This is a genomic window from Leucobacter alluvii (assembly GCF_039530485.1).
Lineage (GTDB): Bacteria > Actinomycetota > Actinomycetes > Actinomycetales > Microbacteriaceae > Leucobacter > Leucobacter alluvii.
This window is the reverse complement of sequence record NZ_BAAAOP010000005.1, coordinates 113,787-344,472: the sequence shown is the minus strand read 5'-3', so window position 1 is coordinate 344,472 and position 230,686 is coordinate 113,787. Positions and strand designations below refer to the sequence as shown.

The following is a 230,686-nucleotide window of genomic DNA, read 5'->3' as shown; positions in this document are numbered from 1 at the left end:
GCTGTTTCAACCGATGTGGATGCTGATCCAGCAAATGATCTCTGCGTGGCCCGTGTACCACTGTTTCAAGGGCTCACACATGCGCAGCAAGTGGAAGTTGCGGGATTTGCACGTACCGTCCGATTAGACGCTGTCGAGCAGGCGTATACAGCAGGCTCGGACATGTCGCAGTTGATGGTGGTGCACACCGGTCAGGTGAAGATCGCTCGCACAAGTGCGGCTGGGCACGAGCAGGTGATCCGGGTCCTCGGGCCGGGCGACTTCATCGGAGAATCCGCGTTTCTCACCGGCACGAGACCCGATCACGCAGCAGAAGCGCTCGTGCATACCGAACTGTGCGTGTTCCGTCATGCCGATCTCGGGCGTCTCGTCGAGAAGCATCCGAGCATCGGGCTGCGCATGCTGCAAGGAGTGAGTCAGCGCTTGGATGATACTGAGGCGCGACTGGCTTCTGTCATCTCGGGAAACGTGAGCTCTCGTCTCGCCGATTACCTGCTCTCGCTCCCTGCGACGCCAGGGCCGCGAGGAGCCATCGACGTGACGCTGCCGCTCGCAAAGAAGGACATCGCTTCGCTCCTGTCCACGACACCAGAGTCCCTCAGTCGGCAACTTCGCAAACTCACCGACACCGGGGTGATCTCACAACAGGAACAGGGGCGGATCACGATCACTGATGTGACCGCGCTCACCGCACTCTCAACCCTCTCGAAGAGAGACTGAGAACAGCACCGTGCCAGCCCAGACCATCGCCCCACGTACCTCGGAAGCGTCACACGCAATGTCATCGACGGTGGAATTTCTTCGCAACCGCAAGCTCATGATGTTCGTGCTCGTCGGTTTGGCGACCGGGGTTATGCTCTGGCTGACCGGCGCAGAGATGGCTCTCGGGGTCACCGCATACTTGGTGCTCGGTATCGTGATCGTGATCACCGCGATCGACATGTTCAAAGATCTGATGCGCGGGCATTGGGGGCTCGACATTCTTGCGGTCATCGCCATGATCGCGACACTCGCCGTACAGGAATATGTCGCGGGGCTCATCATCGCGTTGATGCTCACCGGAGGGGAAGCACTCGAAGACCTCGCCGCTCGCCGCGCGAGCCGAGAACTCGACCAACTGTTGAACCGAGCCCCAGCATTCGCGGGTCGAATTCACCCGGTAACAGGTGAGGTCGAACGCATCGCGATCGAAGAGGTGAAAGTCGGCGACGAACTGCTGGTGCGCTCCTCAGAGATCCTCCCCGTCGACGGGGTGCTCCTATCGGATCACGCGACGATTGATGAATCATCCGTGACCGGTGAACCGATCCCGGTGAACTACCACGCGGGCGACCCACTGCTTTCTGGAACGGTCAACAGCACGACGAGCTTCACGATGCGCGCGCAGAAGGTGGCAGCCGATTCGAACTACGCCTCGATCGTACGGTTGGTCGAGGAGGCCGTGGACTCCCGGGCACCGATGGTGCGACTCGCCGACCGTTATGCGGTGCCGTTCACCATTGTGTCATTGCTGATTGCGGGCTTCGCGTGGTTTCTCAGCGGGGATCCGGTGCGATTTGCCGAGGTGCTCGTCGTGGCGACGCCGTGCCCGCTGCTCATCGCCACCCCGGTCGCGTTTATGGGCGGGATGAGTTCCGCGGCAAAGCTCAACGTCATCATCAAAGACGGTGGCGTGTTAGAGGTGCTCGCCCGGGTCCGTGCAGTCGCATTCGACAAGACCGGCACCTTGACCGAAGGTAAAGCCGACGTCGTCGAGATTCACCCTGCTGCTCGCACCGTAGACGAGACGCTGCAGCTCGCGGCCGCCGCCGAGCAGTACTCCGTGCACGTGTTCGCCGATCCGATCGTGGCATCGGCACGCACACAGCAACTTGAGCTTCCCGAAGTGGTGACGGCCGACGAGGTGGCAACAAACGGTGTCCTCGCCTCCCTGGCAGACGGCACTTCGGTGCGAGTGGGCAAGCCCTCATTTATCGAAGAGGTGACCGGGCCGATCGATCGACCCGTACTCTCAGCTGGGGAGACGGCCGTCTACGTATCGGTCGGTGACGAGCTCGCCGGAGTGATCATCTTGTCCGACCCGATTCGTGAGCAGTCTGCAGACACGGTGTCCCGTCTTCGCCGAGCAGGCGTAGCCGAGATCGCGATGGTGACCGGTGATATCACGTCGACCGCGGAGTCTGTCGCACACGCGGTCGACATTCAGACGGTGCACGCTGAGACCACTCCCCAGACCAAGGTGCGGATTGTGCAGGCGATGCGGCCGAGACCCGTACTCATGGTCGGCGATGGGATCAATGATGCCCCGGTGCTGGCGGCCGCCGATGTCGGTGTTGCGATGGCGGGCAGGGGTGCAACGGTCGCGAGCGAGTCAGCAGCGGCGGTGATCACCTCGAACGACATCGCGCGAGTGGCAGATGTGGCCTATGTCTCGCGGCGCACGGTGCAGATCGCCCTGCAGTCGATCTGGATGGGCATCATCATCTCAGTCGGTTTGATGCTCGTCGCCGCATTCGGCTATTTGCCGGCGGTGGTGGGAGCGCTGCTGCAAGAGATTGTTGACCTTGTGGCCATTCTGTCGGCGCTCCGCGCGCTCCGAGCGCACCGGGGTGCGCGGCGCGAGAGCCCTGCTCGGCGGGAAGTGCCGGTAGGCTAACCCGCGAGGCCGACTCACACAGTCACGATCGGATCAGCCGGTTGACCGCGGCAGTGGACTCCTGAATCTTCTCGTGGGCGGCCTCGTCGCTAAGCTTGGCGGCATCGAGCACACAGTGCTTCAGGTGATCATCGAGCAGCCCCGTCGCCACCCCCTGCAGCGAGCGGGTGAGCGCACTGACCTGGGTCAGAATGTGGACACAGTACTGCTCTTCGTCGATCGTGTTCGCGATGCCCCGGGCCAAACCTTCGATTCGTTTCATGCGCTGCAGGTAGCGCTTCTTATCGCCGATATACCCGTGGTGCGACGCGTGCGATTCAGTGGTTGATGACATGTGCTGATCCTGGGCTGCGTGAGGTCAGTTCGTGCGTTCGAGCACGGCGCGAGTGCTGGCTTCTGGACTGAGATCGATGCGGCGCAAGAGCTGGGCATTCAGCGCCACGACGATCGTCGACAGCGACATCAGAATCGCTCCGACCGACATCGGCAGCACGAACCCGACGCGGGCGAGCACCCCGGCGGCAAGCGGCACCGAAATCAAGTTGTACCCCGCCGCCCACCACAGGTTCTGTTTCATCTTGCGGTAGGCAGCACGTGAGAGTTCGATCACTGAGAGCACCGAACGCGGGTCAGAGCTGGCGAGGATCACCCCTGCCGACGCGATCGCCACATCGGTGCCCGCCCCGATAGCGATACCAACATCGGCTTGCGCGAGGGCGGGGGCATCGTTGACACCGTCGCCGACCATCGCGACAGCCGTGCCTTCGTGCTGCAACTCGGCCACCTTCGCGGCCTTATCTTCGGGGCGCACGCCCGCGAACACACGGTCGATACCGAGTTCGCGAGCAACCTCCCCCGCGACGGCTGCAGCGTCACCGGTGATCATCACGACCTCAACACCGAGCCGATGCAGTGCGGCGAGGGCATCGCGCGACTCCGGGCGAATCTCATCGGCGAGCTTCAGCCCGCCGATCATGATTCCGTCACGAACGACATGCAGAATGATGGCACCTTCGGCCCGCCAGGCATCGGCTGCACCGATCTCGGGCTGCCCGGTTTCTTCCAGAAGCCGGGGCCCACCGACCCGAATCTCGTGGCCGGCCACGGTGGCGGTGACGCCAACCGCCGGTGAAGAAGAGAACCCGGTGGCGGGTGCAAGGCTGAGGCCTCGGTCGCTCGCCGCGGCGACGATCGCTTTGGCGAGGGGGTGTTCGCTGTCGGCCTCGGCCGCGGCAGCCAGGGCCAGCAGGGCGTGCTCGTCAACATCGCCGACTGGCGCGACACCGGTGACAACCGGTTCGCCCTTGGTGAGTGTGCCCGTCTTGTCGAAGAGCACCGCGTCGACTTGGCGCATCGTCTCGAGCGCGAAACGATCTTTCACGAGCACCCCGCCGCGAGCCGCGCGCTCGGTGGCGATGGAAACCACGAGCGGAATCGCCAAGCCGAGCGCGTGCGGGCAGGCGATCACTAGCACGGTAATGGTGCGCATCACGGCCGCATCTGGGTCGCCCACGAGCATCCAAACGATCGCGGTGCTGACCGCTGCGGCGAGGGCGAACCAGAACAGCCACCCTGCAGCCCGGTCGGCGATGCGCTGCGCCCGAGACGACGAGTTTTGTGCGTCGGCGACGAGTCGGTTGATGCCGGCAAGTGTCGTGTCGTCTCCGATGGCGGTGACTCTGACCCGCAGCCCCGAATCGGTCGCGACCGTGCCGGCGGTCACCGCATCACCCTCGCTGCGGGTCGCGGGGAGCGATTCGCCGGTGATCATCGATTCATCCATGGCCGCACGTCCGTCAACAATCATGCCGTCGGCCGGCACGCTGCCGCCCGGGCGCACGATCACGAGATCATCAACGCGCAACTCCGCCGGGCTCACCGTGACGACCGTTTCACCCTCGACCCGCTCGGCTTCGTCGGGCAAAAGCGCAGCGAGGGAGTCGAGCGCAGAAGTGGTCTGGGCGAGCGAACGCATCTCGATCCAGTGCCCGAGCAGCATAATGACCACCAGCAGCGCGAGTTCCCACCAGAATTCGAGCTCGTGATGCAACAGCCCGAGTGTTGCGCCCCACGATGCGAGGAAGGCCACGGTGATGCCCAGGGCGATCAGCAGCATCATGCCCGGTTTGCGGGCCTTGATTTCGCTCACCGTGCCCGTCAAGAATGGGGAGCCGCCCCAGACATACATCACGGTGCCGATAACAGGTGCGATCCACGTGGCCCAGCCTGGTACTGAATAGCCGAGGATCATGGCAAACATTGGCGAGAACGCGACGACTGGCACCGCGAGCACGAGATTCACCCAGAACAGGCGCCGAAACTGTGCCACATGATCGCCGTGGCTGCCGTGACCGCAGTGGCCCATATGGCCAGCGTGACCACCGTGATCCTCGTGCCCAGTGCGCTCGTGGTGCTCGTGGTGCTCGTGGTGCTCGTGGCCACTGTGAGGCCCGTGGTCGTGCCCGTGGCCCGAGTGTGGCTTCGTCATGGGTGTCTCCTCTCGGCTGGGCGACCGGGCCCGGTGTGCTAGGCAGCCTGCTTGGTGATGGACGTGAAGCCGCGCAGACGCAGGCTGTTGCCAACCACGAAGACGCTCGAGAACGCCATCGCCGGCGATCATTGGGTTGAGCATACCGAACGCTGCGACCGGAATCGCTGCCACGTTATAGGCGAACGCCCAAGACAGGTTCGTCTTGATGGTGCCGAGCGTCTTGTGTCAGAGTCGGATCACATCGACAGCGCTCCGCAGATCGCCGCGCTACTGCCTTTACTCACCGACCTTCAAGCAGTTCGTCTTCCGACCCAGACTTGTAGAGCGAATGGCAGAAGCTGTTGAGAAGTACCAAGCGCTACTTTGCCGTGCGCCGGTCGAAAAAGGTTCGGTCAAAGTCTGACGGGTTGCAGAGGAGATCGAGTGCCGTCGCACTGGCGGCGTGACTAGAACTGTCACCTATCCGTGCAGCACTCCCGTCTGTGCGTTCGGCTCACTTAGCTGGACAGGCAGCACTTGAACTTGCTGGTCTTGATTCTGCCGAGTTGCCGACTCTTGCAACGGCAAGTGATGTAGATCCGGCAGCAGTAGTTCTGGTTACACCGTCCGAATGTCGAGCGTAGGGTGGCAGTTGGAAGTTGATTGGCCAGGCGTGATAGAGGCGGGACTTCTCAGGGAGAGTCACGTCGACAACATCAACCGTCTTGCGGACGTTGCCAGAGTCGGCAATTGGGAGGCGGTATTTCGTCTTCTTGATCGAGAGCGATTTCTGAGCGTAAATCAATAGAGAATCGCTGGTGACTCTTGGTTCACACCACTTCACCAGGCAGCTTGGCTCGGCGCCTCATCGGAGGTCGTGGATGAACTCATCCGCCGCGGAGCATGGCGTTCGTTACGGAACGCTGAAGGCGATCGTCCAATCGTTATTGCTTTGAAACGCAATCATCAGCATCTTGCTGATGCTCTGACCGTGCGTGATCTGAGCGACAACCAGTTGCGAAAGTTTGCTGCATGGGACAAGCACCTATCTGAACTGATTCAGGAACGTACCGAGTCTTTGGAGCCCGTAAAGATTCGGCCAATCCCTTCCGAGATCATCGCGTTGGAGACATTGGACAATCTGTACTTTGGTTATCCAGGTATGTACGGCGGCTTCTCGATGTCGATATTCAAGGGTCGATTGCTGGTTGAGAGTTGGAGCCGAGTCGTTGACGGCTCAGGCCAGGCCCATGTCATTACCGAGAGCGGTTGTGTGCTTGTCGAGGAAGGCTTCGTTTAAATTCTCATGGTCGAGGCTTGATCGACGAGTGCACCAGCTGCGACTAAGGAGATGCGAACCTGCTTACGGTCGACACCGAGAGTGCGTGAGATAGCGCGCATTGAGATGCCACCGCCGTGCAGCTTCACTATCTCTGCGGCTTCCTCGATTGTGAGGCCGTGCTGGCGGCGCACGACGTTGCTCCGGGTGAGATGCTTCGAGACGGTTGCACGGTGCACACCATACTTCTGAGCGAGGTATCCGACGCTGAAACCAGTGAGGTAATCGTCGACAAGTCGATCTACTTCTGCGGGGGTGAGAAAGGTTTGAGGTTTTCCAATCCTCCTTACGCAAGGCCCTCGTACGTCGTGAATCGGGGTATTATCGGCCCGCTGCGATACCCGGTATACCCCTCGTTTCCAGCGAGAAATCAACGATTTCAGCTTCGGGGTGGGGTTTGAGAACTTTCTACGCAGGGACCCCAAGTAGTACCGAGGCCCGCCTCGCGCATTCACGGATCAGATCCGGCGCGAGGCGGGCCTCGTTCGTGTTGTGCGTCCAGGCGTAATGTGCGTCCAGGCGTGCCGTGCGCCCACGCCCCCGGCGTATGCCGGCAGGGGCGCAGACGCTCGCTAGGAGCGCCTGCGCGTGATGTCGGCGACCGTGTAGCTGCCGAGCGGATTCAGATTCAGCTTCTGCCTCGCAGCGGCCACGAGCAGACCCAGCACGTGCGGGGCGCGCCCCGCCCGCACGATGCGGGTGCGGAGACGATAGGCGTCAGTGTAGGCGATCCGGGGCGCCCAGATCGGAGAACGGCGATGATTCGCCACCCCAGCAGTCAGATGCAGAAACGCCTGCGCGCTGCCGATCGCTGACGCCGCGTCCACGCCGATCGAGATCGACGGCAGGGAGGCCGGCTCGTGGCCATCCTCCCCCGCAACCGCACGCAACGATCGCAGGTCGGTGTAGGGCGGGATGTACGGCAGGCACCGAGCGAGATCCACTCCCGCTTCCGCGATCTCGTCGAGCGGCATCTCCGCGTCGAACCCCATGAATCGTTCGAACGTCCAGGGAGAAGCCGGAGCGAACGATGTGACCTGCGCGGCGAAGCCGACGTTCATGACGAGGAGATCTGGAATGCCCTGCATTCGCGCTCGACGCGCGATGAGCGATCCGATCTCCGGCTTCGTGAGCTCCGACTCGTCGAGCACCAGGGAGGCGCCCTGCATGAAGTCCGCGATGTTCTCCGGGATCACGCCATCGAAGAAGGTGCGCACCTCCGCGTCCGGGTTGATGTCGAGCACGCGCTCCCGAAACACCTCGGCCTTGCGCCGGCCCAGCGTCGCCGTGCTCGCGCCCTCGACGCGATTCACGTTCTCCAATTCGAACACCTCGGGGTCAGCGACGCTGAACGACGCGACTCCCATGCGGGCCAGCTTGACGCCCAGTTGGAAGCCGTCTCCTCCGACCCCTGCGATGGCGACCCGAGACTCGACGAGCGCGCGCTGCTCGTCTTCGCTCCAGAAGCCGTAGTTGCGAGAGAACTGCGGAGCCTCGGTGCCCAGACGCATCACCGCGGCTGCTCGGTGAGCGCGCGCTTCGGGGCGCGGCCGACGTAGGTCATGGCGCCGTCTTCGGCCCGGTACTGATCGATGAATCCGCCCTGGCGAGCATTCACGCGCTCCGTGGAGGCGGGAATGTCGATCTCGATCGGGAGATTGTAGTCGAGGTAGTGCTCCACGTACCTGGGCTCGCCGATGCGCGAAATGGCGATCGTTCCGCGCAGATGGCGTTCGAGCCACGGCTCGATGATCGCGAATGTGCGCTCCAACGCGTGGTTCGCCTCGTACGCGAGCATGACCGCGAACAGATGCCACTGCACCAGCTCCTGCATGACGGCGTGCTCATGGCGCGCGATCACTCGCGAGACCTCGACGCTGCGCGGAGTCAGCCCATCGTCGGTGAACGAGTCCGGGCAGAACTCCTCGACGGGCAGTGGGCTTTCGTCGCCCCGCACGATCAGCCGTGAGACTCCCACGACGCGCACGCCCTCGACGTGGTTCTCGAAGACTGCGAACGTCACGGAGCGTGCGTCGTCGCTATCGCGATCCGTACCGTCCGGCTGGATCTCGCTCTCATCGAGCTGTCCCGTCTGGTCGACGTAGACCTTGCGCCGCAGCACGAAGTGCGCGAGATACTCGGCCTCGAGCCCGGGGCGAGCGACGTCGTTCTCTGCGATGATGCCGACGCACATGCGCGCGGTCGGGTGATCGACGAAGAGCGAGGAGCCGATCACCGGGATAACGTCGTGGTTCGTCACGGAACGGTCGATATGGGACAACGCCGGGGATCCTCCTGTTAGCGCGGCCTGCTGCACCGCGGATACGTCATTGAATGCCCGGGTGTGACCTCGAACGACTCGTGTAAGTCTTATTGTGCCCGAATCGCCGTTCTTCGCGCATCGCTTCCGCCGCCCGGCGAGTCGCGGATGCGCGAAGGAGCCCCATTCGATGGCGACGGAAGCGGGATGCTAGCATATGTGCACTACTGACGTCGAAATTGGGGGAACGGTGCAGGCAGACGGCTGGAACCGCGGGAGCAGTGTTCGATCTCGCTCGACGACCGACGACCTGGGCGCGAAAGTCCTGCTCAGCGCAGTGAAGCACGTCGAGACCGTCGGACTCTCCCTCGGCGTCTCGCAAGAACTCATCGACCAGATCTGCTCGGACGCCGGTGTCTCAGCGAAGCAGTTCGCGCAGGTGTGGTCGTCTCCTGACGCTTTCATGGCGGATCTTTTCTGCGAACTCGCGAACCAGGCGCAGATCGACCGCGCTGATACCGAAACGCTGTTGACGACGTGGCAGTACCTCAGCATGCGCACCGACGACCTGCACACGCTCGAAGGTCGGCGCAGCGTGTTGAACGACATCATTCGCACCGCCGCGGAGTACAACTTCGAGGTCATCACGGCATCGAGCAAGTGGCGCACGTACGCGGCGCTCTCGACCACCATCGTGGCCTGGCCGGAAGGACCCGCGCGGACGCGTGTACTGGACGCGTTGCAGGCGAGCGAGCTCTCGTTCGTCGAGACGATGGAGAACTTCTACCGCAACGTCCTCCCCACGGTCGGGTATCGCCTGAAGCCGATGTTCCACAACGATTACCAGCCGTTCGTCGTCGCTGCGGCCTCAGTGATCGAGGGCCTGGGCATCGTTCGCGCGACCGTCCCCGCCCTCGTCGAGGCGCATTTCGACGGGTCGTCTGCGGGCGCCGATGGGAACGCTGATGAGCAGGCGCAGGAAGACTCCTGGTCCGTGTCAGCGCTCGCGTTCATGGGTGTCGTCGATGCCTTCATCGAACCGGATCCGCACTTCGTCCCGACGGAGGCCATCTCGCGCCTCAGCTCGGGCGTCGATGTCACTCCCCCGTCGCCCGAGGCCGACGCGGCGTACTGACCTGCATCGGCCGCTGACCGCTGCCGACGTACTGGGCGGCGACTACGCGATCTCCGCGCGCGTGCCGGTGCGACGGAGCCGGTCGCGCGTCAGCGCGAACGACTGCGGCCGGCCGTAGTAGTAGCCCTGCACGCTGCGCACGCCGAGCGCTCGCAGCGTCTCCGCTACGGCGGCGCTCTCGATGCCTTCGACGACGACGGTATGACCGAGATTATCGCCGAAGCCCTGCAGCGCTTTGATGAGCTCCCGCTGCCTGGAGTCGTCGAGGTTGCCGATCAGGCTCTTGTCTATCTTGAGGATGTTCATCGGGAAGTGGACCAGAGCCCCGACGGACGAGTCGTCCGAGCCGTAGTCGTCGAGCGCGATGATCAGGCCGGCGGCTTGCAGGTTCTCCGCATCGCGACGGAGCTCGTCGGTGACGGAACGCAGGGAGCGCTCGTTGAGTTCGATGCAGAGGGTCACGTCGGGGTGCGTCTGCGCCGCCTCGCGAAGATACGGTCCGAGCTCGGAGTCGCTGATCTGGCCGAGGTCGAGGTTGACGGTCATGCAGGTGATGCTGGGCTCCAGCCTGCGGAACTGCTCGGCCGCTTGCAGAGCCTTCGTGATCACCTGCTCCGTCAGCGCGTTCATGAGCCCCAGGCTCTTCGCGCGGGCGATGAGCGATGGAGCCGAGATCGGACCCAACTCAGGATCGACGTATCGCGTCAGGGCCTCGAACGCCCAGATCTTGCCGGTCGAGATGTCGACGATGGGTTGGAAGGCGAGCATGAGCCGATTGCACTCGATGGCTCGGGCCACGATGTCGTTGAGCCGTGTCGAACGGTGCGACGAGATGCTCACCGTGCTTCCGGCGACGATCGTCCCCTGCCGACGGGAGCGTTTCGCCTGGAGCATCGTACGGTCCGCATCCTCGACGAGGGACTGAGCGTCGATCTCACGGTGGCTCGAGAAGGCTAGACCGGCGCTCACCAGCGGCGTCAGATCGTGCCCCTCGAGGTCCAGGCGCTCGCTCACCGCGGCGATGACGCGGTCGGCGGCCTCTTTGGCCTGATCGATCGAGACGAGGCCGGTGAAGATGACGACGAACTCGTCGCCTCCGACACGGGAGACGAAATCGCCGCCGCCCGACGATCGTTCGAGGCGCACCGCGATGGCTTGGAGGAGCGCGTCTCCGGCGCGGTGACCGAAATTGTCGTTGAGCTTCTTGAAGTCATCGAGATCGATGAACAGCAGCGCGATGCCTTCGTGGTAGGGGCGGTGCTCGTTCGCGTCGATCAGTGCCTGCTGGAACGCCCCGTAATTCGGCAGGCCCGTGAGCGGGTCGGTGTTGGCCCGCTGCTCGAGCGAGTCGACTTCGTACTGCATGCGGGCCGCCTCGCTCGCCAGGTGGGCGAGTGAGACCAGGGCACGCTCGTCGTCCCGGCTGAAGGCGCTGCCGCCGAGCTTGCGCGAGGCCACGAGGTACTGCTCCGATCCTGCGGCGAGGCTCACCGGGGCGCCGATCTCATCGCTCTCGGGAGGTGAGTCCCGCAGTTCGACGGCGTTGGCGCGCACGATCCCTCTCGCGCGGTTCAGCAGCGCGGTCCCCAGCGCCTCACCGCTCTCCGTCGGGAGTTCGATCGCGGCATCCACCACCGCGGAGAGACGGGACTCGATGTCGTCCGAGCGCGAGCGCTGCGCGAGCACGTAGAAGATGGAACCGGCGAGCAGCACGACGAACGGCGTGAAGCTGACATCGGGGTCGCCCTCGATCCACGAGATGACGGTCGCATCGATGTAGTGAATCAGTGTGGCGGTGAGCGAGACCACGGCCACGAGCAGGACCAGCCGGCTCGGTTTCACCGAAGACGCGCTCACGCCGCGGTCCACCTCCTCGCGGCCCCATTGGCGGGCGAACTCGCCGAGCAGCGCGACGCCGTAGAACGCCATGGTCGCGGCGACGAAGCTCGGGAGCAACCACACCCCGAGCGCGTCGAGCCCGTTGCGCACTGCGACGAAGGCGACTGCCCCGACGGTGGCGAGCCCTGTCGTGTACAGCGCCAGCCACAGGTTTCGTCGAAGGGAGATCTGCGCGATCAGGACTCCCATCGTCCAGATGCACACACCGATGAACGGAGCCTCGGTGAGCGGCTCGATCGAGAGCATCACGATCGAGACGCCGGCTTGCGGGAACCCGCGGTCGTAGCCGATGCGGATGTGGAAGGGCCCGCAGATGATGACGCTTGCGATGACGGCGAGTACCAGCGTCCACGAGGACGGCGCCGTCCCGATGAGATGCGCGATGCCGGTGCCGATCGCGATGAGCGCGAAGACGATGAACGGTGCAGCGAATACGGTGTCACCCTTCGCCACTCCAGAGCGCTTCACTGCGACCACTTTCCTCCCCATGTTCGGCGCATTCCCCTGCTTCAGTGCATGAACGCGGCAGCTCATTATGTCACGCACCGGGCGCCCGGTTTTCGCGCAATGTTCCACGACGCCGCAGAGGGGTTCTGTGTAGGGTGAAGACATGCTCGACATCTCACACGAGGAGTTCGAATCGCTGGTCGCCGACGGCCTCGACTCGTTGCACGACGACATGCTCGCGCAGCTCGACAACGTGATCTTCCTGGTCGAGGACCGCCCGTCGGACGGGAACGAGATTCTCGGCGTGTACGAGGGCTTCTCACTCGCCGAGCGGGGAGTCTACGGGTACGGCGAGGAGCCGGACCGCATCATCTTGTTCCGAGAGAACCTGCTGGGCCACTGCTCCGATCGATCGGATCTCGTCCACGAGATCCGGGTGACCCTCGTGCACGAGATCGCGCACTTCTACGGCATCACCGAGGAGCGCATCCACGAACTCGGGTGGGGCTGATGTCGGCGGCGCAGCCGGAGGCGCAGACGCGGCGTCTCGGCGAACCGGCGCATCTGGAGTCTCCGGTGTGGCAGACCGTCGTTTGGGACGATCCGGTCAATCTCATGTCGTACGTCGCGTTCGTGTTCCAGAAGCACTTCGCGTTCACGCGAGATCGCGCTGAGGAGCTCATGCTGCAGGTGCATCAGACCGGAAGCGCGGTCGTGGCCGAGGGCTCGCGGGAGACGATGGAGATGCATGTGGAGGCGATGCACGGATACGGCCTCTGGGCGACGGTGCGGCGGGCGGGCGAACTGTGAAACTCCTGCCTCTGCCCGATCATGGCCTGCGGCTCCTGCTCGACCACGACGAGGCGGCCATGCTCGACCAGCTCATCGCGCAGCTCATCCAGTTGCTGCAGAGTCACAGCGGCACTGCACTCGACCCGGATCCCCTGTTCGCGAGCCTCGAAGTGGGCGGCTCAGACTCGACCCCAGACGATCCGGCGCTCGCCCGCCTCTTCCCAGACGCCTACGAGCAGGATGCGGAAGCAGGCGCGTTTCGCAGCGTCACCGAGCAGGGGCTGCTCAATCGGAAGCTGCAGGACGCAATGGACGTCACGGCCGCTCTGGGGCTCGGGGGCGGGGCCCCCGACGACACGGCGCTGGTCGAGGTGGACATCTCCCCGACGACGCTTCCCGCATGGGTGCGCACCGTCACGGCGCTCCGCCTCGCGATCGCTGCGCGCATCGGTCTCGACGAGCCCGATGACCGGCCGCGGCTCCTCGATGACGAGGAGACTCGAGGCACCGTGCTCGTGTTCGATTGGCTCGCCGCGATTCTCGAATCGGTGCTCGCCATCGTCGAGTCGGGTGAACCGGAATCCGCCGGCACGCATCCCGATGCCGAGCCGACGCCCGGCGACGACTGAGGCCGCTTCAGCCCGGCGTCTCAAGGGAACGCGGATCGACGACGGAGCCTCTTCCCGTCAGCAGGCTGGCCGAGGTCACCCCGGAGGCGCCGAACCGCTCACGAACCTCGTCCACGGCCTGATCGACGGCTCGCCAGCCGTCGTCTTCGCTCCAGAGCGCAGCGATATCGCTGCCTGCGGGCAGCAGCTGCTCGGCCCTGACGCCGATGAGCCGCACTGCGCGTCCGCCGCGATCGAGCCCGTCGAAGAGTTCCCGTGCGGTGTGATAGATCCGCTGCGTCGCATCCGTCGCCTCCGAAAGGGTGCGCGAACGCGTGATGGTCTCGAAATTGCCCCAGCGAACCTTGATGGAGATCGTCCGCGCCTCGGCCCCGGCTCCGCGCAGGCGCTCGCCCGTGCGCGTGGCGAGCCGCAGGAGCTCGCGCTGCAGCGCTCCAGCGTCTGAGACGTCGTGCGCGAACGTCTCCTCGTGCCCGATGCTCTTCTCCGAGCGAGTGGTCACGATGCGCCGCGCGTCTCGGCCATTCGCCAACTCGTGCAGCCGCCGTGCGCTCGCCCCGCCGACGATTCGTTCGAGCGAGTGGATCGGTTCACGGGCGAGCTCCCCCACGGTCCGAATCGCACGCGCGTGCAGTGCCCGTTCCGTCGCCTGCCCGACACCCCACATCGCTCCGATCGGCAACGGGTGCAAGAACTCGAGGGTGCGATGCGGAGGGATTTCGAGGATGCCGTCAGGTTTTGCGCGCTGCGACGCGAGCTTCGCGACGAACTTCGTCCCGGCGAGACCCACCGAAGCGGGCAGGCCCGTGCGCTCGCGCACCCGCTCGCGGATCGCACGGGCGATCTCCACCGGCTGCCCGAAGAGCCGTACGGTGCCGGCGACGTCGAGAAACGCCTCGTCGATGCTCAGCGGTTCGACGAGCGGAGTGAATTCCTGGAACACGGCCATCACCGCCTTCGAAGCGCTGCGGTACTTCGCGTAGACGGGCTCGACGAGCACGAGCTGCGGGCAGAGCTGTTTGGCGCGAGCGACGGGCATCGCCGAACGCACCCCGAACCGGCGCGCCTCGTAGCTGGCGCTCGACACCACGGAACGCGCGGTGTCGTGCGCGGCCGCCACTGGCAGCCCCACGAGTTCCGGGCGTTCGAGCAATTCCACCGACACGAAGAAGGAATCCATGTCGACGTGCAGCACGGAGGCGATCTCTCGCGGCGAATCGAACATGTGTACTATTCCACCACGTCCACGGCTCAGCCGCCAGCGTCCACGACGAGCCGCGCGAGTTCTTCGTCCACGACCAGCTCCGTGATGATCCGAGCAGCGAGCGCCCCGCGAAGACTCTCCCGCTTCGCGGCACCCGAAACGACGCACAGTCGATGCGGGATGCGCCGCACGGTGTCGAGCGAAGGTCCGCTCGAGCGCTCGTTCAGGGCGACGCCGTCGGTGCTTCCGTCGTTGCGGTAGAAGACGGTTCCGCAGTCGCCCACCACACCGGCCCGCACGAGCTCCTGCAGGTCCTCGCGGTCGAGGTATCCACCCGAGTAGATCCGCGATCTCGGGTCGCCGATCCGTGATCCCAGTCCGAAGACGTAGACGTCGCTCGATGCCTGCAATTCGAGCACTCGGCTCACGGATCGCTCCCGCCAGAGCGCTCGGCGCGTGTCGGGGTCGTCGAAGATCGCCGGGACGGAGAACTGGTACACGGAGGCCGCGAACGCGTTGCCGAACCCGCCGAGCAGCTCGGCGGAGTAGGACACGCCCGTCGTGCGCACGTTGGCCGCACCGTTCATCTGCACGACTCGCGCCTCGTGCACCGTCTTCGAGGGCAGATGCCGAGCGACCGCGCTCATGGTCGCGCCCCATGCGACGCCGACGGTCGAACGATCGACGACGGCGGCGGCGACGCGATGCGCGGCGGTGCGCGCAGTTCGCTCGAGGCGGTCGGCCTCCGTCGCGCGCGCGGGAGAGGACACGACGTGCGCGGTGATGCCGTACCGCTCGGCCATGCGCAGTTCGAGCTGGGATCGGGCCTCCTGGGGTGAATGCACCTGGATCTCGACGAGCCCTGAGTCGCGCGCGTGCGTGAGCAGGCGCGACACCGAGGATCGGGACACGCGCATCTCCTGCGCGATCGCCTCCATCGTGAGATGCTGCAGGTAGTAGAGTTGCGCCGCTCGCAGAGCGTCACGCGATCTGGACGAATGTGCAGTCATTACTGCCCCCTTCGCTCGCTTTGATGAATACATCATGCACATACGTGCAATGAGCTTGCAACTTGGTGCACGGCGGGTGGAAGCTGACCTCGAACGTCGAAAGGTTGAAGTCATGAATGATCGCACGCCGACCACCCGTCCCGCGATTCGCAGCCTGCGGGATCGCCCCCACGCCGAAGTCCTCATCATCGGCGGCGGCATCAACGGCATTGCGACATTCCGCGAACTCGCGCTGCAGGGAGTCGACGTCGCACTCGTGGAGCGCGGCGACTTCGTCTCCGGCGCATCCTCGGCATCGAGCCACATGGTGCACGGCGGGGTGCGCTACCTCGAGAACGGCGAGTTCCGCCTCGTCCAGGAGGCGGTCGCAGAGCGCAACCGCCTGCTGCGCACGGCACCGCATTACGTGCGCCCCCTCGAGACGACGATCCCGATCTTCTCGACATTCTCCGGCATTCTCTCGGCGCCGTTCCGTCTGCTCGTGACCCACGGCCGCGGAAAGGCTCGGGAGCGCGGAGCCGCGCTCATCAAGATCGGGCTGACGCTGTACGACACCTTCTCGCGCGACGGCGGACAGGTGCCCCGCCACAAGTTCCGGGGACGCCGCCGATCGCTCAGCGAGCTGCCGCGCCTGAACAGCGATGTGAAGTACACGGCGACCTATTACGACGCGTCGATGCACGACCCCGAGCGCCTCGCCCTCGACGTCCTGCACGACGGAATCGTCGCGGGCGGCGACCGCGCGCGGGCGGCGAACTACCTTCCCGCTGTCGGCTTCGAGAACGGTGCAGTGCAACTGCGCGACGAGACCACCGGCGACGTCTTCGACGTCACGGCGAAGGTGATCCTCAACACCAGCGGGCCGTGGACCGATCTCACCAACGAAGCGCTCGGCCGCGGCACGCGGTTCATGGGCGGCACGAAGGGCTCGCACATCGTGCTCGACCACCCCGAGCTCCTCGCCGCCACCGGTGGACGAGAGATCTTCTTCGAGCACTCCGACGGCCGGATCGTGCTGATCTACCCATTGAAGGATCGCGTGCTCGTCGGCACCACCGACATCGACGCGGACCCCAGCGCGCCGACCTCCTGCACGAGCGAGGAGGTCGACTACTTCATCGATCTCGTGGGCCACGTCTTCCCCGACATCTCCGTCGATCGGTCGCAGATCGTCTACACGTTCTCAGGGATCCGGCCGCTTCCCCGCCACGACGACACGGCGCCCGGCTTCGTGTCCCGCGACTACCGCATCGAGCCCTCCGAGCATGCCGGGGTTCCGCTCCTCAGCCTCGTCGGCGGCAAATGGACCACCTTCCGAGCACTCGCCGCGCACCTCGCGAACGACACCCTCGAGCTGCTCGGGAAGACCCGCAGCGTCGGCACGGAGACACTCGCGATCGGCGGCGGGAAGGACTTCCCGAAAGGCCGCGCCGCGCGCACCCGCTGGGTGGCGGAGCGCGCGGACGGCAACGACCGCAGTCGCGTCGAGGTGCTGCTCGACCGGTACGGCACCCGAGCCGATGAAGTACTGGCCGCGACGCCCGAGCACGACGAGACGATCGCTCTGCTCCCGGGATACACGGCAGCCGAGCTCGCGCATCTCGCAGCCTCCGAGCAGGTCGTCCATCTCGACGACCTCCTGCTCCGCCGCACCTCCATCGCATTCTTGGGGGGACTGACCCTCGAGCGCGTGCGCGCAGCCGCGGAGGCGATCGCGCCCGTCCTGAACTGGGACGGTGCTCGCGTCGATGAGGAGATCCGCCGCATGGCGCAACTGCTTCGCACCGCTCACCGTATCGATGTCGAACGCGGAGGCGCGGTCGTCGATATCTGAGCGGGGCGACCCTTCGGGTGCGGCGCCAACGCTCCGCGCCCGAACTCACCACCCTTCGCGAGGCTCAGCCCTCGCTTGTTTGAAAGGTCAATGACGACATGCCAGATGTCAATCTCGGGTACTACTTCCTCTCCGAGTTCGTCGGTACCGCTCTCCTCGTACTCCTGGGCTGCGGCGTCGTCGCCAACGTCGCCCTGGCGAAGACGAAGGGGAACGCCGGCGGGTTCCTGCTGGTCAACTGGGGCTGGGGCCTCGCCGTCTTCGTCGGCGTGCTCGGTTCCGCCTACTCCGGCGCCATCCTGAACCCCGCCGTCGGCATCGGGCTCGCGATCGCCGGCAAGATCAGCGTGGTGCAGTTCCTCGTAGCCGCAGCCGCCGAGCTCCTCGGAGCCATCGTCGGTGCCGTGCTCTGCTGGGTTGCGTACCGTTCGCACTTCGATGCAGAACCCGATCCCGCCGCGAAGCTCGGCGTCTTCTCGACCGGCCCAGCGATCCGAACCCCGTTCGGCAACTTCCTCACCGAGGTCATCGGCACCTTCGTACTCGTCTTCGCGGTGTTCGCCTTCGCGGATTACGGCGACATCCAGGTCGGCGTGCCCGGGGGCCTCGGGCCGCTGACCGCGCTTCCCGTCGCGCTCGTCGTCGTCGGCATCGGCGCCTCCCTCGGCGGACCGACCGGCTACGCGATCAACCCCGCCCGAGACCTGGGCCCGCGCATCGCGCATGCGATCCTGCCGATCAAGGGCAAGGGCGGCAGCGACTGGGGCTACGCCTGGGTGCCCGTCGCCGGACCGCTCGTCGGCGGAGCGATCGCCGCACTCGTCTCCCCGCTGGTCCTGGGCCTCGCCGCGGCCGCGGCCTGACCCGCGCACCCGCACGAGCAACGAAGCTGATACGAAAGGAACACCATGTCTGAATACATCATCGCGATCGACCAGGGAACCACCTCCAGTCGGGCGATCATCTTCGACAAGAGCGGCACCATCATCTCGGTCGGTCAGAAGGAGCATGAGCAGATCATGCCGCAGGCCGGCTGGGTCGAGCACGACGCGCTCGAGATCTGGCGCAACGTGCAGGAGGTCATCGGGATCGCACTGGGGCGAGCCGATCTCACTCGGCACGACATCTCGGCGATCGGCATCACCAATCAGCGCGAGACCGCGGTCGTCTGGAACCGGAAGACGGGCAAGCCCGTCTACAACGCGATCGTCTGGCAGGATACGCGGACGCAGGACATCGTCGACCGACTCGCGGCGGACGGCGGGATCGAACGTTTCAAGGACATCGTCGGCCTCCCCCTTGCGACCTACTTCTCCGGGACGAAGGTCGCCTGGATCCTCGAGAATGTCGAGGGGGCGCGCGAAGCCGCCGATGCGGGCGATCTGCTGTTCGGCACCACCGACAGCTGGGTGATCTGGAACCTCACCGGCGGCTCGGAGCACGGCGTGCACGTCACCGACGTGACCAACGCATCGCGCACGCTGTTCATGGATCTGAAGACTCTCGAATGGCGAGACGACATCCTCGAAGCGTTCGGCGTCCCCAGGTCGATGCTTCCCGAGATCAAGTCATCCTCCGAGGTGTACGGAACCGCCGAGGATTCCTCGTTGCTGCGCGAGACGCCGATCGCCGGCATCCTGGGCGACCAGCAGGCATCCACCTTCGGCCAGGCGGCGTTCACCGCCGGTGAGTCGAAGAACACGTACGGAACGGGCTGCTTCCTGATCTTCAACACGGGCGAGGAGATCATCCACTCGAAGAACGGCCTCCTCACCACCGTCGGCTACAAGCTCGGCGACGGACCCACGCACTACGCACTCGAAGGCTCCATCGCCGTCACCGGATCGCTCATCCAGTGGCTGCGGGACCAGCTCGGCATCATCTCGGACGCGCCGGAGGTCGAGCAGCTCGCCGACAGCGTGCCGGACAACGGCGGCGTGTACATCGTGCCCGCCTTCTCCGGCCTGTACGCGCCCTACTGGCGCCCCGATGCGCGCGGTGCCATCCTCGGGCTCACGCGCTACGCCAACAAGGGACACCTGTCTCGGGCTGCGCTCGAGGCTGTCGCGTACCAGACGCGGGACGTGCTCGATGCGGTGAACGCCGATGCCGGCGTCGATCTCACCGAGCTGAAAGTCGATGGCGGCATGGTCGCCAACGACATGCTCATGCAGTTCCAGGCCGACATCCTCGGCGTACCGGTCGTGCGGCCCGTCGTCTCGGAGACGACCGCGCTCGGTGCGGCGTATGCGGCGGGGCTCGCGGTCGGTTTCTGGTCGGGACTCGATGATCTGTCCGCCAACTGGCAGGAGGATCGCCGATGGGAGCCGGAGCTCGACTCCGCCGAGCAGGAGCGGCTGCTGCGTCAGTGGCGCAAGGCTGTGACGAAGTCCATGGACTGGGTCGACGAAGACGTGCGCTGACACAGCGCGCGTGCGCACAGAGGCCGGCAGCTCATCGAGCTGCCGGCCTCTGTGCGTCTCCCCCGAAGCTATTCGGCGGCTGATGCCCGTTCGAGCACGAGTTCTCGCACGCGCGCTGCGTCGGCCGAACCTCGCATCGCCTTCATGACGGCTCCGATGATCGCGCCGGCCGCCTGCACCTTTCCGTCGCGAATCTTCGCGAGGACGTCGGGCTGCTGGGCGAGCGCCGCATCCACGGCCTCGATGAGCGCGCCGTCGTCCGAGACGATCGCCAGACCTCTGGACTCGACGATCTCGGCGGCGGTCCCCTCGCCGTCGATGATTCCGGCGATCACCTGGCGCGCGAGCTTATCGTTGAGCGTTCCCGCATCGATGAGCTCGACGACCGAGGCGACCTGGGCGGGCGTGATGAGGTCTGCCGAGGGCGTCGACCGCTCATTCGCGATGCGCGCGATCTCACCGGTCCACCACTTGCGAGCCGTCTGCGGGGGCACCCCGATGGCGACCGTCTGCTCGATGGTGGTGAGCAGGCCCGCGTTGACGAGGTCCTGGAACTCGAGCGCCGAGAACTGCCATTCCCCGCGGAGGCGTCGACGACGCAACGTCGGATGCTCGGGGAGCTGCGCGCGCAGTTCCTCGATGAGTTCGCGCTCGGGAGTGAGCGGGGCGAGATCCGGTTCGGGGAAGTAGCGGTAGTCGTCTGCATCGCTCTTGGGGCGGCCGGGCGAGGTCTCCCCCGTATCCTCGTGCCAGTGCCGTGTCTCCTGCGTGATCGTCCCGCCGCCATCGAGAATCTGCGCCTGGCGCTGGATCTCGAATCGCACGGCGCGCTCGATGGAGCGCAGGGAGTTGACGTTCTTCGTCTCGGTCCGCGTGCCGAGCACCGACATTCCGGCGCCCTCATTGCCTCGCGGTCGCAGCGACACGTTCGCGTCGCATCGGATGTTCCCGCGCTCCATGCGCGCGTCTGAGATGCCGAGCGACACGACCAGGTCCCGAATGGTCGAGACGTACGCCGCTGCGATCTCCGGGGTATCCGCCTCTCCGCCGAAGATCGGACGGGTGACGATCTCGACGAGCGGCACGCCCGCCCGGTTGTAGTCGACCAGGGAGTACTCGGCGCCCTGAATGCGGCCCGTCGATCCCCCGACGTGGTTCAGCTTGCCCGCGTCCTCTTCCATGTGAGCACGCTCGATCGGCACATGGATGATGCGGCCGGACGCGAGTTCGATCTCGACCGACCCGTCGTGGGCGATCGGATCGTCGTACTGCGAGATCTGGTAGTTCTTGCCCATATCCGGGTAGAAGTAGTTCTTGCGCGCGAAGCCGGAAACCTCGGCGATCTCGCATCCGAGCGCCAGACCCAGGCTGATGGAGTAGCGCACCGCCTCATGGTTGAGCACGGGCAGTGAGCCGGGCAATCCGAGGCACACCGGCGCGAGGTTCGTGTTCGGCTCCGAGCCGAAGATGTTCGGCGCGGTCGAGAACATCTTGGTCTTCGTGTTGAGCTCGACGTGCACCTCGAGGCCGATCACCGGTTCGAAGAGCTCGAGTGCGCGGTCGAAATCCATCAGCTTCGTCTTGGCCATCAGTTCGTCGCCTTTCCGGTCCGGGCCGTCGCAAGGAAGGCTGCATCGAGCTCCGGTGCCTGCGTCCAGAACGGCGCGTCGTCGCGATCGGCGACGAGCTGTTCGATGGCGCTTCCGGCGCGGTAGAGCCGCGCGTCTTCGAAGGCGGGGGCCATGAGCTGCAGACCGACCGGGAGGCCGTCTTCGCTCGCCGTGCCGATGGGCAGGCTGATGCCGGGGATTCCCGCGAGGTTCGCGGGAATCGTCGTCGCGTCATTGAGGTAATCGCGCATGGGGTCTCCGGAGTGAGCGCCGAGCGCCCAAGCGGTGGTGGGCGCGGTCGGCGAGGCGATCACGTCGACCTGGTCGAAAGCGGCGGCGAAATCACGCTGAATCAGCGTGCGCACCTGCTGGGCGCTGCCGTAGTAGGCGTCGTAGTAGCCCGCTGACAGCGCGTAGGTGCCGAGGATGATGCGTCGTTTCACCTCGGCACCGAACCCTGCCGCACGAGTCTCGCTCATCACGCCCTCCACGGTCGCCCCGCCCTGCGGCGTCACGCGGAGCCCGAATCGCACGGAGTCGTACTTCGCGAGATTGCTCGAGGCCTCTGCGGGAAGGATGAGGTAGTAGGCCGCCACCGCGTACTCGAAATGCGGCGCATCGATCTCGACGATCTCCGCACCCTGAGCGGTGAGCAGATCGAGCGCCTGCTCGAACCGCGCCTGCACCCCTGATTGCACGCCGTCGATCATCAGCTGCTTCACGACGCCGACGCGCAGGCCGGCGAGGGTGGCGGGGTCTGCACCGCTTCGCGCAGCTGCAGCCATCGACGGCCACGCGAAGTCGAGCGATGTCGAGTCGTGCCGATCGTGCCCGGAGATGGCGTCGTGCAGCAGCGCCGTGTCGAGCACCGTGCGAGCGCACGGCCCGATCTGATCGAGCGACGAGGCGAGCGCGATCGCGCCATATCGGCTCACGCCGCCGTAGGTCGGCTTCATGCCGACGGTGCCGGTCAGGGCGGCAGGCTGACGGATCGATCCGCCGGTATCAGAGCCGAGTGCGAGCGGGGCTTCGAAAGCGCTCACCGCCACGGCGGAGCCGCCTCCTGAACCACCGGGAACGCGGTCGAGCTTCCACGGATTCAGCGTGGGTCCGTAGGCCGAGTTCTCGGTCGAAGAACCCATCGCGAATTCATCCATGTTCGTCTTGCCGATGGGAATCAGACCGGCTGCACGCGCCCGCGCGACGGCCGTCGCGTCGAAGGGCGAACGGTATCCCTCGAGGATCTTCGATCCCGAGGTCGCCGGCATGTCAGTCGTGACGAGCACGTCCTTGATGGCGAGGGGCACTCCGGCGAGCTCTCCGAGCGACTCTCCGGATGCGCGGCGGGCGTCGATGTCGCGCGCCGCTGCGAGTGAGATCTCGGCGTCGGTCGCGAGAAACGCGTTCAGTGTTCCGTCGACGGCGGCGATGCGATCGAGATGAGCCTGCGTCGCTTCTGCGGAGGACACCTCACCCGCGGTGAGCCGAGCGGCGAGCTCGGCCGCAGTCAGCTGGATCACGTCGTTCATCGCGGCGCTCACTGCTCTTCACCGAGGATCGACGACACGCGGAACATGCCGTCGGTGGTCTCCGGTGCGTTCGCGAGCGCTTCCTCCTGCGTCAGCACGTCGGAGACGATGTCGGGCCGCGTGACGTTGCTCAGTGGAATGGGGTGACTGGTCGCGGGGACATCGGGGGTCGTCACCTCGCCGACCTTCGCGATGTGGGTCAGGATCGAGTCGAGGTCGCTGGTGAGCGCCCCGATCTCGTCGTTGGTGAGGGCGATTCGTGCGAGGCCCGCGAGATGTGCGACGGTGTCCGCCGTGATCTCGGTGCTCGCCGCGCTGGCTTCAGGCATGCTGCTCCATCGGGAGGGGTCATCTGGGAACGCCCACCATCCTATCGGCGGCTCGAGCGCGAGATCTCAGCGGCGCTCAGCCGGGAATTCGCGGGGCCGTCACCGGAGCCTGAAACGGCAGATCGGCTCCCGCCCAGGTCCCATCGGGCGACCAGAGCTCCGAGCATCCGCGTCGATGACTCGTCACCACATGCGCGTCGACGATTCCGATCGCCGTCATCAGGGCGTAGACGGTCGTCGGACCGACGAACGCGAACCCTCGGCGTTTGAGCGCACGCGCCAACGCTGTGGATTCCGAGGAGAGCGTCGGTACGTCGGCGTCGCGCGCGGGCACGGGCGATCGCTCCGGGCGGAACGACCAGACGAACTCTGCGAGGCCCGTCCCATCCTCCTCGCGGAGCCGAAGGGCCGCCCGCGCGTTCGCGATCGTGGCGATGATCTTCCGCTCGTTGCGAATGATGCGCGCATCGGCGAGCAACCGCGTGACGTCGCCATCGCTGAAGCGCGACACCTGCTCGATCGAGAAACCGTCAAATGCCTCGCGGAATGCGACGCGCTTGCGCAGCACCGTCAGCCACGACAGTCCTGACTGGAACGCCTCGAGGGAGAGACGTTCGAAGACGCCGTCGTCGTCGAACACCGGCATCCCCCACTCCGCGTCGTAGTAGGCCGTCAGCAGCGGATCCTGCAGTGCCCATGCTGCGCGAACCGGTGTGTCGGTGTTCTCTGCCATCGGCGCTCCTTCACGAAGATCGGCGCGGCCTGCAGCCGCTATCGGTCATCTCACCGTATCTTCCGCGAGATGCGCAGACATGTTCGAGCGGACGGATGTGCATAAGTCGAGGAATTTCGTCTCACTCAGCGTCTGTGGGCGGAGAATCAGGCTGTCCGATCGCATCCGGCCCCTCCGTCACGAGCAGCGCGAACTGAGCTGCATCGAGCACCGGGATGCCCAGTTCTTCGGCTTTCGCGAGCTTCGAGCCAGCCCCTGGCCCAGCAGCGACGAAATCGGTCTTCTTCGAGACACTCGAAGCGGCCTTCCCGCCGGCGGCGATGATCGCTTCGGTCGCGCCCTCACGGGTGAATCCGTCGAGCGATCCCGTTGCCACGATCGTGAGCCCGGACAGCACCCCGTCCGCACCAACGACACCCGGCCCGGCATGCCCGGGAGTGGCCCATTGCACGCCGGCGGCGCTCCACCGATCCACGATCTCGCGGTGCCAATCGACGTCGAACCAGGCGATCAACGATTCCGCGATGATGCCGCCGACCCCGTCGACCTCGGCGAGCGCCTCCTGCGACGCGCTGCGGATGGCGTCGAGCGAACCGAACCAGTCGGCGAGCGCCCGTGCCGCTACGGGCCCGACGTGGCGGATATTGAGCGCGACCAGCAGACGCCAGAGCGGTTTGGTCTTTGCTCTCTCGAGCTCGGAGAGGAACGTCTCGGCGTCGCGAGAAGGCCGGACGATGCGATGGTCTTTGCGAATCCCCGCTCGACGTCGCTCGGCTGCGCTCAACCCTTCGGCGGCAGGTGGGTATTCGTAGGTCACGCGCTGGAACGGCGCGCGCCGCACGAACTCACCCGTTGCCTCGTCGACGCGCTGCTCGCCCGTCTCGGCGTCCCGGACGATCACCTCGATCGGCACGATCTGCTCCAACGTCAGCTCGAAGAGCCCCGCCTCGGTTTCGAGGGGCGGCGCTGCTGGCACCTCGGGCTGCGTGAGCGCGGCCGCGGTGATCTCACCGAGTACCTCGATGTCGAGCGCTCCGCGCGAGCCGATGTGCTCCACTCGGCCGCGCACCTGTGCGGGGCATGCTCGGGCGTTCGGGCAGCGGAGGTCGATGTCGCCCTCCTTCATCGGCCGGAGCGGCGTACCGCACTCGGGGCAGACATCGGGCATCTGCCATTCTCGCTCCGTGCCATCCCGCAGCTCGAGCACGGCACCGAGCACCTCCGGGATCACGTCGCCCGCCTTGCGCAGCACGACGGTGTCGCCGATCCGCACGCCCTTGGCCTGGACGACCTGCTGATTGTGCAGCGTCGCCTGGCGCACCGTCGAACCGGCGACCTTCACCGGCTCCATGACGGCGTACGGTGTCGCGCGCCCAGTGCGTCCGACGCCGACGCGGATGTCGATGAGGCGCGTGTGCACCTCCTCGGGCGGGTACTTGTACGCGATCGCCCACCGCGGGGCCCGGCTCGTCTCTCCGAGTTCTCCGTGCAGCGAGAGCTCGTCGACCTTCACAACGATGCCGTCGATGTCGTGCTCGACATCATGGCGGTGCTCCCCCCGATCCTCGATGAACGCGGCGACCTCGTCGACCGAGTCGAACACTCGCGAGTGCGGCGAAACGGGCAGACCCCACTCCGCCAGAAGCTCGTACACGTCCGACTGATTCTCAATAGCCGGATCCGGCCATGCACCGATGCCGTGCACGTACAGCGAGAGCCTCGCGAGGCGCTCCCGCATGAGGGTGAGCTCGGTCTCGGACTTCTTCTCCGCTCGCTGGCGCAGGCTCCCGGCCGCGGTGTTGCGGGCGTTCGCGAATTCGGCGTACCGCACGGGAATCTGCTCGATGTCTCGCCCCTTGACCGACTGCTCGTCGATGTAGGCCTGCTGCAGTGCGTGCTGGCGCTCATTCAGGGCGGCGAAGTCCTCGGAGGTCAAGAACACCTCGCCGCGAGCTTCGAAGAACGATGGGAACCCGCTTCCGTGCAATCTGCGCGGAATCACCGGGATGAGAGCCACATTCTCGGTGATGTCTTCTCCGACGCGCCCGTCGCCGCGAGTGGTCGCCGTCTCCAGTACGCCGTCTCGGTACGCGAGGCTGATCGCCAATCCGTCGATCTTGAGCTCGGAGAGCCAGCGCACGGGGCGACCGGCTGCGGTGCGGACCTTCGCCGCCCACTCACGGAACTCCTCGATGGAGAAGACGTTGTCCAGACTGAGCATGCGCTCAGCGTGCTGGTGCTCGGGAAACCCTGCCGACACCACAGCAGCCCCGACTTCGCGAGTCGGGCTGTCCTGGCTCGCCAACTCGGGGAATGCCCGCTCGATCGCTTCGAGCCGACGGAACATCTCGTCGTACTCCGCGTCCGATACGAGGCTCGATGCTTCGGAGTAGTAGGCGACGCGCAGTCGCTCGACCTCGTCGGAGAGACGCTTCGCCTCCTCGCGGGCTACGTCGAAGTCTTCGGGGATCTGCTGCGCGTTCGTGCTCACGCCTCCAGTGTAGAAGCGAGGTCCGACATTCAGGAGCGGGTTGCGGCCGTCTCCAGCGGCACCGCACGATCGATCGTGAACTGCCCGAGTACACGCGTTCCCACGTAGAGCACGGCTGTCTGCCCCGGCGCCACGCCGACGAGCGGCTCCGCGTGCTCGAGGTCGATATCGACGACGACCTCGTGGGTCGCGTCCGCGCGATGCAGCTCCGTTCGCTCCTCCGGCAGGATCGGCTCGAGCCTGGCGAAGGCGGGCACGGGATCGGCGTGCGCCCGGATCTGCACATCGCAGCCGAAGCGTTCCGAGAGCTCGAACCCGGGCTCCCCGGCCCAGCTGAACCGTCCCCCCGCGATCCTGGAGATCTCGAGCTGCTCTTTCGGGCCGACGACGACCTGATTCGAAACGGGGCGGATGGAGAGCACGTATCTCGGCTTCCCGTCCGGAGCCGGACGCCCGAGCTGCAGCCCGCGGCGCTGGCCCACCGTGTATCCGTGCGCTCCGTCGTGACTGCCGACGACGTCGCCCGACTCATCGAGAATGTCTCCGGGCGTGCGGTCGACGTGATCCGAGAGCCATCCTCGCGTGTCGCCGTCGGGGATGAAGCAGATGTCGTGGCTGTCCGGCTTCTGAGCGACCTGCAATCCGCGCTCCGCGGCCTCGGCCCGGATGAGCTGCTTCGACGGGGTATCGCCGAGCGGGAAATAGCAATGAGCGAGCTGGCGCTCCGTCAGCACGCCGAGCACGTACGACTGATCCTTCGCCCAAGCGCTCGCACGATGCAGCTCCGGGCCGTGAGCACCCTCCGCGAGTGTCGCGTAGTGCCCCGTCGCGACCGCGTCGAAACCGAGGGCCATCGCCTTGTCGAGCAGGGCGGCGAACTTGATCTTCTCATTGCAGCGCATGCACGGGTTCGGTGTGCGGCCCGCAGCGTACTCAGCGATGAAGTCGTCGACCACGTCTTCTTTGAACCGCTCGCTCAGGTCCCAGACGTAGAACGGGATGCCGAGCAGATTCGCGGCGCGACGCGCGTCCATCGCATCCTCGATGGTGCAGCACCCCCGCGAGCCGGTGCGGATGGTGCCGGGCATTCGGCTGAGTGCCAGATGCACGCCGACCACTTCGTGGCCGGCCTCTACAGCGCGGGCGGCGGCTACGGCAGAGTCCACGCCCCCGCTCATCGCTGCCAAAATCTTCACCAGAGCATTCTAGTCTTCCGAAACCCGGGAGTCGACTTCGCGAAATCGTCGGCTGCCCGTCGCGGATTGAACCGCGAGGCTCGAGTCAGCTGAGCCCTGCCGCACGGGCCGAACGCAGCGCCGCAGGGAGCGCCGCGAGGAGCGCATCCACCTCCGACTCCGTGCTCTCCTGGCCCAGCGTGAAACGCAGCGCCCCTGCCGCGTCGTCGGGAGCGACCCCCATGGCGAGCAGCACATGCGAGAGCTCGGCCACCCCGGCCTGGCACGCGGAACCGACGGAGACCGAGACGCCGGCACCGTCGAGGAGGAAGACGAGCGAATCCCCTTGACAGCCGGGGAAGGTGAAGTGGGCATTGCCCGGCAGTCGTCCCGGACCGACTGAGGCTCCGCGGAGCACCGCGGTCGGATCCACCTCGCGCACGCCGGAGATGAGTCGGTCGCGCAGGCGCCCCAAGTGGGCGAGGCCATTGCGTCGGGGACGCCCCTCCTCATCGAGGAGCATCTCGAGCGCCGCAGCGAAGGCTACGGCGCCGGCGACGTCCTGCGTACCAGAACGGGATCGCTGCTGGCTTCCGCCGTGCAGCAGCGGCTCGACGGTGACCCGGCGGCCGAGGATCACGGCGCCGACGCCGACCGGTCCACCCACCTTATGCGCCGAAAGGCTGAGCGCCGAGGCTCCCGATGCTGCGAAATCGATCGGAACCTGCCCGAGCGCCGAGACGGCGTCGACGTGGGCCGGCACGCCGTGGGCCGCGGCTACCGCGCACAGTTCCCGCACGGGTTGCAGCGTGCCGACCTCGTTGTTCGCCCAGAGAAACGAGATGACCGCGACTCGATCGGCGCCCGCTGCGGCGATCGCGGCTTCGAGCGCCCCCGGCGTCAGCAGGCCGTTCTCATCGATCGGCACGCCGACCAGCTCCGCGCCCTGAACATCACGCAGCCACTCCGCGGTCTCCATGGTCGCGTGATGCTCGCCCTCGGCGATCAGCACGACCGGCCCTGAACCGGAGCGACGACGCGACCAGTAGAGTCCCTTGAGCGCGAGATTGATCGACTCTGTCCCGCCCGCCGTGAGGATGAGCTCGGCGTGGTCGCACCCGACCATCCGGGCGATGCTGTCGCGGGCGGCCTCCAGCAGCTGACTCGCACGCTGGCCGTGTCCGTGCGTCGACGCCGGGTTCCCCACTGTGCGGAGTGCATCGGTGTAGACCTCCAGCACCGCTTCGGGCATCGGCGATGTCGCAGCATGGTCGAGATACGCGCGCCCGCCCACCATCATGGCGTCGCGCTCAGTAGAGGAGGTTGGCGAGACGGCTGCGGGCCGCTGCGACTCGCGGATCGGCGACGCCCACGACCTCGAACAGTTCGAGCAGCCGTTCACGGATCGTTGCTCGCCCCTCGGCATCCTGCTCGACGAACAGGTCGAGCAGCCGCAGGAAGGCGTCTTCCACATGGCCCCCGGAGACGTCCAGATCTGCGACGCGGAGTTGCGCCTCGACGTCGCCGGGCGCGGCTGCCGCACCGCTGCGAATCTCGTCGGCGCTGAGCCCCTGCAGGCGATGCAGCAGTTTCACCTGCACGAGCGCAGCTCGCGCTTCGGCGTCCGCCGGGGAGCGCGTGAGCACGGCCTCCCACTCGGTGATGGCCTGCTCGTAGTCACCGCGCTCGGCGGCTTCGATGGCCGCGAGGTGCGCCGCTGGAATCTCCGGTTCTGCCGGAGCGGCCTGCTCGTCAGCGTCCTCGATATCGGGAGCGTTCACGCGGCCGGTGACGCCGTGCTGCTCCGCGAGCTGCAGGAGCTGCCCGAAGTACTCGCGAACCTGCTCCTCGGGAACCGGGCCTTGGAAGAGGGGAACCGGCCGCCCCGCGACCAGTGCGATGACCGTTGGAACCGCCTGCGCCTGGAACGCCTGCGCGAGACCGGGGCTGGCATCGACGTCGATCCTGGCCAGGAGCAGTCGTCCGCCGAGTTCGCGAGTGACCTGCTCGAGCACCGATCCGAGCGACACGGAGGGCTCGCTCCGAGCAGACCACAGCAGTGCCACGACGGGGACGACGCTGGAGAGCTGAGCGGCCTGCTCGAATGTGGCATCGGTGACGTCGATGACGAGCGACGGGACATCGACGACGGAGCCGCCAGCAGCGCTCCCGGGCGCCGCAGATGGGGCACCCCCCTGGGGAGCAGCCGCGCGCGCTGCGAGGTGGCTGAGATCCACCCCTCCACCTGGCAGTCGCTCTGGAATCTGCTGTGTCATCGTGATCGATCCTTCCTCATGTTCGGTCCTCATCGACGGGGCGGCATGAGCCGTCTGGCCGCGGCGCCCCGTCGACGCTAGTTCGTGACGCCGACGAGCTCGCTCGTGACGCCGAGCAGCTCGATCTTCGCATCCTCCGACTTGCTGGGCACGAAGAACAGCATCTGGTGCGCGACTTGCTGCACGAGACGCTCCTGCTCGCCCTCCAGGCCGGAGAGCGCTGTGATCGCACCCTGCGCCTGCGGTTTGAATCGGCCGCCGGCAGCGTCGACGATCTGCTCATCGATGACGGTCGTGGCGACCAGCGCGCCGCCGGCACCCGTCGAGAGCGCGACGACCGGCGCGTCGCCCTGTCGGGCAGTCGCGCTGTACTTCATCGTCTGCCCCTTCTCGTCGGATTGCTGCTGCGCCGCAGCGGCACGAGCCTTGCCGTAGTTCTCGAGGAGCGTGTCGCTCTCGAGGTCGAAGAGCTCGGCCTCCGGAGCTTCAGTGCCGTTCTCGAGCAGCGAAGCGTAGGCTGCCCCGACCTCGCCGGGCGGCAGCATCAGCGTCTCGATGTCGTTGGAAAGCAGTGCCGTGCCGTCCTCGGCCGGGGCCGCCTGAGGCATTGAGATGCCTCCGCGCAGCGCGATCACGCGCGACACCTCGAAGTTCTCCTGCGGCGACTGCTGCGTCATGATCAGGGCGATCGACGGAGAGGTCTGCTCATCGGTCGCGCCGTCTCCCGCTTCCGCATCGGCGTCAGCCGCTGCGGAAGCGGCATCCGCCGAACCGTCGGCGGTCCCGTCGGCCGCAGCATCGGCATCGGTCTTGCCGGACGACGACGCCACGGTGACGAACGCGGTTCTCGGCCAGGACTCCGTGCTCTGCACCAGCGCGTAGTCGAGTTCTTCATCGGTGATCCTGGGCGGAACCACCGCATAATCGGGCACCGAAGCGCGAATCGTGTAGTTCGCCGTGCGCTGCGCGAGGGCGTCGTCGACGAACCGCTCGTCGAGCGCGGCCGCGTCGAGGTCATCGTCGCCCTCGTTCGCCGCCGCGGAGACCTGCTCGACGATGCGATGCAGTTGCGCTTCCGTGACGGGCACCGGCGCGATCGACGACGGCTGCGCCGTCGGCGTTTCTTCCACCGGCTTCGGGCCCATCTGCGGCCAGTACTCGGCGGAGCAACCCGACAGCCCGAGCACCGCGGCGATTCCCAGCACGGGGAGCAGGCGGCGCCCGTATCGTCGGTTCTGCCTCGATCGGGCGATCATGCCGTCCCGACCCGCTCGGTTCCGAATGTTCAGCGTCATGCGCTCTCCTCTCGGCGGAGCGTCTGCACGGGCATCGGCTCGCGGCGCAGCACTCCGACCGCGGCGCTCCGGTCGTGCGAACGCATTCCTCAGCCCTTGCAGCGGTCCTCGGCGTCCACGGCGAGGACCGAGGCCCCGACGATCATGGTCGACGGCGAGCAGGTACAGCACCGCGCCGACGATCGCGAGCACGCCTCCCGCTGCCAGCAACGGCCCGGCCCACGGCGTGCTGCGATCCTGCGCCCACACGAGGGACACCTCGCTCGGAATCGGGTCCGTCCCGTTGGTCGCGATCAGCACCGACTGGTCGACGGCGATGGACACTGGAACGCGGAGCGTCTCGGTCTCGGTCTCGGTCGATCCTCCGTTGCCGTCGATGAATCGGGAGTCGAGCCACAGGTCGCTCCCCCGAGGGTCGAGCCCGTCGCCCGCTTCGTCGGCCTCCGTCGTCGCGGCTCCGGAACCGGTCTCCGGCGCTTCCGCAGGGGCCCCGGGGATCAACGCCGTGAGGAGTCGCTGCTTCCGCTGGTCCACGGTGAGTTCGGCGTGCGGGAACGGGGCCAGCCAGGCATCGACGTCGCGTGTCATCGCGGTGGCGACGAACGCGTCGGCGCCCTGCACCACGACGTTCGCCTGGCCGGGGAGCTTCGAGAACTCGGTGCCGTCGACCACGGCGAAGGCCGCTTCCGACTGGGTGTCGACGGGCAAACTGATCTCTGCCGGACCGGCGAGGAATGTGCGCTGCCCGAGCCCGAGCAGCAGAAGCACTCCAGACAGCACGAGCACTGCGATCGCAAGCGCATGTCGCACGGGATCTCCTCTACTTTCGCGTCGGTCCGGGAGCGAGCGATGGAAGCCGCGGGGCCCGAACACGGATCTTCAGCCTCCAACGCTACCGGAGCTTCCCGGGTGCGACATGAGGACTTCGTTTCTGAGGTCTTCGCCGCGACCGTTCGGAGGGGCTCTGCTCCCCTGCCGTCCGCCGTCGGTTACGCTATCGTTGGGGGGCAATTGTGTTCTCGTCGCGACCCGGTCGGGCACGCGACGACATTCAGATTCCGGAGGGCCCGTGTCCGAACCAGCCCAGCAGTTCTCCCCCGCGTTCCGCGGTTACAACCGTGATGAGGTCGACGAACGCGTCGGCGCGCTGACCGGTCACATCGCGACCCTGCAATCGCACCTCGAATCCCTGCAGCAGGCGCACCGGCAGGCATCGCATGCCGGGGACGAGCAGCGGCAGCTGATCGCCGATCTGCAGGAGCAGGTAGCCGAACTCGGCGCCTCCGGGTACTCCGGGCTCGGGCTTCGAGTGGAGAAGAGCCTGCAGGTTGCCGAGGATCACGCCCAGCGACTGATGGCGCAGGCGGACCTCGACGCTGAGAAGCTGCGTCGCTCCTCCGAGGAGGAGAGCCGCCGGGTGCTCACCCAGGCGCAGCGACGCGCCGACGAACTGCTGACGTCGGCTTCGGAGCAGGCGGAGATCATTCTGACGGGTGCGCGCAACGACGTTGCGACGCAGAGCGCCGCTGCGAATTCCGAGCGCGAGCGGCTCCTCGATGAAGCGCGCAGGGAAGCCGAGCTGACCCGGAGCAGCGCCGAGCGAGAGGCGCTCTCGGAGCGCGAGACCGCGCATCGAGAGGCCCAAGCCGCGATCGCCGCGGCCGAAGCGCAGGCCGAGCGGATCACGACGGAATCCCGTGCCGCGGCCAACGAGCTCCGCGCCCAGACCGAGATACAGGCCGAGGCGTTCGAGCGCCAGAAGGCGGAGAACGAGCGCGAGGCGGAACTCGAGCGTGCACGCCTCGTGCAGGAGGGCGAGCGGGCCCGCGCGGAGTTCGAAGCGAGACGACAGCGCGAAGAAGCTGAGCTGGAGGAGCGCTACACCGAGCAGCAGCGCACCCTCGAGGCGGACATCGAAGCTCAACGACGCGCGCTCACCACCGAGGTCGAAACGCTCCGCGGACGCATCGCGCAAGAGCGGGCCGAGCACGATGCAGCACTCGGCCAGGAGCGCGAGGTGCACGACCGTCGCCTGCGCGCCGAGTCTCAGACGCACGTCGACCGCATCGCTCAGGAGCGAGCGGAGCACGAGGCCGGCATCGTCCGAGAGCGCGAAGCGCTCGAGCAGGAGTTGACGAGCCGGGCCGCGCAGTCAGAACGAGAACGAGAGCGAGCCGACGCCTCGGCGGCCGAGGATCGCGCCGCGGCCGCTGCGAGTCTGGAGACGCGACTCGCAGCGCAGCGCGAGGATCACGACCGGCTCCTCGAGCGTGAAGCTGCAGCGCATCGAGCGGAGCTGTCGAACGAGCGCGATGCTCACGACGCAGCACTGGCGGCCGAAATCGCCGAGCATCGCGAACTGATCTCGCGCGAGCGAAACGAGCACGAGACCAGCATCAGCGCCGAGCGCTCGGAGCACGAGGCCGCCATTCGCGAGGAGCGCGCCGCGCACGATGCCGCCCTCAGCGACGAGCGAGCGGCGCACGAGGCCCGCATCGCCGACGAGCAGCAGCGGCAGGAAGTGCGACTCTCGGATGAACTCGCCGCTCACGTATCGCGGCTCGCGCAGGAGCGGGACGCCCACGAGGCCGCCATCGCCGAGGAGCGGACCGCTCACGACCGTGCCATCACGGAGGAGCGCTCCCAGCACGACGCGGATCTTCGATCCGAACGGGAGTCGCACGATGCGGCGATCGCTTCGGAGCGAGCTGCCCACGAGCGGCGCATCGCTGAGGAATGGGATGCGCATCGCGCGACGATCGCGCATGAGCGAGAGGACCACAACGCATCTCTCGCGGCCGAACTGAGTGAGCACGAGACGCGGATCCAGGCGGAGCGCGCCGAGCACGAGGCTGCGCTAGCCGCCGGTCGTGCCGAGCTCGCGCGCGAGCAGGAGGCTGCGCGGACAGCGCTCGAACGGGAACTCACCGCGAAGCAGGAAGAACACGATGCCCGCCTGACAGCCGAGGTCGCGGCGCACGAAGACCGACTCGGCGCCGAGCTGGCAGCCCATCAGGATCGCGTGATCTCCGAATGGGACGAGCATCGCCAGCGCATTGCCGCGGAGCTCACCGCTCACGAGCGCGAAATGCTGGAGACGCGAGAAATTATCGCACGTCAGCAGGAGCGGGATCAGCAGGAGCACGCAGCGAGGATCGCCGACGAGACGACCATTCACGAAGAGCGCCTGGCATCGCAGTCCCGAGAGCACGAGCAGCGACTTGCCGATGAGCGCGCCGCCGAGGCGGAGCGGCTCCGGATCCAGCGTGACGAGGCGGCCGAGGCGCTCGGCCTCGAGCGGGAGAGCCTCGAACTCCAGATCGAGCGCGAGCGAGCACGCCTCGCCGATGATGTGTCGCGGGAGCGCGAGGAGCACGATCGCACGATCGCGGCGGCGGTCGCGCAGCACGAGGCGGACCTCGCGCGCGAGCGCGAGGAGCAGGCAGCCGCTATCGAACGCGAGGTCGCCGCGAAACGCGCAGCGGTCATCGAAGAGACCGATCTGCTGCGCGCAGACACTGTGGCAGAACTGGCCGAGCATCGCGCCGAAGAAGAAGCGCGCCTGGCGCGTGCGCGCGAAGAGACCGAGGACGCGGTGCGCCAGATGACGGAACGCATCGAGCGGGAGAGCGCGACCTTCAGCACCGGCATCGCGCTGCAGCGAGAGGACTTCGAGCGCGATCTCGCGGAGCGTCAGCGTCTCGCATCTGAGACGTCGCAACGGGAACTCGAAGCCACGCGATCCGAACTCTCCGAGCTCAAGTCCCAGTTGGAAGCCGCGCGCGAGGAATACGAGCGCCTGAGCACGGAAGCCACTCAGGATGCACGAAACGTGCGTGCAGCAGCGGAGCGCCATGCCGCCGAGATCGTCATGGAGGCGGAGCAGCGCGCCCAGACGACGTTCGCCGCTGCTGAAGAGCGCGCGACCAAGGTGCTCGCGGCCGCTGAAGATCGGATGACGCAGTTGAAGGTCGAACGCGGTGCCGTAGCGCGCTATTTCGAGAGTCTCGGCGAGGTCATCACCAATGCGCAGAAGATGAGCACGGTCGCGGGCCGACTTGTGGCGCAGCCCATCGCTGAGGCGCTGCCAGCCGACGAGGCCGAGTCGACCGCAGCGGCTCGCTCCACCCCGGAAGACGCCCGTTCCGCCTCGGCAGACTCGTCGGAGCCGGGCGCCTCCGAACCGCAAGGGACCGACACGTCTTCGACGACGCAGTGACGCGTTAGCGCTGCAGCCGCTCCTCTTCGACGACGGTCGGAAGCGGAGCGGCCGCAGTGCCGACTGCTGAGACCACCTCGTCGAGCACCCGGCGCGTCTGCTTCTCCCCCACCCACAGGTGCCGACCGCCCTCGACCGGTATGAGCGTCATCCGCGGCACGCTCGCGAAGCGCTGCTCGGCCTCCGCCGGGCGCAGGTAGTCGTCGAACTCCGGGATCAGCGCGACGAGTTCTGGTGCGGCCTGCTGCCATGCCGCGACGTCATCCGCTGTCGCACGGTGGAGCGGCGGAGACAGTAGGATCGCCCCCGCTATCGGATGCGCAAGGCCGTACTTCAAGGCGAGCTCCGTTCCGAACGACCACCCGAGCAGCCAGGGATTCGGCAGCCCTCGTTCCGCGACGAAAGCCATCGCCGCCGCTACGTCGTGCTCCTCGGACACCCCGTCGCCGAATTCTCCCTCGCTGGTGCCGCGGGGGGATGAGGTGCCGCGCGTATTGAATCGCAGGACCGCGAGGTCGGCCAGCTCGGGAAGCCGATTCGCGGCCTTCCGAATGATGTGGGATTCCATGAACCCGCCGGCCGTCGGGAGCGGGTGCAGGGTGACGAGTGTGGCTCGAGGCTCGCGGTCCGCAGGAAGCGCGAGCTCTCCGTAGAGTGTGAGCCCGTCGGCAGTATGCAGCTCCACATCCTCGCGACGCGCTCGCAAGACGGTATTGCTCGTAATCTCCACCATGCCGTTCACCCTTCACTCCAAGCTGATGCCACCAGCCTATCCAGGTCGGCGCCTGCGCTCTGGCAGGATAGAAGCCATGGCACTTACGGCAGCGGCAGACGGCTCGGCACTCGGCAACCCAGGCCCCGCCGGTTGGGCCTGGTACGTCGATGACGAGCAGTGGCGGGCAGGCGGCTGGCCGCGCGCCACGAACAACCAGGGCGAACTGATGGCGGTGCTCGACCTCCTCACTGCGACATCGGACCGCGCAGAAGAGCCCCTGCGCATCCTGTGCGACAGCCAGTACGTGATCAATTCCGTGACGCAGTGGATGGCCGGATGGAAGCGACGGGGCTGGCGGAAGGCAGACGGAAAACCCGTTCTCAATCGCGAGTTGCTGGAACGCCTCGACGCTGCGATGTCAGGACGGGACGTTTCGTTCGAGTGGGTCAAGGGTCATGCCGGGCACCCGCTCAACGAGGCCGCGGATCTCCGCGCCCGTGCCGCCGCGACGGCGTTCCAGGCGGGCCGCCAGCCGGATCATGGCCCGGGCCTTGCCTCACGGACTCCCGCGTCGCCCGTGGTCGATGCGCCGCAGACCGTCGCACCCCCGACCTTGTTCTAGTTCACTGAGATCGGCGAGGGCCGATGCTCGGTGTGCTCGATCTCAAGTCAGTCGCCAGCAGTGCGCGTGATAATGGCGGCGATCCCGGACCGCGGCCTCGTCGCCGAAGAAATCGTCGGCCCGCCAGGCTACGACGTGGGATTGCCCCGGAGGGATCTCGATGCGGCATGACGGGCACACGTAAGCCTTCTCAGCGCGCTGGGACGGGATGTCGCGAACGAACCACTCGGTTCCGGCTCGGGATTCGGTCCTGGCACCTCCGTGAGCGAGACGCGTCACGTCAACCTGCGGGGCGAGCGCCGCGCGCTGGTACTTGTTCGGGCCCCGGCGCTTCGCCATGACTCCCAGTCACCACCAGTGGTTGGCGGTCCAGAACGCGTACGCCTGAGCCCATCCCCCGTAGCGATCAGCAGCGTAGCCCGAAGCCCACCGGAGATTGTCGACTGGATCGTATCCGTTGCCGGGAACCTTGCTGCATGGAAGGGCCTGAATCAGCCCGCATGCTCCGGAGCTCGCGTTCGTGGCATTCGGATTCCACGTGCTCTCACGTGAGGCGATGTAATCGACGTAGCCCCAGTCCGACTCCGGAATTCCTGCAGCCGCCATCCACTCCGCCGGTGAGCCGCCGCCCGTGTACTTCGGCGGAGCTCCGGGGGCATCCGAAGCTGGGGCGCCCCCTGCCTCAGCTTCGTCTTTCGCGGCTTCCTCCGCTTCCTTCGCGGCCTTCGCCGCGTCGGCAGCCCGCTTCGCCTCTTGCTTCTTCCGAACCTCCTCGGGATCCGGCAGCTCTACGACGCCGACCTCGGTGTAGACGAGATCCGCTTCAGCCGTGGTCGCCGGGATGAACTCCTGATGGATGCGCTCCTGGAACGCCAGCGTCTCCGCGTCAGCCGGCTCGCTCGGCATCGCGAACGGAGCGACGATCGCTGCACCCAGGAACCCGGATACCGCGAGCACCGCGACCGGAGCTCGAAGCTTCGACCAACGGGAGACGGGAGCAAACTTCACGATAGCCACAATGTAACGATTCTATCTCGGCAGCCTCGAATCGACAACCGGGAGGAGCGGATCGTCCCGAAACCTGTTGCCCGAGCGCTAGCGAGTGGCAAGGATCAACTCGACGACGGCGTCGAGCAGCGCGTCCACCTGTTCTTCGTCGTACCCGCGCCACTGCGAATGGAATACGACGTCGCGCGCCTCTGCGGGCTGCAGGGCGAGCTCACGGCGCTCGAACATCTCCGACACGCGATCGAGGAACGCATCGACCTGAGACCGGCGGTACCCCGTCGCGAACATCCCACGACGCCGAAACCGCTTGCCTCGCGGACGATTGATGCGTCCGCGCACTTCCGAGAGCAGTTGGCGGGTCTCATCCCACCAGGCGTCCTCGCCCGCCGCGCGTACCCGCGCACGCCGCTCCCGCTCATAGAACACCTCTTCCAGGCGATCCATCGCCGCATCAACGTATCGCGCCGAATACCCGCCGCGCTTCACCGCGAACGCGCGGCTCCGCACCGCGGCGGAGGTCATCGCCTCGCCTTCCGTCGCACCTTCGTACGCGGAGCGGGCATCGTTCAGGAAGCGGTCGACCTGCTCCGGCTGATAGCCGAGCTGCGAGCCCGTCGCGAGCGGGAATGAGGTGTGCACCCGACCATTCTGCACGGGAGCAGTGTCCGCCGGCTGAGAGCGCCGCGCCATCACACGACACCCAGCGCGAGCGCGACGCCGTAGACGCCCACCGCGGACGGCAGCAGAGAATCGAGGCGATCGAGAAAACCGCCGTGACCAGGAATCCAGGAACTCATGTCTTTCACACCCAAATTGCGTTTGATGAGGGACTCGGTGAGGTCGCCGCCCGTCGCGGTGAAGAGCACCACGACGCCGATGATGATGCCGACCCACCAGGGCTGTCCGAGGGCGAGCACCGATACCAGGACGCCCGCTCCTGCCGCGACGATCGCAGCTCCTGCGAAGCCCTCCCAGGTCTTGTTCGGACTGATCCGGGGGGTCATCTTGTGCTTGCCGAACGTCACGCCCGCTGCATAGGCGCCCACGTCGACCGAGACGACGACCAGAACGAGCGCGAACACCCACCACTCGCCGTGCTCCGCGAGCACCAGCAGCACGGTGAACGATGCCAGGAATGCGACGTACACGAGCGTGAACCAGCCGGAGAAGACGTCACGCACGAGTGTCCGCGCCGGCGCCTCCCAACGCGGCACGAGCCCTTCGACCAGCCTCCAGAGAATGAGCAGCAGCGATCCGGCGAAGAGGCCCATGAGCATGCCCTCGGCGCCCCAGAACGCCGCACCGGCGACCACGACGAGGCCTGCGAGAACGACGCCCACCCGCGGCACGCGCCGGCCGGCCACCCGGAAAGCCGAAGCGAGTTCCACGAGCGCGATCCCGACCAGGATCGCCACGAGCACGATGAAGATCTGCTTCACCAGCAGCAGGCTCGCGAGGAACACCCCGCCGAGAATGACTCCCGAGGCGATGGCGAATGCGAGATTGCGGCCGGCTCGAGCCTCGATGCGAGCATTCGTCGCTTCGAGCTGCGCGCGAGTCGATTCGAGCGCGCTTCGAATCTCGTCGCGTTTCTCCGAGCCGGCCATCCGGATCAGACCTCCAGCAGCTCGGCTTCTTTGCGCTTGGACGCCTCATCGATCTGCTCGATGAACTGCTTGGTGACCGCCTCGAGCTCCTTCTCAGCGCGAGCGATCTCGTCCTCGCCGACCTCGCCCTTGAGGGCGTCCAGATCGTCCTTGCCGGAGCGACGCACGTTGCGCACCGCCACGCGAGCATCCTCGGCCTTGCCCTTGACGATCTTGACGAACTCCTTGCGGCGCTCAGTCGTCAGCTCGGGAAGCGACAAGCGGATGACCGTGCCGTCGTTGGACGGGTTCGCACCGAGGTTCGGCATATCGCGAATCGCCTGCTCGATGCCCTTCATCGCGCCCTTGTCGTAGGGGGTCACGAGCAGACTCCGAGCATCCTGGTTCTGCACCGAAGCGAGCTGCGACAGGGGCGTGGGGGTTCCGTAATAGTCGACCTGCACGTTCTGCAGCAGCGACGGGTTCGCACGCCCCGTGCGAACCGTGGCGAAGCTCTCCTTCGCGGATTCGACCACACGGCTCATGCGGTCCTTGACGTCGGCGAAGACTTCTTCGATCACGGTGTACTCCTTAGTGAAAACGCTCGGATTTCCAGCTTAGCGGGCACCGCCCGCAAGGCGGTGTCAGGCGTGGACGAGTGTGCCGAGTTCTGCGCCTCGCAGCGCAGCTGTCACGTTTCCGGCCGGCTCCATGCCGAAGACGCGCATCGGCATGCCGTTGTCCATGCAGAGGCTGAAGGATGTGGAGTCGACGACCTTGAGGCCGCGCACGAGAGCATCGTTGTAGGTGATCTTCTCGATGAGGGTCGCATTCGGGTCCTGCCGCGGGTCGGCCGTGTAGACGCCGTCGACGCCGTTCTTAGCGACCAGCACCTCATCGGCCTGGATCTCGAGCGCGCGCTGCGCGGCAACGGTGTCGGTCGAGAAGTACGGAAGGCCGGCTCCCGCCCCGAAGATCACCACGCGCCCCTTCTCGAGATGTCGGATTGCGCGCAGCGGGATGTACGTCTCAGCGACCTGCGTCATCGTGATCGCCGACTGCACGCGCGTCTCGATCCCTGCTTGTTCGAGGAAGTCCTGCAGGGCGAGCGCGTTCATGACGGTTCCCAGCATGCCCATGTAATCGGCGCGCGCGCGATCCATGCCGCGCTGCGAGAGCTCGGCGCCGCGGAAGAAGTTCCCTCCTCCGACGACGACGGCGACCTCGGCCTCTTCCATCGCCGCGGCGATCTCGCGCGCGATCTGGCTCACCACGTCTGGGTTCACTCCCAGCGTTCCCCCTCCGAAGGCCTCCCCCGAGAGCTTCAGCAGTACGCGACGCTTACGATCGGCGGTCTTCGTCATGTGGGGTGTCTCCTTGTTTCGAACGGGGACGCTGGAAGCGTCGTCGGGCCCGGATCGCATCCGGAGCCCATATTAGTGCGGACACAGCACGGGACCCGAGCCGTCTGGCCCGGGTCCCGGTGTGTGTGGTTAGGCGCCGACCTTGCAGCGCGCGAAGCCGGTGACGGTGATGCCTGCGGCTTCAGCGACCTTCTTCACCTCGCGCTTGTCTGCGTCGAGCGCGTGAACCTGCTCGTTGAGTGCGACCTGCTTGAAGAACGCGGTCAGACGACCTTCCACGATCTTCGGCAGTGCGGCCTCGGGCTTGCCCTCGTTCTTGGAGATCTCCGTGACGAGTGCGCGCTCCTTCTCCACATCGGCCTCGGGCACATCCTCGCGGCTCAGGTAGAGCGGATCCGCGAATGAGATGTGACGCGCGATGCTGAGCGCAGCCTCGGCGTCGTCGCCCTCGTACCCAACGACCACGCCGATCTGCGGCGGCAGATCCTTCGAGGTCTGGTGCAGGTACACCGAGGTAGCTGGTGCTTCGACGCGCGACAGCTTGCGCACCTCGATGCGCTCGCCGATGATGGCGGCTTCCTCGGTGATGACGTCGGCGACGGTCTTGCCCTCGGCGGGGGCCGCGAGGGCCTCCTCGACGGTCGAGGCCTGCGCCGCGACGATCGCGTCGAGGACGCGCTCCGCCAGAGCGATGAACTTCTCGTTCTTCGCGACGAAGTCGGTCTCGCAGACGAGCTCGATCATCGTTGCGGCGCCCTCGGTCTGCCGAACGGCGACGAGGCCTTCGCTCGCCTCGCGGTCGCCGCGCTTGGCGACGCCCTTGAGGCCTTTGAGACGCAGGATCTCGATGGCCTTCTCGACGTCTCCGTCAGCCTCGATGAGTGCGTTCTTGCTGTCGAGCATGCCGGCGCCGAGGCGATCGCGCAGCTCCTTCACAGCGGCCATGCTTACTGCAGCCATGTGTGACTCCTTCAGTGGTCGTTCGGTGAACGGTCAGAGATTATTCTGCGGCCGGGGTCTCGGCAGCGGCCTCGGCCGGTGCCTCTTCCGCTGCGGGTGCCTCTGCAGCAGCAGGTGCCTCCTCGGCAGCAGGTGCCTCCTCCTCAGCAGCGGCAGCGGCCGGCGCCTCTGCGGCGGGAGCGTCGGTGCCGAGCAGCTCGACCTCCCACTCGGCGAGCGGCTCAGCGGCCTGCTCGGAACCCTCCGACGGCTTCTGGTGGCGCTCCATGAGGCCCTCAGCAGCGGCATCGGCGATGACGCGGGTGAGCAGCGCGACCGAGCGGATCGCGTCGTCGTTGCCCGGAATCGGGTAGGTGACCTCGTCGGGATCGCAGTTGGTGTCGAGGATCGCGATCACGGGGATCCCGAGCTTCTTCGCCTCGTCGATCGCGAGGTGCTCCTTCTTGGTGTCGACCACCCAGAGAGCCGAGGGGGTCTTGCCCATGTGACGGATTCCGCCGAGCGACTTCTGCAGCTTCTCGAGTTCGCGCTTCTTGAGGAGGAGCTCCTTCTTCGTGAAGCCGCTCGTCGTGCCCTCGAAGTCGAGCTGCTCGAGCTCCTTCATGCGCTCCAGTCGACCGGTGACCGTCTGGAAGTTGGTGAGGAGTCCGCCCAGCCAACGCTGGTTCACGTAGGGCTGGTTGACACGGGTCGCCTGCTCGGCGATGGCCTCCTGCGCCTGCTTCTTGGTGCCGACGAAGAGGATGTTGCCGCCACGGGCAACGGTCTGCTTCACGAACTCGTACGCAGCATCGATGTATCCGAGCGACTGCTGCAGATCGATGATGTAGATGCCCGAGCGCTCGGTGAAGATGAAGCGCTTCATCTTCGGGTTCCAACGGCGGGTCTGGTGTCCGAAGTGAACGCCGCTGTCGAGCAGCTGGCGCATGGTAACGACGGCCATTGCCGTCCTCCTGTTCTGCGCACCCTCGCGGGCGCGCCTATTACGGTTGACATCGGTCGCGATTGCGACCAGATCCTGGTGCCCTCGGGATCAGCCGCCGCGCTCGATACGAGCACGGACCGTTGGCGTCACTCCGATGCGTGGGCACGCGAAGTCACCTCTTGCAAGGTGCTGGTCCAGTGTACACCAGCGCAGTCACCGTTTGATTCGCTCACACCACTCAATTCTCGGACGACCCGCGCGACTTCCTCACAGCCGCGCTGGTACCGACCATCCGAAGCACGTGTTGGTCCACGATGTCTGCATGAACGCACGAATCGCACTGATGCCGCGGGGGCGCTGGCTCATGGTCGGTGCATCTCTCTGGCTCGCTCTGACCCACTCCACGGCAATGACGGGTGCTTCTGGCGAAGCGCGCTGGCTGCCACCACTGGAACTGCCCGGCTTCGTGATCCTCGAGACCTTCCGCGCGCCGCCGCACGAGTACGGGCCCGGCCACCGGGGCATCGACATCGCTGCACCGACGGGCGCGGTGGTGCGGGCGCCCGCGGGCGGGACGGTCAGCTTCGCTGGCTCCGTCGTGGACCGACCCGTGATCTCTGTGCGCGTCGACGACCAGACGGTGTACTCGATGGAACCCGTGTCCAGCGATGTGCGGCAGGGAGACACCGTGGGCATCGGCTCCCCCATCGGCACCGTCGGCGAGGGCGGGCATTGCGGAGCGCGGTGCGTGCATCTCGGAGTGCGCATCGACGGATCGTATGTGCATCCGATGCGGTACTTCGTCAGCCGACCCGTACTGCTGCCGTGGTGAGCGCTGGCGGTGCGGTTCTCACGCGCGGGGGTGCGCCTGCCGATAGCTCTGCGCCAGCCTCTCCGTCGAAACGTGCGTGTACACCTGCGTGCTCGCCAGACTCGAATGCCCCAGCATCTCCTGCACCACCCGCAAGTCAGCCCCACCGTTCAGCAGATGGGTCGCCGCCGTGTGGCGGAAGGTGTGCGGCCCCCTCGGGCCTCCTCCCGTCTCCTCCCCGAGCTCCCGTGCCACCATGCGGTACACCGCGTTCGGAGTCAATCGCCCCCCTCGGCTCCCCACGAACAGGGCTCCGTGATCGCTCGGGGGCGGAGCAGCGCGCTGCGACTGCGCGGCGCGGGCGAGCAGCGCGGGGCGAGCGAGCGTCGCGTACGAATCCACAGCGCGTGCGGCGGGGCCGCCGTACGGCACGACTCGCTCCTTCCCTCCTTTTCCCAGCACCCGGACGGTGCGGGCTTCCGCGTCGACGCCGCTCAGCGGCAGCGTGCACAGCTCGGAAACGCGCAGCGCGGCGGCGTACAGCAGCTCGAACACGGCATGGTCGCGGAGCGATTCGGGATGCTCGACGGTCGCACGTGCCTCGACGCGCGCGAGCAGTCGGCGCATCTGCTCATCGGCGAGGACTCGAGGAAGATCCCGCCCTGCTTTCGGCGCGCGCAGTCGGGATGCGGGGTTCCCAGGCACGAGTCGGGAACGCTCGAGCCAGACTCCGAACGACTTCAGTGTGGCGACGTTACGGGCGATGGTCGTCGCCGCGAGCCCTTGCTGCTGCCGCTGCCACAGCCACTCGCGCATGAGCTCGATGTCGCAGGAGGCGAGATCGTCGCGATCGGAAGCCGCAGCGAATGAGACGAACCAGGCGAGGTCCCGCTGGTAGGCGCGCACGGTGTGCTCCGAGTAGCCGTACTCCAGTTGCACCGCCGCGAGGAACCGCTCGACGGCTGTAGACAATCGCATGGTCTCATTCTCGTCGTTCGCGTACTCCGGGCCCCCCGCATCGGCGGAGTGTCCCCTCGCCTGCGGCGTCATGGGCGCGGGAGCAGGATCTGTCCCGTTTCGAGTCCCGTGTCACGACCGGCTCCCTGAGCACCGGGCGCATCCGCGTCTTCGCTCTGCGAGGGGTCCGACGGCCCGGCACCTGGTCGGCCGGTGAGGAATCCCTGAATCTCGTCGAAGCCTTCGAGCTTGAGGATCTCGCGCTGCTGTTCGGTTTCCACGCCTTCCACCAGCACTGTGGCCGTCAGGGCGTGGCCGAGGGCAAGAATCGCCCGAAGCACATCGCGGGTGCGAGACGGCTGCAGACTCTCGTACAGCACGGAGCGGTCGATCTTCACCCGGTCGAAACCGAACGAGAGCAGCGTGTCCAACGATGAGAAACCGGTCCCGAAGTCGTCGAGCGCGATGAGCACGCCGAGCCTCTGCAATTCCTCGAAGGTCGAGACGACCTCTTTCCGGTGCGAGATCAGCGTTGATTCGGTGATCTCCAGTTCGAGCCTGCCGGGTTCGAGCCCGCTCTCCTCGAGGGCGCGCGTCACCGACCCCAGAAACTCGTCGTCCGTGAGTTGCGCCGCTGAAACGTTGACCGCCACGCGGGAGCTGTTGCCCCAGCCCGCTGCATCTCGGCACGCGCGTCGCAGCACCCACTCTCCCAGCTGCACGATGGTGCCGTTGGCCTCGGCGATGGAGATGAACCCCCCCGGATGCAGCAGGCCGAGAATGGGGTGCCTCCACCGGACGAGGGCCTCCCATCCCACGACGGCTGCATCCTTCAGCGACGACTGCGGCTGATAGAGCACGGTGAACTCATCGCGTGCGATGGCGCCCACAATCTGCCGTCCGAGGAATCGACGTGAGGCTGAATGCTCGAGCAGGCCCTCGCGGTAGCGCATCGCGTCGTCGGCTCCGCGCTCCTTCGCGTCGTACATGGCGGCGTCAGCGCGCACGAGCAGCTCGGAGATGTCGCTCGCATCGGCCGGGAACCGAGCGATCCCGATACTGGCCGGCACTGTTCTCGTCTTCTCGTGGAAGCGCACCGGTGCGCGCATGGCATCGGTGACGCCGTCGACGAAGTCTTCGACCGATTGCGGGTCGGGCGTCAACGCGGCTGCGGCGAATTCGTCCCCGCCCAGTCTGGCGGTCACGATGCCGAGTTCTTCCCTGCGATGCAGGTTCTCGGCGGTGGCGCGCAGCAGCTCGTCGCCCGCCGCATGCCCGAGCGTGTCGTTGATTCGTTTGAAATCGTTGAGGTCGATGATCGCGACCGCGAACGGAGCCGCATCGGCGGACCACTGGGCGAGTTCCGAGAGGAACGCAGATCGATTCCACATCCCGGTGAGCGGGTCCGTGGAGGCTGCGCGGCGCAGCGCATTCGAAGCCTCGCGGGCAACGGTGACGTCTCGCGTGATCTTCGCGAAACCGATCACGACGTCGCGATCGTTCCGCACTGCATTCACCGTGACGTGGGCCCAGAACTGCGACCCGTCCTTGCGCACCCGCCAGCCCTCCGTCTCCATCCGGCCGTCACGGTTCGCAGATGCGAGGATGCGGGCGGGTAAGCCATCGGCCCGGTCTTCCCCGGTGAAGAACGTCTCGAAGGATTTTCCAACGATCTCGTCTCTCCGGTACCCCTTGATGCGCTCTGCGCCGGAATTCCAGGTCGTCACGAGCCCGCCAGGCGAGAGGAGATAGATCGAGTAGTCCTGCACCGCGTCCACGAGGTAGCGGAACATTTCGGCTTCGCCATCCATTGCGGCCTCTCCATCGATCATGCGGTCGCTCTCGCGACCGTTCAACTTCATTTCGACCACGCGCGACGGCGACCGATGAATCTCCAGCGATTGTATGGCCTCTCCATATGCGGATCCTCGCCGATGATGTTTCGCGGTCAGAACCGGGTTGCGGCGCCAGTTCCCGACGGGTTGTACGCGCCCAACCTCACTCATTCTCAATCGCTCAAATAGTTACTTTCTCAGTTGCTTAAATTATGTCATACTTCTTGTATGGGATACATACTGCACGGTGGCCGGGAATACGAGTTCGAAGACCGCACGCTCGCCCACCTGAAAACGGTGATCGGGATGAAGCTCGCGAAACGGGAGGGATTCTTCCTCAGCTGGGCGGTTGATGCGAGCCGGGGAAGCGGGCGACACGAGGTGTGGATCTCGGAGCACTCCCCGATCGCCTTCCGCTTCAGCGGGGGCAAGACGCCCCAGCTGAATCCCGCTTGGATCAAGGCACTCATGGCGATGTCGTACACCCCGCGCGGCCTCGTCGCCCTTCAGGAGAACGATGCCACCAAGTGGGCGCAGCGCAACCCGCTCCTCGCCGCATGAGCCCGCTGCGAACGCACGGCGCGGGCTCCACTACCGTCGCGGGTGGCCAGGTGAGATCCCCTCGACGTCATTCACGACGCAGCAGGCGCCAGCGCTGCCCGCCTGGAGCATCCTCAGCGCGAGCAACGCATTCGAGCATCTCGAGCTCGGCGATGACTCCGCGGACTTCCTCGACGGTCAGCCCGGCGGCGAGCGCCACGTCTTCCGCGCTCCGGCTTCCGCGTAGCGGCAGCGCGTCGAGCACTCGGCGATGCGCTGCCGATTGACGACCGGCGAGGGCGCTGAGAAGTTCACTCGCCGCGTCACCGAGACCGAGGAACTCTCGGAGCTCACGCGCGTTCGACACGAGTGTCGCGCCGTATTCGCGAATGAGCCGGTGACAGCCGGCTGACGTCGCACTGGTGACCGGCCCGGGCACCGCCCCGAGGCTCCGACCGAGTTCGGCCGCGTGCCCGGCCGTGTTGATCGACCCTGAGCGCGTGCCCGCCTCCGTCACGAGCGTGGCCCCGGCGAGTGCGGCGATCGATCGGTTGCGCTGCAGCAAATGTTAATGTAAGTGTGAATTCTTCATGCGCCCTTCAGCGAGGCGGAGGAGCTGGACGCGGGAGATCACATAAGAATGAGAGCAGGGTCAACGCAGCATGCAACCGCTCATTTCCAGCGCTCCGGAGCCACCGTGTTAGGGAAGAAATACGCACCGTTGAATAAAATGGGAACATAATGGTTCACCCATCTGTGCAGATCTGAATTTCGTAATTAGTTGATTCAGACGCTGCGACGTTAGTTCGTAAGATGAGGTCCACGGCCTAAACGTCGAACACGCGGAGTGGATTTGTCATCAGGAAGCTATGTTCCCTTGCAGTACGCGTCTGCTCGCGACGAGCCGATCCTGCACACTCACGTGCTTCAAATCCTGCCGGTGTCACGCCTGTTTCCCCCACGGGAAACGCCACATCCGCGAACCAAATCAGGTCGGATATCAAACGCATCTGCGACGAACGAGGCATCACTATAAAGTTCATCCAGCCGCAGATGGGAGCTACCGGCGTCAGCCAGTTTGGTAGGGTCGCGTCAACGATCGGCAAGGTGGCATACAAGGCTTTCAAGAGGGTACGGCGCCAGAGAGAACTTAGGCATGCCCTGTCGGCTGGCTGGGGCTTCCAGTACTACGCCACACTCAGGCTTCGCGACGAGTACTCACGGACTGGCCTAGAGCTTCACGCGGCGCACATGATGGAATTGGCAACTGCAATTGAGCGCACTCTAAGTTCTCGCTTCGGCAGCAACTTTGCGACGTCCTCAAGCTACGAGATTCAGAATGGCGCGGACTTCAGTAACCGACTCTCTTTCAGCATCGAACAAGAAGCGCTTATCGGTTGCAGCCATCAACATCTTCAGAAGATCGCGGCACGCCTGCCACGCGATATTCACGTTCGCATCTTTCGTGCCTGAATCACCAATCGAGTACGAGTCTCGACGAAATTCCGTAAGCAAGACTCGCGGCTCGATTCGTTACAGCTGGAAACCATGACACTCGCCTCACGAGCAAAGATTCGTCAGAACTAAGTTATTCTGGAGCCCAACGGCGGCTTTCAAGCAAACGGCCGAACGACGGTATGCACTATGTGCCGTTCGCACACAAGAGCAACTTGCACTCCTCAATCCCCGACGTCAGACGGTTCCGACCCACAGCTGCAATCGCATTTTGGGCACGTCCGGTGTTCGAGACTTTCCATACGATCCATCTGCCACAAGAAGCTTCCGGCCCCAGCTAGCTCAGCTAGTTCGCCGGATGGTACCAACTTGCGAGACAGGAATTCAGTCTGCTTCTGGCAGGTACAGCGGCGCAACCAGGTCACCAAGAGATACTTCGAACGCTTGCGCGATCCGAAACCAGGTCCGGAGCGTTCCTTCTGTTGACGGCTTCTCGGAACGTCGAGGCTTCCCAGACTCCAGCGCTACGAGCGTGGCGCGACCAACACCAGATCTTGCTGCCAGTTCATCGTAGGACCACCCTCGGTCGTGACGCAGCTGAGAAAGATGCGCTCGCAGAGCGTCGAAGTTGGGCTCATTAACGGGTCCGAATGACACATATTTAACTCCATCGGCTTGTAGCCACGCTACTGTTATGGATAGCCATCAGAGCATGGATAGCCATCAGATCATGGATAGCCATTACATCCCAGGGAGCGTCCCGTGAACGTACAGTCGAACAGTTCGTCAACTCCACCACCGGGTTGGTACACCAACGCAAACGGTCAAGCGCAGTGGTGGGACGGCACTCGTTGGGGAGTCCTTGCATCTGCCCCGGAGGTAGCGTCATCGACGCATGCGTCAGAGCCTCGCGTCTCGACCGGCTCCCAGGCGACTGCCGATTCGACCTCCGTATTCACGCAGCTGGCACCAGCAGACTGGTATCCGGCAGGGGAGAATATTCTCCGATATTGGGATGGCACGAGCTGGACTGAGCATACAGCCCCGATCGCCTCTAACGACCATATGATGGGCACCTCGCAACCACAGCGCCCATTTCGACTCCGATGGAAAAACCTCCTCAGCCTCCGATGGTGGTGGTTCACCTTCGGCGGCTCAGTCTTTCTCACCGTACTGATCGGCCTGCTCAGTCCCGCAATCGCGGCAGCACTGTTTCCGTTCCTCTTTATACTCGTTGGCTTCGTATGGTTGACCATTCCCATGACCTGCGAGCACTGCGGCAAAATGCTCAAGTCATCGAAAGCAGGCAACGTGTCGATCTGTCACCACTGCCACCTACCCGTCAAGTAAGCCGAGGATCAGCAAGAACGATTTCAATACCGAGGTTCGGCAGAGCTTGGATCCTTTGCCTAAATCCATAAACGCGCTCGAGCGTCCGGCTGGGCTGCATAGCGGGGCCTTTGATTGTTGATCCGATCACTCCCCTATCCCGACCCGGCCGACTCTGAGCGATGGTGACATACCCGGAACGGAATGACTTAGCGCTCCTCCTCGTGAATCAGTAGGATCAAGGAGAGTCCGTGTTGCGCACGCGCAATTACGGGCTTTTTCGTCTTGCCAGAAAGGGGTGCCGATGTCGCGCTTGTCGGACCTGCTGCGCACGCTAGAACAACTCGATCCCAAGCTTGCGAAGGATCTCGGTGACGAGATCCGTCCGCTTCAGAAGCGGCTACCGTTCGGTCTGAACTTCGAGCGGCATGCGCCCGAAGCAGTCGAGCTGGCGGGCCATCGCATCCGCAAGACGAACAAGGTCCGCGTGCTCCCTCCCAGAGGCTCTGCGGAAAGGGGCGATCAGCGTCTCTGGCACGTCGATTCGATTAGCGGCGGCCTCGCCGAGGTTTCGACGCCGAACGGAGAGGACCGCGAGACGCTGTCCGTGCCGGTCGAGGACCTGGTCCTCGTCGCGGAGTTCCGCGACCGCATCTACCCTGGCCTCCGGCCCGACGGCTCTGTGGAGCGGGGTGGCGACAAGCTGTTCCACACGGTGATCAACGGCGAGAACTTCCACGTGCTTGAGCTGCTCACGTTCACGCACGAGCACTCGGTGGACGCGATCTACATCGACCCGCCCTACAACACAGGCTCCCGCGACTGGAAGTACAACAACGACTACGTCGAGGGTGACGACCTATACCGGCACTCGAAGTGGCTGGCGTTCATGGAGCGCCGCCTGAAGCTCGCGAAGCGGCTGCTGAAGCCCGAGGACTCTGTACTGATCGTCACGATCGACGAGAAGGAGTACCTGCGGCTCGGGCTACTGTTGGAGCAGACCTTCCCTGAAGCTCAGATACAGATGGTGTCGAGTCTCATCAATCCTGCAGCGGTTGCACGGAGTGGTCAGTTTGGCCGAAGTGACGAGTACCTCTTCTTTGTAATGCTGGGTGAGGCGAAACCACAGCGACTGCCTCTCGGCGGTGACTGGGTTACAACGAAGGGACGCACTCACAAAGGTGAGATTCGCTGGGACCTCCTGCGTCGTTCGGCAGAGAACGCTGCTCGATCAGATCGCCCGGGCATGTTCTACCCGATCTACGTCGAGGCAGGCACCACGAAGATCGCGTCTATTGGTGACCCTCTGCCCCGAGATGTGGAAAGGTCGGGCGTTGTCCCACCAGAAGGACAGGAAGTCATCTGGCCGATACGTAGAGATGCAAGCGAAGGGCGTTGGCGTCTGGGGCCGGCGGCAGCTCGTGAAGCATGGAAATCAGGCTATTTGCGCGTCGGCTCCAATAAGGGTGAGAACAGTCCTGTCTACTACCTTGCGCGGGGTGAACAGAAAAAGATCACTGATGGCACCTACGAGGTCCTAGGTCGAACCGAAGACGGAGCAGTGATCACTTCTCAGCTCGATGCTTCAGAGCGCAACGTCGTGCCTCCAACCCAATGGCGGAATTCAAGTCACGATTCGACCCAGTACGGATCCCGATTACTGGCTCAGCTCCTTACTGGACGCAAGTTTCCGTTCCCCAAATCGCTCTACGCAGTCGAAGACACTCTCCGTTTCTTCGTCTCTGACAAGCCCGACGCTGTCGTCCTCGATTTCTTCTCTGGTTCTGGCACGACTGCTCACGCGGTAATGCGTTTAAACAAGAAGGATGGCGGCACACGTCAGTGCATCTCGGTCACGAACAACGAAGTCTCGGCCGATGAGCAGACGAAGCTGCGCAAGCAGGGGCTGCGAGCCGGCGACCCCGAATGGGAGCAGTGGGGCATCTGCGACTACATCACGAAGCCCCGCATCCGTGCGGCGCTCACGGGCCTCACACCCAGCGGCGAGCCGATCAAGGGCGACTACAAGTTCGTCGACGAGTTCCCGATGTCCGACGGCTTCGATGAGAACGCAGCGTTCTTCACCCTTAGCTACGAGTCGCCATGGATGGTCGAGGCGGACAAGGCGTTCGCCGCCATCGCGCCGATGCTCTGGCTGCGCGCCGGCGCCGTCGGGGAGCGGATCGACTCCATCGAAGGCGGCTGGGCTGTTGCTGACAGCTACGGCATCCTCAAGGACCTCGACCTCGCCAGCGACTTCGTCGCCGAGCTCCAGCGCCGCGAGGGCATTCGCATCGCCTACGTCGTGACCGACGATGACGGGCGCTACCAGCAGGTCGCAAGCGCGATCCCCGGCATCGAGACCGTACGCCTCTACGAGGACTACCTGCGCAACTGCGAGAGCACGGGTGACATCTGATGCGCTTCACACTGAAGGACTACCAGGCCGACGCCGTCGGCGACACCCTGCGCGAGCTCGCCTCGGCGCGGGACTTCTACCGCAGCGCGAGCAAACGCGTCTCGTCCGTGGCCCTGACCGCGACGACCGGCGCTGGCAAGACGGTCATGGCCGCTGCCGTGATCGAGGCGATGTTCTGGGGAAGCGATGACTTCGACGTGGTGCCCGACGAGGGCGCCGTGGTGCTGTGGTTCAGCGACGACCCTGCTTTGAACCAGCAGACGCGCTATCGGCTTGAGCAGGCGTCAGACCGCCTGCGGAGCAGGCTCGTGACCGTGGAGCACCCGTTCCGCTACCCGAAGCTGCTGCCGGGCCACGTGTACTTCCTGAACACCTCGAAGCTCTCGCGCAATAGCCTCCTAGTGCGCGGCCACGATGATACGAACATGCTCGACGGCGTGCAGTCGCATCCCGACAACGTGCCGTTCACGTTCTGGGACACGCTGCGGAGCACGATAGAGGACGACGACCTCACGCTCTATACGGTCCTCGACGAGGCCCACCGCGGCATGGGCAAGCGCCCATCGGACACGCCGACCATTGTGAAGCGCCTCATCAACGGCCATAGGGGCGTGCCTCCGGTGCCGATCGTGTGGGGCATCTCCGCGACCGTGCAGCGCTTCGAGGCGGCAATGACAGAGGCAGAGGTCCAGTCGAACCGCGTGCACCTCGGCACGGTCCAAGTTGACCCCGTGCGCATCCAGGAGTCAGGTCTCCTGAAGGACGACATCGTGCTCGACTTCCCAGCAGAGACCGGCGATTTCAACACCGTGCTGCTACGCCGCGGCGTGCGCAAGGTGAAAGCGCTCTCCGACGCGTGGGCTGCCTACGCAGCCGAGCAAGGAACAGAGCCGATCAAGCCGCTGATGGTGCTCCAGGTACCGAACAAGCCTGCTGCCGACGAGGTCGCCTCGGCCATCGACGTGATCCGCGATAAGTGGCCAGAGCTGGAGTCCGATGCCATCGCCCATGTGTTCGGCGACCATACGGTCCAGACATTCGGCATGCACAGCGTGCCCTACATCTCGCCGGAGCGGGTGCAAGATGCCTCGTACATTCGTGTGCTGCTCGCCAAGGACGCGATCAGCACGGGCTGGGACTGCCCGCGCGCGGAGGTGATGGTGTCCTTCCGCCCTGCGAAGGACGAAACACACATCACCCAGCTGCTCGGCCGGATGATCCGCACGCCCCTGGCACGACGCGTTGAGGGCGACGACCTGCTCAACAGCGTCGAGTGCATCCTGCCTAAGTTCAGCAAGGCGACGGCCAGTCTTGTGCTGGAGAAGATCATGGGCAACGACCTCACGGGAGGCGGCGACACGGGCCAGCGCGTGCTCGTCGACCCGCAGGTCATGACTACGAACAGCTCCGTACCCGACGAGGTCTGGGAGCTGTTCCAGTCGCTGCCCGCGGAGACGCTGCCGCGCAAGCACGCGAACCCCATCAAGCGGGTCACATCGCTCGCTCACGCCCTCGCCGCAGACGGGCTCGTGCAGGACGCGGGCAAGATCGCCCACGAACGCCTGCACGGTGTGCTCAACGGCCTTGCGGCGCAATACGCCAAGGACCTCGCGAAGGCGAGCGAGGACGTGATGACTGTGGTCGGTTCGACACTTCACGGAAACCAGCGACGTGGAACTCGTGCCGACGGAATTTTTCGCGAAAAATCAGACGACCGTGCAATCCAGGACTCGTACCGCAGCGGTGCACGCACGATCACGCCCGACGTGGCGCGTAGCTACATCGAGCACCTCACAGCCGATGCCGATGACGAGGACGACTACCGCGACGCCTATGTGCGGGTCGCTGCCCTCGCGATGTTGCCTCAGACGCGAGCGAAGCTCGACGAGGAGGCCGACGCGATCTCGAAGGAGTGGCTCGACGAGCACCGTGTCGCGATCAAGGGTCTGCCCGAGTCGCGGCAGAGCCTCTACGCGGAGATCACCGCCATGAGCACTGACCCGCAGCTGATCTCGATGGCGTTGCCGAAGAACCGCCAGGAGGAGACCAAGCGTGCCGTCGGCGACAGCGAGCTGCTCCTCGAACGCCGATCCCTTCATTTGCTGTCCGACGAGGAGGGCATGTTCCCGGTCGGCAAGCTGAACGCCGACGAAACCGAGGTGCTTGACACCGAGATGGCGCGGCGAGGCGCCCTCGCCTGGTACCGAAACCCGACGGGCGGGCGCGACTCGATGAGTATCGCCTACCGCGACTCACACGGCGAGTGGCGCACGCTGCGGCCCGACTTCCTGTTCTTCGTCGACACAGAGGACGGGGTGCGCGCGAGCATCGTCGACCCGCACGGGCACTGGCTCCCGGATGCCGCGTGGAAGCTGCACGGCATGGCCCGGTTTGCGGAGGTCTACGGCGATCAGTTCCACAGGATCGAGGCGATCAGCCGGATCGACGGGAAGCTGCGGGTTCTCGACTTCAAACTCGCAGAGGTGCGCGAGAAAGTGCTGGACCACTCGGACGCGCGGTTCGCTTATGACACCGCCGCTGCGGGGTACTGAGCATGGGGAAAGCGAGCAGGCTGAAGGCTGAACGGGCTGCGGCCAGAAATGCGACGAGTGCGTCTGCAAGTCAAAGGGGAATCCCTGAGGAGGAACTGAGCGCCGCTGTTATTGTCGTAGGTGAGCTCTTTGGCACAGAGGCCGACTGCGCGGCTGCCGCAGGCCTGCTCGTCGCGATCGGCGAAGAGCTGGGGCATACTCTCCGGCCGCGGCCCGTCTCTGCGATCATCCGGGATAAGAAGTCCAAAACGCTGCTTGCGATGGGGCCGAAAGCGACAGAAAAATTCAGTCCCGAGCAGGTTGCCGACATGGAGAGCCGTTGGCCAGGTGGACGAGACACAGGCCACATCGTTGTGACTTCTGACGAGCATGAGCTTCTGCTCGATCCCAACATGCGACAGCTGGGGAGCGTGGGAGTTGATGCGCCCAGCATCTTGATCCGTATCCGAAGCACGGAGCCAGAGACGGGTGAGTGGCAGTTTCGCCACGAGAGTCTTGAGATTCTGTACTTCGTTGACGACGAGAACCGCGCTTTACTGCCGGGCTATGAGAACGCACTTCACGAATCACGTATCTATGCGCAGGCTATCGCCGAGGGGATCCGTGCCGGAGTTGATCCAATCCAGATCGCCGTCCGCATGAAGAAGAGCTGAGATACATCGCTCTTGCGCTGCCTTTTCGCAGTCCATCAGGGCCTACTCGGTGGACAGCTTTTACTGCCGCATGATCACGCGTAAAATGTAGTGGTACATGATCGTCGCTTTACAGGTTCGCCGGGAGGTCTATAACATGGCAACGAAAAAGGCGCACAGCGGCCGCGTCTACGGCTACGCGAGGGTCTCGTCGATCGATCAGAACCTCGACCGGCAGCACGAGGCGCTCTCGGGCGTCGACGTGCTCGTGGAGGAGAAGGTCTCAGGCAAGAGTCGTGACGACCGCGAGAAACTGCGAACCCTTATGGACTTCGCGCAGGCAGGCGACACGATCCGCACCAAGAGCATCGACCGACTCGCGAGAAATACCCGCGACCTGCTCGACATCATCGACGAGCTGCTCGCAAAGGGCGTCTCCGTGGAGTTCGTCGACACGCCCCAGCTGAGCGTCTCTACGAAGGAGGGCCGGGCGATGATCACGATCTTTGCCGCGTTCGCGCAGCTGGAGCGTGAGTCGATCCGCGAGCGCCAGCTGGAGGGCATCGCTCTCGCCAAGGCGGCCGGCAAGTACGAGAAGGCCGCGAAGCTCACGCCTGAGCAGATCGCCCAGGCGCGCCAACGCGCTGACAGCGGAGTCCCGAAGGCGAAGGTGGCCCGTGACCTTGGGGTAAGCCGCCAGACGCTCTACGCGGCGCTCAGCGGCACGGGCAAGTACGCGGAGCTAGCGGGCGCGTCAGCATGATCACCTATCCCGTCGGCCAGGAACCGGACTTCTGGGACCCGAACCCGGCGGATGCGCGGCACCGCTTCGCCCTGGGTCGGATCGGAGGCTCCTCGCCCTCTAAGCCTCCTCTCATCGTTATCGGCATGAATCCCTCGCGCGCGCGCGAGAGCGAGTCCGACAGGACTGTGAACCGGGTGATCCGGGCGAGCGAGGAGATCGGCGGGTACGACGGCTGGCTCATGCTAAACCTCTACCCCGAGCGATCTCCCAAGCCCAGCGCTCTCGGCGGGTACGACAGGGGGCGCTCCGATGCGAACTGCGCGGCCATCGTCCAGGTGCTGCGTCAACTCGGCGCGACCGAGGTGCTTGGCGCGTGGGGCAACATGGGCGGATCGGCCACGCTGAGAAGGGCTCTTTCCGATGTGCGGGCGCTCCTAGCCGGCATTGGTGTTCACGTCTTCACGATGGACCCCCTGACCAGGCAGGGCAACCCGCGCCATCCTCAGCCGCCGGGGCGCCCGTTGCCGATGCTGGGGCCGAAGGCGTACCTGCCATGACCGATATACCGAACGTCCGCGTCGGCGACGGCTCGGGCAACGAGCAGTACAGGACCTGCGCCGAGTGCGGCGGCGAGGGCGTTGGTATCAGGTCCGCGTTCTCGTGTTCCGAGCACGGCCTACACGGCGTCACCGACCCGTTCGAGAGGACGAGGTAGGGAGAGTGCTCGCTGCACCGCTCCGAGTGCTTTGCAGGCCCTCCGTCGCTCCGCTCGTAGCACCGTACAACGAACCGAGACGGGTCTGTCGGCGTCGGCGATGGTAGGTCCGCAATCATCACCGCCACGGGTAACCGGCTCATGCTCGAGGTATGGGACAACCTCTACATTGAGGCCCGGACGGCGGCGACCATCATCAGAGGCCACACCGACCTCAACGCCACAGCCGAAGCCCACGCACCGATCCTGCAAGCCTTCGAAACCGGCCCCCCGGAACTCTGCACGGAACTCGTCATCGACCACCAACACGAATACTCCACCCGCCCGCACCACAAATCACCGCAGCAAGACACATACACCACCTGACCGAATGAGAGACAGCCGCTCGACCCCTTCAAAGTGGGTCCCGCTAAGGCTGCCCTCCGGGTCCCGCTTAGGTTGACATAGCCAGCGTTTAGAGCTCGAAGGTGTTTTTTGATGTTCCTGCTGGTGCGGTGAAGTTCCACCGCGATGCGCCCGACATCACCACCAATGGAATGGAAAGCTCGCAATAAACGCGAAAAGCCCGAATACCAGTATTGCGTAATGCGGGTAAGAGAAGTTTCGGTGTGCTTCCTTCAGCAGCTCAAGTACTTAGTATGCGGCGAGCGCATCGGCTAGTCCTTCCGCGCCCTCTTCCACCAAGTTCTCAATCAGCCTCTCTCGCAGTGCTGGTGCGTCCCGAGAAAGCTTCCCGACTGCCCGAGCAAGAGATTTAGCTTCTTCAATACCCCTTGCTGTGTCTTCATGATCGACGCCGCTGTCGACTGAAGGTGTTGCGACTCAGAATCTCCTCGTGTGACATCGAATCCTCGAAGTACTGCTCATTCGTGGAGACTAGATGATTTGCAGGATCGATAGAAGTAAGTTGCTTGACTGCATTGAAGTTCTACTACGTAATGATCAGTACTAGATCCTTGAATATCATCAAGATCAGTCTTAGTTTCCCCATTGGATGGGGAGCATAGTTCCACCAACACCGTTGATTTTACGCGGATTCATTATTGGGAGTGCTCAGTGCCTTCCTCCAATTCTGAACCGTCTTCGTTGAGACCCCGAAATCCGCCGCGACGATTGAATCTGTCACTTTCGGGTACTTTGAAATGTACGCGGCATACTCCTTCAGCTTGCTTTCCCTTGCAGCATTGCGTTTAGCTCGGGACTTCTGAGCCATCTCAGTACCGTGAAGCGATTGCGCTAAAGCAATCTCCGGATCGAACGCTTCCACTGCGCCCTCAGCAGCACGACGTATTGCACCATCGATGCCCGGTTCACCCCAGAGCTCTCTGATCCAAGGATCGTATGTAAGAAGCATCTCGAGAGCATCTGCATCCATGAAGTGGCCTTCGACCGTAAGCGCCCGTCCGAGTACCTCCATCGACAGTGACGAGAGGTATTCATTCAATAGATTTGACCGCGCTTCCTTGATGAAGGCTCTATTCCAACGCCGTTCAATGAGAAACCTGTTCACGTCCCCTTTAGGCTTCCACCCGTTTTTTATTCGGGCACGATACTTCGCTTCCCTCTGGCTATCGCGCGCCTCGGACCGCGCCCGCTCTGCGTCGGTCTCGGGTCGCCGCCGTGTCGACTGACGGGCGATCGGGCGGATAGCTTCGGACCTCGGCCCAAACCGTCCCCTCCCCTCCTCACGAACAGCGAACTCCGTCATCCATAGCGCGCGCTCAAGTGTCGCGGCAAAAGTATGCCTATCGGGATAGAAGGTATCCAGCATGAGAATCAGATCAGTGTCATCTGGCGCGGGACCTTCGCGCGTGAGCCTGAACTTATGACCCCGTGCGGCCAGTTCAGCCGCAGCTTCCATCTCCGCTGAGCTTCTCGCGCGCCTGAAATAGATTCCCTGGCTCTCACCGAGACACGGAACATTTCTTTCGAACGCCTCAGCGCCGATCTGTGACGCGTCAACCGCGTCCGGCGCGCCATGCCCAGAATCATCGAAAGGACGCGTTAGACCATCTTCTAGGGGACTTTGCGGTTCCGCCTCGTCTGCCTTCTCATCCACGTCGTCAGGGCCTCCTGGAAAAGTGTCCCAACCGGAGCAAGAACGTTCAAGGGAAAAACGGCTGATCCATATTCGGGAAGAACGTCTTCGCCATCGAGTGTTGTCCAGACCAGCAGCAACTCCGAAGCGGGTCCTCGTACGCATCTTGTTATGCCTGCAGGGCAAAATGCGATGGTCACAGGGTGCTGGTTTAAATCGCGCTTCAGGTCATCCGTGGCTCGATATTAACGCCTTGGACCGGGACCCTCGACAACTACTTGCCCAGGCCTCGTCATTGCGCGCTGATCGAAGTTCCTCCGGCGACCCCTCATGACCGCATAAATTGCTGATCCAATAGCGAAAATGACGAGAGTTGCAAGCATCGAGGACCAATCGACTAGCCAGCCGCTTCCGCTTGGGCGAGGCCATAGGACGTTCACTGTTTCGAACACGAGCCAAGCTAAAGCGATCCACGAAACGGGGGGTGCCCATTTTCCCAGAAAAAGCGGCCCGTCGCTTAGCGGCTCCCATTTGCCAGTGAATTTCGCGATCGCGATTCCGAGGACCGGGAATGTGAACGCGAGAAAGAAGCCAATAACCGTAAACGCGATAAGAATGTCGTAGATCCCTGGGCTCTGTAACGGAATAAAGAGGAGCATCGGCAAGACGCCCGCAACTAGTGTTGCAGCAACTGGGAGCGCTTGCTTGCCACGCAACCTCCCGAGGACGTTCGAGAATGGCAGCTTATCAGGACGGAACGGGTGTTTAGTGCCTCAGTTTTGAGGTCACCGGCGGCTTCCACTCGCTGGATAGCAAGCTGCAGGGTCGGAGTCGGGCGCACTCGGCGTCATTTACGTTCTATCCGAATTTGAGGGCGAGTTCTCTGTAAGCTCCACAGAGACACCGGCTGCCCGGATCGCCTCGATCTCTGCAGCATCCGCAACCTCGCTGGTAATAATGATGTCGATGTCCTCAACCGATCCATAGCGCCATAGCGAGACTGTCCCGATCTTACTTCGATCGGTTAATAGGACGGTTCGATGAGAAATTCCGAGCGCAGCTCGCTTCACTTCGGCCTCTGCATTATCAGGCACCGTCAGTCCGTGCAGGGCGGATACCCCATTTGTTCCTAAGAACGCGACATCCACGTGAATTTCACGCAGGCTTCGAAGCGCAAAATTATCTACTTCTCCCAACGTCAAGGGACGCACCCGGCCCCCCAATGTCACTACTGTGATGTTTGTTTTGGGCCGCTCTGCCAGCGATATGGCAGTGGGGAGCGAATTAGTAAAGACAGTCAATTCAGCGTCATCTGGAAGGAGCTCGGCGAGCAGCAAAGAAGTCGATCCTGATTCGATGAATATAGATCCCGATGTAGGCACGTGGGCAAGAGCGCGTGCAGCAATTACGTGCTTCTCAGCAGTGAACATCGTGCGTTTACGCACTCCCAATTCTGTCGCGCTGCGCTCCACGGGCACGGCTCCCCCATGGGTGCGACGAATGAAGCCGGCCTCTTGCAAAGTTGTGAGGTCTTTTCGGATCGTCTCCGCGCTCACGGCATAGGTTTCTGCAAGGTCGGCGACCTGGACCCTTCGCTTTTCCCGTACACGCTGCACGATTTCGTAACGGCGTTCATCCGTGAAGGTCTTTTGATCGGTCACTCTATCTCCCGTCGATCTCATGTAAATCTAGCAAGACTTAGAAATTGTGAGTACTTCCGTTTAGTTCTTGACATCCTTTGTTTAGTTGTGTTTTGCTAACTCTAAAGGCCGGAAAGGTTCCGTTTTTCCTGTCGAACAAAGGAGTTGAGACCAGGCATGGTGAATACCGAGACAACAGCGACCAGCGGAACTATAGCTTTTCGCGGGGTTTCCAAACGATACGGCTCCGAAGTGGCGGTAGACCACATCGACCTCGAGGTTAGGGCGGGAGAATTTCTGTCAATCCTTGGCCCAAGCGGGTGTGGCAAAACCACCTCACTTCGCATGCTTGCCGGCTTTGAAGTGCCCAACACCGGTTCCATCGAAATATCTGGCGTCGATGTTACAAACGAGCCGCCGTATCGCAGAGATGTCAACACGGTCTTTCAGTCGTACGGACTTTTTCCGCACATGACGGTCGCCCAGAACGTCGCCTATGGGCTCCGGCAAAAGCGCGTTTCCAAAGCAGAAATTGCAGACCGTGTGCGTGAGGCGCTTGACATGGTCAAGATGCTCCCGTTCGCAGGTCGGCGCCCGGCGCAACTTTCCGGGGGCCAACAGCAACGCATTGCACTTGCACGGGCCCTCGTAAATCGGCCGAGCGTGTTATTGCTCGATGAGCCACTTGCTGCACTCGACCGAAAGCTCCGCGAGGAAATGCAGGTCGAATTGAAGTTGATGCAACAGCGTCTCGGTATCACTTTCGTTTTCGTCACGCATGATCAACAAGAAGCTCTTTCGATGAGTGATCGAATCGCAATCATGCGAAACGGCAGAGTCCAACAAGTTGGCAGTCCTGACGACGTTTACGATCGCCCAGCGAACATTTTCGTCGCGGGATTTGTGGGGCAGCAGAACTTCCTTAAAGGCGCTCTGGCGCTTGAGGGAACGATTAGAACACCAGAATGCAATGTGGTGACCTCTTCACCGTTGACAGCCGCTAGTAGGGGTGCCGAATACCTGGCCGCAATCCGTCCAGAGTCAGTCCGGATTCTCACGTCTGAACCTCAGCGACTGGAAAATGTGCTGAAGGGAACATTGTCGAGTGTGTCTCATCTAGGTGATGTACTCCAATCCTTGGTGATCACCGAAGCGGGCACTGAGATTCTCGTCCGTGTTCCGCGAAGCTCCGAGGAGGCCCAACCCGTCGGGTCCACGGTTTGGTGTGCGTGGGAGCCCCACCAGGTTCTCGTATTCCCGGTCGATGAGGTGAACACCGAGACGGCGCTTATTGCGGCCACTTCATAATCAGCCATGTCTGTACGCCAAAGAAGGAATGCAAATCATGAATCAAGAATCGATTAAGATCCTCGCCTCACAAGCAATGAGCGCAAAGCTCAACCGCAGAATGTTCCTCGCGGGTGGGCTCGCTGGAATCGGCGCCGTGATGCTCGCTGGATGTAGCCCACAGACTTCTGGAAGTGGTGGATCCGGTAGTGCCGGACAGCTTAGCGACGAACTCGGAATCTACAGCTTTCCGAGCTACTCCAGCCCGGACGTGATCAAGACGTTCTCCGCAAAGAACGGACCGAGGGTCACGATCGACTCCTTTACCAGCGCCGAAGAAATGGTGGCTAAGCTCAGCGCCGCACAGGGCACCACCGGCTATGACCTCGTAACAAGTCCTTCCGCGTATGTGCTGCCTTTGGGTGAGAAGGGTGTCTTCCAGAAACTCGACCATGATCGGCTGAGTAATTATTCAAAGCTAAATCCGTCTCTCATGGGTAGATCGTTCGACCCGAGTAACAGCTATTCAATCCCCAAGGCGACAGGCTCCACGGGGTTCGCTTACGACAACACTAAGATTTCCCGCAAGCTGGAGACCTGGGCTGATTTTCTTGATGCCGGTGCCAATGAGGCGAGTGGTCGCATGTCGATGATCGACGATGCACGCACGATGACGGGCCCATATTTTTGGGCGAACGGTCTCGATTGGAATACCGAAAACAAAGCGCACCTTAAAGCTTGCCAGGACTTCTTTGTGAAGTATGGGTCGAACATTAAGTACTTTGATACGTCCGTCGGTACGAGCGGGAAGATGAATTCGGGCGAGCTGGATCTCGTGCAGGGTTTCAACGGTGACCTGAGAATGGGGCTTCTCAATGAGAAGAATCCCGAACGCTGGACTTTCGTTTTTCCCGACATTTCCGAGGTATGGATTGATAATTGGGCGCTGGCGAGCGGTGCCCCCAATGAAGATGCGGCGTACGCTTACCTCGATTTCCTCTTGGAGCCAAAGAATGCGCTGGCCGAGGTCGACTACTTGGGTTACGACACCGGTGTTCTCGGAGTCGCTGAGGAAGCGGCAATGAGCAACGCCACCAAGTACCCAGAGCTCATGTTCTTCACGCCGGAGCAAATGTCTAAGTGGACATTGTCTGAAGTTAACTCAGGCCGCCAGACACTCGTCGACGTGTGGAACGAGACCAAGTCTGCGGCAGGAGCCTAAACAGATGGCTGGAAACGCCAAGGAAGTACGATTACAACGGCATGGCTTGCCGCGACTCGATGCGAGTTTGCCGACATGGTTTTACTATCTCTTCTTCTTTATACTGCCCGTCGGTCTCGTGTTCTGGTACAGCTTCGGCTATAAGCCTGACCTCTTCACCACACACGCAAATGACCTGCTCTCGTTCGACCGCTACGTCGAAGTCTCTGAAGGAGTCTTCTTCCAGGCTTTTCTTCGGACGCTCGGTATCGCAGTTCTTGGAACTGGATTGGCGCTGATCATCGGTTTCCCGTTCGCTTACTGGCTTTCAGTGAAGCTGACGCCGAAATGGAGGTATGTCGTCTTAGCACTAGTCATGATCCCGTACTGGACAAACTTCCTTATTCGAACCATCGGCTGGCAGCTGATTCTGACCGGAGAAGGATTTCTGTCGCAGATGTTGCAGGCAATCGGGCTGATTCAGGGTCCATTGGATGTGCTCGGCACGAGCGGCGCAGTTCAGCTAGGCGTGGTCTACAACTACCTCCCTATGATGATCCTTCCCCTCTTCGTGGCGCTCGAACGAATCAGCCCTGCATTGCGAGAGGCGAGTTACGACCTAGGGGCAGGACGGTGGCGCACGCTTTTCCAAGTGACCTTGCCGCAGGCAATGCCCGGCATCGGCGCAGGGCTGCTATTGGTATTCGTGCCGCTTATGGGTGACTACATTACTGGCACGGTCCTGGGCGGAGTGAAGGGCACGATGGTCGGGCAGCTCGTCGCAAGCGATTTCCTAGTCGCGCAAGACTGGGCACGGGGATCCGCTGGGGCCATCGTGCTCATCATCACCATTCTGTGCGTTGTCGCCGTTGCCGCTTTGATCTGGCGAATTACGACGCTCCTGTACAGCCGGTTCAACCACATCGATGTGATTGGAGACCCTGGTCGTGAATGAATGGAAGTTCGCCTGGAGAATCATGGGCATTCTGGTGCTCGTCTTCCTCTTCATCCCGATCCTTTTCATTGTGATCTATTCCTTCAATAGTGGACGGCTGTTGGTCTCATGGGGAGGTTTCAGCTTCGATCCCTATATTCAGCTCGGCCAAAACGACAACATATTGCGCTCCGTGTGGACCTCAGTGCGAGTCGCACTGCTGACCGCACTTCTCGCTACGGTCTTGGGGTCGCTCGCCGGCATCGTTCTTGCTCGGATCGGAGGACGAGGAAAACGTCTGCTACTAATTATGCTTGCTCTGGTACTTGTGACACCGGAGATTGTCAATGCAGTGGCGCTCCTGCCATGGTTCGTTTTCCTTGGCGTCGACTTGCATATGCCGTTTTTCAACAATGGGGTCGCTCGAATGGTCATCGGCCATTCTTTGTTCTCAACGGCCGTTGTAGCTTTCGTCGTACAGGCCAGAGTCGGGAGTCTAAACGCATCTCTTGATGAATCTGCTGCAGATTTGTACGCAACTCCTGTGCGCCGATTCATGCAGATCACCGTGCCGCTGATGATGCCCGCAGTGCTCTCAGGAGCTTTACTCGCTTTTACGATGAGCCTCGACAACGTCGTCATCTCGAGCTTTGTCTCCGTGCAAGGTTCGACCCCCTGGCCCGTGGTTGTCTTCGGATCGTTGAAGCAGGGCCTCACTCCTGAGATGGCCGCCATGTCGGTGATTATGTTCCTCGCTTTAATGCTGACGCTGCTCCTTGCTGTCTTGGTATTGCGCCGATCCGCGTCTTCGAAAGAGATCGCGGGGATGCTCGCAGGCGGCTCTCAAAAGTAGAACACGGATAAGAACCAGCCCGGATTACAGGGCATACCACCTGAAGGAGAGTTTAAAGTGAATGCTGATATTGCAGTTGTTGGCCTGGGTGCGACCGGAAGTATGGCGCTGTGGCGTCTCGCAAGTCGTGGCGTGAAAGTCGCCGGCTTTGAACGGCACGGTATCGGTCACGACCGCGGTTCGACACATGGTGAGACTCGTGCGTTCTTTCATATTGATCCTGAAAAAGCTGCATATGTGCCTCTGACGGAACGTGCGGCAGAACTTTGGAGCGAACTCAGCGAAGCTTCGTCAGTGCAGCTCAAAGTAGATGTTGGCGGACTATTTGTGGGAGCAGAGAAGTCAGAGCTGATCACCGACCTCGATGCGCTGATTGCGCAGGAAGAGTACGCACATGAGCGCCTCTCATGCGACGAGATCCGAACCCGCTTCCCGGCGCACCGTGTCAGCGAAGGCGATGTAGGGATCTTTGATCCACTGACCGCCTATCTCAAGCCTGAACTTGCGGTGCGCGCGGCGGTCGGTGAGGCAGTGAAGACTGGCAATGCTGAGGTTTACAGCCACGCTGGCGTTTCCAGGATCGAGCCACATGCAGCCGGCGTCACAGTTCACGTCGGTGAGGAGCGCTACGAGTTTGATCGCGTCATTGTCGCAGCAGGCGCGTGGACAGGATCACTCATGCCCGAGTATCGTCTTCCGCTCGAAGTCCGCCGGATCCCGATGACATGGTTCACGGCTTCACCCGGCCGCGAAGAATGGTTCACTCCTGAAAGATTCCCCGTGTTTTTTCGAGATATCGGAGATCAGATGGGGTGGGGTTTTCCCACTCTGAGTTCAATCGGCACGAAGATTGGTCTTGACGGTCGATACGGAGAAGTTCTTGAGGATCCCTCAGTGAACCGTGACCGCGCCATAGAAGCCGACAAGCTCGATTCAATCCAGCGATTTGTACAAGGCGCATTTGATGGGATCGATCCTCACCCGACGACGGTACACCCCTGCATGGTGACCTGGGCTGGGAAAGAGGACTTCATCATTGGACCGATGGAGGAGAACCCGCGGGTCGTGCTGCTATCTGCATGCTCAGGCCGCGGGATGAAGCACAGTCCCGCCACCGGTGAGCTCGCCGTGCAACATGCCCTCAATGAGGTCCCATTCACTGACGTTTCGATGTTTACGCCGCGCGTCGCGCGCGCCTAAGGTCGCAGAGTCTTATAGATCGGAAACCCATGCCTTCACTTTCCCGCCAAAATCTCACCGGATCAAACTTCGCATACCAGCACATCAGTTTCACGCATTTTCTCGACGACATGGTCGATCTCGACTTGCGAGAACTGGAGCTATGGGGAATCGCTCCTCACCTCCATATACCCCAGCTCACCCGCGGTGACATCGAACAGATCGAGAGGCAACTCTCTGAGAGAGAACTTTCGGTGCGGTGCATCACTCCCGAGCAGGTCATGTACCCCGTAAATATCGCGTCATCCGATCCGGTCCTACGGGCGAATAGTCTCGCGTTTTTTCGTCGCGCGGCTGAAATCGGAGCCGAACTCGGGGCACAGTGGCTGTTTCTCACCCCGGGACGCGGGCTTGAAGACGAGACGCCCCAATCCGCATGGGGACGTTCTGCAGAGGCATTATCTGAGATTGGTGATTATGCAGCATCTTTGGGGCTCGGATGCCTGCTCGAACCACTACAGCGAGTTGAATCAAATCTCATCAACTCAGTCGCGCAACTCAAGCGAATGATGGTGGAGCAGAATAATGACACCTTCTCTGTCGTGCTCGACGTGGTTGCAATGCATGCCGCGGGCGACACGGTGAGCGACTATGCTATGTCGTTCCCTGACCAGATCGGTCACGTCCATCTCATCGATGGAGACCCGACGGGACACCTTGCTTGGGGAGATGGGACACTGCCGCTCGCTGAGTACGTACACCAACTGATGAGCATTGACTATCGCGGAAAAGTCACCTTTGAACTTTTCGGCGACGGAACCTATTGCCTCGATCCTCGTCCTGCAGTCGAGAAGTCCATCGCCGGATTCTTGGCGGCCCTCGAGGCATCGAGTGCCAGGTAAACATGAGTACAACGCTGCCGCAAAATCCATCCCCCATCACGCCCGAAGCTTGGCCGCCGCGAGGCAGGCGGGTGCTACTTGTGGGCCCAAACCCCGCTATGGACCGTATCCATACTGTAGAAGTGCTGGCGCCAGGATCAGTACATCGGTCAACTTCCATTTCGGCGAGGGCTGGAGGGAAATCTTCAATCGTCGGCCGAACGCTCAGACGACTCGGTGTTGAAGTGAGCATGTTCGGCTTCCTGGGCGGACCCATTGCAACACCACTTATACGCGAATTTGAAGAGCTGGGGATCGAGGATAAACACACCAAGATTTCCGAAGACACGCGCGTTACGACGGTTGTGGTGGAATTATCGAGCGGTCGCTCAACGGTGCTGAACGAACCCGGACCGCTCGTCTCGAAGTCAGAACTTTCTCGCTTCGAGGACACTCTTTTCCACAACATACGTGCCGGGGACCTGATCGTCTGCACCGGTAGTCTGCCTCGCGGAGTCGGTGACGATTGCTACGGACGGATCTCAAGGATGGCGACGGAGCGCGGAGCGTTCACCGCAATCGACGCGAGTGGAGAACCGTTGTCCATGGCACTCAAATCCGCCCCTTGGTGCGTGAAATGCAACCGGCAAGAGTTTACGCAAGCACTCGCGATCACTGAGGATGTCGACGATGCAAAGCTCATTGAGCTCATGCGCGAACAGACAAAGCGTGGAAGCAGCATCGTAATTGTCACTATGGGTGGCAGTGACTTCCTTGCAGCCACCCAGCACGGAGTGTGGCGTATCCACGTACCGCAGATCGATGTAGTCAATGCCACAGGATCTGGCGACACCTTCTTTGGGAGCTTTATTGCTGCAATTTGGCGCGGCGATGATTTGGAGGGTGCCCTGCGAGATGCGACGGCCGGAGGAGTAGTGAACGCCTTGCAGCTAGAAGCCGGGTTACAAGTTGGAGCATCGCTCGAGCCATATCGGTCTCAAGTCTGGTTCGGAACGGCAATGTTGGAGGGGTTGAGACGATGACAGTCACTCTCGGATTCGATGTCGGAACGACCCGTACAAAAGCTCTGATCTACGACACCTCAACTGCCCAAACCCTGGCTTGCGTCTCCGGTCGGACACCCGTGACTTTGACTGCAATCGGAGATCGTCGTGACGCTGACGAAGTATGGGCATTGCTTGGTTGGCTTTGTACTGAGCTACGGGAATCCGGTGCCCCACTGACGAGGGTTTCGAGCATTTCTCTCGTTGCGCTTGGCGAGGAGATCGTATTCCTCAACGAGCGTGGCCTTCCTACAGGCCCCGTTGCCTGCTGGTACATCGAGCAACCGGCTGAACTAGATACGGAAGCGGATCAACCTGCGTTTCGGCTCGCCAGTTGGTACGCAATCCGGAACGCAAGCCGACAGCAGGATCTCGCGTTCAACGCTGCGCACACTTTCACTGACCTGGGTAGTTCGCTCCTGCTGCGTATGGTCGGCGCAGCGCCACCGTTCATGGATCGAAGCCATGCGTCCCGTACGGGGCTGTTGGACAACGAAACAGGAGAATGGTCGAAGGAGCGACTTCTTAGTTGTGGAGCGAAGAAACTCCTCCCGCCGCACCTTGTCGATAGCGGCACGCAGGTCGGTGTGATCTGCGCAGAGGCAGCGAGGCATCTCTCGCTTAACAGCGGCGTGCCCGTCGGCGCGGGCGCACACGATCACATTGCTGCAGCCCTCGCCGCGGGAGTCAGCCGGAGCGGAGACATGTTCGTGTCAGTGGGCACCTCAGAGTCACGGCTGATGTTGCTCGATCACGAGTGGGCAGAACTCACTCGGCTCGAACAGCCGGGGTGGGAGATCGGTTACTTCGCGGATGGGCGGCACCGTTACCTGCACAATTCTGCCCTCTCCGGTAAACGAGTTTCAGAGCTCGTGGCGGATGATGTTGACAAACGGGAGATTTCGGCGGTGTACGACGCATTGACGTCGTTGTGCGAGGACAACAACAACAACACCTTTTCCAAATTGAGATCTGGGCAAGGCGTTACTGCCGACGTGACGGTGTCAGCTCTTTACGTCGAGCTCGATCATCAAGCGAGTGAAAGCGCCGCCGCAATTGAACAGATGTCGGAAATGGCCGGTGAGCTCACGCAACGCATAGTCGTTGTCGGTGTACCTACGCAACATGACGCGTGGGTGCAGATTCGTAGCGAACGATCCAAACGCCCGCTTGAAGTAATACGCGTTGAAGAGCCGGCTGCAATTGGAGCAGCGTTATTGGCTGCCCAGGCAATTTCTGACGTAAGAGTTCCAAGAAACGAGAAGTGCAATGAGTAGAATTTCCACCGCGGACCTAGTTGCGGATGCACGTGCGTCGGGTGTAGGCGTCGCCGCACTCAATGTGATTCAGCTGGAGCATGCTGAGGCAATCGTCGATGCTGCTACGTCACTCTCACGACCGGTAATCTTGCAGCTCAGCGAGAATGCGCTCACTTTTCATGGCTCGCCAGAACCGATTGTGGCCGCCTGCCGCGCAATTGCAGACGCAGCCCAGGTGCCGGTGGCTCTCCATCTCGATCACGCAACTTCAATAGAACTATGCCTCGATGCTGCACGCCTAGGTTTCGACTCGATTATGATCGATGCTTCGGCCCAATCTTGGGATGAGAACCTACGCATCACCAGCGAAGTTGTACGGATTTGTGAGCCGCAAGGGCTGTGGGTTGAGGCAGAGATAGGTGAAGTCGGCGGCAAAAGCGCGCACACGCCCGGAGCTCGAACAGATCCCGGAGAGGCTGAACGATTTGTCGCTCTCACTGGTGTCAACGGCCTCGCTATTGCGATCGGTTCGCAACACGCAATGCGTGATCGCAGTGCGACGATTGACCGTCAGCTACTCACTCGCATTCGGCAGCAGGTCGCGGTACCACTCGTACTCCATGGCTCCTCCGGCCTTTCGGACACTGAGATTCTGGCCGCGATTGAGGGCGGAATCACGAAGGTGAACGTAGGCACCCAACTCAACATTGCTCTCACCGGGGCAGTTCGCATGACGCTCGACGCTGACGAGCTATTGTTCGAGCCTCGTCGTTATCTGGGCAATGGCCGTCGGGCCATGAAGGAACTTGCAGCCGAGCTCATCGAGTTGATTCATCCCAGTACTAACCAAAGGAACGAGTAAGGATCATCATGTACAGCATCCAGGGAATCACCGCTGAGCTAAAAGCAGCAGGAACTGAACAGAACGTCATCTCCGGCGAATGCAAGAACTCACTATTAGAGATGGCTCAGAGCCCTCATATGGCGTTCGGCATCTGGGAAGGAACACGGGGTACCTGGCGCTCAACATGGGAGTCGTGGGAGTTCTTTACGGTCCTTTCTGGCAGCGGCACTCTGACTGACGGCGAAGGCCACGTGCACGAGCTCGTTGCGGGCGCAAGCGTGTGGATTGCGGAGGGAAGCACCGGTGTGTGGAAGGTTGAGAAAACCTTGCGCAAGAGCTACGTCATTCCTGTCGAAGAATCTAAATAGCCAGCGCCCGTCGCGGGCAAGTGCGGCTCCGACAGATGCTCTACATATCCACTAATGACGAAAGAAGAAGCAATGCAGAAGGAACAACCTCCCCTAGCGAATGGCCGAATCGGACTCGGCATGATGCGAATCGATTCTCTCGATAGTTCGGGGATTCGTGCATTGTATTCAGCGGCCCGCGGACTGGGAATTACACTTTTCGATCACGCCGATGTCTACGGTCGCGAATGGCATGACTGCGAACGGCGCTTTGGGAGCGCGGTGAAACTGGCCGCGTCTGAGCGTGAGGAGATCGTGCTGCAAACAAAGTGTGGCATTCGCATGGACGCCCCCGGCCTGGACTTTTCCGCCGAACACATTCTCCGGCAGGTAGAGGGGTCATTGCGCTCACTCGGTACGGAATACCTCGATGTGTTAATGCTCCACCGCCCCGATACGCTTGTTGAACCAGAGGAAGTCGCCCGAGCCTTTGACGAGCTCGAGGAGTCGGGTAAGGTCCGGACTTTCGGCGTCTCGAATCACACGGGCGGTCAAATCGATTTGCTGCGGACATGCGTGCGACAGCCATTGATTGCGAATCAGGTCCAGTTCGGCCTCGGCCATGCCGCACTCGTGGCGCAAGGTCTCGCTGCAAACATGGAGGGGAACCCGCAGTCGTATGATTTGGATAACGGTTTGCTCACATACTCGCGTGTACATGGGATGACGCTTCAGGTTTGGTCCCCGTTTCAGAGCGGGTTCTTTGAAGGTTCCATCTTTGATCTTCCCGGACAACGTCCACTTCAGTCTTCTCTGTCACGGATCGCTGAGAAGTACAACACCTCGTCCTCAGCGATCGCTACTGCCTGGATCACACGCCATCCCGCACGTATGCAAGTGATTCTCGGCACGACCCGAGCTGATCGCATATCAGAATCGATACTTGGCTCGAAAATTGTACTGACTCGGGCAGAATGGTATGAACTTTACGAAGCGGCTGGCTATATCGTGCCGTAGGAGCGAAAGACTGACAGTCCCGCGAAGTTATCCTGTCCAGCCTGTAATGGGTCACGCTTGCCGCAAGAGATCTTAGGCGCGGAAGCGAGACGCTTCCATACACTTGGCTCTCATGACGGACGCGATCTAATAGTCACGTGATCGTTTCTTGAGTTTCGAAGCGCACTCAAGGGCAACTCGTAAATGACCTTTTTGCTTTCATTCGATAGTCGAGCACTCAGGTGAACACGGACGTTGATTAGGACGATTTTCGGCGTATGTCGAGGAGCTCAAGATCACGCACTCCTCGAATCGCAACTTCAATTCTCGATGCGTCGCGCATGGTTTGTGACTTGCCGCGTCTGCCTACAAGGGATTCGCCCCGCGACCTTAGAAGTTGCGACCTCGTTACTTCGACATCTCTTGTAAGCATGAACTTGCTGTAGTTCCGGCGCGTGCGGAGTGCGGAACATCAGGCTCTGAGCGCGATCTATGCGCTGCGCCCCTGCCCCAGCAGCACCGCGTGCCGCATCGGCGAGTTCGCTGGTGGTCATGTGGTACGACTCTCCTGCTCGGAGGCGGCCAAGGGCCTTTGGTCTGTTTCGGTTAGTGACGCAGAAACGGCCGCAGCCATCTCTTCCGCTCCTCGCTCAGCGAGATGCTGAACCAAGGCCTCTCCGAAGGCCCTGTTGCCTTTCGCGAGTGCCGCCGTCACGTCGGCGAGAACCGTCGCATCCTTTGCCAGATCGGCCATAGCCGTGCTCTCGACCCCGAGCCTTGCGATCAACGTCGAGAGGGTTCGCAATTCAGCGGCACCGGCCTGAAGTGAGACGGTTTCCGATGACGCTTCCACTCGAATTGTTCGTGCTGCATCAGCGATGTCCATGATCCTCGAGACCAAACTCGCTGTATTCATTTCCACGGTGGAGCGAAAGGCTCGCTGCAGGTCCGGCGCGGCATGATTACGGATATGCCGATAGATCGAATGGGATGAGATCCCGTTGCTTTGCGAAATTTGCGAAATAGGACGATTTGAGTAGATCGCATCCTCAATTTCGCTACGCTTCATCGATCTACATACATCGCATGGTCGCCCAACAGTGATTTTCCCTTCGTTCATCTCCATTCTCCTGGTTTGTGTTTTACGAGTGACTCTCGCACTTGCGTTGTTCATGCACCTACATCTGGGGGCTGAAGGTTCTTAAAGTTCAAGGTTCATGAACCACTTCAGGGAAGCTTCTACTACTCCCCGTTCCGGGCATCAGTTCCGAGCTTTAGGATGCCAGATAGGCCCCCTTACCCCCACGGAGAAACGTAAGTTATCTCCTGAGGTGTCACCTCGTCAGCTTTGATCAGCATCGTTCAATATCGACGGGCGGGCCTGCCTTTCTGCCTAAGCCATAACTAAGCCCGATCCCTCTGCAAAAGTAAAGTCCCGGTTTATCAGCCGTCGCTTTTCCCAGTGAAGCCATGCTCCCTGGGCCGGAGAAGCCAGAGCGTCTTTCGACGCGCCCCCGCGCATACACGCACGAGTAGTATAGCATCGTTGTTGATACCACGCAACAAACATTGTCGCAACTCGCCAAGATCCCGGGAGTGTCGATTTGATTACGTGTGCACAGAAGCCGATCTCTGGGGCTTTGTTCTGACCTTGGTCAATTACCTAAGGCTTAACCTTAAAGTCCTTTAGAAAGCCGCCCGGGAGCTCTCAAAGGGGTATATGCGGCTAGTGCACCTTAGCTGCGGCCGCATCCCACTCTTCCTCGGTTGGAACAGGGTCAAAATCTGCATTCAAACTGTGTGCGATCTTATGTTTGATGACGGTGCGCTGACGGTTCTTTCGACCCGGATAAAGGGTTATATCGATGAGTCCTTCCACCAGGTCTCGCTTCACATCAAGCTGTAGCTGAGAAAAAGCGGCCCGCATCTCTTTCGGACTCGGGCCAGAATCGAGACTTAATTTCCCACTCGCGTTCTTCTGAAATACGGATTCCGCTGCAGCAGCAAGCATCCATCGTGCTCCGTGCTGCACGCGAATCATTTCGAGCTGCCCCTCTAGTTCGACTTTCTCAGCGTCAAGCTTGCGGAGAGTCTGATTCAGTACAGCCACACTTGACGGACTTTCTAGCTTTACAAAAGTCTCTGTCACCGCAACCATCTTCTCGTTAATCATCTCGATTCTCTTCCGAAGTGGCATTGGATCCGTAAGGCGGCTCTTTCCAGCGAGAACAGCGGAAGGGTGAGATTGCAGTGCGTTGACCACGTTCTCGATAACTAAATCCTCAACGGCGACGTCTGATATTGAGGGATGGCCTTTTACTGGTGTTCGGCAGTAATACATCTTGCCCGTATGGCGCATCTTCTCTCCACACGTGCCGCAGATCATTAGACCTGTGAGAAGGTGTACCGGCTTTGGCCCGGGACTCCTATAACGTTCCGGCTCTTCCAGTACGTCCCTCACATCGTCCCAAAGGTCGGTCTCAATTATTGTGTCGACGTTTACGGAGTCCCGCCAAACACCGTTATGGATGACCGCCCCTCGGTAACACGGGTTCGAAAGGATGCTCCGCACCCTCCTGGGGGTCCAAACGGACACCTTGTCGTGGAAAGGAACCTTCCTAGAAGTTAAGTCTGCAGCGATAGAACGTATGCTACGTCGAGCCCGTGCAGCTTCAAAAATCTCCCTGACAATAAGGGCTTCGTCTTTTCGAATCTTCGTGTTGCCAAAGATTCCCTTAGATCGATCAGCAGGCAAATACCCGTAGCGTCGCTTACCTGCAATCGGAATGTCGTGAGTGTCTCTGTATTCGTTTGCCCTCAATTGCCGACGAGACTTGAGCCGAACCTCAAAACGCGCGAGAGCAACAAGCATTGTCGCGCGAAACTCACCGTCCGGCGAGTCAAGGTCAATTTCGTCATCAACTGTAAGGATTTTCAGACCACTATCAATAAGCGGAATTAAGTCTGTAATCGACCTCAAGAGACGGTCTAAATCAACACAAACCACAATGTCAATTCGCCCTTCGTGGGCGGCAGCCAGAAGTTGATCCCAGCCCTCTCCCTTTCCTTTTCGGGATCGACTAGCGCTAACTTCGTTGTCCGTAAACTCATCGACCACTTGAAAACGGCGTTCCTTAGCGCGAGCTGTGGTGCGCTCGCGCTGACGTTCTATGCCCTCCTCTAGAAAAACGGACTGTCTCAAATAAAGTGCTGCTCGCATGTTTCTCCTACACTTATATTAAATAATACGATGGAGAAAGCGCCATCGCGTGGGGGCGGCGCCCGGCACCATCTCGGAGCACACCGCTCCGCCATCCGCGATGCGGTCGAGCAGCGACGCGTGCGCCGCGGGGTAGGCTCGATCGGCACCGCCCGCGAGGATCGCGATGGTGGCAGAGCCCGTTGCGAGCGCGGCGCGATGAGCGACGGCATCGATCCCGTACGCCGCACCGGACACGATCGCCAGGCCGGCCGTTCCTGCCGCATCAGCGAGCTCGGCGGTCACGCTCGTCCCGTACCCGGTGCATGCGCGTGCTCCGACGACGGCGAGCGAGGGGTGGGCGAGCACTGTCGCGTCGCCGCGCATCCAGAGCAGCTGCGGGGCGTGCGCTCCCAGATCGTTCAGAGCGGAGGGCCACAGCGGCGACTCCGGGGCGACGAGGCGCAATCCCGCGGCCAGCGCCCGGTCGAGGTCGGTGAGCGTCGCGCCGCGGTCGAGTCGCGGACGCCAGCGCGCGACAGCCGCCGAGAGCGTTCGGGGAGGCAGGACGACCCCTGACTCGCGCATCGCCCGTCCGAGCTGTTGCTGCGCATCCGTCGCAGCGAGCATGTCCAGGGCCGACGGCGCTCCCAGCGCCCCGATGAGTGCGCCGGCTACCGCGTCACCGGGTTCGATGAGCCTGGACCACACGACCCGTGCGAACAGCACATCGGAGATCGCTACCGTTCCTCCGTCGGTCTCGGACGGTCGGTCACCGTTCAGGTCCTGATCCGGAGCGAGCCCGGCGAGCGCCGAGCGCTCCTCCACCCCGGCACGTACGCACGACTTCGACGCGTTCACGCGAGGTCACCTCCGCGCAGCACGAGCGCCTGAGCGACTTCCGTTCGACGCGGCCGATCAGCACCGGCAAGATCACTCACGGTCCATGCGACGCGCAGCACTCGGTCGTAGCCTCGCAGCGTCAACGCTCCGCGCGCCAGCGCTTGATCCAGCACCGCGGTGTCAGCCCGAGGGAGTCGCAGCCGCTGGCTCCGCAGCCAGCTTCCCGGCACCTCGGCGTTCACCGTCCACCCGGTACCCGACCAGCGCTCCGCGGCGATCGCCCGAGCTCTGACGACGCGCTCCCGCAGCTGCGAACTCGTCACCCGCTGCTCATTCGGGTCGTCGAGGAGCACCTTCGACACGCGGTGCAGCGTCAGGCGCAGGTCGATCCGATCTGCCAACGGCCCTGAAATGCGCTGCCGGTAGCTCATACGAGTCCGTGGCGTGCATGCACAGCTCACCGCGGTGTCCGGCGATCCGGCATTGCCGCAGGGACACGGGTTCGCGGCCAGCACGAGTTGCACGCGCGCGGGGAGCACCGTCCGGATGCGGGAGCGGTGGATCTCGATCCGCCCGGTCTCGAGGGGCTGCCGCAATGCGTCGAGCACCGTGCGCGGAAACTCGGGAGCCTCGTCGAGGAACAGGACGCCATGGCATGCGCGAGTGATCGCCCCGGGGCGTATCTCGATGCCCTGCCCGCCTCCGATGATCGATGCAGCCGACGCCGTATGGTGCGGGCTCTCGAACGGCGGTCGGCGCACGAGTTGGAGCAACGGCGAGCCTCCGAGTGACGCGATGCTGCTGGCTTCGAGCGCCGCTTCATCGCCGAGTTCGGGGAGCAGCGTCGGCAGACGAGTGGCGAGCAGCGTCTTCCCCGCTCCCGGCGGCCCGAGCAGTGACACGTGATGCCGTCCGGCCGCGGCGATCACCATCGCTTCGACCGCTTCCGGCTGCCCAACGACGTCGGCGATATCCGCGCGGGCGTCATGAGTCTCGGCCTCCGCTGATGCCGTCGTCGGCGTTTCCGGGCTCACTGCGCGCCCGCGGCCTCGCTCCCCGCGATACCACGCGACGGCACTGGCGAGGTCGGGCACCGCAATGACTTCGATGCCGGGAACGAGCGCGGCCTCAGCGGCGCACGACTCGGGCACCATGGCTCGGAGGAATCCGAGATTCCGAGCAGCGGCCACCGAGGAGAGCAGCCCGGCCGGCCTGCGGAGTGCACCGTCGAGCGCCAGTTCGCCCAGATGGGCGACGTCGGCGAGACCGGTCGCCGGGAGGTGGCGTGATGCGGCGAGCGCGGCGAGCGCGATTGCGAGGTCGAATCCGGAGCCGTGCTTGGGGAGCGATGCCGGGGCGAGATTCACCGTGATGAACCGATCGGAAAGCGGCATACCCGCCTGCGAGGTCGCGGTGCGCACGCGCAGTTTCGCTTCCGCCAGCGATGCGTCGGGGAGCCCGATGATGGCGATCCCAGGGAGCTGCTGCGAGATGGCGGATTCGACCATCACGGTGGTGCCCTGGAGCCCAGTGAGTGCGATGGACGCTGCTCGGCACACGATCCCGCTCATGAGATCCCGCGCAGATGGTCGATGTGGGGTGCGGTGCCGGCGCGCAGAATGATGCCGACCGCGTCGATGCGGAGTCCGGAGGCGGGTTGCTGATGCACCCGAACCCAATCCAGGAGCAACCGGCGCAACCGCGCCGCCTTGCGCGCGGTGATGGCCTCCAGCGGGGTGCCGTAGCCGTCGCCGCTGCGGGTCTTCACCTCCACCGCGACGACGACGCCGTGATCAGTGACGACGAGGTCGAGCTCCCCGTGGCGGTTTCGCCAGTTGCGGTCGACGATCCGGCAGCCGAGCCCTTCGAGGTACTCGCCGGCGATCGCCTCGCCGCGAGCACCGAGCGTGCGGTTTCGGTGAGGCGTCTCCCCTCCGGGAACACCTCTCTGCGTGCCGTGCGTGCGTGCTGTTGTGCGCTCCATGATGCACCTCCTGGCATCTCAGCATGGGCGCGATGAGGAGGGCGTGGAGCGAGTGCGCCACGGCTTGTGGAGAAGTGAGAGGTTCGCACGCAATCAGTGCGATGTGAGCGGAGACCGCCGGCAGACGAGGCTATTCGTCGAGCGCGAGCTCCTGCGGCAAGGAGAACTCGCGAGCAGACAGCTCTTCGACATTGACGTCTTTGAACGTGAGCACGCGCACCGACTTCACGAAACGATCGGCGCGGTACACATCCCACACCCAGACGTCGGTCATGGAGAGCTCGAAGTAGAAGTCGCTTCCCGCATCCTGTCGCTTCAGGTCGACATCGTTCGCAAGATAGAACCGCCGTTCGGTCTCGACGACGTAGCGAAACTGGCTCGCGATGTCGCGGTACTCGCGAAACAGCGACAGTTCGGCTTCGCGCTCGTAATCGTCTAGCTCGTCCTCGTTCATCCCGTCCATCCTACGCCGTCCGCAACGCAGGATTCGAGCCGTCGTTTCAGCGCGACGCGCCAGCGGTCACGAGATTGACTTATTCGAACATATGTTCGAATATACCTCCATGAACTCCCCCGCGACCGTCCGCTCGTTGCAGCAGCGCATCTCCGAGATGCAGCCGGTGCGACTCGACGCGCGCGTACTCCCCACACTGGAGGGCTTGCGTCCGCTGCTTCCAGGTGGATCATTGCGGATGGGGGCGAGCTACGCCGTGCGGGGGTCACGGCAACTGGCGCTCGCGATGCTCGCAGAGGCGTCGGCTTCTGGGGCATGGTGCGGCGTGATCGGCGACGCATCGTTCGGAGCGGAAGCCGCCGCTGCACTCGGCATCGCACTCGATCGGTGCGTCGTCATCCCGCATCCCGGCGAGGATGCGCTGGGACTCACCGGCGCGCTCGCCGAAGTGCTCACCGTCTTGCTCCTGACCCCGCCCTCCCGGCCGAGTCCCGGCGAAGCCGAACGCATCTCAGCACGGTTGCGCGAGCACGATGCGGCACTGGTGGTCTCGGGCGAGTGGCCGCGCCCGGAATCCACGCTGCACGTCACCGCTTCGCGGTGGAACGGACTGGGTCACGGTCACGGGATGCTCGCGAATCGCGAGCTGGTGGTGCAATCGCAGGATCGCCTCGGTGCGCGGCGGCACACCGTCCGATTCCAGCACGGGGCCGTCGTTGCTCCCGGCACCGCTCCCGTCAGGCGTCTGGGCGCACCATGATCGCGGATCGCACCCTCGTCTTCTGGGTTCCCGACTGGCCCGTGCACGCTCTCCTCCGCGACGACGGGGCCGATGGGCTGTCCCTGGATGCTCCGCTCGCACTCATCGCCAACCGCCTCGTGGTCGCCTGCTCCGCAGCCGCCCGCGGGGACGGCGTCCGCACCGGTCTCCGAGAACGCGAAGCGCAGACGCGCTGCCCCGAACTCGCCGTGTATCCGCATGACCCCGAGACCGATGAGCGACGGTTCGCCCCCATCGCAGCGGCGCTCGAACAGCTCGTACCGGGCGTCGAGGTGGTGCGGCCCGGTCTCTGCGCCATGCGGTCACGAGGGCCGTCTCGCTATTACGGCGGGGAGACCCCCGCCGGAGTCGCAGTGCTGCGGCTCGCCGAACAGCTGGGGCTTCCCGATGCTCGCGTCGGGATCGCGGACGGTCGATTCACCGCCGAGCAGGTCGCGCGCTCGGCGTCGACCGACCCGGGCATCTCTGCCCCGGCCGCGGGACTCCGCATCGTCGCGCCGGGCGCCTCACCCGCATTCCTCTCCCCGCTCCCGGTCTCCAGAGCTGCGGAGGCCGGTCTTGCCGAGACGCTGCAGGGGCTCGGCATCCGCACGCTCGGCGCGTTGGCCGCGCTCCCCGAGGATGCGGTCCGCCAGCGCTTCGGGCCGCAAGGTCTGGCTGCGCACCGGCGCGCGTCGGCCTCCGGCGCCGGCCACGGCGCCGAGGTGCGCCCGCGGCAACCGGTTCGCGAGCTCTCGGTGGAGATGTCGTTCGACACTCCGATCGACGCTGCCGATCAACTGGCATTCGCGTGCAGCGCTCTGGCAGAACGGTTCATCGGCGGGCTGACGGAGGATCGTCTGGTGTGCACTGCGCTGCGCGTCGAGCTCACCGATGATGTCGGGGCGCAGCACGAGCGCGAATGGGCTCACCCCAGGCATTTCACGCCGGCCGATACCATCGGCCGCATCCGTTGGCAGGCTGCGTCAGCGGCCCAGCAGACCGAGCGCGGTGGTGCCGGAGTGACCAGGGTGCGCATCACACCGGTGCACACCGATCACCTCGCCGCCCACGAACCCGGTCTGTGGAGCACGGAGCCCGACGAGCGGGTGCATCACCATCTCAGTCGCGCACAGAGCCGTCTCGGGCACACCGGCGTCGGAACGATCGCGCTCGCGGGCGGGCGCCTCCTGGCGGATCGGCAGCGCTTCGTCCCCTGGAGCACCACGCGCGTCGAACGCCCTCATGCACGAGCCTCGGCATCCGGGCCCTGGCCCGGAGCACTCACCGGCCCCGCGCCCAGCCGCGTGTTTCCCGAATTGGTGCCGGCAGCACTCCTCGATTCGTCAGGCACGGCGGTCGGGATCGATGCGGATGATCTGCTGACGGCGGACCCCGTCCACCTGCGGGTTGCCGCAACCGAGTTCGACGCTCCCGTAGCGGCCTGGTCGCCGCCCTGGGCTGTACGGGAGCGGTGGTGGGAGGGGGCTCCCGCGCGCTTCCGCGTGCAAGTGCAGCTCGCCGATGGCGACGCCTGGTTGCTGGTCTTCAGCACTGGAACGTGGGCGGCCGAGGGCCGCTACGACTGATCCGCCGATGAGTGCGGCATCCCGAAACACTGTCCGATCCATCCGCGTCCGGAGGTCTCATGCGCTGGAGCAATTCCTCGCTCTCATGGAACGAGTTCGAGCGGCGGCTCTCGGGCCGCGCCCCTGACTCGGTCGGAGGCGACGAGGATGCGGGAGCGGACTCCGCCGAACCGACTGCCCCTGCTGCGCCGAGCACTGATTCGGTCGTGCCCTACGCCGAACTCCACGCTCACTCCCATTTCAGCTTTCTCGATGGAGCGTCCTCCCCCGAGCAGCTCATCGCCGAGGCAGCGCGCCTGCGGTTATCGGGCATCGCGCTCACCGACCATGACGGCTTCTACGGTGCCGCGTCGTTCGCCGACGCCGCCGACGCCGCCGACGCTCGTGCTCGGCAGTCCGGGGAGACGGCCCCGCTCACGGTCTACGGCGCCGAGCTCTCGCTCGGCCTCGACACCCCCCAGCTCGGGGTCGCCGATCCCATGGGCTCTCATCTGCTCGTGCTCGCCCGCGGCGCGAGCGGCTATCACCGGCTCGCCGCCGCCATCACCGAGGCTCAGCTCGGCGGCGGCGAGAAGGGGCGACCGGTCTACGATCTCGAGGCCCTCGCTGCTGCGGGCGGGAACGAATGGGTGATCCTGACGGGGTGCCGCAAGGGATCGGTGCGCCGCGCGCTCGACGGCGCAGCCACCCGCGCCGCTGGCGATGCCCAAGCGCTCATCGAGCTCGACCGGCTGACCGCGCTCTTCGGGCACGACAATGTGCACGTCGAACTCAGCCACCACGGGCATCCGGATGACGATTCACGAAACGACCGTCTCGCCGAACTCGCAGCCGCTCGCGGCCTTCCCACTCTCGTGACCGGAAACGTGCACTACGCCACCGCTGCCGATGCGCCGCTCGCCGAGTCGATGGCTGCGGTGCGCGCACGGCGGAGCCTCGCAGAACTCGACCCGCACCTCCCCGCCTCCGGTGCCGCCCATCTGCGCAGCGGCGCCGCGATGCTGCGACGCTTCGCCAGGCACCCCGATGCCATCGCGCGCACGGTCCCGCTCGCCGAGGAACTCGCCTTTCCGCTGCGCGCGGCTCGACCGCGCCTCCCGAAGCTCGACGTGCCGGACGGTCACACGCAGATGAGCTGGTTGCGATCCCTCGTCTGCGCCGGCGCCGAACGACGCTACGGCATCGCACTGCCCGAGAGCCATCGGTCTCGCATCGAGCGGGAGCTCGAAGTCATCGAGCAGAAGGACTTTCCCGGCTATTTCCTGATCGTGCACGATCTCGTTCGCGAAGCACGCAGCAGGGAGATTCTGTGCCAGGGGCGCGGATCGGCGGCGAACTCCGCAGTCTGCTTCGTGCTCGGCATCACGTCGGTCGATTCGATCTTCTACGGACTCCCGTTCGAGCGCTTCCTCTCGAGTCTGCGCGACGAGGAACCCGATATCGATGTGGACTTCGATTCAGAACGACGCGAAGAGATCATCCAGTACGTCTACGAGCGCTACGGGCGGCGCAATGCTGCGCAGGTCGCGAACGTGATCACCTATCAGCCGAAGGCGGCGATCCGCGACGCCGCGAAAGCCCTCGGATACAGCGCTGGCCAGCAACGCGCGTGGACGCGCGGTCTCGACCGCCATCGCACCATCGAGGAGGATCCGGAGAGCCCGATCCCGCTCTCCGTGCAACGACTCGCCCAGGCGTTCCAGAAGGCGCCGCGGCATCTCGGCATTCACTCCGGAGGCATGGTCCTCACGGAACGGCCGGTCGGTGAGGTGTGCCCCATCGAGCACGCACGCATGGAGCACCGCACCGTGCTGCAGTGGGACAAAGAGGGGTGCGAAACCATGGGTCTCGTGAAGTTCGACATGCTCGGACTCGGCATCCTCAGCGCACTGCGGCACACCTTCGACAGCATCGCGCAGTCGACCGGCGAGCAGTGGACCTTCGACACCGTGCCGAAAGAGGAGGCCGGGGTGTACGACATGCTCTGCCGGGCCGACGCTATCGGCGTCTTCCAAGTCGAGAGCCGTGCGCAGCTGAACACGCTCCCCCGGCTGCTTCCGCGCAAGTTCTACGACCTCGTCATCGAAATCGCTCTGATCAGGCCCGGCCCCATTCAGGGCGGCGCAGTGCATCCGTATCTCCGACGCAAGAACGGCCAGGAGGATGTCGTCTACCCGCACCCGAAACTGGTGCCGGTGCTCGAACGCACGCTCGGCGTGCCGCTCTTCCAGGAGCAGCTCATGCAGATGGCGATGACCGTGGGCGGGTGCAGCGGCGAAGACGCGGATCTGCTGCGCCGATCCATGGGCTCGAAACGCGGCCAGGAACGCATCGACAGCCTCAAAGCCAAGCTCTTCGACGGCATGGCCGACAACGGCATTACGGGCGACGAGGCGACGCGGATGTACGAGCAGATCGAGGCGTTCGCCGGATTCGGATTCGCCGAAAGTCACTCGATCAGCTTCGCACTGATCGTCTACGTCAGCTCCTGGTGCAAGCTGCACTACCCGGCCGCGTTCCTCGCAGGTCTGCTGCGCGCGCAGCCCATGGGTTTCTACAATGCGCGCTCCCTCACCGAGGACGCCCGCAGGCACGGCGTCGAGGTGCGCCCACCTGACGTGCAGCGTTCCGAAGCGCTCTCGAGCCTCGAGCCGCTCGACCCAGGCCGATCACCCGAACCGTCCGCATCGGAGGCCGACGCCGCACATGAACGTCGCCCGCCGACCGGCTCCGACGACTGCCTGGCGCCGCATCACCCGGAACCTGGCCCGTTCGTCCGCGACGCTCCAGACACGAGCGCCCTGCACCGCAGGGACGGAGCGTTCGCGGTACGGCTCGGGCTCACCGAGATCCGCGGCATCGAGCGCGAGACCGCGGAGCGCATCGCGCGCGCCCGCGCCGAAGCGCCGTTCCAGGACCTCGCCGATCTCGCCCGCCGGGCGGACCTCGATCGCACCCGGCTGGAGGCGCTCGCGGCATCCGGGGCGTGCGAGAGCCTCGGCCTCGACCGCCGCGAGGCGCTGTGGGCCGCAGCTCCCGCCTCAGACAACCGCGAACGATTTCTTCCGGGCATCGCGGTGCACGTGCAACCCCCACTGCTGCCCGTGCTCAACACCGCCGAGCAGACTGCGCTCGACCTGTGGACGACCGGTGTCGCCACCGGAACGCATCCGCTCGCCCTGCTGCGCGACGGGCTCGATGCGCGCGGAATCATCCGGTCGGATCGCACCAGGCACACCCCGCCCGGGTCCGTCATCGAGGTCGCGGGCCTCGTCACGCACCGGCAGCGACCTGGCACCGCGAGCGGCATCACCTTCCTGACGCTCGAAGACGAGTCGGGTACGGTCAACATCGTCACCTGGGCGCAGGTCTGGGCGCGCAATCGGCTCGTCGCCCGCGCGTCACCCGCGCTCATCATCCGCGGGGTGCTCGAACGGTCGCCCGAGGGCGTGGTCAATGTGATCGCGCAGACATTCGAACCGCTCGCCGCCCCGATCGGCGTGAACTCCCGCGACTTCCGGTGATCCACGATCGCCCGCGCCGCCGATGGCCGACCGGCTAAGCTGACTGCGTGCATACCTCGACGGCGCTGCTCACCGATCACTACGAGCTGACCATGGTCGATGCGGCGCTGCAAGCCGGCACCGCTCACCGGCGCAGCGTGTTCGAACTCTTCGCGAGACGGCTCTCCGGGGCTCGACGCTACGGAGTCGTCGCCGGCACCGGGCGCCTCCTCGAAGCCATCGAGCGCTTCCGATTCACCGACCAGGAGCTCTCGTTCCTGAACGAGCAGCAGGTCGTCAGTGCACGAACGCTCGACTGGCTCGCCGATTTCCGGTTCACCGGCAATATCTGGGGGTATCCTGAGGGGGAGGTCTTCTTCCCCGGCTCCCCGCTGCTCACCGTCGAGTCCAGCTTCGCCGAGGGCGTGCTCCTCGAGACGCTCTCGCTGAGCATCCTGAACGCCGACTCCGCCGTGGCGACCGCCGCCTCCCGCATGGTGCACGCCGCTGCCGGAAAACCGCTTGCCGAGATGGGGTCGCGACGAACCGGCGAGTACAGCGCCATCGCCGCTGCGCGCGCCGCCTACATCGCCGGGTTCACGGCCACGTCGAATCTCGAAGCCGGACGCAGCTACGGCATTCCCACGATGGGCACCGCGGCTCACAGCTTCACTCTGCTGCACGAGACCGAGCGCGACGCATTCGCCGCCCAGATCGCGGCGCTCGGCACCGGGACGACACTGCTGGTCGATACGTACGACATCGAACAGGGCGTCCGCACGGCGATCGAGGTCGCGGGTACCGAGCTCGGCGCCGTGCGCATCGATTCCGGAGACCTTCCCGTCGTCGTCCGGCGCGTGCGACACCTCCTCGACGAACTCGGCGCCACTCGCACGCGCATCACCGTGACGAACGACCTCGACGAGCACACCGTCGCTGCCCTCGCTGCCGCCCCGGTCGACAGCTTCGGCGTCGGCACCTCGGTCGTCGTGGGCTCCGGCACCCCGACGATGGGCATGGTCTACAAGCTGGTCGCCCACGAGGATGCATCGGGTGCGTGGGTGTCGGTTGCGAAGAAGTCGGCGGAGAAGGCGTCAGTCGGCGGCCGCAAGAGCGTGCGCCGTGCACGTACGGCTGCAGGCGTTGCCACGAAGGAGCTCATTCTGCTCGGCGACGGACCCGGAGGAACGAGCGAGGGGCAGGACTCGGACGGGCGAACCGTGCTCGAACCACTCATCGTCGGCGGAACCGTCCAGCCGGGATTCACGGGGCGAGACGGCATCGCTGCGGCGCGCGAACGGCATCGCACCAGCGTGGCGGAGCTCCCCCCGGTCGCGATGAGCCTGACGCGGGGCGACCCCGCGATCCCCACCGAGTACCGCTGAGCGGAGACGCGCTACTTGCGCATCCGCTCGTAGACCCGCTTGCAGTCGGGGCAGACCGGAAACTTCTCCGGATCGCGCGACGGCGTCCACTTCTTACCGCAGAGCGCGCGAACCGGCTTCCCGGTCACCGCCGACTCCATGATCTTCTCTTTCGGGACGTAGTGCGAGAAGCGCTCGTGGTCTCCGTCCTCGATCTGCGAATCCTCGAGCAGCTTCTCGAGTTCGCGGTCGAGCACATCTGTGCCCCCGCCGGTGTCGGAATCGTCGCGTGTGAAGATACCCATGCGCTCAGTCTACTCCGCCGCGGGCGAGCTCAATCGAAGATCTGGGTGACGGCGATCAGCTCGGGTCCGCTGCGATCGAACAGCCATCCGCCGATCAGAACGCCGAGCACCAGCACCACGAGGCCGTACCCGATTCCGAAGGCGAGTGCCCACATGTTCTCCGTGAACTCGACGTCGACCAGCGCGTTGACGGCGAACCAGACCGGAGGCACCGCGAGTACCAGCGCGAGGATCATCGCGATCGTCTGAGCCAGGCCCGAACCGGTACCGGCCCCTTGCGGCTGCACGAAGGGGCTGTCGCCGGGACGCGTCGCCGGGTAGGGCGTCAGCACGGAGAACACGCACGAGACGGCGCACGCGACGAGCAGCACCCCGATGTTCATTCCGACGACGGCCGGAAGGATGCGCCAATCGCCGACGATCGTCACGGTGATGCTCGAGCCGATGACCGCGAGCGGTAGGCCGATCATCAGCACGGGTGCGAGGCGGCCGGCACGATCCGCTCGTCCGCGCGTGCCGCTTGCGACGTGCTCCCAGATCGCCGTCGAGTCCATGGCGATGTCATTGTGCTGCGACCACCCGAGCAGAAGCAGCATGACCGGAAGCGGCACGAGCGCGAGCGTCGTGAGCGGGGCTCCCGCCACCCAGAACGCGAGCATCATGAACACGGGCGCCAGAGGGATCGCGAACAGTGCGACTCGATAGCGCGGATCACGCGCCCAGTAGGTTAGCTGACGGGCAGCGATCACCTGCGCCGGCCGTGCCGAGAACCGTTCGAACCACCCGAGACCGCTGCGGGCGACACCGGGTGAGAGCGGTCGTTCAACGCGCCGGCTCGAGGCGGCGACGAGCGCGAACCAGAGGGCAAGCAGCACGACGATCGCTGCCGCGACGATCGCCAGATACATGCCGGCAGCGTCGAGATCGCCGGCACCAGCCGCTTCGACGGCAGCGAAGGGCGCGCCGAACGGGGTCCAGGCGAGCTTCTCCGCGACCTGGTCGACGGCGTCGAACCCGCCGGGAGCGAACACGGTCGCACCCGCGAAGACCGCGAGCGGCAGGAGTGCGACGATGAGCACGACACCTGTCGTGCGCAGCGCCCCGGCGAACCGCTGCCCGGCGATCAGACGGGACAGGAGCGACATGACCCGTGCGCTCGCCACCGCGAAGAGCGCGGCAAGAATGAAGGCCACGGGAGCCGCCCATGCTGGCTCCTGCCAGGCGGGACGCGTGGCAGCGAGCGCCACGAGCCAGACGACCAGCAGGAAGAACGGCCAGGTGATCACCGACGAGAGGAGCAGTCCGCCCGCGATCGCGCCTGGTCCGGCCGGATACTGGACGAACTGTCTCGGTTCCAGCATTCTGCGGTTCTCGAAGAACGGCACGAGGAACACGCCGAGCAGCACCGCGCCGCCGATGAGAAGATCGACCGCGGATCGTTGCTGAGCGTCGTCGATGAGCACCGTCGGTGCGATCGCCAGGAGTACCGCGGCTGCGGCGAGAATCGCGTAGAGCAGCGTGGTGCGCAGTGCCTTTCCGAACGAACCGCGGAAGCCGCCGCCGAGCAGCGCTACTCGGAGTCGGAAGAACCGGAAAGCCACTCGAGCCCCTTCCTCGCGTCGCTCGCTCCGGTGAGCTGCACGAAGCGTTCTTCGAGGCTCAGTCCATCGCGTACGGCGTCGACGGTTCCCTGAGCGATGACGCTGCCGTCGACGATGATCGAGACATGATCGCAGACGCGCTGAATGAGATCGAGGCTGTGGCTCGACATCACCACGCTGCCGCCGCCCGCGACGTACTTCTCGAGGATGTCCGTCACATTCGCCGCTGACACGGGATCGATGGCCTCGAAGGGCTCGTCGAGCACCAGCACCTCCGGCGCGTGAATCATGGAGCAGGCCAGAGCGATCTTCTTCTGCATCCCGGCGGAGTAGTCCGAGACCAGGCGACCGAGCGCCGACTCGAGCCCGAACGCCTCGGCGAGCTCCGCCGAGCGCGTCGCAACGGCCGCCTCCGGAACGCCGTGCAGCACCCCGCTGTAGTAGAGCAGCTGCGCGCCGGTCAACCGGTCGAACAACCGCAAGCGGTCGGGCAGGGTGCCGATAAGGCGTTTCGCTGCGGGCCCGTCCGTCCAGACGTCGACTCCGCTCACGGTGACGCGACCCGAGGTGGGACGGAGCAGACCGCTGATCATCGACAACGTGGTCGTCTTGCCGGCGCCGTTCGGCCCGACGAACCCGGTGAAGGATCCGGCGTGCACATCGATCGATACGTCGCCAGCTGCGACCAGCGACCCATAGGTCTTCGTCAGCATTTCGGTGCGCAGAACGACGGGATTCTGCTCGGCGATGCGGCCGCGCTCCCGTGCGCGCACGACCGAGGGAACCGGCACCTCGATGCGGCCCGTCCGGGGAGCCCTGGCCGAGGAACGCGGCGCCGTCTCAGCGGCGGGCTCGTTCTCCGGCGCGTGCGCATCGGCGGAGGACGGTTCCGGAGTCGGTTCGGGTGCGGATTCGCCGGCCCCCTCCAACGGTGCGGACGCCGGTGCGCCACCGGCCGTTCGACTGGGGCGCAATCGCGATCCCCCGCTCGTCCCACTCGACATCTCGCCGATCACCGTCTCTTCACTTGGCATCGATCCCCTCTGGGGTTCGGGCTCGGGCAGGGCAGACGGGGTTACGGGCGGCACGGGTTCTAATTTAGCAAAGGTTCGGGGTCGGTTCGTGTGGCCTCGCCGACCGCCGGAAGACGGCAGAATAGCAATGTGACTCTTTCACCTCGTTCTCGGACCCGGCGCACCAGCGCGTGGTCGTCGCTGTGGCTGCTGACGCGGCGCGATCTCAAGGTCCGCTACGCGACGTCACTGCTCGGGTATCTCTGGTCCATCCTCGATCCGCTGCTGATGAGCCTCATCTACTGGTTCGTCTTCACCCAGGTCTTCCAGCGAACGGTCGGCGAGCAGCCGTACATCGTCTTCCTTCTCACCGCGCTGCTGCCGTGGGTCTGGGTCAACGGCGCGATCTCAGACTCCACCCGGGCATTCCTGCGCGATGTGAAGCTCGTGCGCTCAGTCGCATTGCCGCATTGGATCTGGGTCGGCCGAATCGTCTGCTCGAAGGGCATCGAGTTCCTGTTGAGCCTGCCGGTGCTCATCGCGTTCGCGATCCTCAGCGGAGCGCCGGTCGGCTGGGGCATCCTGCTGATGCCGGTCGCCGTGCTCCTGCTCGCCGCGCTCACGCTCGGCGTCGGTTTGATCGTGGCGCCCCTCGTCGTCTTCTTCCGCGACCTGGAGCGAGCCACGAAACTCATCCTCCGAGTCCTGTTCTACGCTTCGCCCATCATCTACGGTGCCGCTGATCTGCCCGAGTTCGCCCGGCCGCTGGCATGGCTCAACCCGCTCTCCGGCATCTTCGCGCTGTTCCGCGCCGGATTCTTCCCCGATCAGCTCGACTGGCCGCTCATCGCCGCATCCACCGCCATGACGGTTCTCTTCCTGGGAATCGGGATCCTCGTTTTCCGTCGCGCCATCGGCGGCGTGTTGAAGGAGCTGTAACGTGACCGCATCGCATCTGGGCGCCCCGGCAGCCGCTCCGGCGGCCGATCGAATCATCGCCGTCGACGATCTGGGAGTGCGGTTCCGCCGCAATCGCGGCTCGCGGCGAAGCTTCAAAGATCTGTTCTCCGGTCGTGCGCGGCGCGGGCGGCCGGGTGACTTCTGGGCGCTGCGCAATGTCTCGTTCGACGTGCGCGCGGGCGAAGCCATCGGCGTGGTCGGGCGCAACGGTCAAGGTAAGTCGACGCTTCTGAAGCTGGTCGCCGGCGTGCTCTTCCCGGATGAGGGCCGCGTCGACGTGAGCGCCGGCGTCGCGCCGCTCATCGAGATCACCGGCGGCTTCGTCGGCGATCTGACCGTGCGCGACAACGTCTGGCTCACGGCCGGTCTGCACGGCCTGAGCAAGCGCACCATCTCCGAGCGCTTCGACTCCATCATCGAGTTCGCCGGTGCGGAGGATGTGATCGACACGCCCTTCAAGCACCTGTCGAGCGGCATGAAGGTGCGCGTGGCGTTCTCGGTCATCTCGCAGCTCGATGAACCAGTGCTCCTCGTCGACGAGGTGCTCGCCGTCGGCGATAAGTCATTCCGGGCGAAGTGCTATGCCCGCATCGAGCAGATCCTCGCCGAGGGGAAGACGCTCTTCCTCGTCTCGCACAATGAGCGCGACCTCAGGCGCTTCTGCTCTCGCGGGTTGTACCTCGATCGCGGTCGGCTCGTGCTCGACGGCGACATCGAAGCCGTGCTCGACCGCTACAACGCCGACCACCCGGTCTGATCCCGCTCCGCGCCCCGTGGTCCGCTTCCCCGCCCGTACCGAGCACTGGCGGGGAACCCGCTCAGCCGAGTCCGCGCTGCGCCCGTTCGGCATCGGCGCGCGTGAGCAGCTCGGCGATCGCGGCGTGGAACCTCTGCGTGGGGGCGCCCGGCGTCGTATCGCCGAAGTAATGCGCTGACCAGGTTCCCAGCCGCTCACGCGCGGCCTCGTCGCCGATCACCCGGTCGAGCACCGCAGCGATATCAGGCGTATCAGCGGCCGAGAGCCACTCGCACACGCTCAGATACCCGGTTGCGTCGACTGCCGCCTCCGGAGAGGCCGGCCGCGTCACCATGAGCGGCCGCCCGGTCGCGAGGCGGTCGTAGACCATGGCCGAGATGTCGCAGATCGCGACATCGGGCAGGCTGAGCTGCCATCCGAGACGCGAGCTCGTGTCGTAGACGTGGTGAGCGGTGGGGTCTGCGCGGTTCGCAGCATCGATCATGGCGATGATCCGCGCATTCGCGGCGCCGAATTCGCTGTCGACGACCCCGCTCCTCGGATGAGGGCGGTACACGACGCGGTGCCGTCCGGTCGCGATCAGGGCCCGGACGAGTGCTTCGCCGTGCGAGGCCACCGATCCGTAGCTCGCGGCCGGCCTGTCGCCCTCCCACGTCGGCGCGTACAGCACGACGGTTCGCTCGTCTGGAGTGAAGGGCGGGGCCCCCTCCAGGTGATCCGTCTGCGGCCGCCCGATCGACATCGTTCGCGCCTCGACATCGTAATTCCAGAGCGCCCGGCTGAGTCGTTCGCGCGCGGCGTCTCCGGCTACGAACGCGAAATCGTAGGTCTGGTACTGGTTGCTCGTCATGTACATCTTGTCGCTCTCACCGTGATTGACGAAGACATGCCAGCGCTGCCCGTACCGCATCATCTGGAAATTGCGCGTGTTCTGGTTGACGTACAGGATCACGTCGAGGCGCTGCTCCTCGAGCACTCGCTCGATCTCGGTCACGCGCTGCACGAACTCGACCGCGAGTCCGCTCTCGCGCATCAGTTGACGCGCGCCCGACGCGTTCCGCGCGAGCACGAGCACCGGCCAACGCTCCGACAGTTTCTGGAGCGGCGCGTACCACTGCCGCATCTGGTAGATGTTCACATCGCTATCGGCGAAGTACACGCCGATGGTGAAGTGCTGCTCGGGTATGGGCCCTCGCTCCTCGATCAGCTGACGCAACTGAAAGTACGCCTGACGCCCTTTGAGCACGCGCTTGCCGAGCCGAAGCGCGCGCTTCACATCTTTCGCCAACTGCATCCTGCAAGCCTAACCGGGTGCGGCGCCGAAGCGCCTGAACCAGTGGGCGCAGGCGTGGAATATGGGAGGATCGACGGGTGCATCTCCCCGCCCTCCCCCCTCTCCCGGCCGTGAGCTACGTCATGCCCGTGCTGAACGAGGAGGGATTCCTGGAACGGGCGGTCCGCACGATCCTCGATCAGGACTACGCGGGCGAGAAGGAGATCGTGCTCGCGCTGGGCCCGTCGACCGACCGGAGCAACGCGATCGCGCTGTCGCTCGCGGCGGAGGACGGGCGAGTCCGCCTGGTGGAGAATCCGGAGCGCGACATTCCAGCGGGGCTCAATCGTGCGATCGCGGCGAGCCGGTACCCGATCATCGTCCGCGTCGACGCCCACTCGGAACTCACCCCCGATTACACGCGCCTCGGGGTCGAGATACTCGGAAGCCGGCACGCCGCGAATGTGGGCGGCATCATGCGCGCGGCCGGCGCGAGCGACGTGCAGCGCGCCATTGCTCGCGGCTACAACAGCCCCTACGGGCTCGGAGGCGGCGCGTACCACGGCGATGGGGCGGCCGGGGAGGCGGAGTCGGCGTATCTCGGAATCTTCCGCCGCGAGGCCATCGATGCAGTGGGCGGGTATGACCGCGAGATACTGAGAGGAGAGGACTGGGAGCTGAACCTCAGGATCCGCAGGACCGGCGGTCTGGTCTGGTTCTCCCCCGCGCTCGGCGTGACCTACTGGCCGCGCGCGAGCTTCGCCGACCTGGCGAGGCAGTTCTTCGCCACTGGAACATGGCGCGCGGTGCTCGTGCGCAAGTACGGTCGCGCGAACCCGTGGCGATTCTTCGCCCCGGGCGCTCTCGTACTCGGACTGACTGCAAGTACGGGCGCCCTCGTCCTGCTGACCATCGGCGTCCTGCCGTGGGCATCCGCCTGGACGGTGCTGCTGGTGCCCATGGCCGCCTACCTGGCCGGGATCGGCGTCGCCGTCTTCCGCATCCCCGATCAGCGCGGCATCCGCGATCGGCTGCTCACCGCGACGACGCTCGTCACGATGCATCTCAGCTGGGGCGCGGGCTTCCTGCGCGGCATCGTCTTCGGCGGCGGACGCATCTTCGGTCGTGGCCGCGTCGTGGACCGGTCGCGCGTCTAGAGCGAGGATCGCGCGACGAGAGCGTCCACCACTCGAGATGCGGCTCGGCCGTCGTCGTACGGAGTGAAGCGCTCCCGCCATGCTGCGGCAGCCGGCTCGTACTGCCGCAGCCATTCGGCGTCCGGTCCGTCTTCCGCGAGGGCGCGCGCATGCGAGACGATCTCTTCGCGGGCGGCGAGGAGCGGCCCCGGAGCATCGCGCTCGAAGTCGAAGGTGAAGCCTCGCTCGCGGTCGCGGTACGCGGCGAGATCGGGCACGAAGAAGAGCATCGGCGTTCGCGACACGGCGGCATCGAACATGATGGACGAGTAATCGGTGACGAGCACGTCGGCCGCGAGGATGACGGTGGCGGCGTCGGGATGCCGGGAGGCATCGATCACGCGCGCGTCCGCTCCCCCGTACCTCCCGAAGTCGTGGGTTCGCGTGTGCCCTCTGGCAACGACCACCCACTCATCGCCGAGTTCTTCGGCGAGGCTTCGTACGTCGAGTTCATCGACGAGGGTGACGCCTCGGTCGCGCCAGGTGGGCGCGTACACGAGCACGCGAGCGTCGGGCGGTACGCCGAGCTCGGCACGGGCGAGACGAACCGCCACCGGATTCACCGTGTGGCCGGCGAGCGCCTGCGCGAGACTGTCGTCCCGCGGGTACCCGGTCTCGAGAATGTCGCCCCGGAAGGCGTAGCTCGTGCGGAACTGCTCGGTGGAGTGCGGGTTCTGGGAGAGCATCAGACTCCATCTGCGGCTCTCACGGAGCACGGCGATGCGTGTGCGCAGTCCCACGTTCGGACGCCCGAGCGCCAGATGCTTGAGCATGGTGCCGTGCCAGGTCTGCAGCACGGTCTGCCCGCGCCGGCGGCGGAAGCCGTAGCGCAACCAGTCGTTGACGATCAGGAGCCGCGCGTACCGGCGAGCCGCGAACCATTCCCTGCCGCCGACCAGCACGGGCACCGCACCCTCCGGCACATGCTGACGCTCGCTGACCACGCTCCAGTAGCGAGGCCGATCCGGGAACCGTCGAGCGATCTCGCGATCGAGCGCGAGCGGGTTGCAACCGATCTGGCGTCCGTAGAAGCTCTCGAAGAACACGCCCTCGGGATCGATGAGTTCCGCCGCCGGAGCGCGAAGTCGGGTGATCTCGCCGAGCACCCGCTGTGCCGAGCATCCATCGCGGTACGTGTGGAAGCGTTCGGCGAGCGCACGCGCTTCGCCGATGAGCGCTCGGCGCTCTCCTGGAGCCGCGAGGGCGTCCCAGGTGCGCAGCACCTCCGCCCAATCCCGCGCGACGCGTCCCGACGCGGTCACCTCGAGCGGCTCATACAGGCCACGGGTGCTGCCGTAGCGCTCAAGATCCGGAGCGAACCAGATGATGGGGCGCTCGAGCAGGGCGAAATCCAGCGCGAGCGACGAGTAGTCGGTGATCACGGCATCGAACGCTCCGAGCATCGGCGTGATGTCGCGCAGCAGTTCTGCACCGAGGGCGTGCACGCGGTCGCCGAGGAGAGCGTCGTACGCTCCTCCGCCGAGCGGGTGCGAGCGCACGACGAGATGCGCCCCGGTGCGCGCGCACGCCTCGCGGATGGCCCGCGCCTCCGCGTCATTCGGAATACCGGGGTCAGGATCGCCGTCCCGCCAGGTCGGCGCGTAGAGCACCAGTGCATCCGACTCGGCGATGCGAGCGCCCGCCTGTTCAAGAATCGACCGCACGGCTGCGCGAGCCTGGGCTCCGGCATCGGTCTCCGAGGCTTGCCGTGCGATCGCGTCGTCGCGCGGGTCCCCCAGCACGCGCACCTTGCCGGGAGCCACTCGAAAGGCCGAGCGAAGGCGTTCGGCCGCGAGGGGCGATCCCGCGACGTAGAGGTCCACCTGCCGGGATCCGGCGCGGTACATCCGTCGCAGCAGCGCGCGGATCAGCGGCGGACCGGCCACCTTCGTGGTGACGGGCGAATCGAAGTGGAGGCGCTTGAGCGGGGCTCCGTGCCACAGCTGCACGATGAAGCCTCCGGTGACACCGAAGCGGTTCACATCGCCCAACCCGTGGGTGACGACGATGTGACCGGCCCGCAGCGTCGTCCAGAAGCCTGCCCGGCCGCGCCGCTCCACCGCCGTGAACCCCTCGGCGCGCGCACGGTCCGCTTCATCCGCGTCGGCGACGAGCCAGGCGATCTCGGCGTCCGGCTGCTCGATGCGCAGCCGACGCGCGACGGCGAGCGCACCCTCCCCGACTCCGGCCCCGCTGCCGAATGCCCAGCGGGAACGGACGCGAGGGACGAACCACGAGAGGACCAACGACAGCAGGTACTTCGGGAGGGCGAGGAGCTTCGAGAGGTTGCCGCTCGCGAAGTCGAATCCGGCGGTACTCATCGGTATTACTGTAGGGCATTCCCGCTGGGCGAACCGGCATCTGCAGCGGCTCCGCATGCACATCGAAGTGCCGCGAACGTTCTGCGGGGAACGTTCGCGGCACTCATCGTGCGACGCAGGTCGGGTGTCGGACGATCACCATTCGAGGGTGCCGAGCGTCACCTCGGTCTCGGCTGCCTTGCCGTTGCGCATGTACTCGATCCGCACCGAGCTGTCGCCGGCGTGCATCCGGATCAGCGCGGAGACCGAGGTGCCATCGACCGCTGAGACGCCGTCGACTGCGGTGATCACATCGCCGGGCTTGAGACCCGCTTTCGCTGCCGCCCCGTCCGGAACGACCTCGACGAGCAGGCCGCCCGCGAAGTCCGCGTCCGCATCGGTGTCCTGCGATGAATCGGCGACCGACGCTCCGAGGAGTCCGTGCGACGGCTGCTCCCCCGCGATGATCGAGTCGGCGACGCGGGAGGCGAGATTCGACGGGATCGCGAATCCGAGACCCACGCTTCCTGCGGTGCCTCCGGTCGTCGACGTCGACGCGATCGCGACGTTGATGCCGATGAGCTCGCCCTTGCCGTTCAGCAGCGCGCCGCCCGAGTTCCCCGGGTTGATCGACGCATCGGTCTGAATCACGGGGAGCGTCACGCTTCCCGAAGACGTCGACGGCTGCTGCTCCTGTTGCTGGCCCTCCTCGTCGGGGAGGCCGAAGCGGAAGTCCCAGGGCAGTCCTCCGCCGCCGGAGCCATCGTCGCCGCTGCCGTCATCCGGCGTCGGCTGCTCCTCGATCAAGGGGCTTCCGACTGAGATCCCGCGATTCAGGGCGCTCACGACGCCGCTCGTGACCGTGTTCGCCAGATTCAAGGGTGCGCCGATCGCGACGGTGAGATCCCCCACATCGAGCTTGTCGGAGTCTGCGACTGCTACGGCGGGAAGATCGGTGGCATCGACCTTGACCACTGCGAGATCCGCATACGGGTCCACGCCGACGAGGCTTCCATCGAAGATGCGCCCATCGCTCAGCTTCACGCGAATCGCGGCGTCGCTCATGGCCGCGCCGTCGAGCGTCACCACATGCGCGTTGGTGATGATGTAGCCGTCATCGGAGTAGATCACACCGGAGCCCGAACCGCTCGAGTTGCCTCCCGCGACCTCGAGTGTGACGACGCTGGGAGTGGCGACCGCTGCGACTCCGGAGATCGCGGTCGCGTTCTCCGCGTTGTTCAACGTGATCGCGCTGCTCCCCGACGCACCGGTCGTGGCCGACTGCGGCGCGTTCGCCGACACGACCGCAGCGACGCCGCCCCCCACGACGCCGCCGAGGAGTGCGCCGACCGCGAGTCCGGCGAGGAGCATGCCCGAGCGGTTCTTCGCGTCTTTCGACTTTCCCGAATCGTCAGCACCGCGGTGGTCGTTCGGCCCGCCGGGTGCGCCTACGCCGAGGTCGCCCGGAGCGTGGGATCCGACCGGCATCGCCCCGTATCCGAACGCGCTCGCGTGCTGATCTGCCGGAGCCGTCGGATGCGTCGGTCCGTGCGCGGTCGGTGCGCCGAGGTTCGGCGATCCGTGCGGAGCGTGCGGCTGCGAAGCGGCGCTCTCGGGCAGGACTCGGTCGCCCGGGAGCTGCTGCGTCGGGGCATCCGACTGGGGCACTGGAGTCGACGATGGCTCGCCAGTGCTCGCGTTCTGCGCGGAGGAGGAGATGAGGCGACCGTCTGGGCCGTACTCGGGTGTGGTGCTCATGGGGGCTCCCTTCGTGTAGGTCTAGCTTGACCTCCCTTCCTATGAATTTCGCTTGGAGTACCTGCAGAGCATCTGCACGCCTCGGTCCCGCGTGCACTTCGTACGCTCCGTTTGGCACGCGTCGTGCCGACGCCCGGCCCTTCCGAGCATGCACCTCGCTGGAAGGGCCGACCGCCGGCACGATTACCGGCCTTCCCTCACTCTCCCGAGGACGCCATATCGCGGCACTCCCGGAAGACGATCGGGCCGCGCCGGTGTCGGCGTACGCCCCAGGCCAGCGCGGCCCCGCCGAGGATCAGGAGCGCGCCTCCCCCGGCGATCCACGCGGCCGCGGCTCCCTCTCCCGTCGTAGCGAGTGCGGGCGCCGCACCCACCGGGCGGACCTCGAAGTCCTCGCTCGGAGCACCGCAGGCGCCCTTCGCCACCACGTGCTCCTGTCCGGCCTCGATCATGACGAGGGTCTCGACGTAGCCGCCGAGTCCGACATGCTCGGGACGGGTGAGCACACTCCTCGATCGGTACGTTCCCGGGCCGTCGACCACGACGCCCGCAGCGTCGCCGAGTTCGGCGAGTTCGTGCTCCGGCGAGCACACGAGCGCACCGTGTGCATCTCGCCCGTACGCGCTGAAACGCACCCGGAATTCGATGCCATCGCGCTGCACGATGGGGCCGCCGACGAACGCCCGGTCGAACATCGGCTGCCCGACCTCCACCGAGCCGGCCGAAACCGTGCGCACGGTCGGCGCCTGCACCGTGGTCGTCTCCTCTGGCATTCCGCATGCTCCGCGGTGCAGTTCTCGCTCCGCCCCGTTCTCCCACTGCGACAGCGTCTCCACCCACCAGATGGTGTCGCCGTATTCGGGGAGCGCCGTGATCTCCGGCGAACGAACCGTGCCGGGCTCGGTGACGCTGACTGGATCGAGCGTGAAGAGGAGGTTGTCGTCCGTGCAGTGCGCCGCGTCCGTTCCCGTGGCCGATGCCTCGCCCCGATACCCGCGGAAGACGACGCGGTGCTCCACGCCTGCACGCTCTGCGAGGACACCGGTGATCGTCGCCTCATCGCTGATGAGGTCGCCGATCGCGGAGAACGCCGCCGCGTTCGTGGTCACCTCCGGTGTCGTGATGTTCGTCGTCTCGCTGGCGATGCCGCACTCGCCCGTGTGCATTGCCACTCGAGCGTCGCCCTGGATGAGCCACAGCGTTTCGACCCACCAGACCGCGCCGACCCAGTCCGACTGTGCGACGACGCTCGGGGAGACGATCTCGCCCGGGCTCGTCACCGGCACGGCCGATGTCTCGAACAGGAGATTCTCTCGTGTGCACACGGCTCGCCCGCCCCCTTCGTCCGGAGCCGGCTCCTTCGCTACCCCGTCACCCGCGTCTCGCGGTGCGGTCCCCGCGCCGTATCCGGCGAACGTCAGTTCCCACCGAGCGCCGGCGTTCTCCGCGAGCGCCCCCGATACCACCGCGGTGTCGGAGATCTCGGCGCCGACGGGAGCGGTTTCCGTCGCCAGGGTCTCGACCGACGGGCGCCCGATCGTCGTGGTCTCATTGGCAAGACCGCATTCGCCGCGGTGCAGCGTGCGGGGCCCATCCGGGGTCTCGAGGTACAGCGTCTCGATCCACCAGACCGTCGTGCCATGCTCGGGTCGCGCGGTGAAGCCGGGCGAACGCAGGTCGCCGGTCCCGGTGACGGGAATCTTCTCGGAACGAAAGATGATGTTCTCGGCGCTGCAGCTCGGTTCGACTGCCGTGCGCACCTCCGGGGTGTCCTCGATCGCGCCTTCCGGAGCGCGGTAGGCCTCGAAGCGCATCGAGTACGTCGCGCGTTCCGCAAGAGCGCCGGACACCGTGGCCACGTCATAGAGCTCGTCGCCGAGCGCCGCTTCCGAGAGCGCCTGCGTGACGACGGCCGGCTGATCGATCCTGGTCGTCTCGTTGCTCAGCCCGCACTCGCCCTCGTGCACGGTCTTGCCGTGCGACACGACGCGCTCGACCCAGTGGATCGTGCCTCCGGATCGCACCTGCGTCTCGGGCGACGCGTACGCTCCCGGCCCGGGAACGGCAATGCCGGATGCGCGGTGGACGGGTTGCGCGAGACAGCGTTCCTCCGCGGAGAGCGATTCGAGTTCGGCTTCGCTCCAGGTCTGCGGATCGCGCCGTTGCTCCAGCACGGGGTCGCGACCGCGCAGAGGCACGGGCGCCCCCGAGCTGTCGCGCACCGGAGTGCCGTCCTCCGCCAGCTCGAGCACGGGGTATGGAGTGCCGTCTGCGGCAACACCCGCCGTCGGCGCACCATTCTCGTCGGCCACCGGAATGCGGTTCCCCGCTTCATCGAGCAGCGGTTCTCCTGCGGCATCCGCCCACCACTCCTCCCAGAGCAGCGCTCCGGTTGCAGGGTCTTCCGCTTGCGCCTCATACGGATCGCCCAGTACCGGCTCCCAGTGCTCGTCGAACTTCTGCGCCCCGGCGCTCGGCTCCAGGTACGCCGTGAAGTCGGCGACCGCGTCCGGCCACATCTCCAGGGTGCTGTCCGGCGTCTCTCGAACGATCAGTCGATCCAGCATGGTGCCCCCTACCGTGGCGTCCGGCTGCGCCTGAGAGGTCGCGATCGGTGGGGCCGGGGGCGCAGGAACGTCCTGATGCACGCTGGGGAAGCGACCTCCCAGGTCCGCCGATTTCGAACTGCCCGTGGCGACTGCGATTCGCTGCCCACTGGCTCCCGAGGCGGTCGCGGTGTCGTGGACGTCGAGCACCGCATCCCACCCGGCCGTGCCTCTGGCCTCCCAGGAGCCCCCGAGCGTGATGCGACGCGCACCGGGGTCTGCCTGGACGTAGCGAGCCGAAGCCTCGGTACTCGGAACTTGGAGCGTCGCAGCATCATTGCGCACGAACGTGCCGCCAGTGACGCTGAGCGTCGTGGTGCCCTTCGGGTACGCGACCCGGTAGCGGCCCTGCTTTCCGCCGGGGTCAGGAGTCACCTGCAACTCCCCCGTGACGGGCTTCGCAGCCACCGGCGGTTTCGCATTCGCCTTCGCGTCGGCATAGAGCCGGTCGGATTCCGCGATGAGGTCCCGGCCACGGGCTGAGCTCAGCAGCACACCGATCTTCTGGTCGAGGGCCGGATTGCCCGCGGCGAAGTTCTCGCGCATGCGCCAGATCGTCAGCTGCACCGCAGCAGCGGTCCACGCATCCCCAGTCTGACCGTGACGGTCCATGAGGTAGTTCATCTGCCTCATGCCGTGTTCGTCATCCCACGCCGGGAACATCCCGGCGATACCCGGCAGATACGGGAGTCGCCCGAGTGAGGCGATGTACCCCGACGGTTCGTGGCGACCGACCTCGATGCAGTACGCGCGAGTACCGTTCGGCATGACGAAGTTCGAGATCGTCAATCCACCGGCGAACGAGACTTCTTCTCCTCGTGATAGCGCCTGAGCGGGAGTCGGCGGCGCGAAAAGGGCGGAGCTGAGCGCGAGGGCGGCGACGACGAGACCTGCGAGCGCCATCCCGGGCACCGATCGCACCACTCGTACCGTCTGCATCTTTCGCACGGTGTGCGAATCCCGAGCGCGTCTCCCTCGCCACCCTCCGTTCAGCCAGTTCACCTTGGTCATGCCCAACTCCTTTCGACACCGCGATCACATGCGGACGACTCGTGAAACGGAGCGTCCTGCAGCGATCGTGGCCTGGAGAGCAGGTACGGCTCGTGAGCTCTCCACACCCACTGGGCTCGCGAGAATTGCGCCTGATTCCGCGACGTGCTAGAGTTGGGTCTCGTGCCGCGGGGTGGAGCAGTTCGGTAGCTCGCCGGGCTCATAACCCGGAGGTCGTGGGTTCAAATCCCGCCCCCGCAACGAAGAAAAGCCCTTGATCTGGAGTTCTCTCCCGACCAAGGGCTTTTTGCTGTGCTTCAGGAGTGCACTGATGGAGTGCGCACCGCCCCACTTCCGCGCATGTGAGCGAACGCTGCGCCCGAGATCGACGGTTCGGCCGCGCGCGCCTCAGCCATGTGAGCGACGACAACGAAACGCGCACGCGTTGCGGGCGATCGAGGTGCGCGCGGCAGCCCGCACGCTGAAACGCAGACCGGACCGGATCGACTCGCGTCGTCCCGGTCCGGTCTGCTCCTGAGGCTGAGCGCTACTCCGCTTCGAGCGCCGCCTCGATCGCCTGCTGCAGACGCTCGTCGGCTTCGCCGTAGGCGGCCCAATCGCCCTTCTGCATGGCAGCATCGCGTGCCTCGAGAGCGTCCTGCATTTCCGTCAGGGTCTCTCGGAGGGTGCCGGTCGCACCCGAACCCGCGTCACCGGCACCGGTGTCACCCGAGTCGGGATCCTCCGCCGCCGGGTCCCCCGTCGTGGGGGTCGTGCCCGTATCACCGGCATCGGCGCCGGAGTTGCCTCCGAAGAGTGCATCCAGTGCCTCGTCCAGCGTGTCCTCGAAGGCGATCTGGTCGCCGAAGGCGACGAGCACCTTCTGCAGGATCGGGAAGCTCGTGCCGGACTTCGCTTGCACGTAGACGGGCTGCACGTAGAGCAATCCGCCGCCGACCGGCAGCGTCAGCAGGTTGCCGCTGATGACCTGGCTCTCGCCCTGGCGGAGGATGTTGAGCAGGTTGGAGACGTTCGAGTCGGTGGTGAAGCTGTTCTGCACCTGCCCCGGCCCGGGAATCGGGTCGCCCTTCGGCAGCGTCAGCAACTTCAGCTTTCCGTAGTCCTCCGAGACCGTTCCGTCTTCAGAGCCGGCGTTCGAGTTCGCTGCGAGATACCCGGTGAGGATGTCTCGGGAGCCCTCACCCGATTGATCCGGAATGTACGTCGAATAGATCGAGTAGTTCGGATCCGCATCGGCTCCGGCCGCGAGCGTCAGATAATACGGAGGCTGAGCGAGCTTCGCCGCACCCGCGGTCGCGGTCGACACCGGATCATCGGGCGTGCGCCACTTGTCCTCTGCCGAGTAGAAGGCGTCCGCGTTCGTGACGTGGTACTCGCCGAGCATCGCGCGCTGCACCTTGAACAGGTCGCTGGGGTAGCGAACGTGGCTGAGTAGGTCGCCGCTCATCTCCGAGACGTCTTTCAGCGTGCCGGGGAAGATCTTGCCCCACGACTTCAGCAGCGGATCCTCGGTATCCCACGCGTAAAGGGACACGGAGCCGTCATACGCATCCACGGTCGCCTTCACGGAGTTGCGGATGTAGTTGATCGGCTTGCCGAGCGGATCGCGCTCGGAGGCGTCAGCGTCCACCGTGAGCTCGTTCATATCCGAGGATTCGGAGTAGGGGTAATCGTCGGAGGTGGTGTAGCCGTCGACGATCCAGACGACGCGCCCGTCGACCACCGAGGCGTAGGGCGCCTTGTCGACGGTCAGGTACGGGGCCACCTTCTGCACGCGGTCGACCGGGTTGCGATCGTACAGGATCTGCGAGCCGTCGACGACCGCGCCGGAGAGGAGCACCTCCATGTCCTGGAACTTGAGGGCGTAGATGAGCTTCGTGAAGATGTTGTCGAGCACGGGGCCGCCATCGCCCGAGAAGGTGGTCATGTTCTGACGTCCACCGTCTTCACCGGCCTCCTCCGCTTCGACGCTCTGCTCGGTCGCAGGATCTTCAGCACCCGGCTCGGCCGGCTCGGCGTCTGCGGCCTCCTCGGCGGAGGCTTCGGCGTTGCTCTCGGCATCGGCGGGGAAGTCGAGCTCGATCGCCTTCGAGCGCTCTCCACCCACGATGGAGTACTCCGGGGAATCCATGCCGAAGTAGATGCGCGGTTCGAAGGTGCCCAGCTTGCCGCTCGTCGGAATACCGTTCTCCAGGAAGACCGGCTCGCCCCCGGGCGATCGCTGGTTGCCGAATGCCGCCACGAGCCCGTACCCGTGGGTGTAGACGAGCGTCCGGTTGTACCAACCGGTCTGCTCTTCGATGTTGATGTCGCGTACCGCCGACACGGTGTCCTCCACCTGGCCGTCGATCTCGTAGCGATCGACGTTCAGCGATCCGGGGAACTGGTAGTACTGACGGATCTGCTCGAGCTGAGCGAAGGTGGGAGAGACGATCTCGGGGTCGATGATGCGAATGTTCGCGGTCGTCGTCGCGTCGTTGCGCAGCGCGCCAGGCTCGGCGTCGGTGACCGCGTCGTACCGTTCCTTCTCGACGTCCTCGATGCCGTACGCGGCACGGGTGGCCGCGATATTGCGCTCGATGTACTCGGACTCGAGGCTCTTCTCGTCGGGCCCGACCTGGAACTGCTGCACGGCCCAGGGGTAGCCGACGCCCAGCACGAGGCTGGACGCTATCAGCAGCGCCGTGCCGATGACCGGCAGACGCCACTTGCCGGTGAAGGCCGTCACGATGAACAGGATCGCGACGATGATGGCGATTCCCGCGAGGATCTGCTTCCCCGGGATCACCGCGTTGACGTCCGAGAACATCGCACCCGTGCGGATGCCGGAGCTCCCCGTCAGCGTGCGGTACTGATCGAGCCAGAGGCTCGCGGCCTGCAGCACGAGGTACAGGGTCGCGAGCACCGCGGCCTGAATGCGCGTCGACTTCGAGACGCGAACGTCACGACCGGAGAACGCGATGCCGCCGTAGAGGTAGCTGGTGGCGACGCCGGCGATCAGCGCCAGCAGCGTTGCGGCCGAGGCGAACGCGACGATCCCCTGCAGCATGGGCAGATCGAAGAGGAAGAACGAGATGTCGAGACCGAACTGAGCATCGGTCTCCCCCGTGTTCTCGCCGTTGAACCAGAGCAGCACGCTCTGCCACTGCGCGGCGGTGCTGAATCCCCCGAACAGGCCGACGACGGCGGGCAGACCCCACTTGACGAGGCGACGGAGCGGTTCGAAGAGCTCCTGGTACCGGTCGAGCTGGGCAGTCAGTCGCGCGTAGACGGGGCGCTTGCGGTACGCGATGTCGATCGCGAAGAACACGGGCACCGCGATGCCGAGGAACCCGATCAGGAACGTCGCTCCGGCGGCGAGCCATTGCGTGGTGAGCACCGGCAGGTAGCCGGTCTGTCGATACCACATCACTTCAGCGAGCACCGCGGCCACCGCGAGGAAGCCGAGAATCAGGATCACCACCAGCACGACGGTGATCGCAAGCGGCGAGAGCCGGCGCTGACGGGTGGCCTGAGCCGGGGGGTTCGGGTCGGTCACGTCTTCGTTCACTTTCCTGTCCAGTGCGCACGCGATGGTGCTGGGCGGGGTGGGTCACTTCACCCTACCGGGCTGCGCTGGTAAAACCCGGGGGCGGTATCGGCATCTACGACGATTGAGACCGAGCTGAAATCTCGGCTCCGCAGCGCTCCAACCCGGCGGGGGTGTCGCCTGAAGCGGCGGTTTCTATCGCGTCGATCGCCTCGGTGAGGGTCGCGACCGGCGCGACCCTCAATCCGTCGGGTATCCGCTCGGGAACATCGGCGCAGTTGCCGAGGGGCATGAGAAAGAGGTCGCTCTCCGCTCGAGCCGCCGCCCACATCTTCTGCTCGAGCCCGCCGATGGGCCCGACCTCTCCGGTATCGGCCATCGTCCCTGTGCCGCTGACGGTCATCCCGTCGAGCATCTCCCCCGGGGTCAGCCGATCGTACATGGCGAGCGAGAAGGCCATGCCGGCGCTCGGGCCGCCGATGTCCTCGAGCTGGATCTCCACCTCGCTCGGGAGCTCGAAATCCGTCGCGACGGTGGCCCCGATCAGCGGTTCCGTCGCCCCGTCCGGGATGGTCGGGGTGAGCTCGACATCGACCGGTTCCCCGTCGCGCTCGATGCCGACCCGCAGCGGCTCGTCGCCTCCGGTTGCGATGGTTCGTTCGCGAAGCATCGCGAAACTCTCGATGGGCTCGCCGTCGAGCGCGACGAGACGGTCTCCCGGCTCGAGCACGCCGTCCGCCGCGCTGCCGCCCGCGACCTCTGCGACGCTGAGCACGACGTCGACGTCGTTGCCGACCTCGCGGAAAGCCGCCGCGGCGGCGAGCGTCTGCGAGCTCGCCATGAGCGCCGTGTTCTGCGCATCGCGATCATCGGAGGTCTCTCCGTCGCGGAAGAAGTCGCTGAGCGGCGCGATGCGCTGCGACGGGTCGACGACCGCGGGCAGGAGCGAGAGCCAGCTGCGTCGCCGGTCAGGGTCTCCGAGGATCTGCACGGTGAGCAGGTTCAGCGTGCCGCTCGTCGGATACGTCTGAGCGTCGGGGAACGAGACGACGGGCTCCGTGGCATCGTCCACGGTGACATCGCCGAGCGTGTCGACCACGGGGCCGGGTCGCTCGATGACGTACGGCGAGGGGATCGCTCCTGCGAGCAGCACCGGAATCGCGAGTGCGCCGACGATCCAGAGGCCGCGACGCCGCCCTCGGCCCGCGTCCGCCTCGTACTCGACGTCCGAACGTGTCCTGCCGATGTGCTGACCCAATGCTCTCCTCGTGCACCCCGCGCCTGTTCGCAGTCGGCGCAATGGGAATCGCCGAGCGTCGGTCAATCTAGCAGGCGCATCTGAGCACCGTGCCGTAGCGTTATTCGTGAAGCAACGACGAAGGAGCGGCAATGAGCGCGAACGACCACGACGGCGCTGAGCGCCCCGATTCCGGTGGCGATTTCGAAGAGCTGCAACGCATTCTGCGCGACATGCTGTCGGGCACCGGCGGTTCGCCGGCGAACGGGTTCGATCCCGAGCAGTTCGCGAAGGCGGCGGGCATCAACGTCGACCCCCAGGCCCTCCAGGGCCTGTTCGGCACGCTTCAGGGCGCCATGCAGAATCCCTCGGCCGAGATCGACTGGTCGGTCGCGCGGAAGACCGCGATCGAGGTCGCCTCTGGCGACAGCGGTTCGGCTGATCCTGCAGCTGCCCTCAGGGCGTTTCCCGTCGCGGCACTCTGGCTGGACGAGGCGACCGAGCTGGGGCCGACTCCCGACGCACCGAAGACGTTGTCTCGCATCGAGTGGGTGCAGCAGTCGATCGACACCTGGGTCGGGCTGGCCGAGCCGGTGGCCGAGTCGATCACGCGCGCCCTGATGAGCGCGCTCGAGAGCCAGATGCCGGAGGAGCTCGGGACGGCACTGCAGGGAGCCACCCCGATGCTGCGCAGTGTGGGCGGCGCGCTCTTCGCCGTGCAGCTCGGAACGATCGTCGGTCGTCTCTCCGGCGAGGTCGTGTCGGCTGGAGACATCGGGATCCCGCTGCTGTCCGGTGCGGGGCGCGAGGGCGGGGCGCTGCTCCCGGCAGGGGTTGCTGCGTTCGCCGAGGGCCTCGATCAGGATCCCGAGACGGTGACGCTCTACCTCGCGATCAGGGAGCTCGCCCACGCCCGGCTCTTCCGCCACTCGAAGTGGCTGAGGCTGCATCTCCTCACCGCGATCGGCGATTACGCTCGCGGCATCAGCATCGATACCGGACGCATCGAGGAGCTCGCCCGGGATATCGACCCGCAGCACCCCGAGCAGATCCAGGAGATCATCTCGAACGGCGCGCTGATACCGCCGAAGACGGAGGCGCAGGAGGCCGCGCACGCACGGCTCGAGACGATGCTCGCGCTGATCGAGGGCTGGGTGGACGTGGTGACGGCGGACGCCGCCAAGCGGATCCCGGGGGCCGACGCGGTGGCGGAGATGGTGCGCCGCCGCCGCGCCACCGGCGGACCGGCGGAGCACGCGTTCGCTGCGCTCGCCGGGCTCGAGCTCCGCCCGCGTCGGTTGCGCGAGGCAGCGGCGCTGTGGCGGCTCGTCGGCGAGCGGAGCGATGTCGCGACCCGCGACGGGCTCTGGGCGCATCCCGATCTGCTGCCCTCGTCAGAAGAACTGGACCATCCCGCTCGGCTGCTCGAACGCCTCGGCCTGGCCGGTGCGACGCCCGACGCCGAAGCCGATGAATTCGACGCAGCGATCGCTCAGCTGCTCGACGGCGAGTTGCCCCCGCACGAGGGCGACGCGGGAGATCGTCAGGACTGAACAGGCAACCACGATGCAACGCCGCTCACAGGTGTGAGTGAAACGGCATCGGCGCGCTCGAGCGGATGAGCCTGTGGATATCGCACGAACGGGGATTCGAGCGTGCACACTGCTCCCATGGATCCCCTGCTGACACGACTCGACCCCTCGCTCCCGATCTGCTGGGAGGACCCGGACACCCTCAGGGTGGGTTTCGAGCACGCCATCGCACGCGTGCGACGCCCGACGGCTGGAGTGCAGCGCTTCATCGGCGTACTGCGTCGTGGAGTGGATACGGACCGCCTGCCAGACGAGGCGCGCCGAGCCGGAGTGACACTCGGTGAGGCGCGAGCCGCCGTCGCACAGCTCGGGCCCGCATTGCTCGCGCAGCGCGCCGCGAATGCGACTGAGGCCGCGGCGCCGTTGACCGCGCAGATGTGCGACGGCGGACGCCCGGTGGCGGCGCTGCGCGAAGCCCTCCTCGAGAGCGGGGTGTGTCGGTTCCCAGCTCGCAATGAGTCGTCTGCATCCGGAGACATCGATCTCGTCGTGTTCGTGGAGCGCTACTGGGAGCCGCTCGAGCGCGCGCAGCGCTGGCTGATGGAGGGGGTTCCGCACCTGCTCATCAGGTTCACCGATGGGGCGGTGCACGTGGGGCCGATCATCGACGCCGACGGCCGGCCATGCCACACCTGCATATCGCTCGCGCGAGTCGAACGCGATGCCGCGACCGCGGCCCTGGCGGCACAGCTCGCCGGAGCAGCAGTCGCAAGCGAACGACGCGACGCCGCCGTGCTCGCCGGAGCGTACGCCGCCGGCCTCATCCGCGCCTGGAGCGCCGGCGACTCGGCCGCGCATCGCACCCGCATCGTCCTGCCGGTTTCACGAGCGCTCTCGATCCCCGCGCCGCGAGTGGAGCAGGTCGAACCGCACCTCGACTGCGCCTGCGGGCCGCCGTCACTCGATGACGACGGCTCACGTGCCGGCGGCGATCATCCCCGCCTCGCTGATGAAGCGTGAGGGCTGCCGCGCGGTACGCCCCCCGCCCGCGACCCCGGAGAGCCGGAGCATGTCTCTCGCGCGGGTGAACGCCACGTAGCAGAGCCGGCGCTCCTCGTCGATCGCAGCCTCGTCGGTGGCGTGCGTGATCGGCAGCAGCCCCTCACTGAGCCCGACGACGTGCACCATCGACCATTCGAGCCCCTTCGCGGCGTGGATCGCGCTGAGGGTCACCGCGTCGAGGGTCGGCTCGTGCTGCGTGCGCTGCCGCGCGAGCAACTCCTCGCTGAACTCACGGATGCCGGTTCCGGGCGGCATCTCGTCGACGAGGCCGAGGAGCGCGCCGAGCGCTTCCCACTTCTCGCGCTGCGCCGCGCCCTCCGGCGCCTTCGCCGACCATCCCCCGGCACGCAGCACGTCGCTGACGATCTGAAACAGGGGGCGCGTGTCCGCGACCTTCGCCTCGCCGCGGATGAGCATCACGGCTTGCCGCACATCGGCGCGCTCGAAGAACCGCTGCGCGCCGTGCACGCGAGCGCTCAGCCCGCGCTGCCTGAGCGCCTCCTCGAAGCGCGCCGACTGCGCGTTGGTGCGGTACAGGATCGCGACCTCGGACGCCGGGGTTCCCGCGCGCACCGCCGCCGCGATGGAGTCCGCAACGGCCGCGGCTTCGTCGTGATCCGAGGCGAACCACTCGAACGTGGGCGCTGCCGCCGAAGCGGCAGTCGCGTCCGCGCGTGCTGCCCGGAGCGTGAGGGCGCCGGGCCGATCCCGCATCAGCCTGTTGGAGATGCGGACGACGGGTTCGGTGGAGCGGTAGTTGCGCTCGAGTCGGATCTCGCGCGCCCGCGGATACTCCGCACCGAATCGCAGCAGGTACGAGCTCGAGGCCCCCGCGAAGGAGTAGATGGTCTGGCTCGCATCACCGACGACGCAGAGATCGTCCCGATCCCCGAGCCACATGCGCAACAGCGAGTGCTGCAGCGGCGAGACATCCTGGTACTCGTCGACGGTGAAGAACCGATAGCGTTCCCGCACTTGGAGGGCCGCGAGGGGCTCGGTCTCGAGCATGCCGGTCATCAGCACGAGGACGTCTTCGAAGTCGATCTGCCTCCGCTCCTCGAGCAGCGCGGTGTACGCCCGCTGCAGGTCCACGAGGCGCTCCGGCGTGAGCCCCTGCGGGATGGGTCGACGCTCGACCTGATCCGCGTAGGCGTCGATGCTCAGCATGCGGGTCTTGCGCCATTCGATCTCCGCTGCGGCGTCGCGCAGCGCCTCGCCTCCGAGCCTGAGCCCGAGCGACTCGACCGCCTGCGAGATCGCCGCCACCTTGCCAGGGAGCATCTTCGGCGCGGCACCGCCGACGAGCTGCGGCCAGAAGTGGTTCAACTGCGCGAGCGCGGCCCCGTGGAACGTCTGCGCGCGCACGCCGTCAGCACCCAGCGCCCGCAGGCGGCCCTGCAGTTCTCCCGCAGCCTTCCGCGTGAACGTCACGGCGAGTACCCGTTCCGGGTCGTACACCCCGGTGCGCACCCCGTACGCGATGCGGTGGGTGATGGCGCGCGTCTTCCCCGTTCCCGCACCGGCGAGCACGGCCACGGGACCGCGCAGGCTCTCCGCGATCTCGCGCTGCTCGGGATCGAGAGCCGACAGAATCGCCTCGGCGTCTGAGCTCACGATGCCGTGGCTGAATCGACCGGTTCGACCGCGTCCTCGGCGACGTCCTCGGCGACCCATCGGTCGATCATCCACCGCGCGATCGAAAGCGGCATCGGCAGCGTGAGATCCTCGGCGGGCTCGCGGAGCTCGTCGCGCGTGAACCACCGCAGTTCCGATATCTCCGTCGGATCGGGAACCAGCGCTTCCGGATCGACCCCCGCCGCCAGCCGCGCCCGGAACCCGAGCATCAGCGAACGCGGGAACGGCCAGGGCTGAGACGTCACGTAGGCGATGTCGCCCAGCCGCACGCCGGACTCCTCGAAGACCTCGCGCTGGACGGCCTGCTCGAGCGATTCACCGGCTTCGACGAAACCCGCGAGCAGCGAGAAGCGACCCGGTTCCCAGAGCGCATTCGAACCGAGGAGCACGCGGTTCTCGTGCTCGATCAGCACGATCACCGCCGGGTCGGTTCGAGGGAAGTGCTCTCCGCCTCGCGCGTCGAGACGGGCCCACCCGCCCTGAGTCGCTGCAGTGCGATCGCCGTCTCGCGGCGAGTAGCTTGCGCTCTCGTGCCACCTCAGCAGTGCCGAGGCGACGCCGACCGCTTCTCGTTCGGCCTCGGTGAGGCGAGCACCGACTTGGAAGGGGTGGACCCAGAGCTCATCGCCCGGCTCGGCCTCTGCGCCGGCTCCCTCGTTCTCCACGGTGCGCGCATCGGTGCCCGGATCCTCGCCCGCGACAGGTATCGCCCTCGCGAACACGGGGGCGCCGTCGATGCGCCCCAGGAACACGTCCGTCACCCCGCGCGCATCGAGGCTCGACTGCGACGGATCTGCGGCGCTCGCGCCTTCCGGATCTTCGACCACCGCCGCGCGCGGCTCGCCGGTCGTCGGCTGCCACGCGAGCCGAGCCGCAGCGCCCTCGACGCGCACCGGGATCTCCACGCCACGGATGCGGAGCATCTTGGCCGAGGGGTCTCGCCACGCTTCGCCCAGGAGTTCCTGGCTCATGCGGGTCGCAGCGTCGCGATCGAGCGCGCCGCCCGCGAGTGGTGGCCTGGCCGGGTTCGAGGTCATGTGTTCCCCTGTTCAATCGCGCCGAGGCTGACGCCCGGACGCGTCGCTGCTTGGAGTTGCCGGCGGGCTGTCGCTCAGTGCGCGTGGCGAATCGACCGAGTCGACGCGCATGCATACCCTGAGTACATGGCCAGCATCCCTTTCACCTTAGCCGCGCTCTCGACCTCCGCGGTGCCGGGCCTCGTCGTGTTCGGAGTGCGCGAACACGAGAGCGACGATGCATTCGTCTCCGCGATCATCGCCACGGAGGATGACGAACTGCTCGTGCGCGTGCCGCGCACCCATCAGGCCGAGGTGCAGCAATCGGCGGAACTGCTGGGGCTCGCCGCGCTTACGGAGGGTCCGAGGAGCCGTCTCCCCTTCGCCGTGCCGACGGCTCTCGGGATGACTCGCGCCGGAGAGACTCGCGCGGTCGTGACGTCGTTCCTGGACGGGGCGCGTTTCGAGGCGGACGATCTGACGCACGACGCGATCCTGCTCCAGCCGCTGGCCGAGGCGATCGCCGCCATCCACGAACTCCCGCTCACCGTCGCACAGCACGGCGGCCTCCCGGTTCGTTCTGCGCAGGATCTGCGCGTGCTGGCGACTCGTCTCGTCGACCGGGCAGATGCGACCCGCCTCCTCCCCGAGACGGTGCGGCGGCGGTGGACGCACGTGCTCGAGACGTCGGACCTGTGGGATTTCTCCCCCACGATGGTGCACGGCTCGCTCGACGCCGAGCTGATCAGAGTCGACGAGGGCGCGATCACCGCCATTCTGGGGTGGTCGGAATGCTCGGTCGGCGACCCGGCAGCAGATCTCGCCTGGCTCCTCGCCGCGGGCCCTGACGTGCTGGACGGGATGATCGCTCGTTACGCTCGGGCGCGCAACAGCGAGTCGCTCTCGCATCTGCGGGCTCGTGCCGCTCTCTATCACGAGCTGGAGGTGGCGCGGTGGCTGCTCCACGGCACCGAGACGCACGATCAGACCATCATCGACGACGCGGTCACGATGCTCGATCGCATGGTCGGCAGCGGCGGCGCACTCGGCGCAGCCTTCACGGCCGCAGTCGCTGCGGCCCCGCTGAGCTCGGAGGAAGTGATCGCGCTGCTCGATCAGACTCCGGAGATCACCGACGCCCAGTCGGACACCGCCGCGTTCGAGGGGCTCGACGAGGATCGCATGTTCGGCGTCGACACCGATTTCATCGAGCCGCTCGACGCGGATTCGGATGGAGCCCAGGACGGTTCGTCGGAGGCGGACGCGTCGGAGACCCCCGATGCGGAGGAAACCGATGTGATCGATCCGCTCGATGTCTCAGGCGATGCTCCTCGGCCGGATTCGGCAGACCGGCCGAGTGCGCGACCGGCGTCGGACGGAGGAGAGCAGCTCACGGAGCCCCTCTCGGACGACGATCTGCCTCGCGGCTCTGCCCGCTGAGTGTCCCTGCCGCCTCCTGCCAGATCTCCTCGAGTGCACGCAGGCTTCGCGGCTCGCGTCCGGTGAGTTCCACTCCCTCCGCCACGTAGAACAGCGATACGTCGACGCGATCGGCATCGATGCCCGCCCACTGCGCGTATGCATGCCGGTACAGGTCGAGTTGGAAGAAGCGCGATTCGCGTTCCGCATCGTTCTTCGGCGCTCGCCCCGATTTCCAGTCGACGATCTCGAATCGGTCGTCATCGAGTCGGTATACGGCGTCGAGTTTGCACACCAGCGTTCGTCCGGCGAACGGGAGCGTCACCTCCTGCTCGACGGCGATCGGCTGCAGATCCGCCCACCGCGACCGCTCGAAGCGCTCGATCAGCGGCGCCAATTCGGCCGCCTCCGCGGTCGGGTCGGCTTCGTACCCGGCTTCAGCCGGTGCTGGAACTCCCACCCAGTCGATGTCGGCAAGCCCTGCGAGCGGCAGCTCGGTACCGCGAGCGGTGGTCGCGCGCCGTTCCACCCATTCGTGGAACCGGTTGCCGACGCGCGTGCGGCGGTACGGGCGCTGCGGCACGGGCCGGAGCCGAGACCGTTCGGCGGCGACGGGATCTTCGACGAACTCATGAAACGTCGACGCGGTGAGCCGTTCGGGCAGGTCAGCGTCTGACGCGATCACCGCATCCGTTCCCGCCGTGCCGTTCGCGAGCGCGCTGCGCTCTGCGAGCAGCAGGCGCACGGCTTCGTCCAGCGGCTCCTCAGCGTCTCCCTCGGCCACGCCGCGATCGGCCGCATCGGTGACCGCCCTCCGCACGACCTCTGCCGCGTGCAGCACGGTGCTCGATCGCGCCCCCAGCGGGTCGAGGGGCCAGTCGAGCGTCAGTTCGTCCCGCTCCGATGGGTCGGCGTCGAACGCGCTCGCTTCGGGGAGCCCCCCGATGACGCCCGCATCCTGCAGCTCCACGAGATAGGCCGAAGGTGAGCGGGGACGACGCTGACCGCCCCAGAACGAGCCGCTCAGCAGTACGCGACCGGCCGCTCGCGTGACGGCCACGTACGCCAGGCGCCGTTCTTCCTCCTGATGGCGGGCTTGCAGTGCTGAGCGATATTCGGCGATGCGGTCGCGGAGCTCCTGCTGCGTGGCCGCGATCCGCCAATTCAGGGCTGGACGCGACGCCGCATCGCCGCGGAGCTCGTCCGGCAGCTGGCCCGTGCGCAACCACCCGGCTCCCGCCCGCGCCTGCCCCGGGAATTCTCCTGCCACGAGACGTGGGACGACCACCAGGTCCCACTCGAGACCCTTCGAACCATGGGCCGTGATCAGCTGCACGGTCCCCGGCGCGGGCTCGGCGACGTGCTCCGCGGCTTCATCGGCCTCGAGAGCACGCTCGATCCATTCGAGGAGCGATGGCAGCGACCCCTCCGTATCCACGGCGAGATAGCCTTCGACGAGATCGGTGAAGGCGTCGAGGTTCGCGTGGGCGGCTGAGCTTCCGGCGAGGTCCCTCGCCTCGTTGGCGTCGAGTTCGATATCGATGCGCAGCGACTGCACGACGGCGCCGATGAGCTCGGGAATGCTCCCGCCCACCCCTTGTCGCAGGCCGGCCAGCATGCGCCCGGCCTCGCGAAGTCGTTCCCGGCCAACATCTGAGATGTTCGCCAGCGCACGATGCTGGAGGTCGCGCATTCCGGCGATCTGATCGAGCGCATCGATCAACGTGTACTGCCGGTCTGGATCGGGCAGCACCCGGTCGGGCGCCCGGTCCTCCGGCGAGAGCGGGCGCTGGGCGATGTCGCGCTCGCCGAACCATCGCGCGGCATCTCGCAGACCTGAGACATCGGCGACGCCGATGCGAAACCGCGGTCCGGTGAGCAGCCGGATCAGGTCTCCGCCGGCATCCGCGTACCAGAGGCACCGGAGCGCGCTGACGACGTCGGTCACCTCAGGAGTGGTGAGGAGCCCGCCCAGACCGATGATGCGGGCCGGAACCCCAGCGTCGGCGAGGGCGGCCCCGAACGCGGCCATCTGGCTTCGCGTGCGGAAGATCACCGCTGCTGTCGGCAGCTCGCCGTGCTCCTCGAGGTGCTGCTCTCGGGCGGATCGCACCCACTCTGCGACAGCGAGGCGTTCTTCATGCACGGTCTCCGGGTAACACCACTCGACGCTTCCGGTGCGGGCGCCTGGCCGGGGGGCGAGCCGGGGTACATCGACGGCCGACTCGGCGGCGAGGGGTGCGGCGATGGCATTCGCCGCGCCCAGCACGCTGACCGGATTGCGCCAGCTCGTCGAGAGCGTCAGTGTGGCTGGCTGCGTCCAGGCTGCGCCTGCATCGGCGGCGGCCGGGTCTGGCGCCGCGGAGCCGTCCGAGGGTTCGCGCCGACCCGAGAAATCCGAGTGGAACGACTGCAGGCCCTCGGCCGAAGCACCTCTCCAGCCGTAGATCGATTGATGCGGGTCGCCCACGGCCATCACCGAACCGCCCGCGAAGATGCGGGAGAGGAATCGGGTTTGCCCCACCGAGGTGTCTTGGACCTCGTCGAGCAGCACGACTCGGTGGCGTTGGCGGAGCACCCGGCGCGCTGCGGGCGACGCGTCGAGCGCGGCTGTTGCGAGCGCGAGCTGGTCGGGGAACTCGATCACCCCGCGCCGCTGCTTCTCCTGCGCGTATTCGCGCGCGAGTCGGGTGATGAGCGGCGTCTCGGCGAGACTCGCCACGGCGTCGCGCACCGGCGCGTACTGCTTGCCGCTCGGCGCTCGGCCGATCTCCTTCTCGTTGTAGGGCAGATGCTGGACCCGCGAGAATTCCTCGACGATGCGATCGACGCGGTCGAGTGAGGTCAGGTTGTCGGAAACGGCGTGGTCGAGTGCGAGCATATGCCGGATCAGCTCGGGAACGCGCAGTTCGCTCTCGACCAGACCGGGGTCGCTGCTCGACAGGAGGACCTCTCGGGCGATGCGCCAGGCGGTCGCCGTGTCGATCACGGCGGCTCCGGGAACGACCCCGGCGGCGATGCCGAATTCCTGCAGCACGCCGGCGGCGAACGCGTTGTAGGTGCTGACGTCGGGGATCTCGAGACCGTCGGCGAGCAGCTCGTGGAGCTCTCGTGAGCGCTCGCGCTCCTCCGCGGTGAGCACGCCGCGCTCTGCGGCGTCGCCGAGCCGCTCGGCGAAAGTGAACAGGCGCCCGGAGATGCGCTCGCGCAGCTCACCGGCCGCTTTCCGGGTGAAGGTGAGTCCCAGCACCTCATCGGGCGCCGCGAGTCCGTTGGCGACGAGCCACACCACTCGGTTCGCCATCGTCTCGGTCTTCCCGCTTCCGGCGCCGGCGACGACGAGCGTCGTGCCCCCGAGCGGGTGCTCGATCACCGAACGCTGCTCCGGCGTGGGAGTGAGCGGCACCGCCGGTGGGACGGCGAGAATCTCCGCGATGCGAGCGGCTGAGAACAGCGCGCGCGTCATCCGCGGATCGCGGTTCGACTCGCTCATGCGCGGCTCACCGCAGGAATCACGTGCAACCGGCAATTGCCCGGCTGATGCGGGTCGGAGCAGTGGTGCTCCACCCGAGCGGTAAATGCTCCGGCCGCCATGACGCGGGCCACGTCCGAGACTCGTTGGGCGAATGCTTCGCGCGCTTCGTCTGACAGGGGCTGCTGCACTCGTTCGATGAATCCCGCTCCTTTCACGGCGTCGGGATGCACGTAGAGCAGGCGCGCACCTCCGCTGATCTGCCCGGGCGCGGACGCCTCCGACTCCTGATCGCTCGAAGCCGGCGCGTCAGCGTTGAGGGCCGGACCCTCGAATGCGCCGAGCGCGACGCCCACCTGATACGCCTGCAGCTGCGCGTGCTCTTCGGCGGCGGCCTGGCTCGGGGGGACACGCCCTGTCTTCAGATCGAGCACGGTGATCTCACGGTCGCCGTCGCGATTCGTTCGCTGTTCGAGCCGATCGGCGACGCCTCGGAGAACAGCGCGGTCGATCGTCGCTGTGAACATCGCTTCCCGGCCGATGAGCGTCCGGTCAGAACCTTCGAACTCTCGCAGGTACTCGGCGAGGCCTGCGCTCATCGCGCGCGCGAGCTTCCGGGTCCGCTCCGCTTCCCACTCTGCGGCGAAGGGCAACTTGCTCCATTCTTCGCTCACGATCGCGAAGAGCTGCTCGGGATCGGAGTCGGTCGCCGTTTCGAACGCGTGGTGCAGCAGGGTCCCGAGACTCGCCTGGACGCTGCCCGAGCCGCCTCCGAGGCTCGACACCACCCAGTCGAGCGGGCAGTTCTCAGCGCGCTCGAGTTGCGATGGGCTCACGCTGACCCGGGCCTCTGGGTCAGCGTCGAGATCGACGAGCGGATCCGACGTGCTCGGCGGCAAGACCCCGTACCAGTCGTCGGGGTCGGCCCCGGGCACCTGCGCGCCAGCGAGTGCGACGAGTGCCCGCACCGCCTCGGTGTCATCGGGGTCGCGAACCACCCTGCGGCGCATCGCGGCGACTTGACCGCGCAGCGTCAGTCTGGCACTCGGCAACGAGTCGACGGCGTATTCTCGGCCGAGGCCGAAGAAGGCGCTGGGGTGCTGATGCTCATCGGCGACCGCGACGACCAGCAGCTCCCGACGAACGCGCGCGCAGCTGTGGGCGAAGAGCCGCAGTTCGTCGTGCATCGTGTCGCGCCGCGCCGGCGGCTCCGGCGCACCGCCGCGCAGCCAGCGTTCGAGCGCCGTCGCACCGACCAGCGAGCCGCGCGAACGCAGATTGGGCCATGCACCGTCTTGCACGCCGATCACAGCGACCAGGTCGAACTCCCGGCCGATCGCGCCCTGCGGCGTCGTCACCGTCACCGTCGATCGTTGGCTCCTGCGGGCCAGCGAGTCCTCGGGCACGGCGCTTTCGAGGAGATCTTCGAGCAGCTCCGCGATCGGCTGCGCGCTGTCCTGCTCTTCATGGCGCTGCAGCGCGAAGAACAGTCCCATCACCGCGTCGAGCGAGCGACTCGCCTCGTCGGCCCGCGCGCCGCGACCCGACAGTGCCTCGTCCTGCCAGCTCGAGGCGAGCCGCGCGCCGTCCCAGATCGCCCAGAGCGTCTCGCGCGGCGTACCGCCTCCCTCGCGCACCCGCTGCGCCGCCTGCAGCATCAGGCCGATCTTGCGGAGAGCCCGGCCACCTGCGCTGTCGATCATCGGAGTGGTTCCCGGGAACGCGACCGCCTCGACCACGAGCTCGTCGATGCTCACCGGGTCGCGCCCGGCAGCTGCGGCTTCTCGCCGCTCGTGCAGGACGAGGGCTCCGCGCAGTCGGCGAACGGCCACCGGGTCGAGGCCGCCGACAGCGCCGCCGACGAGGTGCAGGAGCTCTTGCGCGGATAGGGGCTCGATGCCGAGGGCATGCTGGAGCAGCCGCACCAGTTCCCGCACGATCCGGTGCTCGCGCAGCACGATTCCCCCGGCTGCGACGCCCGTGGGAACCTGATGGACGGCGAGTGCGCGGGCCACGCGCGTGGCTTCACCGCGACTGCGGCAGATCACGGCCATCTGACTCCAGGCCGCCGGCTCGCGGCCGCCGAGGCCCAGATGCCGCGCGCGGAAGCGATGCGCGATGACGCCGAGCTGCTCCGCCGCCGACTCGACGCGGGCGAACTGCACGGCGTCGTCGTCTGCACCGCCCCCTCGCGTTCCCGGCGCTGCCGCTGCCTCCCGTTGCGCACCCGCCGCTGACGCACCGATGCGCCGCGTCAGCCCCTGCACGAGCTGACGCACCCGAGCGCCGTGCCGGTGCACGGTCTCCAGAGTCACGAGCGTCTCACGTGCTCCGCCGAATCGACCGGCGCCGCCGACGGCAGCGGAGGGCTCGCGGCGGGCCAGTTCTCGGACGATTCCGGCGAGTATGCCCGTGCGTTCACCGTGAAAGGCCCCCGTCGCGATGTCGGGATCGCCGAACGCGCGGATGCGACTGCCTCGTGCGGCGCACGCCGCGAGCAGCGCGAGAGCCCCCTCGCCGAGCTCTTGCGCGTCGTCCACCAGGATGAGTCGCGGCACGGAGAACCCGTCGCCTGGCTCCGCGTCCGACCGCACCCCGTGATCGCGCACCGCTGCACTTGCCGCGCGAAGGATCGCACTCGGGCTGAGCTCCCCCGGCCGCTCTGCCGCTGCTCGCCGCATGGCCGCGCCGAGCAGCGCGAGCGCCGCCCGCCAAAGCCCGGCGAGATCGTCGCCCGGCCCCTCGGACACGGCGCGCGACGCCGCAGCTGCACGAGCCGCGTCGACCTCGGCGGCGAGCGCGGTCGGCGAGCGGTCGAAGTCGTCCAGCACGCGCCACAGGTCACGCAGCTCGGCGCGGAAGGCCGGTGTCCCGAGCACGTCAGCGCTGATGCCAACCGAACGCGCGAGAGCCGCGGCACTCCCCTCGGAGATGACATCTGCGAGGAGCTCGTCTTGCACCGTACCTGTGAGCAGACGCGGGGCGTCGGCACCCGCGAGCGCGTGTTCCCGCGAGAGCACCGCGAAGCCGAGCGACGCCGCCGTGCGCACGGGAGTTCCGCCGATCGCGCGTCCGACGGCGCGCTCGATGTGCCCGCGGAGGTCGGTGGCGGCGAGGCGATTGGGTGCGAGTGCGATCACATCCTGCTCCCCCCAGCCGGGCAGGTCGAGTGCGCGCCGATACGTCTCGACCAGCACCAGCGTTTTCCCACTGCCCGGAGCACCGATCACCCGAGCGTGCGCGTCGACGTCGAGCGCGAGCGCACGCAGCTGCGACGAGTCGAATGAGGTCATATCGTCAGCCTACTGACGGCCGCAGACACTGCGGGCCTCGCGCGCCCCCTCCCCGCCCCGCGTGCGCTGCTGGCGAACGCGACGGCTCCGCACGACCCCGGGCCCCGCGGCGGCCGTAGACTCGACAGCGATTCGACCCGTGGCCGTGCGCCACTGAACTCAGGAGGCCCCGTGGAAATCCGCATCGGTATCAAGCATTCGCCCCGCGAACTCGCGTTCGACACGGACTCGAGCGCGGCAGACGTGCGCGGCGTGATCGAGGAAGCGATCGCGAACGACGCCGCCCTCGTCACCCTCTCCGACGTGAAGGGTCATCAGTACCTCGTCAACACCGAGTCCATCACGTACATCGAACTCGGCGGCGAAGGCGGTCGGAAGGTCGGCTTCATCAGCTGATCCACCGCTCCTCCACGCAGCCCCGCGATCCGATCAGGATCTCGGGGCTGCGTCGTTCTCGGGCAGCACGAACCTGAGAACGGCTCAGGAGTCCAAGGTCTCGCGCACCACGTCGAGCAGCGCATCCGCGACGACCCGCTTCGTGCCGCTCGTCACCGTCGCCGGGCGACCGTCGCTCGAGAGCACGTGCAACGTGTTCTCCCCCGCTTCGAAGCCCTCCGACCAGCTCACCGCGTTCACCGCGAGCAGGTCCGCGCCCTTGCGCGCGAGCTTTCGCCGCCCGCGTTCGACCAGCTCGTCCTCGTGCTCCACCGTCTCAGCCGCGAATCCGACGATCACCTGGCCCGGCCGTCGCTGGTGCACCAGCCCGACCAGGATGTCGGGATTCTCGACGAGTTGCAGTACCGGCACCGCTCCGGCCGAGTCCTCCTTGCGAATCTTCTGCTCCGCCACGTCCTCCACGCGGTAGTCGGCGACGGCTGCAGCCATGATGATGACCTCGGCTCCGGCGGCGGCAGCTCGTGCGGCGCGTTCGAGTTCGGCCGCCGTGCCGACGGGTACCACGCGCACGGCGGCGCGATCCTGCACCTCGGAGAGCACCGCGGAGTCGATGTTCGCCGCGAAGAGCACCACTTTCGCCCCGCGGTCGGCCGCCGCAGCTGCGATCGCCACCCCCTGTCGCCCGCTCGATCGATTGCCGAGATAGCGCACCGGATCGATCGGTTCGCGTGTGCCGCCTGCCGTCACGAGGATGCGGAGCCCGGCGAGATCGGGCTCTCGCGCTGCGCCTCCCGTGTCCGCGCGAACGGAGTCGAGAGCCTCGGCAGCAGCGGTCTCCAACGGCACGTCGCCGGCTGCAGCGTCCTCGGCCCGCCGTGTCTCGTCGACAGGCCGCACCTCCTGGCCCGGGTGGCCTTGCGCGGTCTCCGGTTCCTCGCTCTCGAGCAGCGCGCGCACCCGTTCGGCAATGGTCTCCGGCTCGCTCATGCGCCCCGGACCGGTGTCGGCGCCGGTGAGCCGCCCCGATTCGGGGCCGACGAAATGCACGCCGCGCGATCGCAGGATCGCCACGTTGTCCTGGGTCGCTGGGTGCTGCCACATCTCGGTGTGCATCGCCGGGGCGACCAGCACCGGCGCACGGGTGGCGAGCAGGGTGGTGCCCAGCAGGTCGTCGGCGAGGCCGGCGCTCATCCGCGCGAGAGTATTGGCCGTCGCCGGAGCCACGACGATCAGGTCGGCTCGCTGACCGAGCCCGACGTGGCGCACCTCCGGCACGTCGTCGTGCACCGAGGTGGTGACGGGGTTCCGGCTGATCGCCTCCCAAGTCGGCTTGCCGACGAAGCGCAGCGCCTCTGCAGTCGGAACGACATGCACGTCGTGCCCGTCCTCGACCAGGGTGCGGGCGAGCTGCACGACTTTGTATGCGGCGATGCCGCCGGTCACTCCGAGCACGATGTTCATGGGGACATCTTCCCATCACCGCGGCGAATGCGCGCGCCGCTCCGCGACCTCGATCAGACTCGGCGCTCCAGCAGCACCATGACCTCCAGATGGCGGGTGTGCGGGAACATGTCGAACACCCGAGCGCCGCGCACGCGCCAGGACGGCATCGCCGCGAGGTCGGCGGCGAGACTCTCCGGGTTGCAGCTCGAGTAGATGACGCGGTGCGCCGGTGCGCGCTCGATCCAGGCAGCCAGCTCGGCACCGATGCCGCGTCGCGGCGGGTTGACGATGACGGTGTGCGGCGTCTCCTCCGCGGGAGCCCCGAGCGCGTAGGCCGTCGCGTCGGCGGCGACGAACTCCGCCGCGATCCCGGCGTCTGCCGCGCTGCGGCTGGCCGATTCGACCGCGCTTTCGCTGATCTCCACCCCGAGCACGCGCGGCATCGCGGCCGCTCCTGTGCGCGCGGCGGCGGCGCAGTTCAGTGCGAACCCCCCGACTCCGCAGTACAGGTCCCAGATCGAATCGGGGCCTTCCGCGGCGACCCAGTCGGCGGCCTGCGCGTACAGCGCCCGCGCGACGGCGGTGTTCGTCTGGAAGAAGCTCTGCGGTCGCAGGTGCAGCGAGACGTCTCCCAGCTCCATCTCGAGAGATGACCCGAGCAGCAGCTCCTCTCGTTCCCCTTCCAGCACCGCCTTGTGCTCTGGCAGGAGGTTCACCGATACGACGGCGGCGCGCGGCACGCGTTCCAGCAGGTCGGGGAGCGCCTTCCGCAGCACGTGCAGCGCTTGCTCGGTGCGCGTCACGAACCGCAGCATCAGGTCGCCCGAGGGCGCGAGGGTCAGGTGCACGAATTTCAGCTCGCCCCGACGGCGCGGCACATCGTACGGCGCGAGCCCCGTCGCCTCGATGAACGCGGCGAGCTGCGGGATGGCGTGCCGAATGCCCGGCTCCTGTATCAGGCAGTCGCGCAGGTCGATCCCCTCGCCGTCCCGTCCGAGGATGCCGAGCGTCACCGAACCGGGTCGCCCGCCGACGACGAGCTTCGCCTTGTTTCGGAAGTCGGCGGTGCCGCCGCGCACACTCGGCAACCACAGCGCCTCCGGCACCTGGGGCAGCAGCTGCCGGCAGCGCCGCTCCTTGTCGGTGAGCTGCGCGGGATACGGGGTCTCGATGAGCACGCACGACCGGCAGCGCCCCGCCTCGAAGTACGCGCAGTGCGGAAGAGTCGACATCGGCGGCCTCAGGCGGTCAGCCCCAACCCGTCCATGCGGCGGATGTGGTCGGCGATCAGCTCGGTGAACACCGGTTCGACCTCGCTCGCGTCGAACTCGCGATGCTCGCTCAGCGAGAGGACGGCGCGGGAGACGAGCAGGGTGTCTCCGACCAGGCGTCTGCCCCAGACGGCGAGCCAGCTCGAGAGGAGTTCGTCGGCTGCGAGCGCATCCTCGAGCAGCGTCTTGAGCTCGGGTCGGCCCGTATCGTTGCGCAGGATCGCCGTCGCCTCACTGCGGTAGCCGTCCTTCAGCCCGCCGGCGAGGCTGGCGAAGAAGTCGTCGAAGAGCCCGCCCACCAGGTACAGGGAGAGCACGTGCTGATGCCAGTCGCCCGTGTCGATGCGTTCGACGTAGGAATCGATGACGGGCGAGAAGGGTTCCATGACGATGTGCGGCTCGTGCCCGCGTGATCGGATCTCGCCGGTGAGCTGCTGGTGCTTCGCGAGCGTCTGCCCGGCCACGCGAGCCAGCACGTCTTTCGCCTCGAGCGACGGCGCTCCAGAGACCGCGCGCGTTGCGGCTTCGTACAGCTCGAGCTGCAGGTAGGCGGTCAAGCCGAGGAACGGCATGATCCCCGGAGCGAATTCGGCGAGCTCGACCCGCTCGGCCTCAGCGGCGTCTCCGCGCGAGCGCATCTTGCGCGCGGGCGCGTTCTTCCGGCGCAGGCCCTTGATCCACTCGAACACCCTGCCAGCTTACCGTCGTCGCGCGTCCGCCTTGGAATAGACTGGCGCCGAACGTACATCACCGCCGGAGCCATCGGAGCGCCGGCCGCTGCGCCTACTTCGATACGCGCGCGCAGCACCGCACCCATCGAATAGGACGCACCATGACCACATTCCTCGAACTCGGCGTCGACCAGGACATGGTCGACTCTCTGACGGATCAGGGCATCATCGACGCCTTCCCGATCCAGGAGCAGACGATCCCCCTCGCCTTGTCGGGTCAGGACATCATCGGCCAGGCGAAGACCGGCACCGGGAAGACCTTCGGCTTCGGATTGCCGCTCCTGCAGCGCGTCGGGGCCGACCCCGTCGACGGGGTGCAGGCGCTCGTCGTCGTACCGACTCGCGAGCTCGCCGTCCAGGTGTACGAGGATCTGGAGCTCGCCGCCAAGAACCGGGCCGCGACCGTGGTTCCGATCTACGGCGGCAAGGCGTACGAAGGCCAGATCGAGCAGCTCAAGGCGGGTGCTCAGGTCGTCGTCGGTACCCCCGGCCGTCTTCTCGACCTCGCGAACCAGCGGCTGCTCGATCTGAGCAAGGTCCGCGAGATGGTGCTCGACGAGGCCGACAAGATGCTCGACCTCGGCTTCCTCGCCGATATCGAGAAGCTGTTCTCCCTCACGCCCCCGGTGCGCCACACGATGCTCTTCTCCGCGACGATGCCGGGAACGATCGTGACGCTCGCGCGACGCTTCATGTCGAACCCGATCCACATCCGAGCGACCGACCCCGACGAGGGCGCGGCGCAGGCGAACATCGAGCACATCGTCTATCGCGCGCACTCCCTCGACAAGGACGAGGTGATCGGGCGCATCCTGCAGGCCGAGGGCCGTGGAAAGACCGTCGTCTTCATGCGCACGAAGCGCGCTGCGGCGAAGCTGCAGGAAGAGCTCGTCGATCGCGGCTTCTCCGCCGTGTCGGTGCACGGCGATCTGAACCAGGAGCAGCGCGAACGAGCCATGGCGACGTTCAAGGCCGGCAAGAAGGACATCCTCATCGCGACCGACGTCGCCGCCCGCGGCATCGACGTCGACGACGTCACCCACGTGATCAACCACACGGTTCCCGATGACGAGAAGACCTACCTGCACCGCGTGGGGCGCACGGGCCGCGCGGGCCGCACGGGCATCGCCGTGACGTTCGTCGACTGGGACGACATGCACAAGTGGGCGCTGATCAACAAGGCGCTCGAATTCGGCATTCCCGAACCCCTCGAGACGTACTCCTCATCGCCGCACCTGTTCGCCGACCTCAAGATCGCGGAGGGCACCAAGGGCCGACTCAAGGCGACCCCGGTGAAGGATCGCGCCCCTCGCGAGCGCTCCGAGTCGCGCGGCGGCCGTACGGGTGGCGCCGATCGCGCAAGCCGTTCGGGAGCGAGCGGTTCAGGAGCGAGCGGTGAAGGCGCCGGAGACGGCGCCCGCAAGCGCACTCGTCGACGCACGCGCAGCGCGAATCCCCTCGGGCAGGGCCGCCACGAGGCGCACGGACACGAGCAGCACGGCCACGACGCCGAGGGCGGCGGCGAGCCCGGCGCCCCGCTGACCCCGGCCGATGCGCTGGCAGCATCGGGCGAGACCGCGCCGCCGAAGCGCCGCCGCCGTCGCCGTCGTGGCGGCTCGGGCTCTGGTGAGAGCACAGCTTCGGTGACGACTGCGGACGCGACCGCCGCCGAGGCGAAGCCCGGCGACGACGCCCCCGTGGAGGCGGGCGTCTCGGCCGAGTAACCCCGCCGGGCTGCGGGAGGGCTTTCGAACTTCGCCCGCTGCCCGCGCGAGCGACCTCGATGCGGTCGGTGACCACCGGTCGCCGCCCGCATCTCGCCCGCGAAGCGCTACCGCGGTGCGGCGAGCCCCTCGCGCAGACGGGCCACCGTGTCGAGCTCCGTCACCTGCTGTCCGAGGAGGTTCGGTTTACCGGCTCCGTGGTAATCGCTCGAGCCCGTCGCGACGAGGCCGAGCTTCGATGCAGCTGCGATGATGGGCGGGAGCCAGTCCTCGCGGTGCTCGGGGTGCCGCAGCTCGACTCCGAACAGACCGGCGTTCGCCAGCTCCGCGAGCTCGCGCGGCGCGACCGGAGTGCGCTGCCGGAACGCTGCGGGATGCGCGAGCACCGCCGCACCGCCCGCCGCCCGCACCATGCGTATCGCATCGATGGTCTCGATGGCGTCCGTGCCGAGGTAGTAGGGCGAACGCGGGTGCAGCAGCTCGGAGAACACGGTGCTGCGATCCGGGAAGTAGCCAGCGGCGACGAGGGCGTCTGCGATGTGGGGGCGTCCCACCGTGCGCGCGTCCTCCTCCCCCATCACGGCTTCCCAGGTGATGGCGTAGTCGGCTGAGACGAGGCGCACCATCTCCCGCGCCCGAGTCAACCGGGAGCGGCGCACCTGCGCGAGCGCGTCGAACAGTTCGCCGGCGAGCGGAGCGATGCCGTAGCCGAGGAGGTGCCGTGACTTGCCGTTGTGCTTGGTCGTGATCTCGATGCCGGGGAGAAAGTCGATTCCTGCCGCCTCCGCGGCATCGCGCGCCTCGTCCCAGCCGTCGATCGTGTCGTGGTCCGTGAGGGCGAACCCCGCGAGCCCGAGGTCGGCGGCTTCCCGGGCGATCTCGCCCGGCCTGGTCGTGCCGTCGGAGAAGACCGAGTGCGTGTGCAGATCGAAGCCGGCCTGCGCCACCACGGATTCCGTCATCCTGTCATCTTACGGCTCGGCCGGAGGATGAGAGGATGGACGCATGACCGACAGCGCGCAGTCCACTCACGAGGTGGAGATCGACAACAGCAACCGGAGCACCACGCCGCAGAGCGACGCGTTCGTGGAGTACCTCTCGACGCAGTGGGCGGATCGCCCGGAGACCCTCCCGGAGGCTTGGCCGGTCGCCGTCCACGCTGCGGCGCGGCGACGGGCGTTCTCAGCGCACTTCCCCGGTGAGCGCGTCGTCGTCGCCGCCGGCGCCATGAAGCAGCGCTCGAACGACACCTTCTACCAGTACCGTGCGCACAGTGCGTTCGCGCACCTCACCGGCTGGGGCTCGGCGAGCGAGCCGGGCGCCGTGCTCGTGTTCGAACCGCGCGACGGCGGGCACGACGCCACGGTGTACTTCCGTGAGCGAGCGGGACGCGACAGCGACGAGTTCTTCGCGAATCCCGAGATCGGCGAGTTCTGGATCGGCCCGCGTCCGTCTTTGGAACAGGTTGCAGCCGCTCTCGGCGTGACCACCGCACCGCTCGACGCCTTCCTGGCGGGGCTCGACGACCGCACGCTGGACGACCACGAGGTGGCCCGTGTCGCCTCCGAGCTGCGCCTGGTCAAAGACGCGTACGAACTGGCGCAGATGCAGTCCGCCGTCGACGCGACCGCGCAGGGCTTCGACGATGTGCTCGCCGCACTTCCGAGGGCGAGCGCGCATCCGCGGGGCGAGCGCGTTGTCGAAGGCGTATTCAACCAGCGAGCCCGCCTCGAGGGCAACACGGTCGGATACGAGACGATCGCGGCCTCCGGCCCTCACGCGTGCACGCTCCACTGGATTCAGAACGACGGCGCCGTGCGCGAGGGCGACCTGCTGCTGCTCGATGCCGGCGTCGAGCTCGACAGTCTGTACACCGCCGACATCACGCGCACGGTTCCGATCTCGGGAGCCTTCACCGACGTGCAGCGCCGCGTGTACGATGCGGTGCTCGAGGCTGCCGATGCTGCGCGCGCCATCGTACGGCCCGGTATCCGATTCCGCGATGTGCACGCCGCCGCGATGGAGGTCGTCGAGCGCCGCACCCGCGAGTGGGGATTCCTTCCCGAGGAGGACGGCACCGCCTACTACCGCCGATACATGGTGCACGGAACGAGCCATCACCTCGGCATGGATGTGCACGACTGCGCGCAGGCCCGCCGCGACATGTACATGGACGGCATTCTGGAGCCCGGCATGGTCTTCACGATCGAGCCGGGGCTCTACTTCCAGCCCGACGATCTCACCGTGCCCGAGGAGTACCGCGGTATCGGTGTGCGCATCGAGGACGACATCGTCGTCACCGAGAGCGGCTGCATCAACCTCTCCGCTGGGATTCCCCGCACGGCGCGGGAGGTCGAAGCCTGGGTGCAGGGACACCGCGGATCGGGCAGCTAGACTCTGTGCCCATGGCTTCCGGTTCGGCGCACTCGGGCGATGCGCGGCGCACCCTCACTCGCTCCGCAGGCGCGACGATGACCGCGGCGCTTCTGCTGGGCACGACCGCCCTCGCCCCGTTCTCGATGACGGCGGCGTTCGCCGACGCCGGGGCGTCCGGCTCGGCCGCCCCGGAGCACGGGCAGACGCTCGATTCGACCGTCGGGGTGAGCGAGACCCCGGCCGTCGGCGTGGACGTACCGGTGTCGGAGACCGCGCCGGCAGCTCAGGAGAAGCGCGGAACGGCCGAGAAGGCCGAACGATCGGCACTGTTCACCCTGGAGCAGTTCCTCTTCAGCGGAGTGATCAACTGGGGCGGGTACCGCTTCACCTTCTACAGCCAGAAGGTGCTCCCGGGATCAGGGCTCGCGATTCCCGGTCGTCACGTCAACGAGGGCGGATACGTGAGCGACGCCGACGGCTACATCGTGCTCGCCGGCGACGCCCCCAAGGGGACCGTGTTCGAAACGCCGTTCGGGTACCAGGGCAAGATCTACGACCGCGGTACGGTCGGCAACCATCTGGACGTCTACATCGAGTGATGCCGCACCCCCGACACGGCGCACGAACCACGGCGTCCTGATGCGTTACAGCACGTCGCCATCCACGTAGACCCAGCGGTGATCCGGACCGGATCGGCGGAACCGGCTGCGTTCCCGCAGTTCGATCCGCCCCTCCGGCCCGCGCGCGACCGCCGTGTACGTCACCAGAGCGGTGTCGTCGAAGGGTCCGCCGCCCGTCGTGTGCTCGACGAACAGCCGTTGCCAGACCGTACCGTCATCGAGATCCAGCGACGCCGGTCGGGTCGACGGGTCCCACGTCGTGAGCAGGTACTGCGCGTCTCCGACCGCGAACGCGCTGTATCGCGAACGCATCAGCCGTTCCGCGGTCGGCGCGCGTTCGCCCGCGTGCAGCGGTGCGCAGCATTCGGCGAAGTCGACCCCTCGGCCGCACGGGCAGGGCTGCGCCGTCACCCGCCGAGCCCGCCCCGCAGCGCCCGCTCGAGCGTGTCCAGCCGTACGCCGCCGAGCGCGAGGGCGTCGCGGTGGAAGGCGCGGATGTCGAAGGTCTCACCAGCGGTCGACGCGCGAGCGGCGGCTTCGTCGCGCAGGCGCTCCCAGACCCGTTGCCCCACCTTGTACGACGGTGCCTGACCGGCCCATCCGAGGTAGCGCAGCACTTCGAAGCGCACGAAACCGTCGTTCATGTTCACGTTGTCGGCGAGGAACCCGAAGGCGTACTCGCCATCCCATGTGCCCCCATCCGGGCGCCGCTTGCCGAGATGCACCCCGATGTCGAGCACGACACGCGCCGCACGCAGGCGCTGACCGTCCAGCATGCCGAGGCGATCCGCGGGGTCATCGAGGTAGCCCAGCTGCTCCATGAGCCGCTCGGCGTACAGCGCCCATCCCTCGGCGTGCCCGGAGGTACCGGCGAGTTGGCGGCGCCACTCGTTGAGGGAGCCGCGATTGACGACCGCCTGGCCGATCTGCAGATGATGGCCGGGGACGCCCTCGTGGTAGACCGTCGTCAATTCTCGCCAGGTGTCGAATTCGGTGACCCCCACCGGCACGGACCACCACATGCGGCCCGGGCGCGAGAAATCGTCGCTCGGCCCCGTGTAGTAGATGCCGCCCTCCTGCGTGGGCGCGATGCGGCATTCGAGGGTGCGGATCTCCTCGGGAACCTCGAATTGCGTACCGGCGAGTTCGGCAACGGCGCGGTCGCTGGTCTCCTGCATCCACCGCTGCAGAGCGGCCGTTCCGTGGAGCTTGCGAGACGCGTCTCGATCCAGTTTCGCAATGGCTTCGGCAACGATGCCAGGCCTCGGCACCCCGCCGACGATCTCGGCCGCGGCTCGCTCCTGCTCGGAGACCATTCGAGCGAGTTCATCGAGACCCCACGCATACGTCTCATCGAGGTCGATCTTCGCCCCGAGGAACGCCTCCGAGGCGAGCTCGTACCGGTCACGACCGAATGCGTCGTTCTCGGGTGCGTGCGGCGCGACCTCCCGCTCGAGGAAGTCTGCGAGTTCCGCATACGCGCTCGCTGCGCCCGCCGCCGCTGCTGCGAGTTCGATCGCCGATTCCGCGGGTGTGGCCGACGACCCTGCGAGTCGGCCGAAGAAGCCGAGGTCCTCCGGAGTCCCCGCCGTGCGTCGTGCCTGCGCAGCGACCTCCTCGATCTGGCGAACCGCCGGCACGAGACCCTGACGCACGCCGTCCGCGAGCGTTTCGCGGTATCCCGCGAGCGCCGCTGGCACCTCGCGCAGGCGGCTGGCGACGTGCGACCAGTCGGCCTCGGACTCGGTCGGCATGAGATCGAAGACGTCTCGAATGTTCTGCGTCGGCGACGCGATGACGTTGAGGTCGCGGAGGTGCTCGCCGGCGTCGTGCTGCGTCAGCGCCAACCGAAGCTCGGCCTCCAGGTCGGCGCGGGTCACGGCGTCGACGGCATCGGCAGGGGCGACGGCGAGGAGTTCTGCCAGTGTGCGGCGCTGGTCGGCTGCCAGGGCATCGTGCCCGGCCGGGGAGAGATCGGGCAGACCATCGCCCGGCCGGCCGATGTACGTGCCGACCGTCGGGTCGTGCTCGACGAGGGTGTCGACCCACCCCTCGGCGATGCGGTCGATCGCGGTCTGCTCGCGTTGTTCAGTCATGCTTCTACGCTAGAGCGTCACCCTCCGCTTATTCCGTACGACGCGGCGGCCGGGCGCGAACCCGTCCGGCCCTCACGCTAGACTGGTTGCATTCGCCGCGCAGCCGCGCGCCCGCACGCTTGAGGAGTATTCGTGAAGATCCGCACCCGCATCGCCACCGCCGTGACTGTCGCGCTCGCTTCGGTCTTCTTCGCTGCTCCCGCGTTCGCGAGCGGCGGCGGCGACAGCACCGACTCGATGCTGTCGAGTGCCGGAGATCCCGTGAACATCGCGGGGATCGCAGCCGTTGGCATCGTCCTGCTGCTCATCGTGCTGGTCAGCTCGAAGCTCGTGGGTGATCTCTTCGAGAAGAAGTAAGCGGCGACCCAGCCGTAGTCGCCGAAGGGCGGCGGTCCTCAGTGGGATCGCCGCCCTTCGGCGTCTCAGCTTGCGCGACGCGCGACGTTCACGACCGCACGACGCGGATGCCGGACACCTCCGCGTCGACGGCTCCGCGCACGTACCCCGTCGGGGACGCGGCGACGGCGCGCAGGAACGCGACGGTCTCCGCCGTGACCTCCTCCCCCGGCAGCAGGTTCGGAATGCCGGGAGGGTAGGCGGCGAGTGTGTCCGCGGAAATGCGTCCGACTGCTGCAGCTGCAGCGACGACTTCGCTGTCGCCGAAATAGGCGTCTCTCGGCAGCGCGCGGAGCGCACCCGGGGCGGGAAGCTCGGGGAACGGCTCGGAGACCCCCATCGGGTCGGGATCCGCGAGCGCCGCGCCGGCGACCTCATCGAGAGCGATGAGCACGCGATCGACGTCAGGAGTGGTCAGCGCTCCGATCACCGCGACGATGCTCGTCGCGGTCGACATCTCGACGAAGATCCCATGCTGCTCGCTCAGGCGCGCCCGAACCCAGTGCCCGCTCCGGCCGAGCGCGGAGACATCGATCGGCACGCGCAGTCGGTCCGTCGCGATGATGTCCGGGTAGGCTCCGAACCCGTCGCTGATGATGCCGAACCGGTGGTCGCCGCGCAGACGCTCGCGCATCTCGTCCGCGGCCGCGAGGGCGTCGCCGATTCGGGCTTCCCCGAGCACGAGCGCTCGTCTCGCCTCGTCGAGAGACCCCATGAGGATGCTGCTCATCGACGTGGATGCGGTCATGGAGTACGCCCGCTCGACGAGCGATTCGAGCCGATCCGCGAACGGACCATGGCCGAGATGGAGCATCGCCGACTGCGTGAGCGAACCCGCGAGCTTGTGGGTGCTCGAGACCACGAGATCGGCACCGAGACGGGCCGGCGACTCGGGAAGGCCGGGGTGGAACCCGAAGTGCGCGCCCCAGGCACCATCGACGATGAGTGCTGCGTCGTGGGCGTGGGCGACGTCCGCGAGCCCGGCCACATCGGCGGTGGAGCCGAAGTAGCTGGGTGACACCACGTAGACGCTCGAAACCCTGCGACCAGCCTCCGCTTCGCGTGTGAGGGCAGCGTCGAGTGCGGACGGAGTCAAGCCGTGCGCAATACCGTGGTGCGCGTCGATCCCGGGTTGCACGAACGCCGGGACGAGGCCGGAGAGCAGCACGCCATCGGTGAAACTCGAGTGCATGCTGCGCTGCACGAGCACACGATCTCCGAGCCCCCGTACGGCGATCGCCGCTGTACGGTTCGCCTGCGATGCCCCGTTCGTCAGGAACCAGGTGCGACGCGCGCCCCACGCGCCCGCGGCCAGCTGCTGCGCCTGAGCGAGCGGGGAGTTCTCTCCGAGGTCGATCCCGTCCAGCATGAGCGGGATGTCGACGGCCGCTGCGCGTTCGCCCAGGAGTGCAGAGAGGTGTTCCGATCCCCGCTCCGCGCCCGTGCCGTGTCCCGGCACCATGAGCGACATCGGCCGCTCATTCGCGAACCGGCGCAACGCGTCCGCGTAGGGTGCGGTCCGCTGCACGTCGGGAATATCCCGCCCGCGATTCGTGGCGCCGAGCACCGCAGCGGCGCCGCCCGACACGATCGCGCTCGGCGACTCGTTGCCCAGCGGAGAATGACGGGGGTCGACTCGCGAATCCTGATCCAGCATTCCTCCAGACTGGCCGCTCGCGTCCGCGGCGAGAAACCCGCATTCGACTCCCGGGAGTCATAGACTGTATGGATCGAGGCCGGGCACGACACCCGGTGCGTTCCAGAGGATTCGAGGTGCCGGGTGATTGATTTCCGTCAACTGCAAGCGCTCAGCGCGGTCGCATCGGAGGGCTCGGTTGCGCGTGCCGCCAAACGGCTCGGGTGGAGTCAGCCCACCGTCGACTATCACCTGCGCAACCTCGACCGGCTCGTCGGCACCGACCTCACCACGCGGAGCACGCGGGGCAGCAAGCTCACGACGGCCGGCCACCTCATGCTCGAGCGCGGGGACGAGATGCTGAGCCTGGCAGACCGCGCACTCACCGACGTGCGCGACCTCGCCCAGCTCGGGAAGATCCGTCTGCGCTTCGGCACGTTTCCCACTGCCGCGTCTCGGCTGCTGCCCGGCATCGCATCTCGCGTCGCCGAGCTCGGCATCGAGCTCGACGCAACGCTCGAAGAGCTGGCACCGCTTATCACTCGGGTGAACCAGCACACACTCGATGCGGCGCTCGTCTATGCGGCGGGCGGCTACCGGCTGCCGTTCAGGGCGGAAGTGCACACCACGCACCTGTTCACCGACCCGATGCTGCTCGCACTGCCGGCGTCGCATCCCGCGTCCGACCGATCATCGTTCGACCGCCGCAGCCTGCTCGCGCTCTCGGGCGACAGCTGGGTCATGGGCTCCACGCCGGGCGACACGCTCGACGACCTGGTGCGCGAGGTGTTCGAGTCGGAGGGGATCCAGATGAACGTCGCCATCCGCACCGATGACTACTCGGTGGTGCTCGGCCTCATCGCTGCCGGCATGGCGGTCGCCCTCGTTCCCAGCCTCGTGAGCTTCAACCCGCCGGAGGGCGTCGTACTGCGGCCGATCGACGACCCGATGTTCGCTCGCGAGCTCCTGCTCGCCGCGCCGGCCGGGCCCGGCGGCCCCTCAGCGGCCGTGCGTCAACTCGCTGAGGCGGTTCGCCGATCGATCAGCGCGCTCGGGTGAACCGACGTGCGGCGGCCGCCGGAGCTCTCGCTCCGCACGACCGCCGCACGCTCCACCCCGGGGACGGGTGGCTTGCCGCCGCCTCAGTGCCCGACGTGCGCCGGAGCGTCGTCTTCGACCGGTTTGTTGATGAAGAACGACAGCGCGACCGGCACGAGTGCGATGCACGCTGCGGTGAAGAACGCCACGTTCGCCCCCGGCGCTCCCGCATCTGCGACTGACAGGCCCTGGGCCTCGCCCGTGTGCAGCGCGCTCGAGTAGATCGAGATCAGTACGGCGGTGCCCGCGGCGCCGCCGACCTGCTGGAGCGTGTTCAGCACCGCAGAGCCGTGGGAGTAGAGCGACCGGTCCAGGGAGCCGAGCGACGCTGAGAACAGCGGCGTGAACGACCCGGCGAGGCCGAGCGACATCGCGATCTGCACGAGCATGAGGAACCACATCGGGGTGTGGGTGCCGACGGTCGAGTACACGAACATCGCTCCCGCAATCAGGATGGTGCCGGGAATCAGCAGGGTACGCGGGCCGCGGGCGTCGTAGACCCGGCCCATGATCGGGCCGAGCACTCCCATGAGCACGGATCCCGGCAGCAGCACGAGGCCGGCGGCGGTCGGGTCGAGCCCTGCGACGTTCTGCAGATACAGCGGCAGCAGCGAGAAGGTGCCGAACATCGCCAGCGAGATGATCGCCATGATGACGACCGCGATGACGTAGTTGCGCGACGCGAACACGCGCAGGTCGAGCAGCGCGTCGTTCTTCTTCTGCAGCATCAGCTGACGCCACACGAAGATCGCCAGGAAGAGCACGCCGAGCCCGATGACCAGCGCAGGCGGCAGCCCGCCCGTCGCGCCATGGCCGCCGAGTTGACTGAGGCCGAACACGATCCCTCCGAATGCCAGCGCGGAGAGCACGATGGAGAGCACGTCGATCGGCGCGTGCATCGTTTCGCCGAGGTTCGTCATCCACTTCGCTCCCAGCAGCAGCGCGACGACCGCGATCGGCAGGATGATGCCGAAGAGCCACCGCCACCCGAGGGTATCGAGCACGACGCCCGACAGGGTCGGGCCGAGCGCAGGCGCGAGGCTGATGACGAGGCCGACGCGCCCCATCATGCGTCCGCGCGAGCGTGCCGGAACGACGTTCATGACCGTGGTCATGAGGAGCGGCATCATGATGCCGGTACCGGCTGCCTGCACCACTCGACCGGCGAGCAACGCGGGGAATCCGGGCGCTACGAGGCAGATCGCCGTGCCGAGCACGAACGTTCCGATGGCCGCGAGGAAGACCTGACGGGTGGTGAAGCGCTGGAGCAAGAACCCGGTCGTGGGAATCACGACAGCCATCGTGAGCATGAAGGCGCTGGTCAGCCACTGGCCGAGCTCGGGCGGAATGCCCAGCGTCTGATTGAGTTCGGGAATGGCGATCGCCATCGTCGTCTCGTTGAGAATGGCGACGAATGCGGCGACGAGCAGCAGCCAGATCACCCGCATGCCTGCGGGATCGATCGGCTCATCGGCGGATTTCGGCAGCCGAATGGATGCGGTATCGGATGTCAAGAGTGAAGACTCCTCGAGAAGACGGACGCCGCCCCGGGCCAGGAGCTCGCGCAGCTCCTCGTAGGCAGACCTCACAGTCTAACGAAGATCTCCCCCGATCCATTCCCGGTTCGAGCAGTGTTTTCTCGTTCCGCTGAGCACGCCTGACGCGTGGCGAGCGCGGCCGGCAGGTCTACGCCGTGAACGGATCACTCAGGCGCGCGAGGAATTCACGCGTCTCCGGCCGCTGCGGGTGCTCGAAGATCTGCTCGGGCGTGCCCGATTCGATGATCACGCCGTCCTTAAGGTACACGACCCGGTCGGCCACTCGACGCGCGAACGACATCTCGTGCGTCGCCATCACGATGGTGGAGCCGGCGGCCTTCAACTCGCTGACGAGGTCGAGCACCTCCCCCACGAGCTGCGGATCGAGCGCGCTCGTGATCTCGTCGAGCAGCAGCAGCTCGGGGTTCGTCGCGATCGCGCGCACGATCGCGACGCGCTGCTGCTGGCCGCCGGAGAGCCGGTCCGGGTACTCCCCTGCCTTGTCTCCGAGCCCGATGCGCGCGAGCAGCTCGAGGCCTCGCCGCTCGGCTTCGGCTCGCGGCGTGCCGAAGACCTTGCGCATGGCGAGGACGACGTTCGCGAGCACCGTCATGTGCGGGAAGAGGTTGTAGTGCTGGAAGACGACGCCGATTCTGGCGCGCACCGCGTCGACGTCCGCCCGTGGGTCCGTGATGTCGTCGCCGGCGAGCACGATGCGTCCGTCGTCGACCTGCTCCAGCAGGTTGACGGTCTTCAGCAGGGTCGATTTCCCGGAACCGGAGGCTCCGATCAGCACCACCGCCTCGTGCTGATGCACGGTGAGGTCGATGCCCCGCAGCACATGCTGATCACCGAAGCGCTTGTGCACGCCCTGCACCTCGAGCACGGCACGGTGCCCGCGATCCTGCGCGCTCATACGACTCCCCCGATCTGCTCGCGCCGCTGCGCCCGAGCGGTCAGCCAGTCGGTCAACCGGATGAAGGGCAGCGAGAGCAGCACGAAGAGCAGGCCTGCGAGCACGTAGGGCGTGAAGTTGTAACTCGACGCGACCTCGATCTGAGCGGCGCGGATCGCATCGACTGCGCCGAGCACCGAGATCAGGCCGACATCCTTCTGCATCGACACGAAGTCATTCATGAGCGCGGGGGTCACCTTGCGCACCGCCTGCGGCATCACGACGAGTCGGAGCGTCTTCGCGTGGCTGAGCCCGAGCGAACGCGCTGCGAGCCGCTGCGACGGGTGCACGGCGTCGATCCCGGCGCGCAGCACTTCCGAGACGTAGGCCGAGTAGCAGAGGATCAGCGCGACCGTGCCCCAGAACTGCGCGGGGAGGCGCCCCGTGAGTTCGAGACCCGGGATGCCGAACCCGACGAGGTAGAGCACGAGCAGTACCGGGATGCCTCGGAACAGGTCCGTGTACCCGGCCGCGACCAGGCGCAGCGGCGTGAAGACCGGCCCCTTGAGCGTCCGTGCGATGGCGAGCAGGGTGCCGAGAATCGCGACCCCGATCGCGGCGACGAAGAGCACCTGGATGTTGAGCCAGAGGCCCTTGATGACGCGAGGAAACGCCTCGACCGCGATAGCCGGGTCGAAGAACGTCTCCCGCACCGCGTCCCAGCCCGGGCTGCTGACGAGCACCAGAGCGAAGACGCCCGCGAACACCAGGGTGCTCGCGATGCTGACCAGGACCGACCGGCGCTTACGGGCGTGCCGGTACCCGCGCCGCTCGAGCTCGATGGCGCTGGGGGCGAATTCCGGTTCGGAGCGTTGCGTCTTCGCGGGAAGCGGGGCGTGGGTCACGTCGGGGCTACTTCAGGACCGGTGCGCCCTGATCGGCGATCCACTCGGCGGCGAGATCGTCGAGTGTGCCGTTCTCACGAAGAGTGTCGACCGCGGCGGAGACGTCTTCGGTCATCGACGAGTCCTTCGGCAGCACGAACGCGAATTCGTCGCCTCCCTCGGCCGAGTCGAGCTGACCCACGATCACGCCGTCGTCGAGCTGGGCGTCGCGCACGTAGAAGGCGCCGGGCAGATCCGTGACGAGGGCGTCGATGGTACCGTTCTGCAACGCGGCGACCGCGTCGTCGACACTGTTGAAGACCTGCAGATCTTCATTCGGCGCGATCACGTCTTCGGCGACGGTGAGCGAGGTCGTACCCGACGCGACGCCCAACCGGGCATCCTTCAGGTCGGCTACGCTCGTGGCCTTCGCCGCGTCGGTGCCGCCGGCGGCGACGACCGCCTGCGTCGTCTCGTAGTACGGAGTCGAGAAGTCGACCGCGCGCTCGCGCTCCTCGCTCACCGAGAACTGCTGGATGTTGAGGTCGAAGTCCTTCGGCCCCGGGGCGATCGCGGCGTCGAAGCTGGTGCGCACCCATTCCACGTCGTCCTTCGCGAAGCCCAGCTCCTCAGCGACGGCGTAGGCGACTGCAGCCTCGAAACCGTTACCGCTCTCCGGTGCGTCGTCGATGACCCACGGGGCGTAAGCCGGTTCGCCGGTCGCAATGGTGAGCTTGCCCTCGGAGACCGGGGCGGCTCCGGCGTCGTCGCCAGCGCCGCTCCCGCCGCTCGTGCACGCCGAGAGCGCGAAGACCGCTGCGGCACCAATGGCGACCGCCGCGGCAAGACGAGATGAACGGGACATGAGACTCCTTGGCTTCGAGGCGGGGGTGCAGGGTCGTGCACCGTCGAACGACGTTCATTATATGAGACATTGCGAGTGCCGATTCGCCGCACGTCATCGGGCGACATCCGCGCGCTGCGAGCGGATGTCTCGATGTCAGCGCCGGAACTTCTCGACGCCGCCGACCACCGTGCGCCGGGCACGACCGGCTCCAGCCTCGACGAGCTCGGCCAGAGACGCATCCGGATCGTGCACCGGCAGATCGAAGAACGCGAGATCGGCCATCGCGCCGACTCCGAGTTGACCGATCCGCCGCTTGCCGACGTGCAATCCCAGCGCTGTCGCTCCGCCGAGCGTCGCGGCCCCCAGGAGACGCTGGTGCAGGTCGTCGCCGCGGTATCCCTGGTCTCGCGCGACGCGATAGAGCTTGGCCACATCTGCGAGCAGATCGAGCGAGGGAGACGATGACAGCGAGTCCGTGCCCACCGCGATCGCGTTGCCCTCCCGGAGGTAGGCGGCGACGGGAGGCATGTCGAGCCCGATGACCTCATTCGATCGAGGGCAGAGCGCGACGCTCGTGCCGCGGGCGCGGAGCAGGGCGCGATCCTCAGCGCTCACGTAGACGCCGTGAGCGATATGGCAATCCGGTCCGAGCACCCCCAGGTGATCGACGAACTGCGTCGACGAGACGCCGATTCCGTGCGAGCGGAGCGCGCGGAAACTGTCGGCGCCGAGCTCCGGCCAGGCTCCGTGGCCCCCCGGGCCGGCTCCGACGTAGCCGTCGATGCCGTCGAACTCGCGCTCCATGTGCGCTTCCGCAAGGTGGATGTGCAGGCGCAGCCCCTCTTCCCGCACGATGTCGGGGAGCTCGAGCAGCGGCTGGACCTCGAGGGAGTAGGGAGCATGCGGAGATACGCCGGCGCCGGGCGGCGTCGGGATCTGCCGGATCTGCTCGCGCACCGCCGCCTTCGCCTCCGGGGTCCAGTCGGTATTGCTGGCGCCGTACACCTCCCAGTAGGCGATGCCGTGCATCCCGGCATCGTGCAGCGCGCTGAGCGCCTCCCGATCGGTCACCACGTCCGCCGCCGCGGTGACGCCGGCCTCCAGCGACAGCTGCGTGCCCTCGGCGGCGGCGGCCTTCCAGTCGTGGGACTCGCGCGCGTAGACCGCGTCGAACGCGTCGCCCCAGTGATCGAACCCGGTGTAGTTGCGCGCTGCGACCTCGCGCATGCCGGTGTACTGCAAGTGCGTGTGCGCGTTGACGAGTCCGGGCACGAGCACCCCGTCCCAGTGCTCCTCGCGGAACTCCGCGCCGCGTTCGCCGAGCACGTCGAGCACCCACCGGCGGTCGCCGACGTGCAGAATGTGCTCGCCCTGCACCGCGACCGCGCCGTCGACGATGCGCGGGCTGGTGACGGGGAACACGAGTGCGGCGCTGTAGACGACGACGGGGGCTTCGGGGTTCACTCGCAAGAGTCTAGGGCTTCGGCGCCTCAGCTATCGCCGCGCCCGGCTCCGGGCCCCGTGCGCGGTACCGGTGCACGGTCCAGGGCTGGGCGGCTCCCCCAGCACGCGTCGTTCCGGGCGACGGGTCGACCCCGCCCTGCAGCGCCGCGAGAGCTGCAGCGGCAACACGACGCTCGTCGGTCTCGGAGAGGCGGTGCACTCCCGGCTCCTGGGGGGTCTCGATCAGCCTGGCGAGCGCTGCGAGCTGCGTGGCGAATGAGAGATCCATCACCTCGATGGGGTTGCCCTCCCCCGCCGTGTAGTTGATGCCGCCGCCGCCGGCGAGCACGAGCACCGTCGGGGCGCCGGGCGCTGCCGGAGCGGTCCATGCCGTTGCGCTCGGCGCGATGAGTCGCTCACGCCAGCCGGCGTCGCGCATCTCGTCGAGCGCGATCTCGTCGTCGATACCGCCGGCGACCGCGACCACCGCGCCGTCGCGCAGCGTCGAGATCGCTGCCGCATCCAAGGTGTGCCAGACGCCCGTCGCACTCACCACGACGTCGGCCTCGGGAAGCGCGGTCGCGCGCGTCGCCGCTTCGTAGCCGTCGTGCAGCGCGGCGAGCGCGCGCACCGGATCTCGCTCCACGACGACGACGTCGGCTCCCAGCGCAGCGGCGAATCGGGCGACCCCTTGGCCTACGGGGCCATAGCCCAGCACGGCCCAGCGGGTTCCGGCGATTCCCCCGTACGGACGCCGATCGCGGGCGTCGTCGAGCACGTCCGCGATCGCGAACACGCACGATTGCCCGGTGCCCACCAGATTGTCGAAACCTGTCTTCGTGCGGGCGTCGTTGACGGCGATCACCGGAATGCGCAAGTCTCCGAGCGCCCCCATCTCACGCACGGGACGCACGCCGCTCGTGGTCTCTTCCGCCGCGCCTCGCAGCCGCGCCAGAGCCGCCGTGCGCTCGCTGTGCGCGAGACGGATGAGATGGGCACCGTCGTCGATCAGGAACTCCGGCCCCCAGTCGAGGATCCCGGCCGCGTGCTCGGCGTCCAGCGACTTCGCGGATTGCTCCCGGTCGGCGGTGCGGGGTGCGAACACCGAGATGCGCTCGTCGCGGGCGAGCTCCTCCGCGATGCTCGGATCCGTCTCTGAGACCGCGCTGAACACCGCCACGGCGCAGCCGGCGTCGGCCAGCACTCTGGCGAAGGCCGCGGTTTTCGGTTCGAGCACGAGGCTCACAGCGACGCGCACGCCCGCGTGCGATCCACCGGCGACGAGGTGCTCCGCAAGCCGGGCGGTGGTCGGCATTCCCGCCGCGGCCCAGGCGATGCGAGACGCCGCGCTTCCGCCCCTCGGTGATCGCACCGAACCGTCCAAGCCCACGACGAGTGTCGGCAACCCGGCTCCCGGCTGGGGCACCGTGCCGAGAGCACTGCGGAGAGCACTGTCGAGGTCGCCCGTGACGCTCTCGACGAAGCTGAACTCCACCTCGTCACCGATGGGCCGCAGCCGGGCTCCCATCGCGCGCATCGCCGTCACTAGGGCGGTCCGAACCGGACCTGGATCCAGGTCGACGGACGCCGTCGACGCCGCGATGAGGCGGTTTCCGGATCGCGCGGCCAGCCGGATCGCGCGTTCGACCGCCAGATTCACCTCGGAGACGTTCGGCAGATCGTCGGGTGTCATCGGGTTGCTCCTCCGTCTTCCGCGGTGCCGGCATCGTCGTCGCTCTCCCGCCATGCCGCACACGCGGCATCGGCGTCGGCCGGCAGCTCGAGCGCCGCGCGGGCCTCCGACGCGGCGGCCCCGATGTCGTCCACGCCCTCCCAGCGGTAGTCGACCGCCTGCGCGGCCGGGAGCGCGGCGACGCGTTTCGCCTGCGCCTGATCCGCTGCCAGCGTCTCCGCGACCGCGGCCACCGGATCGCGCGCCGCGTCGGGCCAGGTCCGCTCCTCTGAGGTGAGCGACGTCGCCGCGGTGCCGCTCCGCTTCGCCACTTCCGTCATCGATGCGGCGAAGGCGGAGGTGCTGGCCGATTCTCCGCGCGCTTCGGCGAGCCTGAGCCGGTCGAGCTCGACGTCGGCCTCGTCCCAGGCCTCGTTCACCGGGCATACGGCCTCGAGGTAGACGGTGGCGGCGCGCGTCGGAGTGAGGGTTTCCGGCTCTGGCGGCGGCTCCGGAGCGCACCCGCTCACTCCGAGCACGAGCGCGGCGAGGCCGAGCAGGGTCAGGGAACGGCGGGCGGTACGCATCCTCTGAGAATACCGGCGCCCCCTCCAGGTTCCGCCTGTTGCGGGATAGGGTGGCGGCATGGCCAGATATCTGAATGAAGCGCAGGCGGCTGCCGACGGATTCACCATCACGCACGAGCCCGACCGCAGTCGCTACGCGATCACAGCGAGCGGACCAGACGGCGGGCGCGTCGTCGGCGAAGCCCACTACACCCTGCGGGGCGACGACGTCATCGATTTCGACCACACCGTTGTGGTCCCTGAGCTCCGCGGGACGGGCCTCTCCGGTCTCCTGGCGAACCGCGCCGTCACGGGTGAGGCGGTCGGCCAGCGCCGGGTGGAGGCGTCCTGCTCGTTCATCGACGGCTACCTGCAGCGGCACCCCGAGCTGCTCGGGACGTCAGAGGAGTCGTAGCTGGAGCCTCTGCGCTCCTCTTCGCGTCTCTGCGCGTCTCTGCGCGTCTCTGCGCGTCTCAGCGTGAGCGGCGCCGAGGAGGCGCGAATCCTGCGACGATACGCTGCGATTCCGCGGCTCCGGTCCCACAGCCGCAACACGCACGGCAGTGCGTGTCTCGGTGCGGTGGTCAGAATGGGTGCCACCCACCGTCAGGACTGCTGCGCGCGGCGACGCGGCCCGGGCCCGGTGGCCCGGTCTCCGCGAACCTCACCCGGCTCGGTGGTCGGTCCGCATGGGTGCGGCCCGTCGGACTCGTCCAGAGCAGATCCCCGCCACCCTTCTGCCGCACCTTCCACTCCGTGTGGTGCTTGAGCACGTGATGCCCCCGACACAAGTGCGCGAGATTCACCGTCGAGGTCGCACCGCCGCGTGCGGCATCGATGGTGTGGTCGAGATCGCACCGCGAGAGCGGCACGCGGCACCCCGGGAACCGGCAGTGCTGATCCCGGGCCGCGAGCAGGCGCCGCATCTGCTCGCTCGGACGATACCGGTCGACCTGCAGCACCGCCCCCGACTCCGCATCGACCACGACCCGCTCCCACAGCGCAGTCGCTGCGGCGATGCTCCGCGCGGCACTCACCGCGATCGGGCCCGCCCCGGAAAGCTCCGCCACCGGAACCAGGCCCCCATCAGCACGACCCATGCCAGCGCGACCCATGTCAGCGCGTCCCCCGGCAGCACTGCGCTCGGCGGTGACACCACCCGCCTCGGGTTCCAGGGCGGTGACCGGGACGACCACCTGCACCCGGGCACGCACCGCCTCATCCCTCGAGCATGCCACCGCGCTCGGCTCGGCACCGAGCAGCAGCTCTGTGAACACATCCGCCCGGATCTCATCCCGTGCACGCCGCGCCCCAGAACCCTCGACCCCGCCCGCGGCGCTTCCGTAACCCGCGGCATTTTCATCACCAGCGGCGGTTTCGTCGCCCGCAGCGGTTTCGGCGCGTTCGACCTCGCGCGCGATCCGCGTCAACCGGTCGTGAATCGCGTACGCCTCCACGGTGGGCAGATACGCCCACAAATCCGACATCCCGTCCTCGCGCTCCTGCACCACCACCCGACGCCTTCGCACCTCCTCACGGTGCCGTTCATCGAGAGACTCCACAGCGTACTGCTCGGCGATCCTGCGCGCGATCGGCCGCAAACGGTTCACGGACTCTTGGCGCGCGAACGAGAGCACCTCGCGCTGATACGCCTCCCGCCGGGCCACGCACTCCGGAGACGACCCCGCTCCGATGCGCTGCCCCGCGTCGACGATGACCCGGGCGTGCGCGGCCGAGATCTCCCCCACCGAGAGCACCTCGTGCGTGATCGCGAACCTCGTGCGCAACGACCACGCCGCATCCAACTGGGACTCCGCGACACGCTCGCTCGCGCCCAGCACCGTTGCGAGCTCTGCCCGCAGCGACCGGTACGCGAGCTCCCGCTCACCCGACCCGGCATCGGCAGTCGCCATCTGGACCGCGGCCGAGAGCAGATCGGTGCGGATGGCGTCGAGCCCGCGCTGCCGGTACTCCAACTGCTCGATCAAGTTCACGACCTGATCGAGGGTGAGCGAATCGGGAACCTCCTCCGGCACCGGCACCGGCACCGGCACCCGAGCCAGCAGAGCCTCCGACGCAGAAGCCTCCGACGTAGGCGCCTGCTCCGGCGCACGCACCTGCGCCGGCTCAGGCGCCGGGCCGGATCCGAACGAGAAGGAGACCATGCCCCCAGTCAACTCGCACCCACCGACATTCATGACCCGAACGAGCCGAGCCGACGCAGCCATCAGAGAACCGGCATCGGTGCGAGGATCCGAGGTCGGAGTCAGGACTCCGGCGCGTCCCGGCCCTTGTCCTTGCGCTTGAACTTGCGCACCTTGGCCGGCGCCTCGGTGCGCTGCTGCATCAGAGCGGTGAGGTCCTTCTCGATGAGCTGCTGGATCCGCGCCTCGCGCTCCTCGCGGTACTCGTCGTTGTTGCCGCCGCTGTAGTACGGGTGCTCGGCCCGATCGGCGAGCGAGGTGCCGATCTCGTCCCAGGCCATCTCGCGTGCGCGCTCAGCAGCAGCGGTCAGGTACGCGTCATCTGCGGCGCGATTGCGCAGCTCTTCGGCGACCTTCTCGTAGACTTCCTGGCGGTGGCGCAGCGTACGGTTGTCATCGTTGCCGTAATCGGATTCGCTCCACGAGCTCCGGCCCGTGTCGCGGATCTCTCCGCGCATCCGAGAGATGTGCTTCGCGTCGCGCTCCCGCTCCTCGGCGAGATCGATCGTCGTCTCGCGGACCATGTCGATGATCTGATCAGCGTCGTAGTCGACATGCCGTTTCAGCGCATTCATGATGATCGCGTTCTTCACCGTCATGCGCACCGCGACGTCGGCGACGAGCAGTCCCTGCTCCGTGATCTCCTCGACCGGCGCGAGCACGCGTCGAGGCAGTCGCCGTGGTGGGCGCGCTGATCCCCGCTTGCGCTTCTTCAGCCAGCCGAACACCGCACTCCTCTCGGGCCCTGACGGGCACCCCACCATTATCGCCTATGACGGGGCTTCGCACCGATCGGGCTTCTCCCCAGCGCGTGGTGAACCACGCGCTGGCTCATCGGGCGACCTGAGCAGCGCCTGGGCACCTCCGCGCTCGGATCGTGCGACACTGAAGACGACCCCGAGAGCAGGGGTGCGGACGAGGGAGCAGTACCCGCATAACGACGACTGCCAGAAGGACCGAACTCATGTCACTGGCATGGATACTGTTGATTCTGAGTGGAATGCTCGAAGCCGTGTGGGCGACCGCACTCGACGCTTCGAGAGGATTCCGCCGCTTCTGGCCGACCGCGCTGTTCGTGGTGAGCTACGTCGCCAGCATGGCGGGCCTGGCCTACGGCATGCTCGAGATCCCGGTCGGCACCGCGTACGCGGTGTGGGTGGGAATCGGCGCGGTACTCACCGCGGCCTGGGCGATGCTCACCGGCGCCGACCGGGCGAGCCTCATCCGTGTCGTGCTGCTCGCCGGGCTCATCGCCTGCGTCGTCGGCCTGAAGGCGGTGAGCTGAGATGGTACGCGCGATCCGCACCGCTTCACGTCGCGAGGCCCCTGCGCGCGCCCCGAAGGTCGCTCGACGAGCGCACTGGATCGTGCTGCTGGCGAGCGCGATCCTCGAATCCGTCTGGGCGCTCGCACTGCACGATTCCCGCGGGTTCACCGAGGTCGTACCGACGATCGTGTTCTTCGTCGCCAACCCGCTGAGCATGGTCGGCTTGGGCTACGCGATGCGCGGCATCCCCGTGAGTACCGCCTACGCCATCTGGACGGGGCTCGGGGCGGCGCTCACCGTCGGCGCGTCCCTGCTGCTCGGCACCGAGGCGCCCTCCGTGCTCAAGCTGGTGTTCCTCGCCGGGATCATCGGGTGCGTCATCGGGCTCAAGTTCGTGAAGGATCCGGCGTAGCCTCGAGCGACACCCAGACCGCTGCCGCCGCGGATGGTCCCAGACTCACGGAACCACCCGCGGCCGTGGCGTCGTCGCCGACGCGCACCGTGACCGTCTCGGAGTAGGGCTCGCCCGGCAGCACGTGCAGCACCGCATCGACGACGACGCCGCGAGCTGCGAAGAACTGCAGCATGCCGTTGTCGGCGTCGGAGATGCGCTCGACGCGCGCACGACTCGGCGCGGGGGCCGTAAGCAACTGCATCGCGTCGGGCCGATGCACGGCACCGGTCGCGCTCGGTATCGGATCGCCGTGGGGGTCGCGCGTCGGATACCCGAGCACGCGATCCATGCGATCGATGAACTCGTCAGAAACGGCGTGCTCGAGGCGGTCGGCTTCGTCGTGCACCTCGTCCCACTCGTATTCGAGGTGACGCACGAGAAACGTCTCGAGGAGGCGATGCCGCCGAATCATCGCGACGGCATGGCCTCGACCGAGATCGGTGAGCGTGACGGTGCCGTAGCGGACGTGGCCGATGAGTTCGAGGTCTGAGAGCTTGCGAAGGGCATCTGAGACGGTGGAGAGCCGCACTCCAGCGGACTCGGCGATCGCGGAGTTCGACACGGGGGCGTCGGACCACTCCTGCAGCCCCCAGATCACCTTGAGGTAATTCTGCATGCTCGGAGACAGATCGTCGACACTCACCAGCCCAGGATAACCGCCCGCACCTCGTTGCCAGCGCTCGCCGCGGAGCGTGCAGGTGTCTCGCCGGTCGACGACCCTGCGGCGAGCACGTGCCGAATCGATTTGGCGCGTGTCCGGCGCGAACCATACGCTGGACGTGCACGAGACACCAGCAACCGGAGCGATGCACCGCACCCGAGACCGAGGCCAGATGAAACCCCGCCGCATCACCATCAAGGACGTCGCGAGAGAAGCCGGCGTATCGGTGGCGACCGCCTCCGAGGCGTTGAACGGCAAGGGCCGCGTCGCGGCAGCGACGAGGCAGAACGTCATCGATGTCGCTGCGCGTGTGGGATACACCGCCAACCGGCTCGCCAAGAACCTCAATGCGGGTCGCACGGGTTCCCTCGTGCTCGCGGTGTCGCCCCAGCCACTCACGGAGGAGGGCTCCGGCCTCCAGCCGGAATGGGACATCGAGTACTACTTCCGAGTACTGAACGGTGCGAGCCTGCAGGCCTTCCAGCGTGGCTTCCTGCTGTCGATGCTCCCCACGCAGACGTCGTCCCGGGATTTCCTCTCTGCGGCGGACGGCCTCATCGTGGTCGACCCGAGCGATGACGATCCGCTCATCGCCGAGGCGGTGCGCAGCGGCCTGCCCTGCGTGACCGTCGGCCGCAACTCGGGCGATCTCAGCTGGGTCGACAACGATTTCTTCACCGGCACGACATCGGCGCTCGCGCACATCGGCAACGACCGGCCGGCCCGGGTCGCGCTCTTTCTCAGCGAGACCGCTTCTTCATACGTGCGCGATGAGCTCTCCTCGTACCTCGACTGGTGCAGCGCCACCGGCGCCGCACCCATCATCTTGCGCTCCCCCGGCCCGCGCGTCGACGAGGCGGAGCCGGTGATCCACGCGGCGCTCGCTCGCACCGACCGCGAGTTCGACGCCGTGCTGACCACGCTCGACACCCTCGCGCACGCGACGGAGCGGGCGGCGCTGGCGCTCGACCTCGATGTGCCGGGCGATCTGCAGATCGTCAGCCTCGCCGACAGCCGGTATCTCGACTACGGGCTGCAGAAGTCGATCACCGCGCTCGATCTGCATCCCGTGCAGCTCGGAGAGATCGCGGTCGAACTGCTCATCGACGCACTCGATGGTCACGGCGAGCGGCGCCGCGAGGTCGTGCCGATCTCACTGAATGTGCGGGAATCGACCCTCGCCGACTGACACGGGCGACGCGGGTGCGGCGCGTGCGGCGCCAGCACCCGCGCCGGTTCACCTGCGTGCAGGGCGCGCGGGAGCGAAGTCCTCGCGATCGTCCTCGGATTCATCGCGCTCGAACACGACGATCGTGGATCCGGTGCTGGCCGCGTGCAGACGCTTGCGGTGCACCCAGGCCTCGATCGCCACGCCGAGCACACCGACCACGGCGACGCCGATCACCGTCGACCAGTCGGTCGCCCACCCGGCTCCCGATTCTCGAGGCCACGCGACGTTCACGATCTGGAACAGCAGCCACACGAGTGCGAGCCACCCGACGACGCGGCCGGCCCGGCCGAGGAAGAGACCGGGTTCGTCCCTCCAGGTGCCGCGAGCGCGTGCGATCGCCCACCCCAGTATCGGGAAGAGGAAGGAGATGAAGAAGCCGACCGACGAGAACGAGATGAGCGCCATCTGAATGCCCTCGCTCTGGAACGGCAGGAACAGCAGCGCTGCGATCACGGCGGTGATGAGAACGGCGGTGCGCGGCAGGCCCGTCTCTCCCGACAGCCTCGTCAGGGTGCGCGCGAACGGGAGCTCCCCGTTGCGCGCCGTCGCCCAGACGATGCGCGAGACGGTGATCTGGATCGTCATGAGGCTCGCCGCGAAGGCGATCACGAACAGCGCCAGGATTCCCCGGAAAATCGGTGCGGGGAATGATGCTGCGATGATCGCCACGGCCGGATCCGCAGCGTTCTCCGGGTCCTGCAGGAACGCGTCGCTCGGAACGGCGAGCGTGAACGCGAGCGTGCTGAGGAGCACGATGATCATGATGGCGAAGAACGAGGCGACCATCGCGCGCGGCACGGCGCGCTTGGGGCGCTGCACCTCCTCGGCGATCGAGCTCGCGCTCTCGAAGCCGATCGCGAAGTAGCTGGAGAAGGCGATCGCCATCACCAGCGGCGCTGAGAAGAACACGCCGCTGTAATCGGCGAGCGATGCCGGGGAGAGGTACTCGAGCGTCTGATGGCGCTCGAAGAACAGGAGCCAGATCGCCACGCCGACGGAGCCGACGGCCTCGGCGGCGATGACCGCGATCATGAGAATCTTGATGAACACCCGCCCCGCCAGATTCACCATCGTCGAGAAGGCGAGGATGCCGATCGCGAGCCAGGTGACCACCTGGTGGCCTGCGGCCGGGATGTCGAAGATCGGCGGGATGAGCACGGCTCCCGCGTACGCCACCGCTGGCAGGGTGATGAGCAACGTGCAGATGTACGTCCAGGAGGCGAACCAGCCGTATCGATGGCCGAGCAGTCGGCGCGACCACTGATAGATGCCGCCGGAGTCGGCCCACTTCGATGCCAGCACCCCCAGCGCGAGGACGACGATCAGCTGACCGATGTAGAGGATGAGTCCGCCCCAGATGAAGCCGGGGCCAGAACTGGCGAGGCCGACGCCGAGAACGCTGTACAGCGCGACGATCGGCGAAACGAACGCGAACGCGACTGAGAGCGCGGAAAACATGGTGAATTCTCTCTTCATCACCGGTGGCGCCGTGGTCATGGAAACTCCTTTGCTTCGTGTACGGCGGCGGTTCGCGCCGTCATTGGCGCGAACCGTCTGGGAAGTGCTGCGGGCCACCCGCCGGTGCCCCTGCCCTGCTCGGCGCGAACGGCGAGAACGGCATCCGAGTCGTGCGCCTGCACCGTGCGTCGCACGCCCGCCCGGATCGGCGGCGACCCGGGCGAGCGAGATCGAACCGTTGGTTCAGCCCACGTAGACCGGTGTGCGAGGCGCTCCGGCGTGCGACGCGAGGGCCTCCAGTGCGATGCGGCCCGCGACGAGCTGGGTCCGCGTCGAGTGGTCGAGCGACGGCGCGGGCTCCGCGATGTCCACCCCGATGAGGCCGGCGGGCGAGATGCCTCGCACGATCTCGATCGCCTCGCGCATGGTCATTCCGCCCGGGGTGGGAGCGCACGTGCCCGGCGCGAATGCCGCGTCGAGTGCGTCGACGTCGAACGTGAGGTAGAACCCCTCCTCGCCGACGCGTTCGAGGATCTGCTCAACGGCCCATGCCGTGCCGCGCTCCCAGATGTCCTCGAGCCAGATGACGCGAATGCCGTGGTCCCGGCAGTACTTGAGCTCGGTCTTCGGGTTCATCCAGCCGCTGATGCCGACGAGCACCATCTTTGCCGGGTCGTAGCCGTTGTCGACGGCCCTCGTGATGGTGCAGCAGTGATTGAGCTCCTCCCCTCCCACATTCGGTGCGGCATCGAGATGGGTGTCGAACTGCACCCACCCGGGGTTCGTCCCCTCCCGCTTGGCGGCCTTTCCGACGGGGATGCTCACGGAATGATCTCCGCCGAAGACGACCGGGATCGCGCCCGCCGCCACGATCTCTGCGATGTCGGCTTCGACGCGCTCGAACGTCTTCGGCGTGTTCCCGAGTGCGACGTGGCAATCGCCCCCGTCGACGAGCGGCAGGTGCGCGAACAGGTCGAAGTCGAACGTGGCTTGGAAGTTGGTGAACTGCACCGACGTCTCGCGAATGGCGCGCGGGCCGTAATTGGCACCGCTGCGGCTGATCGTCGTCGCGTCGAAGGGGAAGCCGTAGACGACCGCTTTCGCGCCGGATGCACGGATCGCCTCCCGGTCGAGCTCCACCTTCGGCACCCCCATGAACGTTCCGCCGAGCCCGCCGTGCAGCAGGCCGTTCCACATGGTCTCGTCGAAGGATCCCGTCGCCGTTTCAGTCATGATCTCTACTTCCCTCCCGCGGCGGACCGCGCGTTATAGTGTCGAAACGTTTAGGAAGCTGCCTGGTAATAACGACAACGCTGCCGAAACGCTTCGGCAATCGTACCCGCTGCATTGCACCGATGTCCAGACATCCGCGGCAGCTCGTCTCAGCGCGCGAGTGCGTCTCAGCGCATGAGCGCGGGTCGCAACGCGAGAGCGCCTGTCGGGGCGGGGCACCGTCGTGATGCCCGCTCGTCACACCTCGTCGAGGATCGCCCGGAGCTGCACGAGTGCCGCATCGAATGCGGCATCATCGTCACCGCCGACACCGATCACGAGGCCCGCCGTGCCGGTGCCGGAACCTGCCCGCTGCCAGTACCGCCCGAGGGCCTGAACACCGAGTGCGTCCACCGCGGGGTGCGCGACCACGGCGGCCTCCCGGCGGCGAGCGCGCTCGGGCTCGCCCGCGAACTCGATCACCGCATGCAGTCCCCCGTCCATGGGCCGTACGCGCGCGGCGCGTGCTCCTGCAAGCCGCTCGGAGACGAGATCGCGGCGAGCAGCGTACCGACGCAGCATCCGAGCGGTATGGCGTCGAAGCTCACCGCTCGCGAGATAGGCGGTGAGCGCCGACTGCACGACGGTCGACACCGTTCCGCCGAGGTCGCGCCGCACCGGCTCGATGAGCGCCCGCAACCCCGCCGGGGCGAGGAGGTATCCGGCGGAGAGCGCGGGCGTGATCGTGCGCGAGAAGGTTCCGAGCAGCACGACGACGCCGTTCTCCGGGTCGTCGAGGGCCGCGAGCGTGGGCAGCGGTGTGCCGGTGTATCGCAGCTCCGAATCGAAGTCATCCTCGATGATCACGACCCCGTTGCGCCTGGCCCAGGCGAGAAGGGCGCGTCGGCGGGCGAGCGGCAGCGAACCGCCCAGAGGGTATTGATGGCTCGGCGTCACGATGACCGCGTCGAGCATCCCGTCGGGAAGCCGACCCGTATCGAGCCCGAGACCGTCGGCGGGGAGCGCGACGATGGTCGCGCCCGCCCGGGACGCGGCCCCGCGCAGAGACGGCAGACCCGGATCCTCGACGCCCACGACGAGGGTTCGCCCGCGCGTCGCGCCGAGCGCCGTGAGCAGCAGCCAGAGCCCGTCGCGCGTTCCGGCGGTGACGAGCACGTCCGCCGCCGAGCGGGAGGTACCGCGCATGCGTCGCAGGTGCTCCGCGATCTCGCCGCGCAGAGCCGGGTCCCCGAGCGGCGGTGCGACGACTTCAACCACCGCCACGTCAGCTGCGGCGGTGCGCCATGCGGCCCGCCACGCCGAGCCGACGACGCCGTCGGTGATCGGGGCGCCCGGGGCGAGGGGGGCTGGGCGTTCAGCGCCGACGGGCGCATCCGCCGGCATCATCCGCGTGCCGGCGGATGCCTGCCGTGCCGCGTCGCGGTCGCCGCGACTCGCGCGATCCTCGGTCTCGGTCTGGGTACGCGCCAGGTCCGGATGCACGAGGGTGCCCCGCCCCTGGGACGGCGACAGGTAACCCTCCGCGATGAGCTGCTCGTACGCCGCGACGACCACGCCTCGCGCGACGCCGAGACGCCGGCTCAGTTCTCGCGTCGCCGGCACGGCCTCCCCCGGGCGCACCAGTGCGGCATCGATCGCCTCGCGGAGTGCGCTGGCGATCTGCACCGGCAGTGGGAGGTTGGAGGCGCGGTCGATCTGCACCGGCAGACCGCTCGCGGCCCGGTTCCGAGCGAAGCCGTTCGGCTCCCCCGGGGCGCTGGCGGGTGTCTTCGCGCTCACGCGAACACCGCCCCCGTGGCGCTGAGTCGCCCGCGCATGACGTCGAGGGCCTCCGGGTTCTCGTCGATGAGGAGGAACTTGCGCTCGAGTCGCGCCGCCGCATCCCCGGTGGTGCCGCTGCCCGCGAAGGGGTCGAGCACCCAGTCGCCTGGCCGCGTGGACGCCTGGATGATGCGGCGCAGGATCCCGATGGGTTTCTGGGTCGGGTATCCCGTGCGCTCTCCCCCGGTCGGCGACACGATGGTGTGCCACCAGGTGTCGGTCGGAAGCTTGCCGAGAGCGGCCTTCTCCGCTGTCACGAGGCCAGGAGCCATGTACGGTTCGCGATCCACCGCCTCGGCGTCGAAGTAGTACCAGTCCGGATGCTTCGCGTAGACGAGGATGTTGTCGTGCTTGGCCGGCCACCGCCGTTTCGACCGCGCTCCGTAATCGTAGGCCCAGATGATCTCGTTGATGAAGCACTCCGGCCCGAAGAGCGCGTCGAGCAGCACCTTCGCATAGTGCACTTCTCGGTAGTCGAGATGCAGATAGAGCAGGCCGTCGGGCGAGAGGAGGCGCCAGGCCTCCTCGAGACGCGGTTCGAGGAAGTCCCAGTAGTCGGCGAATCGATCGTCGTAGCTGAGCGTCGTCTCGCGCGTCACGCGGTACCCCTGTCCGCGGAACCCCAGCCGGTCGCCCGCAGCGGCCTCGAGCGGACCCGCGACACGGGTGCCCCGGACGCGCTCGGCCTGTCGGGATCGCCCCGTGTTGAACGGCGGATCGAGGTAGGCGACGGCGAAGGCCGCGGTCGGCAGTGAGCGCAGGATCGGCAGATTGTCGCCCTGCATCACTCGACTCGGCCCGGTCGCGTTCCAGGGGTCACTCACCGTCTCAGGCTACCGGCCTTCGGCGGAACGCCGTAGCGTGGGAGGCGGCGTACGACGACGAACGGGGCGGGCATGATCGGTTTGAGCATGATCACGATGGATACGACGGATCCGCGCACGCTCGCGGGCTGGTGGGCGGGGCGCCTCGGCGGCGAGATCGTGCACGAGGCCGACGGGTGGTTCTGCATCGTGCGGGCGCCGCAGCTGCCCGCCGCACTCGGCTTCCAGAGGGTCGACGACCCGGGCGCGGGGAAGAACCGCTTGCACCTGGATTTCGACATCGACTCTTCGGTCGACCGTGCTTCCCTCGTCGATGAGTGGGTGGAGGCGGGAGCGACGCACCTCGGGCGCCGCGGCGAGGCCGGGCTCGCATGGGATACGTTCTCGGATCCCGACGGCAACGAGTTCTGCATCGGCGACCCCCACTAGCCCTGCCGAGGCGGGGAGGCGTGCGGGGTTCATCCGCGAGGCCGGTGCACCGGCCTCGCGGTCGCCGGAGGGGCGCCGACCTCCGCTACCGAGTGCCCCGTGCAGTTCTCTCCGGTCACGCTGGCGCGCTCGATGCGCGTCACGGCGAACCAGCGCACGGCGTCGCGCAGACGACACCATCCCACCAGGTACCAGCGTCCGTTCGTCGACGCGAAGAGCACTGGTTCGACGTCGCGGGTCGTGGTGACGCCGTCGTCTGACACGTACGTGATCCTGAGCACGAGCTGATCGGTCATCGCCGCCTCGAGTGCTGAGGTGACGGCACGGGACCCCGTCGTCGGCGTGTCGACCCACACCCGGTGTGCGAGTTCGTCGACCCTCACCCGGGTCCGCGGATCGAGGACGTCGAGGATCTTCTGCATCCCGGCGGCCGCGAGATCGGCGTAGGGCGCGTCGGGTGCCGCCGACACCGCGGCGTGGAGCGCCACGGCCTGCGCCGGGGAGAGCATGACCGGCGGAAGGGAGGTCGCCGCAGCCCACCCGTAGCCTCCGCCCGGGCCTGGCCGGGACCAGATCGGGGCGCCGCTGCGCTCGAGTGCTGCGAGATCTCGCTTCACGCTGCGCACGGAGATCTGGAACTCCCGCGCCAGCCGCTCGGCCGTGCACCCTCGGGATCCGCCGCGCCGCAATGATTCGGAGAGGGCGTGCAGTCGCTCTGCTCGCTTCACGATTGCGCTCGGTTCAGATTCATGACACAAATAGTGACACACTGCTGCCCAGCGCGGGGTCGAGACTGATCGCATGACATCTCATGCAAGCACCCCGACCATCATTCTCATCGCCGGCCACTGGCTCGGCGCCTGGGCCTGGGACGACGTCCGCGCGCACCTCGGCCCCGACGATTCGCTCGTCGCCGCGATCACGCTCCCAGGCCTCGAAGCCGGTGACCCCGCATGGACAGAGGCGACGCTCGACGATCAGGCCGAGGCGATCCGAAGGGTGATCGCAGAGCTCGGAGGTTCCCGGGAGCATCCGGTGGTGATCGTCGCTCACAGCGGCGCGAATGCTCCCGTGAGTCTCGTTCTCGACCACGATCCCGAGTTGATTCGCCGAGTCGTCTGGGTCGATTCGGGGCCGGTGGCACCGGGGAGCATCTTCGCTCCCGGACTCCCCGCGGAGGTGCAGGAGCTTCCGCTCCCGCCCTTCGACGTTCTTGCAGAGCAGGCGAGTATCGCCGGCTTGAGCGCTGACGTGCTCGCGCGGTTCCGCGACCGTGCTGTCCCCCAACCCGGCACCGTGCTCCGCCAACCCGTCGTGCTCGTGAACGACGACCGTCGCAAGATCCCGACGACGCTGATCTGCTGCTCGATCTCGGGCGCGCAGGTGCTCGAACTTGCCCGCGGGGGCAACGCCATGTTCACGGAGGTCGCGGCCCTGGAGCACTGCGACGTCGTCGACCTTCCGACCGGGCACTGGCCGATGTGGAGCCGGCCGCGGGATCTTGCCGTGGCGATCCGGTCAGCCGCGTCCCGCGTCAGCTGAACGAGGCCGGCGCACTTCCAGATCGAGCGGTTGCTCGTCTGCGTGCGCCTCCGGGTCGAGGATCCCAGCGAGCACAGCGTCGTCGAGATCCTCGATCCGGGCCGGCGACCACCGCGGGTTGCGATCCTTGTCGATGACCTGCGCCCGCACGCCCTCCGCGAAATCGGGCAGCGCGGCGAGCCTCCCGAGGGTTCGCAGGTCGTCGGCCAGCACGTCAGCGAGCGAGAGCGCGCGCCGCCTGGTCCGGTCGAGCTGAGCGAGCGTGACCGCGACCGATGTGGGACTCATCGTGCGAACGACAGCGGCGAGGCGTCCCGCATCGGCGTCGTCGCTCGCTTCGAGTGCCCGGATCAGGCGGAGCGCGGCTCCTGCCGGATCCTCGGACGCCGGCGGTTCTTGGGCTCCGAACACTGACGCCGCGATGGGTGACCACCAGTCGCGGGCGTCGAGGATCGCCGAGGCCGGTGCTGGCTCCGCCACGCCGTCCACGGCGGCCTGCGAATCGGCCCCTGCGGCGAGCGCCGCCTGCAGCTGCGGCAGCCGCTCCGCAGGCACGAAGACATCCGCGAACCCGAGGGCTATCGCGTCGCCCGCCGCCATGTCTCCCGCCGAGACGGCGAGCATCTCGCCGAGCCGTTCCGGGGCCGCGGCGAGCAGGAGGTGGCCTCCGACATCCGGCACGATGCCGATCCGCGCTTCGGGCATCGCCAGGCGGCTGCGCTCGGTCACGACGCGGATCGCAGCGTGCCCGGTCAGTCCGATCCCGCCGCCCATGGTGATGCCGTCCATGATTCCCACGACCGGAGGTGCTGAGGTGCTGATCGCGTAGTCGAGCCGGTACTCGTTCGCGAGGATCGTCCGAGCCGAGCCCTGCGACAGTTCCTTGACGTCTCCTCCACCGCAGAACCCGCGATCACCGGCCCCGTCGAGCAGGATCGCATGCGAGCCGTCGTGCTGCGCCGCTGAGACCGCCGCCGCGAGCCGCGCGAACATGTCGCTGTTCAGGGCGTTGATCGCTCGCGGCCGATTCAGCGTGAGATGCGTGATCGCGCCGTCACGACGCACGAGCACGAGCGGTGTTTCAACGGAATCGAACGGATGCGACTGCGGTGCGGCACTCATCTCAGCACCGTACCATCGCCCCTTCCCCGGCCGCCGGCTCAGGGGGTGGGATGGCGCGCGTCGTATCGCTGGAATCCGGACGCCGTGCGGAGCAGCACCAGCATGACGCCGAGGATCACGATGCCTCCGAAGAGGGCGGGCGCCCAGAGCGCGACGAGCGTTGCGACGGCGCCCGCGAGCAGATCGCCGACTCTCGGGCCGCCGGCGACCACGACGTAGAAGATGCCCTGCATGCGCCCGCGAACGTCATCGGGGGCTGCCGTCTGGAGGATGGTGGTGCGGAACACGGCGCTGACGTTGTCGGCGGCGCCGGTGCCCGCGAGGGCCACGCCGGCGAGCACTATGGCAGGGATGATCGGGTCATCGCTGCGCTCGGAGATGCCCGAGGTCGACGCCGTGATGAGCAGCACGAGACCGAAGCACGCGGTGCACGCCCCGAAGGCCGCGATGGCGAGCGTCACCGCGCGTCCCTGCCGCCTCACGGCGCCGAGCGGCCCGGAGAGGAGACCGCTCAGGAGCGCTCCCGCGGCGAACGACGCGGTGAGCGCCCCCACGGTCACCGGACCGCCGCCGAGCACGAGGGCCCCGGCTGCGGGGAAGACGACGCGCGGGGTGCCGAAGATCATCGCGACGAGATCCCAGATGAAGGTCGCACGCACATTGGGCGCTCGCCTCAGGAACTTCAGGCTCTCGAGCACCCCGCCGAGGCCCGGAGCGCTGCGACCGCCGTCCGGCGCCATGCGGGGCAGGCTGAGAATACCGACGAAGGCGCCGGTGAACAGCACGGCGTCGAGCAGATACGTCCACGGCACCCCGATGCTCGCGACGAGCACGCCGGCGACTGCCGGGCCGACGGTGATGGCGAGGCCCATCGTGATTCCGCTCAACGCGGCGGCGGCAGGCAGGAGCTGCGGAGGCAGCAGGCGGGGCAGGATCGCACCGCGCGTCGCCCCCATGATGGTGGCAGAAGCCGCGTTGACCGCGGCGAGTGCGTAGTAGGGCCACGTGGCCTGCACGTCGAGGAACGCGATCACGGTCATCGCGCAGATACTGACCCAAGCCGCGATGGCGGTGACCAGGGCGACGAGCCGTCGATCGAACGCATCGGCGAGCGCACCGCCCACGAATCCGGCCACGATCATGGGCCCGAGGGCCCACAGCGCGACGAGGGATACGGCGAGCGTGGACTGCGTGAGCTCGAAGATGTGCAGCCCCACCGCGACGATCGTCACCTGCGCACCGATCTGCGCGATCGACGTGCCCGTCCAGAGCTTCGCGAACGCGGGGCTCGCGCGGAGCGGAGTGGTATCGACGAGCAGCGAGCGCAGTCGGGTGCGTCGTTCGCCGGCCTCGGGTGTCACCGCCCCAATCTATCGCGCAGGCTCGGCAGCGGTGAACGCCTCCGTTACGGGGCTGGAGAAAGTGAGCCTGAATGCTTGCTCAATACCTAGCCACCGTCTACCGTTGACCTAGGCTGACGCTCCAGTGCACCTGCTGTGGCGAACAACTGCGCATCAACGGTGACGTGTTTGCCGGATATGCACGGGAGCGGTGCCGGGAGCAACACCCTCGTATTGCCGTAGTCGCGAAACATCATCACCCCATTACCTCGGAGGCAACATGAAGTTCTCGAAGAAGCTCGCCGGCGCAGCGACGATCGGCGCCATCGCCGCGCTGACGTTCGGCGGAAGCGCTGCAAGCGCTGCCGAAGGCGACCCCATCACCCTGACGCCGCAGATCACGCTCGGTGCAGAGTCGTTCACCGTCACCGGCGCCGAATGCATCAACCCCGGCGGCACCCCGGGCGAGTTCGCGGCAGTGCTCGCGACCGACGATGTCGAGAACCCCGTCGTGCAGACCGGGATCGCGAACGCCGACGGCACCTGGAGCGCGACGATCGCCTCACCCGCCGAGAGCGGCGTCTACGAAGTCGCGGCGTACTGCAACCTCTACGTCGACCAGTTCGCCTACGCCTCCTCCGATCTGCTCGTCAGCGCCGAAGCCGGCGTGACGCTCGACGTCGCAGAGGCTCAGCACTTCGAATCGTTCGGGTTCAGCGGCGCCGGTTTCGCGCCCTCTGAGAACGTGCGCGTCGAGTTCCGCCAGAACGGCGCGGTCATCGAGTCGCTCGGCACCGTCGCGGCGAACGAGGTCGGCGAGATCGTCGGAGACATCACCCTCGGAAACACGCTCGCATACGGCGCGTACGACGTCGTCTTCGTCGGCGAGACCAGTGGCACCGAGTTCGCGGCCCCGCTGGCCGTGACCGACGGCACCGTGGCTCCCGGCGCACCCGCCGATCCGGGGAACGTCGGCGGCGGCGTGACGCCTCCCGCCCAGCCGGTCGGCTACACCCCGGGCGCGAAGCTCGCGAACACCGGTGGCGAGAACTTCGCACCGTTCGCGATCGCCGGTGGCGTCGCAGCCCTCGCACTCGGCGCCGGCGCTGTCGCACTGGGTCGCCGCAAGGCACGCGCTGCGGAGTAACAGCTGAAGAGCACTGCAACGCGAAACGCCCCCGATCCGGACGGACATCTCCGTCCGCGGTCGGGGGCGTTTCGCCGCGCCGCGCGCATCGCCGCAGTCATCGCGCTCGTCGTGGCGCTGGCGCTGGGCGCTGCAGCCGCGGTGATCGCGACGCGCATCGATGCGGTCACCATGCCGCAACTCGACAGCGAGCACCAGGCGCAACGAAAGAGTGCGGGCGACACGGTGTATCTCTTCGTCGGCGCCGACTCGGGCATCGAGCGGGCTGCGACCGACATCCAGCGCGATACGCCGGACGGCCAGGCGCGCGCCGACGCTCTCGTTCTCGTGCGACTCGGCGACGACGGCACCGCATCAGCGGTATCGCTTCCGAGAGATCTGCTCTCGACGGACGGGTACTTCGGCTCCATCGCACTCGCGCTCCTCGACGGGCCGGATGTGCTGATGGAGAGCGTGTGCAGCACGACCGGTGTCGCAGTCGACCGGTACGTCTCGATCGACGGGTCGGGTTTCGTCGAGGCGATCGACGCGCTCGGCGGCATCGAGGTGGACATCGAGTACCCGCTGCGCGATCCCGCAGCCGAACTCAGCATCGACACCGCCGGCACCCAGCGGGTCGACGGGGCGACCGCGCTCGGGCTCGTGCGTTCGCGTCACGGCGAGCAGTTCGTCGACGGAGCGTGGGTGAGCGTCTCCGAGAGCGAGGGGGCGCGGCAGCGCGCGCTCTGGTCGGCCCGTGTGCTCGACGGCGTGCGCTCTGCCCTCAGCGACGCCGACGTCGCCTCGTTGACGCGCGCCGTGTGGTCGGGCAGCGCATCCCTGAGCCTCGGCGGCAGCCTGCATCCCTTCGAGCTCGGACGTCTGGCGCGCGCGGAACTCGACATCCGCGAATTGCCGGCGGAGAAGATCGGTGACGGTCGAGCGCTGCAGATGAATGAGCAGAGCGCGTCCGTCCTCACGGACGCGGGCTTCCGCACGGACTGCTCGCTCGACTGACGGGGCAGGGTGCAGAGCGCTGCGATTCGACGGTCTTCTCACACGCGTGGCCTCGGTCGACAGCGATAAGCTCGATCGCATGTTCGACGACCGATACGATCTCGACCCCGTGGCGCGCATGAAGCCGCGGCGCGGTCCCGTTGAGCGGCGCGACGTGCCGCTCGCGAAAGGACTCGTGCTCGAGCACACCGAGTCCGAGTGGTGCGGAGCCGTCGTCGGTGCGCGCGAAGGGCTCGTGCAGCTCGAAGACTTCCGGGGCAAGGTTCGAGCCTTCCCCCTCGCCGACGGGTTCCTGGTCGACGGCAAGCCGGTGCGCCTGGTGCGGCCGACGGCGCCGGCCGGCACGCGCAAGCGCACAGCGTCGGGCTCCTTCGCGGCGCCTCAGCAGCGAGCGCGGGTGGCGATGCCCAGTCGCATCTTCGTCGAAGGCAAGCACGATGCCGAGCTCGTCGAGCAGGTGTGGGGCGACGACTTGCGCGTCGAAGGCGTCGTCGTCGAACTGCTGCAGGGCGCTGACAATCTCGAGCAGGTGCTCGCGGACTTCGCTCCCGGCCCCGATCGCCGCGCCGGGGTACTCCTCGACCATCTCGTCCGCGGCAGCAAAGAAACCAGAATCGCCGACACCATCGCACGCGGGCCCCACGGCAACCATGTCCTCATCGTTGGGCACCCCTTCGTGGATATCTGGCAGGCCGTGAAGCCCGCCCGGGTCGGCCTGCAGGAATGGCCGACGATTCCACGCAGCATCGAGTGGAAGACCGGCATCTGCCGCGCTCTCGGCTGGCCGAGCGAGGAGCAGGCGGACATCGCTGACGCCTGGTCGCGCATCAGATCGCGCGTGCGCGATTTCCGCGACCTCGAACCCGAGCTCGTCGGGCGCGTCGAGCACCTGATCGACTTCGTGACGGTCGACTGATCGCCTCTCGGTCACCGCTGCAAGATGTTCTCGCACCGCGGAACTCGGGCACCCGTGCGAGCCGCGGGCGTATCCTGAGCAGCAGTCGAAGCAGTGAACCTGCGAGGAGGGCGCCGTGGCACACCCAATGTTCTTTCTGATGCCTCAGTGGCAGGGATCGCCCTCTGCTCGGGCGATGCAGCTCGCGGAGGGCGCCGATCTCCTCCGCGAGGATCTGCCGGCTTCCGCGCTGCGCGAGGTGCCCGTGCCTCTCGAAGCCGGTGATGCGATGGGCACGCCCGTGGCCAGGCTCAGCAGCCTCGTGCGAGCCCGCGAGGCGGCTCGCACGGCCATCGAGCCGGCACTCGCCGATGGGCGAGCGCCGATCATTGTGGGCGGCGACTGCGCGACCTCTCTGCCGGGGCTCGAAGCAGCGGCGCGCTCCGTCGACCGGCTCGCAGTGCTGTGGTTCGACGCTCACGCCGATCTGCAGCATCCCAGTACGTCGCCGTCGGGAAGCGCATCGGGAATGACCCTGCGGCACGCGCTCGGCGACGGCTCCCCCGACCTGGTCGCATCGCCCACGATCGCTGCCGACGACGTCACCCTCATCGGAGCGCGGGCGCTCGACCCGGAGGAGGCGGACGAGCTGGACCGTCTCAGGATCGCGGTGCTGCACGCAGACGCCGCTGAGACGGGTGCCGACTCGCTGCGCTCCGCGATCCTCGAGCGCATCGCGGGAGCCGACGGAGTGTACGTCCACGTGGATCTCGACGTGCTCGACCCTGCCGAGTTCGGTTCGGTGCACTCCCCGGTCCCATTCGGGCTCTCCGTCGCGCAACTCACGGACGCCATTCGCGCGGCCGTCGCCGAGGTGCCGCTCGCCGGCGCCGCGATCTGCGAATTCGCGCCGGCGGACAGTCATCGAGCGGCCGAGGACCTGCCGACGGTGCTGCGCACGCTCGCCGCGCTCACCTCTGGCACCGGATCACGACCGGCACAGGCGGGCGCGGCGTGATGCCGGCGGGTCGCCCCTGGCCGTTCGCTCGCCTGGGATACGCATATGCGACCTGCGTCGGATTCGTGTGGGGCGCGATCTGGAGTCGCGGCCGCATCGATCGCCACGACGGCCTGTGGGTGTTTCGCGGCATGCCCCGCTGGACCTTCGGACGCGGTGGGAGCTGCGTCGGAGCGTGCTACCTGACGAACCAGAACGTCTCGGCGCGCGTGCTGCGCCATGAGCGCGTGCACCGCGCGCAGTGGCGGCACTACGGGATGGCGCTGCCAGTGCTGTACGCGCTCGCCGGCCGTGATCCTCTGCGCAATCGGTTCGAGATCGAGGCGGGTCTGCGAGACGGAGGGTACGTTCGCACTCCGTAGACTGGCCGGATGACTGCAGCGGCAGCGCCTCCGGCGTCCGACGACGAGTTCCGCTTCCTTGACTTCGACGCTCTGCGGGTCGGACGCGCAGGGCCGCTTCCCGCGGTCGCGCGGATCGCGGTCGACGTCGCGGACCACCGTGCCGTCAGCGGCTTGGCCTTCGACGGTGGGCTTCCGCCGGAGATCGTCGCACTGCACGGCGCGGGCCTGAACGCGCACAGCTTCGATCCGACGCTCCTCGCCCTCGGGCGACCGGCGCTCGCCCTCGACCTTCCCGGGCACGGGCGAAGCGATTGGCGCAGCGACGGCGACTATCGGCCCGATGCGCTGGCCGCAGACGTCGTCGAGGTGCTCGAGCGCGTAGCCCGGCGGCCCGTCACCCTGCTCGGCCACTCCCTCGGCGGGTTGACCGCCGCGCTCGCCGCTGCGATGCGGCCCGACCTCGTGCGACGCGTCATTCTCGTCGACATCACCCCTGGCGTCTCACCCGCGCGAGACACCGGTTCGGTGCGCGAGTTCATTCAGGGTCAGCGCGATTTCAGCAGCATCGACGAGATCGTGCAGCGCGCCCAGCGATTCGGCATCGGCCACGAGCGCGCTGCGCTTGAGCGCGGCATCGCGCTCAACACTCGGCTCCGCCCCGACGGACGTCTCGAGTGGGCGCACCACCTGGCGCACCTGGAGCCGGCGCCGCTCACGGCCGACGGCGAGGAAGCGCAGCCGTATACGCCCATCTGGGGCGCCCTCGTACGACTCCGGTCGCTCGATGTTCCGGTGGCGCTCATCGCGGCGGACGCGGGCATCCTGTCGCGGCAGCACATCGCGGAGTGGGAGGATCGACTCCCGAGCAGCGCGGTCGTCACCATCCACGGATCGCACAACCTGCACGAGGCCGCACCGCTGCGGCTCGCCGAGGTGCTCGACGGCCTGCATGCGAAGCGGAGCGATGCAGCGACCTGACGGTCAGCCGACGAGTCCGCGATCCTCTGCGCGCAGACTGCGGAGAATGGCTTCTCGCAGGTCGACCGGCGGGCAGTTGCTGTCCCGCTCCTCCTCGCACGCCCGCTTCACGACATTCGTGAGCTTCTCGCACGCGTTCCGCTCGTCCTGGCACGACGGGCACGCCGCGATGTGCGCCCGGATCGGCGCTGATTCCTCGGCGCAGAGCTCGCCTCGGAGCAGCTCGTAGACATTCGCCTTGGCCTGCTCGCACTCATTCATCGCGCTGCTCCCTTCTTGGTCGGTTTCTTTCCCGCATTGAGTCCAACGCCCTGCTCGTTCGCGTATTCCCCGAGCGCCTTGCGCAATCGGGCCCGGCCGCGATGAAGGCGGCTCATCACCGTTCCGATCGGCACCTCGGCGATATCGGCGATCTCCTGATAGCTGAACCCCTCGACGTCCGCCAGGTACACCGCGATGCGGAAGTCCTCGGGAAGCGCATTCAGCGCCGAGGTGACCACCGAATCGGGCGTGCGGTCGATCGCCTCGGCCTCGGCCGATTGCGACGACATCGCCGTCGTCGATTCGGCGCCTCCGAGCTGCCAGTCCTCGAGCTCGTCCACGGCGCCGAGGAAGGGCTCGCGCTGCCGCTTCCGGTACGTGTTGATGTAGCTGTTGGTCATGATCCGGTACAACCACGCCTTGAGGTTCGTGCCCTCCTGGAACGAGGCGAATGCCGAGAACGCTTTGAGGAACGTCTCCTGCACCAGATCCTGCGCGTCCTGCGGATTCCGGGTCATCTTCATCGCTGCGCCGTACAGCTGATCGAGCATCGGAAGCGCCTCCGACGTGAAGCGCTGTTCCAGCTTCGCCTGTGCTGCGGTATCACTCACGCCCTCGATCCTACTGTCGAGTGCTGCGGGTAGACTCGATCCCGATGCTGATCGCGAAGATGAACCAGGGCAAAGACGGCGACGAGACCGGCACCGGCGAGGGCGTCGGCGAGGCTGCGGCGCTGTGGCCTGCGCCGCAAGCGGAGCGCGCGATCGACGCGACCGTTCCCCTGCCCGGCTCGAAATCACTCACCGGGCGCGAGCTCGTACTCGCCGCGCTCGCCGACGGACCGAGCACGCTCCACGCTCCGCTCCAGTCGCGAGACGCGGCGCTCATGATCGACGCGCTGCGCGCGCTCGGCACGGAGATCGAGGCGCTCCCGCGCGGCGAGTCGGCGGATCCCGACCTTCGCGTCACCCCGGCGCCCGAGCTGACCGGGTCGACGACCATCGAATGCGGTCTCGCGGGCACCGTGATGCGGTTCGTGCCGGCGGTCGCCGCGCTCGCGCTCGGACCGGTCGCATTCGACGGCGACCCGTATGCGCGCATGCGCCCCATGCGCCCCGTGCTCGACGCCCTGCGCGCGCTCGGGGCCGACATCGCTGACGAGGGCCGCGGCGCCCTGCCGTTCACGGTGCACGGCACGGGGTCGCTGCAGGGCGGGCGGGTCGAGCTCGACGCCTCGCTGTCGAGTCAGTTCGTCTCCGCCCTGCTCCTGGCGGGAGCGCGCTTCGAGAACGGCGTGCACGTGGTGCACACGGGCGAACGCCTGCCGAGCCTCCCGCACATCGAGATGACGATCGCCACCCTCCGTGCGCGCGGCGTGCGGGTCGACTCCCCCGCCGACGGCGAGTGGATCGTCGCTCCGGGCGAGATTCGCGCCATCGACGTGACCATCGAGCCGGACCTCTCGAACGCCGCCCCCTTCCTCGCCGCAGCGCTCGTCACCGGTGGTCGCATCACGGTGCCGAACTGGCCGAGCTCCACCACGCAGGTGGGTGATTCGCTCCGCACATTGCTCCCCGAGTTCGGCGCTGCGACGCACCTCGATGACGCGGGAGATCTCACCATCACTGCGACCGGGGCGATCTCGGGCGTCTCGCTGCACGTGCCAGAGGCCGGCGAGCTCGCGCCGACCCTCGTCGGGCTCGCAGCGCTCGCCGCTCACGGCACCGACGGCACCGACGGTGCCGCGAGCACCATCACGGGCATCGGGCACATCCGCCATCACGAGACCGATCGCATCGCGGCGCTCGTCGCCGAGATCAATGCGCTCGGCGGTGACGCGGTCGAGCTCGATGACGGCATCGAGGTACGACCCGCCCCGTTGCACGGCGGCGTGTGGCACAGTTACGCCGACCATCGCATGGCGACGACCGGAGCGCTCATCGGATTGCGCGTCCCAGGAGTCGAGATCGAAGACATCGCGTCCACATCGAAGACGCTGCCCCGATTCACCGAGCTCTGGGGGCGCGCCGTCGCACCCCGCGAGGCGCTCGCCGAATCCTCGCGCGACGGTGTGGACGTCGCGTTCGAGCTCGGCGCCTCGGGCGGCGACGCCGCGGCGCACGACACGTCACTCGGCCAGGCCGCTCGCGGCTTCATCGCGGGGCTGTGAACGCGTGAGCTGGCTCACCCCCGACGAGGACGCCGACGACCCGTACGCCGAGTACGCCGACCTCCAGGTGCGTCAGCGCCCCAATCCGAAGGCGAACCGGCCGCGCACGAAGCGTCGCCCGGAGCACGCGGACGCGGTGACGGGCATGATCACGGCCGTCGACCGGGGGCGCTACACCGCACTCGTGGAGACCGGCGCCGATCCGCAGGATCCGCGCGAGCGAACGGTTCTCGCCTCGCGCGCCCGGGAACTGCGCCGCACACCGATCGTCATCGGAGACCGCGTGCACCTCGTCGGCGACACGAGCGGCGATACGGGCACGCTGTCGCGCATCGTCGCCGTGGAGGATCGCCGCACGCTGCTGCGACGCAGCGCAGACGACAGCGACCGGATCGAACGGGTGATGGTCGCGAACGCCGACCAGATGCTCATCGTCGTCGCCGCAGCGAACCCCGAGCCGAGGGTGCGCCTCGTCGATCGCTACCTGGTGGCCGCATACGACGCAGGCATCTCGCCGCTCATCTGCATCACCAAGGTCGATCTCGCAGACCCGGAGCCGTTCCTCTCGCACTTCGCGGCGCTCGAAGTGCCGGTGTTCCGCTCAGAACCGGATGCCTGGCCACTCGCGGAGATCCGGGAATCCCTCGCCGGCCGCACCACGGTCTTCGTCGGGCACTCCGGCGTCGGCAAATCGACCCTCATCAACGCGCTCGTACCCGAGGCCGAGCGCGCCATCGGGCACGTCAACGAGGTCACCGGCCGCGGCCGCCACACGTCCTCATCCTCCGTCGCGCTGCGCGCTGCGACCCCCGGTGCCGCGAACGGCGCCGCCGGGTGGGTGATCGACACCCCGGGAGTGCGCTCCTTCGGTCTCGGCCACGTCACGACCGAAGGGATGCTGCGCGGGTTCACGGACCTGGCGGAGATCATCGAGGGCTGCCCGAGAGGGTGCACGCACCAAGACGATGCGCCCGACTGCGAACTGGACGCCGCGATTGCGGACGGCCGCCTCGACGCCGCCGGAGCGGCACGCGTCGAATCGCTCCGCCGACTGCTCAAGTAGCCGGCGTGCGCTGCTGCGCACCCTCCGGGCACGCCGAGGGAGCGCAGCGATAGGCTGGCCGTATGACTGATCGCGTAGTGCTCGAGCCCGGCCAAGAGGCCCCCGACTTCACCCTCCTCGACCAGGATGGCAACACCCGCGCGCTGGCGCAGTACCAGGGCAAGCGGGTCATCCTCTTCTTCTACCCAGAGGCCATGACCCCCGGGTGCACCACTGAGGCCTGCGACTTCCGCGACTCGACGCTGCCGCTCGAGGCCGACGGCTATCACGTGCTCGGCGTGTCGCGCGACTCGGTGGAGAAACTGCGCCGGTTCGCCGACCGCGACGCACTCGAGTACCCGCTCCTCAGCGACCCGGACGCCGCAGTGCACCGCGCATACGGCGCGTTCGGCGAGAAGAACAACTACGGGCGCATCGTCGAGGGCGTCATCCGGTCCACCTTCGTGATCGATGAGCAGGGCAGGATCGCCCACGCGCTCACCAACGTGAAGGCCACCGGGCACGTCGCGCGTCTGCGCAAGCTGCTCGACGTCTGACCCGTACGCGGCTCCTGTTACGCCCCGGAGGCGCCCTCGTCGATGACGGGGCGCTCGTCAGGGCGCGCGAGCACCGCCGCGATGAACCCCAGGAGAGCGCACGCGACGAGGGCGAAGCCGAACTGCCAGGTGCCGATGCCGAGCTGCAAGCAGCCAGTGCCCCCTGCGAAGAGCAGGACGTGGATGGTGAGGGCCGACCCGCGCACCCAGCTCGGACGCCCGCGCAGGGCCGCTACAGCCGTGATCGCCACCCAGGCCAGGGCGAGGACTGCCATGGCGACGATGCTGACGTTCTGCGCCACGGGTCCGACCGAGCCGAATGCCGCTGCGACGGAGAAGATCAGCACCCCGACGAGCAGCGCGCTCTCGAGCACCAGGAGCACGCGGAGCACCGCCCACCCCGCACGTGAACGAGGGTGATCGGGAGATGTCGGGGGCATTGCGGCTCGCTTTCCAGTCAATTGCGGGTTACCTATTGATTTGCATCTATTTCCGTGGAACTATATAACCCGTCGAGTTTCGCGCACGCCGACGTGAGCATTCTCAGCCACGTATTAGGTAGTTACGGCGCGAATTCTAGGCTATCCGGTCTCCGGATTGTTCGCGCGCGTGCGTTACAGAGGAGGACACATGGATTGGCGTGAACAGGCAGCTTGCCTCACCGTAGACCCGGAGCTTTTCTTCCCGGTCGGCAACACGGGGCCTGCGGTCGAGCAGATCGAACGGGCAAAGTCGGTGTGCGCTCGGTGCACCGTGACGGAGATGTGCCTGCAGTACGCGATGGACACCGGTCAGGATTCGGGCGTGTGGGGCGGCCTCAGCGAGGACGAGCGCCGCGCGCTCAAGCGCCGTGCGGCGCGCGCGCGTCGCGCTTCCTGAGCAGCTCACAGAGCCGAACGGCCCGTCCCCTCCTCGGAGGAGACGGGCCGTTTCTGTGTGTCGTGTCGTGTCCGCCGCTCGGGCAGCTCGACTCCCCCGGCCACCCGGCAGCTCACCCTCGCTCGCCCACGCGATCCGGCGTGACGCGATGCACGCGGCGTGCACGCACCCGCTCCACACCGGATCCCCTGCAGAAGCAACGCGACCCACGCACGAAGGGCCCATCCGAACGGATGGGCCCTTCGTAGGTCAGCAGTGCGCGAACTCAGTCGGTGCCGGTGTCGAACGCCGCCGACAGGCCGAGCTCGTCCGCGTCCTCATCGATGCCGCCGACGGCGTTCGCGATCTCAGCAGCGCCGCCCTGCTCGAGCTGACCGACGAGCTCCGCGATGGAGCCTCCGACGAGCCCGAGCTGCGCGTACTGCTCGAGGCGCTGACGCGAGTCGGCGATGTCGAGGTTGCGCATCGTGAGCTGCCCGATGCGGTCGACCGGGCCGAACGCGGCACCGACCGTGCGCTCCATCGACAGCTTCTCGGGGTGGTAGCTCAGGTTGTCGCCCTCGGTGTTGAGGATCGTGTAGTCATCGCCGCGGCGCAGCCGCAGCGTGACCTCGCCCGTGATCGCAGAACCGACCCACCGCTGCAGCGCCTCGCGGAGCATGAGCGACTCGGGGTCGAGCCAGCGGCCCTCGTACATCAGACGTCCGAGCTTGCGACCGTCCGTGTGGTAACTGGCGAGCGTGTTCTCGTTGTGGATCGCGTTGACGAGCCGCTCGTACGTGATGTGCAGCAACGCCATACCGGGCGCCTCGTAGATGCCGCGCGACTTGGCCTCGATGATACGGTTCTCGATCTGGTCGGAGACGCCGAGACCGTGGCGACCGCCGATCGCGTTCGCCTCCAGCACGAGGGCCACCGGATCGTCGTACACGACGCCGTTGATCGCGACCGGGCGACCGGCCTCGAAGCGCACGGAGACCTCTTCGGTCGCCACCTCGACGTCGTCGCGCCAGGCGGCGACACCCATGATCGGCTCGACGATGTCGAGGCCGGCGTCGAGGAACTCGAGCTTCTTCGCCTCGTGCGTCGCGCCCCAGATGTTGGCATCGGTCGAGTAGGCCTTCTCGGTCGCATCGCGGTAGGGGTACCCGTTGGCGACGAGCCACTCGCTCATCTCGTGGCGCCCGCCGAGCTCTTCGACGAACTGGTGATCGAGCCACGGCTTGTAGATGCGCAGCGCCGGGTTCGCCATGAGCCCGTAGCGGTAGAACCGCTCGATGTCGTTGCCCTTGTACGTCGAACCATCGCCCCAGATGTCGACGCCGTCTTCCTTCATGGCGCGAACGAGCAGGGTGCCGGTGACGGCGCGACCGAGCGGTGTCGTATTGAAGTAGGTCTTTCCGCCCGAGCGCACGTTGAACGCGCCCGTCTGCAGTGCGACGAATCCTTCTTCGACGAGCGGGCGCTTCGCATCGACGTGACGGGCGATCTCTGCGCCGTACTCTTTCGCTCGATCAGCGACGCCATCGATATCGGGCTCGTCGTACTGACCGATATCTGCGGTGTACGTGCAGGGCACTGCGCCCTTTTCACGCATCCAGGCGACTGCGCAGGAGGTGTCGAGACCTCCGGAGAAGGCGATGCCGACGCGCTCGCCCACGGGGAGGGAAGATAGAACCTTGGACATGCCCTCTATCCTAGGGCTCCTCCGAGCCTCCGAATTCCGCGGGTGAGCGCGCGGCGCGCCGGTCGACGCATCACGGGCGCCGTTGCAGCCTCGGGCCGCGACCGCGCCCGGCTACGGGATCAGCCCGAGCTCCTGCACCGCGTCGCGTTCGGCGGCGAGCTCCGCGACCGATGCGTCGATCCGCTCCCGCGAGAACGCATCGATATCGAGCCCCTCGACGACGCTCCAGTTTCCGCCTGCGGAGGTCACCGGGAACGACGAGATCAGGCCCGCGGGTACTCCGTATTCACCGCGCGACACGATTGCGGCGCTGGTCCAATGCCCCGCCGAGCGCTCCCCGGTGCCGAGAAGCCAGTCGCGGGTGTGCTCGATGGCCGCATTGGCGGCCGAGGCGACCGAGGATCCCCCGCGCACCTCGATGATCTCGGCGCCGCGCTGCGCGACGCGCTCGATGTAGGGCCCGCGCGCCCAGGAGGCGTCGACGATGTCGAGGGCCGGCCGCCCCCGAACCGTCGCGTGGCTGAGGTCGGGATACTGGGTCGCCGAGTGGTTGCCCCAGATGGTGACCCCCGAGATGTCGGCGACCGGGGTGCCGGCCTCGGCGGCGAGCAGCCCAACGGCGCGGTTGTGGTCGAGTCGGGTGAGCGCGGTGAAACGCTCCGACGGCACATCGGGCGCGTGCTGCTGGGCGATCAGCGCATTGGTGTTCGCCGGGTTGCCAACGACGACGACGCGCACGTCGTCGGCAGCGCGGTCGTTGATCGCCCGACCCTGCGGCCCGAAGATCGCTCCGTTCGCCGCGAGCAGATCTCCGCGCTCCATCCCGGCGGAGCGCGGGCGCGACCCGACGAGCAGTGCGACGTTCGCGCCATCGAACGCGACATTCGCATCGTCGGTGATCTCGACGCTCGCGAGCGTCGGGAACGCGCAGTCGGCGAGCTCGAGCGCAGCGCCTTCTGCAGCGCGCATGCCCTGGGGAATCTCGAGCAGTCGAAGCGCAACGGGCTGATCCGGGCCGAGGAGGTCGCCGGCCGCGATCCGGAACAGGGCTGCGTAACCGATCTGTCCGCCGGCGCCGGTCAGCGTGATGGTGATGGGTGCGTGGGTCACGTCGTGCTCCTATCGTCCGTCGAACGTGCGCGGATCCGGTCCGAAGTTCGTTCCGGCCTCGTAGGCGTCGATGGCCGCCATCTGCGACGGATCGAGCTCGAAATCGAACAGGTCGGCGTTCTCGATGAGGCGCTCCCGGCGCACGGTCTTCGGGAAGATGATGCGCCCCTGCTGCACATGCCAGCGGAGCACCACCTGCGCCGGGCTCTTGCCGTGGGCTCGTGCGATCTCGAGCAGTTCGGGCCGCTCGAAGAGGTCCGACTTGCCCTGCGCGAGCGGCGCCCACGCTTCGATCGCGATGCCGTGCTCCCTGCAGAACTCGACGAGTTCGCGACGCTGATGCAGGGGGTGCAGTTCGATCTGGTTGACCGCTGGCACCACGCCGGTCTCATCGATGAGCTGCTGCAGATCGGAGATCTCGAAGTTCGAGACGCCGATCGCCGAAGCCCGGCCCGACTCCGCGATCTCGATGAGCGCCCTCCACGCGCCCAGCGCCTCTCCGAACATCGGCTGGGGCCAGTGGATGAGGTAGAGGTCGACCCGATCGAGCGCGAGGCGGTCGAGGCTCTCGGCGAAGGCGTCGGCCGCGCGTGTCTGGTCGGTGTTCCAGAGCTTGGTGTTGACGAAGACCTCGTCGCGCGGGAGGCCGCTGCGCGCGACCGCCCGGCCGACCTCCGCCTCGTTGCCGTAGAGGCTGGCGGTGTCGATGTGCCGGTATCCGACCTCGAGCGCCGTGGTGACGACGTCCTCGGCCTCGCCGGGTTTCACGAGGTAGACGCCGGAGCCGAGCTGCGGGATCGACGTGCCGTTGTCGAGGGGAACATTCGGGATCGGGAGTGCAGACATCGTGCCCTTTCAAGTGGTCTCGCGGAACAGCCGCCGACCCAGCGATCGGCGCGGTCGGCGTCAGTCTACGCTCGGGCGACTGGGCGCGGGATAATAGGAGCATCATGACGTCGCCCCCGCTCCAGATCACGTTCCCAGAGGAGCTTCCCGTCTCGCAGATGCGCGAGGAGATCTCGGAGGCGATCCGTACGCACCAGGTCGTCATCGTCGCGGGCGAGACCGGCTCCGGCAAGACGACCCAGCTGCCGAAGATCGCGCTCGCGCTCGGGCGGGAACGGATCGCCCATACGCAGCCGCGGCGCATCGCGGCTCGCACCATCGCCGAGCGCGTCGCCGAGGAGCTGGGATCTGAGCTCGGCGGTCTCGTCGGCTACCAGGTGCGGTTCACCGATCAGGTGTCGGCCGAGACGCGCGTCCGCCTCATGACCGACGGCATTCTGCTCAACGCGATCCACCGCGACCGCGAGCTCTCCGCCTACGACACGATCATCATCGATGAGGCGCACGAGCGCAGTCTGAACATCGACTTCCTGCTCGGGTACCTGCAGACGCTGCTCCCCCGCCGCCCCGACCTGAAGGTCATCATCACGTCGGCGACCATCGACCCCGAATCCTTCGCGAAGCACTTCGCAGACGCGAAGACGGGCGAGCCCGCTCCGGTCATCGAGGTGTCGGGCCGCACCTACCCCGTCGAGGTGCGGTACCGCCCGCTGATCGAGCAGATCGAGAAGTCCGATGCGAAGATCGGCGCTCCGAAGGTCACCACGATCGAGCGCGACCTGTTCGAGGGCATCGGCGACGCCGTCGACGAGCTCGCGAAGGAGGCGCCCGGCGACGTGCTCGTGTTCCTCTCCGGCGAGGCCGAGATCCGAGACGCCACCGATGCGCTGCAGGGGCGCCTGCGGAGTTCGGCTCGGAGCGCCCGCACCGAGATCCTGCCGCTGTACGGGCGGTTGAGCAGCGCCGAGCAGCATCGCGTGTTCGAGCGGCGCACGGGCGGCGCTCGTCGCATCGTGCTGGCCACGAACGTTGCCGAGACGTCGCTGACGGTGCCCGGTATCCGCTACGTCATCGACGCCGGCACGGCGCGCATCTCCCGGTACAGCGCCCGCAGCAAGGTGCAGCGCCTCCCCATCGAAGCCGTCTCGCAGGCGAGCGCGAACCAGCGGTCCGGCCGTTCCGGTCGCACCAGCCCGGGCATCGCGATCCGGCTCTACTCGGAGGAGGACTTCGCCTCGCGCCCCGAGTTCACGGAACCGGAGATCCGGCGCACGGGGCTCGCGTCGGTGATCCTCCAGATGCTCGCGCTCGGCCTCGGCGACATCGCCCGCTTCCCGTTCCTCACTCCGCCCGACCAGCGCGGCATCGCCGACGGTCTCGGCCTGCTCGCCGAGCTCGGCGCCGTGGAGGCCGCTCCCGCGAAGGGGCGGAACCGGGGCCGGGTCGGGCCGCGCGGCGGCGAGCGCGGCGCGACCCATCGGATCACGAGGATCGGCCGCGAGCTCTCCCGCCTCCCCATCGAGCCCCGGTTCGCCCGTATGGTCGTCGAAGCCAGGGCGCACGACGTGGTGCCTGAGGTGCTCGCGATCGTCGCCGGTCTCACGGTGCAGGATGTGCGGGAGCGCCCCCAGGCCGAGCGCGGTCGCGCCGATGAGCTGCACGGTCGGTTCTCCGACCCGCAGGGCGACCTCGCGACGCTCCTGAATCTCTGGAACTACCTGCAGGAGCAGCAGCGCGAGCTGTCGTCGAGCGCCTTCCGCAGACTCTGCAAGGCCGAGTATCTCAATTTTCTGCGAGTGCGCGAGTGGATGGACCTGTATCGGCAGCTCGCGAGGATCGCGAAAGCCCCGCGCGATGGCGCCGGCCGGGGTGCGACCGGCGGTTCGGGTGAGGCGATCCATCGATCGGTGCTCGCCGGGCTCCTGTCGCAGCTCGGCGTCCGGGACGACCGGCAGGATCGCGCCGCGCCGGCGCGCGGCCGCTCTGCAGCGGGCGCGACGAGGCGCAAGCCGGCGCAGGAGTACCTCGGTTCGCGCGGCGCGCGCTTCGTGCTCTACCCGGGTTCCGTGCTCGCGAAGAAACCGCCTGAGGTGGTCATGAGCGTCGAGCTCGTCGAGACCTCGCGCCTGTTCGCCCGGTCCAACGCGGTGGTGGATCCCGCGTGGGCCGAGGAACTCGCGGGTCCGCTCGCGAAGCGGCAGATCTCGGAGCCGCGATGGGAGAAGAACCAGGGGGCGGCAGTCGCCTACGAGCGGGTGACGCTCTACGGCGTTCCGATCGTCGACCGCCGGCGCGTGCAGCTCGCCCGGTACGACCAGGAGCACGCGCGCGAGCTCTTCATCAGGCACGCGCTCGTCGACGGGGAGTGGGATTCGCCGCAGGCGTTCGACCGCGCGAACCGCCAGCTGCGGCGCGAGCTCGAACAGCTCGAGGAGCGCACGCGACGCCGCGACATCGTGGGCGACGACGAGGCCATCTTCGAGTTCTACGATGCGCGCATCCCAGCTGACGTCGTTTCGACGCGCAGCTTCGAGGGGTGGTGGAAGCAGAAGCGCGCGACCGACCCGCAGTTCTTGCATCTCCGGCGCGAAGACCTCGTGGAGGACGACGCCGACTCGGTCGACGAGCAGGAGTTTCCGAGGCAGTGGTCGCACGGCGATCAGACGCTCCGCCTGAAGTATCGCTTCGATCCGACCGCTGAAGACGACGGCGTCACGGTGAACGTGCCGCTTCCCCTGCTCCCCCGCCTCGACGGATCGGACTTCGAGAAGCTCGTGCCCGGGTTGCGGCACGAGCTGGTCACGGCCCTCATCAAGACGCTGCCGAAGGCCGTCCGCAAGCACGTCGTCCCGGCCGCGGATTGGGCCCGGACGCTGCTCGCGACGGTGGGCCCGCAGCTCGACGCCCCGGTGGCGCCTGGCTCGACGCCGCCGGCGCTGACGCAGCTGCTCGCCACCGAGATCCGCCGCCGCACGAGCGTGCCCGTAGCGCCCGCGGACTTCGACCCCGACCGGCTTCCGGCGCATCTCACACCCACGTTCCGGGTCGTCGACGGACGCGGCCGCACCGTGGGAACCGGCAAGAACCTCGCAGAGCTCCAGACGGCGCACCGCGAGCGCGCGACCGAGGGCGTCGCGAAGGTCGCCGCTGCCGCACTGCCGAAGAGCGATCTCGAACGCACCGGTGCGACCTCCTGGACCTTCGGAGATCTGCCCCAGCACGTCGATTCGACGTACGCCAAGGGACGCGGATCCGCTGGCGCCGGCGTGGTGCGCGCGTACCCGGCGATCCTCGACCGTCGCACCGCTGTCGATCTGGTGCTCGTCGCCGATCAGGGCGAGCAGGAGCGCATCTCCCGGCGCGGCATCCGCCGCCTCCTCGTGCTGAGCTCTCCTTCGCCGGCTTCGTACGTGCGCGACCACCTCTCGAACCAGGAGAAGCTGCTGCTCGGCGCTGGACCCTACCGCACGCTCGACCAGGCGATCGCCGACGTGTCGCTCGCGGTCGCCGACCGTGTGATCCGCCGACACGCGGCGGACGGGCTCATCTGGAGGGAAGCCGAGTTCGAGGCCCTGGCCGACGACTACGCCCGGTCGCTCATCGACGAGATCTACGGTGCGATCTCGCTCACCGCGCGCGTGCTCGACGGCGCCCGCCTGGCCCGCAAGGCGATCGACTCGGCGAAGTCGATGCAGGTGCTCGGCCAGGTGGCCGATGCCGCCCGGCAGGTCGACGGCCTGGTGTTCGAAGGCTTCGTCTCGCGAACCGGTCTCGCACAGCTGGAACGCGTGCCGGTGTACCTCGAAGCGGTGCAGATGCGCATGCGCGCCCTCACCGAGCAGCCGGGCCGGGATCGCGCCTGGCAGAACGAGATCGACCGAGCGGCCGCTCTCTACACCGAGGCCGGCGGGGTCGTCCCGCTGCCGGTCGACGCACCGAAGCGGCTCGTGCGCGCCCGGTGGCTGATCGAGGAGCTGCGCGTCAGCCTGTTCGCGCAGCAGCTGCGCACCGCGGAGCCCGTCTCGCTGCAGCGCATTCAGAAGGCGCTGCGCGACGAGTGACGCTCGGGCCGACGGTCAGGGCAGATCCCGCATCCGGTCGAGCGAGTAGGGGGCCTCGGCGTAGGGCCCGCCCTGGGGTGCGAGCGGGTCGAACGGGAGCGGGTCTCCCGACGCCGTTGCGTTGTCTTTCGGCGCGAACCCGATCGCCTCCCCCGCCGCCAGATCCCACCAGCGCGCCTCATTTGCCGAAACCGCATAGAACACGACCCCGGGTTCGGTCGTCGTCATCGCCGCGATGAAGGCCAGCACCGCGTCGGCTGGGCTCAGCCAGGTGCGCTGCTCGCGGGCCGACGTCGGCTGATCCTCGTAACTTCCAATGCGCACGGAGGCCGTGCACAAGCCGAACTTGTCGGCGTAGAGCCGGCACAGGGCCTCGCCGGCGACTTTGGACACCCCGTAGAAGCCGTCGGGGCGCGGCGGCATGTCGGGCGACACCATCGTACTCGCCGGGTACATCCCGGTCAGCCGATTGCTGCTCGCGAAGACGACCCGTGGAGTGCCTGCCCGTCGCGCAGCCTCGAGCACGTGGTACGTCCCGACGATGTTGACCTCGGCGAGGTCGTGGAAGTCCGCCTCGTCCGCGATACCGCCGAGATGGATCACGCCGTCGGCGCCTCGCAGCACCTCCGTCAGCGCGGTCAGGTCTGCGAGATCAGCCACCGCGAAGCGGTCGCGATCACCGACGACCTCGGCCCGACGCGCATCGGTCGAGGTCAGTGCGACCCCCCGATCGTGCAGCGCTCGCCGCAGCGTCGACCCGATGGTGCCCGCTGCTCCCGTGACCACCCAGTGACTGTTCTCGATCGCGCCCATGCTCGGATCCTAGCGGGGAGCGGCGCCCGCTCTCGCGCGCCTTCAGGAGCAGCCAGGGCCGCGTCAACCCCGCGACGCGGCGGCGGCCAGCTCGTAAACTGGCGCTGGCCGACCTCCCGTGCGCTCCGCGCCGTCGGATGCGGCCTGCGTCATCCCGACCACCGATCGAGCATTGGAGAGTGCCCCGTGAACGAGACCCCAGCCTCAGACCAGGAGATCGCCGACGCGATCCGCCAGTTCCACGAAGCACGCGCCGAGTCCGGTGACCTGGCGGCACAGGCGCTCTCATCGGTCTCGGCCGACGAAGGCATCGTGAAGGTGGTCTACGACGCGTCGCTCTCGCATCCCGACACCCGCGCCTGGCTCTCCGAGCACTCGATCGAGAACCTCGCCGAGTACGCCTGCACCCCGCTCGCCCAAGCGACGCCGGAGTCGACGCGCATGCGCATGTCGACGGTCCGCGTCGAGACTGAACTCGCGGATGGAACGCGGCTCGGCGCTCTCGAGAACGCCGGCATCCGGGCGCTGAACGGTCTCGAGAAGTAGTTCGGGATCGCGCGGGCCGGGCCCCGGTCCGCGCACGCGCGCTACTTCTCCACGACCTCCGTGAGCACGCGCCGCGCTTCGTGCAGCAGCTCGGGTTCGGTGATCAGGTCGTATCGCGTCGCGACCATCTGCATCACCGACGAGAAGTCGCGGCGGTTGCGGTTCATCGCGTACGACAGCACGCCGAAGAGCATTCCGAAGCCCGCACCGATGGCGATGGCCGCGGCGAAGACGCCGAGGATCGCGCCGTTATCCGGCTGGAAGATGAAGAGGAGCAGGCCGAGGAAGAGCCCGAGGTAGGCGCCGGAGAGCGCGCCCATGAGCGCGACACGGCCGTAGGTGAGTCGGCCGGTGACCCGCTCGACGCTGCGCACGTCGTTGCCCACGATGCTGATCTGCCGCACGGGGAAGCTCGCGCGAGCGAGCACGTCGACGGCGTGCTTCGCGTCCTCGTACCGGTCGTACGTCGAGACGATCTCGCCCTTCGGAATCTCGGGGACCAGCGGGAGACGCGACGACCGCATGGGTCCATCAGGAGTGCTCATAGTGCGATTCTCCCATTGTCGGCGACGAACGCGACGGAGGAGTCGGGGAATCTCACCCGGATTCAGCTCCGAGCGTACGAAACGAGAGCCTGCGGGTAGCCAGCGACGGGGAGCGCGCGCGTTTCGAGCGAATCGAGTGATACCAGGGTGATGCCGTCCCACCCCTCGTTCCGCGTGTTCCCGCCCGCGACAGCCGCGAACTCGGCGCCCTCGGCGTCTCTCCACACCGCGACCGTCTCATGGGGGACGTCGAGCGGCACGACGCGCTCCTCCCCCGCACCCGCGCCGGTCACGCGGAGCAGCGACAGATTGGGGCCGCTCTGCGCGTTGCCGAACGCGCCGGTGCCGACCGTCATGAGCACGTCGCCAGCGAGCGCCGTGCCGTGGACGTGGGAGTCCGCCGTGCTCGTGAGCGCGGCGGTCTCCCCGGTGCGAGGGTCGAGCTTGACGACGACCCGCCCCTGGTACGGGAGCAGGATCGCGCCTGCGGCATCGACCGCGCCGTAGTGCGGCTTCTCCCACGAGGCGAGCCCGCCCTCGGTGCCGAACTGCGCGACGGTGTGACTCGTCGGCACGAGTGCGGCCGCATCGACGACGGTCACAGTGAACCCATCGTGATCGATCGTCGCCGCCCACGTGCCGTCCGGCGCGACGACGACGTCGAAGGGGCGGAGCCCGACGGGAACCGAACCGACGAACTCGCCGACGCGCGTGTCGAAGACCTCGAGGGCGTACGCGCCATCACCAGGGGTCACTGCGACATAGACCCGATTGCCGTCGGGCGAGACCGCGAGACCGAGGCCGCCCGGCCGGTACTCGCCGAACTCGACGCGATTCGCCGGGTGCAGGAAGGGCATCAGGGCGGTGCGGGAGGCCGCACCGAGATCGATCACCGCCAGACCTTCGGCGGTCGCCGCGTACCCGGTGCGTCCGTCACCCGCGACGCCGACGCCCCAGGGCGCGGCTCCCACGGTGACGAGCTGCGCCGCCTCCGCATCCGAGACGGAGGGGTCGATGATGGCGACGGCGTCGGACTGCGCGAGGGAGGCGAGCAGCAGCATCGGGGCCACCTGCGGCGCAGACGGGGCGTCACTCTCCGGGGCGGGGGCGGGGGCCGGGTCGGGCGCACGGTCGCCTGGCGAGGTGTCTGCTCGCGGTTCCGGGGCGCACCCGACGAGCAGCGCCCCGGCCGCCGCGAGCGCGCCCCAGGCGGTGAGACGCACCGCGTCTCTGCGCGACACGCGATGCTCGGTGTCCCTCCGAGCTGGGGCATCGGCTGGCTCCCACGGCGCTGACGGGCCGGAGAGCGAAGACGCTGGGTGCATGCCCTCAGTATCGCCGCACGTCGCTGAGCGGTACCGTAGTGGGGTGAGTACTTCGAGGATCTTCGTCGGTCGGCTCGCCGGTCGCGGCGTGTTCGATCCGGTCGGCGACCGCATCGGCAAAGTGCGCGACGTACTGATCGTCTTCCGGGCGACCAGCGCCCCGCGCGTCGTCGGCCTCATCGTCGAGATTCCCGGGAAGCGCCGCGTGTTCGTGCCGATCGGCCGCGTCACGTCGATCGGTTCCGGTCAGGTCATCACCACCGGGCTCATCAACGTGCGCCGATTCGAGCAGCGCGGGGGCGAGACCCGCATGATCGCGGAACTCATCGGGCGCGATGTGCAGTTGGCCCAGACGAACGCGGGTCCCACGACGACCGCGCGGATCGAAGACGCCGCGATCGAGCGGAGCCGCACGGGCGAGTGGCTCGTCACGGAAGTGTTCGTGCGCCTGCCGAAGCCCGCGGCCCCGTTCAGCCGAGGCGACGCCCGCATCGTGCGCTGGGGCGAGCTGCGACTTCCGAGTTCTGCCGAGGGCACGCGCACCGCCGAGCTGCTCATCCAGACACTGGTCGATCTGAAACCGGCCGACCTCGCGGAGGCGCTGCTCGAACTGCCTCAGCCGCGCATGATCGAGGTGATCGAGGAGCTGCCCGACGAGCGCGTCGCCGACGCGCTCGAAGAGATGAGCGAACAGGATCAGCTCGCCCTGCTCGCGCAACTGCCCTCGGGCCGCACCGCCGATGTTCTCGACCGCATGGAGGCGGACGACGCCGCCGACCTCATCTCAGCGCTGCCGGCCGCGCAGGGCGCCGAGCTGCTCGACCTCATGGAGCCGGAGGAAGCCGAAGACGTGCGTCGACTGCTCGAGTACGATGCGGACACGGCAGGCGGGCTGATGAGCCCTGCGCCGATCGTGCTGGCCGGGGAGTCGAGCGTTGCCGAGGGTCTCGCGATGATCCGCAGGGCGGAGATCTCTCCGGCGATGGCGTCTGCGGTGTACGTGACGCACCCGCCCTACGAGACGCCGACCGGCGAGTACATCGGCCTCGCGCACTTCCAGCGCATGCTGCGGTTCCCGCCGCACGAGCGCATGGCTTCGCTGCTGGACGCCGAGATCGAGCCGGTGACGGTGCACGCGAGCGCGGCCGAAGTATCCCGCCGCCTCGCCAGCTACAATCTAGTCGCGCTGCCCGTGGTCGACGATCAGAACCGGCTCGTCGGAGTCGTGACCGTCGATGACGTGCTCGATCATCTGCTGCCCGACGATTGGCGGCACGCCGATGACGACGCCCCGGTCAGCACCGGAGCCGCCGGATGAGCGCGTTCAAGCGGGGCGGCGGACTCGACGCCCCGCGTGCTGCGAGCGCGCGGGTCTCGGCGCGCGGTGAGGGCCGCTCGGGCAACAGCGAGCGCTTCGGCCGGTGGACCGAGAGCATTGCGCGCGGCATGGGTACCCCGTGGTTCCTCTTCGCACTTACCATCGTCTGCGTCGCCTGGCTGCTGTGGAACACCTACGGGCCCGAGTCCTTCCGTTTCGATTCTGCGGCGCTCGGTTTCACGGCGCTCACGCTGATTCTCTCCCTGCAGGCCTCGTACGCGGCGCCGCTGCTCCTGCTCGCGCAGAATCGCCAGGATGACCGCGACCGTGTGCAGATCGAGCAGGATCGCCAGCGCGCCGAGCGCAATCTCGCCGACACGGAGTTCCTCGCGCGCGAGGTCGTCGCTCTGCGTCTCGCGCTCAAAGATCTTCCCGACCGCGACTTCCTGCGTGCAGAACTCCGGTCATTGCTCGCCGAGCTCGCCGACGACGAGGCATCGAGCGACGAACCGCGAGATCGCGGCACGAGGAGTCGCGCTCGGCGCGACTCCTCGCCGGAGCGGTCTGCGAGCTCGCAGGATGACTGAACGGCCCGCCGCCGGAACGGCGCGGGCCGTCTGGGATGCGCTCGATCGCGTCAAGGACCCCGAGATCCTCCGCCCGATCACGGAGCTCGGCATGGTGCGCGACGTGACGGTCGATGCGGCCGGGGGCGCCGAGGTCTCGATCCTGCTCACCATCGCAGGGTGCCCGGCGGCTCGGCGCATCGAGGCGGATGTGCGAGCGGCGACGGAGGCGGCGCCGGGAGTCACGGCGGCGGAAGTCATCGTCGGCGTGATGTCGACGCGGGAGCGCCAGGCGTTCATCGAACGCGTACGGGGGGATCGCGGTGCCCGGCCGCAGCAGTTCGGCCCGGACTCGCTCACCCGCGTCATCGCCGTGACGAGCGGCAAGGGCGGCGTGGGCAAGTCGTCGTTGACGACGGGGCTCGCCGTCGCGCTCGCCCAGCACGGCTTGGCGGTCGGACTCGTCGATGCCGACGTGTTCGGGTTCTCCATTCCCGGGTTGCTCGGACTGAGCCGCGACGGGCGCACCGAGCAGCCAACGCGGGTCGGCGAGATGATCCTGCCACCCGTCGCGCACGGTGTGAAGGTGATCTCCATCGGCATGTTTCTCGGTGACGCCGATCCGAGAAGCACGGCCGTATCCTGGCGGGGGCCGATGCTGCACCGCACGATCGAGCAGTTCCTGCGCGATGTGTGGTTCGGCGACCTCGACGTCCTGCTCCTCGATCTGCCGCCCGGTACGGGCGACATCGCGATCAGCATCGGCCAGCTGCTGCCGCAGGCCGAGGTGCTGGTCGTCACCACTCCTCAGGAAGCGGCGGCGGATGTCGCCGTTCGCAGTGCGCTCGTAGCCCGGCAGACCGGTCAGAAGGTCATCGGCGTCATCGAGAACATGGCAGGGTTCACCCAGCCGGACGGGAGCGTGCTCGACCTGTTCGGGGCGGGCGGGGGCCGGCTGGTCGCCGAACGACTGAGCGACCCGGAGCACGGCACCGTTCCGCTCCTCGGAAGCGTGCCGCTGAGCCCCGTCTTCCGCGAGGGCGGCGATGCGGGGGCGCCGACCGTTCTCACCGACCAGGCGGACCCGGCCGCGGCCGAGGTGATCCGTATCGCCGCGGAGCTCGCCCGCAGCGGGCGCGGCCTCGCCGGGCGCTCTCTCGGTATCAGCCCGCGGTAGCCGGCGCCTCGATGGGCTCGGGCCCGCCGAAGAGGTAGCCCTGGAACGCGTCCACGCCGAGGGCGTGCAGGAGGGCGAACTGCTCCTCCGTCTCAACACCCTCGCCGACGACCTGCAGGCCGAATATCCGGGCGAGGCGCACGATCGTCTCCGCGATCGCGGCCGTGCGATCGTCTTCGACGATCGACGAGACGAACGACCGGTCGATCTTCAACTGCTGCACCGGGAGCCGACGCAGATAGTTGAGCGAGGAATAGCCCGTGCCGAAGTCGTCGAGCGAGGCGTGCACGCCGTTGGCGCGGAGGTGCTCGAGCAGCGAGATCGTGCGAGCGAGGTCGCTGTGGAGCACGCTCTCAGTGAGCTCGAACTTGAGGCGGCCGCGTGCGATGCCGTATCGCGAGATCACCTCGCGCACGCGATCCTCGAATCCGCCGGCGTGCAGCTGGCGCTCGCTGAGATTCACGGCGAGAGTCAGCTCGTCGGTCGCCTCCGACGCGGCCCAGTGCGCGAGCACCTGGCATGCGCGTTCGAGCGCCCAGTCCCCGATCTGCGTGATCAGGCCCGTCTGCTCGGCGATCGGGATGAACTCATCGGGTGGGATCAATCCGAGGGAGCTGTGCTGCCACCGAATCAGCGCTTCCTTGCCGATCACGCGGCGCTTCCGATCGACGATCGACTGCGCGTAGAGGCGGAGTTCGCCGCGTTCCACGCCCGCTCGCAGTTCGGAGACGAGCACCATGCGGTCGTGCACCTCGTCGAGCATCCGCTGCTCGAATCGCTGCGCGCGCCGTTGCCCGCTCATCCGCTTCGCCCGCTTCCGCGCGATCTCGGAGCATTTCATCACTTCATTGGCATCGTCCGACGCGATGAACGCGTCGGCCCCGCGCTCTGCGTCGACGCGAGCCGGGTCGCCACGGGCGCCGGGCGATGTCCAGAGCACGTGCCCCGCGCTGACCCCGGCGCCGATGACGATGCCGGAGAACGTCTCACTGGCTGCCGAGAGCGCTTCGAACATGCGCCCGATGGTGGTCTGCACGACGTCTTCGGCGGCGCCGAGCTCGACGCCCAGATCCTGCAGCAGCACTCCGTAGGTATGGGAGCCGATTCGGCCGACGCGGGTGACGCCGTCGGCCAGACCCTTCAGCCGCAGCCCGGCGTCGAGGAGCAGGCGGTCCCCCGCTTCGAACCCGAACGCATCATTCACCGATGGGAGTTGGTCGAGGCTCACGGTCACCAAGGCAGAGAACTCATCGCTCGGCGTCCGACTCGACGTGATGCGCTCGATCGCGCGGAGCATGGCCGCCCGATTCTCGAGCCCGGTCACCGGATCCACGTAGGCGAGACGTCGCACGGCGGCTTCGGCGTCCCGCCGCCGCTTCGCCTCCGTGCGCAGAGCCACGTAGCTGACCGGCAGGTCGCCGTCTCCCATGAGGGGGATGATGGTCGTATTGAGCCAGTACTTGGACCCGTCGCGAGCGCGGTTGCAGATCTCACCCTGCCAGATGCGGCCTTCGGAGATCGTGCTCCAGAGGTCGGCGAAGAAGGCGGCCGGATGGTGCCCGGAGTTCACGACGCGGTGCGTGCGTCCGACCAGCTCGTCGCGCCGAAACTGCGAGAGCTCGCAGAAGCGGTCGTTGACGTGCGTGATGCGGCCCGTGGCATCCGTCACGGCGACGATCGACCGCTCGTTCAGCGCGATCAGGATCTTGTCGGTGTCGTGCTGCGGACGCGCGACCCGCTCATGCGTGCTGCGCTGTTCATTCGAGATCCCCCCGACGGCACCATTGCCGTCGATCTCGTTCGCGGTCACCCGATGTTCCCGTCCATCACGTCGCTTCTTCGTCGAAATGCAGCACTCCTGCGGCGCCGCTCCCCGAGTCCGGCCTGATTCCGCGTCGGGCTTCAGCGTCGGCCATGTTCGACCGTCGAGCCGCGTCCCTGGCCTCGCGCTCGTCTTCGAGCAGCGCATCCCTGATGATGCGGCGCGGGTCGTACTGGCGGGGATCGAGCTGACGCCAGTCGACATCGTCGAACTCAGGACCCATCTCGTCGCGCAAGCGATCTTTCGCGCCGTCCGCCATGCGTTTCACATTGCGCACCAGTTCGCCGAGCTTCTGCGCATAGATCGGGAGTCGCTGCGGGCCCAGCACGAACATGGCGATCACGAGGATCACCAGAATCTTGTCGATCGTCAGGCCCACAACCGCTATCGTAGCGGTCACCACTGATCGCCGAGCCGAATTCTGAGCGGCGTCTCGCGCCCGCTTTCCCACTGACCCGCGTGTGCTGCGAGAGGGATCGCACGGCGGCCCTACGCTGGTGATTCAGGATCGCTCCGCCTCGCCGTCATGCCGGCACGCCGGGGCGGAGCATCACCGGAGGAAATCGTGAGCAAGCTCGAACGCAACTGGCAGTACGCCGAGCAGTACCCCGGCGAGACGGAGGCGCTCGTCCGCGCCCGCCGCCTGTCCCTCGAGCTGGGCATCGAACCGGTGAGCCGCTCCGTCGGCGCGCAGCTCTCCGGATCGACCGTGCTCGCCCGCGCGCAGGCCATCTGCGAGGTCGGCACGGGGGTCGGCGTCAGCGGACTCTCTCTGCTCCGGTACGCCTCGGAAGCGACGCTCACCTCGATCGAGATCGAAGCCGAGCACCTGCGGGAAGCCCGCGGGGTGTTCTCCGATGCGGGGATCGCCGCTGCCCGTCTGCGCCTCATCGAGGGTGACGCTCGGCACGTGATGCCGCGTATGAATCTGGCGGCGTACGACCTCGTGCTCATCGACGCAGAGCCGGCCCAGCTACTGGAGCACTTCGAGAACGCACTCGGAATCGTGCGGCCCGGCGGATGCATCATCGTTCCAGGCGCGTTCGCGCACGGCCGAGTTCCGGATCCCGCTGCGCGGGACGAGGACGTTCAGGCGATGCGGGACCTCCTCGCGCTCGTCGCCGAGTCCCCTGCGATCGCTCCGATCCTGTCGCCGGCGGGCGACGGCCTCCTCACCCTCGTGCGTCTCGACGGCGACGCCCCCGGCACGCCGAACCCCCCGCGGCGGTAGCCGCAGGGGGTTCGATCCGGTCCCGCTGAACGGGAAGCGAGAACGGCGCCTTAGCCGTCGAGCACGCCGGCGAGCACATCGCGCAGCTGTGCGGCTTCCTGATCGTTCACAGACACCACCAGACGCCCGCCGCCCTCGAGCGGTACACGAACCACGATCAAGCGGCTTTCACGCACCGCTTCCATGGGTCCGTCCCCGGTCCTCGGTTTCATTGCAGCCATGACGCCTCCTTGCAGGTTTGATGCACGGATTCCATTTTATCGGTTTCCGTCCAGGCAGGGCTAATTTCCGCCCCGCGTCGCGATACAGTTCAGCGCGAAATGTCGTGCATCAACCATTCGCGAAGCGCAGCGGCAGTCGATTCGATCTGCGCGACCGGCACCCGCTCATCGTCCGCGTGCGCGAGCAGCGGATCGCCCGGTCCGAAGTTCACCGCGGGGATGCCGAGCGCCGAGAATCTCGAGACATCGGTCCACCCGAATTTCGCGTTCGGCGCCTCGCCGACCGCGGCCACGAAGCGCTGTGCGAGTGGTGCGTCGAGACCCGGGCGCGCGCCGGGCGCGAGATCGACGATCTCGACACGATCGGCATCGGCGAAGAACTCGCGCACGTAGTCCGCGGCCTCTGCACCGCTCCGGCTCGGCGCGAAGCGGTAGTTCACCTCGAAGGAGCACTCGTCCGGGATCACATTCCCCGCGACCCCGCCATTGATGCGGACGGCGTTCAGCCCCTCGCGGTACTCGAGCCCGTCGACCACGATCCGTTCCGGCTCGAACGCGGAGAGACGTTCGAGCAGCGCGCCGACCCGGTGAATGGCGTTCACCCCCATCCAGCTGCGAGCGGAGTGCGCGCGCTTGCCGTGCACGCTCACTCGAGCTCGGAGCGTTCCGTTGCATCCCCCCTCGATGGTCCCATTCGATGGTTCGCCCAGAATCGCGAAGTCGGCCTCGAAGAGCCCTGGATGATTGCGCATGGCGCGACCGAGACCGCTCAGATCAGAGGCGACCTCCTCGTGGTCGTACCAGATCCACGTCAGGTCGACCGACGGCTCGACGAGCTCGACCGCGAGCGCGAGTTGCACCGCGACACCGGCTTTCATGTCAACGGTGCCGCGCCCCCAGATCATCGGCTCCCCCGACGCGTCGTCGACTTCGTCCCGCACCGGCAGGTTGTCATTGATGGGGACGGTGTCGAGGTGGCCGGCGATCGCAACGCGACGCTCGCGGCCGAGCTCGGTTCGGGCGACCAGCGTATCGCCGTCGCGCGTCACGGTGAGATGGGGGGCGTGCGACCTGAGTGCCGCTTCAACGGCGTCGGCGATCTCGCGCTCGTCGCCCGAGACCGACGGAATGTTGCAGAGCTGCCGCGTGAGCTCCACAGGACCGAGCGTCGGATCGAGTACGGGGTCGAGGGCGATGGGGGGCGTCGAGTTCGAATCACTGCTCACCCGAACCAGCCTATTGCCTCTCCGGGCGTCCGTGCCCGCGCACCCGATCACGACGATACGATGGAACCCATGACTGCTTCTCGCTCCGCCTGGGCCGCCGGCATCGCCACGATCGCCGCCGACGGCACCGTTCTCGACGCCTGGTTCCCGTCACCCGCGCTCGGCGCGCGCCCCGACGACCGCGAACCGTGGATCGCCCCCGCCGAGCTCGCCGGGCTCACGGGAACCGACGAGTTGCGCGGTGTCGAACTGCGTTTCGTGGACGTGGAGATCGATCTCGACGCCGCTCCTGCATCGACGGAGGACGCCTACCTCAGGCTCCACGTCCTCTCTCACTGCCTCGTGCGCCCCAATGCACTCAACCTCGACGGCATCTTCGGGCGGCTCCCCAATATCGCCTGGACCACCGCCGGACCGATGCTTCCCGAGCATTACGCCGCCCGGCTGCCGCAGCTCAAGCGCGCCGGCATCACTGCGGTGGGAGTCGATAAGTTTCCGAGGCTCACCGACTACGTCGTGCCGACGGGCGTGCGCATCGCCGATGCCTCCCGAGTACGCCTCGGCGCCCACCTCGCGCCGGGAACGACGGTGATGCACGAGGGGTTCGTCAACTTCAACGCCGGCACGCTCGGGGCATCCATGGTCGAGGGCCGCATCTCGCAGGGCGTGGTCGTCGGCGACGGCTCGGATATCGGTGGCGGTGCATCCATCATGGGCACGCTCTCGGGCGGCGGCACTGAGCGCATCTCCGTCGGCGAGCGCGCCCTCCTGGGCGCCAACTCCGGTATCGGCATCTCCGTCGGCGATGACAGCGTCGTCGAAGCCGGCCTCTACGTCACGGCTGGCACGAAGGTCGTGCTGCCCCACGGCACCGCCCAGTCGCCCGGCACCGCAGTCGAGGTGAAGGCGATCGAGCTCTCCGGGATCCCGAAGCTGCTCTTCCGTCGCAATTCGCGCACGGGCGCCGTGGAGGCGCTGCCCCGGGCAGGCGCTGGCATCGAGCTCAATCAGGCTCTGCACGCCTAACCGGAACGGCGCATCACGGCCGCGCTCCTCCGCATCGGAGGGGCGCGGCCGTTGCGCTGCGCTCGGAGACATCGGCGATCGCGACGCGTCGGAGTCGCCCGTTCAATGGGAAGTTCTGGACGAGGCAGTCATGGCCGCGCAACACTGAATCGGTGTGATCCATGTCGCAGGGGGCTGCGTTTATCGCTGTAGTCACCTCACCACACAATGGAGTGCACCTTGAGTACGTCAACCCGCAGATGGGTCATCGGCCTGTGCTGGCTCACCGTCATGTTCGACGGCTTCGACATCGTGGCTCTCGGCGCCACGATCCCGATCATGACCAGCGAGAGTCATGGTCACCTCGGCGTGACGGTCGCCGACATGACCTTCGTCTCCACGATCTCCCTCGTCGGCGTCGGCATAGGAGCCGTGATCATCGGCACCATCTCCGACCGCTTCGGGCGACGCTCGGCGTTGATGGCCTGCATCTTCGTGTTCTCCATCTTCACGCTGGTCTTCCCGGTGATGCCGAACGTCGCATGCATGGGCCTCGCTCGACTGATCGCGGGTGTCGGACTCGGCGGCTGCATGCCGATCGCCCTCACGATGATGCAGGAATCGGCTCCCGACGGCCGGCGTGCCGGAGCCTCGACGTTCATGATGACCGGGTACCACGTCGGCGCAGTGCTCGCCTCCTTGGCGGCATTCTGGGCGCATGAGCACTGGAGCAGGCTCTTCATCTTCGGAGGTCTCCTCGGGCTGGCGACACTGCCGGTCATGTGGTTCAAGCTCCCGGAGACGCACGCGCCGGTGGAGCACGACGCCGGAACGCACGAGCGGGTGTACGGAATCCGCGATCTGTTCACCGAGCGGCGCGCACGCGCCACGGTGGCACTGTGGATCGCCGCCTTCATGGGTCTGCTGCTGGTCTACGGGCTGAACACCTGGATGCCGAAGATCATGGAACTCGCCGGCTACCCGCTCTCGAGTTCGCTCATCATGCTCCTCGTCCTCAACGTGGGCGCCGTGATGGGTCTGCTCATCGGCGGGCGAATCGGCGACGCGCTCGGGATCAAGGGAACGACGCTCGCCTGGTTCGCGGCGGCGGCCGCATTGCTCGCACTGCTCAGCGTGCAGATGTCGAACGTCGTCGCCCTGAATCTCGTGATCCTCGTGACCGGTGTCTTCGTCTTCTGCGCGCAAGTACTCGTCTACGCGTTCGTCGGGTACATCTACCCCCGAGCGCTCCTCGCGACCGGCATGGGCTTCACCGCGGGCGTGGGGCGGCTCGGTGCGATCGCGGGTCCGTGGATCACCGGCGCGCTGGTTTCAGCAGGACTCGCGTACCCAGGGGGATTCTACTTCTTCGCCGGCGTTGCGATCTTGGGGATGCTGGCGGTGGTGGTGATCCCGAGACCGGCACCGCGCCCGGCGGCCGACCGTCGCTCTCGATCGCTCGCAGCGGCGGAGGTCTGAGCGACGTGGAACGCCCCTGCGCTTCGGGTGGAACCCCGCGCACCGCAGCACCGGAGGGAGGCCGACGCCGTGGCGAACTCGGCGAGCGGTGAGTCGATGATCACGCGGATCGTGCGGGTCATCGAGACGTTCTCGGAGGATCGCACCTCGCAGACGGTCAGCGATATCGGACGACGCGCAGGGCTACCACCCTCGACCGCGCACCGACTGGTCGGCGAACTCGTCGCGAACGGCATGCTCGAACGGGATGACGAGCATCGAGTCCGGCTGGGGCTGCGCCTCTGGGAACTGGCGCTTCGCGGCTCCACCGCGCACCGGCTCCGCGAGGTCGCCCTCCCGCACATGGAGCGGGTGCAGTCGGCGATTCGGGAACACACCCAGCTCGCCGTGCTCGAGCGAGACGAGGCGCTGTGCCTCGAAAAGCTCTCACACCCGCGTGCTGGCGCGAACATCGCGCGCGTCGCAGGCCGGCTGCCCTTGCACGCCTCGTCGTCCGGACTCGTGCTCTTGGCGCACGCCGACCCGCGGCTGCGCGAGCGCCTGCTCGCAGCCCCGCTGCGCCGGGTCGGACCCGAGACGATCACCGACCCGGCGCACCTTCGACGCACCCTGATCGAGATCCGCCGCTTCGGGCGGGCGATCGCACCGGGGTCGATCGAGGAAGTCTCCACCGGCGTGGCCGTGCCGCTCCGCCGCGCCGGTGCTGTCGTCGCAGCGCTGTCCGTCGTCCTTCCGCGTGAGCACCCTCCCGAAGCCGCGCTCGAAGTGCTCGTGCGCGCCGCCCGCGGCATCGAAGGCGATCTGCGATCAGAACGCCGCTGATGCGATGTTTCTCACCCCTGCGACTTCACTCGGGCGAACAGGTCGGCGGCCTTGCGATCGAATATCGCCGCACCCCATCGCACACCGCCCCAGCAGGCCGCGATGCCCGTCACCACGCCGACGGCGAGTGTCACCCACGCCCAGAGCGGTCGCCCCGTCACTCCAGCGGCGATCGTGCAGGCGATCGTCGGCAGCGCGAGTACCGTCAATGCGCCGTACGAACCCGCCATGCCGACCAGGCTCAGCATCCCGGCGCCCGGCTTCGAGGCGAAGGGGTTCTCACCCGCCTGCGGCACCGGCATCACGAAGACGGCGGATGCGACGCTCGCGACACCGAAGCCGCCGAGCGTGATCACGGCGGTCAACCCGGCGAGCGTGAGCAGCTGATCGAATCGGCCGACGAGTGCTGTGGTGACGACCGCGACGACCGCGATGAGCGGCACGGCTACGATCGCGTTGGCCCATACCCGGCCCAGCCGATCGTCGATCCCTCGCACTCCGCGCAGCACGTGCACGCTGAAGGCGGTGCCGTCATAGGAGATGTCCGTGAAGGTGCTGAGGGCGAGCAGCGCCGCGACGAGCACCGTGGAGCCCGGGAGCATGATCGGGAGGCTCGTCGAAGCCGCCATGAACCCGAAGACGATCGGCATGACGAGCACCACGATCAGGCTCTGCAGGTAGCGCGGATCGCGCAGCCAGTATGTGAGCGCGCGAGCAGCGACGGCACCGCGCGGGGAGGCCGGGAAGCGCCCGAGCCACCCCAGGCCCGACCGTGCGCTCGTGTGCGAGCCGCCCGCGACCGAGCCGAGGTTCGCGCGGTACAGTCCGGCCCAGGCGAAGCACAGGGCGACCGGCGTCGCGAGCGCGATGACCAGCTTCATGATCGCCGCCGGGAACGCGCCGGCCGCGATCTCCGCTGGCACCGCCCAGACGGCTCCGAGCGGCGACCACGAGAGCGCATCGGCGATCACCGGCAGGCGGTCGGCGATCGCCGCGACACCCTGGCTCGCGACTGAGAGCAGCGGCCCGACCGGCACGAGCAGCAGGAGCACCAGCGCACCGATGATCTCTCGAAAGCGTCGATGCCCGGCCGCCCGCGAGAACGCGGTCACCGTGAACTGACATGCGAGCACACAGGTCGCCGCGGCGACCGGAGCGAGCACGACAGCCGCGATCATCGCACCGGGCGAGCGGAACCAGGCGATCGCGGTGCCCGCGGAGAGGAGCAGAGTGACGATCCCGGGGATGCCCAGCAGGCTCGCGACCGCGATTCCCGTCAGCTGCACCGCGGGAGGCATCGGCATCGAGGCGAGGCGCGCGGGATCGAGGGTGCGGTCCATGCCCGTGGAGAGTATCGGTGCGAGCGCCCACCCCAGGATGAGACCGGCTCCGGCGAGGATGAGCACCGTTCTCGCGAGGTCCGCCGCTCCGATGGCAAGAGCGACGAGTCCGAAGAGCACGAGCCCGAGCACGCCGAGCCCGTAGAGGGCGCCGATGATCGCGCCGACCAGCTGCCAGGGGTGACGGCGCAACGTGTTCCACATGACGACGAAGCGCAGTCGTACGAGGGTGCGGATGCGGGCGGCGGCCCCGGTGCGTGCAGCGGCCGCCGCGGGGCTCAGGAGCGGCTCAGCCACGACGGGCCCTCCACGTGCGCGCGACCCCCGACGAGTTCCACGAAGCGCTCCTCCAAGGTCGAGGAACCGCGCACCTCGCTCACGCTGCCTGCGGCGAGCACGCGCCCGGCCGCGATCACCGCCACGTGGTCGCACATGCGCTCGACCAGGTCCATGGAGTGACTCGAGACGATCACCGTGCCGCCGCCTCGCACGAAGCTCTGCAGGATGTCGCGAATGTTGGCGGCCGAGACCGGATCCACCGATTCGAACGGCTCGTCGAGCACGAGCAGCCGCGGCGCGTGCACCAGCGCGCACGCGAGCGCGATCTTCTTCGTCATCCCGGCCGAGTAGTCGACGACGAGCGTCTGCGCGGCGGCGTTGAGGTCGAGCATCGCGAGGAGGTCCGCGCACCGCCGCGCGACGGTCTCCCGGTCGAGGCCGCCGAGCAGCCCGGTGTACGTGATGAGTTGCTCGCCCGTCAGACGATCGAACAGCTTCACTCCGTCGGCGAGCACGCCCACGAGCTGCTTGGCCTCGGTCGGGTGCTGCCACACATCGACGCCGGCGATGCGCACATGCCCGGCATCCGGCCGGAGCAGACCGGTTGCCATCGACAGCGTCGTCGTCTTGCCGGCGCCATTCGGTCCGACGAGGCCGAAGCACGATCCGGTCGGAACGTCGAGGGAGATCCCGTTGACGGCGATCTTCTCCCCGAAGCGCTTGGCGAGTTCGCGGATCTCAAGGGCGGGCACGGTCACGGTCGCTTCCATGCCTTCAGCCTATCGAAATGACGCGGCCCCACGGGGTCGCGGATTACCGATCGAGGTGGCGCTCCCCCGAGCCGACGTACAGCTGCTGGGGGCGACCGATCTTCGTCTGCCCGTCTTCGCGAGCCTCGCGCCACTGCGCGATCCAGCCGGGCAGACGTCCGATCGCGAACAGCACCGTGAACATGCGGGTGGGGAACCCCATCGCCTTGTAGATCACGCCGGTGTAGAAGTCGACGTTCGGGTAGAGCTTGCGCTCCTTGAAGTAGTCGTCTTCGAGCGCGATCTGCTCGAGCTCCTGCGCGAGGCCGAGCAGCGGGTCGTTCACGCCGAGCTCCTCGAGCACGCGGGCGGCGCTCTCCTTGACGATGCGCGCACGCGGATCGTAGTTCTTGTAGACCCGGTGCCCGAAGCCCATGAGCTTCACGCCGTCTTCCTTGTTCTTGACCTTCTCGACGAATGTCTCGACGCTCTGGCCCGAGTCCCGGATGCGGGCGAGCATGTCGAGCACGGCCTCGTTGGCTCCGCCGTGCAACGGGCCCGAAAGTGCGTTGATGCCCGCGGAGACGGAGGAGAACATATTCGCACCGGTCGAGCCGACGAGGCGCACCGTCGACGTCGACGCGTTCTGCTCGTGGTCGGCGTGGAGGATGAGCAGCTTGTCGAGTGCGTCGACGAGCACCGGGTTCATGTCGTACTTCTCGGCCTTGTTGCCGAAGTTGAGCCGCAAGAAGTTCTCGACGAAGTTGAGGTTGTTGTCGGGGTAGAGGAACGCCTGGCCGATCGACTTCTTGTGCGCGTAGGCGGCGAGCACGGGAAGCTTGGCGAGCAGCCGGATCGTATTCACCTCGACGAACTCCGGCACCGCCGTGTCGAGTGACGACTCGTAGTACGTCGACATCGTCTGCAGACCACCCGAGAGCACCGCCATCGGGTGCGCCGTGTGCGGCACGCCCTCGAAGTAGTACCGCATGTCTTCGTGCAGCAGGGTGTGCCGGCGGATCTCCTCATCGAACGCGCCCAGCTGATCGGCCGTGGGCAGCTCGCCGTAGATCAGGAGGTAGGAGACCTCGAGGAAGGTGGAGTGCCTCGCGAGCTCTTCGATCGGGTACCCGCGGTAGCGCAGAATCCCCTCTTCGCCGTCGATGTACGTGATCTTCGACTTCGTCGACGCCGTGTTCACGAACCCGTAATCGAGCGCCGTGTGCCCGCTCTGCTTGGTGAACGTGCTGACGTCGATCGCCGAGTGCCCATCGACCGCGTCGACGATCGGGAACTCGGCGGATCCGCCGGGGAAGGTCAGCTTGGCGGTGGCCGGGCCCTGCGTCGATTCGGTCACGTCGTCTCCTCGTGAGGTCTCAATGCTGGCGCTGCGTCGGGTATGACACGGCCATTCCTATCACCCTATCGGCTCGTAGGGGAACCGGGGGCTGCGGCACGGGGGTGCCGCACTCGGCTCAGAATATCTTGATGTGAAGCGAAATGTCGATTCGGACGACGTCATCCCGCGGTCGACGCCGAAGCGCGAATGCGCGCGGCGGCGGCGGCGATATCGGCGTCAGGGGCCGTCAGCGCCAACCGCACGTGCTGCGGCGACCGATCGCCGTAGAAGTGGCCAGGGCCGACGACGATGCCGAGTTCCGCGAACTGCGCGACGGCGTCCCAGGCGTCGGTCCCGCGCGTCGCCCACAAGTAGAGGCCCGCCTCGCTGCCGTCGATCGCGAAGCCGGCCGCTTCGAGTGCCGGACGCAGCATGTCACGCCGCTCTCGGTACCGCGCGCGCTGCTCCTCGACGTGCGACTCGTCGGCGAGAGCCGCGAGCATCGCTGCCTGCACGGGCGCCGGAAGCATCAGACCCGCATGCTTGCGCACGGTGAGCAATCGGGCGACGAGCTCCGAGTCACCCGCGAGGAATGCGGCGCGATACCCGGCGAGGTTCGACTGCTTGCTCAAGGAGTACACGCTCAGCACGCCCCGGTGGTCATTGCCGACGACGCGCGGATCGAGGATGGACGGGATCGGGCGCTGATCCCATGGCGCGTCCCACCCGAACTCGGCGTAGCACTCGTCTCCGGCGATCACCGCGCCCAGTTCGCGTGCCCGCTCCACCGCGGCACGCAGTGCATCGATGTCGAGCACACGGCCGTCGGGGTTCGACGGCGAGTTGATCCAGATCAGCTTCGTGTGCTCGGGCCAGGAGCCGGGATCATCGGAAGCGATCGCATCGGCGCCCACCAGCGCGGCACCCATTGCATAGCTCGGGTATGCGACGGACGGGAAGACGACCGCCTCGCCCGCGCCGATCCCGAGCAGGAACGGCAGCAGAGCGACGAGCTCCTTGGAACCCACCGTCGGCAGCACCGCATCGGCATCGACGGCCACCCCGCGCCTCCGCCCGAACCACTCCGCGATCGCCTCGCGCAGTGCGGACGAGCCGGCGGTCGCCGGATACGCGTGAGCGTCGGTCGCGGAGGCGAGCGCCTCGCGCACGGCGCGCGGCGTCGGATCGACCGGAGAGCCGATCGAGAGATTCAACGCCCCCTCGGGGTGCTCAGCGGCCCGCGCAGCGTACGGCTGCATCGCATCCCACGGGTACTCGGGCAGTGCCTGACGCATATCGGGTCTACTCGCCCTGCGGCGGCAGCGCTGCGATGATCGGGTGATCGAAATCGTACGCCCCGGTCTTCGCGGCTCCGCCCGGCGAACCGATCTCGTCGAAGAACTCGACGTTGGCCTTGTAGTAGTCGGCCCACTCCTCCGGCAGATCGTCCTCGTAGTAGATCGCCTCGACCGGGCACACCGGTTCGCAGGCTCCGCAGTCGACGCACTCATCCGGGTGGATGTAGAGCGACCGTTCGCCCTCGTAGATGCAGTCGACTGGGCACTCGTCCACGCACGCGCGATCTTTCACGTCGACGCACGGAAGAGCGATCACGTACGTCACGGGAACCGCCTTTCGCTCGGGAGGCGCCGGGGAGACCCGGCTGCTTCCATCCTACTCTCGGGCGCGGGGCGCCTCGTCGGCGCCCCGCGGTCACCCGTCGAACGGTCGCGTGGGAATCGACGTCGTGACCACCGGGACCTCGAAGGAGAGCTCTGGCACCACGCCGGTGTCGCCCTCGCGGGGCAGCATCCCCGCCGACAGGCCCGCGAACGATCCCAGATTCGGCCCCTGGTCCGGCAGTGCGACCTCGACGGGCGCACCCGCGACGATGCGCACATCCTGCTCCCGCACCCGCACCACCACCGGACCTTCGCCCTCGAGGAGTTCGAAACGGATCCGATCGCGCTCCAGGCGCACCTCGAAGCGCTCCCCCCTCCACTCGAGCCGGAACTCGAGAGAGCCCCAGTGATCCGGGAGCCGCGGGTCGAAGGTCAGCTGGCGCCCGACGTCGCGCATGCCGGCGAAGCCCTGGACGAGCATCATCCACACCCCGCCGGTCGACGCGATGTGCACGCCGTCCGCCGCATTGCCGTGGAGGTTGTCGAGATCGACGCGCAGCGCATGATCGAAGTACCGATACGCGAGATCCCGGTACCCGACCTCAGCCGCGATGATCGATTGCACGACCGCCGAGAGCGTCGAGTCGCCGGTGGTGAGGGCGTCGTAGTAGTCGAAGTCGCGACGCTTCTCATCGAGCCCGAACTCATTGCTCGCGAGCAGCAGCGCCAGCACGACATCCGCCTGCTTGAGCACCTGGAAGCGGTAGATCACGAGCGGGTGGAAGTGCAGCAGCAGCGGCTTCTGCTCGGGCGGCGTGGCCGCGAGATCCCAGACCTCGCGATCCAGGAAGTGCGCGTCCTGCGGGTGAATCCCGAGCTCTGGCGAGTACGGAACGGTCATGCCCTCAGCCGCACGCTCCCAGGCATCGATCTCGTCATTGGTCAGCCCGAGGCGGTCGACGAGCACGCCGTAGTCGTTCGGCGCCTCGGCGGCGAGCCTCCGCGTCACCTCGACCGCGAAGCGCAGATTGAATCGTGCCATGACGTTCGTGAAGAGGTTGTCGTTGACGACGGTCGTGTACTCGTCGGGGCCGGTGACGCCGTGGATGTGGAAGCGATCCACCCCCTCGGGATCGCGCCGCCAGAACCCGAGACTCGCCCACAGGCGGGCCGTCTCCACGGCGATATCGGAGGCCCCGGAGAGCACGTATTCGAGATCGCCCGTCGCCGCGACGTAACGCGCGAGCGCGTAGGTGATGTCGGCGTTGATGTGGTACCCGGCAGTGCCGGCCGCATAGTACGCGCTCGCCTCCTCGCCGTTGATCGTGCGCCACGGGAACAGGGCGCCGTCCTCGTTCAGCATCGCGGCCCGCATCCGCGCCTGGGGCAGCATCCGCTGGCGGGCGCGGAGAGCGTTGCGCGCCCAGAGCGGCGACGTGTACGTCAGGAACGGCAGGACGTAGATCTCGGTATCCCAGAAGTAGTGACCGCCGTATCCCGAACCCGTCAGACCCTTCGCCGCGATGCCTCGTCCGTCGGCTCGCGCGGATGCCTGGGCGACCTGGAAGAGGTTCCACCGGATGGCCTGCTGCACCCCGGGATCCGCATCGACGCGCACGTCGCTTCGATCCCAGAACGCTTCGAGGTACGCGCGCTGCTTCTCCCACCTCGCGTCGCGCGGCTCGGCATTCGAGCTGTTCAGCGAGTGGATGCAGCGGTCGATCATCTCGGAGACCACCGCCGTCGAAGAGTAGTGGTAGGCGACCGTCTTGACGAGGTGCACGGTGCGCCCCTGCTGCGCGGTGCCCTGGTAGACGTGGCGCACGCGATCCTGCGACTTGTCGATGCGGTGCCGCCAGTTGCCGTCACCGTCTTCGCTGTCGCCGCCGTCGAAGTGGTGCTCGACCCCGACGCCGAGCGTCATCCGCGAGTCGTGCACGCGGTAGCTGAGCACCGACCGCCCGCCGTCGTGGAGCACCTGGCCCGGGTCGAGGATGCGCTCGGTGAACTGCTCGGCCTGGCGAGGGTCCGAGGTGCCCTTCGCGGGCGTCGGCGTCTCCGTGTTGACCCGGCCCAGATCCTGGCGGTTCACGATGAGGCTGCTGACGGTGAGATCGGCGTCGGCATCCAGCACAGTGATGCGCATCTCGATCGTTGCGAGGTGACGATCCGCGAACGAGACCATGCGGCGAGTATCGACCCGGACCCGCTTGCCCGTCGGAGTGAGCCACAGCAGTGACCGCGTCAGCGTTCCGGCTCTGAGGTCGAGGATCCGCCGCATGTCGAGGATGTCGGAGGACTCCAGGTTGAGCCGCTCGTCATCGACGTAGATCCGGATCGTCTTCGCGTCGGGCACATTCACGATCGTCTGACCGTGCTCCGCGAAACCGTACGCGTTCTCAGCATGCCTGATCTGCCAGGTCTCGTGCAGTCCGTTGAGGAACGTGCCGTGGCTGCCGAGCGGCAGCCCCTCCTCATGGTTGCCTCGCATGCCGAGGTACCCGTTGCCGAGGGAGAAGATCGTCTCGTCCTCCCCCGCGCGCGCCGCGTCAATCTCGCGCACGACGATGCGCCACGGGTCGTCGCCGAAGTCACGGCGCAGTTCTTTCAACGGTCCGTCGAACGACTCGGGGCTCATCCCAGCAACTCCTCAAGATCGGAAACGACGATGTCCGCTCCTCCGGCGAGCAGCGCCTCGCGACCGGCGCCGCGGTCGACGCCGACGACGAGACCGAATCCGCCTGCGCGGCCGGCTGCGACTCCCGACGCTGCGTCTTCGAATACGACGGTGCGCGCCGGGTCGGCTCCGAGCAGCTCGGCGCCGCGCAGGAAGGTATCGGGCGCCGGCTTCCCCGGCAGCCCCTCGCGCGCAGCGACGACGCCGTCGACCACCGCACGGAAGCGGTCGGTCAAACCGGCCGCGCGCAGCACCGGTTCGGCGTTCCGGGAGCTCGAGACCACCGCGAGCGGGGCCCCGCGCTCCGCCAGGTGATCGAGCAAGCGCACCGACCCCGGGTAGGCCGCGATCCCGTCGCGCTCGAGCACCTCGACGAATGCGGCGTTCTTGCGATTGCCAACGCCGCGCACCGAGGTGAAGCCCTCGTCGAGGTCGGCGCCCTGAGGCAGCGCGACCCCGCGTCCGGTGAGCAGCGCTTCGACTCCCGCGAACCGGGGGCGCCCGTCGAGGAACGCGAAGTACTCGCGCCCCTCGTACGGCGCCTCCCCGCGCGACGCGAAGAACGCGTCGAACGTCTCCTGCCAGGCCCGTTTGTGAAGCTCGACGGTAGGCGTGATCACCCCGTCGAGGTCGAAGAGATACGCGTCGTACCGATCGATCACCCGGTAGTTTCCTTCCCGTTGCTACTTTTGCGAGCCGGCCAGGAGCGCCTGCACGAAATACCGCTGGAACGCGAAAAACACTATCAGCGGAACGATCATCGAGAGGAAGGCTCCCGCCGAAAGTACGTCGATATTCGCTCCGAATTGCCTGAGTTGCGATTGGATCGCCACGGTGAGCGGCTGCGAATCGGTATTCGTGAAGATCAACGCCACGAGCATGTCGTTCCACGTCCACAGAAACTGGAAGATGGCGAGCGACGCGATCGCCGGCAGTCCGAGCGGCAGCATGATCTTGAAGAAGATCAACCAGTCGCGCGCGCCGTCGATCCGCGCCGCCTCCAACAACTCCTCCGGCACCTGCGAGAAGAAGTTCCGCAGGAGGAAGATCGCGAACGGGAGACCGAATGCGGTGTGGAAGAGAATCACTCCGACGACGCTTCCGAAGATGCCCATCGCCCCGAAGAGGCGCGCCAGTGGGATCAGCGCGACCTGCAACGGCACGGCGAGCAGCACGATCACCGCGATGAAGAGCCAGTCCCTGCCGGGGAATCGCATCCACGCGAACGCGTACGCCGCGAGCGCGCCGATGATCACGACGAGCAGCGTCGTCGGCACGGCGATGATGATCGTGTTGACGAACGAGCCGGTGATCGTCGGATTCGTGAGGAGATTCCCGTAGTTCTCGAGTGTCAGCTCAGCCGGCTTCGTCAGCACCGTCCACCACCCGCTCGACGCGTTGTCGCCGGCGGTGCGGAACGACGTCAGCAGCAGGCCGATCGTCGGGACGAGCCAGAACACCGCGACGATTACCAGAACGGCATGCACGATACCGCTGCTGGCGACGCGCGCGATCCGCGACCCGAGGCTCTGCTTGCGCCGCTTCACCGGACCATCCGGCTTCGCGCCCGTGCGCCCCTCGGGCCGGACCGCGGCCTCATTGTGCACCTGCGACGTCATCAGCCACGCTCCGCTCTGAATCTGCGTACGTTCACGATCATCGAGGGCAGCACGAGGATCAGGAGCAGGATCGCGAGCGCTGAACCCAGACCCTGGTTGTTGCCGCCGCCGAAGGAGACCGTCCACATCTCGACCGCGATGACGTTCGCCGCCGGTTTCGACGCGCCGGGCGGTATCACGTAGACGAGATCGAAGATCTTCAGCACGTTGATGATCAGCGTCACGAAGACCACGAGGAGTACCGGGGCGAGCAGTGGAGCGGTGATCTTCGAGAAGACCTGCCACTCGTTGGCACCGTCCGTGCGCGCCGCATCCTGCAAGGAGCGGTCCATCGCCGACAGACCCGAGGCGATCATCACCATCGCGAAGCCGGCCCAGATCCAGATGTAGGCCAGGATCACGACGACGTTGATCCACGAGGCGCTGAGCCAGGAGACACCGGCCGCGCCCTCGCCGAAGTTCGACGCGGGCAACGCGATGCGGTACGAACTGCCCGCATCCAGCCCGTCGATCGTGTACGTTCCCCCGGCACCCGTAGTGGCGTACCCGCGGATCGATCCATCGACGTCGACGGCGTCGACGCGCACGCCCTCGAGCCCCGTCTTTCCCGCTTCGAGCTCGCCGTCCGTGCCTCCGCCTCCGCGCACGACATCGAGAAAGACCGTGCCGGAGATCTGCGTGTCACCGGGAGCGCTCGCGGCCCGAGCCTCGCTCGAGCCTTCCGGGAGCGCGCTGCGTTTGACTCCGATGAGCGGGAAATCGACGGTCTCCCCCGCCGTCACCTCCTGGGTCGAGGCGATGATGCCCTGGTCGGCTTCGATCCCGACGCCCTCGCGAGGCTTCGCGCCCGGATAGCTCGCCTGGTCGGTGAAGATGCTCTGCACCCCCGTAATCGCGGCGTTCACGACTCCGAGCTGCGGGCTCTCCTGGAACATGCCGCGGAAGATGACGCCCGCGGCGAGCATCGAGATCGCCATCGGCATGAACACGATGAGCCGGAAGGCGGTCTTCCACCCGATCTTGTCGACGAGCACCGCCAGCAGCAGACCGATGATGGTCACCGTGACGGGAGCAACGATTACCCACACGAGGTTGTTGCGGATAGCCGTGAACGTCGTGTCGTTCGTGAACATCGTGACGTAGTTCTCCCACCCCACGAAGGCGGTGCCGGAGCGGTCGAACAACGATCTGATGACCGTGTAGACGATCGGGTACACCACGAGAGCGCCGAGGGCGAGCAGGGCGGGGCCGAGGAACGACCCCACCAGCAACCACTGGCGCAGACGGCCCCGGTGGCGCACGCTCCCACTGCGAAGCGCGATGGGGACCGTCTGCGTGCGGCTCACTGCCCGCTACCCGTCGTACGCGGCGGCAGCCGCATCTTCGAGTCGCTGCGCGGCTCCGTCGACGTCATCCGGATTCTGGTAGAACGAGATCATCTCCTGCCAGAACCCCTGACCTGGGGTGCCGCCGAACTCGCTGGGCGCGAGATCGGAGAGATCGAAGCGGAGCGTCTCAGCTCCGGTCAGGGCCTCTGCGATCTGACGCGAGATGTCATCCGGGTACAGCGACGTGTCGACGCCGGTGTTGGGCGAGGTGAGTCCGCCGTTCGGCACCCAGACCTCGGCGGCCTCGGGTGATGCGAGGTAGGCCATGAGCGCCGAGGTGGCGGGATCCTCGTCGAACTGCACGGCGACGTCGCCGCCTCCGACCACCGCAGGAGCGGAGTCGTTGATCGCCGGGAAATCGTAGAACAGTGCGTTCTCACCGACGGTCGAGGTGCCGTCTGCCGTGATGTTTCCGGCGACGAAGTCTCCCTCGAAGACCGTGCCGGCTTGGGGGTCGGTGCCGAACACCTCGGTCACGCTGGTCGGGAAGTCCCGCTGATCTCCGCCGGGCTGCACGAGGTCGCTGCCCCACAGCTCGCCCAGCACGGTGAGCGCTTCCTTGACCGAGTCGTCGGTCCAGGGGATCTCGTGGTTGGTGAGCTGGTCGTACTTCTCGGCTCCCGCGGTGCGCAGGTACACGTTCTCGAACCAGTCGGTCAGCGGCCATCCGACGTCGGCCCCCACCGAGATCCCGGCGTATCCCGAGTCGGTGATGAGCTCGAGCTGCTCCATGAAGCCATCCCAGTCCTCCGGCGCCTCAGCACCCGCCTCATCGTAGATGTCGGCGTTGTACCAGACCGTCGACTTGTTGGCGGCTTTGAACCAGACGCCGTAGAGCTGGTCGTCGACCGTGCCGAGATCCACCCAGTCCTGCGAGTAGTTGTCGCTCACGGCCTGCTGCACGTCTTCGTCGACGGGCATGATGTCGCCGTCTTGGGCGAGCGATTCCATGAGCGCGGGCTGGCCCAGCACTGCGACGTTGGGCGGGGAGCCGCCTTCCAACTGGCCGCTGATGTATGTGGGGCCGTTGTCCCCGAAACTGGTGTACGAGACGGAAGCGCCGGTCTGGCGTTCGAACTCGTCGAGCACCGATTCGAAGTTCTTCTGCTCGGCGCCCGACCAGGCCGCCGCGACGGTGAGGGATTCTCCGGCGAACTCGTCGCCGGCCGGGGCGTCGCTGCCGCCGTCGCCGCCGTCGCCTGAGCCTCCGCCAGCGCACGCCGTCAGCAGCAGCGCTGCGGCGGCGAGTCCGGTCGTCGCGCGGGTGATCCGAGACCGCGCGAATCGTGTGGTGTGCATGAGTACTCCATCCAACCGATCCGAAGCCGGAGCGGGCACCTCCCGATCCGAGAAACGCAGCGGCGCGAAGCGCGTCGATGCCTCCAGTGTGAATCTATCGATTCTGGACACCGTTCGAAAGGCCTTGCGCCGTCGTCCCCCCAGGGACTAGATGCACGCGATCGTCGCCCACGCCGAGGCGAACAGGCATGGCGCAAACGGCACGGCCGACGCTTTCTCGAGCGCTCCGGGGCGAGGCCGAGGTCTACGGACGATGCTCCAGATCGCCGCGGCCGCGAACGCGCCGACGACCGTGAGGGTCGCCGCCGTCCAGCCGCCGGTGAACCCGACCGCGGCCCCGACCAGTGGGCTCAACTTGACGTCGCCTCCGCCGATTCCCTGTGGCGACCAGCGCCAGAGAGCCGCGAACACCGCCCCGAAGGCGGCCGCCACCAGTACGGTGTCCCAGATCAGCCGGCCCGCTGCGTCGCTCGCGATGGCGGAGAGTCCGCCCCTGTGGAACCCGTGGACGACCGCGCTCGCCAGGAGCAGCGGGATCGTCGTGCCGGAGGCCAGCACCAGAAGCCGATTCGGCAGCCGTCGCTCCCGGATGTCGATCACCGACAGCAGGGTCGACCACGCCGCGAACAGCGCGAGCCCAGCGATGGCGGAGGCGGAGGCGACGACTGAGGCGGAGGCGAGAACTGAGTACGTTGCTGTCCCGCTCATCGGCACCAGGGCTCCCGCTTCGCCAGGCGCGGCCGGCTAGGGCGTGACTTCCGTTCCGATTCCGCGTTCCGTGAAGATCTCGAGCAGCACCGAATGCGGTTCTCGACCATCGATGATCGCGGCCTTCGAGACGCCGCCCCGCACGGCGTCGAGGCACGCGTGCATCTTCGGGATCATGCCCGACTCCAGGCTCGGCAGCAGCTCTTCGAGTTCACCGGCCGTGATGGAGGAGACGAGGGAATCGCGATCCGGCCAGTCCGCGTACAGCCCGGCGACATCCGTGAGGATGACCAGTTTCTCCGCGCCGAGCGCGCTGGCGAGGGCGCTCGCGGCCGCGTCCGCATTCACGTTGAGCGAGTCGCCCGGCCGGTCGACGTCGGGCGCGATTGAAGAGACCACCGGGATCAGCCCCGCGTCGAGCAGCGCGAGCACCGGTGCCACACGCACATCGATCACGTCGCCGACGAGTCCGAGATCGACGAGTTCGCCGTCCACCTCGATGGGCGGGCGTCGGCGGCCGACGAACAGCCCCGCGTCCTCCCCCGTCGTCCCGGCCGCCAGCGGGCCGTGCGCGTTGATCTGGTCGACGAGTTCCGGGTTCACTTTGCCCGTGAGCACCATGCGCACGACGTCCATCGTCTCCGGCGTTGTCACCCGGTATCCACCGCGGAATTCGCTCTCGATGCCGAGGCGAGCGAGCATCGCGTTGATCTGCGGGCCTCCGCCGTGCACGACCACCGGGCGAATGCCGGTGTGCCTGAGATAGACGACGTCTTCGGCGAACGCCTCCATCAGCCGGTCGTCGATCATCGCGTTTCCCCCGAACTTGATCACCATGATCGCGTCGCGGAACTTCTTCAACCACGGCAGCGAGTCGATGAGCGCTTCGGCGCGAACGGCTGCGTGCTCATGATCGAGCGTCTTGTCAGTCGTGGACATCGATCCCCTAGCTCGAGTAGGCGCTGTTCTCGTGCACGTACTCGTGCGTGAGATCGTTGGTGCGGATGGTAGCGGTGTGGTCGCCGGAGAACAGGTCGATCTCGACGTGCGTACGACGCGGTGTGAGATCGCACTCCTCCACCGGTCGGTCGGGGGCGCCGGCGTGGCACAGCCGCACCCCGTTGAACGCGACATCGACCTCATACGGGTCGAACGTCGCTCGAGTCGTGCCGATCGCTGCCAGCACTCGACCCCAATTCGGGTCGTTGCCGAAAATCGCAGCCTTGAACAGGTTGTTGCGGGCGACGGATCGCCCCACTTCGACGGCCTCGGCGACCGAAACCGCGCCTCGCACCTCGATGTCGATGTCATGGCTCGAGCCCTCGGCATCGGCCTGCAGCTGAGCCGCAAGGCTGTCGCACACCGCCGCGAGCGCCGACGCGAACTCCGCCTCGTCGGGCGAGATGCCCGAGGCGCCGCTCGCGAGCAGCGTCACCTGATCATTCGTCGACATGCACCCGTCGGAGTCGAGCCGGTCGAAACTGGCAGCGGTCGCGTCCCGCAGCGCGCGATCCAGAGCGCCGTCATCCAGTCGCGCGTCGGTCGTGATGACGACGAGCATGGTCGCGAGCCCGGGCGCCAGCATGCCTGCACCCTTCGCCATCGCTCCGATCGTCCACCCGTCGGCGCGATGCACGGCGGTCTTCTCGACGGAGTCGGTCGTGAGGATCGCGCTCGCCGCAGTCGCATCGTCATCGGTGAGCGCGGCGGCGAGCGCCGGCACGTTCTCCACGATCTTGTCGCGGAACGCCTGGTCGCCCGTGCCGATGAGGCCGGTGGAGCAGACGAGGATTCGCTCGGCCTCGTGCTCCCCGATCTCGTGCGCGACGGCCTCGGCGGTCAGGCGCGTCGTGTCGTACCCGAAGTCGCCCGTGAAGCAGTTCGCGCCGCCCGAGTTCAGCACGACGGCGCGCGCCGGGCCTCCGGCGATCGCCGTGCGACTCCAGATGATGGGGTTCGCCCGGGCGCGGTTGGACGTGAACACGGCAGCGCTCGCGCGCACCGGTCCATCATTGACGACCAGAGCGAGATCAGGTTTTCCCGTGCTCTTGAGTCCGACGGCGATGCCTGCTGAGCGGAATCCTCGGGGTGCGGTCACGGTCACGGTGCGACTCCATTCACGGAAAGTCCGGTGCGCTCGGGGAGGCCGAGCGCGATGTTCGCCGACTGGATCGCCGCTCCGGCCGTGCCCTTCGCGAGGTTGTCGAGCGCGGCGACGATGACGACGCGACCGGCGGCCTCGTCGACGACCACGCTCATCAGGCACGTGTTGGCGCCGAGGGTGTCAGCGGTGCGCGGCAGCGCCCCGTCGGGGAGCAGCTGCACGAAGGTCTCATCCGCGTACGCGCGCTCCCATGCCGCCCGCACCTCGGCCGTCGAGACTCCGGGAGCGAGGCGTGCGGTCGTGGTGGCGAGGATGCCGCGGCTCATCGGTACGAGGACCGGCGTGAAGCTGATGGTCGGCTCATCGCGCGCGCCAGCAGCCCGCAGCGCCTGCCGGATCTCGGGGATGTGCCGGTGCGAACCGCCGACGGCGTAGGGATTCGCCGTTCCCATGAGCTCGGCTCCGAGCAGATGGGTCTTCGCGGCCCTCCCCGCACCAGAGGGGCCGACCGCGAGGACCGACACGATGTCGCGCGCCTCGATCACGCCGGAGGCGATGCCAGGAGCGAGCGACAGCGCGACGGTCGAGGCGTTGCACCCGGGCGCCGCGATCCTCGTCGCTCCGACCAGCGCATCGCGCTGGCGTTCGACTGCGCCGCCCTCCCCCGCCACGATGAGCTCGGGAACACCGTACGTCCAGGCTTCGTGATGGTCGCCGCCGTAGAACGCCTCCCAGTCGGCGGCACTCGTGAGGCGATGGTCGGCACCGCAGTCGACGACGAGCCGCACGTGCTCGAGCTGCTCGGTGAGTGCTCCCGATGCGCCGTGGGGCAGGGCGAAGAAAACGATGTCGTGGCCGTCGAGCGCCTCGGGCGTCGTCGGCTGCAACGTGAGGTGGGCGAGGGAGCGCAGGTGCGGTTGCGACTGCACGAGCGGTTGACCCGCGGTCGAGTGCCCGGTGACGGTGCGGATCTCGAATTCGGGGTGCCCGCTGAGCAGACGGAGCAGCTCGCCCCCCGCGTACCCGCTGGCTCCCGCAACAGCGACGCTGAATGTCATCGTCTCCCTCTCCCGCGGGCGCTCCGCACGCGTCCTCCTATTCAACCACTCGGCACGGGCACGCGTTCGCCAGGGCAGCATCAAACGTCACAACCTGGGGATTGCGGCGAGTTAGGATCGACTGTGAGCGAGCGGACTGCGAAGGAGAACACGCGATGACGCACGCGTCGAAGCACGCGGTGCAGGTGGTGCATGTGTTCTCCGACGGACCCGGCGGCGGGAATCCGGCGCCGATCGTGCTCGATGCGAGCGGGATGTCGCCGCTCGAGATGCAGCGGATCGCCCAGCAGTACGGCCATGAGAGCGGGTTCGTCGTCGCCGCGCGGGAGCACGAAGACGTCGACTATCACGTCACCTTCTGGACGCCCCTTCACGAGATGTCGATGTGCGGGCACGTCACCGTGGGAGCCGTGTGGCTGCTGCACCGTCTCGGACAGCTCGATGCTCCGACTGTGCGCATCGGCACGGCGAGCGGCGTCGTCGAAGCGCGCGTAGATGCCACCGGTGCGGTCGAAGTCGCCCAGCCGGCGGGAACCATCGAGGCGGTCTCATCCGACGTGGCGACCTCGATCATCGATGTGCTCGGCATTGCGGAGGACCAGCTCGCGCCACTGCCGATCCGCAATGCGACGACGAGTCGGACCAAGACGCTCGTCCCCCTCGTCTCGACCGACGTCCTCGACGGACTGACGCCTGACCTGGAGCGCATCGAGGCCGTCTGCGCGCTCGCCGAGTCGACCGGTCTCTATCCTTACGCCGTAACCGATACCACCGGCCTCGTCTTCGACGCCCGGCAGTTCCCGCGCTCCTCAGGCTACCCGGAGGACGCGGCGACCGGCGTCGCCGCCGCTGCGCTCGTCACCGGTCTCGTAGCCGATGGATTGGTGGACCCGACGGCTGCGCGCGCGATCCGGGTGCGGCAGGGGCGCGCGATGGGCAGGCCGTCCGAGATCTCGATTCGCACGCGTGCGAGCGGCGGCGTCTGGCTCGGGGGCCGCGTGCGCTGACCGCGGCCACCGCCTCGCCAGGAATCGTGCTCCCCCAGGCCGAGCGCGCCTCGCCCGGCCTACCGGTGCCGGAAATCGGGCGTGCGCTTCTCGGCGAAGGCGCGCATGCCCTCCTTCTGGTCGGCGGTCGCGAACGCCGCGGCGAAGGCCTGCCGCTCGAAACGCAGCCCTTCGGCGAGCGGCATCTCCTGGGCGGCCTGCAGTGCGTCCTTCGCGGCGTACACCGCTGGAAGCGACTTCGACGCGATGGCTTCGGCGACCTTGGCGGCTTCAGCGAGCAGCTCGTCCGCCGGCACGACGCGCGAGACGAGGCCGGAGCGCTCCGCCTCCTCGGCATCCATCATGCGTCCGGTGAGCACGAGGTCCGCCGCCTTGGCCTTGCCGATGGCCCGCGGCAGTCGCTGGGATCCGCCGAAGCCCGGCAGGATCCCGAGCGTGATCTCGGGCTGGCCGAATTTCGCGGTGTCGGCGGCCAGGATGATGTCGCACATCATCGCGAGCTCGCATCCCCCGCCGAGCGCGAAGCCGCCCACCGCAGCGATCAACGGCGTGCGCGTGCGTTCGAAACCGCCCCAGCCCGGGAACGGCCCGTCGAGGTACATGTCGGCGTAGCCGAGCTCCGCCATCTCCTTGATGTCGGCTCCCGCGGCGAACGCCTTCGCCGACCCCGTGAGCACGATCGCTCCGATCCCCGGGTCGTCATCGAACCCCTGGACGGCATCGATGAGCTCGCGCACGAGCGTCCCGTTCAACGCGTTGAGCGCCTCCGGGCGGTTGAGAGTGATGGTCGCGACGCGTCCCTGCGTCTCGGCGATGATCGTCGTGTAGTCGCTCATGGCGTCAAGTCTGCCACGTGGCGCTCATCAGGGCCGTCGTACGCCGACAACGGCCGGATCAGGGCGTTCGACGCGGCCTGTTCCATGACGTGCGCCGTCCATCCCGTGACACGGGACGCGATGAAGAGCGGTGTGAACATCGGGGTGTCGAAGCCGATGAGGTGATAGGCCGGTCCGGAGGGATAGTCGAGATTGGGATGAATCCCCTTGCGCTCCATGAACTCTCGCTCGAGGGCGTCGGAGAGATCGGCGAGATCGCGACGGTCGTAGTGGGCCACGAGCGCGTCGAGCGCGGCGCGCATCGTGGGCACGCGAGAGTCGCCGTTCTTGTAGACGCGGTGCCCGAAGCCCATGATCTTGCGCTTCTCGGCGAGCGCCGCATCGAGCCACGGCACCACGCGCTCCGCCGAGCCGATCTCGTCGAACACATGCATCACCGCCTCGTTGGCCCCGCCGTGCAGCGGGCCCTTGAGCGCTCCGATGGCCCCGACGACCGCCGAGTACAGGTCGGAGAGCGTCGAGGTGATCACGCGAGCGGTGAAGGTCGAGGCGTTGAACGAGTGCTCGGCGTAGAGGACCATCGAGCGGTTGAACGCGTCGATGACACTCTCGTCGGGATCCTCGCCGAACGTCATCCAGAGGAAGTTCGCCGCGTAATCGAGATCATCGCGCGGTTCCACGAGCTCTTCGCCGCGTCGGCGCCGTTGCCCGTAGGCGACGATCGCGGGGAGCGCCGCGAACAGGCGCACGGATCGCGCCAGATTCTCCTCGGCGCTGCCCGTCGCGTCGAGCACCGACCCTGACCCAGCGAGATCGATCGCGCCCAGGGCGCTCACCGCGGTGCGCACCTCGTCCATCGGGTGGGCATCGTGCGGGAGGAGATCGATCGCGGCACGCACGGAGTCAGCGAGCGCTCGGTGCTCGCGCTCGGTGCGTCGCAGGTGCTCCAGATCGTCGGAGGTGGGCAGCTCTCCGTGCCAGAGCAGGTATGCGACGGCCTCGAAGGGCTGCGTCTCGGCGAGCTCCTGCACGGGGTATCCCCGGTAGAGCAGGCTGTTCGTCTCGGGGTTGACCTTCGAGATCGCCGTCGTGTCGACGACGACTCCCGCGAGGCCCTTCTTGATCTCCTGCTCCATGTGCTGCGCTCCTTTGCGATGAACTGCGGTGGTGTACTGGCTGCGGCGACGGCGTGCCGCCTGCGGTGGTGGTGGGCTCCGGCCGCGTTACCGCTCGACCGAGAAGTTGAACACGCTCGTGTCGAAGCGGTTGTAGTCCTCGTAGTCGACGAGCTCGTAGAGGTCGGCACGGTGCTGCATCTCGTCGAGCTTGCCGGTGAGATGCCCGACGTCGTTCAGCTCATCGAGCGCTCGCTCGGTCGCACCCATCGCGATCCGCAGCATCGACACCGGCCAGATCACGATGTTCACCCCGACATCGGCGAGCTGCTGCGAGGAGAAGAGGTCGCTCTTGCCGAACTCGGTCATGTTCGCGAGAATCGGCACGTCGAGGGCCGCGCGCATCGCGGCGAACTCCTCGAGCGTGCGCATCGCCTCGGGAAAGATCGCGTCGGCTCCCGCGTCGACGAAGGCCCTCGCACGATCGAGCGCGGCATCGAGCCCGTCGACGGCTCGGATGTCGGTGCGCGCCATGATGAGGAAGTTCGGATCGCGCCGCGCATCGGCCGCTGCCCTGATGCGCTTGACCGCCGTTCCCTCATCGACCACGGCTTTGCCATCGAGGTGCCCGCAGCGCTTCGGGTTGATCTGATCCTCGATGTGCGCACCCGCGAGGCCCGCGTCCTCGAGCGTCTGAATGGTGCGCGCCACGTTCATCGGCTCGCCGAACCCGGTGTCTGCGTCGACGATCGCCGGAAGCTCGGTCATGCGCGCGATCTGCTGCGCGCGCCCCGCCACCTCGGTGAGCGTCGTGAGCCCGATGTCGGGAAGGCCGAGGTCGACGGAGAGCACCGCGCCCGAGATGTACACGCCGTCGAAGCCCTTGCGTTCGATGAGGCGGGCCGAGAGGGGGTTGAACGCTCCGGGAAAGCGCAGCAGCTCGCCGCTGGCGAGGCGCTCGCGAAAGAGGCGCCGCTTCTCGTGGGCCGGGGTCTGGGCGTACAGCATCAGAAGAGTCCCTTCGGTGCGGCGTCGAGTTCGATGAGGCCGCGTCGCGCGGTGATATTGATCTCACGCACCTCGTCGGCCGTGAGCTCGGGCAGCCGCTGCACGAGTTCGAGGAACCGCTCGATCTCGGCCGGTTCGAGCACCGGCGCCGCGAGCAACCGGAATTTCGCGATGTAGTGTTCGCGCGCGAAGGGGCGAGCACCGAGCGGGTGCGCGTCGGCAACGGCGATCTCCTCGACGATGGTGCGGCCGTCGACGAGCTCGATCTCGACGCGTCCGCCGAACGCCTTCTCATCGGGATCCTCGGAGTGGTACCGGCGCGTCCACTCCGCGTCTTCGGCGGTGATGACCTTCTGCCACAGCGCGACGGTGTCGGCGCGGCCCGCGCGCTCGGGAGTGTAGGAGTCGACGTGGTGCCAGCCGCCGTCTTGCAGGGCGACGGTGAAGATGTACGGGATCGAGTGGTCGAGGGTCTCGCGCGACGCCGTGGGATCGTACTTCTGCGGATCGTTCGCACCCGACCCGATCACGTGATGCGTGTGATGGCTCGAGTGGAGCACCACGCGAGCGATGTTCTCCGGGTCCCCGAGCTCGGGATGCGCGCCGTGCAGCCGGCGGGCGAGGTCGATCCACGCCTGCGCCTGGTACTCGGCCGAGTGCTCCTTCGTGTAGCTGTCGAGGATCGCGCGCTTCGCTTCTCCTGCGGCGGGCAGCGGCACCTCGTACGCCGCGGTCTGCCCGTCGAGCATCCAAGCGATGACGCCGTCCTCCCCCTCGTAGATGGGGGCTGGCGATGTCTGCCCGCGCATCGCCCGGTCGACCGCCTCGACGGCCATCTTGCCCGCGAACGCCGGTGCGTGCGCCTTCCAGGTCGAGATCTCGCCCTTCCGGCTCTGACGCGTAGCGGTCGTGGTGTGCAGAGCCTGCGCCACGGCCTGCGAGATCGTGGCGACGTCGAGCCCGAGCAGCGTGCCGATGCCCGCTGCGGCCGACGGGCCGAGGTGCGCGACGTGATCGATCTTGTGCCGGTGCAGGCAGATCGCGCGAACGAGATCCATCTGGATCTCGTACCCCGTCGCGATACCGCGCACGAGCGCCCGCCCGTCGGCACGCACGTGCTGCGCGACCGCGAGGATCGGCGGAATGTTGTCTCCCGGGTGCGAGTACTCTGCCGCCAGGAACGTGTCGTGGTAGTCGAGCTCGCGCACGGCGACGCCGTTCGCCCAGGCGGCCCACTCGGGGCTCGACAGGATGTCGAACGGCGATCTTGACGGCAGCCCGAAGATCGTGCTGCCCGCACCGCCGTGCGAGACCGGGTGCGCGAGCGCCTGCGCCCGTGCCGCGACGATCGGCGCGCGCGTGAGCGATGCCGCGGCCACTGATGCGTTGTCGATGATGCGGTTGATGATCATGTCGACCACGTCGGCTTCGACCTCGACCGCGTCTGCGGCGACTTCGGCGATCTTCCAGGCGAGCTGCTGCTCGCGGGGCAGCGATTCTTCACTGCGGTGCACACGGACGTGGTGGGTGACGGTCATGCTGTGGCTCTCTCTTCCGAGTCTGCGATGGAGGTCAGGATCGACGCGAGCGCGCGATGCAGGTGGACGTGCGTGGCGTGCGCCGCGAGCTCGGGGTCGCCGTCTGCGATCGCCCTGGCGATGAGGGCGTGTTCGGCGACCGAGGCGCGGAGGCGGGCGTGGTGGTCTCTCGCCAGCCCGCGGGCGCGGGCGAGGTGCGTGCGCACGGGGCGGAGCGCCTGAACCAGGTAGGCATTGGCCACTGCGGCATCGATGGCCGCATCGAACCGGGCGATGAGGGCGTAGTAGTCATCGGCGCTCGAGGTGCCGGCGTCGGGGTGCGCTGCTTCGAATGCGGCCGCGATCTCCGCGAACACGGTCGGGTCTCCGCGGACGGCCGCGAGGCGGGCTGCTGTCTCTTCGAGCGCGCGGCGCGTCTCGAAGAGGGCGCGCACATCGGCTGCGTCGAAGCCCGACACCGTGATCACGCGGGCCGACTGCTGCGTGAGGAGACCGTCTGCGATCAAACGCCCGATGGCTTCTCGCATGGGAGTCCGACTGACGCCCCACCGCTGCGACTGCTCCACTTCGCCGATGACGGTGCCCGGCCGCAGCGCACCGGTCTGGATCTGCTCGAGCAGCGCGCGGTAGACGCGATCGCTCGTGCGCTCCCCGCTCGTTCCCGTAACCATAGCCCCAACGTATACACCAGAGCCGGTGAGCGCAAGGTTCACCCGTGATCCAGCCCCGTGTGTATACGCTGGCCTACCCGATGAGGCTCGGCTGCAGATCCTTCAGAGTGCGCGATCGCATCGTCTTCGCAACGCCCAGCGCCGCGACGAGCACCGCGATCACCAGCACGAGCGCGAGCTTCACCGCCTCGCTCGCGGCATCGGCGAGGTCGCCCCCGTACATCAGCTGTCGCAACCCGTCGACCGCGAACGACATCGGCAGGTAATGATGCAGAGTCGCGAGCGACGGTGGGAGCGTCTGCCAGGGGAAGGTGCCGCCGGCGGTGACGAGTTGCACCACCATGAGCACGAGCCCCAGGAACTGGCCGACGCTCCCCAGCCAGACGTTCAACGCCAGGATGATGGCTGCGAAGGTCGCCGACGCGAGCGCGATCGTCCCGTAGGCGGCGACCGGGTGCGAGAAGTCGAACCGGAGTGCGAAGGCGACGATCGCGAAGAGCGCGAGCATCTGCGTGGCTCCCAGCAGTGCGGGTGTCGCCCAACCGGCGAGGGTGACCCTCAGTGGCGTGTGCAGCGCGGTCACCGCGCGCCGCGAGACCGGCTTCAGAATGAGGAAGAGCGCGTAGATGCCGATCCACGCTGCCAGGCTCATGAAGAACGGTGCGAGGCCGGCTCCGTAGCTGCCAGCCGAGGTGACCCGGCTCGTCTGCACGTCGACCGGGCTCGCGATGTTCGAGGCCTGATCCGCTCGCAAGTCGTCGGAGCTGTCGGGCAGCGCATCGACGCCCTCCGCGAGCGCGTCGCGCAGCTGCCCCGCACCGTTCGTCAGGTCTCCGAGCCCGCTCTGCAGCTCTCCCGAGCCCTCGACGAGCTGCGCGAGCCCGTCATCGAGCGCGACCGAGCCGTCCGCCGCTGTCGCGATGCCGTTCGTCAGTTGGGGCGTCGCGTCGGCGAGCTGCCGTGAGCCGTCCGCGACCTGCTGCGCACCACCGGCGAGCGTGTCGAGTTGGGCACTGGCCCCCTGCACCTGCGCGTTGACGCTGGTGAGGTCACCGCCGACGCGATCCATCGCGCCGCTCACTCGGTCGATCACGGCCGGATCGACGTTCGCGTTCGCGAGATCCTGCAGCACCGCGGCTCGGTCCGCGGCCAGCGCATCGATCGCGCGCTGACTGACGTCCGCGGCTTCTCTGCCGTACTGGGCGACGGTCGCATTGCCAGCGGCGACCTGCGCGGCTCCGCCGGCGAGCGTCTCCGTGCTCTGCGGAAGCGACGCGGTCGCATCGCGCAGCTGCGAGAGACCGCTCGCCAGCCGACCCGACCCTTCCGCCGCCGTCTGCGTACCAGCGTGCAGCTCCCCCGCACCATCGCGGGCGGTCGCAGCCCCGTCGGTCAGCTCGCTCGCACCATCGGTCGCCTCGATGAGCGATCCGCGCACCTGAGCGATGCCGTCGAGAAGCGAACGCGCCGCTTCACGGTTCACCGACTGCACGATCTGCTTCTGGATGCGCTGCACCGCCTGCTCGCCGATCGTCGTCGCGAGGTAACTGTTCGCGTCGTTCGTGGTGAGCACCACGTCGGCCCGATGCGGGTCGTCCGTCTGCGACGATTGCAACGCCTCGGAGAAGTCCTTCGGCAACGTCACGGTGAAGTCGTAGACCCCGTTCGCGACGCCGCGCTCCGCATCCTTCGCACTGACACGATGCCAGTCGAAACTGCCGTCATCGATGAGATTCTGCGCGACTTCGTCCCCGATGACCCGCGTGCTCTCGCCCTCTGCGACGCCTGCATCGGACACCACGAGCGCTACGGGAACCTGGTCGAGCCTGGCGTACGGATCCTGGTTCGCCCAGAGATAGAGTCCGCCGTAGAGCAGCGGCACGCACATCAGGGCAGCGAAGGCGAGGCGCGCCATCTTGGTCGCCCAGAGGCGAGCGAACTCGGCCCGAATCATCTGCGGGATCTTCATGCCTGTTCCTCCACTGCTGCTGCGGCGTCGGCCGCGTCCGCATGGTCATGCAGCGGCATGACTTCGCCGGTTCCCCACCCTGCCGGATGCGCCGAGATCGCCGCGCGCGCCGCGCGACCCGCGATGACCAGCACCGCGGCTCCGTCCTCCGCCAGCTCGCACGCGATGCGCCACCAGTCCTCCGGCGCGCCGCCGTGGCGATCCGGCGAGACGAGCACGAGCCCTTCGACCTCCGGGCGCTGCAGCGCCAATTCGCAGAGCGCGCGCACCCGGGCATCAGGGGCGAGATCGCCGATCGGCAACCGTGCATGCTCGCGCAGGCCCAAGCGCTCGAGTTCGTGCCGCACCGCGATCGGCCCGCCGAATCTCCCCGCGAACATCAGCTCTTCTGCGACGACGTCGGAGAGCAGCACGTCGCCGTGCGGTTCGCTCACATCGGGGGCATCGACGAGAGCGAGTCTGCGCCGGAGTGCTTTGGCGTCGGGAGTGCCGTCGATCGAGACCTCCCCGGAGTCGGGCTTCATCCGGCCAGAGACGATGAGGCCGAGCACGGTCGGTCGCTGCGCCGTCTCGGCTTCGACGAACACCGCAGTGCCAGAGCTCATCGACACATCGATCGGCGGGAGCGCCCGCCCGCCCGGTCCTTTACTGACCGCCGTCGCCCGCACCCGCATGAGTTCGTCCCCGCCCTACTCGATCCAACCCTGCGAGTGTAGTCCTCCTCTCACTGAACGCCGGGGCCGGTGAACGGGCGTTCGGGATCACAGGTCGTCGATGACGATTTTGTGCATGCCGAGCATGTGCTCGAACGCGTTCGGCCGCTCCATGAGCTCACCCATGTTGGCCGGGACGATCTGCCAGCTCACGCCGAACTCGTCGGCCAACCACCCGCACTGCTCGGCTTCCGGCACCGCCGACAGGGCCTCCCACAGGCGATCGATCTCGACCTGGTCGGCGCAGTGCACCTCGAGCGATACGCCGCACGTGAAGGAGAAATCCTGCTCCACACCCGAGTCTATCACCGCGAAGAGCTGATCCCGGATGCGGAAATCGCTGTACATCAGGGCCTCGGCGGTTGCGGGCCCGGTGGGCTCGCCGTAGGGGAACGATCCGATCAGCGCCGCGTCATCGAACACCTCGATGTAGCGGTCGCGTGCTTCTGCATCCCGATTCTGGGCGGCTCCCCCGAACATGAGGGAGGGCATGACGAATGCTGCCTCAGCATCGATCTCGTCGTTGACGCTGAGCTGCCAGCTCATGCCGTAACGATCCTGCACCCACCCGTAGGAGGGGCTGAAGGGATACTCGTCCAGAGGCATGAGCACCGTCCCTCCCTGCAGCAGACCGTTCCACACCCGATCGAGCGCCGCGCGCGCGAGCTTCGGGCCGCCGAACCGCGCATCGCCGAACATCAGGAACATCGAGATCGATGGATTCGGGAAGAACTCCTCGCCCGCGTTGATCAGCGTGAGCCGATACCCCGCGAGGTTCACCGCCACGGTCAACGGCTCGCCGGCGAACGGCGCTTGAAAGTCGAGCAGGCCCGTCTGCGGGTACCGCGACTCGACCTCGGTGGTCGTGTCGGGGAAGACGTCCGCATAGAACCGACCGACCTCCTCTGCGTTCCGCTGGCACCAGATGTTGGGCACGATGTACTGGTCGGTCATGACTGCTCCTCTCGCCGGTGAGCTCGGCAGCACTGCCGGGTCCAGTGGTCGCTCGGGCGCCGGCACGGCGCGCCCGCTCTCAGTATCCGTCGCCCTCACTCGCGCGACAAGAGTCAGGTCGATGACTTTTCACTCCGGCCGGTGCACAATGTCAGCAGAGGGGCCGGTCGCAGCCCCGCGAGCTCCGAGGAGTCCTCATGTCGATCAGCTTGAACCCCTACCTCAACTTCCACGGCAACGCCCGGCAAGCGCTCGAGTTCTACCACTCGGTGCTCGGCGGTGAGATCCGCCTCATGCAGTACGACTCCGTACCCGGCATGATGGGCGAACCCGCCGAATCGGAGAAGATCATGCACGGGCAGATCGACACGCAAGACGGTCTCACGATCATGGCCGCCGACTACCCGGCCTCCATGGCCGAGGCGCCGGACGCTGCATCGCTCGGGCACTCCGTGTGCGTCTCCGGCGACGACGCCGAACGCATCCGGGCGCTCTGGGAGGGCATGTCGAACGGCGCCCAGATCCGTGAGCCGTTCGAGACCGCGCCCTGGGGAGACACCTTCGGCATGCTCGCCGATCGATTCGGTGTGCCCTGGATGTTCAGTCTCGCGCCCTCGAGCCGGGGGTGACGCGCCCGATCCACTGCGCGACGAGCTCGTCTACGCCCCTTCGTAGCCGATCAGCCACCGTACTCCGTACTGATCGACCAGCTGTCCGTCGCTCGCGCCCCAGGCGCGGCGCTCCAGCGGAAGCAGGATGCGGCCGGAATCGGCGAGCGCCTCGAACCACCGGTGCAGCGTCGATGGAGCCGCTGCTCCGAGCAGGGAGAAGAACATTCCTCCGATGTGCACCGCGTCTTCGTCAGCACCGGCGTCAGCCCCGTAGATCGCCACCGGCCCGACGAGCGTGCCGTGCGCGACGGCGTCGTCCGGTCCGTCGACGCGCCCGAAGTCGGCGAAGGTTCGCATCTCCAGCGCACCCCCGAACACGGATCGGTAGAACTCGAGCGCTTCGCCAGCGTTACCGGGAAACAGGAGGTACGGCGTGATTCCAGTCATCGGTCCTCCTGTCTCCCCAGGTGATCAGTCGCGCAGCTTGGCGTCGAATGCGAGCGCCGCGGCTTCGACACCGGCGAGTTTCGCCGCGCTGGCCTCCTCCGCGGTGAGCGTTCGGTCTTCAGCGCGGAAACGCAATGCGAACGTGAGCGCCTTCGAGCCCGCCTCGATCCCGGCGCCGCGATAGTCATCGACGATTCGCGCACCTTCGAGCAGGTCGCCCGCGCCCGCTACGACCACGGCGAGCAGATCGCCCGCCGGAACGTCGTCGGCGACGACGAGGGTGAGATCCTGCGTCGCGGCGGGATAGGTCGAGAGCTGCGCGGTCTCCGGCAGGCGCGGTGCGAGCTCGATCAAGCGGTCGAGATCGAGCTCGAACGCTGCGACCCGGCCGGGCAGATGATGCTCGGCGACCAGCTCGGGCAGCAGTTCGCCCGCGACACCGATCACCACGAGACCGCCCTCGTCGCCGTCGGCATCCGCTCCGTCGCCGGCGACGCGGATGGCGAGCTCCGCCGTGCGGCCAGGGTGGAAGGCACGGTGAGCGCCCTGCGAGACGACGAGCTCCGCCGAGACCGCACCCGCGACCGTGCGCGCCGCGTCGAGGGCGTCGGCCCAGTCGTAGGCGCGGGCCGGCTCACCCGCCTGCTTCGGCACGGCATCGCCGAGCAGCAGACCGGCGATGCGGCGCGGTTGGTCGGGGATCGATGCGTTGAGTTCTGCGAGAACGGCGTCAGACGGCCGCTCCGCGAGCGGCGGCACCGTATCGGTGCCGAGCGGCGCGTCACCTGCACCGGGCGCGAACACGAGTCCCAGTTCGACGAGCGCGAGGTCGGTCAATCCGCGTGACGCGTTGCGCTGAGCGGCGGTGACGAGCCCCGGCAGCAGCGACCGGCGCAGGTACGGGGACTGCGCGTCGAGCGCATTCGCGAGCGCGATCGCCGCCACGGGCGGCGCCGCAGCACGAGTCGCCTCGCTGTCAGCCTCTGCGGCGGCGCCGGAACCGGCCCCCTCGGCACCCGCTCCGAACGCCTGCAGCTGCGACCGGGAGACGAACGGGTAGCTCTGCACCTCGTCGAGCCCGGCGGCCGTGATGATGTCGGCGACGCGACGGCGCAGGCGCTGGCTCCGCGTGAGTCCGCGACCGGCGGGAGCCACCGGCAGCATCGAAGGGATGCGATCGTATCCGACGATGCGCGCGACCTCCTCGATCAGATCGGCACTGCGGGTGAGATCGGAACGCCAGCTGGGCGCGGTCACTCCGAGCTCGTCGCCGCCGTCGGCGACGATGGTGCAGCCGATCGTCTCGATCGCGCCGCGGATCTCGCCTTCGCTGTAGTCCGTGCCCAGAAGCCCGTTGACTCGCGCGATCGGCAGCCGCACCTCGATCGGCTCCCAGCCCGCCACGAGGTCCGAGCCGAGCTCGTCCGCCGTGCCGCCTGCGAGCTCGACGAGCAGGTCGACCATGCGCTGCGCCGCGGCGCGCGACACCAACGGGTCGACGCCTCGCTCGAAACGCTTGGAAGCCTCGCTCGGCAGCTTGTGCCTGCGCGCGGTGCGAGCGATGGAGACCGGATCGAACGTCGCCGCTTCGATCAGCACGTCGACGGTCGTGTCGTCAGCCTTGGTCGAGGCACCGCCCATGACTCCGGCGAGGCCGATCGCGCCCGATTCGTCGGCGATCACGAGATCCTCGACGTGCAGCTGGCGCTCCTGACCGTCCAGCGTGACCAGAGTCTCCCCCGGAGCTGCGCGGCGCACCGTGATACCGCCGGCGAGCTTGCGCAGATCATACGCGTGCAGCGGCTGACCGAGCTCGAGCATCACGTAGTTCGAGATGTCGACCTCGAGCGAGAGCGAGCGGATGCCGGCGAGCTGGAGCCGCGCGACCATCCAGGCGGGCGTGGGGCGCGACGGATCGATTCCCCGCACCACGCGAGTCACGAAGCCGGTGGCACCGGCGCGCCCGCGAATCGGGGCCCGGTCGTCGAGCGTGACCGAGAACCCGGTGCCGATCGCGGGCGACACGGCGAGGGCCGGATCGGTGAAGGTCGCACCGGTCGCGTGGGCGTACTCGCGCCCAACGCCCCGCACGGAGAACGCGTAGCCGCGATCGGGAGTCACGTTGATCTCGACCGCGGTATCCGAGAGGCCGAGCAGTGCTCGGGCGTCCGCGCCGACGACGGGATCGAGACCCAGACGGGAGAGCACGATGATGCCCTCGTGATCCTCACCGAGCGACAGTTCGCGGGCCGAGGCGATCATGCCGTCGGAGACGTGCCCGTACGTCTTGCGCGCAGAGATCGCGAACCCTCCGGGCAGCACCGCCCCTGGCAGTGACACGACGACTTTGTCGCCCGCGTCGAAGTTGTGGGCGCCGCAGACGATACCGCGCACGTCGGCTCCGCCGTCGGCGGCCTGCTGACCCTCGGGGGCGACGCGCACCTGGCACCAGTTCACCGTCTTGCCGTTCGAGTGCTCCTCGGGTTCGCGGGAGAGCACCTCGCCGACGACGACGGGGCCGGTCACATCGAAGCGTCGAATCGACTCCTCTTCGAAGCCGACGCGTACGAGGTCGGCGTGCACCGCTTCTGGGGTGACGTCTTCGGGCAGCGAGACGATCTCGCCGAGCCAGCTGAGCGGAATGCGCATTAGACCAGTCCTCCGAACTGACGATTGAATCTGACATCGCCTTCGACCATGTCGCGCATGTCGTTGATGTCGTGGCGGAACTGCAGGGTGCGCTCGATGCCCATGCCGAAGGCGAAGCCCTGGTACTCATCGGGATCGATGCCGGCAGCGGCGAGCAGTTTCGGATCGACCATGCCGCATCCGCCCCATTCGACCCAGCGCGCACCGCCCTTCGCATGCGGCTGCCAGACATCCATCTCGGCCGACGGCTCGGTGAACGGGAAGAAGTTCGGGCGCAACCGGATCTCCGCCTCTGCGCCGAACATCTGGCGAGCGAAGTGCTCGAGCGTGCCGCGCAGATGCGCCATCGTCAGGCCGCGATCGATGGCGATGCCCTCGATCTGACTGAAGACCGGGGTGTGCGTGGCGTCGAGCTCATCGGTGCGGTACGTACGCCCGGGCGCGACCACGTAGACCGGAAGCTCGCGGTCGAGCAGCGAGCGGATCTGCACGGGCGAGGTGTGGGTGCGCAGCACCAGGTGCCGATCGGCCGGTTCGATGAAGAACGTGTCCTGCATCGCGCGCGCCGGGTGATCGGGGTCGAACCCGAGCGCGTCGAAGTTGAACCATTCGTGCTCGACCTCTGGGCCCTCGGCGATCTCCCACCCCATTCCGATGAACACGTCGGAGACCTCGTCCTGCAACTGGGCGAGCGGGTGCCGGCTCCCGGCAGTGCGACGCACCGGTGCCGCAGTCACGTCGACGGTCTCGGCGACCAGCCGTGCCGCGGCCTCCTGCGCCGCGAGCTCCGACTCACGCCCGTGATAGGCGCCCTCGATGCGTCCGCGCGCCTGCCCCATGAGCTTGCCCGTCGCGGCCTTCTCGTCCTTCGGCACCGCGCGCATCTGCGCGTTGAGCTGAGCGATCGCTGAGCCGTCGCCCGCGTGCGCGGTGCGCGCGGCTTTCAGCTCTGCGACGGAGTCTGCCGCTGCGAAGGCGGCGAGCGCGGCCGTGACCGCTGCTTCTGCCGCTTCAGCGGTGATCGGATTCGATTTCGGGGCGCTGTCTGACACGAGTCCCTATCTTACCGGCAGCGGCGGCGGCCGAGGCCGACAGGATGTCGCGCAGCAGGGTCGCCACCGTATCTTCCATGAGGAGCCGCCCGTCGTCTCCGATGTCCGTCGCCGAGAGCCGGTCGAGCGCGGCGGCGAGCGCATCGGGTAGCGTGACGGCGACCCGCTTCCCATCGACTTCGAACGAGAGACGGACGGCCTCGGGAATCTCCGAGCGCGCGTCGGGACGGGAGCCGAGGTGCGGGTCGTCGGGATCGACGGGGACGAACCGCACGTGCGAACCGGGGCGCAGTTGCGCGGCGATATCGGTATCGGCATCGATCACGGTCCCGATGACGGGGTAGCCGCCCGTCACGGGGTGGTCGGCGAGGAAGAGCACGGGAAGGCCATTCGGAGGCACCTGGATGGATCCGCGGACGGTGCCCTCGCTCGGCAGCTCGTCGTGCCGCGCGCGCCGGAGCGGCGTCCCGTCGAATCGCGCGCCGACGCGATTCGACGACGCGCTCAGGCGCCAGCTCTGCGACGCCAAGGCGGCACGAGCCTTCGCGTCGAACCAGTCGCTCCTCGGACCCGGTACGAAACGGAGCTGCACCTCGTCACCGATGGGACGACCATCCGACTCGGGCGAGTGCGCCGCCCGATCTGCCTGTCGAGGATCGTCGATCGCGAGGGCATCGCCCGCCGCGAGCGGAGCCGCGCCGATGCCCGACAGGCTGTCGTGACTCGCGCTTCCGAGTACGCGCGGCACCGCGAAGCCTCCCCGTATCGCGAGCACCCCGCGCATTCCGCGCGTGGCCCGCCCGACGCGCAGCACCTCCCCTCGGCGCACGGTGAACGCTTCCTGACTCGAGGGCGGCGTCCGCCGCTCGTCGCCAGCGCCGACGATCTCAGCCGTGGCGTCCGTTCCGGCCAACGCGATGGAGACATCGACGTCGGCGCGCACGACGAGTGCGGCGTTCAGTGTTTCCAGCGCAGCGGCCCCGTCAGCGTTGCCCACCGCCCGGTTGGCGCGGCGCAGCGCAACGCGGTCGGCGGCGCCGGAAGGGCTCACACCGATCGCCGAGTGTCCAGCCCGCCCCGCGTCTTGCACGAGTGTCTGCATCCCCGGGTCGATCACCGTGATGGCGGAGCTCGACGCCGCCTCGGGCGGGACCGGCGACGCGTCCGGTACCGCCGAAGGCGCGTCCGGCGCGTCCGGCGCGTCCGGCGCGTCGGGCACGGGCGCTGCGAGCGCGACCTGCTCGCGCACGGCGCGGAATGTCACCGTGTCGCCAGGTGCGATCAGCGACGCGCGTTCACGCGTCGCATCCCACAGTTGAGCGGTCGTGCGCCCGATCAGCCGCCATCCTCCGGGAGAGGCCCCGGGGTAGACCGCTGAGAACGCCCCGGCGAGCCCCACCGACCCGGGGGCGACGCGCTCGCGGGGTGACTCGAGTCGCGGCACGCGCAGCGCGGCATCACCGCCGGTGAGGTACACGAACCCGGGAGCGAAGCCGCCGAACGCCGCCGTCCATCGAGAGCCGGTGTGCGCCGCGACCACGCCGGCCGCGCTGAGCCCGGTCAGCGCTCCGACCGCCTCGAGGTCCTCGCCGTCGTACACGACGTCGACGATCGCCACACGCGCCGACTCCCCCAGCATCGAGCGCGCGAAGCCCGCGATGCCAGAGGGGAGCCCGGCGATCTCATCGGCGACTCGACGCGCACTGGCGCGGTCGACGCACGTCACCAGGACCGTGCGCGCCGCCGGCACGATATCGATGACGCCGGGAAAGTCTCGTTCTCTGAGGATCGCGGCGAGCCCGAGTACCGTGTCGAGATCCGGCAGGTCGACGATGCACGCTCGATCGCCGACCGCGCGCACCGTGAACGGCGACGAACCTCCAGCCCCCGCCGAGCGCATCCGCTTCGAACCGCCCATCTAGACGAAGCTCCCGATCTCGACACCGCAGCCCTCGAGCGCCGTGCGAATGTCGCCGGCCAACCGCACCGCAGCGGGATGATCGCCGTGCAGGCAGATGCTGTCGGCACGCACGGCGATCTCCGTGCCGTCGACGGCGAGCACCCGACCCGTCGTCGCGATCCTCATCGCTTGCGCCGTTGCGGCCTCGCCGGTCAGCACCGCCCCGGAGACGGCGCGCGGCACGAGGGAGCCGTCTGGTGCGTACGCGCGATCGGCGAAGGCTTCGGAGAAGGTGCGCACTCCCGACTCCTCGGCCACCCGTTCGATCACCGAGTCGGGCGGCACCAGGAGCGGGAGCCCCGTGCCGGATTCGCGCAGGGCGCGCACGACCGCACGAGCCTGTCCCTCGTGATGCGCGATGGCGTTGTACAGCGCACCGTGCGGTTTCACGTACCGCACAGCGGAGCCGACGCTCCGCGCAAGCGCCTGCACGGCGCCGAGCTGGTAGATGATCTCGTCGGTCAATTCGCCCGGTTCGTACTCGATGAATCGACGACCGAACCCGGCGAGATCGCGGTAGCCCGGATGCGCGCCGATCGCCACTCCGGCAGCGTGCGCCGCCGCGCAGGTCGCACGTATGCCGCGCGGATCACCGCCGTGGAACCCGCAGGCCACATTGGCGCTCGACACGGATGAGAGCACCGCGGTGTCGTCGCCGAAGGCGAAACTGCCGAACGATTCACCGAGGTCGCTGTTGAGATCGATACGGGGCATTCGCCCATTCTCGCAGGCCGAGTACGGCGGGAGCGCAGACCCGGACCGCGGCGCCTAGCGGCTGCGCTGCGCGAACGCCGTCTCGTAGAGCAGCACGCTCGCCGCCGTGGCGAGATTCAGCGATTCCGCCGCGCCGTAGATGGGAAGTCGCACTGAGCGATCGGCGAGCACACGGTCAGCCTCGCTCAACCCTCGGGCCTCATTGCCGAACACCCACGCGATCGGACCGTCGAGCGCCCCCTCCGCGCGAGCTTCGAGCACGTCGGAGCCGCGCACGTCTGCCGCGAGTACCGAGAGATCCGAGGCTCGCGCGGCTTCCACCGCCTCCTCCAGCGTCGACATCACGAGCACGGGGATGTGGAAGAGCGATCCCGTCGTGGAGCGCACCACCTTCGGGTGGAACGGATCGATGCTCTCCCCCGCGAAGATCACGGCGTCCGCCCCGGCGGCATCCGCCGCTCGCAGCACGGTACCGGCGTTGCCCGGATCGCGGATCTCGTGCAGGATCGCGACGAGCCGTGCTTCTGCGAGTGCGCCCTCGGTCGGCTCGGCCCACGTACGCGCGACGGCGACGACGCCCTGCGGGTTGACCGTCTCCGACATCGCCGAGATGACTTCGGTGGTCGCTCGCTCCAACCGCACGCCCGCATCCGAGGCGAGGCGGGCGATCTCGACCTGCCAGGTCTCCGCGCCGAGCGTCGCGTAGACGGTTTCGGTGAGCTCCGGACGATGCACGAGCAGCTCGCGCACCGCCTGCGGGCCCTCCACGAGGAAGCGGCCGTGCGCTTGGCGCTCCTTCTTCCGGGCGAGGGATGCGATTCGTCGCACGCGTTCGGACTTCGTGTTGCTCAGCATCTCGTCGGTCATGAGTTCAGCCTACTGGCGCAGCGGCTCACTCCCCCGCGCCAGGAGAACGCAGAAGACCCCCGCTCCCCAGGGGAGCGAGGGTCTTCGACAGGAAGAACTGCTTACGCGGCCTTCGGAGCCGAGGTGTCCTCGGGCAGCGCCGACTTCGCGACCTCGACGAGCGCGGCGAAGGCTGCGGGCTCGTTCGTGGCCAGCTCGGAGAGCATACGACGGTCGACCTCGACGCCTGCAAGGCCGAGACCCTGGATGAAGCGGTTGTAGGTCAGGCCGTTCGCACGGGCACCGGCGTTGATGCGCTGGATCCACAGGCGACGGAAGTCGCCCTTCTTCTTGCGGCGGTCGTTGTACGAGTAGACCAGCGAGTGGATGACCTGCTCTTTGGCCTTCCGGTACAGGCGTGAACGCTGACCGCGGTATCCCTCGGCACGCTCGAGGATGACGCGACGCTTCTTGTGGGCGTTGACGGCCCTTTTGACTCTTGCCATTTCAGTTCTTCCTTAGAAAATTCTCAGATGAAAGCTATGCGCTCGCGCCGGTCAGTGACCGAGGAGCTTCATGGCCTGCTTGGCGTCGCCCTTGGCGAGCACCTGCTCGGCGTTCAGACGGCGCTTGCGCTTCGAGGCCTTCACCTCGAGGTTGTGGCGCATGCCGGCCTGCTGCTTCATCAGCTTGCCGGAGCCGGTGAGCTTGAAGCGCTTCTTGGCCCCCGAGTGGGTCTTCTGCTTGGGCATCGATTTCTCCTTGTTGTGTGCGAGCCTCACGGCCGCGGATTGCGGGGTGGCGCTGCGCTCGGCAGCGCACCGCAGTTCATTCGTCGTCCGAGTCCGTACCTGCGGTCTTGTCGGCCCGACGAGTGGCCTTCTCCTCAGCGCGACGAGCATTCAGCTCGGCTTTCGCTTCGGACTTGTTCTTGAGCGGAGCGACGACCATGACCATGTTGCGACCGTCGATGCGCGGGTTCGACTCGACGACACCGTATTCGGCGATGTCCTCGGAGAACTGCTGCAGCAGGCGCACACCCATCTCCGGCCGCGACTGCTCGCGGCCGCGGAACAGGATCATCGCCTTGACCTTGTCTCCCTGCGACAGGAAGCCGACAGCGCGCTTCATCTTCGTCTCGTAGTCATGCGTGTCGATCTTCAGGCGGAAGCGCACCTCTTTGAGCACGGTGTTCGCCTGATTACGGCGTGCTTCCTTCTGCTTCTGAGCTGCCTCGTACTTGTACTTCCCGAAGTCCATGATCTTGGCAACGGGAGGCTTCGAGTTCGGGGCAACCTCGACGAGATCGAGATCGGCGTCCACAGCCATGCGGAGCGCAGTCTCGATCGGCACGACGCCGACCTGCTCGCCACTGGGTCCTACCAGTCGCACCTCGGGGACGCGGATTCTGTCATTCGTACGGGGATCGCTGATCGCCGGCTCCTCTGATCTCATGGGTGGGCGCTCCGGGACGGAGCCACGGAGCATCGAGATCAGGACCGCGCACGCGCCATCCCACACCCTTGTGCAGCTGCCGAGTGATCGGCGGGGTGTCAACTACCCGGTAACCTTGAAACGGTGCCGGGTGGGAGAATCTCCACTTCCGTGATCTCGGCAGAACACCGAGAACCGGATCAATCGTAGCACACCTACCGCAGCAGCAGACAGGACGTCATGAGCGAGCACACCGCCGACCAGCCCACCACCCCCGCCGCAGCAGCGGATTCCAGCGGAGACGACATCTCGCAGGCGACGCGGGACATCGCCGACGTCGCCGCCGTCGAGGTCATCACCACCGCCGCCGTGCACCTGCTGAGCGCTGCCGCGGTCAAGGTCGGACTCGCCGACGACCCCGAGACGCAGATCGACCTCGACGAGGCGCGCAAGCTGATCAATGCCCTCGCCGGCCTCATCACGGCGGGCGCTCCGGAGGTGAGCGACATGCATGCGCGCAGTCTGCGTGACGGGCTGCGCTCCGTGCAGCTCGCGTTCCGCGAGGCTTCGGTGATTCCTGATCCGATCGGCAAGGGACCGGGCGAGAAGTACACGGGTCCCGTGAACTGAGAGGATCCGCAGTGCCCCGCCCTCCCTCGGACGCCGCCGCAGCGCGAGCTCCCCGGCCGCCCAGGCGCGCCGAGATCGCTGCCGGCCTCGGCGACTCCTTGGGCGTCGGCATCGGAATACTGCCGCTCGGGGTCGCTCTCGGCGTCCTCGTGGTCCAGGCGGGACTCCCGTGGTGGCTCGCACCGGCGCTGTCGATCGGCATCTTCGCCGGTTCCGTAGAGCTGCTGCTCGTCAGCCTGATCGCTGCAGCGACACCGCTGGTCACCATCGCGATCACCGTGTTCGCGGTGAACTTCAGACACGTCTTCTACGCGTTCTCATTTCCGGTGTCTCGAGTGAGGCGCGGTCTGCCTCGCGCGTACTCGGTGTACGCGATGATCGATGAGGCTTACGCCACATACGTGCTCATGGACGAGAGCCGGCTGACCTCCGCGCGCATGGTCGCCGGGCAGCTCGCGATGCAGACCTACTGGGTCGTCGGCGGGCTCATCGGCGTCGCCCTCGCCACGGCGCTTCCAGAGCCGATCGAGGGATTCGAGTTCGCGCTCGTCGCCCTCTTCGTCGTGATGACGCTCGACGCCGTGCGCACCCGCCGGGAGGTGCCGTCAGCGTTGCTCGCAGCCCTCGCAGCGGCGATCGCGATCGTGACCGTTCCCGAGAGTGCGCTGCTCGCCGCGCTCCTCGTCTTCACTGCGCTGCTCGCGGGCCGGTATGCGGTCACGAGAGCCCGGAGGAAGTCCGTCGGGAGCGATGGGGACGGGCTCCCCGGCACGGACGACCCGACGGGAACGGCGGAGGAACATGCCTGATCTCGGGTACTTGATCGCAGCGGTCGCCGTCGGCGCCGTCATCACCATCGCCCTGCGCGCCCTGCCGTTCGCGATCCTGAAACCGCTGCGCCGCTCGAAGTTCGTGACCGCTCTCGGCCGATGGATGCCCGCCGGCATCCTCTTCATTCTCGCGGTCGTCATCCTGCGCGATGAACTGGCGGCGCGCCCGAGCCACTGGTGGGCCGTGCTCGTCGCCACGGCGGTGACGATCGTGGTGCATCTCGTCGGGCGGCGGCGGGCCGTGCTCAGCGTCGCCGCCGGCACCGCTTGCTACATCGTGCTTCTCAATCTCGTGTGACGGGCGCTGCGGGCGCTCCCCGCGGCTACTCGCCCGCGACGGGTCTCAGCGTCAAGGAGTCGACGCGATCCGCCACGACCTCCGATGCTGCGATTCGGGCCTGCAGCGCTTCGAGCACCTCGCGTCGCGCGCCGGCGGCACCTTCCGCGACCCGCACGAGCACCGTGACCTCCGGCTGGAGCAGGCGACTCTCGAGTTCTCCGGGAACGAGCCAGAGCTCTGCGATGCGCGGGTCGGCGGCACCGAGTCCTCTGAACTCCTCCTGCACTGCGGCGTCCGCCCACGCCGGGATCACGCGCCTTCCCAGGGCGAGGGCCTCGAGCGCGGTGCGACGCACTCCGAATTCACGCTCAGGGGTCCCCGGATCGATGATGATGAGCTCTGTCCCGTCTTGAGCCGCGGCCAAGGCGGTCTGCGCGCCGGGGACAGGAATCGGTCGCGCCTCCGGGTTCCAGCGGTTCAGCGTTGCAACGGAACTGAAGATCGGCAGTGCCTTCCTGCCGTCTGGAGCGGCGACCGCGACGATCGACAGTTCCTGCGATTTCTCGACCGTTCGCCCATCTGGAGTCTGTCCGACATCGCCCGCCTCTGCGAGCATCGGCACGAGAAACCGTTCGGTCGCGAACCCCGCGATCGCATCCGCCTGCGCGTCAGCGACCACGCGCACGGCGTCCCAGTACTCGGCCGAAGCTGCAGCGCTCCGCGCCGCAGCGGCAGCGTCGCGCACAGCGGTCACGAGGGCGATGTGCGTGGGTGATGCGCTTCCATCATCGCCGGAGAAAGCCGTGTCGTGATGGTCGAACGTGCGCCCTGCCCAGGGGAATCCCGCCGAGTCGGAGGCGCCGCCGCCGACGAGACTGTCCGGAACTCCGGTGCTGCGGGGCGAATCGCCGGTAGAGGGAAGCTTCTTGATCGCCATGAGTCGCGGGATGTCCGCTCTAGCGCCCTGCGACGTCGAGAGCAGCGGGCAAGGAGAAGGCTCCGTCGTAGAGCGCCTTCCCGACGATCGCGCCTTCCAGACCGTCGTCGACGAGCTCTCGGAGCGCGGCGAGGTCGTCGAGGCTCGACACGCCGCCCGAGGCGACGACCGGGCGGTTCGTCCTGGCGCACACCCGCGCGAGCAACTCGATGTTCGGTCCGCGCAGGGTCCCGTCCTTGGTGACATCCGTCACGACGTATCGGGAGCAGCCCGCCTCCTCGAGACGGTCGAGCACCTCCCACAGGTTGCCGCCCTCTTCCGTCCAGCCGCGCGCAGCGAGCGTCTCTCCGCGCACGTCCAACCCCACGGCGACTCGCTCGCCGAAACGCGCGATCACCGCCTCAGTCCACTCCGGGTTCTCGAGCGCCGCAGTGCCGAGATTGACGCGCGTGGCTCCCATCTCAAGGGCGGCTTCGAGCGACTCGTCGTCTCGTATGCCCCCTGAGAATTCGATCTTCACATCGCCTGAGCGCTTGATGATCTTGCGCGCGACCGCCACGTTGCTCCCCCGGCCGAAGGCCGCGTCGAGGTCGACGAGGTGGATCCATTCCGCGCCCTGATCGATCCAGTCGAGTGCGGCGTCCACGGGATCGCCGTAGTTCGTCTCGGTTCCGGCCTCACCCTGGGTGAGCCGCACCGCCTTGCCGTCGACCATGTCGATCGCCGGAAGCAGTTCCAGCTTCGGGCGTTCGGCGAGTTCAGTCATGGGGGCTTCTCCTTCTCGGGTGTGCGCGGTCGGGCCGCACCAGCTGCGGCCCGAGCGAGTGGGGATCCGGCCGCGTGAGGTCGGTCTCGATGGACTTACAGAGTGTCGATCCAGTTGCGCAGCAGCCGGATGCCAGCGTCACCCGACTTCTCCGGGTGGAACTGCGTCGCACTCAGCGGACCGTTCTCCACCGCTGCGATGAACCGCTCGCCGTGCTCGGCCCAGGTGACCAGGGGGCGGGTGGCCGGGGTGCGCCCTTCGATGGACCATTCAGTCGCGGCATTGCTGTGCACGAAGTAGAAGCGCTCGGCTTCGAGACCGGCGAAGAGTCTCGATCCCTGAGGCACGTCGACGGTGTTCCACCCCATGTGCGGGAGCACTGGCGCGTTGATATGACGCACGGTTCCCGGCCACTGACCGAGTCCCTCGGTTTCGATTCCGCGCTCGATGCCGTGCGAGAACATGACCTGCTCCCCGACGCAGATTCCGAGTACCGGGAGGCCTCCTGCGAGCCGACGGTCGATGAGCTCGTCTCCGCGGACGGCGCGCAGCTGTCGCATCACGGCGTCGAACGCACCGACCCCGGGGACCAGGAGTCCGTCTGCTGCCATGACGGCGCCCGGGTCGCGCGTCAGCTCGACGTCGGCCCCCGCGTGGACGAGCGCCTTCACCGCCGAGTGCACATTGCCAGACCCGTAGTCGAGCACCGCCACCGTCTTGCGCGGCGCGTCGGAGGGAGCGCTCACAGCGCGCCCTTCGTCGACGGCACACCCGAGACGAGCGGATCGAGCGACTTCGCCTCGCGGAAAGCTCGGGCGAATGCCTTGAACTCGGCCTCTGCGATGTGGTGCGGGTCACGGCCGGCGCGCAACTCGAGATGCACGGTCAGCCGTGCGTTCAGCGTCAGGGCCTCGAAGAAGTGCCGCACCATCGAACCCGTGAAATGACCGCCGATGAGATGGAACTCGAACCCGGCAGGCTCTCCCGAGTGCACGAGGTACGGCCGACCGGAGATGTCGACGACCGCCTGTGCGAGCGCCTCATCCAGTGGGACCAGTGCGTCGCCGTAACGCGAGATCCCGGCTTTGTCGCCGAGCGCTTCGAGAATGGTCTGGCCCAGCAGAATCCCGGTGTCTTCGACGGTGTGGTGGACATCGATGTGCACATCGCCGACCGCGTTCACCGTCAGGTCTGTGAGCGAGTGGCGGGCGAACGCCGTGAGCATGTGATCGAAGAACGGAACCCCGGTCTCGATCTGCGAAGACCCCGAGCCGTCGAGATCGACGCTGACACTGATCTGCGACTCACTCGTGGATCGCTCGAGCGAGGCGGTGCGCGGTGCTGCAGTCATGGTTGTCAGTCTATCTGCGTTCCCCAGGAACCGACGGTACGCCGGGATCGATCAGGCGCCGCCCGGCCCGAGTGCCGTGATCGCCTCGATCACCGCACTCGTCTCGGCCTTCGTGCCTGCGGTGATGCGCAGGTGGCCTGGAATGCTGAGATTGCGGATGAGGATGCCACGTGCGCGCAGCGCTTCGAACGTGGCCGACGGGTCGGTGAACCCGCCGACGAGCAGAAAGTTGGCTCCCGACGGGTGCACGACGTATCCGAGGGCGGTGAGGGCGTCCGCGAGACGATCGCGTTGCGCACTGATGTCGGCCACCGTGGCGAGCATCGCGTCGGCGTGACGAATCGCAGCGGTCGCGGCCGCCTGGGTGAGCGCTGACAGGTGATACGGCAGGCGCACGAGCCGCAGGGCGTCGACCACTGCCGCGTCGGCGGCGAGGTATCCGAGACGCACGCCCGCGAACGCGAACGCTTTGCTCATGGTCCGCGATACGAGGAGCCGGTGGCGTCCGGGGAGCAGTGACACCGCGCTCTCACGCTCGGTGTCGAACTCGTGATACGCCTCGTCGACGACGAGCATGCCGTCGAACGCGTCGTAAGCGGCGAGGATCACCTCACGATCGAGCGACGTGCCCGTCGGATTGTTCGGACCGCAGAGGATCGCGACGTCCGGCTGGTGCTCGCGCAGCGCTTCGGCGACGCCCTCCGGCGTGAGCGCGTATTCTGCGGGACGCTCGACAGCGATCCATTCGGTATCGGTTCCGGAGGCGAGCAGCGGGTACATCGAATACGTCGGCGTGAAGCTCAGCAGTGACCGCCCCGGACCGGCGAATGCCTGCAGCACCTGCTGCAGCACTTCGTTCGATCCGTTCGCCGCCCACAGCTGTTCCACGCTGAGGCCGTGGCCGAGGTACCCCGCGAGGGAGCTCCGAAGCTCCGTGAACTCGCGGTCAGGGTATCGGTTCACACCGGTTACCGCTCGAGCGAGTGACTGAACGATGTCGATGGCGACGTGCTCGGGAATGGGATGCGTGTTCTCGTTGACGTTCAGGCTGACCGGCACCGCGTCTTGCGGGGCGCCGTAGGGCTCCTGGCCGACGAGATTGTCACGAAGAGGGAGGTCGCTCAAGCTAGTCACCCGACCAGTCTAAAGCCGGTGAGCCCCTCGACGATCAGTCGGTCAGGCCCCGAGTTCGTCGCCCGACACCACGCGCGGATGATCTGAGTACCGCAGCGGAACGGCGATCGCATCACCCGCCTGCAGCGATGAACCGTCCAGCTGGTTCAACTGCACAATCTCAGTGATGACATCGCGAGGGTCGGCCGTCGGGTCGAGATCAGTCGCCAGCGACCAGAGCGAGCTGCCTGGCTGCACCACGACGTAATCGAACTGCTCGCCGTTCGGCCCCTCAGCCGCGGCCATCGCCTCCGGAGCCGCGAGTGCCGCCATGAGAGCGAGAAGACCGGCGACGAGCACCGTGGCGAATCCACCGAACACGATGCGCCCGCGCCGGGTCAGGCGGAGCGAGCCCGAAGCTTCGGTCGACTCTCGTGATTCCCGGCCCAGAACAGCAGATGCGCTCATGATGACTTCTCCTTAGTCTTGCGATGACGCGGGCGTGGAGCCCATGCGAACATCTGTTTCGAATATATATTCGATGAATCGAAACCGCAAGCGTCTTTTCGAAGATACGTTTCGCTCCTTTTCCGCGACACTCGAACATATGTTTGTCGGTCTTCGAATGCTGCGGCTAGGGTTTCGGTCAACGGGATCACTGAATCAGCACCCACCGACATTCATGGATCGCGCCCCATCCGCATCGCCCCCTGGGGCCAGAAAGGACAGCGATGAGCGACGCAGCCGCGCCCCGATCCACGAAGCCGCTGAGCGAGAAGCAGCAGGCGATCCTCGAGTGCATCGCGCGTTCAGTGGAAAGCCGGGGGTATCCGCCGAGCATGCGAGAGATCGGCGACGCGGTGGGGCTCTCCTCGCTCTCGAGCGTCACGCATCAGCTCAGCAGGCTCGAGCTGGGCGGCTACATCCGCCGCGACCCCAACCGGCCGAGAGCCCTGGAGATCCTGGTCGAGCTCGCCTCGACCTCGTCGGCGATCGACGACGCACCCGCGCAGCGCCCCGAAGAGGCGGCGTACGTTCCGCTCGTCGGTCAGATCGCGGCCGGCGTGCCGATCACGGCGGAGCAGCAGGTCGAGGAGATCGTGCCGCTCCCCCGCGCTCTCGTCGGCGACGGACAGCTCTTCATGCTGCGCGTCGTCGGCGATTCGATGATCGACGCAGCGATCTGCGATGGGGATTTCGTGGTGATCCGGCAGCAGCGCGAAGCCGAGAACGGAGACATCGTCGCAGCGATGCTCGATGGAGAGGCAACGGTGAAGGTGTTCCGCCGCCGAGACGGGCACACCTGGCTCCTGCCTCGCAACAGCGCGTTCGAGCCGATCCTGGGCGATCACGCGGAAGTACTCGGGCGCGTGGTCGCGGTCTTCCGCTCGGTCTGATCGCAGGGCGCGGCGTCGCCGCGGCGCAGCACCGCTGGACACCGACGCGCGAGTGCTGGGACCCACCCGCAGCCCTTCGCTCGCTGCGGCGGTTGCTTTGTTGAACCGAGTCCATCTACAGTGATCGCATGGCCACTGCGTCGATGCCGATTCCATCCACCCATTCTCGAGCGCCGATGCTCGCGCTCGGATTCCACCCTGATTGCGTGCCGTACGAGCGCGGACTCGAGCTCCAGGCCGAGGCGGTCGACC

207 protein-coding genes, 1 tRNA gene and 1 pseudogene (2 of these 209 only partly in view) are annotated in these 230,686 nt (G+C 67.0%); 83 read left to right on the top strand and 126 right to left on the bottom strand.

What is annotated here, in order from left to right; translation table 11 throughout:
• Both ABFX18_RS06090 and ABFX18_RS06085 read left to right on the top strand, forming a co-directional pair.
• Positions 1–720: the 3' portion of a Crp/Fnr family transcriptional regulator gene (locus ABFX18_RS06090; RefSeq protein ID WP_346058011.1), read on the top strand. 9 nt of this gene lie to the left of the window's left edge; only the last 720 of its 729 coding nucleotides appear in the window; its start codon lies off the left edge, out of view; its stop codon occupies positions 718–720.
• Positions 721–778: 58 nt separating this feature from the next.
• A complete protein-coding gene (locus tag ABFX18_RS06085) occupies positions 779–2,656 on the top strand; it encodes a heavy metal translocating P-type ATPase (protein WP_346057744.1) in 1,878 nt (625 codons plus the stop codon).
• A 22-nt stretch (positions 2,657–2,678) separates the two neighbouring features.
• Here ABFX18_RS06085 and ABFX18_RS06080 read toward each other — a convergent pair whose 3' ends face one another.
• The 3 genes and pseudogenes from ABFX18_RS06080 to ABFX18_RS14240 all read right to left on the bottom strand — a co-directional run.
• A complete protein-coding gene (locus ABFX18_RS06080; protein ID WP_346057743.1) occupies positions 2,679–2,990 on the bottom strand; it encodes a metal-sensitive transcriptional regulator in 312 nt (103 codons plus the stop codon).
• A 24-nt stretch (positions 2,991–3,014) separates the two neighbouring features.
• The gene (locus ABFX18_RS06075; RefSeq protein WP_346057742.1) at positions 3,015–5,144 is read right to left on the bottom strand and encodes a heavy metal translocating P-type ATPase; all 2,130 of its coding nucleotides are present in this window, start codon (positions 5,142–5,144) and stop codon (positions 3,015–3,017) included.
• 38 nt (positions 5,145–5,182) lie between these two features.
• Positions 5,183–5,414 (bottom strand): annotated as a pseudogene (locus ABFX18_RS14240) (hypothetical protein); the annotation flags it as partial.
• A gap of 589 nt (positions 5,415–6,003) precedes the next feature.
• Between ABFX18_RS14240 and ABFX18_RS06070 the strand changes: the two are divergent.
• Entirely contained in the window at positions 6,004–6,426 is a 423-nt protein-coding gene (locus tag ABFX18_RS06070; protein WP_346057741.1) for a hypothetical protein, read from the top strand.
• Between the two features lie 611 nt (positions 6,427–7,037).
• On the opposite strand, the gene ABFX18_RS06065 is transcribed toward ABFX18_RS06070, so the two are convergent.
• Both ABFX18_RS06065 and ABFX18_RS06060 read right to left on the bottom strand, forming a co-directional pair.
• A complete protein-coding gene (locus tag ABFX18_RS06065; protein ID WP_346057740.1) occupies positions 7,038–7,976 on the bottom strand; it encodes a ThiF family adenylyltransferase in 939 nt (312 codons plus the stop codon).
• Positions 7,976–8,746, bottom strand: a complete 771-nt coding sequence (locus tag ABFX18_RS06060; RefSeq protein WP_090148311.1) for a hypothetical protein — start codon at positions 8,744–8,746, stop codon at positions 7,976–7,978. The genes ABFX18_RS06065 and ABFX18_RS06060 overlap by 1 nt, the downstream gene beginning before the upstream one ends.
• A 196-nt stretch (positions 8,747–8,942) precedes the next feature.
• Between ABFX18_RS06060 and ABFX18_RS06055 the strand changes: the two genes are divergently transcribed.
• On the top strand, positions 8,943–9,860 hold the full coding sequence (locus ABFX18_RS06055) for a hypothetical protein (RefSeq protein WP_346057739.1): 918 nt from the start codon (positions 8,943–8,945) through the stop codon (positions 9,858–9,860).
• Positions 9,861–9,902: 42 nt separating this feature from the next.
• Here ABFX18_RS06055 and ABFX18_RS06050 read toward each other — a convergent pair whose 3' ends face one another.
• Positions 9,903–12,227, bottom strand: coding sequence for a putative bifunctional diguanylate cyclase/phosphodiesterase (locus ABFX18_RS06050; protein WP_346057738.1), 2,325 nt, complete (start codon positions 12,225–12,227; stop codon positions 9,903–9,905).
• A 142-nt stretch (positions 12,228–12,369) separates the two neighbouring features.
• Here ABFX18_RS06050 and ABFX18_RS06045 point away from each other — a divergent pair, with 142 nt between their 5' ends.
• From ABFX18_RS06045 to ABFX18_RS06035, 3 genes are read left to right on the top strand one after another with little or no spacing between them, the layout of a single operon-like run.
• Entirely contained in the window at positions 12,370–12,717 is a 348-nt protein-coding gene (locus ABFX18_RS06045) for a metallopeptidase family protein (protein ID WP_346057737.1), read from the top strand.
• Positions 12,708–13,016, top strand: coding sequence for an ATP-dependent Clp protease adapter ClpS (clpS, locus tag ABFX18_RS06040; protein ID WP_346057736.1), 309 nt, complete (start codon positions 12,708–12,710; stop codon positions 13,014–13,016). The genes ABFX18_RS06045 and clpS overlap by 10 nt, the downstream gene beginning before the upstream one ends.
• The gene (locus ABFX18_RS06035) at positions 13,013–13,627 is read left to right on the top strand and encodes a DUF2017 family protein (protein ID WP_200329261.1); all 615 of its coding nucleotides are present in this window, start codon (positions 13,013–13,015) and stop codon (positions 13,625–13,627) included. The genes clpS and ABFX18_RS06035 overlap by 4 nt, the downstream gene beginning before the upstream one ends.
• A 7-nt stretch (positions 13,628–13,634) precedes the next feature.
• Here ABFX18_RS06035 and dinB read toward each other — a convergent pair whose 3' ends face one another.
• On the bottom strand, positions 13,635–14,852 hold the full coding sequence (gene dinB, locus ABFX18_RS06030) for a DNA polymerase IV (RefSeq protein WP_346057735.1): 1,218 nt from the start codon (positions 14,850–14,852) through the stop codon (positions 13,635–13,637).
• Positions 14,853–14,878: 26 nt separating this feature from the next.
• Positions 14,879–15,841 (bottom strand): sugar-binding transcriptional regulator, encoded by a 963-nt coding sequence (locus tag ABFX18_RS06025; RefSeq protein WP_090148297.1) that lies wholly within the window; start codon positions 15,839–15,841, stop codon positions 14,879–14,881.
• A 112-nt stretch (positions 15,842–15,953) separates the two neighbouring features.
• Between ABFX18_RS06025 and ABFX18_RS06020 the strand changes: the two genes are divergently transcribed.
• From ABFX18_RS06020 to glpK, 3 genes are all read left to right on the top strand, one after another.
• Positions 15,954–17,675, top strand: coding sequence for a glycerol-3-phosphate dehydrogenase/oxidase (locus ABFX18_RS06020; RefSeq protein WP_346057734.1), 1,722 nt, complete (start codon positions 15,954–15,956; stop codon positions 17,673–17,675).
• 98 nt (positions 17,676–17,773) lie between these two features.
• Positions 17,774–18,538, top strand: a complete 765-nt coding sequence (locus tag ABFX18_RS06015) for an MIP/aquaporin family protein (protein ID WP_090148294.1) — start codon at positions 17,774–17,776, stop codon at positions 18,536–18,538.
• A gap of 45 nt (positions 18,539–18,583) precedes the next feature.
• On the top strand, positions 18,584–20,098 hold the full coding sequence (gene glpK / locus ABFX18_RS06010) for a glycerol kinase GlpK (RefSeq protein ID WP_346057733.1): 1,515 nt from the start codon (positions 18,584–18,586) through the stop codon (positions 20,096–20,098).
• A 68-nt stretch (positions 20,099–20,166) separates the two neighbouring features.
• Here glpK and gatB read toward each other — a convergent pair whose 3' ends face one another.
• The 9 genes from gatB to ABFX18_RS05965 form a co-directional block, all read right to left on the bottom strand.
• On the bottom strand, positions 20,167–21,687 hold the full coding sequence (gatB, locus tag ABFX18_RS06005) for an Asp-tRNA(Asn)/Glu-tRNA(Gln) amidotransferase subunit GatB (protein WP_211648110.1): 1,521 nt from the start codon (positions 21,685–21,687) through the stop codon (positions 20,167–20,169).
• On the bottom strand, positions 21,687–23,237 hold the full coding sequence (gatA, locus tag ABFX18_RS06000) for an Asp-tRNA(Asn)/Glu-tRNA(Gln) amidotransferase subunit GatA (RefSeq protein ID WP_346057732.1): 1,551 nt from the start codon (positions 23,235–23,237) through the stop codon (positions 21,687–21,689). Before gatA ends, gatB begins: the two co-directional genes overlap by 1 nt.
• Before the next feature lie 8 nt (positions 23,238–23,245).
• On the bottom strand, positions 23,246–23,566 hold the full coding sequence (gene gatC, locus ABFX18_RS05995; RefSeq protein WP_090148286.1) for an Asp-tRNA(Asn)/Glu-tRNA(Gln) amidotransferase subunit GatC: 321 nt from the start codon (positions 23,564–23,566) through the stop codon (positions 23,246–23,248).
• A 76-nt stretch (positions 23,567–23,642) separates the two neighbouring features.
• Positions 23,643–24,299 carry a DNA-3-methyladenine glycosylase I gene (locus ABFX18_RS05990; protein ID WP_346057731.1) on the bottom strand — a complete coding sequence of 219 codons (657 nt, stop codon included), beginning with the start codon at positions 24,297–24,299 and terminating at the stop codon, positions 23,643–23,645.
• A gap of 121 nt (positions 24,300–24,420) precedes the next feature.
• Positions 24,421–26,790, bottom strand: coding sequence for an NAD-dependent DNA ligase LigA (gene ligA, locus ABFX18_RS05985; protein WP_346057730.1), 2,370 nt, complete (start codon positions 26,788–26,790; stop codon positions 24,421–24,423).
• 29 nt (positions 26,791–26,819) lie between these two features.
• Positions 26,820–27,986, bottom strand: coding sequence for a tRNA 2-thiouridine(34) synthase MnmA (gene mnmA, locus ABFX18_RS05980; RefSeq protein ID WP_090148280.1), 1,167 nt, complete (start codon positions 27,984–27,986; stop codon positions 26,820–26,822).
• 85 nt (positions 27,987–28,071) lie between these two features.
• Complete coding sequence (locus ABFX18_RS05975; RefSeq protein ID WP_346057729.1) at positions 28,072–29,265, bottom strand: cysteine desulfurase family protein; 1,194 nt, start codon at positions 29,263–29,265, stop codon at positions 28,072–28,074.
• 10 nt (positions 29,266–29,275) lie between these two features.
• Positions 29,276–30,241, bottom strand: a complete 966-nt coding sequence (locus ABFX18_RS05970) for a tetratricopeptide repeat protein (protein ID WP_200329279.1) — start codon at positions 30,239–30,241, stop codon at positions 29,276–29,278.
• Between the two features lie 77 nt (positions 30,242–30,318).
• Positions 30,319–32,346 (bottom strand): DUF8094 domain-containing protein, encoded by a 2,028-nt coding sequence (locus tag ABFX18_RS05965; RefSeq protein ID WP_346057728.1) that lies wholly within the window; start codon positions 32,344–32,346, stop codon positions 30,319–30,321.
• A 259-nt stretch (positions 32,347–32,605) separates the two neighbouring features.
• Between ABFX18_RS05965 and ABFX18_RS05960 the strand changes: the two genes are divergently transcribed.
• Positions 32,606–35,755: a hypothetical protein gene (locus ABFX18_RS05960; RefSeq protein WP_346057727.1), complete on the top strand. Its 3,150-nt coding sequence runs from the start codon at positions 32,606–32,608 to the stop codon at positions 35,753–35,755.
• Positions 35,756–35,759: 4 nt separating this feature from the next.
• Here the strand turns inward: ABFX18_RS05960 and ABFX18_RS05955 are convergent, their stop codons facing one another.
• Positions 35,760–36,488, bottom strand: a complete 729-nt coding sequence (locus ABFX18_RS05955; RefSeq protein ID WP_346057726.1) for an alpha/beta hydrolase — start codon at positions 36,486–36,488, stop codon at positions 35,760–35,762.
• A gap of 76 nt (positions 36,489–36,564) precedes the next feature.
• Here ABFX18_RS05955 and ABFX18_RS05950 point away from each other — a divergent pair, with 76 nt between their 5' ends.
• Positions 36,565–37,092 carry a ribonuclease H family protein gene (locus ABFX18_RS05950; RefSeq protein ID WP_200329286.1) on the top strand — a complete coding sequence of 176 codons (528 nt, stop codon included), beginning with the start codon at positions 36,565–36,567 and terminating at the stop codon, positions 37,090–37,092.
• Between the two features lie 42 nt (positions 37,093–37,134).
• On the opposite strand, the gene ABFX18_RS05945 is transcribed toward ABFX18_RS05950, so the two are convergent.
• The 8 genes from ABFX18_RS05945 to rpsB form a co-directional block, all read right to left on the bottom strand.
• Positions 37,135–37,431 carry an ATP/GTP-binding protein gene (locus ABFX18_RS05945; protein ID WP_090148264.1) on the bottom strand — a complete coding sequence of 99 codons (297 nt, stop codon included), beginning with the start codon at positions 37,429–37,431 and terminating at the stop codon, positions 37,135–37,137.
• Between the two features lie 9 nt (positions 37,432–37,440).
• The gene (locus ABFX18_RS05940) at positions 37,441–38,109 is read right to left on the bottom strand and encodes an aggregation-promoting factor C-terminal-like domain-containing protein (protein ID WP_090148261.1); all 669 of its coding nucleotides are present in this window, start codon (positions 38,107–38,109) and stop codon (positions 37,441–37,443) included.
• Between the two features lie 78 nt (positions 38,110–38,187).
• Positions 38,188–38,739 carry a DivIVA domain-containing protein gene (locus ABFX18_RS05935; RefSeq protein WP_346057725.1) on the bottom strand — a complete coding sequence of 184 codons (552 nt, stop codon included), beginning with the start codon at positions 38,737–38,739 and terminating at the stop codon, positions 38,188–38,190.
• A gap of 50 nt (positions 38,740–38,789) precedes the next feature.
• Entirely contained in the window at positions 38,790–39,707 is a 918-nt protein-coding gene (locus ABFX18_RS05930; RefSeq protein ID WP_211648090.1) for a phosphatidate cytidylyltransferase, read from the bottom strand.
• A gap of 5 nt (positions 39,708–39,712) precedes the next feature.
• Positions 39,713–40,267, bottom strand: a complete 555-nt coding sequence (gene frr, locus ABFX18_RS05925; RefSeq protein WP_090148253.1) for a ribosome recycling factor — start codon at positions 40,265–40,267, stop codon at positions 39,713–39,715.
• A 63-nt stretch (positions 40,268–40,330) separates the two neighbouring features.
• The gene (pyrH, locus tag ABFX18_RS05920; RefSeq protein ID WP_090148250.1) at positions 40,331–41,050 is read right to left on the bottom strand and encodes a UMP kinase; all 720 of its coding nucleotides are present in this window, start codon (positions 41,048–41,050) and stop codon (positions 40,331–40,333) included.
• A gap of 129 nt (positions 41,051–41,179) precedes the next feature.
• The gene (gene tsf / locus ABFX18_RS05915; protein WP_090148248.1) at positions 41,180–42,010 is read right to left on the bottom strand and encodes a translation elongation factor Ts; all 831 of its coding nucleotides are present in this window, start codon (positions 42,008–42,010) and stop codon (positions 41,180–41,182) included.
• Between the two features lie 40 nt (positions 42,011–42,050).
• Positions 42,051–42,953 (bottom strand): 30S ribosomal protein S2, encoded by a 903-nt coding sequence (gene rpsB / locus ABFX18_RS05910; RefSeq protein WP_346057724.1) that lies wholly within the window; start codon positions 42,951–42,953, stop codon positions 42,051–42,053.
• 304 nt (positions 42,954–43,257) lie between these two features.
• Here rpsB and ABFX18_RS05905 point away from each other — a divergent pair, with 304 nt between their 5' ends.
• Entirely contained in the window at positions 43,258–43,767 is a 510-nt protein-coding gene (locus tag ABFX18_RS05905; protein WP_200329295.1) for a murein hydrolase activator EnvC family protein, read from the top strand.
• Positions 43,768–43,785: 18 nt separating this feature from the next.
• On the opposite strand, the gene ABFX18_RS05900 is transcribed toward ABFX18_RS05905, so the two are convergent.
• Both ABFX18_RS05900 and ABFX18_RS05895 read right to left on the bottom strand, forming a co-directional pair.
• A complete protein-coding gene (locus tag ABFX18_RS05900; protein WP_211648087.1) occupies positions 43,786–44,724 on the bottom strand; it encodes a tyrosine recombinase XerC in 939 nt (312 codons plus the stop codon).
• A gap of 68 nt (positions 44,725–44,792) precedes the next feature.
• Positions 44,793–46,565 carry a putative bifunctional diguanylate cyclase/phosphodiesterase gene (locus tag ABFX18_RS05895; protein ID WP_346058010.1) on the bottom strand — a complete coding sequence of 591 codons (1,773 nt, stop codon included), beginning with the start codon at positions 46,563–46,565 and terminating at the stop codon, positions 44,793–44,795.
• 201 nt (positions 46,566–46,766) lie between these two features.
• Here ABFX18_RS05895 and ABFX18_RS05890 point away from each other — a divergent pair, with 201 nt between their 5' ends.
• Positions 46,767–47,099, top strand: a complete 333-nt coding sequence (locus ABFX18_RS05890; protein WP_346057723.1) for a DUF7882 family protein — start codon at positions 46,767–46,769, stop codon at positions 47,097–47,099.
• Between the two features lie 67 nt (positions 47,100–47,166).
• Here the strand turns inward: ABFX18_RS05890 and ABFX18_RS05885 are convergent, their stop codons facing one another.
• Positions 47,167–47,643, bottom strand: coding sequence for a DNA-processing protein DprA (locus ABFX18_RS05885; RefSeq protein WP_346057722.1), 477 nt, complete (start codon positions 47,641–47,643; stop codon positions 47,167–47,169).
• 542 nt (positions 47,644–48,185) lie between these two features.
• Between ABFX18_RS05885 and ABFX18_RS05880 the strand changes: the two genes are divergently transcribed.
• Positions 48,186–48,551 (top strand): hypothetical protein, encoded by a 366-nt coding sequence (locus ABFX18_RS05880; RefSeq protein ID WP_346057721.1) that lies wholly within the window; start codon positions 48,186–48,188, stop codon positions 48,549–48,551.
• 366 nt (positions 48,552–48,917) lie between these two features.
• Here the strand turns inward: ABFX18_RS05880 and ABFX18_RS14235 are convergent, their stop codons facing one another.
• Positions 48,918–49,190, bottom strand: coding sequence for a helix-turn-helix transcriptional regulator (locus ABFX18_RS14235; RefSeq protein WP_428833633.1), 273 nt, complete (start codon positions 49,188–49,190; stop codon positions 48,918–48,920).
• Positions 49,191–49,295: 105 nt separating this feature from the next.
• On the opposite strand from ABFX18_RS14235, the gene ABFX18_RS05875 reads away from it, so the two are divergent.
• The 8 genes from ABFX18_RS05875 to ABFX18_RS05840 all read left to right on the top strand — a co-directional run bounded on the left by ABFX18_RS05875 (position 49,296) and on the right by ABFX18_RS05840 (position 57,291).
• Positions 49,296–49,883, top strand: coding sequence for a DUF2510 domain-containing protein (locus ABFX18_RS05875; RefSeq protein ID WP_346057720.1), 588 nt, complete (start codon positions 49,296–49,298; stop codon positions 49,881–49,883).
• Positions 49,884–50,166: 283 nt separating this feature from the next.
• Complete coding sequence (locus ABFX18_RS05870) at positions 50,167–52,281, top strand: site-specific DNA-methyltransferase (RefSeq protein ID WP_346057719.1); 2,115 nt, start codon at positions 50,167–50,169, stop codon at positions 52,279–52,281.
• Complete coding sequence (locus tag ABFX18_RS05865) at positions 52,281–54,833, top strand: DEAD/DEAH box helicase (protein WP_346057718.1); 2,553 nt, start codon at positions 52,281–52,283, stop codon at positions 54,831–54,833. The genes ABFX18_RS05870 and ABFX18_RS05865 overlap by 1 nt, the downstream gene beginning before the upstream one ends.
• A gap of 2 nt (positions 54,834–54,835) precedes the next feature.
• Positions 54,836–55,486 (top strand): hypothetical protein, encoded by a 651-nt coding sequence (locus tag ABFX18_RS05860; RefSeq protein WP_346057717.1) that lies wholly within the window; start codon positions 54,836–54,838, stop codon positions 55,484–55,486.
• Positions 55,487–55,622: 136 nt separating this feature from the next.
• On the top strand, positions 55,623–56,228 hold the full coding sequence (locus ABFX18_RS05855; protein ID WP_346057716.1) for a recombinase family protein: 606 nt from the start codon (positions 55,623–55,625) through the stop codon (positions 56,226–56,228).
• Positions 56,225–56,767, top strand: coding sequence for a DUF1643 domain-containing protein (locus ABFX18_RS05850; RefSeq protein WP_346057715.1), 543 nt, complete (start codon positions 56,225–56,227; stop codon positions 56,765–56,767). The genes ABFX18_RS05855 and ABFX18_RS05850 overlap by 4 nt, the downstream gene beginning before the upstream one ends.
• Positions 56,764–56,925, top strand: a complete 162-nt coding sequence (locus tag ABFX18_RS05845) for a hypothetical protein (RefSeq protein ID WP_346057714.1) — start codon at positions 56,764–56,766, stop codon at positions 56,923–56,925. Before ABFX18_RS05850 ends, ABFX18_RS05845 begins: the two co-directional genes overlap by 4 nt.
• Positions 56,926–57,039: 114 nt before the next feature.
• Positions 57,040–57,291: an FCD domain-containing protein gene (locus tag ABFX18_RS05840; protein ID WP_346058009.1), complete on the top strand. Its 252-nt coding sequence runs from the start codon at positions 57,040–57,042 to the stop codon at positions 57,289–57,291.
• A gap of 661 nt (positions 57,292–57,952) precedes the next feature.
• Here ABFX18_RS05840 and ABFX18_RS05835 read toward each other — a convergent pair.
• The 3 genes from ABFX18_RS05835 to ABFX18_RS05825 form a co-directional block, all read right to left on the bottom strand.
• Positions 57,953–58,984, bottom strand: coding sequence for a hypothetical protein (locus ABFX18_RS05835; RefSeq protein WP_346057713.1), 1,032 nt, complete (start codon positions 58,982–58,984; stop codon positions 57,953–57,955).
• 224 nt (positions 58,985–59,208) lie between these two features.
• The gene (locus tag ABFX18_RS05830) at positions 59,209–59,706 is read right to left on the bottom strand and encodes an amino acid permease (RefSeq protein ID WP_346058008.1); all 498 of its coding nucleotides are present in this window, start codon (positions 59,704–59,706) and stop codon (positions 59,209–59,211) included.
• 108 nt (positions 59,707–59,814) lie between these two features.
• Positions 59,815–60,624, bottom strand: a complete 810-nt coding sequence (locus ABFX18_RS05825) for a DeoR/GlpR family DNA-binding transcription regulator (RefSeq protein ID WP_346057712.1) — start codon at positions 60,622–60,624, stop codon at positions 59,815–59,817.
• A gap of 156 nt (positions 60,625–60,780) precedes the next feature.
• Here ABFX18_RS05825 and ABFX18_RS05820 point away from each other — a divergent pair, with 156 nt between their 5' ends.
• Genes ABFX18_RS05820 through ABFX18_RS05770 form a run of 11 tightly spaced genes read left to right on the top strand, consistent with a single transcriptional unit; the run spans position 60,781 to position 71,469 of the window.
• Entirely contained in the window at positions 60,781–61,911 is a 1,131-nt protein-coding gene (locus ABFX18_RS05820) for an ABC transporter ATP-binding protein (RefSeq protein ID WP_346057711.1), read from the top strand.
• Positions 61,912–61,948: 37 nt separating this feature from the next.
• Positions 61,949–63,112, top strand: coding sequence for an ABC transporter substrate-binding protein (locus ABFX18_RS05815; RefSeq protein WP_346057710.1), 1,164 nt, complete (start codon positions 61,949–61,951; stop codon positions 63,110–63,112).
• Between the two features lie 4 nt (positions 63,113–63,116).
• The gene (locus tag ABFX18_RS05810) at positions 63,117–64,046 is read left to right on the top strand and encodes an ABC transporter permease (RefSeq protein ID WP_346057709.1); all 930 of its coding nucleotides are present in this window, start codon (positions 63,117–63,119) and stop codon (positions 64,044–64,046) included.
• Positions 64,039–64,878, top strand: coding sequence for an ABC transporter permease (locus tag ABFX18_RS05805; RefSeq protein WP_346057708.1), 840 nt, complete (start codon positions 64,039–64,041; stop codon positions 64,876–64,878). Before ABFX18_RS05810 ends, ABFX18_RS05805 begins: the two co-directional genes overlap by 8 nt.
• Positions 64,879–64,935: 57 nt before the next feature.
• Positions 64,936–66,078 carry an N-methyl-L-tryptophan oxidase gene (gene solA, locus ABFX18_RS05800; protein ID WP_346057707.1) on the top strand — a complete coding sequence of 381 codons (1,143 nt, stop codon included), beginning with the start codon at positions 64,936–64,938 and terminating at the stop codon, positions 66,076–66,078.
• A 29-nt stretch (positions 66,079–66,107) separates the two neighbouring features.
• A complete protein-coding gene (locus ABFX18_RS05795; protein ID WP_346057706.1) occupies positions 66,108–66,959 on the top strand; it encodes a sugar phosphate isomerase/epimerase family protein in 852 nt (283 codons plus the stop codon).
• A 2-nt stretch (positions 66,960–66,961) separates the two neighbouring features.
• Positions 66,962–67,981, top strand: coding sequence for a 1-phosphofructokinase family hexose kinase (locus ABFX18_RS05790; protein WP_346057705.1), 1,020 nt, complete (start codon positions 66,962–66,964; stop codon positions 67,979–67,981).
• Positions 67,978–69,279: an FGGY family carbohydrate kinase gene (locus ABFX18_RS05785; protein WP_346057704.1), complete on the top strand. Its 1,302-nt coding sequence runs from the start codon at positions 67,978–67,980 to the stop codon at positions 69,277–69,279. The genes ABFX18_RS05790 and ABFX18_RS05785 overlap by 4 nt, the downstream gene beginning before the upstream one ends.
• Entirely contained in the window at positions 69,272–70,123 is an 852-nt protein-coding gene (locus tag ABFX18_RS05780) for a class II fructose-bisphosphate aldolase (RefSeq protein WP_346057703.1), read from the top strand. The genes ABFX18_RS05785 and ABFX18_RS05780 overlap by 8 nt, the downstream gene beginning before the upstream one ends.
• Before the next feature lie 8 nt (positions 70,124–70,131).
• Positions 70,132–70,473 carry a cupin domain-containing protein gene (locus ABFX18_RS05775; RefSeq protein WP_346057702.1) on the top strand — a complete coding sequence of 114 codons (342 nt, stop codon included), beginning with the start codon at positions 70,132–70,134 and terminating at the stop codon, positions 70,471–70,473.
• Positions 70,474–70,527: 54 nt separating this feature from the next.
• On the top strand, positions 70,528–71,469 hold the full coding sequence (locus ABFX18_RS05770) for an aldo/keto reductase (protein ID WP_346057701.1): 942 nt from the start codon (positions 70,528–70,530) through the stop codon (positions 71,467–71,469).
• A gap of 529 nt (positions 71,470–71,998) precedes the next feature.
• Here ABFX18_RS05770 and ABFX18_RS05765 read toward each other — a convergent pair.
• The 6 genes from ABFX18_RS05765 to ABFX18_RS05740 form a co-directional block, all read right to left on the bottom strand.
• Positions 71,999–72,574 (bottom strand): hypothetical protein, encoded by a 576-nt coding sequence (locus ABFX18_RS05765; protein WP_346057700.1) that lies wholly within the window; start codon positions 72,572–72,574, stop codon positions 71,999–72,001.
• A 600-nt stretch (positions 72,575–73,174) separates the two neighbouring features.
• A complete protein-coding gene (locus tag ABFX18_RS05760; RefSeq protein WP_346057699.1) occupies positions 73,175–74,668 on the bottom strand; it encodes a recombinase family protein in 1,494 nt (497 codons plus the stop codon).
• An 18-nt stretch (positions 74,669–74,686) separates the two neighbouring features.
• Positions 74,687–75,508 carry a DNA-processing protein DprA gene (locus ABFX18_RS05755; protein ID WP_346057698.1) on the bottom strand — a complete coding sequence of 274 codons (822 nt, stop codon included), beginning with the start codon at positions 75,506–75,508 and terminating at the stop codon, positions 74,687–74,689.
• Positions 75,505–77,061 (bottom strand): YifB family Mg chelatase-like AAA ATPase, encoded by a 1,557-nt coding sequence (locus ABFX18_RS05750; RefSeq protein ID WP_346057697.1) that lies wholly within the window; start codon positions 77,059–77,061, stop codon positions 75,505–75,507. Before ABFX18_RS05750 ends, ABFX18_RS05755 begins: the two co-directional genes overlap by 4 nt.
• A complete protein-coding gene (locus tag ABFX18_RS05745) occupies positions 77,058–77,474 on the bottom strand; it encodes a YraN family protein (protein ID WP_336661572.1) in 417 nt (138 codons plus the stop codon). Before ABFX18_RS05745 ends, ABFX18_RS05750 begins: the two co-directional genes overlap by 4 nt.
• A 130-nt stretch (positions 77,475–77,604) precedes the next feature.
• Positions 77,605–77,928, bottom strand: coding sequence for a DUF2469 domain-containing protein (locus tag ABFX18_RS05740; protein WP_090148195.1), 324 nt, complete (start codon positions 77,926–77,928; stop codon positions 77,605–77,607).
• Between the two features lie 109 nt (positions 77,929–78,037).
• On the opposite strand from ABFX18_RS05740, the gene ABFX18_RS05735 reads away from it, so the two are divergent.
• Genes ABFX18_RS05735 through ABFX18_RS05720 form a run of 4 tightly spaced genes read left to right on the top strand, consistent with a single transcriptional unit; the run spans position 78,038 to position 85,165 of the window.
• Positions 78,038–78,688: a hypothetical protein gene (locus ABFX18_RS05735; protein WP_090149651.1), complete on the top strand. Its 651-nt coding sequence runs from the start codon at positions 78,038–78,040 to the stop codon at positions 78,686–78,688.
• Positions 78,685–80,277, top strand: coding sequence for a DNA polymerase Y family protein (locus tag ABFX18_RS05730; protein WP_346057696.1), 1,593 nt, complete (start codon positions 78,685–78,687; stop codon positions 80,275–80,277). Before ABFX18_RS05735 ends, ABFX18_RS05730 begins: the two co-directional genes overlap by 4 nt.
• Positions 80,278–80,336: 59 nt before the next feature.
• A complete protein-coding gene (locus ABFX18_RS05725) occupies positions 80,337–83,801 on the top strand; it encodes an error-prone DNA polymerase (protein ID WP_346057695.1) in 3,465 nt (1,154 codons plus the stop codon).
• Between the two features lie 47 nt (positions 83,802–83,848).
• On the top strand, positions 83,849–85,165 hold the full coding sequence (locus ABFX18_RS05720) for a nicotinate phosphoribosyltransferase (RefSeq protein ID WP_090148189.1): 1,317 nt from the start codon (positions 83,849–83,851) through the stop codon (positions 85,163–85,165).
• Positions 85,166–85,176: 11 nt separating this feature from the next.
• On the opposite strand, the gene ABFX18_RS05715 is transcribed toward ABFX18_RS05720, so the two are convergent.
• The 3 genes from ABFX18_RS05715 to ABFX18_RS05705 are packed head-to-tail and all read right to left on the bottom strand — an operon-like array spanning position 85,177 to position 88,084.
• Positions 85,177–85,449, bottom strand: coding sequence for a DUF3039 domain-containing protein (locus ABFX18_RS05715; RefSeq protein WP_090148186.1), 273 nt, complete (start codon positions 85,447–85,449; stop codon positions 85,177–85,179).
• Positions 85,450–85,478: 29 nt separating this feature from the next.
• Positions 85,479–87,050, bottom strand: a complete 1,572-nt coding sequence (locus ABFX18_RS05710) for a hypothetical protein (protein ID WP_346057694.1) — start codon at positions 87,048–87,050, stop codon at positions 85,479–85,481.
• Positions 87,020–88,084, bottom strand: a complete 1,065-nt coding sequence (locus ABFX18_RS05705) for an ABC transporter ATP-binding protein (RefSeq protein WP_346057693.1) — start codon at positions 88,082–88,084, stop codon at positions 87,020–87,022. The genes ABFX18_RS05710 and ABFX18_RS05705 overlap by 31 nt, the downstream gene beginning before the upstream one ends.
• Positions 88,085–88,213: 129 nt before the next feature.
• Here ABFX18_RS05705 and ABFX18_RS05700 point away from each other — a divergent pair, with 129 nt between their 5' ends.
• Positions 88,214–89,002 (top strand): ABC transporter permease, encoded by a 789-nt coding sequence (locus ABFX18_RS05700; protein ID WP_090148177.1) that lies wholly within the window; start codon positions 88,214–88,216, stop codon positions 89,000–89,002.
• Position 89,003: 1 nt separating this feature from the next.
• The gene (locus tag ABFX18_RS05695) at positions 89,004–89,780 is read left to right on the top strand and encodes an ABC transporter ATP-binding protein (RefSeq protein ID WP_336661567.1); all 777 of its coding nucleotides are present in this window, start codon (positions 89,004–89,006) and stop codon (positions 89,778–89,780) included.
• Positions 89,781–89,841: 61 nt separating this feature from the next.
• Here the strand turns inward: ABFX18_RS05695 and ABFX18_RS05690 are convergent, their stop codons facing one another.
• Positions 89,842–91,074, bottom strand: coding sequence for a CDP-glycerol glycerophosphotransferase family protein (locus ABFX18_RS05690; protein ID WP_090148174.1), 1,233 nt, complete (start codon positions 91,072–91,074; stop codon positions 89,842–89,844).
• A gap of 77 nt (positions 91,075–91,151) precedes the next feature.
• Here ABFX18_RS05690 and ABFX18_RS05685 point away from each other — a divergent pair, with 77 nt between their 5' ends.
• Complete coding sequence (locus ABFX18_RS05685) at positions 91,152–92,210, top strand: glycosyltransferase family 2 protein (RefSeq protein ID WP_346057692.1); 1,059 nt, start codon at positions 91,152–91,154, stop codon at positions 92,208–92,210.
• Here the strand turns inward: ABFX18_RS05685 and ABFX18_RS05680 are convergent.
• The 3 genes from ABFX18_RS05680 to ABFX18_RS05670 form a co-directional block, all read right to left on the bottom strand.
• Complete coding sequence (locus ABFX18_RS05680) at positions 92,207–94,570, bottom strand: CDP-glycerol glycerophosphotransferase family protein (protein ID WP_346057691.1); 2,364 nt, start codon at positions 94,568–94,570, stop codon at positions 92,207–92,209. The genes ABFX18_RS05685 and ABFX18_RS05680 overlap by 4 nt on opposite strands.
• Positions 94,571–94,705: 135 nt before the next feature.
• Positions 94,706–96,307 (bottom strand): S1C family serine protease, encoded by a 1,602-nt coding sequence (locus ABFX18_RS05675; RefSeq protein ID WP_346057690.1) that lies wholly within the window; start codon positions 96,305–96,307, stop codon positions 94,706–94,708.
• Positions 96,308–96,504: 197 nt separating this feature from the next.
• Positions 96,505–99,924, bottom strand: a complete 3,420-nt coding sequence (locus ABFX18_RS05670) for a hypothetical protein (protein WP_346057689.1) — start codon at positions 99,922–99,924, stop codon at positions 96,505–96,507.
• A gap of 166 nt (positions 99,925–100,090) precedes the next feature.
• Between ABFX18_RS05670 and ABFX18_RS05665 the strand changes: the two genes are divergently transcribed.
• Positions 100,091–100,164: transfer RNA gene (locus ABFX18_RS05665), tRNA-Met, on the top strand.
• Positions 100,165–100,450: 286 nt separating this feature from the next.
• Here the strand turns inward: ABFX18_RS05665 and ABFX18_RS05660 are convergent.
• A complete protein-coding gene (locus tag ABFX18_RS05660; RefSeq protein WP_346057688.1) occupies positions 100,451–103,462 on the bottom strand; it encodes a UPF0182 family membrane protein in 3,012 nt (1,003 codons plus the stop codon).
• A 106-nt stretch (positions 103,463–103,568) separates the two neighbouring features.
• Positions 103,569–104,711, bottom strand: a complete 1,143-nt coding sequence (locus tag ABFX18_RS05655; RefSeq protein WP_346057687.1) for a YlbL family protein — start codon at positions 104,709–104,711, stop codon at positions 103,569–103,571.
• Positions 104,712–104,842: 131 nt separating this feature from the next.
• Here ABFX18_RS05655 and ABFX18_RS05650 point away from each other — a divergent pair, with 131 nt between their 5' ends.
• Positions 104,843–106,243: a zinc-dependent metalloprotease gene (locus tag ABFX18_RS05650; protein WP_346057686.1), complete on the top strand. Its 1,401-nt coding sequence runs from the start codon at positions 104,843–104,845 to the stop codon at positions 106,241–106,243.
• 117 nt (positions 106,244–106,360) lie between these two features.
• Positions 106,361–107,242 carry a hypothetical protein gene (locus ABFX18_RS05645; RefSeq protein ID WP_346057685.1) on the top strand — a complete coding sequence of 294 codons (882 nt, stop codon included), beginning with the start codon at positions 106,361–106,363 and terminating at the stop codon, positions 107,240–107,242.
• Here the strand turns inward: ABFX18_RS05645 and ABFX18_RS05640 are convergent.
• Both ABFX18_RS05640 and nudC read right to left on the bottom strand, forming a co-directional pair.
• A complete protein-coding gene (locus ABFX18_RS05640; protein WP_346057684.1) occupies positions 107,198–108,898 on the bottom strand; it encodes an ATP-dependent helicase in 1,701 nt (566 codons plus the stop codon). The two genes, ABFX18_RS05645 and ABFX18_RS05640, sit on opposite strands and share 45 nt — an antisense overlap.
• Positions 108,895–109,956 (bottom strand): NAD(+) diphosphatase, encoded by a 1,062-nt coding sequence (gene nudC / locus ABFX18_RS05635; protein WP_346057683.1) that lies wholly within the window; start codon positions 109,954–109,956, stop codon positions 108,895–108,897. The genes ABFX18_RS05640 and nudC overlap by 4 nt, the downstream gene beginning before the upstream one ends.
• A 126-nt stretch (positions 109,957–110,082) precedes the next feature.
• Here nudC and ABFX18_RS05630 point away from each other — a divergent pair, with 126 nt between their 5' ends.
• Positions 110,083–111,375 carry a phosphotransferase gene (locus ABFX18_RS05630; protein WP_346057682.1) on the top strand — a complete coding sequence of 431 codons (1,293 nt, stop codon included), beginning with the start codon at positions 110,083–110,085 and terminating at the stop codon, positions 111,373–111,375.
• On the opposite strand, the gene ABFX18_RS05625 is transcribed toward ABFX18_RS05630, so the two are convergent.
• Positions 111,326–114,847 (bottom strand): ATP-dependent helicase, encoded by a 3,522-nt coding sequence (locus ABFX18_RS05625; RefSeq protein ID WP_346057681.1) that lies wholly within the window; start codon positions 114,845–114,847, stop codon positions 111,326–111,328. The two genes, ABFX18_RS05630 and ABFX18_RS05625, sit on opposite strands and share 50 nt — an antisense overlap.
• The gene (locus ABFX18_RS05620; RefSeq protein WP_346057680.1) at positions 114,844–118,119 is read right to left on the bottom strand and encodes a PD-(D/E)XK nuclease family protein; all 3,276 of its coding nucleotides are present in this window, start codon (positions 118,117–118,119) and stop codon (positions 114,844–114,846) included. Before ABFX18_RS05620 ends, ABFX18_RS05625 begins: the two co-directional genes overlap by 4 nt.
• Positions 118,120–118,290: 171 nt before the next feature.
• Between ABFX18_RS05620 and ABFX18_RS05615 the strand changes: the two genes are divergently transcribed.
• Complete coding sequence (locus ABFX18_RS05615; RefSeq protein WP_090148145.1) at positions 118,291–118,515, top strand: DUF3107 family protein; 225 nt, start codon at positions 118,291–118,293, stop codon at positions 118,513–118,515.
• Between the two features lie 84 nt (positions 118,516–118,599).
• On the opposite strand, the gene ABFX18_RS05610 is transcribed toward ABFX18_RS05615, so the two are convergent.
• Genes ABFX18_RS05610 through ABFX18_RS05600 form a run of 3 tightly spaced genes read right to left on the bottom strand, consistent with a single transcriptional unit; the run spans position 118,600 to position 121,918 of the window.
• Positions 118,600–119,976, bottom strand: a complete 1,377-nt coding sequence (locus ABFX18_RS05610; protein ID WP_346057679.1) for a bifunctional phosphopantothenoylcysteine decarboxylase/phosphopantothenate synthase — start codon at positions 119,974–119,976, stop codon at positions 118,600–118,602.
• Between the two features lie 53 nt (positions 119,977–120,029).
• The gene (locus ABFX18_RS05605) at positions 120,030–121,190 is read right to left on the bottom strand and encodes a methyltransferase domain-containing protein (protein WP_346057678.1); all 1,161 of its coding nucleotides are present in this window, start codon (positions 121,188–121,190) and stop codon (positions 120,030–120,032) included.
• Positions 121,191–121,198: 8 nt separating this feature from the next.
• Positions 121,199–121,918 (bottom strand): ferritin-like fold-containing protein, encoded by a 720-nt coding sequence (locus tag ABFX18_RS05600; RefSeq protein WP_090148137.1) that lies wholly within the window; start codon positions 121,916–121,918, stop codon positions 121,199–121,201.
• A 143-nt stretch (positions 121,919–122,061) separates the two neighbouring features.
• Between ABFX18_RS05600 and ABFX18_RS05595 the strand changes: the two genes are divergently transcribed.
• Positions 122,062–123,684, top strand: coding sequence for a DEAD/DEAH box helicase (locus ABFX18_RS05595; RefSeq protein ID WP_346057677.1), 1,623 nt, complete (start codon positions 122,062–122,064; stop codon positions 123,682–123,684).
• A gap of 107 nt (positions 123,685–123,791) precedes the next feature.
• On the opposite strand, the gene ABFX18_RS05590 is transcribed toward ABFX18_RS05595, so the two are convergent.
• Positions 123,792–124,646, bottom strand: a complete 855-nt coding sequence (locus tag ABFX18_RS05590; protein ID WP_346057676.1) for a PHP domain-containing protein — start codon at positions 124,644–124,646, stop codon at positions 123,792–123,794.
• A 43-nt stretch (positions 124,647–124,689) separates the two neighbouring features.
• Between ABFX18_RS05590 and ABFX18_RS05585 the strand changes: the two genes are divergently transcribed.
• Together ABFX18_RS05585 and ABFX18_RS05580 are read left to right on the top strand one after the other, a co-directional pair.
• A complete protein-coding gene (locus ABFX18_RS05585; protein WP_346057675.1) occupies positions 124,690–126,078 on the top strand; it encodes an aminopeptidase P family protein in 1,389 nt (462 codons plus the stop codon).
• Positions 126,079–126,089: 11 nt separating this feature from the next.
• A complete protein-coding gene (locus tag ABFX18_RS05580; protein ID WP_211648059.1) occupies positions 126,090–126,659 on the top strand; it encodes a hypothetical protein in 570 nt (189 codons plus the stop codon).
• 45 nt (positions 126,660–126,704) lie between these two features.
• Here the strand turns inward: ABFX18_RS05580 and ABFX18_RS05575 are convergent, their stop codons facing one another.
• Both ABFX18_RS05575 and ABFX18_RS05570 read right to left on the bottom strand, forming a co-directional pair.
• A complete protein-coding gene (locus tag ABFX18_RS05575; protein WP_346057674.1) occupies positions 126,705–127,091 on the bottom strand; it encodes a YchJ family protein in 387 nt (128 codons plus the stop codon).
• Positions 127,088–128,776 (bottom strand): DUF885 domain-containing protein, encoded by a 1,689-nt coding sequence (locus ABFX18_RS05570; protein ID WP_346057673.1) that lies wholly within the window; start codon positions 128,774–128,776, stop codon positions 127,088–127,090. The genes ABFX18_RS05575 and ABFX18_RS05570 overlap by 4 nt, the downstream gene beginning before the upstream one ends.
• Positions 128,777–128,908: 132 nt before the next feature.
• Between ABFX18_RS05570 and ABFX18_RS05565 the strand changes: the two genes are divergently transcribed.
• On the top strand, positions 128,909–129,133 hold the full coding sequence (locus ABFX18_RS05565) for a hypothetical protein (RefSeq protein ID WP_090148117.1): 225 nt from the start codon (positions 128,909–128,911) through the stop codon (positions 129,131–129,133).
• Positions 129,134–129,221: 88 nt separating this feature from the next.
• Here ABFX18_RS05565 and ABFX18_RS05560 read toward each other — a convergent pair whose 3' ends face one another.
• Positions 129,222–130,829, bottom strand: a complete 1,608-nt coding sequence (locus ABFX18_RS05560; protein ID WP_346057672.1) for an aminotransferase class I/II-fold pyridoxal phosphate-dependent enzyme — start codon at positions 130,827–130,829, stop codon at positions 129,222–129,224.
• A 123-nt stretch (positions 130,830–130,952) separates the two neighbouring features.
• Here ABFX18_RS05560 and ABFX18_RS05555 point away from each other — a divergent pair, with 123 nt between their 5' ends.
• Positions 130,953–131,867, top strand: coding sequence for a LysR substrate-binding domain-containing protein (locus ABFX18_RS05555; protein ID WP_090148111.1), 915 nt, complete (start codon positions 130,953–130,955; stop codon positions 131,865–131,867).
• An 83-nt stretch (positions 131,868–131,950) separates the two neighbouring features.
• On the opposite strand, the gene ABFX18_RS05550 is transcribed toward ABFX18_RS05555, so the two are convergent.
• The 7 genes from ABFX18_RS05550 to ABFX18_RS05520 form a co-directional block, all read right to left on the bottom strand.
• Positions 131,951–133,420 (bottom strand): MDR family MFS transporter, encoded by a 1,470-nt coding sequence (locus ABFX18_RS05550; RefSeq protein ID WP_090149626.1) that lies wholly within the window; start codon positions 133,418–133,420, stop codon positions 131,951–131,953.
• Positions 133,421–133,592: 172 nt separating this feature from the next.
• Entirely contained in the window at positions 133,593–134,360 is a 768-nt protein-coding gene (locus ABFX18_RS05545; RefSeq protein WP_211648049.1) for an amino acid ABC transporter ATP-binding protein, read from the bottom strand.
• Complete coding sequence (locus ABFX18_RS05540; protein ID WP_211648047.1) at positions 134,357–135,244, bottom strand: amino acid ABC transporter permease; 888 nt, start codon at positions 135,242–135,244, stop codon at positions 134,357–134,359. Before ABFX18_RS05540 ends, ABFX18_RS05545 begins: the two co-directional genes overlap by 4 nt.
• 7 nt (positions 135,245–135,251) lie before the next feature.
• Positions 135,252–136,088, bottom strand: coding sequence for an ABC transporter substrate-binding protein (locus ABFX18_RS05535; RefSeq protein WP_346057671.1), 837 nt, complete (start codon positions 136,086–136,088; stop codon positions 135,252–135,254).
• A gap of 135 nt (positions 136,089–136,223) precedes the next feature.
• Complete coding sequence (locus ABFX18_RS05530) at positions 136,224–137,534, bottom strand: amidohydrolase family protein (RefSeq protein ID WP_090148101.1); 1,311 nt, start codon at positions 137,532–137,534, stop codon at positions 136,224–136,226.
• Positions 137,535–137,544: 10 nt separating this feature from the next.
• Entirely contained in the window at positions 137,545–139,206 is a 1,662-nt protein-coding gene (locus ABFX18_RS05525) for an adenosylhomocysteinase (RefSeq protein ID WP_346057670.1), read from the bottom strand.
• Entirely contained in the window at positions 139,203–139,772 is a 570-nt protein-coding gene (locus ABFX18_RS05520) for a hypothetical protein (RefSeq protein WP_346057669.1), read from the bottom strand. The genes ABFX18_RS05525 and ABFX18_RS05520 overlap by 4 nt, the downstream gene beginning before the upstream one ends.
• A gap of 58 nt (positions 139,773–139,830) precedes the next feature.
• Between ABFX18_RS05520 and ABFX18_RS05515 the strand changes: the two genes are divergently transcribed.
• Positions 139,831–140,166, top strand: a complete 336-nt coding sequence (locus ABFX18_RS05515; protein ID WP_346057668.1) for a GNAT family N-acetyltransferase — start codon at positions 139,831–139,833, stop codon at positions 140,164–140,166.
• A 169-nt stretch (positions 140,167–140,335) separates the two neighbouring features.
• On the opposite strand, the gene ABFX18_RS05510 is transcribed toward ABFX18_RS05515, so the two are convergent.
• Together ABFX18_RS05510 and ABFX18_RS05505 are read right to left on the bottom strand one after the other, a co-directional pair.
• Positions 140,336–141,916: an HNH endonuclease signature motif containing protein gene (locus tag ABFX18_RS05510; RefSeq protein WP_346057667.1), complete on the bottom strand. Its 1,581-nt coding sequence runs from the start codon at positions 141,914–141,916 to the stop codon at positions 140,336–140,338.
• A 101-nt stretch (positions 141,917–142,017) separates the two neighbouring features.
• On the bottom strand, positions 142,018–142,683 hold the full coding sequence (locus ABFX18_RS05505; RefSeq protein ID WP_090148091.1) for an asparagine synthase: 666 nt from the start codon (positions 142,681–142,683) through the stop codon (positions 142,018–142,020).
• Between the two features lie 236 nt (positions 142,684–142,919).
• Here ABFX18_RS05505 and ABFX18_RS05500 point away from each other — a divergent pair, with 236 nt between their 5' ends.
• Positions 142,920–143,240: a DMT family transporter gene (locus ABFX18_RS05500; protein WP_090148089.1), complete on the top strand. Its 321-nt coding sequence runs from the start codon at positions 142,920–142,922 to the stop codon at positions 143,238–143,240.
• A 1-nt stretch (position 143,241) separates the two neighbouring features.
• Positions 143,242–143,634 carry a DMT family transporter gene (locus ABFX18_RS05495; RefSeq protein ID WP_090148087.1) on the top strand — a complete coding sequence of 131 codons (393 nt, stop codon included), beginning with the start codon at positions 143,242–143,244 and terminating at the stop codon, positions 143,632–143,634.
• Here the strand turns inward: ABFX18_RS05495 and ABFX18_RS05490 are convergent.
• On the bottom strand, positions 143,609–144,319 hold the full coding sequence (locus ABFX18_RS05490; protein ID WP_346057666.1) for a metal-dependent transcriptional regulator: 711 nt from the start codon (positions 144,317–144,319) through the stop codon (positions 143,609–143,611). The two genes, ABFX18_RS05495 and ABFX18_RS05490, sit on opposite strands and share 26 nt — an antisense overlap.
• Before the next feature lie 109 nt (positions 144,320–144,428).
• On the opposite strand from ABFX18_RS05490, the gene ABFX18_RS05485 reads away from it, so the two are divergent.
• Positions 144,429–145,526, top strand: coding sequence for a LacI family DNA-binding transcriptional regulator (locus ABFX18_RS05485; RefSeq protein WP_346057665.1), 1,098 nt, complete (start codon positions 144,429–144,431; stop codon positions 145,524–145,526).
• 48 nt (positions 145,527–145,574) lie between these two features.
• On the opposite strand, the gene ABFX18_RS05480 is transcribed toward ABFX18_RS05485, so the two are convergent.
• The 4 genes from ABFX18_RS05480 to ABFX18_RS05465 all read right to left on the bottom strand — a co-directional run bounded on the left by ABFX18_RS05480 (position 145,575) and on the right by ABFX18_RS05465 (position 150,865).
• The gene (locus tag ABFX18_RS05480; RefSeq protein WP_346057664.1) at positions 145,575–147,065 is read right to left on the bottom strand and encodes an APC family permease; all 1,491 of its coding nucleotides are present in this window, start codon (positions 147,063–147,065) and stop codon (positions 145,575–145,577) included.
• A gap of 204 nt (positions 147,066–147,269) precedes the next feature.
• Positions 147,270–148,259, bottom strand: coding sequence for an agmatinase (speB, locus tag ABFX18_RS05475; protein ID WP_234037072.1), 990 nt, complete (start codon positions 148,257–148,259; stop codon positions 147,270–147,272).
• 237 nt (positions 148,260–148,496) lie between these two features.
• Complete coding sequence (pdxR, locus tag ABFX18_RS05470) at positions 148,497–150,038, bottom strand: MocR-like pyridoxine biosynthesis transcription factor PdxR (protein ID WP_346057663.1); 1,542 nt, start codon at positions 150,036–150,038, stop codon at positions 148,497–148,499.
• The gene (locus tag ABFX18_RS05465; RefSeq protein ID WP_346058007.1) at positions 150,035–150,865 is read right to left on the bottom strand and encodes a DNA-methyltransferase; all 831 of its coding nucleotides are present in this window, start codon (positions 150,863–150,865) and stop codon (positions 150,035–150,037) included. The genes pdxR and ABFX18_RS05465 overlap by 4 nt, the downstream gene beginning before the upstream one ends.
• Before the next feature lie 111 nt (positions 150,866–150,976).
• Here ABFX18_RS05465 and ABFX18_RS05460 point away from each other — a divergent pair, with 111 nt between their 5' ends.
• The gene (locus ABFX18_RS05460) at positions 150,977–151,333 is read left to right on the top strand and encodes a VOC family protein (RefSeq protein WP_346057662.1); all 357 of its coding nucleotides are present in this window, start codon (positions 150,977–150,979) and stop codon (positions 151,331–151,333) included.
• 29 nt (positions 151,334–151,362) lie between these two features.
• On the opposite strand, the gene ABFX18_RS05455 is transcribed toward ABFX18_RS05460, so the two are convergent.
• Positions 151,363–152,061 (bottom strand): helix-turn-helix transcriptional regulator, encoded by a 699-nt coding sequence (locus tag ABFX18_RS05455; RefSeq protein ID WP_346057661.1) that lies wholly within the window; start codon positions 152,059–152,061, stop codon positions 151,363–151,365.
• Positions 152,062–152,134: 73 nt separating this feature from the next.
• Here ABFX18_RS05455 and ABFX18_RS05450 point away from each other — a divergent pair, with 73 nt between their 5' ends.
• Positions 152,135–152,875 (top strand): alpha/beta fold hydrolase, encoded by a 741-nt coding sequence (locus ABFX18_RS05450; RefSeq protein ID WP_346057660.1) that lies wholly within the window; start codon positions 152,135–152,137, stop codon positions 152,873–152,875.
• Here ABFX18_RS05450 and ABFX18_RS05445 read toward each other — a convergent pair.
• Complete coding sequence (locus ABFX18_RS05445) at positions 152,852–153,997, bottom strand: enoyl-CoA hydratase/isomerase family protein (protein WP_346057659.1); 1,146 nt, start codon at positions 153,995–153,997, stop codon at positions 152,852–152,854. The two genes, ABFX18_RS05450 and ABFX18_RS05445, sit on opposite strands and share 24 nt — an antisense overlap.
• A gap of 38 nt (positions 153,998–154,035) precedes the next feature.
• A complete protein-coding gene (locus ABFX18_RS05440) occupies positions 154,036–155,358 on the bottom strand; it encodes an MFS transporter (protein ID WP_346057658.1) in 1,323 nt (440 codons plus the stop codon).
• 259 nt (positions 155,359–155,617) lie between these two features.
• Here ABFX18_RS05440 and ABFX18_RS05435 point away from each other — a divergent pair, with 259 nt between their 5' ends.
• The 6 genes from ABFX18_RS05435 to ABFX18_RS05410 all read left to right on the top strand — a co-directional run bounded on the left by ABFX18_RS05435 (position 155,618) and on the right by ABFX18_RS05410 (position 160,715).
• Complete coding sequence (locus ABFX18_RS05435; protein ID WP_346057657.1) at positions 155,618–156,484, top strand: LPXTG cell wall anchor domain-containing protein; 867 nt, start codon at positions 155,618–155,620, stop codon at positions 156,482–156,484.
• Positions 156,485–156,595: 111 nt separating this feature from the next.
• On the top strand, positions 156,596–157,480 hold the full coding sequence (locus tag ABFX18_RS05430) for an LCP family protein (RefSeq protein ID WP_346057656.1): 885 nt from the start codon (positions 156,596–156,598) through the stop codon (positions 157,478–157,480).
• Between the two features lie 79 nt (positions 157,481–157,559).
• The gene (locus ABFX18_RS05425; RefSeq protein ID WP_090149612.1) at positions 157,560–158,396 is read left to right on the top strand and encodes a DUF3097 family protein; all 837 of its coding nucleotides are present in this window, start codon (positions 157,560–157,562) and stop codon (positions 158,394–158,396) included.
• A 115-nt stretch (positions 158,397–158,511) separates the two neighbouring features.
• Entirely contained in the window at positions 158,512–159,393 is an 882-nt protein-coding gene (locus ABFX18_RS05420; protein ID WP_346057655.1) for an arginase family protein, read from the top strand.
• Positions 159,393–159,755, top strand: a complete 363-nt coding sequence (locus tag ABFX18_RS05415; RefSeq protein ID WP_346057654.1) for a Fe-S oxidoreductase — start codon at positions 159,393–159,395, stop codon at positions 159,753–159,755. The genes ABFX18_RS05420 and ABFX18_RS05415 overlap by 1 nt, the downstream gene beginning before the upstream one ends.
• Positions 159,756–159,764: 9 nt before the next feature.
• Positions 159,765–160,715: an alpha/beta fold hydrolase gene (locus tag ABFX18_RS05410; protein WP_346057653.1), complete on the top strand. Its 951-nt coding sequence runs from the start codon at positions 159,765–159,767 to the stop codon at positions 160,713–160,715.
• A gap of 3 nt (positions 160,716–160,718) precedes the next feature.
• Here ABFX18_RS05410 and ABFX18_RS05405 read toward each other — a convergent pair whose 3' ends face one another.
• Together ABFX18_RS05405 and ABFX18_RS05400 are read right to left on the bottom strand one after the other, a co-directional pair.
• Positions 160,719–160,976 (bottom strand): zf-HC2 domain-containing protein, encoded by a 258-nt coding sequence (locus ABFX18_RS05405; RefSeq protein ID WP_090148037.1) that lies wholly within the window; start codon positions 160,974–160,976, stop codon positions 160,719–160,721.
• Positions 160,973–161,587 carry a sigma-70 family RNA polymerase sigma factor gene (locus ABFX18_RS05400; RefSeq protein ID WP_090148034.1) on the bottom strand — a complete coding sequence of 205 codons (615 nt, stop codon included), beginning with the start codon at positions 161,585–161,587 and terminating at the stop codon, positions 160,973–160,975. Before ABFX18_RS05400 ends, ABFX18_RS05405 begins: the two co-directional genes overlap by 4 nt.
• A gap of 44 nt (positions 161,588–161,631) precedes the next feature.
• Between ABFX18_RS05400 and aroA the strand changes: the two genes are divergently transcribed.
• From aroA to bcp, 3 genes are all read left to right on the top strand, one after another.
• Positions 161,632–163,146, top strand: a complete 1,515-nt coding sequence (gene aroA / locus ABFX18_RS05395; protein ID WP_346057652.1) for a 3-phosphoshikimate 1-carboxyvinyltransferase — start codon at positions 161,632–161,634, stop codon at positions 163,144–163,146.
• A gap of 4 nt (positions 163,147–163,150) precedes the next feature.
• On the top strand, positions 163,151–164,209 hold the full coding sequence (rsgA, locus tag ABFX18_RS05390; protein WP_090148029.1) for a ribosome small subunit-dependent GTPase A: 1,059 nt from the start codon (positions 163,151–163,153) through the stop codon (positions 164,207–164,209).
• A 62-nt stretch (positions 164,210–164,271) separates the two neighbouring features.
• Positions 164,272–164,745, top strand: coding sequence for a thioredoxin-dependent thiol peroxidase (bcp, locus tag ABFX18_RS05385; protein WP_346057651.1), 474 nt, complete (start codon positions 164,272–164,274; stop codon positions 164,743–164,745).
• 17 nt (positions 164,746–164,762) lie between these two features.
• Here the strand turns inward: bcp and ABFX18_RS05380 are convergent, their stop codons facing one another.
• Complete coding sequence (locus ABFX18_RS05380) at positions 164,763–165,185, bottom strand: hypothetical protein (RefSeq protein ID WP_336661526.1); 423 nt, start codon at positions 165,183–165,185, stop codon at positions 164,763–164,765.
• Positions 165,186–165,375: 190 nt separating this feature from the next.
• On the opposite strand from ABFX18_RS05380, the gene ABFX18_RS05375 reads away from it, so the two are divergent.
• Positions 165,376–165,624: a WhiB family transcriptional regulator gene (locus ABFX18_RS05375; RefSeq protein ID WP_010156721.1), complete on the top strand. Its 249-nt coding sequence runs from the start codon at positions 165,376–165,378 to the stop codon at positions 165,622–165,624.
• 265 nt (positions 165,625–165,889) lie between these two features.
• Here ABFX18_RS05375 and argG read toward each other — a convergent pair whose 3' ends face one another.
• From argG to ABFX18_RS05360, 3 genes are all read right to left on the bottom strand, one after another.
• On the bottom strand, positions 165,890–167,311 hold the full coding sequence (gene argG / locus ABFX18_RS05370) for an argininosuccinate synthase (RefSeq protein ID WP_090148024.1): 1,422 nt from the start codon (positions 167,309–167,311) through the stop codon (positions 165,890–165,892).
• A gap of 111 nt (positions 167,312–167,422) precedes the next feature.
• Positions 167,423–168,421 carry a malate dehydrogenase gene (locus ABFX18_RS05365; protein WP_346057650.1) on the bottom strand — a complete coding sequence of 333 codons (999 nt, stop codon included), beginning with the start codon at positions 168,419–168,421 and terminating at the stop codon, positions 167,423–167,425.
• 9 nt (positions 168,422–168,430) lie between these two features.
• Positions 168,431–169,267, bottom strand: coding sequence for an aldo/keto reductase (locus ABFX18_RS05360; RefSeq protein WP_346057649.1), 837 nt, complete (start codon positions 169,265–169,267; stop codon positions 168,431–168,433).
• Between the two features lie 104 nt (positions 169,268–169,371).
• Here ABFX18_RS05360 and hrpA point away from each other — a divergent pair, with 104 nt between their 5' ends.
• Positions 169,372–173,328: an ATP-dependent RNA helicase HrpA gene (gene hrpA / locus ABFX18_RS05355; RefSeq protein WP_346057648.1), complete on the top strand. Its 3,957-nt coding sequence runs from the start codon at positions 169,372–169,374 to the stop codon at positions 173,326–173,328.
• 15 nt (positions 173,329–173,343) lie between these two features.
• Here the strand turns inward: hrpA and ABFX18_RS05350 are convergent, their stop codons facing one another.
• Positions 173,344–174,141, bottom strand: coding sequence for an NAD-dependent epimerase/dehydratase family protein (locus tag ABFX18_RS05350; RefSeq protein WP_346057647.1), 798 nt, complete (start codon positions 174,139–174,141; stop codon positions 173,344–173,346).
• Positions 174,142–174,327: 186 nt separating this feature from the next.
• On the opposite strand from ABFX18_RS05350, the gene ABFX18_RS05345 reads away from it, so the two are divergent.
• A complete protein-coding gene (locus ABFX18_RS05345; RefSeq protein WP_346057646.1) occupies positions 174,328–174,687 on the top strand; it encodes a hypothetical protein in 360 nt (119 codons plus the stop codon).
• Positions 174,688–174,728: 41 nt separating this feature from the next.
• Here the strand turns inward: ABFX18_RS05345 and ABFX18_RS05340 are convergent, their stop codons facing one another.
• Positions 174,729–175,232, bottom strand: coding sequence for a YflT domain-containing protein (locus ABFX18_RS05340; RefSeq protein ID WP_346057645.1), 504 nt, complete (start codon positions 175,230–175,232; stop codon positions 174,729–174,731).
• A gap of 62 nt (positions 175,233–175,294) precedes the next feature.
• Entirely contained in the window at positions 175,295–176,557 is a 1,263-nt protein-coding gene (locus ABFX18_RS05335; RefSeq protein ID WP_346057644.1) for a YncE family protein, read from the bottom strand.
• Positions 176,558–176,600: 43 nt separating this feature from the next.
• On the opposite strand from ABFX18_RS05335, the gene ABFX18_RS05330 reads away from it, so the two are divergent.
• The 3 genes from ABFX18_RS05330 to ABFX18_RS05320 are packed head-to-tail and all read left to right on the top strand — an operon-like array spanning position 176,601 to position 179,618.
• Positions 176,601–177,875 carry a magnesium transporter MgtE N-terminal domain-containing protein gene (locus tag ABFX18_RS05330; protein ID WP_200329402.1) on the top strand — a complete coding sequence of 425 codons (1,275 nt, stop codon included), beginning with the start codon at positions 176,601–176,603 and terminating at the stop codon, positions 177,873–177,875.
• The gene (locus ABFX18_RS05325) at positions 177,872–178,462 is read left to right on the top strand and encodes a DUF1003 domain-containing protein (protein ID WP_346057643.1); all 591 of its coding nucleotides are present in this window, start codon (positions 177,872–177,874) and stop codon (positions 178,460–178,462) included. The genes ABFX18_RS05330 and ABFX18_RS05325 overlap by 4 nt, the downstream gene beginning before the upstream one ends.
• Complete coding sequence (locus ABFX18_RS05320) at positions 178,455–179,618, top strand: Mrp/NBP35 family ATP-binding protein (RefSeq protein ID WP_336661520.1); 1,164 nt, start codon at positions 178,455–178,457, stop codon at positions 179,616–179,618. The genes ABFX18_RS05325 and ABFX18_RS05320 overlap by 8 nt, the downstream gene beginning before the upstream one ends.
• On the opposite strand, the gene ABFX18_RS05315 is transcribed toward ABFX18_RS05320, so the two are convergent.
• Complete coding sequence (locus tag ABFX18_RS05315; protein WP_346057642.1) at positions 179,605–181,428, bottom strand: putative bifunctional diguanylate cyclase/phosphodiesterase; 1,824 nt, start codon at positions 181,426–181,428, stop codon at positions 179,605–179,607. The genes ABFX18_RS05320 and ABFX18_RS05315 overlap by 14 nt on opposite strands.
• A gap of 16 nt (positions 181,429–181,444) precedes the next feature.
• Positions 181,445–181,819: a twin-arginine translocase TatA/TatE family subunit gene (locus ABFX18_RS05310; RefSeq protein ID WP_090147998.1), complete on the bottom strand. Its 375-nt coding sequence runs from the start codon at positions 181,817–181,819 to the stop codon at positions 181,445–181,447.
• Between the two features lie 186 nt (positions 181,820–182,005).
• Here ABFX18_RS05310 and ABFX18_RS05305 point away from each other — a divergent pair, with 186 nt between their 5' ends.
• The gene (locus tag ABFX18_RS05305) at positions 182,006–182,671 is read left to right on the top strand and encodes an O-methyltransferase (RefSeq protein ID WP_346057641.1); all 666 of its coding nucleotides are present in this window, start codon (positions 182,006–182,008) and stop codon (positions 182,669–182,671) included.
• A 50-nt stretch (positions 182,672–182,721) separates the two neighbouring features.
• On the opposite strand, the gene ABFX18_RS05300 is transcribed toward ABFX18_RS05305, so the two are convergent.
• On the bottom strand, positions 182,722–182,892 hold the full coding sequence (locus tag ABFX18_RS05300) for a DUF3117 domain-containing protein (protein ID WP_090147993.1): 171 nt from the start codon (positions 182,890–182,892) through the stop codon (positions 182,722–182,724).
• An 89-nt stretch (positions 182,893–182,981) separates the two neighbouring features.
• Positions 182,982–184,127: a succinyl-diaminopimelate desuccinylase gene (dapE, locus tag ABFX18_RS05295; RefSeq protein WP_428833648.1), complete on the bottom strand. Its 1,146-nt coding sequence runs from the start codon at positions 184,125–184,127 to the stop codon at positions 182,982–182,984.
• A 60-nt stretch (positions 184,128–184,187) separates the two neighbouring features.
• On the opposite strand from dapE, the gene dapD reads away from it, so the two are divergent.
• The 3 genes from dapD to ABFX18_RS05280 all read left to right on the top strand — a co-directional run bounded on the left by dapD (position 184,188) and on the right by ABFX18_RS05280 (position 187,424).
• Positions 184,188–185,144, top strand: a complete 957-nt coding sequence (gene dapD, locus ABFX18_RS05290) for a 2,3,4,5-tetrahydropyridine-2,6-dicarboxylate N-succinyltransferase (protein ID WP_346057640.1) — start codon at positions 184,188–184,190, stop codon at positions 185,142–185,144.
• Between the two features lie 219 nt (positions 185,145–185,363).
• Positions 185,364–186,602, top strand: coding sequence for an MFS transporter (locus ABFX18_RS05285; protein WP_346057639.1), 1,239 nt, complete (start codon positions 185,364–185,366; stop codon positions 186,600–186,602).
• A 69-nt stretch (positions 186,603–186,671) separates the two neighbouring features.
• Positions 186,672–187,424: an IclR family transcriptional regulator gene (locus ABFX18_RS05280; RefSeq protein WP_211648011.1), complete on the top strand. Its 753-nt coding sequence runs from the start codon at positions 186,672–186,674 to the stop codon at positions 187,422–187,424.
• A gap of 11 nt (positions 187,425–187,435) precedes the next feature.
• On the opposite strand, the gene ABFX18_RS05275 is transcribed toward ABFX18_RS05280, so the two are convergent.
• From ABFX18_RS05275 to argC, 14 genes are all read right to left on the bottom strand, one after another.
• Positions 187,436–189,061 (bottom strand): transporter, encoded by a 1,626-nt coding sequence (locus ABFX18_RS05275; protein ID WP_346057638.1) that lies wholly within the window; start codon positions 189,059–189,061, stop codon positions 187,436–187,438.
• Entirely contained in the window at positions 189,043–189,813 is a 771-nt protein-coding gene (locus ABFX18_RS05270) for an ABC transporter ATP-binding protein (protein ID WP_211648007.1), read from the bottom strand. The genes ABFX18_RS05275 and ABFX18_RS05270 overlap by 19 nt, the downstream gene beginning before the upstream one ends.
• A gap of 43 nt (positions 189,814–189,856) precedes the next feature.
• On the bottom strand, positions 189,857–191,149 hold the full coding sequence (locus ABFX18_RS05265; protein ID WP_200329417.1) for a citrate synthase: 1,293 nt from the start codon (positions 191,147–191,149) through the stop codon (positions 189,857–189,859).
• Between the two features lie 161 nt (positions 191,150–191,310).
• Entirely contained in the window at positions 191,311–192,426 is a 1,116-nt protein-coding gene (gene dapC, locus ABFX18_RS05260; protein WP_346057637.1) for a succinyldiaminopimelate transaminase, read from the bottom strand.
• Between the two features lie 7 nt (positions 192,427–192,433).
• The gene (fdxA, locus tag ABFX18_RS05255; protein ID WP_053353380.1) at positions 192,434–192,754 is read right to left on the bottom strand and encodes a ferredoxin; all 321 of its coding nucleotides are present in this window, start codon (positions 192,752–192,754) and stop codon (positions 192,434–192,436) included.
• A gap of 90 nt (positions 192,755–192,844) precedes the next feature.
• On the bottom strand, positions 192,845–195,391 hold the full coding sequence (locus ABFX18_RS05250) for a glycoside hydrolase family 65 protein (RefSeq protein WP_336661513.1): 2,547 nt from the start codon (positions 195,389–195,391) through the stop codon (positions 192,845–192,847).
• Positions 195,388–196,092 carry an HAD family hydrolase gene (locus ABFX18_RS05245; protein WP_346057636.1) on the bottom strand — a complete coding sequence of 235 codons (705 nt, stop codon included), beginning with the start codon at positions 196,090–196,092 and terminating at the stop codon, positions 195,388–195,390. The genes ABFX18_RS05250 and ABFX18_RS05245 overlap by 4 nt, the downstream gene beginning before the upstream one ends.
• Before the next feature lie 21 nt (positions 196,093–196,113).
• Positions 196,114–197,049 carry a carbohydrate ABC transporter permease gene (locus ABFX18_RS05240; RefSeq protein ID WP_249290665.1) on the bottom strand — a complete coding sequence of 312 codons (936 nt, stop codon included), beginning with the start codon at positions 197,047–197,049 and terminating at the stop codon, positions 196,114–196,116.
• Complete coding sequence (locus ABFX18_RS05235; RefSeq protein ID WP_090147966.1) at positions 197,049–198,395, bottom strand: ABC transporter permease subunit; 1,347 nt, start codon at positions 198,393–198,395, stop codon at positions 197,049–197,051. Before ABFX18_RS05235 ends, ABFX18_RS05240 begins: the two co-directional genes overlap by 1 nt.
• 6 nt (positions 198,396–198,401) lie before the next feature.
• Entirely contained in the window at positions 198,402–199,736 is a 1,335-nt protein-coding gene (locus ABFX18_RS05230; RefSeq protein WP_346057635.1) for an ABC transporter substrate-binding protein, read from the bottom strand.
• 147 nt (positions 199,737–199,883) lie between these two features.
• Positions 199,884–200,444: a prepilin peptidase gene (locus ABFX18_RS05225; RefSeq protein WP_346057634.1), complete on the bottom strand. Its 561-nt coding sequence runs from the start codon at positions 200,442–200,444 to the stop codon at positions 199,884–199,886.
• 36 nt (positions 200,445–200,480) lie between these two features.
• Complete coding sequence (gene argB, locus ABFX18_RS05220) at positions 200,481–201,383, bottom strand: acetylglutamate kinase (protein ID WP_090147958.1); 903 nt, start codon at positions 201,381–201,383, stop codon at positions 200,481–200,483.
• 7 nt (positions 201,384–201,390) lie between these two features.
• Positions 201,391–202,548, bottom strand: coding sequence for a bifunctional glutamate N-acetyltransferase/amino-acid acetyltransferase ArgJ (argJ, locus tag ABFX18_RS05215; RefSeq protein WP_346057633.1), 1,158 nt, complete (start codon positions 202,546–202,548; stop codon positions 201,391–201,393).
• The gene (gene argC / locus ABFX18_RS05210) at positions 202,545–203,606 is read right to left on the bottom strand and encodes an N-acetyl-gamma-glutamyl-phosphate reductase (protein ID WP_346057632.1); all 1,062 of its coding nucleotides are present in this window, start codon (positions 203,604–203,606) and stop codon (positions 202,545–202,547) included. The genes argJ and argC overlap by 4 nt, the downstream gene beginning before the upstream one ends.
• Before the next feature lie 155 nt (positions 203,607–203,761).
• Here argC and ABFX18_RS05205 point away from each other — a divergent pair, with 155 nt between their 5' ends.
• Positions 203,762–204,613 carry a PhzF family phenazine biosynthesis protein gene (locus tag ABFX18_RS05205; RefSeq protein ID WP_346057631.1) on the top strand — a complete coding sequence of 284 codons (852 nt, stop codon included), beginning with the start codon at positions 203,762–203,764 and terminating at the stop codon, positions 204,611–204,613.
• A gap of 59 nt (positions 204,614–204,672) precedes the next feature.
• On the opposite strand, the gene ABFX18_RS05200 is transcribed toward ABFX18_RS05205, so the two are convergent.
• From ABFX18_RS05200 to ABFX18_RS05165, 8 genes are all read right to left on the bottom strand, one after another.
• A complete protein-coding gene (locus tag ABFX18_RS05200; protein WP_200329437.1) occupies positions 204,673–205,449 on the bottom strand; it encodes an enoyl-CoA hydratase in 777 nt (258 codons plus the stop codon).
• On the bottom strand, positions 205,446–206,585 hold the full coding sequence (locus ABFX18_RS05195) for a bifunctional 2-methylcitrate synthase/citrate synthase (protein WP_346057630.1): 1,140 nt from the start codon (positions 206,583–206,585) through the stop codon (positions 205,446–205,448). The genes ABFX18_RS05200 and ABFX18_RS05195 overlap by 4 nt, the downstream gene beginning before the upstream one ends.
• An 87-nt stretch (positions 206,586–206,672) precedes the next feature.
• Positions 206,673–207,572 carry a methylisocitrate lyase gene (gene prpB / locus ABFX18_RS05190; protein WP_346057629.1) on the bottom strand — a complete coding sequence of 300 codons (900 nt, stop codon included), beginning with the start codon at positions 207,570–207,572 and terminating at the stop codon, positions 206,673–206,675.
• On the bottom strand, positions 207,572–209,110 hold the full coding sequence (locus ABFX18_RS05185) for an MmgE/PrpD family protein (RefSeq protein WP_346057628.1): 1,539 nt from the start codon (positions 209,108–209,110) through the stop codon (positions 207,572–207,574). The genes prpB and ABFX18_RS05185 overlap by 1 nt, the downstream gene beginning before the upstream one ends.
• On the bottom strand, positions 209,107–209,781 hold the full coding sequence (locus ABFX18_RS05180; protein WP_211647991.1) for a GntR family transcriptional regulator: 675 nt from the start codon (positions 209,779–209,781) through the stop codon (positions 209,107–209,109). The genes ABFX18_RS05185 and ABFX18_RS05180 overlap by 4 nt, the downstream gene beginning before the upstream one ends.
• A 73-nt stretch (positions 209,782–209,854) precedes the next feature.
• Positions 209,855–211,750, bottom strand: a complete 1,896-nt coding sequence (locus ABFX18_RS05175) for a YhgE/Pip family protein (RefSeq protein WP_090147930.1) — start codon at positions 211,748–211,750, stop codon at positions 209,855–209,857.
• Positions 211,747–212,355, bottom strand: coding sequence for a P-loop NTPase family protein (locus ABFX18_RS05170; protein WP_234037080.1), 609 nt, complete (start codon positions 212,353–212,355; stop codon positions 211,747–211,749). The genes ABFX18_RS05175 and ABFX18_RS05170 overlap by 4 nt, the downstream gene beginning before the upstream one ends.
• Positions 212,356–212,511: 156 nt before the next feature.
• Positions 212,512–213,417 (bottom strand): VOC family protein, encoded by a 906-nt coding sequence (locus ABFX18_RS05165; protein ID WP_346057627.1) that lies wholly within the window; start codon positions 213,415–213,417, stop codon positions 212,512–212,514.
• 197 nt (positions 213,418–213,614) lie between these two features.
• Between ABFX18_RS05165 and ABFX18_RS05160 the strand changes: the two genes are divergently transcribed.
• Positions 213,615–214,046 (top strand): VOC family protein, encoded by a 432-nt coding sequence (locus tag ABFX18_RS05160; protein WP_346057626.1) that lies wholly within the window; start codon positions 213,615–213,617, stop codon positions 214,044–214,046.
• A gap of 30 nt (positions 214,047–214,076) precedes the next feature.
• On the opposite strand, the gene ABFX18_RS05155 is transcribed toward ABFX18_RS05160, so the two are convergent.
• The 9 genes from ABFX18_RS05155 to infC form a co-directional block, all read right to left on the bottom strand.
• The gene (locus ABFX18_RS05155; protein WP_346057625.1) at positions 214,077–214,475 is read right to left on the bottom strand and encodes a VOC family protein; all 399 of its coding nucleotides are present in this window, start codon (positions 214,473–214,475) and stop codon (positions 214,077–214,079) included.
• A gap of 24 nt (positions 214,476–214,499) precedes the next feature.
• A complete protein-coding gene (gene pheT / locus ABFX18_RS05150; RefSeq protein ID WP_346057624.1) occupies positions 214,500–217,124 on the bottom strand; it encodes a phenylalanine--tRNA ligase subunit beta in 2,625 nt (874 codons plus the stop codon).
• Positions 217,124–218,176 (bottom strand): phenylalanine--tRNA ligase subunit alpha, encoded by a 1,053-nt coding sequence (gene pheS / locus ABFX18_RS05145; protein ID WP_211647986.1) that lies wholly within the window; start codon positions 218,174–218,176, stop codon positions 217,124–217,126. Before pheS ends, pheT begins: the two co-directional genes overlap by 1 nt.
• The gene (locus ABFX18_RS05140) at positions 218,136–220,094 is read right to left on the bottom strand and encodes a 5-oxoprolinase subunit B/C family protein (protein WP_346057623.1); all 1,959 of its coding nucleotides are present in this window, start codon (positions 220,092–220,094) and stop codon (positions 218,136–218,138) included. The genes pheS and ABFX18_RS05140 overlap by 41 nt, the downstream gene beginning before the upstream one ends.
• Positions 220,095–220,850, bottom strand: coding sequence for a LamB/YcsF family protein (locus ABFX18_RS05135; protein WP_211647985.1), 756 nt, complete (start codon positions 220,848–220,850; stop codon positions 220,095–220,097). It abuts the gene before it with no gap.
• A gap of 54 nt (positions 220,851–220,904) precedes the next feature.
• Positions 220,905–221,717, bottom strand: coding sequence for a TrmH family RNA methyltransferase (locus tag ABFX18_RS05130; protein ID WP_346057622.1), 813 nt, complete (start codon positions 221,715–221,717; stop codon positions 220,905–220,907).
• 101 nt (positions 221,718–221,818) lie between these two features.
• Positions 221,819–222,202, bottom strand: a complete 384-nt coding sequence (rplT, locus tag ABFX18_RS05125) for a 50S ribosomal protein L20 (protein WP_010156663.1) — start codon at positions 222,200–222,202, stop codon at positions 221,819–221,821.
• 51 nt (positions 222,203–222,253) lie between these two features.
• Positions 222,254–222,448 (bottom strand): 50S ribosomal protein L35, encoded by a 195-nt coding sequence (gene rpmI / locus ABFX18_RS05120; protein WP_010156662.1) that lies wholly within the window; start codon positions 222,446–222,448, stop codon positions 222,254–222,256.
• 76 nt (positions 222,449–222,524) lie between these two features.
• Positions 222,525–223,151, bottom strand: coding sequence for a translation initiation factor IF-3 (infC, locus tag ABFX18_RS05115; protein ID WP_090147910.1), 627 nt, complete (start codon positions 223,149–223,151; stop codon positions 222,525–222,527).
• Between the two features lie 219 nt (positions 223,152–223,370).
• On the opposite strand from infC, the gene ABFX18_RS05110 reads away from it, so the two are divergent.
• The 3 genes from ABFX18_RS05110 to ABFX18_RS05100 are packed head-to-tail and all read left to right on the top strand — an operon-like array spanning position 223,371 to position 224,888.
• Complete coding sequence (locus ABFX18_RS05110; protein WP_200329456.1) at positions 223,371–223,760, top strand: DUF1844 domain-containing protein; 390 nt, start codon at positions 223,371–223,373, stop codon at positions 223,758–223,760.
• An 11-nt stretch (positions 223,761–223,771) separates the two neighbouring features.
• Positions 223,772–224,569 (top strand): AzlC family ABC transporter permease, encoded by a 798-nt coding sequence (locus ABFX18_RS05105; RefSeq protein WP_090147907.1) that lies wholly within the window; start codon positions 223,772–223,774, stop codon positions 224,567–224,569.
• A complete protein-coding gene (locus ABFX18_RS05100; RefSeq protein ID WP_090147905.1) occupies positions 224,562–224,888 on the top strand; it encodes a branched-chain amino acid transporter permease in 327 nt (108 codons plus the stop codon). The genes ABFX18_RS05105 and ABFX18_RS05100 overlap by 8 nt, the downstream gene beginning before the upstream one ends.
• Positions 224,889–224,913: 25 nt before the next feature.
• Here ABFX18_RS05100 and ABFX18_RS05095 read toward each other — a convergent pair whose 3' ends face one another.
• The 6 genes from ABFX18_RS05095 to ABFX18_RS05070 all read right to left on the bottom strand — a co-directional run bounded on the left by ABFX18_RS05095 (position 224,914) and on the right by ABFX18_RS05070 (position 229,505).
• A complete protein-coding gene (locus tag ABFX18_RS05095; RefSeq protein WP_211647980.1) occupies positions 224,914–225,807 on the bottom strand; it encodes an SseB family protein in 894 nt (297 codons plus the stop codon).
• A gap of 19 nt (positions 225,808–225,826) precedes the next feature.
• Positions 225,827–226,573 carry a bifunctional 1-(5-phosphoribosyl)-5-((5-phosphoribosylamino)methylideneamino)imidazole-4-carboxamide isomerase/phosphoribosylanthranilate isomerase PriA gene (gene priA, locus ABFX18_RS05090; protein ID WP_090147899.1) on the bottom strand — a complete coding sequence of 249 codons (747 nt, stop codon included), beginning with the start codon at positions 226,571–226,573 and terminating at the stop codon, positions 225,827–225,829.
• A 95-nt stretch (positions 226,574–226,668) separates the two neighbouring features.
• Complete coding sequence (hisH, locus tag ABFX18_RS05085; protein ID WP_346057621.1) at positions 226,669–227,319, bottom strand: imidazole glycerol phosphate synthase subunit HisH; 651 nt, start codon at positions 227,317–227,319, stop codon at positions 226,669–226,671.
• Positions 227,316–227,924, bottom strand: coding sequence for an imidazoleglycerol-phosphate dehydratase HisB (hisB, locus tag ABFX18_RS05080; RefSeq protein ID WP_090147893.1), 609 nt, complete (start codon positions 227,922–227,924; stop codon positions 227,316–227,318). The genes hisH and hisB overlap by 4 nt, the downstream gene beginning before the upstream one ends.
• 51 nt (positions 227,925–227,975) lie before the next feature.
• Entirely contained in the window at positions 227,976–229,058 is a 1,083-nt protein-coding gene (locus tag ABFX18_RS05075; protein ID WP_346057620.1) for a histidinol-phosphate transaminase, read from the bottom strand.
• A 42-nt stretch (positions 229,059–229,100) separates the two neighbouring features.
• Positions 229,101–229,505, bottom strand: a complete 405-nt coding sequence (locus tag ABFX18_RS05070; RefSeq protein WP_090147888.1) for a LysM peptidoglycan-binding domain-containing protein — start codon at positions 229,503–229,505, stop codon at positions 229,101–229,103.
• Between the two features lie 242 nt (positions 229,506–229,747).
• Here ABFX18_RS05070 and lexA point away from each other — a divergent pair, with 242 nt between their 5' ends.
• Positions 229,748–230,434, top strand: a complete 687-nt coding sequence (gene lexA / locus ABFX18_RS05065; protein WP_370567934.1) for a transcriptional repressor LexA — start codon at positions 229,748–229,750, stop codon at positions 230,432–230,434.
• 128 nt (positions 230,435–230,562) lie between these two features.
• On the top strand, positions 230,563–230,686 hold the 5' end (the start) of the coding sequence (gene lipB / locus ABFX18_RS05060) for a lipoyl(octanoyl) transferase LipB (protein WP_346057619.1). It continues 557 nt past the right edge of the window; the window shows 124 of its 681 coding nt (coding positions 1–124); its start codon is at positions 230,563–230,565; its stop codon lies off the right edge, out of view.

What these genes read in the sequence shown, in the direction of transcription:
- ABFX18_RS06085 (WP_346057744.1), top strand. Translation starts at nt 779, where the DNA reads ATGTCATCGACGGTGGAATTTCTTCGCAACCGCAAGCTCATGATGTTC.
- ABFX18_RS06080 (WP_346057743.1), bottom strand. Translation starts at nt 2,990, where the DNA reads ATGTCATCAACCACTGAATCGCACGCGTCGCACCACGGGTATATCGGC.
- ABFX18_RS06075 (WP_346057742.1), bottom strand. Translation starts at nt 5,144, where the DNA reads ATGACGAAGCCACACTCGGGCCACGGGCACGACCACGGGCCTCACAGT.
- ABFX18_RS06065 (WP_346057740.1), bottom strand. Translation starts at nt 7,976, where the DNA reads ATGCGTCTGGGCACCGAGGCTCCGCAGTTCTCTCGCAACTACGGCTTC.
- ABFX18_RS06055 (WP_346057739.1), top strand. Translation starts at nt 8,943, where the DNA reads ATGTGCACTACTGACGTCGAAATTGGGGGAACGGTGCAGGCAGACGGC.
- ABFX18_RS06045 (WP_346057737.1), top strand. Translation starts at nt 12,370, where the DNA reads ATGCTCGACATCTCACACGAGGAGTTCGAATCGCTGGTCGCCGACGGC.
- dinB (WP_346057735.1), bottom strand. Translation starts at nt 14,852, where the DNA reads ATGTTCGATTCGCCGCGAGAGATCGCCTCCGTGCTGCACGTCGACATG.
- ABFX18_RS06025 (WP_090148297.1), bottom strand. Translation starts at nt 15,841, where the DNA reads ATGACTGCACATTCGTCCAGATCGCGTGACGCTCTGCGAGCGGCGCAA.
- ABFX18_RS06020 (WP_346057734.1), top strand. Translation starts at nt 15,954, where the DNA reads ATGAATGATCGCACGCCGACCACCCGTCCCGCGATTCGCAGCCTGCGG.
- ABFX18_RS06015 (WP_090148294.1), top strand. Translation starts at nt 17,774, where the DNA reads ATGCCAGATGTCAATCTCGGGTACTACTTCCTCTCCGAGTTCGTCGGT.
- glpK (WP_346057733.1), top strand. Translation starts at nt 18,584, where the DNA reads ATGTCTGAATACATCATCGCGATCGACCAGGGAACCACCTCCAGTCGG.
- gatB (WP_211648110.1), bottom strand. Translation starts at nt 21,687, where the DNA reads ATGGCCAAGACGAAGCTGATGGATTTCGACCGCGCACTCGAGCTCTTC.
- gatA (WP_346057732.1), bottom strand. Translation starts at nt 23,237, where the DNA reads ATGAACGACGTGATCCAGCTGACTGCGGCCGAGCTCGCCGCTCGGCTC.
- gatC (WP_090148286.1), bottom strand. Translation starts at nt 23,566, where the DNA reads ATGCCTGAAGCCAGCGCGGCGAGCACCGAGATCACGGCGGACACCGTC.
- ABFX18_RS05990 (WP_346057731.1), bottom strand. Translation starts at nt 24,299, where the DNA reads ATGGCAGAGAACACCGACACACCGGTTCGCGCAGCATGGGCACTGCAG.
- ABFX18_RS05975 (WP_346057729.1), bottom strand. Translation starts at nt 29,265, where the DNA reads ATGATGGTGGGCGGGCGCGCGTATCTCGACCATGCTGCGACATCGCCG.
- ABFX18_RS05970 (WP_200329279.1), bottom strand. Translation starts at nt 30,241, where the DNA reads ATGACACAGCAGATTCCAGAGCGACTGCCAGGTGGAGGGGTGGATCTC.
- ABFX18_RS05955 (WP_346057726.1), bottom strand. Translation starts at nt 36,488, where the DNA reads ATGGTGGAGATTACGAGCAATACCGTCTTGCGAGCGCGTCGCGAGGAT.
- ABFX18_RS05950 (WP_200329286.1), top strand. Translation starts at nt 36,565, where the DNA reads ATGGCACTTACGGCAGCGGCAGACGGCTCGGCACTCGGCAACCCAGGC.
- ABFX18_RS05945 (WP_090148264.1), bottom strand. Translation starts at nt 37,431, where the DNA reads ATGGCGAAGCGCCGGGGCCCGAACAAGTACCAGCGCGCGGCGCTCGCC.
- ABFX18_RS05930 (WP_211648090.1), bottom strand. Translation starts at nt 39,707, where the DNA reads ATGGCCGGCTCGGAGAAACGCGACGAGATTCGAAGCGCGCTCGAATCG.
- pyrH (WP_090148250.1), bottom strand. Translation starts at nt 41,050, where the DNA reads ATGACGAAGACCGCCGATCGTAAGCGTCGCGTACTGCTGAAGCTCTCG.
- tsf (WP_090148248.1), bottom strand. Translation starts at nt 42,010, where the DNA reads ATGGCTGCAGTAAGCATGGCCGCTGTGAAGGAGCTGCGCGATCGCCTC.
- rpsB (WP_346057724.1), bottom strand. Translation starts at nt 42,953, where the DNA reads ATGGCCGTCGTTACCATGCGCCAGCTGCTCGACAGCGGCGTTCACTTC.
- ABFX18_RS05905 (WP_200329295.1), top strand. Translation starts at nt 43,258, where the DNA reads ATGAACGCACGAATCGCACTGATGCCGCGGGGGCGCTGGCTCATGGTC.
- ABFX18_RS05900 (WP_211648087.1), bottom strand. Translation starts at nt 44,724, where the DNA reads ATGCGATTGTCTACAGCCGTCGAGCGGTTCCTCGCGGCGGTGCAACTG.
- ABFX18_RS05895 (WP_346058010.1), bottom strand. Translation starts at nt 46,565, where the DNA reads ATGAAGTTGAACGGTCGCGAGAGCGACCGCATGATCGATGGAGAGGCC.
- ABFX18_RS05890 (WP_346057723.1), top strand. Translation starts at nt 46,767, where the DNA reads ATGGGATACATACTGCACGGTGGCCGGGAATACGAGTTCGAAGACCGC.
- ABFX18_RS05870 (WP_346057719.1), top strand. Translation starts at nt 50,167, where the DNA reads ATGTCGCGCTTGTCGGACCTGCTGCGCACGCTAGAACAACTCGATCCC.
- ABFX18_RS05865 (WP_346057718.1), top strand. Translation starts at nt 52,281, where the DNA reads ATGCGCTTCACACTGAAGGACTACCAGGCCGACGCCGTCGGCGACACC.
- ABFX18_RS05860 (WP_346057717.1), top strand. Translation starts at nt 54,836, where the DNA reads ATGGGGAAAGCGAGCAGGCTGAAGGCTGAACGGGCTGCGGCCAGAAAT.
- ABFX18_RS05855 (WP_346057716.1), top strand. Translation starts at nt 55,623, where the DNA reads ATGGCAACGAAAAAGGCGCACAGCGGCCGCGTCTACGGCTACGCGAGG.
- ABFX18_RS05850 (WP_346057715.1), top strand. Translation starts at nt 56,225, where the DNA reads ATGATCACCTATCCCGTCGGCCAGGAACCGGACTTCTGGGACCCGAAC.
- ABFX18_RS05845 (WP_346057714.1), top strand. Translation starts at nt 56,764, where the DNA reads ATGACCGATATACCGAACGTCCGCGTCGGCGACGGCTCGGGCAACGAG.
- ABFX18_RS05820 (WP_346057711.1), top strand. Translation starts at nt 60,781, where the DNA reads ATGGTGAATACCGAGACAACAGCGACCAGCGGAACTATAGCTTTTCGC.
- ABFX18_RS05815 (WP_346057710.1), top strand. Translation starts at nt 61,949, where the DNA reads ATGAATCAAGAATCGATTAAGATCCTCGCCTCACAAGCAATGAGCGCA.
- ABFX18_RS05810 (WP_346057709.1), top strand. Translation starts at nt 63,117, where the DNA reads ATGGCTGGAAACGCCAAGGAAGTACGATTACAACGGCATGGCTTGCCG.
- ABFX18_RS05795 (WP_346057706.1), top strand. Translation starts at nt 66,108, where the DNA reads ATGCCTTCACTTTCCCGCCAAAATCTCACCGGATCAAACTTCGCATAC.
- ABFX18_RS05790 (WP_346057705.1), top strand. Translation starts at nt 66,962, where the DNA reads ATGAGTACAACGCTGCCGCAAAATCCATCCCCCATCACGCCCGAAGCT.
- ABFX18_RS05785 (WP_346057704.1), top strand. Translation starts at nt 67,978, where the DNA reads ATGACAGTCACTCTCGGATTCGATGTCGGAACGACCCGTACAAAAGCT.
- ABFX18_RS05780 (WP_346057703.1), top strand. Translation starts at nt 69,272, where the DNA reads ATGAGTAGAATTTCCACCGCGGACCTAGTTGCGGATGCACGTGCGTCG.
- ABFX18_RS05775 (WP_346057702.1), top strand. Translation starts at nt 70,132, where the DNA reads ATGTACAGCATCCAGGGAATCACCGCTGAGCTAAAAGCAGCAGGAACT.
- ABFX18_RS05770 (WP_346057701.1), top strand. Translation starts at nt 70,528, where the DNA reads ATGACGAAAGAAGAAGCAATGCAGAAGGAACAACCTCCCCTAGCGAAT.
- ABFX18_RS05765 (WP_346057700.1), bottom strand. Translation starts at nt 72,574, where the DNA reads ATGGAGATGAACGAAGGGAAAATCACTGTTGGGCGACCATGCGATGTA.
- ABFX18_RS05760 (WP_346057699.1), bottom strand. Translation starts at nt 74,668, where the DNA reads ATGCGAGCAGCACTTTATTTGAGACAGTCCGTTTTTCTAGAGGAGGGC.
- ABFX18_RS05750 (WP_346057697.1), bottom strand. Translation starts at nt 77,061, where the DNA reads ATGAGCGGGATCGTGTGCCGAGCAGCGTCCATCGCACTCACTGGGCTC.
- ABFX18_RS05745 (WP_336661572.1), bottom strand. Translation starts at nt 77,474, where the DNA reads ATGGAGCGCACAACAGCACGCACGCACGGCACGCAGAGAGGTGTTCCC.
- ABFX18_RS05740 (WP_090148195.1), bottom strand. Translation starts at nt 77,928, where the DNA reads ATGAACGAGGACGAGCTAGACGATTACGAGCGCGAAGCCGAACTGTCG.
- ABFX18_RS05735 (WP_090149651.1), top strand. Translation starts at nt 78,038, where the DNA reads ATGAACTCCCCCGCGACCGTCCGCTCGTTGCAGCAGCGCATCTCCGAG.
- ABFX18_RS05730 (WP_346057696.1), top strand. Translation starts at nt 78,685, where the DNA reads ATGATCGCGGATCGCACCCTCGTCTTCTGGGTTCCCGACTGGCCCGTG.
- ABFX18_RS05725 (WP_346057695.1), top strand. Translation starts at nt 80,337, where the DNA reads ATGCGCTGGAGCAATTCCTCGCTCTCATGGAACGAGTTCGAGCGGCGG.
- ABFX18_RS05715 (WP_090148186.1), bottom strand. Translation starts at nt 85,449, where the DNA reads ATGGGTATCTTCACACGCGACGATTCCGACACCGGCGGGGGCACAGAT.
- ABFX18_RS05705 (WP_346057693.1), bottom strand. Translation starts at nt 88,084, where the DNA reads ATGCCAAGTGAAGAGACGGTGATCGGCGAGATGTCGAGTGGGACGAGC.
- ABFX18_RS05690 (WP_090148174.1), bottom strand. Translation starts at nt 91,074, where the DNA reads ATGCAGTTGGCGAAAGATGTGAAGCGCGCGCTTCGGCTCGGCAAGCGC.
- ABFX18_RS05680 (WP_346057691.1), bottom strand. Translation starts at nt 94,570, where the DNA reads ATGAGTACCGCCGGATTCGACTTCGCGAGCGGCAACCTCTCGAAGCTC.
- ABFX18_RS05675 (WP_346057690.1), bottom strand. Translation starts at nt 96,307, where the DNA reads ATGAGCACCACACCCGAGTACGGCCCAGACGGTCGCCTCATCTCCTCC.
- ABFX18_RS05670 (WP_346057689.1), bottom strand. Translation starts at nt 99,924, where the DNA reads ATGACCAAGGTGAACTGGCTGAACGGAGGGTGGCGAGGGAGACGCGCT.
- ABFX18_RS05650 (WP_346057686.1), top strand. Translation starts at nt 104,843, where the DNA reads ATGAGCGCGAACGACCACGACGGCGCTGAGCGCCCCGATTCCGGTGGC.
- ABFX18_RS05645 (WP_346057685.1), top strand. Translation starts at nt 106,361, where the DNA reads ATGGATCCCCTGCTGACACGACTCGACCCCTCGCTCCCGATCTGCTGG.
- nudC (WP_346057683.1), bottom strand. Translation starts at nt 109,956, where the DNA reads ATGACCTCGAACCCGGCCAGGCCACCACTCGCGGGCGGCGCGCTCGAT.
- ABFX18_RS05630 (WP_346057682.1), top strand. Translation starts at nt 110,083, where the DNA reads ATGGCCAGCATCCCTTTCACCTTAGCCGCGCTCTCGACCTCCGCGGTG.
- ABFX18_RS05625 (WP_346057681.1), bottom strand. Translation starts at nt 114,847, where the DNA reads ATGAGCGAGTCGAACCGCGATCCGCGGATGACGCGCGCGCTGTTCTCA.
- ABFX18_RS05620 (WP_346057680.1), bottom strand. Translation starts at nt 118,119, where the DNA reads ATGACCTCATTCGACTCGTCGCAGCTGCGTGCGCTCGCGCTCGACGTC.
- ABFX18_RS05610 (WP_346057679.1), bottom strand. Translation starts at nt 119,976, where the DNA reads ATGAACATCGTGCTCGGAGTGACCGGCGGCATCGCCGCATACAAAGTC.
- ABFX18_RS05605 (WP_346057678.1), bottom strand. Translation starts at nt 121,190, where the DNA reads ATGTCGACTCTTCCGCACTGCGCGTACTTCGAGGCGGGGCGCTGCCGG.
- ABFX18_RS05595 (WP_346057677.1), top strand. Translation starts at nt 122,062, where the DNA reads ATGACCACATTCCTCGAACTCGGCGTCGACCAGGACATGGTCGACTCT.
- ABFX18_RS05590 (WP_346057676.1), bottom strand. Translation starts at nt 124,646, where the DNA reads ATGACGGAATCCGTGGTGGCGCAGGCCGGCTTCGATCTGCACACGCAC.
- ABFX18_RS05585 (WP_346057675.1), top strand. Translation starts at nt 124,690, where the DNA reads ATGACCGACAGCGCGCAGTCCACTCACGAGGTGGAGATCGACAACAGC.
- ABFX18_RS05580 (WP_211648059.1), top strand. Translation starts at nt 126,090, where the DNA reads ATGGCTTCCGGTTCGGCGCACTCGGGCGATGCGCGGCGCACCCTCACT.
- ABFX18_RS05570 (WP_346057673.1), bottom strand. Translation starts at nt 128,776, where the DNA reads ATGACTGAACAACGCGAGCAGACCGCGATCGACCGCATCGCCGAGGGG.
- ABFX18_RS05560 (WP_346057672.1), bottom strand. Translation starts at nt 130,829, where the DNA reads ATGCTGGATCAGGATTCGCGAGTCGACCCCCGTCATTCTCCGCTGGGC.
- ABFX18_RS05545 (WP_211648049.1), bottom strand. Translation starts at nt 134,360, where the DNA reads ATGAGCGCGCAGGATCGCGGGCACCGTGCCGTGCTCGAGGTGCAGGGC.
- ABFX18_RS05535 (WP_346057671.1), bottom strand. Translation starts at nt 136,088, where the DNA reads ATGTCCCGTTCATCTCGTCTTGCCGCGGCGGTCGCCATTGGTGCCGCA.
- ABFX18_RS05525 (WP_346057670.1), bottom strand. Translation starts at nt 139,206, where the DNA reads ATGACACCCGACGATCTGCCGAACGTCTCCGAGGTGAATCTGGCGGTC.
- ABFX18_RS05520 (WP_346057669.1), bottom strand. Translation starts at nt 139,772, where the DNA reads ATGCGTACCGCCCGCCGTTCCCTGACCCTGCTCGGCCTCGCCGCGCTC.
- ABFX18_RS05515 (WP_346057668.1), top strand. Translation starts at nt 139,831, where the DNA reads ATGGCCAGATATCTGAATGAAGCGCAGGCGGCTGCCGACGGATTCACC.
- ABFX18_RS05510 (WP_346057667.1), bottom strand. Translation starts at nt 141,916, where the DNA reads ATGGTCTCCTTCTCGTTCGGATCCGGCCCGGCGCCTGAGCCGGCGCAG.
- ABFX18_RS05500 (WP_090148089.1), top strand. Translation starts at nt 142,920, where the DNA reads ATGTCACTGGCATGGATACTGTTGATTCTGAGTGGAATGCTCGAAGCC.
- ABFX18_RS05495 (WP_090148087.1), top strand. Translation starts at nt 143,242, where the DNA reads ATGGTACGCGCGATCCGCACCGCTTCACGTCGCGAGGCCCCTGCGCGC.
- ABFX18_RS05480 (WP_346057664.1), bottom strand. Translation starts at nt 147,065, where the DNA reads ATGACCACGGCGCCACCGGTGATGAAGAGAGAATTCACCATGTTTTCC.
- speB (WP_234037072.1), bottom strand. Translation starts at nt 148,259, where the DNA reads ATGACTGAAACGGCGACGGGATCCTTCGACGAGACCATGTGGAACGGC.
- ABFX18_RS05465 (WP_346058007.1), bottom strand. Translation starts at nt 150,865, where the DNA reads ATGCAGGGCGACAATCTGCCGATCCTGCGCTCACTGCCGACCGCGGCC.
- ABFX18_RS05460 (WP_346057662.1), top strand. Translation starts at nt 150,977, where the DNA reads ATGATCGGTTTGAGCATGATCACGATGGATACGACGGATCCGCGCACG.
- ABFX18_RS05450 (WP_346057660.1), top strand. Translation starts at nt 152,135, where the DNA reads ATGACATCTCATGCAAGCACCCCGACCATCATTCTCATCGCCGGCCAC.
- ABFX18_RS05445 (WP_346057659.1), bottom strand. Translation starts at nt 153,997, where the DNA reads ATGAGTGCCGCACCGCAGTCGCATCCGTTCGATTCCGTTGAAACACCG.
- ABFX18_RS05435 (WP_346057657.1), top strand. Translation starts at nt 155,618, where the DNA reads ATGAAGTTCTCGAAGAAGCTCGCCGGCGCAGCGACGATCGGCGCCATC.
- ABFX18_RS05425 (WP_090149612.1), top strand. Translation starts at nt 157,560, where the DNA reads ATGTTCGACGACCGATACGATCTCGACCCCGTGGCGCGCATGAAGCCG.
- ABFX18_RS05415 (WP_346057654.1), top strand. Translation starts at nt 159,393, where the DNA reads ATGCCGGCGGGTCGCCCCTGGCCGTTCGCTCGCCTGGGATACGCATAT.
- ABFX18_RS05410 (WP_346057653.1), top strand. Translation starts at nt 159,765, where the DNA reads ATGACTGCAGCGGCAGCGCCTCCGGCGTCCGACGACGAGTTCCGCTTC.
- ABFX18_RS05405 (WP_090148037.1), bottom strand. Translation starts at nt 160,976, where the DNA reads ATGAATGAGTGCGAGCAGGCCAAGGCGAATGTCTACGAGCTGCTCCGA.
- aroA (WP_346057652.1), top strand. Translation starts at nt 161,632, where the DNA reads ATGCTGATCGCGAAGATGAACCAGGGCAAAGACGGCGACGAGACCGGC.
- bcp (WP_346057651.1), top strand. Translation starts at nt 164,272, where the DNA reads ATGACTGATCGCGTAGTGCTCGAGCCCGGCCAAGAGGCCCCCGACTTC.
- ABFX18_RS05380 (WP_336661526.1), bottom strand. Translation starts at nt 165,185, where the DNA reads ATGCCCCCGACATCTCCCGATCACCCTCGTTCACGTGCGGGGTGGGCG.
- ABFX18_RS05375 (WP_010156721.1), top strand. Translation starts at nt 165,376, where the DNA reads ATGGATTGGCGTGAACAGGCAGCTTGCCTCACCGTAGACCCGGAGCTT.
- argG (WP_090148024.1), bottom strand. Translation starts at nt 167,311, where the DNA reads ATGTCCAAGGTTCTATCTTCCCTCCCCGTGGGCGAGCGCGTCGGCATC.
- ABFX18_RS05360 (WP_346057649.1), bottom strand. Translation starts at nt 169,267, where the DNA reads ATGTCTGCACTCCCGATCCCGAATGTTCCCCTCGACAACGGCACGTCG.
- hrpA (WP_346057648.1), top strand. Translation starts at nt 169,372, where the DNA reads ATGACGTCGCCCCCGCTCCAGATCACGTTCCCAGAGGAGCTTCCCGTC.
- ABFX18_RS05350 (WP_346057647.1), bottom strand. Translation starts at nt 174,141, where the DNA reads ATGGGCGCGATCGAGAACAGTCACTGGGTGGTCACGGGAGCAGCGGGC.
- ABFX18_RS05340 (WP_346057645.1), bottom strand. Translation starts at nt 175,232, where the DNA reads ATGAGCACTCCTGATGGACCCATGCGGTCGTCGCGTCTCCCGCTGGTC.
- ABFX18_RS05335 (WP_346057644.1), bottom strand. Translation starts at nt 176,557, where the DNA reads ATGCACCCAGCGTCTTCGCTCTCCGGCCCGTCAGCGCCGTGGGAGCCA.
- ABFX18_RS05325 (WP_346057643.1), top strand. Translation starts at nt 177,872, where the DNA reads ATGAGCGCGTTCAAGCGGGGCGGCGGACTCGACGCCCCGCGTGCTGCG.
- ABFX18_RS05320 (WP_336661520.1), top strand. Translation starts at nt 178,455, where the DNA reads ATGACTGAACGGCCCGCCGCCGGAACGGCGCGGGCCGTCTGGGATGCG.
- ABFX18_RS05300 (WP_090147993.1), bottom strand. Translation starts at nt 182,892, where the DNA reads ATGGCTGCAATGAAACCGAGGACCGGGGACGGACCCATGGAAGCGGTG.
- dapD (WP_346057640.1), top strand. Translation starts at nt 184,188, where the DNA reads ATGACTGCTTCTCGCTCCGCCTGGGCCGCCGGCATCGCCACGATCGCC.
- ABFX18_RS05270 (WP_211648007.1), bottom strand. Translation starts at nt 189,813, where the DNA reads ATGGAAGCGACCGTGACCGTGCCCGCCCTTGAGATCCGCGAACTCGCC.
- dapC (WP_346057637.1), bottom strand. Translation starts at nt 192,426, where the DNA reads ATGCGTCAGGCACTGCCCGAGTACCCGTGGGATGCGATGCAGCCGTAC.
- ABFX18_RS05250 (WP_336661513.1), bottom strand. Translation starts at nt 195,391, where the DNA reads ATGAGCCCCGAGTCGTTCGACGGACCGTTGAAAGAACTGCGCCGTGAC.
- ABFX18_RS05240 (WP_249290665.1), bottom strand. Translation starts at nt 197,049, where the DNA reads ATGACGTCGCAGGTGCACAATGAGGCCGCGGTCCGGCCCGAGGGGCGC.
- ABFX18_RS05230 (WP_346057635.1), bottom strand. Translation starts at nt 199,736, where the DNA reads ATGCACACCACACGATTCGCGCGGTCTCGGATCACCCGCGCGACGACC.
- ABFX18_RS05225 (WP_346057634.1), bottom strand. Translation starts at nt 200,444, where the DNA reads ATGAGCGGGACAGCAACGTACTCAGTTCTCGCCTCCGCCTCAGTCGTC.
- argB (WP_090147958.1), bottom strand. Translation starts at nt 201,383, where the DNA reads ATGTCCACGACTGACAAGACGCTCGATCATGAGCACGCAGCCGTTCGC.
- argC (WP_346057632.1), bottom strand. Translation starts at nt 203,606, where the DNA reads ATGACATTCAGCGTCGCTGTTGCGGGAGCCAGCGGGTACGCGGGGGGC.
- ABFX18_RS05205 (WP_346057631.1), top strand. Translation starts at nt 203,762, where the DNA reads ATGACGCACGCGTCGAAGCACGCGGTGCAGGTGGTGCATGTGTTCTCC.
- ABFX18_RS05200 (WP_200329437.1), bottom strand. Translation starts at nt 205,449, where the DNA reads ATGAGCGACTACACGACGATCATCGCCGAGACGCAGGGACGCGTCGCG.
- ABFX18_RS05195 (WP_346057630.1), bottom strand. Translation starts at nt 206,585, where the DNA reads ATGGAGCAGGAGATCAAGAAGGGCCTCGCGGGAGTCGTCGTCGACACG.
- prpB (WP_346057629.1), bottom strand. Translation starts at nt 207,572, where the DNA reads ATGCTGTACGCCCAGACCCCGGCCCACGAGAAGCGGCGCCTCTTTCGC.
- ABFX18_RS05185 (WP_346057628.1), bottom strand. Translation starts at nt 209,110, where the DNA reads ATGACCGTCACCCACCACGTCCGTGTGCACCGCAGTGAAGAATCGCTG.
- ABFX18_RS05180 (WP_211647991.1), bottom strand. Translation starts at nt 209,781, where the DNA reads ATGGTTACGGGAACGAGCGGGGAGCGCACGAGCGATCGCGTCTACCGC.
- ABFX18_RS05175 (WP_090147930.1), bottom strand. Translation starts at nt 211,750, where the DNA reads ATGAAGATCCCGCAGATGATTCGGGCCGAGTTCGCTCGCCTCTGGGCG.
- ABFX18_RS05170 (WP_234037080.1), bottom strand. Translation starts at nt 212,355, where the DNA reads ATGAGCTCTGGCACTGCGGTGTTCGTCGAAGCCGAGACGGCGCAGCGA.
- ABFX18_RS05165 (WP_346057627.1), bottom strand. Translation starts at nt 213,417, where the DNA reads ATGACCGACCAGTACATCGTGCCCAACATCTGGTGCCAGCGGAACGCA.
- ABFX18_RS05160 (WP_346057626.1), top strand. Translation starts at nt 213,615, where the DNA reads ATGTCGATCAGCTTGAACCCCTACCTCAACTTCCACGGCAACGCCCGG.
- ABFX18_RS05155 (WP_346057625.1), bottom strand. Translation starts at nt 214,475, where the DNA reads ATGACTGGAATCACGCCGTACCTCCTGTTTCCCGGTAACGCTGGCGAA.
- pheT (WP_346057624.1), bottom strand. Translation starts at nt 217,124, where the DNA reads ATGCGCATTCCGCTCAGCTGGCTCGGCGAGATCGTCTCGCTGCCCGAA.
- ABFX18_RS05140 (WP_346057623.1), bottom strand. Translation starts at nt 220,094, where the DNA reads ATGGGCGGTTCGAAGCGGATGCGCTCGGCGGGGGCTGGAGGTTCGTCG.
- ABFX18_RS05135 (WP_211647985.1), bottom strand. Translation starts at nt 220,850, where the DNA reads ATGCCCCGTATCGATCTCAACAGCGACCTCGGTGAATCGTTCGGCAGT.
- ABFX18_RS05130 (WP_346057622.1), bottom strand. Translation starts at nt 221,717, where the DNA reads ATGACCGACGAGATGCTGAGCAACACGAAGTCCGAACGCGTGCGACGA.
- rplT (WP_010156663.1), bottom strand. Translation starts at nt 222,202, where the DNA reads ATGGCAAGAGTCAAAAGGGCCGTCAACGCCCACAAGAAGCGTCGCGTC.
- rpmI (WP_010156662.1), bottom strand. Translation starts at nt 222,448, where the DNA reads ATGCCCAAGCAGAAGACCCACTCGGGGGCCAAGAAGCGCTTCAAGCTC.
- infC (WP_090147910.1), bottom strand. Translation starts at nt 223,151, where the DNA reads ATGAGATCAGAGGAGCCGGCGATCAGCGATCCCCGTACGAATGACAGA.
- ABFX18_RS05110 (WP_200329456.1), top strand. Translation starts at nt 223,371, where the DNA reads ATGAGCGAGCACACCGCCGACCAGCCCACCACCCCCGCCGCAGCAGCG.
- ABFX18_RS05100 (WP_090147905.1), top strand. Translation starts at nt 224,562, where the DNA reads ATGCCTGATCTCGGGTACTTGATCGCAGCGGTCGCCGTCGGCGCCGTC.
- ABFX18_RS05095 (WP_211647980.1), bottom strand. Translation starts at nt 225,807, where the DNA reads ATGGCGATCAAGAAGCTTCCCTCTACCGGCGATTCGCCCCGCAGCACC.
- priA (WP_090147899.1), bottom strand. Translation starts at nt 226,573, where the DNA reads ATGACTGAACTCGCCGAACGCCCGAAGCTGGAACTGCTTCCGGCGATC.
- hisB (WP_090147893.1), bottom strand. Translation starts at nt 227,924, where the DNA reads ATGACTGCAGCACCGCGCACCGCCTCGCTCGAGCGATCCACGAGTGAG.
- ABFX18_RS05070 (WP_090147888.1), bottom strand. Translation starts at nt 229,505, where the DNA reads ATGAGCGCATCTGCTGTTCTGGGCCGGGAATCACGAGAGTCGACCGAA.